Source organism: Trinickia camelliae, assembly GCF_053525655.1.
Window position 1 is genome coordinate 57405 of record NZ_JBCHAA010000004.1, and the last position, 225115, is coordinate 282519.

The window sequence follows — 225115 nt, forward strand, 5'->3', positions numbered from 1 at the left end:
GGGCGGCGAGGTGAAACACGACTTCAGGTTGGGTGTCCTCCACAAGACGCGCGACTGCATCGGAATCGCGTATATCGATCCGGTGGTCAACGGCATCGAGCTTTAGCAAGTCCCAATGATTAGGGGTGCCTGCTGGCGCAAGAGATGCGCCGGTCACCTGCGCTCCGAGCCGTGTGAGCCAAAGCGCGAGCCAACTTCCTTTAAAACCTGTATGTCCGGTCAAAAGTACCCGGCGATTGCGGTAGATGTCGCCGAACTGATTCATGACCAGACTCGCCACGGAGGGGTAGTCCGCCACAACTCTTCAAGATGATTCTTGTCGCGCAGGGTATCCATCGCCTGCCAAAAGCCGTGATGTCGGTACGTCATCAATTGTTGCTCGGCTGCCAGCTTGGGCAGTGGCGTCGACTCCCAGCTCGTATCGTCGCCGTCGATGTAGTCGAAAATTTGGGGCTCAAGGACGAAGAAGCCGCCGTTGATCCATGCGCCGTCGCCGGCGGGCTTTTCCTGAAAGTTCAAGACGAGATCGCCGTCGGTATGCAGTGCACCGTAGCGGCCAGGGGGCTGAATCGCTGTTACCGTTGCCAGCTTGCCGTGTCGCTGGTGGAACTCGACGAGGCGGCTCACGTCGATGTCGGCGACACCGTCCCCGTATGTAAAGCAGAATGTTTCATTGCCGACGTAGTCACGGACTCGCTTTAGGCGTCCGCCGGTCAGTGTTTCTGGTCCTGTATCGATCAACGTGACCCGCCAAGGCTCGGCGTAGCGCTGATGCACCTCCATACCGTTTCCCTTGCTCATGTCGAACGTGACGTCCGACGTATGCAAAAAGTAGTTTGCGAAATATTCCTTGATTACGTAACCCTTATATCCAAGGCAGATCACAAAATCATCGATCCCATAATGCGAGTAGATCTTCATGATGTGCCACAAAATAGGCTTGCCACCGATTTCGATCATCGGCTTCGGCCTCAAGTGCGACTCTTCACTGATTCGGGTTCCAAACCCGCCGGCAAGGATTACAGCTTTCATAGGCAATATGGGAGGAAGACAGTTGCTATTGCGGGTGTGCTTGACCAATTAGAAGGCGCGAAAAATGCGCGCCACCTAGTGTACGCGAACGCTATTTCATTGAAAAGTGAGAGCTTCCCGCATGAAGGCGACCTCACTTGCAGTCATGCGACGAGCCAGCACAGCGCCTGAGCTCGCGAACTGGTCGACTGCAATCGTGCCGTTGTCATCGCTTCGAAAGGCGTGGTGCCTCTGGTGTTGGTCAACCACGCCAGACGGTGCAGTGAGGCTATTCATGTAGATCGGAGTGGCGGATAAATCCGCCGAGGCCGCGGACAGGTGCGTTGCTTGACGAGCGCGCTGCAAGCATGTGAGCCCAAGTTGTCTGCAACCCGCTGATCCCATCACCGATCAGGTCATTTTCATTCTTCACAAAGGCCCTCAACAAAGGTTCGTAAACCACGAGCCCGTCAGTGCGAGCGGCGAAGCTTCCGAGCCATGCACCCAAGCTTCTCGCTGCGAGATCCCTGGGTGCCGCTTCGAGTGCGTCGACCAAGAATGTGCGGCGTGCGATCAAAAGGTCAGGGGATGCGCCGTCCACGCAATGGGGCTTGAGTCCCAAGGAGCCGGCGCAGGGATCGTACATCGCTCGGCCTGCTATCGAGTCGCAGAGGTGTTCGCGGTCGCGTAACACCAGCGCGCCGCGCATGACTTTTCCAGATGCGTTTACGAGCGGACCTGTGACGGCGACGACGTTGGGGACCAGTTCAAAGTGTTTTAGCGAATCCCATACCGCTTGATTCTCGATTGCCATAGTAGAGGGCCCTACCAGCATCGCAAATTCGCTTCCAGAATGCTCCAGAAGATCGAGCAAAATCTCGATTCCACGCGGGCCCCTCAGCGGCGGCGCGACTTGACGGGTAGCGAACGGAAAATGCTCAGGTCCGCTTGCATCGACGCCGATTGATATCAGGTCTACCGACGCTGGATCCTTTTGAACGCGCTTGAGATAGAAGTCTTGAATGCCGAGATCGAACGGATATGGGGCAACCTCGTAGAGATCCGGGCGACGGCGCTGCGCTACACCGCGAAGCACTGCCTGGACGGACATCGCACTTCCGGTGAAAGCGCTGCCACTATTTGAGAGCGATCGCGGGTGTTGTCGCCAATGGTAAAGAATCTGTGGAATATGCAGCGGCTCATAACCAGCTTCAAAAAAGCGGATGAGAATATCCCAATCCTGTGCGTACTCTGCTTCGCCTGACGTAAATGCGCCTAGAGACAGAGCCAGCTGGCGTTGGAAGAGTATCGTGTGCCATATGTACGATTGAGCGAGCAGCAGCACCGGATCGAAATCCGGTCGATAGTATGGATTGCTGAAGGCCCCCTCGATTAGCAGATCCTCGTCAGAATAGAAAATCTTCCTGTCAGGATTGCTTTTCGCAGCGAGGGCTAGTACGGCGAGCGCGTCCGGCGTCAACAGGTCGTCGGCATCCATCGAGATCGCGAAGTCTCCGGTCGCGTGTTCAAGGCAAACGCGAAGTCCGCCATGAATTCCGAGATTGACTTCGTGACGGAGCGCTCTAAGCAACCCCTCTTCCTCAAAGGTGACTAACGCTTTGTCGAGATCGGCGGGTATGGGGCCGTGCGCCAGGACAATCCATTCGGATGCACTGTGGCGTTGTGCACGCATAGCTTCCGCGGTCGCGCAAAACAGCTTCGTATCGGTGCGTTCGTACACGGTTGTCAATACCGAAATCGTCGGCAGGTCGTCCGCAAGCCTCGAGGCTAGAGCTGCAAAGCGTTGTTCGACGTGCTCCGGGAAGTACGTTGCGTAGGGTAGGCGAATCAGCGGCGTGTTGCCTTCAGCAGGTAGATAGGCGTGCTGTCCGCTGCGATCCAAGTGGCGAGCGTATCCGATTGGATTTCTCATCAGGTTGCCAAACGCCGCAGTGAATGCCGCAAGCTCGTCGCGCGACAGTACGATTGCTTCGTTCGCGTCTAGTTTTGCCCCAATCAGCGGTGTATAGATCACACGTCGATCTGCCAGGCACGCAAGAGCCCCAAGCCACGGGCCGAGCATCGTTAAACCGATCTCTGTGGGCAATTTCTCTATGTTCTGAGCCAGAAAGTCGCGACTCACCACGCTATGACGAGCAGATACGGCGGCGACCGAACGTGGCTTCCATCCCTGCGCGAAGTACCCGGAGCTAGTCAGCGGGTTGCCGCTTTCAGGGCAACCAATCGAACCACCATACCCAAATACATATCCGCCTTCACGAAGAATTTCGCCATCGTGAATGCGACCGCCAACGACAGCGGAGTCTGGGAACAGATCGAAAAGCGCCAGCACTTCCTCTAAATAATCTCCGTCGGCGAGGCTGCAAGCCTGACTTTGCAGGTGGATGTAGCGTACGTCGGGGCCAACCTGAGCAATCGCAGCCCGTAAGCCCTCGCGTGACACTCGTTGGTCGAGCATTACGGTAGCGACGAGGCTTTGATCAGCGGTCACTCCCGCAGTATTCCGAGAATCGCCGGTGCAAGGCTGGCGCCGCTTGAATCGGTAATCGGGGGTGCCGTCGAAAAGCGGTGAAAGCACAATCTCGTAAGTATCCAGCTTGCCGCGTGCGCTTAGGAAGCGTTCGAGCGTGGCCTGATGAGACTTGTAGATATAGGGTTTCGCGCGGTAGTTACTCGACGTTGACGCACTGTGCATGCGCCATGAATATAGCACCTCTGGAATGTGAGCAGGTTTATGTCCAGCGTTGAGGAACCGTACGAATGTATCCCAATCGTGGCATCCTTCGGCGGCCGGATCCGAGTAGCAGCCGAGTTCGAGTGCAGTCTTGCTATCGATTACGGTCAGATGGGCGATGTAGCACGAGTGGATAAACAGAACGGGGTCCCATTCCGGTTTCAAATAGGCATCGCGATGATTGTTGCCGTCGGTCTTATCTTCGTCGGTATATGCGACTAGCGGCATGCCGGCTTGTTCCAGGAAGCTCGACAGCGTCCGGACGCAATCGGGGAACAACAGGTCGTCGCTGTCGACCGGAACGATATAGCGTCCCAGCGCTCGCTCGAGACACCAACGCATACCGCCGACTATGCCGAGATTTTGCTCGACGCGTCCAAGTCGCACACGGCGATCGCGAGCGATTTCATTCAGAACCTCGCGCGTCTCAAGCCGCGTGGAGCCGTTGTCCAAAATCAGCCATTCGAATTCTTCGGTCGTAACTTGACCGAAGACAGTGTGGGCAAGGTCGGTCAGAAACGACGGGTCCGTATCATAGACGGTGGTAATCAGGCTAAGGAGCCCGGGGGTGTCGCCTTCGACAAATCGCTTGCGCCGCATGCGCGCCTGCCGCTGATAGAAGGCGGGACTGTCTTCGACGACTTCGCTTGCACGGACGACAGAAACGGGACGTGCGAGTTTCGGTAGCGTTTCGCGCCGTGATACCCCGTCACGGTGCAACTGCGCGACAAGTGCTTCCACTGCCGGCGTAAGGCTCTCGGTCCAGGTTCTTGGAAGACTTGGCCTCGGCACCGTTTGCAGGCGCCCGCGATCATCGCTAAGCATGCGTGCGCGAGCGAGGGCCAATAGCATGTCGCCGATCTCCGGCTCCGCACCAATCAAATTGGGCGATAGTGATGCGAGCTGCGCAGCCGTTTTGCTTCCAAATACGGTTGTGACCGCCACCCCTCCACATGCGGCCATTTCGAGCGGTGGATAACTTGGATGTGGCGACAGCATCGAGGATAAGAGAATATCCGTTCCCCGCATCTGATCTGCGTATGCCTCGAAGCCGAGCCAGGGGGCCGCGGTCAACGTATAGCCACGGCCAAGGGCTATCGGCTCAAACGATTCTCCCATTCCGAGAAATTCCCAGCCGCTGTCACCGAAAAGGCCTTTCTCAACCGCCGCGCGCAGGACCGCGATGCCAAGTCCAAAAAGATTGCGCTTGGCGACCGTAGGTCTCGCGTAGAAGAGCAGGCGGCGAGGTGCTTGAGCGTTACGCTTCTCGGGATAGAAATGGGATTGGTCTATCGCCGGCTCGAACACGATGGCTTGCCGGCTGAAATCGGCATTTGAATAGCGGCCCACCGCTCGGCTTACCAAATGATCACGCAAGAGGCTCGTATTGATGATTGGCAGGTGATCGAAGCTGTAGGTCGCTTCGGCATCCGAATAATTTTCGCTGGCGGCATAAAAAAGCGTCTCGTAGTCTTGCACGAGATAGTAAATACGTTTGCAGCGAAGCAAGCTGGTCGCGGACTTGGCGGCGTGAGCGGTCCACCACGCGGTGGCCATTAGCACGTCGTTGTAACCGACGGTTAAAGGGCGCGTCCGGTCACTTCCATCGAAGAATTGGATGGCCAGATCGTCAGGCTGCAGCCCGGTCAACCCGTGCAGATGTGACTTGATGGCGTTGAGATCGTCATCAGGAGGTAAGTCCGTCGATACGAAATTGACCGGAATGCCATCTTTCGCGAGTAGCATGCCAAGAACGTATGCCGTGTTTGGGCCCCCGGTTGCATGGCGCGCCTGAAGGGACGGCAGCAAGATACGCAGAGTCGGAGTCGAACTCAGGCTCGGATCGACAAACACGTTGAGCGGAAAATTTGGCAACAGAATGCCGAGAGCGTCGCCCGCCTCGTCGCGATCCATGCGAAGAATTGTCTCGGCGGCTAATTCACCCGCTTCCTCGTACTGTGCAATCGCCCCGTTCAGTAGTGGTTTCTGCGCGGCGTCCATCGCACGAGGCTGCCGCCCTTCGTGCACCCCGAAGAGAACGTAATGTACCAGTGGGTTGATTGCTGCTGCGGCCACGTCTGGATATTGTGAAAGGTACCAACTCGAGTCGAAATCCGGATTCGGGCAGCGGCCTTCTGCGGCGCCGTTTCGGAGGTAGTGCACGAGCGGATTGATCTCCGTTGCTGCGATGTCGGGATTGGTATCGAGGTACCAGCGGACATCAAACATCGGATGCGGATTACGTCCTTCGCGTGCACCTGACCGGATGAAATGCACCAACGGATTGCTCCCCGCTGCTGCGACTTCGGGATTGGTCTCGAGGTACCAACGGGTATGGAACAACGGATGCGGACTGCGTCCTTCGCGAGCACCTGACCGGATGAAGTGCACCAGCGGATTGACCCCCGCCGCTGCGACGTCGGGATTGGTCTCGAGGTACCAACGGGTATCGAACAACGGATGCGGGTCGCGTCCTTCACGAGCGCCTGACCCGATGAAGTGCAACAACGGGTTGACCCCCGCTGCTGCGACGTCAGGATTGGTCGCGAGATACCATTCGCTATCGAACAATGGGTGAGGATCTCGACCTTCCAGTGCTCCATATTTGAGGAAATGCGCCAGCGGCCTCAGTCCTCTTGCGGCGACGTCAGGGTTCGCCGACAGATACCACTCGGAATCGAACAAGGCGAAAACACCCAGGCGCGGACGGCTGCTTGACACCGCATATAGACACAACCTTACGAGCATTTTGTATCGTGAGAATCTAGAACGAGGTTGCCCGGGTGCTGCGTATTTCAAAATTCGGGAGCGGCGGAAGGAGCGCAAATTTCGGAGAAGGCTTAACACGTCAAATTTATTTTGAGACCGATTCGTCATGCAAATTGTCCGGAATGGGCTTGACAAGTGAGTTGTTGCGTCGCAGGGCTGAATCAGTGATTTTTTCTAGCCAGCGGCAGGCATCCATAATGTTAGCGTGGTTGCCCGGGTGCTGCGTATTTCAAAATTCGGGAGCGACGGAAGGAGCGCAAATTTCGGAGAAGGCTTAGCACATCAATTTTCTTTTGAGATCGATTCGTCATGCAAATTGTCCGGAATGGGCTTGACAAGTGAGTCGTCGCGTCGCGGGGCCGAATCAGCGATTTTTTTCTAGCCAGCGGAAGGCATCCATAATGTTAGCGTGGTTGCCAATGTCATGTCGGTATATTTTGGGCGGGTGATGAATATTCAACAATTCTCTTATGCCATAGCCGACCATTGGTCGCGGTAGTGTTTTGACGCGATCAAGCATTGCAAATGCCCATAAAATCTTCCCGGCATATCGCAGATCACGTGTATCGAACTCCTTCATTTTTTGTCTAAAAAATCGCCGGCTTGAAGTCTTGTTATATCCGCTGCCTTGGGCGAGTTCGAATATTTGGATCCGACGGTAACGGCGAAGATCAATATCCAGGTCGATCGAATCGGCCAAATGCCGTTTGATATATAGCGCAGCTATCAACCAGTTTCTATAGTGTCCAGTTCCTGGGTGGCCCAATGCGCGGAGAATCTCGTCGCTGCCGGCAGCAAGTTTGGCTTCCGGAACCGCGTCGCCAAAGAATTCATGGAATCCTTCTTCCTCTTGATTGTTCGCGTGAAAAAAACCGAACGAGCGCTTGGAGATGCCAATAATAATTTCAGGAGAAGGTGCGACGACAATTCTTTTGGCTGTCAAAAAAGTCAAGAAGCAAGCGTAGTAATCAGGGTAGGGCGACTGAAAAAAAGCCGCTTCCGAGCCACTGCCTTCTATGAATTTGCGCTGCCAGACAAAATGTTGTGCGTTAAAGCTTATCAAATGGCGAAATCGAAGAGCCTGCCTTACAAGCTGCCTTGCCTTTTGAATATCAAGCAAATAGGGGGTCGGGTATTCATCAAATAGGCTGCTATTGTTGACCGTGCAGAAGTACCCCGCGGCTTGGTCAGGAAGGACATTAGGATACGCGTAGTGATAAGCCATGCTATACACGACGTCCGGGTACGCGTGAGCCTCGATAATATGGCTCATTTTCTGAATGAAGCCCGGCGTCAAGGCGTCATCGTCGCCTAGCATGACGACGTAGTCGCCGGTTGCGGCTTTGAGTGCCCGATTCCAATTATCAGTTACTGAAATCGGCGCGTTCCCGCGTATGTAGCGCACGGGAACTGACGTAATCGTCCGAACATAGTCGATGTAATTTTCGCTGGAGGCGTTGTCGGAAATTACAATTTCTAAATTTCTTTCGCATTGCGCCAAAATTGAGTCGACAGCGTGTTTTAATAATTCGAGGCGATTACGGCTCGGCAATAGAATCGAGAAAGATGGTCTCGACATCGTATCCCCTCCTGTTTGGTGCATCATAGTCTTGTGATGGCGCATCGGAATAAGTTCAGTGGCGGCGTAAGAATCCTCGAGGATTCATCGTCAGCAAGAATCGTTCGCACGATCGATCGGCATAGAAGTGATCGTTTTCCGCTAGGAACCGATCGACCGCTTCTCACGAACCGGGCCCAAATTCCGGATAGGTGGGGTGGCCGTTTATGTTGGTATCTTTGACGACCAAGAAACCGCCTGGCCGAATGAAGCGTTGATAAAGCCGCAACTCCTGAAGAACGTGCTCACATCGATGATCGCCGTCCAAGATGACGAGCACGTTACGTCTCCCCTCCGCAGCTTTGGCGATTTGGTTGATCACTTCGTCGGCGATGCTGGATCCTGTTAGATAGGTGATTCGAGGATGTCGCGGTCGAATCGGGTCATGTGTGGCGTCTATGTCGATAGTAACAATCTCTCCGAAACCGACCAAATCACACATAGTCGCGAGATATAATGCGCTGCCGCCTTTATATGTCCCCACTTCGATAATTGAATCCGGGTTTTCCCGAGCGATTAATTCTTGATAGACCCACAGGTCGAGCAGGGATTTAAACATTTCGTAACCCATCCACGACAGCACGATGGTGTGGAGCCCGCGAAAATTATCTATCTTGCGATAGCGTAAGTCGGAGAGCGATTCGACACGTCGACGCTCCTCTTCTGTTAAATTCGGCTCGGCAAATGCAGCCCTAAATGTCCCTGAATTCGTGCTGGTCCAGGGTGGTGCGGCATTCGTATTGCGTTGAACGCTTTGCTTGCTGGTAATAAATTTGTGGATACGCTCAAACAAGATATCTCCTATTGAGAATATTGTATTTGCCGCGCCTGTGGGCGTCCTCAAGGATATTGTTGACGATCAGCCCGATGTGTAATTGAGCATCAACAAATGAGGCGCTTGAATAAAGACTATTCGCACTGCAATTTCGGCATTGAAATGAGGCACTTTGACGCTAACGGGAGGTTGGGATTGAGGGCAAGTTGGCCAACTGGCGAATCATGCCCGATGCGACCCTGGACGCCGTGCGGCTTTTTCAATTATCTTGCGCAGATACCGTTTGCCTAATCACTCGAGCTCGATTAACAAATATTCAGATATTGTTCATCAAACGCGTTAATATGACGAAGACTCTACCCCTGAGATCGCGGGAGCACAAACAAAGCGTGCCGTGTTGGGCAGGCGCGCTGTTCAATCTTGTCGATCCAGTGCGCTCTTGAAGACCGCTAGCCGAAATGTCGTGAGCCGTCATTTGGAACCGTACTCCATTTTGAGGCAAGTTGTTGTTAGTTGACATGTTCCGCCGCCTCAGGTCAAGCGCGGCGATGTTTTCCTTTTGGATGACTGCCCACCCGTAGCCTAAGTTTGTTCGGTCTCGTATTGCCCCGCGCAACAAAATGCAACCCAAGTTGCCCGGCCTCCCTGATTGAGCAACAATACAGCCCCACTGAGGGCATCATCACCGACAAAAGTGTCGCTTTAGACGACATCGCACGTTTTCTTATGAACGCTATAAGCGCGCCGAACGGCGTAACCCACGGCTTGTCCGTATCCGTCGTGGTCTACCGACCGGATCCGGTGCTTCTTGCGCGCACGTTGGCGAGCCTTGCGGCCGCATGTGAGCTAGTCCGTGCAAGGCATCCTAGTTTCACAGTTAGCCTGTGCCTCGTCGACAACGGCGGGCTGCCGGAGGTCTCCGCCGAGCTCGCCGCGCTGGGCGAACGTGGAGTTGTCAGCTCCATCGTCAGCGGCCACGGCAACGTAGGCTACGGCCGAGGTCATAATCTAGCGATTCAGCAGACGGCGAGCCGCTTTCACCTCGTACTGAACCCCGACATCGACCTCGACGAGCGCGCGCTCGTTGCAGCGCTCGATTTCTTCGCCGAACACCCTGACGTCGGGCTCCTGTCCCCTTGCATCGGCGACGACGCCGGTCAGATCCAGTACCTGTGCCGCCGCTATCCCACGGTACTCGACCTGTTCGTGCGCGGCTTCCTTCCGTCCTCCATGCGCAAGCTCTTTTCGCGGCGGCTGGCGCGCTACGAAATGCGCGACTTGATCAATGAGCGCGACATCGTCTGGGATCCGCCGATCGTCAGCGGCTGTTTCATGTTGTTTCGCACGGATGTGCTGAAAAAGCTCGCGGGATTCGACGACCGCTATTTCCTGTACTTCGAAGACTACGATCTGAGCCTGCGCACGCACGACACGGCGCGCATCGCTTACGCTCCCTCGGTGCGGGTGCGGCATCACGGCGGCGGCGCGGCGCGCAAGGGGCACGCGCACATCCGCATGTTTTCTTCGTCGGCATTCAAGTTTTTCAATCGTTTTGGCTGGAAGTGGGTATGAGCCAGGTCTTGGTCACGGGCGCCAACGGCTTCGTGGGACGGGCGCTGTGCCGTGCGTTTGTCGGGCAGGGGCATACGGTAACCGGTCTTGTACGACAGGCGGGAGGTTGTTCCGAGGGTGTTCAGGAGTGGGTCCAACAGAGCCAGGACTTCATCGGCCTGGATGTCGCGTGGCCCGCCGGATTGGACGTCGACTCGATCGTCCATCTGGCCGCACGTGTTCACGTGATGCAGGATCGCGCGGCCGATCCGCTGGCCGCTTTCCGGGCAACGAACGTCGAGGGCGCATTGCGCGTGGCGCAAGCGGCGCGGCGCAACGGGGCAACGAGATTTGTTTTCGTCAGCAGCATCAAGGCGGTGGGTGAAGCCGATCCGGGCCGCGCGTTGCGCGAGGACGATCCACCGCAGCCGCAAGATCCTTACGGCCGCTCGAAGCTTGAAGCAGAGGAGGCGCTCCTCCGTTTCGGCGAGGCGTCGGGGCTCGACGTCGTGATCGTCCGCCCGCCGCTGGTCTACGGTCCTGGTGTGCGCGCCAACTTCCTGCAGTTGATGGCAGCAATCGCGAAGGGGCGGCCGTTGCCTCTCGGCGCGATTTCGGCGCGGCGCAGCCTTGTTTACGCCGACAACCTTGCCGACGCGCTTCTGCGCTGCGCGACGGACCCGCGCGCCGCGCACGGACGCTTTCACGTCGCCGACGGCGAGGACCCGTCAGTGACCGAACTCGCGCAAGCACTGGGCAAGCATTTGCAGAAGCGCGCGCGTCTCGTTCCGATGCCGGTCGGCTTGCTGCGTTCGGCTGGGCGCTTAACGGGACGGTCGGCGCAGGTCGAGCGGCTGGTTGGTGATCTGCGCGTTGATATCACACACATTCGCACCGTGCTGGGCTGGCAGCCGCCGTACTCTGTCGACGACGGTCTGGCCGCGACTGCGCGCTGGTATCTGTCGACGCGCCAAGATAACTAGAGCCATGCCTGACTACCACAACTGGCTGCATTCCTGGCCCGCCGTTCTTCTCCTGGCCGCATGCGCGGCGCTCACCTGCGCGGCGATTCTTTGGATGCTCTTGAAAACCGGGCTGGCCTGGCGTCTCGCCACCGATATCCCAAATGACCGCTCGCTCCACGTGCGTCCGACGCCGCGTGTGGGAGGGTGGGGCATCGTCCCGGTATGCGTCGCTGCGATTGTCTTGGTAGCGCCCGCGTTGTGGCTGTTGGCTGCCTGTGCACTCTTTCTCGCCGCCGTTTCGCAGATCGACGACCGGCGGGGCCTGCCGGCACGGGTACGCTTTGCGGCGCACTTCGCCGCGGTGGTCGTGCTAATCGCAGTCTACCCAGCTGCGACGCCCTGGTGGGCGCTCGTCTGCATCGCATTTCTGATGTTATGGCTGGTCAATCTTTACAACTTCATGGATGGTGCCGACGGCCTTGCGGGCGGCATGGCGTTGTTCGGATTCGGCGGCTACGCGCTCGCGGCGCTGACGAGCGCGCATCCCACGCCCGAATTGGCGTTGGCGTGCGCGGCCGTGGTTGGGGCTGCGGCGGGCTTCCTATTCTTCAACTATCATCCGGCCCGGATTTTTCTCGGCGATGCCGGTTCGATCCCGCTGGGATTTCTTGCGGGCGCCCTCGGCTATTGGGGCTGGCGGGCCGGGACCTGGCCCATCTGGTTTCCCGCGATGGCGTTTGCGCCCTTCATCGGCGACGCGTCAGTGACCCTGGTGCGGCGTCTCGCGCGGCGAGAAAAATTTTGGCAAGCCCATCGAGAGCACTACTATCAACGGATGGTGCGCTCCGGCATGGGCCACGCCCGAACCGCGCAATGCTGGTACGCCGTGATGCTCGCGGGCATAATGCTTGCTTTTTGGGCGCTAGACCGTTCCATAGTCTTACAGTGGAGCCTCGTAGCCGTATGGGTTGTCATACTCGTGCTGATCGGCGCCGCAATCGATGTCCGTTGGCGTCGTTTTCAAACAACAGTTTCTGAGCAACCTGAGGTGTGACGCCGATGCTTCGACACAAAGCCTCGTGGCTGTCGTTCAGCGCTTTTCTTTTCGATCTAAGCGCCGTATTGGGCACATGGCTCGTCGCTTATCTGATTCGATTTAACGGTGCCATCCCAGACGATTTCTGGCATGGCGCGCTGCACGCGTTGGTCTGGGTGCTGCCGCTTTACGGCCTGATGTTCCGCGTTTTCGGCTTGTACCGCGGCATGTGGGTCTTCGCAAGCCTCCCCGATTTAATGCGCATCTCCAAGTCGGTGTTCACGGGCGGTGTCGTGATCACGGTGGCTGCGGTCATGGTGCAGCCGCTTCCGATCATCCCGCGCTCCGTCCTGATCGTCTCGCCGATCCTGCTGTTCCTCGTCATGGGCGGCGCCCGCGCGCTCTACCGCGCGACGAAAGAGTTCTACCTCTACGGCGGCCTTGTCGGCAAAGGCAAGCCGGTGATCGTCCTTGGCGCCGGCAACGCTGGCGCCAATCTCGCCCGCGAACTCGCGCGCTCCGGCGAATGGCGTCTGGTCGGCCTCCTCGATGACGATCCCGCCAAACAAGGCCGCGAAATATACGGCCATAAGGTGCTCGGCCCGGTCAGCGACCTCTCGCGCTGGGCGACGACCCTGCGCGCCGAGCACGCGATCATCGCAATGCCATCAGCCTCCGTCGACGCCCAGCGCCGCGTCGCCACGCTCTGCGTGCGCGCCGGCGTCCGCGCGATGGTGCTGCCCGCGCTCACCACGCTCACGCAAGGGCAGGCGTTCCTGTCGCGCGTGCGTCAGATCGACCTCGAGGACCTGCTCGGCCGCGACCCTGTCAAGATCGACATGCCGCACGTCGAAGCGCTGCTGCGCGGCCGCGTCGTGATGGTCACGGGCGCGGGCGGCTCGATCGGCTCGGAGCTGTGCCGCCAGATCCTGCGCTTCGCCCCGGCCCAACTGGTCGCGTACGATCTTTCCGAATTCGCGATGTACCGGCTGACCGAGGAGCTGCAGGATCGCTTCCCCGACTTGTCGGTGGTCCCGATCATCGGCGACGCGAAAGACTCGTTGCTGCTCGATCAAGCCATGTCGCGCTACGTGCCGTACATCGTCTTCCACGCCGCCGCCTACAAGCACGTTCCGCTGATGGAAGAGCTCAACGCCTGGCAGGCGGTGCGCAACAACGTGCTCGGCACCTATCGCGTCGCGCGCGCGGCGATCCGGCACAACGTAAGGCACTTCGTGCTGATTTCCACCGACAAGGCCGTCAACCCGACCAATGTGATGGGCGCGAGCAAGCGTCTCGCGGAGATGGCCTGTCAGGCATTGCAGCAGACGAGCGGGCACACCCAGTTCGAAACCGTGCGCTTCGGCAACGTGCTGGGCAGCGCGGGCAGCGTGATTCCGAAGTTCCAGCAGCAGATCGGCAAGGGCGGTCCGGTGACGGTCACGCATCCGGAAATCACGCGCTTCTTCATGACGATTCCTGAAGCATCCCAGCTCGTGCTTCAAGCGTCGAGCATGGGGCACGGCGGCGAGATCTTCATTCTCGACATGGGCGAGCCGGTCCGGATCGTCGATCTGGCGCGCGACCTGATTCGGCTTTACGGCTACACGGAAGAACAGATCCGCATCGTTTTCACGGGGCTGCGTCCCGGTGAAAAACTCTACGAAGAGCTGCTCGCCGACGACGAAACGACCACCCGTACGCCGCATCCGAAGCTACGCATCGCGAAGGCTCGCGAGGTGCCGGACCATCTGCTCGACGAGCTGCTGCCGTGGCTGATGCAGCATCGCGTCTTGCCGGACGACGAAGTGCGCCGCGATCTACGTCGCTGGGTGCCGGAATATCAATCCACGGTGGCGCCTGTGTTGCAGAGCGTGCCGTCGGCGGCTGCACGATAACAAACTAAATACGCTACGGCCGGTGGTGATGGCCCCGGCGAAACACCAGCCACCTTGGCGACTTGAACCGCACGATGCTGACGTAGAGCCACACATACGTCGCGGCAAACACGACGACAAAGCAGAACAGGTGCACCGTGTGGCGCCAGAACAGCGTCGCCGGAATCACCGCAATCAGGCAGAGCAGCCACAGATACGGCGACGTCATCGAATTGCGCCGCGTGAGTTCATGCGCGGTGCGCACCCCCACCGCCCAGCGCATCAGCCGCTTGTAGACGAGCATGTGCAGATGCACGCCGTCCGGAATCCCCGGCGATATCCCGCGGACGAACTTCTTCCGGTAGATCGAGAAGCACGTCTCGAAGATCGGATACATGAAGAGCAGCACCGGATACCACGCCGACACGTCGCGGTTCCGCATCACGAGCAGGATCGACAGCTCCGCGAGCATGAAACCGATGAAGTAAGCGCCGCCGTCGCCGAGAAAAATCAGCCCGGCCGGGAAATTCCACATGAAAAAGCCCATCACGGCGCCCATCATGATGAACGACGCGGACAGCACGATCGGGTCGTGCACCTGGAACGCCACATAGGCGAGCGACGCGAACATCATGAACGCGACCATCGATGCGAGGCCGTTGAAGCCGTCGATGATGTTGATCGCGTTCGCGAGCGCGGCCACCGCGAGCACGGTCACGGCGCACGAAATCACCGCATACGACAGCAGGAAATCGAGCGGCGGCACACTGATGCGCGTGACGGCGATATTGAGCGCGAAATAGGCGAGGGCGGCCGCGCCCATCGTGCAGACGAGGCGCGCGAGCGGCGAGACGCGCTTCGTGAGGTCCTCGACGAGGCCCGACGCGAACGCCGGAATGCCGCAGACGATGAGCCCGAGAATGCCGCCGGACACGGCCGGATAGGCCGGATGCAGCTCGACCGCGCCGACGACGAGCCCAGCCAGGATTCCGATCCCGCCGACACGCGGCACCGGCCGGGCGTGGAATTTCTGGACGCCGGCAAGATCGGTATCGGTCGAGAATTTTTCGTGCAGATGCGCGTAGCGCACGATCAACAGCGTGATCAGCAGCGAAACGAGAAAACCAAGCGCAAAGCTAAGCATTGAAGTGGCCTGAAGACGGACGCCGAATTATACAAATGAATCAGGGCTGTCCGTCCGATCGCACCAAACGCGGGGCGGGCGATCGAGCCGATCGCAACGGCGGAGCGCACGGCGGCCGAACCGTGAACTCGCCGCAGCGGCGCTATCTAAAACACACCGCGTCGACGGCCCGCAGCATCCTGCCAAAGAATTCGTCCGCGACCTGCGGATCGAGCCAGCGCACGATCAGCGCGATCTTTCTTTCGGGTTCGATCCACATGAACGAGCTCCCGGCGCCGACGCCGAAATAGCTCGACTCCGGGACGCTCGGAAATACGCGTCGTCCGGTATTGAGCCAGACCAGGGAGCCATAGAACGGGGCGATGGCGCACGGCGTGCGCATCCGCGCGAGCCATGCGCTCGACAAGACGCGCCGTCCTTGTGCGAGACCGTCATCGAGCAGCATCTGCGCGACCTTCAGCTGATCGTTCGCGCTGACCGACATCCCGCCGCCCCAATGCGAGCCGCCCGGCACCGACTGCACGCGCCGGCCGCCGACCTCGACCCATGCATCGTCATACCCGACCCATTGCCAGTGCTCGCTCGCCCCCACAGGCCGCATGATCGCTTCGCGAAACACGTCGGGCAGCGGCTGGCCGAACAGATGCAGCAGCGCGAGCGAGAGCTGATTGATGCGCACGTCGTTGTACTCCCAGTACGTGCCGGGGCGCTGCAGGGGACGCGGGTCGCCTTTCCGGCCGTCGGGCGGCGCGGCGAACGTGACCGCGCGGTAGTGGTCGGCCTGATCGGACAAGCCGAAGCACGTACCTCGCCATTCGCTCGTCTGCTGGAGCAGGTGCGTCCACGTGACCGCGGCGTTGTGCTCGTCGTCGAAGCCGATTCCCGGCACGCGTACGCACACCGGCTCGTCGGGATCGGGCAGCAGGCCGCGATCGTGCGCGACGCCGGCGAGCAGCGCGAGATACGTCTTCGCAATGCTGAACGTCAGGTCGGCGCGATCGGGCTCGCCCCAGGTTGCGAGGGGACGTCCGTCGACCGCAAGCGCGCCCGACACCGGGCCGCGATCGTGCAGCGGGCCGAGCAGCCGGTTCCAGGGCGGCGGATCGTTGACGTGCACGCCGAACGCGCCTCCCGTGTGGCGATCCCAGGTCGATTCGTGGTCGACGGAAAACTGGATGGCGTTTCTGATTTCCTGCGGAAGAGTGTCTTGCATGGGTAACTTCCCGGGTTTCGATCGATTCAACGCACGCGCAGCCGCGCTCGCGCCCACAAAATCGTGAACAGGCTCACGACCGCCGCGAACATCAGATACAGACCCGGCGCGAGGTTGTTGCCCGTCGCCGCGATCAGCGAGGTCACCACGAGCGGCGTGAACCCGCCGAACACCGTGGTGCCGATGTTGTAGCCGATGGCCATGCCGGTCGTGCGCGTGCGGACCGGAAACAGCTCCGCCATCAGCGCGGGAATCGCCGCGAAGTAGGCCGTCTTCAGCAAGGCGACCCAGGCGACGGCGGCGAGCAGCGTGGGTAGCGTTGGATACGCGTTCATGAGCACGAAGGCCGGATACACGGTCAAGAGGAACAGCACACCCGCGCCGAGCATGATGCGCGTGCGGCCGACCTTGTCCGACCAGTGTCCGACGAGTGGCGTGAGCAGCGTCACGATCAATCCGGCAAGGAAGGTCGCGATAAAGCCGGACGTCGGCGCGAGCCCCAACTGGCGCGCCGCATACGTCGGCATATAGAGAAGGATGTACTGGGCCGACGTCGTGAGCACGAGCACGCCGATCGATACGAGCACGCGCGACTTCTGCGCGGCGAGCAGCTCGCGCACCGGCGAGGCGGCTTTTTCGCTGCGCTCGAACTCGGGCGATTCGTCGACGCGGCGACGGATATACAAGCCGACCGGGCCGATCAGCATGCCGAACAGGAACGGCACGCGCCATCCCCAGCCTTCAAGCTGCGGCTGCGTGAGCGCGCCCGTGAGCACGGCGCCGAAGGCGGACGCGAGCAACGTGCTCGCACCCTGGCTCGAGAACTGCCAGCTCGACATGAAACCGCTGCGCTCGGGGGCATGCTCGACGAGGAACGCGGTCGAGCTGCCGAACTCGCCGCCCGCCGAGAAGCCTTGCAGCAGGCGCGACACGAAGATTCCGATGGGCGCTAAAAGTCCGATCGTCGCGTATGACGGCATCAGCGCGACCAGGCCGGTGCCCACCGTCATCATCGCGATCGAGAGCGTCAGCGATGCCTTGCGTCCCTTGCGGTCGCTATAGGAGCCGAGCACGATCGCGCCGACGGGCCGCGCCAGATACGACAGCGCGAACGTGCCGAACGCGAGCAGCAGCGATACGGTCGCGTCATGCATGGGGAAGAACAGCTTCGACAGCGTGGTCGCGAAGTAGCCGTAGACCATCAAGTCGTAGAACTCGAGCGCGTTGCCGATCGAGGTCGCGACGATCAGGCGCGAGGTGCCCGCGCCGGACGCGGACGAGGCAACGGCGTGGCTGGCGGCGGCGGATTCAGTGCTCATGGCGGCGTCCTCGGGCAAGGGTGGCGGCAACAGGCGGGGCGGGGTTGCATGCGGCGAGGGTCGCGTCGGACGCCTGAACGCCGAGGTCCCAGAAGAGCCCGGCCATGATGCGCAGCGCGTCGCGCGCGACGGGACCGAGCAAATGCTCGTCCGGCGCGTGCTGCGAGCAGCCCGGGTAAGAGTGCGGCACCCATAGCGTCGGCATGCCCAGCACCTCGGCGAACACGTCGTTCGGCAGCGTGCCGCCGAGGTTCGGCAGCAGCACCGGTTCGCGGTCCGTCGTCAGACGCAGCGAGCGCAGCGCCCACTGGACCCACGGATCGTCGGGATCGACGCGCGTGGCGGGCACGCCGCGCTCCACCTCGATCTCGACGATGCCGAAGCCCTGCGCGTCGAGATGGCGGCGCACGATCGGCTCGAGGTTTTGCCAATCCGTGCCGACGACGAAGCGCAACTGCATGAATGCGACGGCATGCGGCGGAATTGCGTTCACGGGCTTGTCGGGATTGCCGGTGCGAAACGCGAGCACCTCGAGGCTGTTCCAGCCGAACACGCGCTCGGGCGGGGTGAGGCCGGGCTCGCCATAGTCCGCGTCGACGGTCGGTTCGCCGGGATTGCCGCCGACCTGCAGGCCCGCGAGCGCACGGCGCACGGCGTCGGAGATCGGCGGCGGGCGCAGCCCGTCGACCAGAATCCGTCCGTTCGCGTCGGCGAGCGATGCGATCGCATTCGCGAGCACGACGCCCGGATTGCGCAGCAGACCGCCCCAGTTGCCCGAATGATGGCCGCCGTCGCGCAGCTTCGCTTCGAGCTTGAAGTTCACGACGCCGCGCGAGCCGAGGAACACGGTCGGCCGTTCGGCGCTGAGGCGCGGGCCGTCCGAGGCGATCAGCACGTCCGCCGCGAGCTCGTCGCGCAACTGCTCGCAGAGCGCATGCAGGCCCGGCGACCCGACTTCTTCGCCGGTCTCGAACAGCAGCTTGAGGTTGAAGCCGAGCTTGCCGGCGCGCGCGTCGAGCACGGCTTTCAGCGCGGCCAGGTTGATGCTGTGCTGGCCCTTGTTGTCGGCGGTGCCGCGGCCGTACCAGCGCTCGCCGTCCACCGTGACCTCCCATGGTGAAAGGCCTTCGCGCCACTGGGCGTCGTAGCCGCGCACCACATCGCCGTGGCCGTAACCGAGCACGGTCGGCAGCCGGTCGTCTTCGTGGCGGTGCGCGATCAGGAACGGGCCGGCGCCTGCCGTCGGATTGTCGACGATGCGGCACGTAAATCCCCAGCCGGTCAGGAGCGGCGTCAGCTCGCGCTCGAGATAGTCGCGCAGGCGCGCGCCGCTCTCTGCTTCCTGGCTCTCGGTGCGATACGCGACGCGGCGCCGGAGGTCATCGAGGAAGCGGCCGGAGTCGTACTCGGCGGCCGCGGTTTGGATGGCGATTTCACGAGTCAACGGGCTTTCTCCTTGCGTCGTACGATTGGGGGCGCGCGGGGCGTGGCAAGCAGTCGAAACGATCGTGGAGCCGCCGATATTTCTGCACAATTACAATATTTCTCAGCTATCGTTGCCGAAACGGCAAAGCGGCCACGCCCATCGACATGGACCACACAGCACTGCGCTACTTTCTCGAAGTGGCCCGCAGCGGATCGCTGAGCAAGGCGTCCGAGCGGCTCTACGTGGCCGTGTCGGCGCTGAGCCGGCAGATTGGGAAGCTGGAAGAGGAACTGGGCACGCCGCTGTTCGAGCGCCGTCCGCGCGGCATGGTGTTGAGCGAAGCGGGGCGGCTGCTTGCCGAGCACGCGCGGCGCAGCCTGTTGGAGTCGGAGCGCGTGGTCAGCGAAATTCGCGGCCTGCACGAGGGCGGCCGCGCAACGATACGCGTGGCGAGCTCCGAGGGCGTCGCGCCGTATTTTCTGCCGCAAGTGTTCGCGCATTTTCTGAAGACGCATCCGGCGACGCACTTCCAGCTCGACGTGTCGTCGCCGTCGGTGGCGACGCAGCGCGTACGGGAAGGCACATCCGATATTGCCGTGTGCTTCAGCATCGCGCCCGAAAAGGAAATCAACGTCCACTACTCGCAGCGCGCGCCGATTTACGCGCTCGTGCGGCGCGGCCATCCACTCGCCTCGCGCGAGTCGGTGTCGCTGAAGGACCTCGCCCCGTGGCCGCTCGCCATGGACAATCAGGGCGTCACGATCCGTCAATTGTTCGACATTGCGTGCAGCCTGGCGGGGCTCGTCTTCGAGCCGGCGTTCGTCAGCAACTACCACGCGGCGCTGCAGAGCTTCGTACGGCTAACCGACGCCGTCACGCTGACGGGCTATCTGACGGTGCGCAGCCGACTCGAAGTGGACGGGCTCGCGGCCGTGCCGATCACGAACCCGGCGCTGCACCAGCGCACCTTGCAGGTTCAGACCATGGCGGGACGCACGTTGCCTCAGGCGATCGAGTCGTTTATCGAGCTGCTCACGCGTGCGATCGACGATCCCGCCATCGTCGATTGATGCGTTTGCGCCTCTGTTTAGGGTGTCCAGCGATAAATGATGACGCTGGCCCCGTTGTAGTTGTCCTTCGTGATCACGTACTCCCCGGTCGACCGACGGTACGATCTGAGGCCGTACATCGAATCCACGTCATTGCCTACGTACACGGTGTTGGGGGTGCTGTTGATCAACGTGGTGTCCAGGCTGCCTGTGGTCAGGTTGAAGGCATCGATGTTGGGCACCGTGTGTACGTATCCCACGAAGAGATAGTTGCCGGCCGCCGTGATCGACTTGGGATTGGTGCTGGTCAGGTTGATCACCGGATTTGGAACGGTCGTGTTGCCTGCGAGCCAGCCGTGATACACCTCGATCCGCGTTCCGATCGACGTCCAATCCGTGCTCCCGACAACGCCCTGTGCCAGGATCATCGTGTCGCTTTCCGGCAGGTAGATGATGCGTGTCAATGGCGCGATCGTGCCGGGAATCGGAGTGGCAATGCCTGCTCCCCAGCTCGGCTTACCGTTGGCATCGAAGCCGATCAGCGGAAAGTGCCAGAGGGCATTCGTTTTGTCCAAACCGGCCCAGACGTCCCCTTTGCTGTCGAGGCAGAATCCGTCCCTGACCGGCGCGGTCGTATTGAACGCTGTACCGGGAATCGTGGCGTCCGGTATGGCGATGTAGCCATTCGCAGCATTGAAGTGGAAGAAGTAGAAGGTATCGGGATTCTGGCCCGACGCCACCAGGATCCGGTTGGCGCCGACGGCGGCAAGCTCGCTGAAGTGCTCATCGCGTGAGCGATCGTTCATGTTGAGCCGTGGATCGGATGGATAGTCGATCGGATCGACGGTGTTCGCTACGAAGGTCCCGCCGGCGGTGCCGGTATAGATGTTGGTGCCCCCATAGAAGTACGCACCGTCGGTACTCGGGTCCGGCGCGGCGCCCCCCTCGAAGTTCAGAGACTGGAGTTTCCATTGCAGGTGGCCATAACTGTCGTAGGAGCGGATGTCGGTGCCGCCGTCCCGGCCGAAATCCCAGCTTCCGCCCCACGGGTTGTTGAGCACGTACAAGTTGCCGGCGGCGTCTTTGCCGATGCCGGCAACGCGGGCAAAACGCAGATCGCCGACCTGGCCTTTGATCCCCGTTGTCGTATCGAGATATCCCCCTTGAATGCCGAATGTGCTGACCAGAAATGGAATGCTCAAAACGTTATAGATCTTGATGTTCATGTCGGGGCCCTCGTCGCCGATCATGAGACACCTCGTCGACGCGTCGAAATACAACGAGGCCGGTCGAGAGGTGGCGGACAGCTGGATGGTGTTCACGAGCACGCCGGCCGGATTGAATTCGAGGATCGCGCCCGCACTCTTCTGCGCAACCCAGATGTTTCCTGCGCTGTCCACCGCGAGCGCGCCAGGGCCCGAGACGGCGATATCCTGCCGCCAGACGCCGTCGATGGTATAGACGCGGACGCGATTACCAGGGAAGTCGCTTGCATAAAGGAGCGAACCCGACGTCGCGAGTCCCGTGATGACATCGACCTGCGGCTCAGTCGTCGCCGCGCTGACAGAGATGAGAAAGTCGCGGCTTTGGGTGGTTCGGTTGTACCGCCCCACTGTACCGCTGCCATAAGTGCTATTGAATTGCAGGGCGGCGAAGATCGAAGCTGCATTACCCGTAATGGCGCTGCCCTGAAACTCGCCGTGACCTCCTATGGACCCCAGGCTTTGGCCGTTTTGGTATATCGCGACACCACCTTCGTTTTCGTCCCACATGGAAGCCGTGTAGATGACGCCCTCGGGCGCTACCCAGATGGAGCGCGCGACGCTACCCACGCGGGTAGCGTTGGTCCCATATGTGTTCGCCACCCAGTCAGTCGTGTACTGTCCCTGGCACTCCGGCGCAAGCGTAGCGACTAGCAGCGCGGCGAGGAACGCCGCGTAGATTCGTTTCATGATCGTGAAGCGTGCCTTCCGGAGGCACCTGAATTGCGGGATTGCGGGTTCGCCCATGCCTGCAGCGTTGACGACCTGATGGACTTTGCATGGGGACCGGGTGAGGGTTCCTGTGACTGCCTTCCTTGTCGCGATGTCATGCAAGCGTTGCGTCCGTCCGACTCAACGATGCATTCGAGCGGTATATCGGCGAGGTGCGGAAAAGGTTGAGCTGTTCACCGAAGTGCAGGCAGCATGGTCCGGTACGTCGGGGCTGGCTGGGTAAGGAGGAGCGCTCGTGCAGGAGGGACTTGCATGTCCACACGATATTTCATTCTGGGCGAACGTCGCCGCATGGTTGAAGTATTTGATCCGCAGGCGTGGTCTCAATGGATGGCAGACAACGACACCGTACTTCGACTGACGGAATTCGAGAGCCTGGGCATTAGCGTGCTGACTCGATTCGAGGGGACCGCCACCTCGGATGGATCGAAATCACCATTTTCGACGAGCATCATCGAAGGTCGCGAGCAAAGCGCGGCGATCCCGTCCGGGACGTATAGTGAGGCGTTGCGGCAGCATGACCGGATGGTCGATCGTGTGTTGGCGGCGGCCACCACGCGTAGCCGTTCGTGATGTTTTGACCCTACGTTTTCCGCAAGCATGGAGAAGCGAAATGTCGATCGAATTTACCGGACGGCGCCATGCGGTCGCGGCCGCGCGCGTCGCGTTCGAAGCGAGCGTTCAGGGCAAGGAAGTCTGGTGCAGCATCTCCATGGACGCGTTGAACGACCATTTCTCGAACACGGGAACGTCTTCGCATGACCTGATCAAGGCATTCGAGGCCAATCGGAAGAGAATCGAGGACGCCGCGCGGCGCGTGCTCGAGCAAAATGGTGGTCAGTCAGTCGAACTCGAGACGCGTGATTTCGACTGAGTGGCGATGTGTTGGTGCGGATGCTATCGTTCACACGTCACTTCACAGCGGGACCGATAACGACGGTGTCCTGTTTGAAGTATTTATCGAATTAATGCGGATAGACCGCTAAAAAATAGAAAAGTATCGACGGGGACGCTATGAAGCAACTGATTGATCAAGACATCACTCATGTTGCCCGCATGATGCGGGTGTCGTTACTCGGGGACCTCGCGGGCCCGATTCTTCCTTCCTCATATTGGCGCAAACGCGTCCAGCAGCTTCGGCATGCACCGTCGCTCACGAAAGCGCAACTTTGCACGATAGACGGCCTGCTGCAGGAGCTCGACGCGTTCGACGCGGGTGTGTCTGCAGCGCCTGTTGCCCCAGCCGTTCCCTAGCCAGGATAGACCCACGTCGTCGTCGCCTGAGTCCTGCTCTCGCTCAGCTGCCGACTCGTTGCGCGGATGCAGCCACTGTCTTTTCGATCACCCGGGCAAGTGCCGAAAACGCCGGCCCAATACGCTCGCTAGGTACGCAGGCATAGCCGAGCAGCAACCCGGGTCTCACATGCGCCTCGCGGTGGTAGTACGCCGTGAGCGGGCGCACGATCACGCCCGCTTCGTAGGCCGCTTGCGTGACCGCGCGGTCGTCCGCGTGATCGGGCAGGCCGAGCACCAGATGCAGTCCCGCTTCGTCGCCCATGACCGGCAGCTCTGCGCCGAAGTGTGCGGTGATCGCATCGATCAGGATCTGGCGGCGTTCGCCGTACAGCGCACGCATGCGGCGCACGTGCGAGGTTAGGTGACCGTCCATGATGAATTCCGCGAGCACTGCCTGATGCATCAACTGGCCCTCGCGATAGAGTTCGGCGACGCCGGTGCGAAATTTGTCTACCAGATGCTCGGGCGCAATCATGTAGCCGATGCGCAAGCCCGGGAACAGCATCTTGCCGAGGCTGCCGACGTAGATCACCTGGCCCGCGTCGTCGAGGCCTTGCAGCGACGCGAGCGGGCGGCTTCCGTAGCGGAATTCGCTGTCGTAGTCGTCTTCAATGATCCACACGCTGTGCTGGCGCGCGTATTCGAGCAGGGTGCGGCGGCGCGCGAGCGACATCACCATGCCGAGCGGATACTGGTGCGACGGTGTCACGAGCGCGAGGTGGGGCGGGTCCCGCAGGTCGTGTTCGCTCGGGTTGAGCCCTTCGTCGTCGACCGGCACCGGCACGAGCCTCACGCCCAGCGATTCGAGCACGCTGCGCGCGCCCCAGTAACACGGCTCCTCGACCCACGCGCGGTCGCCGACATCGGTCAGGAGGCGCACCGCGAGATCGATGGATTGGTGGATGCCCGTCGTGATGATGATCTGGTCCGGCGTGCATTTGACCGAGCGAGCCACGCGCAGATAGTCCGACAACGCGCGACGCAGCGGGCGATAGCCGCCGCCCGGGGCGTAAGTCAGCAGGTCGGGATTCGCGTCTTTCCAGAGCTTGGCCTGCAGGCGGCTCCAGGTGCGCGCGGGGAACTCGGCGACGTCGGGCACGCCCGGCATGAAGGCGCCCCATTGCTTCGGCGCGACGCCGGCCTTGCGGATCAGGCGCTGTCCGCGCGTGGACAGGTCGCCCCTTTCGCAGCGCGCAGGCGCAGCCAAGGAAGCTGCCGAGGCCGGAGGATCCGGATCGGCCGCAAGCTTGCGCGCGTTGACCGCGGCGGTGTCCGGGCGCGTGTCCGCGACATAGGTGCCGCTGCCGGTCGACGAGAGCACGTAGCCTTCGGCCGTGAGCTGGTCGTACACGTGCACGACCGTATTGCGCGCGATCCGCAGATCATTCGCCAGCGTTCGCGAACTGGGCAGCTTGGTGCCGGGCGCGAGCTGGCCCGTCAGGATCGCCTGCTGCATTAGGCGCAGCAGCTGCCGGTAGCCGGGCTCGGCCGAGCCCCGGTCGAGCTGGGCGGCGAGCCAGTCCGACAAGATCACCGTATCCAAGTGGTTCTATCCAGAATATTGAAATGGTTCCGTATTGTAGAACCGTGACGGTCTATAGTGGCTCCCATGTTTGCTGCCTGGCTTCGTTTTCGATAGAGCCGGTCGAAAGCTAAGGGAATACCCGGAAAGGAATTCGGAAGGAGACTTGGACGATGAAAACGGAAGACGTAATTGTCAGCTTTCGGGGCGTGCGCAAGACCTATGACGGCGAGACGCTCGTCGTCAAGCAACTCGACCTCGACATCTATCAGGGCGAGTTCCTGACGCTGCTCGGGCCGTCGGGCTCCGGCAAGACGACTTGTCTCATGATGCTGGCCGGCTTCGAGTTCCCGACCGGCGGCGAGATCTGGCTCGACGGCACGCTGCTCAATACCGTGCCGCCGCACAAGCGCAACATCGGCATGGTGTTTCAGAACTACGCGCTGTTTCCGCACCTGACCGTCGAGCAGAACGTCGCCTATCCGCTGACGGTCAGGAAGTGTTCCGCTGACGAGCGCGCCCATCGCGTGAATAACGCGCTGAAAATGGTCCGCATGGAAGGTTTCGCGAAGCGCTACCCCGCGCAGCTGTCCGGGGGCCAGCAGCAGCGCATCGCTTTGGCGCGTGCGCTCGTGTTCGAGCCGAAGCTCGTGCTGATGGACGAGCCGCTCGGCGCGCTCGATAAGCAATTGCGCGAGCATATGCAGTACGAACTGAAATCGCTGCATGAGAAACTCGGCGTCACGTTCGTCTACGTGACGCACGACCAGGGCGAGGCGCTGACGATGTCCGATCGCGTCGCCGTGTTCGACAAGGGCATCGTGCAGCAGCTCGATACCGTCGACCGTCTCTACGAGTCGCCCTGCAACGAATTCGTCGCGAACTTCATCGGCGACAGCAACCGGCTGCGCGGCACGATCGCGAACGTCGACGGCGAGTTCTGCGAGTTCCATCTGCTCGACGGCACACGTCTCGTCGGGCGCAACATCGGCGGCGCGCGGGCTGGAGCAAAGGCTGTCGCATGCATTCGCCCGGAGCGCATGAGGCTCGCTAGCCGCGCGAATGGCGCGACGAACGGCTCGAATGCGCTCGCCGGCGAAGCGCGCAGCCTGATCTATTTCGGCGATCACGTGCGCATGCGCTGCGGCGTACGCGAACAGGACGAATGCTTCGTGAAGGTGCCGCTCGGCACCGAAGCGATCGATGCCTTCGCCCCCGGCGCACCGGTATCCCTCGAATTCGCGGCAGAACATCTGCGCATCTTTGCCGAGGCAGCCTGAGCCGCACAGGCGCCTCGACGCTGCGGCATGACACCCCCGTTCCACCTTATTTGGCGCATCACCACACAAAAGAGGAAGACATCATGATGAAGTTCGGAAAATCGCGCTGTGCATTGGCTGTCGGCGTAGCGTTCGCACTCGGTGCGGCGCACGCCGGCGCGGCGGAGTTGACCGTCGTCAACTTCGGCGGTGCAAATGGCGACGCGCAGAAAGCCGCGTTCAACCAGCCGTTCGAAACGGAGTCGGGTAACAAGGTGACGGCCGTCGAATACAACGGCGAGCAAGCCAAGGTCAAGGCGATGGTCGAAGCGAAGCACGTGAACTGGGACGTCGTCGAAGTGGAGTCGGGCGATCTCGGCCGCGGCTGCGACGAAGGCCTGTACGAGAAGCTCGACTGGTCGAAGATCGCGAAGAAGGGCGACCTGATTCCCGAAGCGCCGCAAACGTGCGGTGCGGGCATCTTCGTGTGGTCGACCGTGTTCGCCTACAACGCGGACAAGCTGAAGGCCGCGCCGACGAGCTGGGCCGATTTCTGGAACGTTTCGAAGTTCCCGGGCAAGCGCGGCATGCGCAAGGGCGCGCGCTACAACCTCGAATTCGCGCTGATGGCCGACGGCGTCGCGCCGAAGGACGTCTACAAGGTGCTCGCGACGAAGGAAGGCCAGGATCGCGCCTTCAAGAAGCTCGATGAGCTCAAGCCGAACATCCAATGGTGGGAAGCCGGCGCGCAGCCGCCGCAGTTCCTGGTGGCCGGCGACGTCGTGATGTCGACGGCGTACAACGGCCGCATCGACGCCGCGCAGAAGGAAGGCAAGAACCTGAAGGTGGTCTGGAACGGCAGCATCTACGACCTCGACTACTGGGCGATTCCGAAGGGCACGCCGAACAAGGATCTGGCCGTCAAGTACATCGCCTATTCGCTGTCGTCGAAGCCGCAGCAGGACTACGCGAAGCACATCGCGTACGGGCCGGTGAATGTCGCCGCGGTCAAGTCGCTGGACGCGAAGACGCTCGCCAACCTGCCGAACTCGCCGGCCAACGGCAAGAACGCGGTGCTGCAGGATCTGACGTTCTGGAACGACCATGGCGACGAGCTGGAGCAGCGCTTCGCCTCGTGGGCGGCGAAGTAATCGCGTAGTGGCGGCGCGCGGCTTCGTGCAGGCAGAGAGATGACGAAGCCGCGCCGCATTTCGTACTGGCAGGACCCAGGCAGCACCCACGGCTCACCGTGGCATGTGATCCGTTGCAATGCAGGAGACAACGCGTGACCACGACGACTATCCCCGCCGATTCGACGACAGCGTCGGCGCAAAAGCTTAAGCGCGAGCTGAAGGCCGCGGAGGCGAGAAAGCGCACGATGGCGCTCTTGCTCGTCGCGCCGCTGGCCATTTTTCTGCTGCTGATTTTCGTCGTGCCGATCGGCGCGCTATTGACGCGCGCTGTGCAGAACCCCGAGATCGCCACGGCATTGCCGCATACGGTCGACGCGCTGCGCGACTGGGACCGCAAGTCGCCGCCGGGCGACGCCGCCTACGCGGCGCTCGCAACCGACCTCACCGCGAACCAGGACGGCGAAGTACTCGGCGCACTGGCGCGCCGCTTGAACACTGAAATTCCCGGCTATCGCTCGCTCGCCGCGAAGACGGCGCGCGCAATGCCGCTCAACGACGATGCAGGCCACGCGCTGCCTCCTGCGCAGATCAAAGCCAAGCTGCTCGAGCTCGATTCGCGCTGGGGCGACGTCGCGTACTGGCAGGCCATCGCCAAGAACGGCAGCGCGTATTCGCCGTTCTATCTGCTTGCGTCGCTGGACCACAAGCAGGATGCGTTCGGCCATATCGCGCCAAGCGACCCCGATCAGCAGATCTACCTCACCGTGTTCAGCCGGACGTTCGCGATCAGCGCCGCCGTGACGGTGTTCTGCCTGTTGCTCGGCTATCCGCTCGCCTACTGGATTTCGACGCTTAACGAGCGCCGCGCGAACCTCGTGATGATCCTGGTGCTGATTCCGTTCTGGACGTCGATCCTCGTGCGCGTCGCAGCGTGGATCGTGCTTCTGCAAAGCGAAGGGCTCGTCAACAAGGCGCTGATCGGCAGCGGCCTGATTCACGATCCGCTCGCGCTGCTGTTCAACCGGGTGGGCGTCTACATTTCGATGACGCACATCCTGCTGCCCTTCATGATCCTGCCTCTGTACAGCGTGATGAAGTCGATTCCGTCGACCTATCAACGCGCGGCGGTGTCGCTCGGCAGCCATCCGTTCGCGGCGTTCTGGCGCGTGTACGTGCCGCAGACCTATCCGGGCATCGGCGCGGGCGCGCTGCTCGTCTTCATCCTGGCGATCGGCTACTACATCACGCCCGCGCTGCTGGGCGGGCCGAACGATCAGATGGTGAGCTACTACGTCGCCTATTTCACGAACGTCACGATCAACTGGGGCATGGCGTGCGCGCTGGGCGGCTTGCTGCTGGCGGCGACGCTCTTGCTGTACGTCGTGTATGGACGCTTCACCCGCTCGAATTTGAGCCTCGGCTGAACGATCGCTACGGCTACCAAAGAGGCAACCGATGAAAATTTCTAGACCGATGTTCGCGCCGCATATGTCGCTTGCCGAGCGCGCCTGGTATTTCGCGCTGCGCGGCCTGTGCGTGCTCGTGCTGCTGTACCTGATCCTGCCGGTGCTCGCGATCGTGCCGTTGTCGTTTTCGTCGAGCACGTTTCTCGTGTATCCGATTCCCGGCTGGTCGCTGCGCTGGTACCAGAATCTGATCGCCGCCGACGAATGGCGGAGGGCGGCGAAGAACAGCTTCATCGTCGCGCCGTCGGCGACGGTAGTTGCGACGGTGCTTGGCACGTTGGCCGCGATCGGTCTTTCCAAGGCGAACTTTCGCGGCAAGGGCCTGCTGATGGCCGTGCTGATCTCGCCGATGATCGTGCCTGTCGTGGTGGTGGGTGTCGGGATGTATTTGTTCTTCGCACCGCTCGGGCTCGCCAACACTTATGTGGGCCTGATATTGGCTCATGCCGCGCTCGGCGTGCCGTTCGTCGTGACGACGGTGGGCGCGACGCTGCAGGGCTTCAATCACAACCTCGTGCGCGCGAGTTTGTCGCTGGGGGCGAATCCGGTGTCGACGTTCTTCAGGATCACGCTGCCGGTGATCGCGCCGGGGGTTATTTCGGGGGCGCTGTTTGCGTTTGCTACGTCGTTCGATGAGGTGGTTGTGACGTTGTTTCTTGCTGGCGCAGATCAGGTTACCTTGCCGCGTCAGATGTTCACCGGTATTCGCGAGAACATCAGTCCTACCATCGCTGCGCTTGCTACGATTCTGATCGTGTTCTCGACTTGCTTGCTGCTCGCGCTTGAATGGCTGCGCGGGCGTAATGCGGCGCGGGCGATTGCTTGAGCGCTTTTCTTCGGTTCGCTAACGATGCTTGTTATTCGATGGAGCGCGGGTTTTAGATTTTCGTGAAAACTTTGAATTCGCGCCTGCCCGTATAGTCCGTCCCTCCCCGGGACCGGGGTTACTTTGGTCCTTGCCCAAAGTAACCAAAAGCGCGTCCTGGGCGGACGGCCTTAGCCCGGAGGCACTCAACCCTGTTAGTACCGGTGTACCGAGCGCAAGCGTGGGAAACCGTTACTACTCGCCGTACGTCCCGTTTACACGCGGCACCGAATTGCGCAGAGTCGCAACAAATCGAAGCCATCGATTTGGCGGCGCCCCACGCCTACGATTGGAAGCAAGCCCAGCGCATGGGCCGCATTGTAAGACAGCCTCTTTAGACCTCTCCTGACCTCTAGCGCCGATTTGACGCGAGCGGACGCAATTCCGTGCCGCGTATTTACGGAACGTACGGCGAGTAGTAACGGTTTCCCACGGTTGCGCTTGGAACGCCGGTACTAACAGGGTTGAGTGCCTCCGGGCTAGGCCGTCCGCCTAGGACGCGCTTTTGGTTACTTTGGGCAAGGACCAAAGTGACCCCGGTCCCGGGGAGGGACGGACTATACGGACAGGCGCGAATTCAAAGTTTTCGCGAAGACCTCAAACCCGCGACCTGTCGAACGACAAGCATCGCCAGCGCGCCTTAGCGTGAACAAGACCCTAACCCCGCCACGCCGTCGGCACCTTCACGCAAAACCACGCGGATTTTTTTCCTGCCAGCGCCAGTGATCCTGACACATACGCTCAATGCCGTACTCCGCATTCCAGCCAAGCAACTCCGCAGCGGCAGCCGGATTCGCATAGCACTCGGCCACATCACCAGGCCGCCGCGCAACGATCTCATACGGCACCGGCCGCCCCGAAGCCGCTTCGAACGCCCGCACGACGTCGAGCACGCTATACCCCTGACCCGTACCCAGATTGACAACGAAGCTCGCATCGCGCGTCTTCAGCGCATCGAGCGCCGCGATATGGCCGCGCGCGAGGTCGACCACATGGATATAGTCGCGCACGCCAGTACCGTCAGGCGTGTCGTAGTCGTCGCCGAATACACGCAGCTTGGCGAGCTTGCCGACCGCCACTTGCGCGACATACGGCATCAAGTTGTTCGGCACACCCGCCGGATCTTCACCGATCAAGCCGCTTTCATGCGCACCGACCGGGTTGAAGTAGCGCAGCGTCGCGATGCGCCAGCTCGCATCCGAGATCTCGAGATCGTGCAGGATCTGCTCGGCGATCAGCTTGCTCTGGCCGTACGGATTCGTCGCGGACAGCGGAAACGATTCGTCGATCGGCGAGCTTTTCGGCACGCCATAGACCGTGGCCGACGAACTGAACACAAACTGCTTCACATTGCGCGCGCGCATGACGTCAAGCAGCACGAGCAGGCTGTCGATGTTGTTGCGGTAGTAGTCGATCGGCTTCGCGACCGATTCGCCGACCGCCTTTAGCGCTGCGAAGTGGATCGCGCCGGTGATCGGATGCGCATCGAAGATGCGTGCGAGCGCGGCTTCGTCGCGCACGTCGGCTTCATGGAATGCGACCGGCTTGCCCGTGATCTGCTCGACGCGCTTCACCGCTTCGCGATTGCTGTTGACGAGGTTGTCGACGATTACGACGTCATAGCCGCTATTGAGCAACTCAACCGCCGTGTGCGTTCCGATGTAGCCCGCCCCGCCCGTCACCAGAATCGTGCCCTTGTCCGCCATTGTTGCTCTCCGTCAGAGTGATGCGCCAGTCCATGTGCGCAGGGTGTCCTTGTAGCGTTCGACCACCGCGGCCTCGTCGAATTCTGCCGCGACTTTGTGTCGGCCGTTCTCGCCCATCTCGCGCCGCGCGTCGGCGCTCATGTTGAGCATTTGCGTGAGCTTGGCCGCGAGGCTTTCCGCGCTGCGCGCTTCGCACAAGAGGCCCGTGACGCCGTCGGCGACGACTTCGCGGCAGCCCGGCACGTCGGTCGCGACGATCGGGCGGCCCATCGCCGATGCCTCCATCAGCGTGCGCGGCACGCCTTCGCGATACGACGGCAGCACGACGCAGTCGGCGTTGGCGATGTGCGGGCGCACGTCGTGCGCTTCGCCCAGATATTCGATCAAGCCTTCGCCTTGCCAAGCGTCGACTTCCGCCTGCGAGATCGCGCTCGGATTCGCGACGCCGACCGGCCCAAGCAGCTGAAAGCGCGCCTGCGGATATTTCGTGCGCAGGCGCCGCGCGGCCTCGACATATTCGCCGACGCCCTTATCCCAAAGCAAGCGCCCAATTAATACAAAAATAAATTCTGATTTTTTTTCCGGCAGACTTTGGTACGCGAAGTGATCGAGGTCGACGCCTTCGCCATGCAAGAGCCGCGCGCGTTCCGGATGCGCGAGCAGGCGCTCGTCCATGAAGGCCGCTTGGTCGTCGCGATTGAGGAACCAGACTTCGCGCGGGAAGCGAAACGCGAAGCGGTAGAGCTGTTTCGCGACCTGCGCGGCGCGGCTCTTCTGGATGAACACGTAACCGAGCCCGGTCGTCACGGCCACCGAAGACACGCCCGCGAGCTTCGCGGCGATCGAGCCGTAGATGTTCGGCTTGATCGTGTAATGGAAGACGAGATTCGGCCTGATGCTGCGATACAGGCGATAGAGCGCGAACATCGTGCGCAGGTCGTCGCGCGGATTGGTGCCCTTCGAGGAGACGGGCAGGTCGATGCAGCGGCAGCCCATCTGTTCGAGCAGCGGGAACGTCCGGTCGCGCGGCGCGAGCACCGTGACTTCGGCGCCTTTGCTGACGAGCATCTTGATCAGGCCGTGCCGGTAGGTATAGATCGCCCAGGCGGTATTGCAGACGAGGCTGATGGCGAGCGGCTTGGCGGCGGGCTTCATGCGGGGCTTCATGCGGTCCATGAGATGAGAGCGCGGCGGCGTGAATGAACGCGGCGCCGCAAGCTTTAAGCGGTATGCGCTGAGAAGAGCGAGCGCTTGATCCGTTGCAGCATGGTGTAGGGCGTCACGAAATGCAGCAGGTTCTTCGCGAGTCCGAGCCAGTCGTACGGGTTGAGCGGATTGAAGTAGCGCAGTTGCAGCGCAAGCGTCGAGCTCACTTGGCGGCGCCGCTTGGTTGCGCTGATGCCGCCTTCGTTCAGTTCGTAATAGAGGCCGAGCTCCGGCAGGTTCGCGCAGTCGTAGCGCTCCATCAGGCGCAGGAACAGATCGAGGTCTTCAGCCGCGCGGTATTTTGCGCGATAGTTGCCGACTTCACGCACGGCGTCGATGCGCAGCGTCGTCGCAGGATGGATGAGCGGCACGCGGAAAAAGCGCGTGCGTCGCAGCGCGCGCGGCTCGGCGGGCGGCGTGAGCATGAAGAGCGGCTTGCCGTCGCGCGTGACGACCTGCGTCCACATGCTGACGGCGGCCACGCGCGGATGCGCTTCGAGATACGCGCGCTGTTTCGCGAGCCGTCCCGGTGCGGCGAGGTCGCCCGCGTCGATGCGCGCGGCGTACTTGAAGCCGCGCTCGGCGAGCGCGTCGATGCCCGCTTGCAGCGCGCGCTCGATGCCGCCGTTGACCGGCATGCGCAGCACGTCGATCGACAAGCCCGGCAGCGTCGGCGCGACGATCGGCGGCGTGCTGCCGTCGTCGACGATCAGCACATGCACGACGGGCGCGCTTTCGACGAACGACGCGAGCGTGCGCTCGACGTCTTGCTGCCCGTTGTACGCGGGCATCAGCACGGCGACGTCGTCGAGCACGACATTCACGACGGTGGAAGGGAAGGGCGTCGTCATGGGCGCAGCTTGTAGCGGATGTAGTAGAGGTTGACCGAGGCGGCGGCGAGATAGCCGGCCGCGAGCCCGGCGAGCGCGCCGTACGAACCGATGCGAGGGATCAGCAGCAGATTCACGACGAACGCGACCGCCAGCGCGAAGAGCCATTTCGACAGCAGCACGAACTTCGCCTGGTATTTGAGCACGACGAGGTTGCCGATCGCTTCGACGCCGGCCGGCACCGAAAGCCATACGGCCCAGCGGAAGATATCGATCGCCGCTTCGTAGTTCGGGCCGAACACGCGCGTGATGATGACGTGCGCGAGCAGGTCGAGCACGAACGCGCCGGCGATCATCAGCGCGGCGGCCATCAGCGTGAGGCGCCACATATTGCGGCGCAATTGCGCGATGTCTTGCACGCGATAGATGAACGCGGGCGCGATGGTCTGCGCGAGCATCAGCGCGAGCGCGATCCAGTTCTCGTTGATCTGCTGCGCGGCCGAGTAGCGGCCGAGATCGGCGAACGAGATCGCGCGCTCAAGCATGAGGCGATCCAGTTTCAGGAACAGATACATGCAGATGAGACCGACCCAGAACACCGTGCCCGCGGTCGCGAAGTGGCGAAAGAGCGAGCGATCGACGTGCCAGCCGAGCTTGCCGCCATTCCTATGGATGTAATAGAGCACCAGCACCATGCCGATCGCGGCCGATTCCGCGGCCCACAGCCACGAGAAGCGCGCGGGCGCCGCGGCGGCGCGCACGAGCACGTAGACGAAGGCGGCTTTGATGAGCGCCGTCGTCATGCTCGTGAGCAATTGCGGCTTGCTGTACGTCATGCTCTGCAGCCACGAGTTGATCACGCCGACAAACGGCTCGCGAAACAGCATCGTGACGGCGAGGCCGGCGAGCATCGCGCCGACGAGCGGATCGGTCGCGCCCGCTGCGATGCCGGCCCACGTGATGAGCAGCGCGACGGCGGAGACGCTCAGGCGCAGTACGAACGCGCTGCCGAGCACGGTGCCGAGCTGCGCGGGCGGACGATGAACGATGGTCGGCACGAGGATTTCAGCGCCGCAGACCCAGGTGATCGGCGCGAGCACGAGCAGCAGCGTATTGGCGTACTGCCACTTGCCGAACACGTCGGGACCGAAGTAACGCGCGAGCATGCCGCTGATCGCGATCGCGACGCCGATTTGCGTGAGACGCTCGAGCCCGAGCCAGACGATGTTCGCGACGGCCTTCGCGACGTCCGGATTCGCGAAGCGCTTCAGCATGCGCGGTACGGAAATTGCGTCGGCAGCGTTGCGGCAGGAGGGCTTCTAAGCATTAAAATGGGCGCGTCTGACGCTTTTCTGAAAACCGCAATTATAAGTTGGAACCGGCTCGATTCCGGCGCTAACGGAGCACGGCCTGCCTGCCGCGCAGCCGAAACGGTGAGCCGTTACGGTGTGCCGCCCAAAGGGCGATGGTCTTCGTGCCTGGGGGAATGTTTCACTGTTCCTATTCCTATCCCACCTTTCGCAAGCAACTGAGAGCCTAATCATGATTTCCCAATCCATATTCAAGGCGTATGACATTCGCGGCGTCATCGGCAAGACGCTCGACGCGGATGCCGCGCGGCAAATCGGCCGCGCGTTCGGCAGCGAAATCCGCGCGCAGGGCGGCGACGCGGTCGTGGTGGCGCGCGACGGCCGCTTGTCGGGACCGGAGCTGATTGCGGCGCTGTCCGACGGTTTGCGTTCGGCGGGCGTCGACGTGGTCGACGTCGGCATGGTGCCGACGCCGGTCGGCTACTTCGCGGCCAGCGTGCCGCTCGCATTGAAGGGCGGCGAGCGCAAGGTCGATTCGTGCATGGTCGTGACGGGCAGCCACAACCCGCCCGACTACAACGGCTTCAAGATGGTGCTGCGCGGCGCGGCGATCTACGGCGACCAGATTCAAGCGCTTTACAAGCGCATCGTCGACGGCAATTTCGCGGAAGGCAGCGGCAGCTTCGAGCAGTACGACATCGCCGACGCGTATCTCCAGCGCATCACGAGCGACATCAAGCTCGCGCGGCCGCTCAAGATCGTCGTCGATACGGGCAACGGCGTGGCGGGCGGTCTCGCGCCGCGGCTTTTCAAGGCGCTCGGCTGCGAGCTCGTCGAGCTGTTCACCGAGATCGACGGCAACTTCCCGAATCACCACCCGGACCCGGCGCACCCCGAGAACCTGCAGGACGTGATTCGCGCGCTCAAGGAAACCGACGCGGAAATCGGCTTTGCCTTCGACGGTGACGGCGACCGCTTGGGCGTCGTCACGAAGGACGGCCAGATCATCTATCCGGACCGCCAACTGATGCTGTTCGCGCAGGAAGTGCTCTCGCGCAATCCGGGCGGCCAGATCATCTATGACGTGAAATGCACGCGCAATCTCGCGAAGTGGGTGCGCGAGCAGGGCGGCGAGCCGCTCATGTGGAAGACGGGCCACTCGCTCGTGAAGGCGAAGCTGCGCGAGACGGGTGCGCCGCTCGCGGGCGAAATGAGCGGCCACGTGTTCTTCAAGGACCGCTGGTATGGCTTCGACGACGGCTTGTACACGGGCGCGCGCTTGCTCGAAATCCTGTCGCGTGTGCAGGACCCGAGCAAGCTCCTGAACGACCTGCCGAATTCGCTTTCCACGCCGGAGCTGCAATTGAAGCTCGAAGAAGGCGAGAACTTCGCACTGATCGCACGCCTGCAAAAAGAGGCGCAATTCACGGGCGCAGATGAAGTCGTGAAGATCGATGGCTTGCGCGTCGAGTATCCGGACGGCTTCGGCCTTGCGCGCTCGTCGAATACGACGCCGGTTGTCGTGATGCGCTTCGAGGCGGACAACGAAGCGGCGCTCAAGCGGATTCAGGAAGATTTCCGGCGCGTGATCGTCGCGGCGAAGCCGGACGCGAAGCTGCCGTTTTAATGCGCGGCCGGCGCGGCGGGCTCAGGAGCACTGAGCCGTGCCGCTGCCGGCGCGTGGGTATCAAGGCGTGGTCGTGGTCGGCGTGGTTGCGGATGCGGCGGTCGCAGGCGCTGCGACCGGCTGCAAGCTGACGGGTGCTTTTACCTGATCGGCAAGCGCCGGGATCGGCGCAGACGCCGCCACGGCTGCTGCTGCCGCCGCGGTGGCCTGCGATGCCGGCGCCACAGCGGGCGGCGTACCGGGGATGGCAGTGCTCGTGATCGCCGCGGAAGGCACCCGATTAGCCTTCTGCATCACGGTCTTCAAGTAGCGATCGACGAACTCGAAGAAACGGTCGTAGAACTTGTCGGACTGAATCGTCTCGGTCGACACCTTGACCATTTCATCGCTGTTCGAGCGGATCGGCATCGAAATCGAACCGATGATGCTCAAGCCCACCGTTGCCGACGTATCGCTCTTCTTGACCGCGAAGCCGTTCTGCACGGCATTCGCATAGACGATGCTGGTATCGCTCGTTTCCTCGCCCGGCACGCAGACGACGTGAAACTCGACTTGGGTATGCCTATCGCCGTCCTGCTGGAAGTCCTTGGTGGCGTCGAGGGAGTCGGGCCGCGGCACGTTCGTGACATAACCCTGGTTCAGCAAGGTGCGGCGCGCGGCTTCGCACGCATCGTCGGCGCTCGCGTTGAAGTTGCGGGCGAACTGGCTCACGCCGGTATCGAACATTTCCTGTTGATACTTCTGTGGCTTCGGAGTGCTGGAGCAAGCGGCCAGCGCGGCGAGCGCAACTACGGCACACGCGGCGCGGACGTTGAAAAACGGGGTAGGCATGGTCTGAGGAATAAGACTGCAGAACGGCGAACGACAAGCATTGTAGTGCGGTTGGCGCGGGAGAAACAAAACGCTTGTGCAACAAGGATTTACAAAAACGCCAGTCCTGAAGGTACGGTGTTTGGCGGACAAAGTGCTCGCTGCACGCGATTGTTCTGGCGCTTAAAGCATGGGCTTCCACGCTTTGGATCGACCCGTTGCATCATATTTGTAGGCAAGAAGAAATATTTTAGAAAGCTTGTGTCAGGCCTAAGCCGCAAGTGCGCGGACGAACCCGCGCGCACGGCGAGGTAGAATTGCAGCCCTTTAGAACTCCCTTCGAATTGGCTTATCGGCCTTTCCATTGAGCGTGCAAAAAATACTAATCGTGAGAGTGTCGTCGCTCGGCGACGTCGTCCACAACATGCCGGTCATCGCCGATATTCGCCGCAGGTACCCGGACGCGCAGATCGATTGGCTGGTCGAGGAAAGTTTCGCTGGCCTCGTCGAACTCGTCGACGGCGTGCGCCGCGCGATTCCGTTTTCGCTCAGGCGCTGGCGCAAGCGGCTCACGTCGTTCGAAAACTGGCGCGAGATCCGTACGTTCAAGCGCTCGCTCGCGGCCGAGAAATACGATCTCGTGATCGATTGCCAGGGGCTCATCAAGACCGCCTGGGTGGCGAGCTGGGCTCGCGGTCCGCTCGTCGGCCTCGGCAACCGCACCGACGGCGCGGGCTACGAATGGCCGGTGCGTTTCTTCTACGACAAGCGCGTGCCGATCGAGCCGCGCACGCACGTGGTCGAGCGCACGCGCCAGCTCGTCGCGGCGGCGCTCGGCGAGCCGAAGCCGCAGCCTACCGACGACATCGATTTCGGTCTCGACACGCGCCGCGCCGCGATCGCGGTCAATGCGCTCGGGCTGAACCTGCCGGTGCCGTACGTGGTGTTCGTCCACGCGACCTCGCGCGCCGACAAGCAATGGCCGGATGCCGCGTGGATCGAGCTCGGCCAGTCGCTCGTGCGGCGCGGCGCGTCGCTCGTGCTGCCCTGGGGCAGCGATGGCGAGCGTGCCACGAGCGAGCGGCTCGCCAAGGAATTCGGCGACGCGGCGATCGTGCCGCCGCGCCTGTCGTTGCCGGCGGTGGTCGGGCTCATCGACTCGGCGGCGGCCACCGTGGGCGTCGATACCGGCTTGGTGCATATCGCCGCAGCGCTCAAGCGGCCGACGGTCGAGTTGTACAATTTCGCCACTGCATGGCGCACTGGCGGCTATTGGTCGCCGAACGTCGTCAATCTCGGCACGGCCGGGCAGCCGCCGACCCTTCAACAAGTGAAGTCCGCGCTCGCCGGATTCGGCCTGCTGTAATCGCCGGACCCCGGGGCCACCCACCATGAACGAATCCCAGATCATCGAAGTCGCGTCCGCCGATTGGCAGGCGCAAAATCTTTCCGCGCCGCGCGAGCAATTGCGCGACGCGGTCGAGCGCGGCAGGGTGCTCTATTTCCCGAACCTGCGCTTTGCGATCGACGGCGGCGAGCAGGCGCTGCTCGATCCCGCGCTCGCCGATCCGAAGCGCAAGAACATCAGCCTCGAAGCGAACGGCGGCGCGCTCCACGGCGTGCTCGGCGACGCGGTCACGCAATCGGCGGTGCGGGCGCTGATCGCGCGCTATCAGGGCAATGCGCGCTCGCTGGTCGACGGGCTCTTTCCTGAGTATCAAGGCAAGCTGCGCGTCGCGCCGACGAGCCTGCGCCTGCATCAAGTGGAGACGCGTCAGACTTCCTGGCGCAAGGACGACAGCCGTCTGCACGTCGACGCGTTTCCGTCGCGACCCAATTACGGCGAGCGCATTTTGCGCGTGTTCACGAACGTGAATCCGAAGGGCGTGCCGCGCGTGTGGCGGGTCGGCGAGCCGTTCGAAGACATGGCGAAGCGCTTTCTTCCGCAGATTAAGCCGCAAATGCCGGGCTCGGCGTGGCTGCTCAATCTGCTGCATGTCACGAAGTCGCCGCGCAGCGAATACGACCATCTGATGCTGCATTTGCACGACGGCATGAAGGCCGATCTCGACTATCAGAAGACGAGCCCGCAGGAGACGATGCCGTTTCCGCCGGGCAGCGTCTGGGTCTGTTTCTCCGATCAGACCTCGCATGCGGTGATGTCCGGCCAGTTCATGCTTGAACAGACTTTCTTCCTGCCGGTGAAAGCGATGGTGCAGCCCGAATGCGCGCCGCTGGGCATCCTCGAGCGGCTCAAGGGCCGGGCGCTGGTTTGAGCGCCGCGCATTATCCGGCGTCTGCGATGCGGGCCTTGCGCATGCCGTTGCTCCGCCGTTTGGAGCGGGCATGCTGAGGGTTATCTATCGCGCGCTCTGGTGGATCGTCGCGCCGCTGGCGGTGCTGCGGCTATTTTTACGTTCGCGCCGCGAGCGCGGCTATCGCGAACATATCGACGAGCGCTTCGGCCGTGGGAAAGGGCGTTTGCCCGAGGACGCGGCGCCGCTGATCTGGGTGCATGCGGTATCGGTCGGCGAGACGCGCGCCGCGCAGCCGCTCATCGCCGCGTTGATGAAGGCGCGGCCCGACGCGCGCATTCTCCTCACGCATATGACGCCGAGCGGTCGCGCGACCGGCGAGCAGCTTTTCGGCGACCGCGTGCTGCGCTGCTACCTTCCCTACGATATGCCGCATGCCGTGCAACGGTTTTTGCGCGCCTGGCGTCCGTCGCTGGGTCTCGTGATGGAAACGGAAGTCTGGCCGACGCTGATCGATGAATGCCGGCGCGCCGGCGTGCCGCTCGTGCTGACGAATGCGCGGATGTCGGCGCGTTCGTACAAGCGCGCGGCACGCTTCGGCGGCGCGACGCGCGACGTCTTCGGCGGCTTTGCGCGTGTGCTGGCGCAAAGCCCGTCTGATGCCGAGCGGCTGACGGCGCTCGGCGCGCGCAACCTCGCCGTGCTCGGCAACCTGAAGTTCGACATGGCGACGCCGCCGGAACTCGTCGCGCGCGGCCATGCGTGGCGCGCGGCGATCGGCACGCGGCCGGTGTGGGTCGCGGCGAGCACTCGCGAAGGCGAAGAGCCGCTGGTGCTCGATGCGCTCGCGGCGCTCGCGACTGAAGATGCGTTGCTGATCCTCGTGCCGCGCCATCCGCAACGTTTCGACGAAATCGCGGCGCTGCTGGAAAAACGCGGATTGCGCTATGAGCGGCGCTCGCAGTGGGCGGAGACGGCTGCGGCGGCATCGCAGGCGGAAGCGCCCCGGCGTCTGCCGGAAAACGTGACCGTGCTGCTCGGCGATTCGATGGGCGAAATGGGAGCGTACTACGCGGCGTCGGACGTCGCATTCATCGGTGGCAGTCTGCTGCCGCTCGGCGGACAGAATCTGATCGAAGCGTGCGGCGTGGGCACGCCGGTGCTGATCGGGCCGCACGTGTTCAACTTCTCGCAGGCGACCGCCGATGCGGTCTCGGCAGGCGCCGCCGTGCAGGTGGCGGACCCGGCGGAGCTTGCGAAGGTGCTCGGCGAGCTGTTCGCCGACAAGCCTCGGCGAACAGCCATGGCAGCTGCGGCCTCTGCGTTCGCGGCGCGGCATAGCGGAGCGACGGCGCGCACGGTCGAGGTGTTGATGGCGCTGTTGGGCGACTAGCCTGGGTGGAAATCAGCGTCTCGGCTGTTTACCGGTAGATTTCCACCGGTTATTGCATAGTTTGGCACATAAGCGGCAGAAATTTGCTGGCTGTCTGGCTTTGCCTATTTTTGGTTAACCGGTAAAATAAAACTGGTTAAATCCAAATTTAGCGGCTAACCGGCATGAAAATACCGTTTGAGTTGGCTACCGCTGACGAGGTCGCGAGCGAACTCGGCCAGCGCCTTCGGTCGCACCGTCTTGCGCAAAACTTCCATCAAAGCGAGTTGGCCGCGCGCGCCGGAATATCCGAACGCGCTTTGCGCAATCTCGAGCTTACTGGGCGAGGTACGCTCGACACGTTCTTGCGTGTCGCCGCAAGCCTTGGCTTGTCCGGGAGCCTGTCTTCGCTGTTCGCTCTGACGCCGAAAACCATCAAGGAAATGGAGCAGGCGAGCGTCACGCGTGCACGCGCCTCGAGGAAAAGCCCGTGAAGAAGATCAACGTGGTGTACGCGGGTTGGGGCGAGCGCTTCGTGCTCGGCCAACTCGCCGATGACGGCGACGATCTGCTGTTCGAGTACTCGACCGAAGCGCTGCAACGCGGACTCGAGCTGTCGCCGCTCAAATTGCCGCTTGCTGCCAGCACATATGGCGCGTTTCCCGCCCATCAACTCCGCTTGCCCGGGCTCGTGAGCGATGCGCTTCCCGACGGCTGGGGCATGTTGCTGATGGACCGGCTGTTCCGCAAGGAGGGGCGCGAGCCCGCACGGATGTCCCCGCTCGAGCGTCTCGCCTTCATCGGCGACAAGGCGATGGGCGCGCTCGTGTTCGAACCCGCGGACGGCGACAGCCTCGTACCGGCCGACGTTCAACTGTTCGAGCTCGCCAACGAGGTGCGCCAGGTCATGAGCGACGGCAGTGAAGCGCTGTTGCGCGAGCTTGCGCTCATGGGGGGCTCGCCACACGGCGCGCGTCCGAAGGTGCTGGTCAATTTCGAGCGGCAGACGAACCGCATGTCGAATACGGAGCAGGGTGCCGGCACGCCATGGCTCGTCAAATTTCCTGCGCAACACGAGCATGAAGAAGTGTGCGCAGTGGAGGCGCTGTACGGAGCGCTTGCGATCGCCTGTGAGCTTCGCATGCCGGAGACGGCTTATTTCGATCTGGGATCGGGCCAGTCGGCCTTCGGCATCGAGCGGTTCGATCGTTCGAGCGGACTGCGTGTGCCGATGCATACAGCCGCCGGCGCCATGCACGTCGACTTCCGGGTGCCGCAGGTCGACTATGTCGCGCTGCTGCGGCTTACGCAATTCATGACGCGAGATACCCGCGAAGTGCAGCGGGCCTTCGAGCGCTGCGTGTTCAACGTGGTCTTCAACAACCGGGACGATCACGCGAAGAATTTTTCGTTCCTGCTCGGCGCGGACGGACGCTGGCAGTTTTCGCCCGCCTACGACCTGACCTTCAACGAAGGGCCGGGCGGCGAGCATCAAATGGACATTTGCGGCGAAGCACGCTCGCCTGCGCGCCAACATCTGCTGCAGTTGGCGCAAATGACAGGTATTACCGAACGCGATGCGAAGCAAGTGATCGAGCGCATTGCGAGCGTGGCAGGCCAGTTTCGTCACTTCGCGCAGGCGCTGCCCATCCTTCCAGACACGCTCGGCTTGATCGAGCGTCAGGTCGAAGCGAACCGCTCCCGAATGCTATAGCGGCAGGGGAGGAAAGTCGCCGAAGCTGCATGAAATCGACGATCCGCTTTGCTACGATGGTGATTCCTTAACCAATTGGGGAAGGCGAATGGCAAACCTGTTCAATCGCGGAGATGCCGCGACGATCGCAGCGGAAATCGTGAAAGCGGCAGTACAGAGCGGATCGATTCGTCTGATGGGAAGCGCATCCGAAGTCGGCGTCGCAGCAGCCCACGCGACCACCGATGCCAAATACCTTGGAACATTGGTCGACAAGCTGGCCGACGAGATCACCTACCTGGAATAGGAGGCGCAAAGCCCCCGCTCGGGGGCTGGTCCCATCTGCTATACTTGTACAGCTAAATGTACAAGTTGAGATGATGCCATGCGAACCATTCACTTCACGGATGCCCGCAGCAACCTGAAGACCGTGATCGATCAGGTCGTCGACGATGCCGACGTGACCTTGATCACGCGTCGTGACGCGCCAAACGCGGTCATCATGTCGCAGGAGTATTACGACAGTCTCATGGAGACGGTGCATCTGCTGCGCTCGCCTGCCAATGTCGCGCATCTCGAGCGCTCGATCGCCCAATTGCGAAAAGGCAAGGCGAAGGAACACAAGCTTGTCGAGGATGGCGAATGAGCATGCGTAAGGTGCTTTTCACGCCTGACGCATGGGACGATTACATCTACTGGCAGGGGCAAGACCGCAAGACCCTCAAGCGCATCAACCAGCTCATTCGTGAAGCGCAGCGCACGCCGTTTGAGGGCATCGGCAAGCCTGAACCATTGAAGGCAAATCTCTCCGGCTTTTGGTCCCGCCGCATCGACGACACCAATCGCCTTGTGTACGAAGCTGATGACGATCAACTGAGCATTGTCTCTTGCCGCTACCGCTACCAGGCATGACTGCGTACAACCGGTACTGACCGATTGCGACCGGCTACACCTTCAACAACCCCTTCCGCTCGATAAACGCGATCACATCCTTCAACCCGTCGAGCGCCTTCAGATTGCACATCACGAACGGCCGCTCGCCGCGCATCTTCTTCGCGTCCGATGCCATCACGTCGAGGTTGGCGCCCACCAGCGGCGCGAGATCGGTCTTGTTGATGACGAGCAGGTCCGACTTCGTGATTCCCGGTCCGCCCTTGCGCGGAATCTTCTCGCCGCCCGCCACGTCGATCACGTAGATCGTGAGATCCGACAATTCCGGGCTGAACGTCGCCGCGAGGTTGTCGCCGCCCGATTCGATGAACACGATGTCCGCATCGGGAAAGCGAGCGAGCATGCGGTCGACGGCCTCGAGGTTGATCGATGCGTCCTCGCGGATCGCCGTGTGCGGGCAGCCGCCGGTCTCGACGCCCATGATGCGTTCGGCCGGCAGCGCGCCCGCCACGGTCAGGAGACGCTGGTCTTCCTTCGTGTAGATGTCGTTGGTGATCGCGACGAGGTCGTAGGTGTCGCGCATCGCCTTGCACAGCATTTCGAGCAGCGTCGTTTTGCCGGAGCCGACCGGGCCGCCGACGCCCACGCGCAGCGGCGGCAGTTTCTTGGTGCGGCGTGAGGAAGCGAGAGGAGTAGGAGCGTTCATGATCGGTGGACTGCTTATGAGCGAAAGAGCCGCGAATACTGCGACTCGTGGCGCGCCGACAGAATGCCGAGCTGCGGCGCAAAGGTGTTGATTCTTTCAGGCGGTGTTTCTATGGCGCGCGTGACGGCTTCGTCGATGGCCGCGCGCAGCGCGACGATGATGCGCTGCCCCGCGAGCTGGCCGAGCGGCACCGCCTTCAATGCGGCGGCGGCCTGGTTCTCGACCCAGCTGAACGCGTAGGCGGCGAGCGCGGCATCGGTGGCGGCGTCGTGGGCGAGGGCGGCGAATGCGAAGGCGGTCGGTTGCGCGAGCGGCGTCAGCGCGGCGAGCGTCGCGCGCCGTGCCTCCTCGCCCCATTCGAGCGACACGCACAGTTGCTTGAGCGACCAGCCCATCTGTTCGGTCTCGCGGCGCAGCTCCGCCGATTCGCGGCTGGCGAGAAATTCGGCGTCCGCTTGCGCCAGTGCTGCGGCGTCGTGCGCGCGCCAGCGTTCGATCTGATGCGCGAGAAACGGCAGCTCGCCGCGCGCGAGCACGTTGGCGAGGCCGCTCGCGATCCAGTCGCGCGCACTGTCGGCGTCGGTGATCAGTTGTGCTTCGATCGCCGCTTCGAGCCCTTGCGAGTAGCTGAATGCGCCGATCGGCAGCGCAGGCGACGCTAGGTGCAACAGCGCGGTGAGTTCAGCGATGCGCATGACCGTGGCCGTGCCCATGATCGTGACCGCAATCGTCGTGGTCATGGTCGTGGGGATGATCGTGCGAATGGTCGTGCCCGTGATGCTCGTCGAACACCTGCTGCGCGAGCGCATAGTCTTCGGCGAACGTCTCGTCGTGACCATGACGGTGGCCGCCGCCGTACGCGCCGGTTTCGGGCTGGAACGGCAGCGACGTTTTCTCGACGCTTGCGCCCAGGCGCTTGAGCATGTCTTCGAGCACCGGGTCCGCTTCGAGCTTCAGCGTGTCGACGCCGACTTCCACCGGCGTGTGTCGATTGCCGAGGTGGTACGCGGCGCGCGTGAGCGTGAGCCGGTCGGGCGCGCGCACGAGCAGGACGTCTTCGGCCGCGGCGACGACGCGCACGAGCGCGCCATCGTCGGCGACGAGGACGTCGCCATCGGCAAGCACGGTGCCGCGCGGCAATACGACGGCGACTTCCTCGCCGCTATCGAGCGTGGCCGCGAGACGGCTTTTGCAGCGCGCGTCGAAGGCGAGTGTGAGCGTCGGCGCGCGCGCGATGAGCGCGGCTGCGAGCTTCACGTTGGGGGCGATGCGTTTGTCGATCGTGCGCATGTCAGTGCGTGCCGGGCGGCCGGGGTTAGAGCAGAAAGTCAGAACAGAAAATAACGTTGCGCCATCGGCAGCACCTTGGCCGGTTCGCACGTCAGCAACTGACCGTCGGCGATCACTTGATACGTTTCCGGATCGACGCTGATCGACGGCTGCCAGGCGTTGTGAATCATGTCGGCCTTCGTGACGTTGCGGCAGTTGCGCACCGGCACGAGGCGCTTCGACAGGCCATAGCGCTCGGCGATGCCGGCATCGGCGCCCATCTGCGAGACGAAGGTCAGCGACGTGCGCGCGAGCGCGCCGGCCCGCGTCGCGAACATCTCGCGATAGTGGACCGGCTGCGGCGTCGGAATCGAACCGTTCGGGTCGCCCATCTGCGCCATCGCGATCATGCCGCCCTTCAAAATCAGCGAAGGTTTGATGCCGAAGAATGCGGGCTCCCAGAACACGATGTCGGCCCATTTGCCGACTTCGATCGAACCGACTTCGTGCGAGATGCCGTGCGTGATCGCCGGATTGATCGTGTACTTCGCGACATAGCGTTTCGCGCGGAAGTTGTCGTGGCGCGCGTTGTCTTGCGGCAGCGCACCGCGCTGCACTTTCATCTTGTGCGCCGTTTGCCACGTGCGAATGATGACTTCGCCCACGCGTCCCATCGCCTGCGAATCCGACGACAACATCGACAGCGCGCCCAAGTCGTGCAGGATGTCTTCGGCCGCGATCGTCTCGCGGCGAATGCGCGATTCGGCGAACGCGAGGTCTTCGGCGATCGACGGGTCGAGGTGGTGGCACACCATCAGCATGTCGAGGTGTTCGTCGAGCGTGTTGACGGTGTAGGGGCGGGTCGGATTCGTCGACGACGGCAGCACGTTCGCTTCGCCGCAGACCTTGATGATGTCCGGCGCGTGGCCGCCGCCCGCACCCTCGGTGTGGTACGTGTGGATCGTGCGGCCCTTGAACGCCGCAACCGTCGCTTCGACAAAGCCCGCTTCGTTCAGCGTATCGGTGTGGATCGCGACTTGCGTGTCGGTGTCGTCGGCGACCGAGAGGCAGTTGTCGATCGCGGCGGGCGTCGAGCCCCAGTCTTCGTGCAGCTTGAGACCAATCGCACCCGCGGCGATCTGCTCGATCGCGGGCTCGGGCAGGCTCACGTTGCCCTTGCCGAGAAAGCCGATGTTGATCGGCCAGCCGTCCGCGGCTTGCAGCATGCGCTCGAGATGCCACGGGCCCGGCGTGCAGGTCGTCGCGTTGGTGCCCGTCGCCGGCCCGGTGCCGCCGCCGATCATCGTCGTCACGCCCGAAGCCAGCGCTTCGTCGATCTGTTGCGGCGCGATGAAATGGATGTGCGTATCGATGCCGCCCGCCGTCACGATCAGCCCTTCGCCCGCAATCACTTCCGTCCCGGCGCCGATCGCGATCGTCACGTCCGGCTGGATGTCGGGGTTGCCCGCCTTGCCGATCGCCCAGATGCGGCCGTTCTTGATGCCGATGTCGGCCTTCACGATGCCCCAGTGATCGAGGATCACCGCGTTCGTGACGACGGTGTCGGCGACGTCGGCGGCCAGCCGCTGCGACTGGCCCATGCCGTCGCGGATCACCTTGCCGCCGCCGAATTTCACTTCCTCGCCGTAGACGGTGTAGTCGCGCTCGATCTCGATCAGGAGCTCGGTGTCGGCGAGCCGGATACGGTCGCCGGTCGTGGGGCCGAACATCTCCGCGTACGCGCGGCGGCCGATACGTAGTGTCATGGTTGAACGTCCAGAAGAAGAGTTACAGCGGCCCCATTACCTTGCCGTTGAATCCGTAGACGACGCGGTTGCCCGCGAGCGCGACCAGTTCGACCGTGCGCTCCTGGCCCGGCTCGAAGCGCACGGCGGTGCCCGCCGCAATGTTCAGCCGAAAGCCGCGTGCTTTCTCGCGATCGAACGAGAGGGCATCGTTGACTTCGTAGAAGTGGTAGTGCGAGCCGATCTGCACGGGGCGGTCGCCCGTGTTCGCGACGGTCAGTGTAAGGGTCTCGCGGCCTGCGTTCAGTTCGTGTTCGCCGTCGTCGGTGAGGATTTCGCCGGGGATCATGGGTGCGTGCTCACGGAATCGGATGGTGAACGGTGACGAGCTTGGTGCCGTCGGGAAACGTCGCTTCGACCTGGATGTCGGGGATCATCTCCGGCACGCCTTCCATGACGTCGTCGCGCGTGAGCAGCGTCGTGCCGTAGTGCATGACTTCCGCGACCGTCTTGCCGTCGCGCGCGGCTTCCATCAGCGCCGCCGAAATGTAGGCCACGGCTTCCGGATAGTTGAGCTTCAGGCCGCGTGCGCGGCGGCGCTCGGCGAGCAACGCCGCGGTGAAGATCAGGAGCTTGTCTTTCTCTCTGGGCGTCAGCTTCATGAAAGGGTTGGGAGTGGCAAAACGTAATAATTAATTAGTACAGCGGCCTAATTTTGTCGCGAGGCTATCGTAGCACCGCGCTATCGGGATTGGGTCCGCGTGGCTTATAAGCGCTATAGGCAGCGACGGCTGTGGTGCTCGGAGCGGAACGAGGCGCCGCCCAATGGAGCAAAGGGCATGCCATAGGGTCGGATTCGTTGAATTGGTGCGATTCGGCTGGCGCTAGCGAGAGGAGCTGCACCGATATGGCGCGTCAACTCCCGAGGGAATTCCTGCTATTGGTGCGTGAGCAGCGACTTCAGGTGGTCCAGAGCCGTAGCGGCGTGGCGTCGACTCCGTGCACGACTGGCCTCAATTGCAGCCAGCATTGCATCAGCGTGTTTTGCAGCGCTTCCATCGAACGCGCGACGACACGCACGAGCATCACGCCCGGCGTCACGCACGATACGCCTGCGCGCTGCGTGCCGTCGAAAGGCAATTGCGCGCTTAATGATTCGGCCAGCGCATCCGTGCAAGCCGGGCTGACGGCCCACAGCGTGCCGTACGCCGGAAAACCGGCTAGCCCTTGGGGCGCGCCGCGCAGCAGGTCCACGGCATCGAGTTGCGCGCGCTCCAGCCACAGCAGTTGGCCGGAAGGTCCCACGATTCTCGCCACGCTCGCGAGCGTGCCCGCCGACCAGCGTTCGCCCGCCGCTTGCCGGCCGAGCTGCGTCGCGTCCCAGCCGAGCGCGGTCGCGCCCGCGGCCAGCGTCAGCGTGAAATCGAGCGACGCGTTCGCATGATCGAAGACGATGTTGTTCTGCGGCAGCCAATCGAGCTTCGCGTTGGCGCCGACGGCGACGTGAATGCGCTGCAGCGCGTCGCGTCCGTTCGACTTGTACCACTTGGTCGCGCCGGGTGTCGTCAGTACCGCGTGCGTGTCGTGGCCGAGCGCGATATCGATCGACAGCCGGTCGCCGCCCGCCACGCCGCCCGGCGGATGAACGATGACCGTATGACAGATGGCCTCGCCTTCGGGATACAAAGGCCGCTGAACGCGCAGCGGGCCGTCATGCAGACGATGCACGAGCGTCGTGCGCGTGCCGTGCTTTTCGTAGCGCAGTTCGAGCTTGGCTTGCCATTCGTCGTGCGCGGCGGTGGCGGCTGGTTGCGCGACGTTGGCGAGGGTAGTGTGCTGTTCGTGAAGAGACATGGCTGAGCATGATGCCACGCGGCGCGGCGAGCGAACATAGCGTCGCGCTTCAGACCGCGATCAGCTCCCTCACTCCGTTCGCCTCCATCTCGGCGGCCGAGCCGCCCGCGATGATCTCGCCGCGGCTCATTACCCAGTAGCGGTCCGCGATCGCTCGCGCGAAATCGTAATACTGTTCGACGAGCAGCACGGTCATTCCCATCTCGTCGACGAGCCGTCGCAGCGTGCGGCCGATCTCCTGAATGATCGAAGGCTGGATGCCTTCGGTCGGCTCGTCGAGAATCAAGAGCTGTGGCTCGCTCATCAGCGCGCGGCCGATCGCGAGTTGCTGCTGCTGGCCGCCCGAGAGGTCGCCGCCGCGCCGCGCGCGCATCTCCTTCAAGACCGGAAAAAGCGCATAGATGTGGTCGGGAATCTTCGAAGGCGCTTTGCGGCTAGCCGCGCCGACCAGCAGGTTTTCTTCGACGGTAAGACGCGGAAAGATGTCGCGTCCTTGCGGCACGTAGGCCAGACCTTCGGCGACACGCGCATACGGAGGCAGCTTGTCGAGCGGCTTGCCGCGCCACGAGATCGACCCTCGTTCGGCCTGCACGACGCCCATCAGGCAGCGCAGCAGCGTTGTCTTGCCCACGCCGTTGCGGCCGAGCAAGACCGTCAGCTTGCCTTCCGGCACGTCGAGCGCAACGTTTCTCAGGATGTGGCTGCCGCCATAGTACTGATTGAGCGCTTCTACTTTGAGCATCGTGAGTTTCCTTCCATCGCTTGCATGCGCATGCCAGTGCATGCGTCAGCGGCCGAGATACGATTCGATCACGGCCTCGTCGCGTTTCACCTCGTCGAGCGTACCGTGCGCGAGCACGTGGCCTTCTGCCATGACGGTGACGCGCCCGGTCTCGCCCGCGAGCGCCGCGACGAACTCCATGTCGTGCTCGACGACCATCATCGAGCACGTTCCCCGTAGCTTGTTCAGTAGATCGGCGAGCTCCATCGTTTCGTGGTCGGTCATGCCGGCCGCGGGTTCGTCGAGCAGCAGCAGCGCCGGTTGCTGCATGAGCAGCATGCCGATTTCGAGCCGTTGCTTTTGTCCGTGCGACAGCTCGCCTGCGAGGCGGCGCGCAACGCCCTCGAGATGAATCAGCTCGAGCGTCGCTTCGATGCGCGCTTGCGCGGCGCCATCGAGGCGCGCGCGCAGCGACGCCCACCATCCCTTGTCGGTCTTCATCGCGAGCTCGAGGTTCTCCCACACGGGATGATTCTCGAACACGGTCGGCTTCTGGAACTTGCGGCCGATGCCCGCGCGCGCGATCGCGGGTTCGCTCATGCGCGTGAGGTCGATCGACTGGCCGAGGAACACCTTTCCCGCATCGGGCGCGGTCTTGCCGGTGATGACGTCCATCATCGTCGTCTTGCCGGCGCCGTTCGGGCCGATCACGCAGCGCAGTTCGCCCGCGTCGATCGTGAGCGATAGCGCGTTCAGCGCGCGGAAGCCGTCGAAGCTCACGGTCACGTCGTCGAGATAGAGGATCGTGCCGTGCGACGTGTCGATCTCGTCAGGCTTGACCGCGTGGCCCATCGAGGCCACGCCGCTCAACGCGCGTCCGTCGTCTTCGATGGCGGCGATGTCGGGAACCATCGGGTTCTCGTTCATGGCGAGTTCCTCCGCTTCATGGCCCGCTTAATCGCCATGTCGATCAGCCCCATGATGCCGTTGGGCAGCAACAGCGGCACCAGCATGAAGATCGCGCCGAGAAAGAACAGCCAATACTCGGCGAAGTAAGCGGTGAAGAAGCTCTTCGCGCCGTTCACGGCAAACGCGCCGATGATCGGCCCGATCAGCGTCCCGCGTCCGCCGACGGCGACCCAGATCGCCATCTCGATCGAATTGCCCGGCGACATCTCGCTCGGATTGATGATGCCGACCTGCGGTACGTAGAGCGCGCCTGCAATGCCACACAGCACAGCGGACACGGTCCACACGAAGAGCTTGTACGAGAGCGGGCTATAGCCGAGGAACATCAGGCGCGCTTCGCCGTCGCGCACGGCCGTCACGACACGCCCGAGCTTCGACGTGACGATCGCGCGCGCCGCAATGAACGACAGGACGAGCACCGCGAACGTGATCAGGAACAGCGCGGTGCGCGTGCCCGGATGCGTGATCGGGAAACCGCCGATGCGCTTGAAATCGGTGAAGCCGTTGTTGCCGCCGAAGCCCGTTTCGTTGCGATAGAAGAGCAGCATCGCCGCGAACGTGAGCGCCTGCGTGATGATCGAGAGATAGACGCCCTTCACGCGCGAGCGGAACGTGAAGAAGCCGAACACCCACGCGACGACGGCGGGCACGAGCACGACGAGCAGGAGCGCATACGCGAGATGCTGCGTGCCGTGCCAATACCAAGGCAACGCGTGCCAGTCGAGAAACACCATGAAGTCGGGCAGATCGCTGCCGTACTTGCCGTCATGTCCGATCGCGCGCATCAGGTACATCCCGATCGCGTAGCCGCCCAGCGCGAAGAACAGCCCGTGCCCGAGACTCAAAATGCCGCAATAGCCCCAGACGAGGTCGAGCGCGAGCGCGGCGATCGCGTAGCACATCAGTTTGCCGGCAAGCGTCAGCGCATAGGCCGAGAGATGCAACGCGCTGGATTGCGGCAGCACGAGCGCGCTGACCGGCACGCCGATGCCGATCACCAGGATCAATGCGATGAGCGCAAGCCATGCGCCGCGCGAAAGCAGCGCGGGACGCGGCGGCAGGCCGAGCGCGAGGTCTTTGAACGCGGCGCGTTCCGAGGATGGGGTTGTTGAGCCCGGTGTGCCGTGCGTATCGACGGAGGTCGTGGCTGATGTCATGATGCCTCCCGTGTCGACCCGAGTTGGCGCTTCAGCGCCTTACTCGGGTCCCATGCCGCCCCAAGGGAGGCATCGGCCCCCTTGGGGGGCAGCGAACGAAGTGAGCGTGGGGGTAGTTTCATTAGACCTCCGCGCTGCGGCCCTTCAAGGCGAACATGCCTTGCGGGCGCTTCTGGATGAAGAGGACGATCAGCACCAGCACCGCGATCTTCGCGAGCACCGCGCCCCAGAACGGTTCGATCGTCTTGCTGACGAGCCCGAGCCCGAAGCCGCCGATGACGGTGCCAGCGAGCTGCCCGACGCCGCCCAGCACCACCGCCATGAACGAATCGATGATGTAGTTCTGGCCGAGATCGGGGCCGACATTGCCGATCTGCGAGAGCGCGCAGCCGCCCAAGCCCGCGATGCCCGCGCCGAACGCGAACGCGTAGGAATCGACGCGCGCGGTCTTCACGCCGACGCACGCGGCCATGCGGCGGTTCTGCGTGACGGCGCGCACGAAGAGGCCGAGGCGCGTTTTCGTGAGCACGGTCCACGCGATCAGCACGACGGCGAGCGAGAACGCGAGGATCACGAGGCGGTTGTACGGCAGGATCAGGTTCTGCATGACGGTGACGCCGCCGCTCATCCAGGACGGATTTTCGACCTGCACGTTTTGCGCGCCGAAGATCGTGCGCGTCGCTTGAATCAAGATCAAGCTCACGCCGAACGTCGTCAGCAGCGTTTCGAGCGGACGGCCGTACAAGTGCTTGAGCACGAGCCGTTCGAGCACGATGCCGACCACGGCGGCCGCAACGAACGAAGCGGGCACGGCGATCAACGGATACCAATCGAACGCGCCGGGCGCGAAGCGCTGTACGAGGTTCTGCACGACGTAGGTTGCGTAGGCACCGATCATCAGGAACTCGCCGTGCGCCATGTTGATGACGCCGATGAGGCCGTAGGTAATCGCGAGCCCGAGCGCCGCGAGCAGCAGCACGCTGCCTAGCGAGAGCCCCGCGAACACCGTGCCCGCGATTTCGCTGCGGCGCTGGATCGAATCGAGCGCGTCGATGCCTTGCTGCGCGGCGGCGCGCACGCGTGGGTCGCTTTCGGCGAACGTGCCGTCAGGTTTCTTCGCGACGAGCGGACGCAGCAGCTCGTACATGTCGAGATCGTGGCGCGCGGCGACGAGCTGAGCGGCTTCGAGGCGCTTCGCGGGGTCTTTGTCCGACAGCGCCGTCATCGCCCACAGCGTATCGAGGCGCTTCTTCAACTGCGGATCGGTTTCCTTCGCGCGGGCGCGATCGATCATCGGCTTCATCGCCGGGTCGGGGTTCTTCAGCAAGGCGCTGATTGCGGCGCGCCGCGTTTCGAGGTCGGGCGAATCGAGTTGCAGGCCCGAGAGCGCGCCCGATACTTTCGAGCGCAGCAGATTGTTCAGCGTGACCGGCTGCGCGCTCGACGCGACGCTGGCCGCCACGGTCTTGCCCGTCACCGCATCGCGCGCGGTGTCGTTGTCTTGGAGCAGGACTTCGCCCGCGTCGGTCGCGAGCGCGGTGTCTTCGGAAAGCGCTTTCAAGAGCGCGAGCGACGGCGCGTCGTGATTCGCGATCAGCGTGTCGATGGCGGCGGACTTCGCGTCGAAGTCGTCGCCGGCGAGCGGGGCGACATCGGCCCCCGTCAGCGCGAACGCGGCGAGCGGCAGGAAGCCCGCCGTTGCAAGCGCCGCGAGCGCGACGCCGCGCCGGATAGAGCGAAAAAAAGGAGACGCCATGATGACCTTTGCGTGGAGTCGGACCCGGCGCGGCGGCAACAACGGTTGTTCGATACCGTTACACGCGCAACCATCTTGCGCGCGTTTGGTGTACGGCCGCCGCGCCGCGCTCTTAGGCGAGGTAACGACTAGCCGCTACGCGACGCGCGAGCGCCGCAAGAACGCCGGAATCGAGCTCACGACATCGGGCTTGCTGTCGTTGCCCGCGATAAACGGGCTCCACGGCTGCGCGCGAATGGTCGTCTTGGTCCGCCACACGACGTTGAACTGGCCGTCCGCACGGACCTCGCCGATCATCACCGGCTTGTGCAGGTGATGGTTGCCGTCCATTACGAGGTCGAAACCCGAAGGCGCCGCGAACTTCTGGCCGATCATCGCGACGCGCACCTTGTCGACCTCCGTGCTCTTGGCTTTCTCGACGGCCTGCTTCCACATATGGATGCCGACATAGGTCGCTTCCATCGGATCGTTGGTCACGCGCTTCGTGCCGCCGGACAGATTCTGCGACGCCACCCAGTCGGCCCATTTTTTCTTGAACTTCTCGTTGGTCGGATTGCGCAGCGACATGAAGTAGTTCCACGCCGCGAGATTGCCGACGAGCGGTTTCGTATCGATGCCGCGCAGTTCCTCCTCGCCGACCGAGAACGCCACAACGGGCACATCGGTCGCTTTCAGCCCTTGGTTTCCGAGTTCTTTATAGAACGGCACGTTCGAATCGCCGTTGACGGTCGAGATCACGCAGGTCTTGCCGCCTTGCGAGAAGGTCTTGATGTTCGCGACGATGGTCTGATAGTCGCTGTGGCCGAACGGCGTGTAGACCTCTTGAATGTCGGTCTCCTGCACGCCCTTCGATTTCAGGAACGCGCGCAGGATCTTGTTGGTCGTGCGCGGATACACGTAGTCGGTGCCGAGCAGGAAGAAGCGCTTCGCGCCGCCGCCTTCGGCGCTCATCAGATATTCGGTGGCGGGGATCGCTTGCTGGTTCGGCGCGGCGCCCGTGTAGAACACGTTGCGCGACATCTCTTCGCCTTCGTATTGCACAGGGTAGAACAACAGGCCGTTCAGCTCCTCGAACACCGGCAGCACCGATTTGCGCGACACCGAGGTCCAGCAGCCGAACACGCACGCCACTTTGTCTTGCGTAAGCAGCTGGCGGGCCTTTTCGGCGAACAGCGGCCAGTTCGATGCGGGGTCGACGACCACGGGCTCGAGCTTGCGGCCCATCACGCCGCCGCTCGCGTTGATTTCGGCGATCGTCATCAACGCGGTGTCTTTCAGCGACGTTTCGGAAATCGCCATCGTGCCCGATAGCGAATGGAGGATGCCGACCTTGATCGGCCCCGACGACTCTGCACTTGCAAATGGACTTTGCCCGGCCAGCGCGAGTGCGCCGGACATCGAACCGAGCTTCAACAGACTGCGACGCTTCATGTCATTCCCCTTGCCGTAGGATGGTGAACGTTATGTTTGTAAGTACGCGCGATGCTGTGTTGCCGCATGAATAGCCGACGGGATACTGCAAGGGTTGTGCCAATCGTCGTGTTGGTGCCGGGGCTTGTAACGGCGCGCTTGGACGCGTCGCGACGGCGCGCTATGGAAGACGTTATTGGTGCAGGGCGTGTCAGCGCGCTTCGCGCCGGTGCGCTCTGCGCCGCAACGAAGCGCTGCGTTTTGTGTCGATAGCTTTAGCGGTGCACGCGTGCCGCGCGGTTGTGCATAGGCACATCGGTGCCTAGACTTGTAACCCGGCTGGCCAATAGGAGCGACATATGAATCAGCGTGAAGCGAACAGCGGTTCGCTCGATCTCTCAGCGTTCTGGATGCCTTTCACGGCGAACCGTCAGTTCAAGAGCGCGCCGCGGCTGCTGTCGGCGGCGAAGGGGATGTACTACACGTCCTACGACGGCCGCCGCATTCTCGACGGCACCGCCGGCCTCTGGTGCGTGAACGCGGGCCATTGCCGCGACGAGATCGTCGCGGCCGTTCGGGAGCAGGCGGAGGAAATGGACTTCGCGCCGACCTTCCAGATGGGCCACCCGAAGGCGTTCGAGGCCGCGACGAAGATCGCGAAACACACGCCGGGCGACCTCAAGCACATTTTCTTCACGAACTCGGGATCGGAGGCGGTCGATACGGCGTTGAAGATCGCGCTCGCGTATCACCGTGCGCGCGGCGAAGGGCAGCGCACGCGCTTCATCGGACGCGAGCGCGGCTATCACGGCGTTGGTTTCGGCGGCATCTCCGTCGGTGGCATCGCGCCGAATCGCAAGGCGTATTCGGGCGGCTTGCTGCCGTCGGTCGATCACCTGCCGCACACGCTGAACATCAAGGAGGCAGCGTTTTCGAAAGGGCAGCCGGCGTGGGGCGCGCATCTCGCAGACGAATTGGAACGCCTAGTCACGCTGCACGACGCATCGACGATCGCGGCTGTCATCGTCGAGCCGGTCGCGGGCTCGACGGGTGTGCTGATTCCGCCGCACGGCTATTTGCAGCGCCTGCGCGAGATCTGCGACAAGCACGGCATCCTCTTGATCTTCGATGAAGTCATCACCGGCTGGGGGCGGCTCGGCGCACCGTTTGCCGCGCAGTACTTCAACGTGACGCCGGACTTGCTGACGATGGCGAAAGGCACGAACAACGCCGCCGCGCCGCTTGGCGCCGTGGCGGCGAGCCACGCGGTTCACGACACGATCGTCAACGGCGCGCCCGCCGGCATCGAGCTCTTTCATGGTTACACGTATTCGGGCCATCCGATTGCGACCGCGGCGGCCTGCGCGACGATCGATCTCTATGAACGCGAGCAGTTGTTCGAGCGCGCCGCGCGGATGTCGCCGGTCTTCGAGACCGCGATCCACAAGCTGCGCGGCGAGCCGAACGTGATCGACGTGCGCAATCTGGGTCTCGTGGGCGGCGTCGAATTGAAGTCGCGCGATGGCGCGCCGGGCGCGCGGGCCTACGACGTGTTCGTCAAATGCTTCGAGAAAGGCGTGCTGACGCGCTATACGGGGGACATCCTGGCGTTTTCGCCACCGCTGATCGTCGACGAGCAGCAGATCGACGAAATCTTCACGACCGTCGCGCAGGTATTGAGGGAGACGGATTAGCGCCCCCGGAGCAGGGGCGCTTGGGTATCAATGCGGATCAGTATGTCGGCACGGACGGATCGACGAGCTTGGACCAGGCGTCGATCCCGCCTTGCAGATTGAAGATCTGCTTGAAGCCGCGCCCTTCGAGGAACATGCCGACGTTCGCACTGCGCGCGCCGTGATGGCATACGCAGACGATTTGCGCTTCGTCGTCGAGCTCTTCGCTGCGTGCCGGGATCTCGCGCATCGGAATGAACACGCTTCCCGCAATCTTCGCCGTTTCGATTTCCCACGGTTCACGCACGTCGAGCAGCACGGGCGCGGGGCGCGAAGTATCGGCAAGCCATTCGGCGAGGGCGGGGGCGGTCAGGTTTTGCATTTCGGGCTCGGTGAAATCGAAGGACGCGGGTTGGCGTGCGGAGGTTTGCGCGCCACGAAGCGACATCGGCCGCGAGCGCGGCCGATGAGGGGTGTGACGATCAGAACTTGAAGCGCGGCGGCTGGACCGCGTTCACGAGCGGCTCGACATAGGTTTCGAACACGTCTGCCACGCGGAATTGCTTGTCGTCGATGCGCGTGATGATCTGCGTCTTCATCACCGGCGCCGTGCCGACGAATGCGGCAAGCCGGCCGCCGACTTTCAATTGCTCGAGGAGATCCTGCGGCAGCACCGGCAGGCCGCCCGACACGCAGATCACGTCGTACGGGCCGGCGGCGGCCCAGCCGCGCGAGCCGTCGCCGAGCGCGACTTCCGCATTCGTCACTCCATTGGCCGCGAGGTTTTGCTTCGCGAGTTCGGCGAGTTCCGGATCGATTTCGACCGTCAGCACGTGCTGGCCGCGGTGCGCAAGCAGCGCCGCCATATAGCCCGAGCCGGCGCCGACTTCCAGAATGGTTTCATGCTTCTTCACCGCCAGTTCCTGCAGAACTCGCGCGTCGACGCGCGGCGCCAGCATGTGCTGGCCGCGCGGCAGCGGCACTTCGAGGTCGGCGAAGGCGATGTCGCGGTAAGCGGCGGGGACGAAATTCTCACGTTTGACGATCGAGAGCAGACTCAGCACGTCCTGGTCCAGCACGTCCCAGGGGCGAATTTGCTGCTCGATCATGTTGAAACGGGCTTGTTCGATGTTCATGGCGCGATGTACTGGCGGGTTGGGTGTTCCGAACGGAACCAGACGGTCTGGGCCATCTGGTCCGGACCGTATGACCCAGACCAGATGGCCTAGACCGTCTGGCCCAGAGTAACTGCGGGATTGTACCAAACCGGCTATGGATCGGTCCCCCTACCGCGCACGGCGAGGCGGTGCGCGGTGGCGCGGAGTGGCGTATCGGTGGCGCGAGGGCGCGCTCAACTGCGGCTTTTCTTGATCTGTTCCTCGAACGCGACGTCGAGCTTGCTGGCCTTGCGCGGCTTGGCCGGCGACTGGGAGTCGACGAACGCGACAAATTCATCGAGGGGCAGTGGGTCGCAGAGTTTCTTACTGGCGCCGCCGGTCTTGTCGACGAGATAGAAGAGCCCGCCCGGCATGCTCACAGCTGCGTAGAGTGCGTTGGCGCTGCGGGTCTTGAGCCGCTCGACCGCATAGATGGCCTTGGTGCCGCGCATGATGTTGCCTGTTCGATCCGGGAAAAGACGCTTACTTTACCAACAACGCTGTCTTTCCGGGATCGATGGGTTGGGTCCCCGAGCGAGCGGCGGCGCCCGCTCGAGGCGTGTTTGTCGCACGCAGCTTAGATGGTCCGCGAAAAGCGCTTCATCGACTGCTGACCGAGATACCTGTCGAACACCATCGCGATGTTGCGCACGAGCATCCGGCCAGGCGGCAGGACTTCGAGCTTTTGGCTGCCGAGCGCAATGAGGCCGTCCGCCTCGAAGGCGACGAGGCGCTCGAGTTCGGGCGCGAACGCCTGCGCGAAGCGGATGCCGTAAACAACTTCGATTTCGTCGTAGCGCAACTCCAGATTGCACATCAGTTGCGTGATGATGTCGCGCCGCATGCGGTCGTCGGCGGTGAGGCGCACGCCGCGCTTGATGGCGAGCTCGCCGGCGTCGATCGCTGCCGCGTAGCCGGGAAGGTCCTTCGCGTTTTGTACGTAGACGTCGCCGACCTTGCCGATCGACGACGCGCCGATGCCGATCAAGTCGCAATCGGCATGCGTGCTGTAGCCCTGAAAATTCCGATGCAGCGTGCGCTTGGCTTGCGCGAGCGCGAGCTCGTCGGTGGGGAGGGCGAAGTGATCCATGCCGATGTAGACATAGCCCGCGCTCGTCAGCCGTTCAATCACGTGGCGCAGGATCGCGAGCCGCTCGGCAGGCGAGGGCATCGCCGACGCATCCATTTGGCGCTGCATCTTGAAGAGCTGCGGCATGTGCGCGTAGCCGAAGACCGAGAGGCGGTCCGGGGCGAGCTTGAGCATCTTGTCGAGCGTGCGGCTGAAGCTGTCGACGGTTTGATGTGGCAGCCCGTAGATCAGGTCGACGCTGATCGATTTGAAGCCCGACGCGCGCGCGGCGCGCATGACGTCGGCGGTCATCTCGAACGGCTGGATGCGGTTGACCGCGGCCTGCACGACGGGATCGAAATCCTGCACGCCGAGGCTCAGGCGATTGAAGCCGAGCGTGCGCAGATGGACGATCGTCTTCGGGTTCGCTTCACGCGGATCGACTTCAATCGAATATTCGGCATCGATGTCCGGCACGAGCACGAAGTGTTCGCGCGCGGCGGCCATCAGCTCGGTCAATTGGTCATCGGACAAAAACGTGGGCGTGCCGCCGCCCAGATGCAACTGCGTGACGGGCCGGGTGACGTCGAAGCGCGACGCCTGCAACGCCAGCTCGCGCTTCATGCGCTCGAGGTAGGGCAGCGAGCGGGCGCGGTTCTTCGTGACCACCTTGTTGCAGCCGCAGTAGAAGCAGACGGTGTCGCAGAACGGGATGTGAAAGTACAGCGACAACTCGCTCGCGGACGCGCCGGCGTCGCTCGCGGCGCGGAGGTAGTCGGCGGTGTCGAAATCGTCGCGGAACTGGAGGGCGGTGGGATAAGACGTGTACCGTGGGCCGTTCGCGCTGTATTTGGCAAGCAGGTCAGGATGAAACAGGGAATCGACGGAATCCATGGGCAGCCTTCGTTAGCGGGACCTCGGTCAGTTTAAGCGTGTGCCGTCTCGGAGCCTTGTGTAATAGCGCCGCATGCGACAAAACGCGCTATGCAGGCACAATACGGGCTCCGTGCGGTTTAGCTGCGTTGCTTGCCGCACGTATTCGTCGCATGAATTCGCTGTCGTCGCTGTTGTAATACCCCAGGACCCGATTTAGCCGTGAATGCCGTTGCCGCTCCCGTCGTGACCGATCACGCGTGCCGTCCCGATTGCGGCGCGTGTTGCATCGCGCCCTCGATCACGAGCCCGATCCCCGGTATGCCCGACGGCAAACCCGCAGGCGTGCGCTGTGCGCAGCTCGGCGACGATCATCGCTGCGCGATTTTCGGGCGCCCCGAGCGTCCCGCCTGCTGCTCCGGCTTGCAGCCGCAGGCCGAGATGTGCGGCACGTCGCGCGCGCATGCCATCGCCTGGCTCACGCAGCTCGAAGCCGCGACTCGGCCCGCCGCCCGTTAATCGAAGGATCGAAGGTAAAACGAACGAAGCCCGCGAACCGCCGCGCAAGAACTTTGCGCGGGCCAGCGTGCCCAAGCGATCCAAAACAACGAAGCATCGAAGCATTCAAGAGCAGGAGGTTTTGCATGACTCAAGCGAGAGCGTCCACGCGGCGGCGGTTTCTGGTAGCGGCGATTGCGGCGGCGAGCATCGGCGTGTCACTCGGCGCTTGCGCCACCGCGACGTTTCCGTTCATCCCGGATCACTACACGTTCTCGAGGGATCAGGTGCAGGAAGCCGTGCAGCGCAAGTTTCCGTTCCAGCGCACGGTCTCCCAGGTGTTCAACGTTACGCTCGCCAATCCCGTCGTCGGCCTCTTGCCGGACACGAATCGCGTGAGCGTGCGGCTCGACGCGCACTTCGCGAGCCCGTTCCTGCAGCAGCCGGTGGACGCCACCTTCACGCTGTCGAGCCAGCTCGCCTACGACGGCGCGAGCCGCTCGGTTGTGCTCAAGGAGCCGACCGTCGACAACGTCAGCGTGGACGGCCAGTCCCGTGCCTACGCGCAGCAGATCAGCGCGGCGGCCGGGCTGCTCGCGACGCAGCTGCTCACCAACTATCCGGTCTACACCTTCAAGCCCGAGCAGCTTCAATTTGCCGGCGTGAACTACGAACCCGGTACAATCACGATCCTTACAAACGGCATACGCGTGCAGATCCTCGAAAAGTGAGGCGCGCGCGGCCGTGGGGCCGCGCGTGACCCGGGCCCTTTCCCGTTCGTTCCGCTATGCCGCCGGAGAGCGGCAACATCCGCAAAAGGGCCATCGATGGATTGGATATTGATCTGCAAGGCGGTGATCCTCGGCATCGTCGAGGGATTGACCGAGTTTCTGCCCGTGTCGAGCACCGGCCATTTGATCGTCGTCGGCAGCTTGCTCAATTTCACCGACGAAGGCTCGAAAACCTTCCACGTCGTCATCCAGTTCGGCGCGATCCTCGCGGTGTGCTGGGAGTACCGGCGGCGCATCGGCGAAGTGATCGCCGGCCTCGCGACGCAAACCGCCGCGCGGCGCTTCACGCTCAATGTCGTCATCGCGACCATTCCCGCCGTCGTGCTGGGGCTCATGTTCGAAAAGTCGATCAAGGCCGTGCTCTACGCGCCGGTTCCGGTGGCGCTCGCGCTCGTGGTGGGCGGCGTCGTCATCCTGTGGGCGGAGTCGCGCCAGCGCGAACGCGGCGATGTACCGCCCCGCGTTCAGTCGATCGATGCGTTGACGCCGCTCGATGCGCTGAAAGTCGGCTGCGCGCAATGCTGTGCGCTGATTCCCGGCATGTCGCGCTCGGGGTCGACGATCATCGGCGGGATGCTCTTCGGGCTCGACCGGCGTGTGGCCACCGAGTTTTCGTTTTTTCTCGCGATCCCGATCATCGTCGGCGCGACGCTCTACGAGATCGTGAAAACCTGGCACGCGACGCCGGTCCAGATGCTCGATCTGTTCACGATCGGCATGGCGGCCGCGTTCGTGAGCGCGTTCATCTGCGTGCGCTGGCTGCTGCGCTACATCGCGACGCACGATTTCACCGTGTTCGCGTGGTATCGGATCGGCTTCGGGTTGCTGGTCCTGATTGTCGGCTATGGCGGCGGGCTGAACTGGAGCTGATTATGCGGCGCGGCGCTTGAACACGAGATCCCAGACGCCGTGCCCGAGACGCAGGCCGCGTCGCTCGAACTTCGTCACCGGACGATAGCCGGGGCGCGGCGCGTAGGCGTCGGCGGTGTTCGCGAGCGCGGGCTCGGCGCTCAGCACTTCAAGCATTTGCTCGGCGTAGTTTTGCCAATCGGTTGCGCAGTGCAGATACGCGCCGGGCTTCAAGCGCGAGACCAGCAGCGCGACGAACTTCGGCTGAATCAGCCGGCGCTTGTGATGGCGCGCCTTGTGCCACGGATCGGGGAAGAAGATGTGCACGCCGTCGAGGCTTTCCGGCGCGATCATCTGCTCGAGCACCTCGACCGCATCGTGCTGGACGATGCGGATGTTCGATACGTTCTGTTCGCCCATCAGCTTCAATAGCGCGCCGACGCCCGGTTCGTGGACTTCCACGCCGATGAAGTCGTCGCCGGGACGCTGCGCGGCGATTTCAGCGGTCGTCGCGCCCATGCCGAAACCGATCTCCAGGATGTGCGGCGCCGTACGGCCGAAGGCGGCGTTCCAGTCGAACGCGGTGGCTGCGTAGGGGACCACGAAGCGCGGACCGAGTTCGTCCATCGCGCGGCGCTGGCCGGTCGAGACGCGGCCGGCGCGCGTGACGAAGCTGCGGATGCGGCGCAGATGTAGCGAATTCTCGGGCGTACCGGTATCGCCGTCGATGGGAGTGGACGCGTCGGCGTCGCCGGCTGCGCCGGGTTCGCGCGGAAGACCGTCTTCGTTCGGATCGTGAATCATCGGTGACTGCTTTGAGTACTGAGGAGGAGCGGCGCGGCGGTTCGCGCGGCGAAAGCGTTACGTGCCGTTAGGCTTCAGTGGCGATGCGGCGGCTCGTGCCGCCGCGGATGCTAAAAAGCCGCCTTCGACGAGGCGGCTTCTACGCATCACATGCCAAATTTGGAGCGGGCGATGGGAATCGAACCCACGGCTCTAGCTTGGGAAGCTAGGGTATTACCATTATACGACGCCCGCAGAGCCCATGATTGTACAGTGATTCTGGGAGCTTGGACAGGGGCGTCGCTTGAACGTTGGCGTGCAAAGTGGATCCACATCCTGGTGTCCTTAGTGGCATCGGCGTATTCCGTCGAAAAGATTGCGTTGAGAATGACCGTGCGGTACAGCGTGCTCTGCAGGCGAATCTTGTATTTCGTCTCATTTTCTGATCTGATTTCTCAAAAAACGAGCTTCTATGGGCGACGTTCAAACCGAGATTGATTCGCTCTTGTAACTTTCGTTAATTTTGTATTTTCCTTTGGTTGAATAAAAAATGCCTAAAAAAGACCGTGTCGAGTGGCCAACGGACGTGGCGGCAGCAATTTTGACGAAATGCCATCATAGATGCTGTATCTGTCCAGAGCATCGAAGGGTAGCTAATATTCATCACATCGACGAGGATTGCTCGAATAGTATTGAATCAAACGGAGTCGGTCTGTGCGGAGAGTGCCATCCAGATGTACATACAACGTCTTCGATGCGTCGAAGCATAACTCCAGCTCAAATTAGGCTCTACAAGAATCAATGGGAGGAGAAATGCTCAAGTTTGTCAGTTTACTTGGCGAACCGCGCGATGGATTTTTCGGAAAGCTACTATATCAATGTCCACAGGCTTGATTCGCTTTATAGCAGGGTGATGGGGGAGTCCCTTTTTTCAGAAATTCCGCATCAGCCATTGGCGAAAGACGGGGCATACAACACTCTCTGGAATAACTCTGCGAATTCGCTGACTTGGGTGCAACTCGCGGAAAATAGGTCTTATTTCGAAGCCTGTGCTCGTAACGTTTTGCCATCAATTGTGGCAATCGATCTAAATTTGATAGAGGTTGGCGCGGTCCGCGCCAAGGATAAGAACGGTGCCATAGTGGCATTTTCATGTCAGTTTCGCGGACACGACATACCAGAAGAGTCGGAACTGATTGAAGCGCTAGGGAGTATCGATGGTCCGCCACCCACTATGAGGCGGGAAATTCGTGACGACGATAATCAAGAGATTTTTGAAACTTGCATGATGTTGGATATGCAATATATGTACGCGTCGTCTGCATTCATTCACTTCTCCGAAGATGGATACTGGTGTGGCTTGGCGCGGGTAGTAAGCGTGCGAGAAGGTGTGGGGTCAAATGATGGGATATACAGTCGTACCCAACTTGTGCTCTCTCCGATTTGCATAGGTATTCCCTTGGGCTATGACTATGTAAGTCGAATTCCTAGCGAATCCATCGATCCTGATGAGCAGTATGTAGTATTGCCGTTATCGATGGCCGATTAAAAGTGTTTGAAGGCTAAGACTCACCGGAATCTAATGCCGTTATCGGACAGTGGCGAAGTGGTGACATCGCTATCAGTCACGTGGCCTTAAGAAGAACGAAGCTTGGCAATTGCTCGTCCGAATTAGCCTGATCGCTCGATACGCCAATAAGATCCAATACCTCAGGTGTCAAATTCGAATCGGTACCTGCTTCACGCAAATAGCTCGCTAGGATACTGCTAGTAAGCGATGCGAGAGGCTCGTTTCTTACGACATTCCCCGATACACTTTTCGAGATTGCCGTGGATCCTAAATGAAGCTCAAATAGCGATTGCTCGAATGTCCGTAGACAACAGCAAAGTGATTTATCCAAAAATCCGTTGAATTTTCGGAGGCGTGGCACCAAAGTACTCGACAATTTTCCATGCCGTGTCGTAGGGAAGCCCTCCGGCTGCAATGTATCTGCTGAAGCGTAGAACATATCAACTGACCCCGAGGTCGTTCGATGAAACACGCTAAATGCTCCGATGGATGGCACGAGCGCAGTTCGCAAATGATCGGGAGGCGGGGTAAAAACGCGAGTAGGGACGAGATTGAGACGCGCAGAAAGCAAATCCCATTGCTCATAATTCCCGTCAAATTGCGTTTATTGACAATGCAAGCCTTCAGATGGACAACATAAATTTCCGTGGACGCCGCTTGATAGCTTTGCCTGAAGCAACATGAGCCTGACTTGTGCGCACCCATTAGTGGAGTAAGTAACTATAAGCAAGTCGCATAATTCGGATCACGCCCGAGGGCGAAGCCAAGGCTGTGTGGTGTCGAAATAAACCTGACGCCTTGCGCCGTGATATTCCTCAACGTGGAACTTTGGCTTTAGTGCTCCAAACGCGTCCTTGAGTGCTCGGAATTGAGCAATTTCTCCAAAGGATGCCGTCGGGGATCGTTTGAGAAATTCATCTTGCAGGTCTGCAGCGAACTGCATGGCAGTGTTCATTTTCGATCTCCGCCCTCGCATTTTCCAGACAATACTCATCAAAATAACCATCCAACGCCTTGTCGTCGATCACAAGTTTCCTACCTCCTGACATGGGCATTAGAATTGTTATTTTCGGCACCCAGCGAGATGCTCAGCGCGTTCATCAGCCGCAAGTACTGTCGTCGTACTTCCGTTTTCTCTACGACATTTCCAGTAGAAAACCTCTGAGACCACACCGGATTCCACGTATATGTGCAATGGCTGGTCCGATCTCCATCATAGCCTTGGATGTGGGAGCGGATCTTGGCATCTACGCCAGCCCCCGTGAACGTTTCGAATAGCGCATGAATAAACGTTTGGTATGCGCTGTAAATGTCTTCATCAAACAGGTGACGATAGATGTTGAATGTTCTATCCAGCTCGCGCTTGATCTTAATAACATCTTCCGGTGAAATGTCCTTCCAGTGACCTACCCATGTGTAAAAGCATAGAAGCTGGTTGAGTAACGGTGCTACAGTATCGTAAATGACTAACCTTTTCTCAATTAACTTTTGATTTGACCATTGAGCGAGTTCCAGCCGCTTAAGGCGACGGCTCACAAACCAACCAAAGGCGGCGACGGATAAGGGCGTCAAAAACCCGACAATAAGTTTGGCAATTTCCAACGAATTCCACGGGCCATTCGGAGGTTGCATTGAAAACTCTTAAGGAAAAGATGCAAGTCGAGACAAGTCAATCGACAGCATAGCCATCAACGTATCATCCGGTCCGAGCAGTAAAGCGTCCGTTCTCGACGCTTTACTGCGATTCGTCCCCGCCAGGACGCCTTCAGGTTGCAAGCGCCCTCGGATACTGATCTCCGAGTATTAAGTCCCATCCGAGGATGGGCGGCGAAAATGGAACATTCGTTCTACTGTCTAGTGTGAAGCACGCGGAGAAAATCGATCTCTGCCTTTCGGTGCTGCCACCCCACTAGGGTTCCGCACGGGAACAATTCGAGACTCGGGTCAATCGGAATATAGTGTGGAAACGCATATTTAGGCCCGTGCTTGTTTTCGTCGTTGGTCATAATGACCGTTTTATCCCGTTCGAGAAAAAAATCAAAAAACTCATCCGATGACATTGGCTCAACGCGCGCGAAATACAGGGCCTCCGCGGTTTGAGATCGATCATGCATGTGTCCTCTTTGCAGTTGTCGAGGAGGACGCTTGAACCCGTGTTCGGCAAATACACTTAACGCAGCCGGTGTAATGCCAACGACACGCCAAGACCAAGGACGCGAGCCCATGAGCCCGGTGAGCATCCTCGTTGCGTCGCTTTTACCAAAAGCGTCGGGGCAGGTTTGAATCGCGTTGAACTGCGCCACATAGATGGAATGCAGTGCTTCGCGTAGCTTTTTGTCTTCGTAGATAGTACGCATCTCAGCTCTATGACTAGCGCTCTATAGCGTGATATCGGCCGAGTATGCCCGAACATGAACTCAAGTGGAAAGGCGCACCCCGAGGCCTGGGCTCATTGTGCGTAGGCCCTCCCTCAAGTTTCCCCACGCCAGGCCGTAAACAGATCGATAGCAGGTAGGCCGCACCGGCTGCCCATCGATCGACCCATGAAGACGAACAAGAACATCATCAAGCGCGCGGCCGCAGCGCTCGCCCTGTTGTCCGCCCAAGCGGTGCCGGCCGCAAACGCCCTACGTTTCGACTCGCCACAGCCATCGCTCGACGCCGCGCTCGCGCGCCTTCCCTACAGCGATCCCACCACGCCCTGCGCGCTCGGTGGCAGTTACCCGGCCTGGGGGGCGTCGCTGATCGCGAAGCCGGCCCAGCGGCGCGCCGAATGCGCTAAGGAGGCGCTCGACGGCAATCTCGACGCGCGCCTGCTCTACGGCTCGATGCGGCTATCCGGCTTCGGCGCTCGCCCCGATCTGGACGGCGGCATGGCCGTGATCGAAGGCGTGGCAGTCGACGGCTTGTCGGCGGCCCAATATCTGATGGGCTCGATCTATCGCGCCGGCCGGCCGCTGCCGAAGAACGATGCGGCCGCGCGCGCATGGCTCGCTCGCGCCTCCGACAACGGCAGCGGCTTTGCGGCCGACATGCTCGGCGTGATGATGATCTCGGGCGAAGGCGCGGGCGTCGACTACGCGTCGGCCTTCGAGCAGTTCGCGCGCGCCGCCGAGCACGGCGACCCGCACGGCGCGACCAACGCTGGCCGCATGATGTACGCGGGCCTCGGCATGCCGCGCGACATCAACGGCGCGGTCGCGTGGTGGGGGCGCGCCGCCGCGGGCGGCGACGCCGATGGTGAATACGCGCTAGGCATCGCGTACCTGCAAGGCCTTGGCGTGCCGCGCGACGCGGACAAGGCCGCCGCTTGGCTTCGCGATGCCGCGTCGAAGCATCTCCCGGCCGCGCAGGCGGCGCTGGCCGACCTCTATTCGAGCGGAACCGGCGTGCCGCGCGACGACCGCCGTGCTTACGCGCTCTTTTCCGCTGCGGCGGCACAGTCGCTGCCTTACGCGCAGCGCCGTATCGGCGACCTGTATGCGCTGGGGCGAGGCGTGAAGCGCGACGATGCCATCGCGCGCCGGTGGTACCAGAAGGCGGCGCTGGAAGGCGATGCCTATGCGCAATATTCGCTCGCGCTTGTCTATCGCGACGGCCGTGGCGGCCCGGTCGATTACGAAGCAGCGATTGGCTGGATGCGCGGCGCCGCCGATGCGGGCGTCGCTGCGGCGCAGAACGATCTTGGCGCGATGCTGCAGCACGGCCAGGGCGAACCGCAGAACGTCGTCGAAGCGAAGACGTGGTACGAAAAAGCGGCAGCGCAAGGGCAGGGGATGGCGTCCTTCAATCTCGCCTCGCTCGCCTATGCCGGCAACGGCATGGCGAAGGATCGCGCTGCGGCGCTGCGGTGGGCGCGTGAAGGCGGCGAGCGCGGCAACCCGCTGGCGGCGCGCCTCGCGGGCGTGATGCTGCTCAACGGCGACGGCGTGCCCGCCGACAAGGCTCAAGGCATGGCGTTGTTGCGCAAGGCGGCCGATCTCGGCAACGAGGAGGCGGCCTGCGACCTCGCAGGGCAGTATCTGTACGGCGTGGGTGTGACGCACGATGAAACGCTCGGGGAAACCTATCTGACGCATGCGGCCAACGCGGGCAATGCCCGCGGACAGCTGATGCTGGGGTGGTATCTGCTGAACCGCAAGCCCAAGGCTGAAAAAAGCGGCGTGGCGCGCGAATGGCTCATCAAGGCGGCCGATCAGAAATTCGGTCCGGCGTATTCGGCGCTCGGCGGCTCGTATTGGGCGGGCACCGGTGGCCAGCTCGATCGCGCCGCCGCCGTGAAATGGTTCACCGAAGGCGCGAAGTCGAACGACGTGGCGTCGCAGCGCGCGCTCTGCGTCGCGTACTGGACAGGGGTGGGTGTTGCGCGAAACGTCAGTACCGCGAAGTATTGGTGCGACGCCGCGGCGCGCCGTGGCGACGTGCTGTCGATGGAAATGCTCGCGCAAGACCCGCCGAGGGACGAAGCGGGCGACGCGGCGCGTGCGTATTGGCTTTGGAGTCTCGCGAATAGCGGCAACGCGAAGTATCAGTCGATGCTCGGCGACGCCTACGACGCGGGGTTCGGCGTCAACGTCGATCTCGACGCGGCGACGTATTGGTTTCGCCGCGCCGCCGACCAAGGCAACGTCTCGGCGCAGACATCGCTCGCGTGGCATCTGCTGACGGGAATCGGCGGCGAGCGCGACGATACCGCCGCTTATCGATGGGCCGCTCGCGCGGCTGCGCAGGGCAGTGCGGACGGCGAGCAAATGGTCGGCGACGCGTATCTGTTCGGGCGCGGCGTCGCCCGCGATCCGCGCGCGGCCAAGACGTGGTTCGAGAAAGCGGCTGACAGCGGCTCCGCGGACGGTGCGTCAAGTCTCGCGCGGCTCTACGAGGCAGGCGTCGCGGTGCCCGCCGACGACGCCAAAGCGCTGTCTTGGCATACGCTCGCCGCGGCGCTCGGGTCCAATTCGTCCGATATCGCGCTGGCGCTCCGGGCGCTCGCGAAGGGCAACACCGCGCAACTCACACGCAAGCAGTCGCATTGGCTGCCGACGGCTCAGCCAAACACGGCCGCAAAGGCAACGATGAATTGGCGCGAGGCCGCGGGCAATGCTTGGGACGCGCTCTCGTCGCTCGACATCGCGTTGATGGGCGATCCGCTGCGGCAGTATGAAATCGGCGTGCGCTTCTGGAATGGCGAGGGCGTCACGCAGGATCGAGCGCTTGGGCTTGCGTGGCTCGAAACGGCGCAACGCGGTTTCAGCCGCGAAGCCGGCGGCAAGGCGTACGCGGAGTCGACGCAAATCATCCTGCAGCGCATCGCCCCGCTCTTGAGCAAGGATCAAACGGACCGGGCGCGCAGCCTGACGGAGCACCTCGCGGATACGCTGCCGCCGCCCGAAATCAAATCCCGAACAACGTCAACGACACCGCCGCGCGCGTGACGATCATCAACAGGATTTGCACGATCACGAACAGCAGGATCGGCGAGAGATCGATGCCGCCTAGCTGCGGCACGAAGCGCCGCAGCGGATTCAGAAACGGCGCGGTCAGCTGATAGAGGATCGGCATCGCGGGCGAGCGCGGATTCAGCCACGACAAGAGCGCCATCAGGATCGTGAGCCAGATGATGAGGTTCAGCGCCCACTTGACGAGCGTCAGCAACGCAACGATCAACAGCACGGGCACGAGGCCGAACGGGTCGACGCCCGCGATCGTCACCATCAATCCCACATAGACGATCGACGCGAGCAGCGCGGCGACGACGCTCGCCCAATCGATCCCCTGTTTGCCATGGAACACATGCCGCAGCGGCAGCACGAGCCAGTTGGTCACCTGATAGATCGCGTTCGACACGGGGTTGTACGGCGGCATGCGCACCGCCTGCATCCAGGCGCGCAACAGCAGCGCGGCGCCGAACAGCGTGAAGATGGTATTGAGCAGAAAGCGGGCGATATCGCCGAACATCTCAGGTCCTTTGCTTCTTGAGTTTTAAATGACGCGGCGCGGATCGACGAGGGATGCGCCGCGTTGGCGGTCAAGCGCGCGCGTGCCGAATGACGAGCACACCGACGCGATGCCCACGCTAAGCCGAGATCTTGACCTCGCTGATCTGGATCGTGCCGTTGCCGCCGTCCGTGTAGTTCGGGATGTCGCCGAGCAGTTCGTCGGACGCGGGGATGAACACGTCATAGAACGCTTCCACCGAATCGAACAGGAAATGGCCCGCGGCGACGTAAGGCGGCGGCGACCCTGGAGGGCCGCCATTGATGCCGACGTCCACCGACCAGCCCCGCAACCCCGCGCCGAAGCGCTGCACCGCGAGCGGCATGTGCGTGCGGCAATAGTAGTCCACGTCGAATCGGCCGTTTTCCCGGTACGGATAGAGGATGCTGACCTTGATCATTTTTGCGTTCTCGTCGGTTGGTCTTCGTGTGTGGTTTCTTGAGCCGGCGGCGCGCGGCGCCATCGTTTTCCGGTCGTCACCTTATCACGGCTTTCTTGGCGCTTGTACCTGCGGGAGCGAGCGCTCGAGGGACGCCTCGACAGCCGCGTCGATCGCGTCGATCGACGCCGGCGGTTTCGTCCGCTGACGGGCAAGCGCGACGGCGCGGCGAGTCAGGAGCGCATAGAGCGCGGCGTGATCGCCGCCCATCGTCTCGAAGAGCGCGAGCTGCTTTTCGACGACGCCGGTATCGCCGCGCGACACCGGGCCCGCGAGCGCGTTGGCGAGACCTTTGTCGCGCGCGGTTTCGATCGTGCCGGCGAGCATCGGCAAGAGCGCGCGCAGCGAGTCGTCTTCGGAGAAGCCGAGCGTGCGCCAGAGTTCGACGCACTCGCTCAACGCACACAGCGCAAAGCTCGCGGCGTAGTGCGCCGCGCCGTGGTAGAGCATGCGCGTGCCGTGCGGAATCGTCAGAGGATGACAGGAAATCGCGCGGGCGAGCGCCGAGAGCGCGCCTTCGAGTTCGCTGTCTGCTTCGATCGTCACCGAGCAGCCCGCGATCCGTTCGATGTCCGCAGGGCTGCCGCTGAACAGATAAAGTGGATGGAACCCGCCCGTGAGCGCACCTTGTGCGCGTGCCGGCGCAAGCAGTTCAACAGGCGATGCACCACTGCAATGCACGAGCGCTTTCGAATGCGCGTTTGCCGCATCGAACCGCAATGTGTTGGCCATCGTACCGATGCTGTCATCGGGGACGGTTAAAAAGACGATGTCGGCTGCGGCGACCACGTGTTGCGGATCGTCGACGGCGCTGCCAAGTCCCACCTGTTGCGCGAGATCGCGCGCCGATTGCGGCGAGCGGCTTGCGACAGCCGTGACCGGGTATCCCGCACGGGCGAAGCCGGTGGCCAGACAGCGGGCCAGCCGGCCCGCGCCGATGAAGCCGATCCGTGGCGCAGAAGAAAGCGGCATGGTTCCAGCGTCCGTTGGAAGATTGGGCGAAAGCTGAAGTATCGCGCATCCGGAAAGCCCCCGCGCATGCGCCGGCTGCCATGCCGAACGCGCGCGATGGTGCAACGCCGGCGTGCGCCGGCTTTTATCGGATCAAATTGGGTGTCGTATGAAACACCAGGGGCGTCATTCGGCGGCGCAATGCCCGCCGGCCAGATTGCCCGTCACAATTCCAATTCCAACACGATGGATGGAGAGCGAGCCGGGGCAGACCGGCCGGCGCCGGGTATGCGGCTTGCGCCAGGTATCGCGCAGAGGGTCATGGATGTCGGAGATGCAGATCGTAGTTGCGGTTTCTATCCAGTGTCTTAGCCACCTACGGGAGGTCACGATGAGCATGTTCTCTTACCGGAAGCACCTGCGGTTCCTGAGCCATTCGCAGCGCCGTCTATGGTGGGACCAGAAAAAGCGTCTCACGCCGCGCGTGAAGATCAGCGGGTCTTACGTGCCCCCGAGTGTGACGCGCGAATTCACCTATGTGAAAGTAGGCTGAGGGTCGTTCGGGAAGCGGGTATCAAACCGCTTGCCGCTTGCAGGACGAAAGCCCGGCTCAGACGCCGGGCTTCTTATTTGTCGCGCGGCTTCTTGCCTGTTCTTCCGCGCGTATTCCTGGTGAGTCGCCTGCGCAACGGCGCCGCCGTCAATTTGTAATTAAACATTTCCGATTCTCGCGAGCTTTCTTCAGACCGACCGGTAAAAGCAACCGCGTGCAGGCGCTGGCAGCGCGCAACTCCTTGGATTTTCACGTGTCGGACACAGATAGGGGTTTGTCGTGAATTGACAGGCTCAATGTTCGGGATCGGCTCGATTGCAATTTGCAACAAATGCGGAAGACCCGCTCGAGGCTTTTTCTATACATTGAGTTCATGCAGTGCCAGTTATACGGCCGGCCGCACGCCAGGCCGTCAGGAGAACAGCAATGAAAAAGCTCATTTCGTTTTTTGCCGCCGCTGCGTTGGGCGTGGGGTTCGCCAGCGCCGCACAGGCTCACGTGTCGGTCGGTATCGGCATCGGCGTTCCGTTCGCGCCGGCGTATCCGGTTTATGCCGCGCCGCCCCCGGTTTACTACGCACCGCCGCCGCCCGTCTACTACGCGCCGGAACCGGCCTATTACGGACCGCCGGCAGTGGTGGTCGGAGGCTACTACGGTCAGCCATACTGGCATCACGGCTATTACCACGGCTACTACGGTCGCGGCTACTACGGTCATCATGGGTACTGGCGCCGTTGAGCGTCTCGAGGAGAATCTCGCTTAACGCTCACGTCGACTAGTTGATTTGCAAACGGCGCAACGCCGGCTTCATCGCCGGGTTGCGCCGTTTGCTTTGGGTTTTCAAAGCGCGCCGGAAGCTGGGACAATGCTTGCTCCCTCCAACAACCTCCCATCAGGCGATGCAAGCGCTTCCTTCTCCCACCTTCGATGATGTCGTCGACGCCGCCTCGCGTATCGCGGGCGTCGCGCATCGCACTCCAGTTCTCACCTCGCGCACGGCCGACGAACGCTGCGGCGCTTCGCTCTACTTCAAGTGCGAAAACTTCCAGCGCATGGGCGCGTTCAAGTTTCGCGGCGCCTATAACGCGATCTCGCACTTCGACGCCGAGCAGCGCAAGGGCGGCGTGCTGACGTTCTCGTCGGGCAATCACGCGCAGGCGATCGCGTTGTCGGCGCGTCTCGCTGGCATTCACGCGACGATCTTGATGCCGCACGACGCGCCTGCGGCGAAAGTCGAAGCGACCAAAGGCTACGGCGGCGAAGTCATCACCTTCGACCGCTATAAGGAAGATCGCGACGAACTCGGACGCCGTCTCGCGCAGGAGCGCGGCATGACGCTGATTCCGCCGTATGACCATCCGCACGTGATCGCGGGGCAGGGCACGGCGGTCAAGGAGCTGATCGAAGAGGTCGGCACGCTCGACATGCTCGTCGTGTGCCTTGGCGGCGGCGGTTTGCTCGGCGGCAGCGCGCTGTCGGCGGCGGCGTTGAGCCCGTCGTGCGAGATCATCGGCGTCGAGCCCGAGGCGGGCAACGACGGCCAGCAGTCGCTCGCGCGCGGCGAGATCGTCCATATCGACGTGCCGAAGACGATCGCCGACGGCGCGGCCACGCCGCATCTCGGCAGCTACAACTTTCCGATCATTCAACGCCTCGTCAAGCGGATCGAGACGGTGAGCGACGCGCAACTGATCGAGACCATGCGCTTCTTCGCGCAACGCATGAAGATGGTCGTCGAGCCGACCGGGTGCCTGGCCGCTGCGGCCGCGCTCAATGGGATCGTGCCGGTGAAGGGCAAGCGCGTCGGCGTGTTGATCAGCGGCGGCAATGTCGACTTGCATCGCCTTGCCGAGTTTCTGAGCTAAGGTCTGCTGATCGTTTGCAAGGCTCGATCGTGGTTGATCGAGCTTTGCGACGCGAAGCGAGTTTGTGCAGTTGCGGCCTGATTCGGCTTAGGCCGCGCTATGCGCCGCTTGCACGATCAAATCGCGGTAGCCGTTGACGATCACGCTGTACGAGAAGTACGCGAAGAGCAGCGCGGAGAGCACGTGACAACCGCGCAGCAAGCCGGCGCCCGCGCGCTTGCGCCCGTGGCTGGCGAGCCCGCATAGGAAGAACGTCCAGCACAGACCACCGAGAAAGAAGCCGGACAGGAAGATCGAAGCGGTGGGCGTGGTCGTCGCGCCGGCTTTGGCGATGAGCGCGCCGCCGACAGCCGCGAACCACAGGATCGCCGACGGCGACGAAACCGCGAGCAGCACGCCGCGCAGGAAGCCGCGCCACGCGCTCGTGTGCGGCGTGGCGGGATTGGCCTCGCCTTCGACAGCGGGCGCCGTTTGCGGAAACACCGCTTCGCGCGCCATCTTCCACGTGAGGAACAGCAGGATCGCCGCGCCGCCAATCCACACGACCCATCGCACCGCATCGAACTGGAGCAGCGCGGCCATGCCCGCCAGCGCGAGCGCCGCATAGATCAGATCGCCGAAACACGAACCGAGCCCGAGCCAGAAGCCCGGCTTGAAACCGTGCGACAACGTCAGCGACAGAATCGCGACATTGACGAGACCGATATCGAGGCACAACGAAAGCGACAGAAAAAAACCGTCCGACAACATCGATACAGCGTGCATCCAGACCCCAGGCTTGTTCTTAGTGTTGTTGTTCGAGCTTGACCGAGAGCGCGAGGCGTCCCGTTACGAGACCCACCGTGTTGCGCATCACGGGCTGATGAAAGGCATCGAGTTGCGCCCGTTGCTTCGCGGTGCCGATGTTCAGCTGATGCAGCAACTCGACGACGATCGCCATCAGCGCCGTCACGTTGCCGTCTTCGACTTTGACCGCGATGCCGAGCGGCCCGCGTTTGCCGTCGGAGCCGTAGGCCGCGTCGCGCACGCCGATCGCATAGCTCGCATCGGCGCCGATCTTGCCGATGACCTCGCCGTCGAACGCGCGCATCAGCGCCGTGCACAAGCGTCCGGTGCCGGCGACGAGATCGGGGTGCGCGGTCATCGCGCGATAGATGCGTGTGAGCGCCACGTCGCGCGGCGACGCGGGCGCGTCATGGTTCACCGTCGCGGCGGCGAGCTTCGCGAAGAGGCGCGCGAGCCGATCGAGCGCGAAACTCGGCGTCGGCAGGTTGCAGCCGTCGATGCCCCACTGAATCTCGTCGTCCCGCAGATCGCAGAGTTGCGCGAGCGTTTGCTTGACGCGCTGCTGCAGCGGATGGCCGTCGAGCTGATAGTCGGCGATGTCCGCGCCGATCGCCTGCGCGCCCGCCAGCATCCCTGCATGCTTGCCGGAGCAATTGCTGCAAACGGGTGTCGGCGTGAAATCGCGTTTGATCCACGCGCGCCAGACGTCGTCCGAAATCGGCGGATGGCCGCCGCAGCGCAGGTCCGCCTCGGTGACGCCTGCCTTCACGAGCATCGAGCGAGCGCGCGCGATGTGTACGTCTTCGCTGTTGTGCGATGCGCACATCAACGCGAGGTCGGCCTCGTCAAAGCCGAAGCGCTCGAGCGCGCCCGTCTCGAGCACCGCGAGTGCCTGCGCGGGCTTGACGGCCGAGCGCGGCAGCGTCGGGCGGTGCGGGTTGCCGAAGGCATAGAGCAGGCGGCCCGACGCGTCGACGACCGCGACGTGGGCAAGATGCGTGTTCTCGATAGCGGGGCCGCGATACACGGTTGCGGCAATGGCTGAGTGGCTGGCGGTCATCGAATCGTCACTCCATCTGCGAAGGGTTAATTAGCGGCCGAGGCCGAGTTCGTCCCAGAGCGTATCGACGCGCTTCTTCACGGCGTCGTCCATGACGATCGGGCGGCCCCATTCGCGATCGGTCTCGCCTGGCCACTTGTTGGTCGCGTCAAGACCCATCTTCGAGCCCAGGCCCGCTTTCGGCGACGCGAAGTCGAGGTAGTCGATCGGTGTGTTGTCGACGAGCACGGTGTCGCGCGCCGGGTCGATGCGCGTCGTGATCGCCCAGATCACTTCTTTCCAGTCGCGGATGTTCACGTCCTCGTCGACGACGACGATGAACTTCGTATACATGAACTGCCGCAAGAAGCTCCACACGCCGAACATCACGCGCTTCGCGTGGCCCGGGTAGCTTTTCTTCATCTGCACGATCGCCATCCGGTAGCTGCACCCTTCGGGCGGCAGATAGAAGTCGGTGATCTCGGTGAACTGCTTCTGCAGGAGCGGCACGAACACTTCGTTGAGCGCGACGCCGAGCACGGCCGGCTCGTCGGGCGGCTTGCCTGTATAGGTGGAGTGGTAGATCGCGTCGCGGCGCATCGTGATGCGCTCGACCGTGAAGACCGGGAACCACTCCTGTTCGTTGTAATAGCCGGTGTGGTCGCCGTACGGGCCTTCGAGCGCGTGCTCGTAAGCGGCCGAGGCGCCCTTGGACGGCCGTGGCGGCGCACCGGCCGGCGCCGGCGAGGGTACGCCGTCCTGCGGGTAGATAAAGCCTTCGAGCACGATCTCGGCGCGAGCGGGCACTTGCAGCGTATCGACGCCGGGCGTCAGGCACTTCGCGAGCTCGGTCCTCGCGCCGCGCAAGAGGCCGGCGAACTGGTATTCGGAGAGCGTGTCCGGCACCGGGGTGACGGCGCCGAGGGTCGTCGCCGGATCGGCGCCGAGCACGACCGCCACCGGATACGGCTTGCCGGGGTTGGCGAGCGCGAACTCGCGGAAGTCGAGCGCGCCGCCGCGATGCGCGAGCCAGCGCATGATGAGCTTGTTGCGCCCGATCAGCTGCTGCCGGTAGATGCCGAGGTTCTGGCGCGTCTTATTGGGGCCGCGTGTGACGGTCAGACCCCAGGTGACGAGCGGGCCGGCGTCGCCGGGCCAGCAGGTCTGGATCGGCAGCTTCGCGAGGTCGACGTCCTGGCCTTCCCAGACGATCTCCTGGCAAGGCGGCGAGCTGACCGTCTTCGGCGCCATGTCCCAGACCGCTTTGGCGAGCGAGAGCAGCTTGCCGGCGTCTTTGAGGCCTTTGGGCGGTTCCGGCTCCTTCAGCGCCGACAGCAGCCGGCCGACGTCGCGCAGCGATTCGAGCGCGGCGCTATCGCCGTCAGCGCCGCTCTCGCTGCCGCCGTCGATGCCCATGCCGAGCGCGACGCGCCGCGGCGTGCCGAACAGATTGGCGAGCACGGGAAACGCGTAGCCTTGCGGCGCATCGAACAGCAGTGCGGGTCCGCCGGCGCGCAGCACGCGGTCGCACAGCTCGGTCATTTCCAGCACGGGTGAGACGGGCTGCCGGATGCGGCGCAGTTCGCCCGACGTCTCTAGGCGGCCGACGAAGTCGCGCAGGTCTTTATATTTCATGCGAGTCAGAGTGGAACCGCCCGGGAAGGGCGGTGAAAGGGCGGCAAAGAGGCGGGCAGCCTGGTAGTCCGAGACTGGCCTGACCAGACTGCCCGAGCGATGCGGGACATTTTACCTTTCTTGTTACAAGGAGTTTCTTTCGCGGATTGGGTCGAAATCGCTGGAAACGCGCAGGGTGCGTGGGTTTCGAGATGCTGAACACTGTTCATAATTACGTATTGTTATAGGTTTCAATTTTCATAGTGTTGACCATCTATAAAACCCTGCTAGAATCCGTCCACATTGGTAGCAGGGACCCAGCAGTTTAGTCGTTACCAACCCCCGGTCCTTCGACGCTACGCGTCACCGTTTGCCGACTCCTGCGCGGCACCAACGGCTTAAAGTTTGTCCTCGCCAGCGCGTTTCGCCGCTGGTTTTTTTGCGTGAGAGCCACCGCGTGCATGCCAAATGAGCATGTCGCCGGGATTTTTTTGCTCCGATGTGGCGCTCCGAACGGCACGTTACCGGTTGTAAGGGTACGTTACCGTTTCCCGACGTCGTTGCCGCCCCAACCAAGGCGCGCGATGTCTTGGCTTTGCGACCCGAGCTCGATATTGCTCAGCTGTACCCGTCGCGAGGCCATGATCGATGGGAGATCTGAATGAATACTTGGTTATCGTGGCGTCCCGATGAGCGCCTGGCGCAAGTAGTACGCGCTGTGCTGCGTCGCGGGACGCGTGTCAGTCACCACCTATTCAGCATCGTCGGCGGCGTTGCTGTACTTACCGCGCTTGTGCTGTGGCTTTTGCCCGCCGTGCGCACCACGCTCGCCGCAAAGCTGATGCCGGCCATTTCGGCGGCCGTCCAGGCCGGACCGGCGCGGTTGTTGAGCGGCCATCCGCTGCCCGCTTTCGGGCCGGCGCAGAATACCGACGAAACGCTGGGCTCGAACGCGAACGGTCCTACCGTCGACAACACGAGCTACGACGGCGCCTTCGACGGCACCGGTCAAGGCGGCCAGAACAATCAGGCTCCGGCCGGCTTCGATTTGCATACCCAGCAGCCGACGGTCGGCATGCTGGCCAACTTGATCCCCTCGCAACGCGTGGCGCCCGATGCGCGCAACAACCACGCGTTCGCGTCGACGACCGAACAGAATCTGGTCACGAACTATCTGGCGCGCCGCTATCGGGTCGCGCAAGAGCCGGTCAACGATCTCGTGAAGGCAGCGTTCGACACCGGCCGCGAAGTGGGCCTCGATCCGCTTCTGCTGCTCGCGGTGATGGCGATCGAATCGGGCTTCAATCCGTATGCGGAAAGCGGCGTCGGTGCGCAAGGCCTGATGCAAGTGATGGCCAAGGTGCATTCGGACAAGTTCCAGTATTTCGGCGGCACGAGCGCGGCGCTCGAGCCGATGACGAACATCAAGGTTGGCGCGCTGGTGCTGAAAGACTGCATCGCGCGTGGCGGTTCGCTGCCGGGCGGTCTGCGTCTGTACGTCGGTTCGACGTCACAGGACGACGGCGGCTACGGCGCGAAGGTGATGGCCGAGCGCGATCGCCTGCGCGATGTGGCGCGCGGCCGCAAGGTGCCGGTCAATGCCCCGCAGGCGCCCCAGCAGCAAGCGGCGGCTGCCCCTGCGAACAAGCGCGTGCAGGTTTCGCTCGACAGCGCCCATGCGATCAGCGCGGCGAAGACGGCTGCGCCTTCGTCGCCGGCTGCGGATCAGGATGACGCGAGCACGAACACCCCCCCGACGAAGCACAACGCCGGGCCGGAGTTCGGCGCTTGAGTTGAAGGCGGATGGTTGAAAGAAAGAAGGGCACCCTCGGGTGCCCTTCTTTTTTACTGCGCGAGAAGCGGTTATTTATGCGCTCGCAAATAGCCCGCGCAACCGCTCAACCGCTTCTTCCAGCCGCGCATACGCCGTCGCATACGAAAGACGAATGTACTCATGCGGCGCACTGGTGCCGAAATCCATCCCCGGCACGAGCACCACGCCGGCGTCGTGCAACATCGCCTTGGTGAGCGCGCCGCTCTCGCCGGCCGCCGGATGCGCGACGCCCGTGCAATTCGCGTAGACGTAGAACGCGCCGTCGGGGATCACCGGCACGCTGAAGCCGAGCGACTTAAGCGCCGGCACGATGTAGTCGCGGCGGCGCTTGAATTCGAGGCGCCGCGCTTCGTAGATCTTGAGCGTATCGGGCTCGAAGCACGCCAGCGCCGCATGCTGGGCCAGTGCGGACGCGCAGATGAACAGGTTCTGCGCGAGCTTTTCGAATGCGCCGATCATCGCGGGCGGTACGACGAGCCAGCCGAGACGCCAGCCCGTCATGTTGAAGTACTTCGAGAAGCTGTTGACGGTCACCACGTCGTCGCCGAACGACAGCGCCGACACCGGCCGTGCGTCATAGCTGAGCCCTTGGTAAATCTCGTCGACGATCGTGAAGCCGCCGCGTGCGCGCACGGCTTCGACGATCTTCTTCAGTTCCTCGGGTTCGATCGACGTGCCCGTTGGGTTCGACGGCGACGCGAGCAGCACGCCGCGCGTCTTCTCGTTCCAACGGCTTTCCACATCGGCGGCCGTCAGTTGGAAACGCTCGGCGGGGCCGCTTGGGACGAGGACGGCGCGGCCTTCGGTGGCCGCCACGAAGTGACGGTTGCACGGGTAGGACGGATCGGGCATCAGCACTTCGTCGTCGCGATCGACAAGCGCCGCACAGGCGAGCAAAAGCGCAGCCGATGCGCCCGCCGTCACGACGACGCGCGCGGGATCGATGTGCAGCCCATGCGTGTGCAAGTAGTGCTCCGCGATCGCTTCGCGCAAAGGCGCGATGCCGAGCGCTCCCGTGTATTGGGTGACGCCGCGTCTGAGCGCGCTGGCGGCCGCTTCGATCACCGGCTCGGGCGCCGTGAAATCGGGCTCGCCGATCCCCATGTGAATGATGTCGCGCCCCGCGATTTCGAGCTCGCGGGCTTCCTTCGCGAGCTCCATCACGTAGAACGGGGCAATGGCGTCGACTCGGGCGGCGAGACGCACGAGCGGTTCAGACGCGTTGTTCATGCTGATTTCCAAATCCAATAGCCAGCCGGAGGAGGGCGCTGCCGGCGGCCCGCCGCGCGTGATTGCGCCGGGCGCCGCTGCGCTTAATTGCCGGCTTAGTTGCCGCGCCCCGACTGCGTTTCCCCGACGCGCAGCTTGGCGGCCAGCTTGTCGAGCACGCCGTTCACGTACTTGTAGCCGTCCGCGCCGCCGAAGGTCTTCGCCAGTTCGACCGCTTCGTTGATGACGACGCGATACGGGATGTCGAGATGATTCTTGAACTCGAACGCCGCGACGAGCAGCACCGCCCGTTCGACGGGCGAGAGCTGGTCGATCGGGCGATCGAGGCAGGGCGCGAGATCGGCCGACAAGGCGGCCGAATCACGGATCACGCCGTGCAGGATCGCATCGAGATGCTCCTTGTCGGCCTTGTCGAAACCCTGCGCGCCGCGCAACTGCGCGTCGATCTCACCCGAGCTCGCCCCCGACAAAAGCCACTGATACAGCCCCTGCGTGGCGAGTTCGCGGGAGCGTCGGCGAGCGCTCTTCATGCCTGTTCCTCTTCTTCGTCCTCGTCTTCATCTTCGTCGTCATCGCCGCCGAGCTGCTCGAGCGCGACCGCGAGGTTCGCCATCTCGACTGCCACGCGTGCGGCGTCGCGGCCCTTCTCGGTCATGCGCGCGACGGCTTGCTCGTCAGTGTCGGTCGTGAGCACCGCGTTCGCGACGGGAATGCCGAAGTCGAGGCCGATGCGCGTGATGCCCGCGCCGCTTTCGTTCGACACGAGTTCGAAGTGATACGTCTCGCCGCGGATCACGGCGCCGAGCGCGATGAGCGCGTCGAACTGGCCGGACTCGGCGAGCTTTTGCAGCGCGAGCGGAATTTCGAGCGCGCCCGGGACGGTGACGAGCAGCACGTCTTCGCCGGTCACGCCGAGGCGTTCGAGTTCTTCGATGCACGCATCGGCGAGGCCGTTGCACACCGGTTCGTTAAAGCGCGCTTGGACGATGCCGACGCGCAGGCCGTCGCCGTCGAGGTTCGGTTGATATTGTCCGATTTCCATAAAAGGTCCGTGGTTGTTGGTTGAATGCGCGAGAGTGCGGAGTTGAATCAATGCGTCGATTAATGAGGCGCTCGGTCAGCCGCGCGAGTCCGAGGACTCGGTCGCCGTCGTGTCGCAAGGCTTGGCGACGCTGCCCGGCATCGGGACGAAACCGGTGACTTCGAGCCCATAGCCCGACATGCTGCCGAGGCGGCGCGGGTTCGACAGCACCTGCATCTTGCCGACGTTGAGCTCGCGCAGGATTTGCGCGCCGATGCCGTAAGTCTTGAAGTCGACCGGACGTCGTTTGAGTTCGTCGGCCTTGTCTTTCTGATCGAATGCCTTGAAGACGTCGATCAGATGTTCCTTCGAGTCGCCGCAATTGAGCATCACGATCACGCCGAGATCGCGCGCGGCGATCTCGCGCATCGCGGCGTCGAGCGTCCACGAGTGCGTCGAGGTGCCGACTTCGAGCAAGTCGAGCATCGACAGCGGCTCGTGCACGCGCACCGGCGTATCGCGATCGGGCGAGGGCGTGCCGCGCACGAGCGCCAGATGCGGCGAGCCGCTCGGCTGGTCGAGATACATGACCGCGCGGAATGCGCCGTGCGCGGTCTGCATCGTGCGCTCGCAAACGCGCTCGACGATCGATTCGGTGCGGCTGCGGTAGTGAATCAGATCGGCGATCGTGCCGACCTTGAGCCCGTGCTGCTGCGCGAATTCGAGCAGGTCGGGCAGGCGCGCCATCGTGCCGTCGTCCTTGATGATTTCGCAGATCACCGCGGCCGGCGTCAGGCCCGCGAGCGCCGTCAGATCGCAGCCCGCTTCGGTATGGCCCGCGCGCACGAGCACGCCGCCCGGCTGCGCCATGATCGGGAACACGTGGCCCGGCTGCACGATGTGCTCGGCGCGCGCGTCGTGCGCGACGGCGGTGGCGATCGTGCGGGCGCGGTCGGCGGCGGAGATGCCGGTCGTCACGCCCTCGGCCGCTTCGATGCTGACCGTGAACGCCGTGCCGTATTGCGTGCCGTTCTTATAGGTCATGAGCGGCAGGTTCAACTGCTTGCAGCGATCCTGCGTGAGTGTCAGGCAGATCAGGCCGCGGCCGTAGCGAGCCATGAAATTGATCGCTTCCGGCGTGACGAAATCCGCTGCCAGGACGAGGTCGCCCTCGTTTTCGCGGTCTTCTTCGTCGACCAGGATCACCATCCGGCCGGCTTTCAGTTCGGCGATGATCTCGAGGGTGGAGGCGAGGGTCATATCGGGAGGGATGAGCGGGAAAGCGCGTATTTTACGCCACGCGGGGGCGGGCGTCGCTGGTTCTGACGCGGTATGGAATGCGATTCCGGCGGTATACAAAATGCCGAATCTTGCACTCCAAAAACAGAATTCTTACTAAATTATTTCGATTGCTGCCTGCAAATGGAGGGCGTTGAGCCGATATCTTTCATAAGTTGAAACAATTCGAGATATGTGAAATGATATCGATTCTCATTTAAATCGAAAGCCAGCCTACCGAACTTCTCGTCCCAAGCGGAGGAGCGGCCAGCCAGCCAATGCTCGCGTGTCGTTGATTCGCGCGTGCGCCGCGTGCGGCGCCGGCCGACACGAACCACTCCTCGGGATTCCAATGTTCAACAAAACGCCGCTCGCGGCAGCGCTTGCGCTCGCCTTCGCGATTCCTTTTGCTGCGCCCGCGAAAGCGCAGACCGCACCGCAAACGACTTCGCCAACGACCTCGAAAACGCCAACCACGACCGCCGCGTCCGATGGCTCGACGCTGCCCGCGGTCGTCGTCTCCGGTCAGGCCGCTTCCGCCACGCAGGACTTCCAGGCCGAACGCGCGACGGTTGGCGCGAAGACGCCGCAAGCGTTGCGCGACATTCCGCAACCGGTCACGGTCATCAACAAGGCGGTGCTCGAATCGCAGGGCGCGACGTCGTTTCAGGACGCGCTGCGCAACGCGCCGGGCATCACGATCGGCGGCGCCGAAGGCGGCCAGATCGGCAACAACATCAACCTGCGCGGCTTCACGGCGCAAAACGACATCTACCTCGACGGCTTTCGCGACCGCAACCAGTACTACCGCGACACGTTCGATCTCGAATCGGTCGAAGTGCTGTACGGCCCGTCGTCGATGCTGTTCGGGCGCGGCTCGACGGGCGGTGTGATCAACCAGGTCAGCAAGAAGGCCAATCTCACGCCGTCGGCGGAGGTATCGACGACGATCGGCAGCGGCGATCGCTATCGCACGACCGTCGACGTGAATCACCCGCTGAGCGCGACCTCGGCCATTCGCGTCAACGCGTTTGGGCAGGACATGGGAACGGGCCGCGACGTGATGAAGAACAAGGACTACGGCATCGCCCCCGAAGCGCGCTTCGGCATCGGCACGCCGACCGAGATCACGCTGTCCGCGCTGATCCAGCACAACGACGACATGCCCGACTACGGCATCCCCGCGTTGAACGGCCATCCGGCGCCGGTGCCGCGCAACACGTTTTACGGCCTGACGAGCGACCGCACGATTCAGGACGTGCAGACCGGGCAGGCGACGATCAAGCACAAGTTCTCCGACGCGCTCACGCTGACCAACGAAACGCAGCTCTCGCATTCGATGACCGACGCGCGCGAGACGGCCGCGCACGCGGTGCTGACCGGCCCGCTCGCGACGAGCCCGGCGTTGTCGAACGGCAACTACACGACGCTGCCGCTTTCGCAGCTCTACGTGCAATTGCAAAGCCACGATCGCGTGATCGAAAACCATTCGATCTACAACGACACGATGCTCGAGTACACATTCACGACCGGCGCGATCAAGCACGACCTGATCGCCGGTGTGGAGCTTGGGCACGATAGCTATACGAACCAGACAACCACGCGCAACAACCTGCCGATCGTGTCGCTGCTCGATCCGGCTTATCTGTCGACGCCGTCGAACGTGACGACCACCACCGGCAACCACGCGCAATCGTCGGCCAATGAAATCGCGGGGTATGTCAACGATACGGTGTCGCTCGGCGAGCACTGGAAGGTGATTGGCGGACTGCGTTGGGACCGCTTCCAGGCGCACATCGCGAACACGATCAGCTTGCCGGGCTACGCGAGCCAGACGAACGACTTCACGAGCGTGCGCACCGGCGTCATCTATCAGCCGAGCGACTGGCAGTCTTATTACGCGTCGTACGGGACGTCGTTCGATCCCTCGCTCGAATCGCTGACCGTTACCAATCTCACGCAGAATCTCGCGCCCGAAACGACGCGGTCGTATGAAGTCGGCGGCAAGTGGGATTTGCTCGGCGGCAATCTGTCGGTGACGTCCGCGTTGTTTCAGGAGGAGATGGACAACGCGCGCACGCAGGTCTCGGCGACCGAATACACGCTCGACGGCGATATCCGCGTCAACGGTTTCCAGGCGGGCGCGACGGGCCACCTCACCGACAAGTGGCAAATCTTCGGCGGCTACACGTATATGGATGCGCGCATCGTGAAGGCGCTCGACGGCACGCAAGGCAACGTGCCCGCCAACACGCCGCGCAATACGCTAACGCTGTGGTCGACCTATGAGATCACGCCGCACTGGGAGGTGGGCGGCGGGCCGACCTATATGTCGGCGCGCTATGCGGCGAACAACAATCTCGTCGAAGTCGGCGGCTATACGCGCTGGGATGCGATGGCTGCTTATCACGAGAAGAAGTGGGACGTCCGCCTCAATCTCTTGAATCTCACCAACAAGTTCTATTACGACGCGCTGATCCAATCGGACGGCGGCCGCTCCGTGCCTGGCATCGGCCGCACGGTGCTGGCCACGGCCGACTACAAGTTCTAGTCACGCGATCGCGTTTCAACCTTTCGGGCTCGGCGTGCAAGCGCAATGCGCGGCGGCGCGCCGGTCCGGCCAAAGGAATTCCCGATGCTTCTCCAAATCCCGAATGTGCTGAACGCCGAGCAGTTGCGCTTCGTGCGCGAACGGCTCGACGCGGCGGGCGACGCCTGGGTAGACGGCCGCGCGACGGCCGGGTATCAAGGCGCGCCTGTCAAGCGCAACCAGCAGATCGCGGAACAATCGCCGTTCGCGCGCGAACTCGGCGACGTGATTCTCGCGGCGATCGAACGCAATCCGCTTTTCATCAGCGCCGTGCTGCCGAACCAGGTCTATCCGCCGCTCTTCAACCGCTACGAAAGCGGGATGACGTTCGGCAGCCATGTGGACGGCGCGGTGCGCCTCTTGCCCGGCGGGGCGAAGCTGCGCACCGACGTATCCGTGACGCTGTTCCTTTCCGCACCCGACGAATACGACGGCGGCGAACTCGTTATCGAGGATACGTATGGCGTCCAGCAAGTGAAGCTGCCGGCGGGCGACATGATCGTCTATCCGGCGACGAGCCTGCATCAAGTCACGCCGGTCACGCGAGGCGCGCGCATCGCGAGCTTCTTCTGGGTGCAGAGCCTCGTGCGCAGCGATACGCAGCGCGCGCTGCTGTTCGACATGGACACGGCAATCCAGCGCTTGAACGCGACGCAGGCCGACGATGCCGCGCGCCGCAGTCTCGTGGGTTGCTATCACAACTTGTTGCGCCTCTGGAGCGAGACGTGAACGCACCTGAACCTATCGCGATCGAATCGAACGTAATGGATGTCGTGGCCGTTGAGCGCGGCATGACGTCGGCAGGCGCCGTTCTCGACGAAGTGGAACTGCGCGCCCGGAAACAACGTTCGCGTCGCGCCACCTTCATCAAATGGCTGCGCAAAGTGCACGGTTGGGTGGGGCTATGGGGCGCGGCGCTCGGGCTGTTGTTCGGCACGACCGGTTTCCTGCTCAACCATCGCGCCGGCCCGCTGCGAATCCCGATTGGGGAGCCGGAGGTCTCGACGCTGCAGGTCCCGCTTCCGCAGCCCGCGCCAGAGACGCCACGCGATTTGGCGAAGTGGCTCAAGCGACAACTGCAATTGACGGGCGTGCCGGGACGCGTGCAGAAAGAGCCTGCGCATCGGGTGGCGTGGGGCGATCGCAGTGCGATCCAGCCGGAGCATTGGCAAATCACGTTTGCGGCGCCGCGTGAAAGCACGCAGGCCGAGTATTGGGTCGGCAACGGGTACGTGACGATCAAGCGCAACGACAACTCGTTTCTCGCGACGCTGAACAATCTGCACAAAGGCGTCGGCCTGAGTATCGGCTGGGTGCTGCTGGTCGACACGCTTGCAGGCGGCATTGTCCTGCTCTCGCTGACGGGCGTGTTGCTGTGGACCGAGTTGAATCGGCGCAAGACGATCGGTGCGGTGCTCGTCATCGGCTCGATCGTGGCGGCGGTCTGCGCGGGGCTGATGTGAGCGCGGCGGGGCGTCATCGTGACCCAAAAATTAGGGTTGACAGCTCGATAGATTATGATGATCATCATCGCAATCATGATGTTGATCATTTAAAAATGAGTGATCGGCATCGCGTTCCAATTCACTATCGGGATCAGCTATGACGAAGCAGGCAAACGGCACAACCGGCACCGCGCTCATCACGGGCGCTTCTTCTGGAATCGGCAAGACCTACGCGGACCGCCTCGCGCGCCGCGGCTACGATCTCGTGCTCGTCGCGCGCGATCGCGAGCGCATGGAAGCGCTCGCTGCGCGCCTGCGCGAAGAGACGGGCGTCTCGATCGACATCATTCAAGCGGACCTCACGGACGCAGCGGATCTGCGCCGCGTTGAAGCACGTCTTGTGGAAGACGAGCGAATCGACCTGCTCGTCAACAACGCGGGCGCTTCGGCAGGACGCGGACTCGAGGGCACGGACGTCGAGGTGCTCGATCGCCTGATTCGCCTCAACGTGACCGCTGTGACGCGCCTCGCCGCAGCGGTGATTCCGCGTTTTGTGGCGAAGGGCAAGGGCTCGATCATCAACATCGCGTCTGTGATGGCGTTCATGCCCGAGGCGCCGTCCGGCATTTACTCGGCGACCAAGTCCTATGTGCTGACCTATTCGCAATCGATGCAAGCGGAACTCGGGCCGAAAGGACTGTACGTGCAGGCCGTGTTGCCGGCCGCGACGCGCACCGAAATCTGGGAGCGCGCCGGCCGCGACATCAACACGATCCCGGGCCTCATGGAAGTGGACGAACTCGTCGACGCGGCGCTGGTCGGCTTCGACCGGCGTGAGCTCGTGACGATTCCGCCGCTGCATGACGCGGCCCAGTGGGAAGCGCTCGAGACCGCCCGCCGCGCGATGCTGCCGGGCTTCCAGCAGGAGCGCGCGGCTCCGCGCTATCGCGGCTGATCGCAGCGAAGCGAGTCCATACGTAGACCAAAGTACTCGCAAACGACGCTCCAGCGCCGTTTGCGAGGTGCTGATATTCTTCGCGTTACCTCCTCTTCTTAGTGCACTCAGTGCAAATTCAGTCCGGCGATACGGATCGGTCCGAGGACCACGCCGTATCGCCGGACCTTTCCTACGGAAGCGTATGGACGCGAAACTCTCACACGATCTCGCCAACCTCGACGTCCTGCTTGGACGCACGCTCGAGCATGCCGTCGACGCGTTGAACGACGTGGCGCTGCGGCCCGTCGCGCTCGCGCCACATACGGCGGCTGCGGTGCCACTCTCCGAGCACGGCATCGGCCTTGAAGGCGCGCTCGAAGCGTTCGCCACGCGCTGGGCGCCGGGTTTCTCGGGCAGCGCGGGGCCGCGGTATCTCGGCTTCGTGACGGGCGGCGCGACGCCTGCGTCGATTGCGGGCGATTGGCTGACGAGCGTCTACGATCAGAATCCGACGGCGGGTATCGACAGCGCCGCGCCCGATCTCGAACGCGAGACGGTCACGCAATTGCGGCAGTTGTTCGGCTTCTCCGATGCGCATCGCGGCGTGCTGGTGAGCGGCGCGACGATGTCGAACTTCGCCGGCTTGGCGATCGCGCGCGAGTGGCTTGGCGAAGAGCGCGGCGTGAGCATCGCGGAGGAGGGCGTCGGTGCGCTGCCGAAGATTCACGTGCTGTCTGGCGCGCCGCATTCGAGCGTCTACAAGGCGCTGTCGATGCTCGGGATCGGACGCAAGGCGGTGCAAAAGATCGCGACGCTGCCCGATCGCGAGGCCGTCGATCTGGCCGCGCTCGAAGCGGCGCTGGATCGCTTGCAGGGCGAGCCGGTCATCGTGGTGGCGAATGCGGGCACGGTGAATACGGTCGACTTCGACGATCTCGCTGCCATCGCTGCGTTGAAATCGCGCTATTCGTTCTGGCTCCATGTCGATGGGGCATTTGGCGCGTTCGCGGCGCTCTCGCCCGAGCACGCGGCGCTGGTCAAAGGCATCGACGAAGCGGACTCGATTTGCGTCGATCTGCACAAGTGGCTCAACGTGCCGTACGACGCCGCCGTGCAGTTCAGCCGGCGGCGCGATCTGCAAGTGCGCGTGTTTCAGAACAGCGCGGCCTATCTCGGCGCGCCGGGCGACAACCCCGATTTCGTGCATCTGACGCCGGAGAACTCGCGCCGGCTGCGCGCGCTGGCGACGTGGTTTTCGTTGACGGCCTACGGGCGAGCGGGGCACGCCGAAATCGTCGAGCGCAATATTCGTCTGGCGCGGCAATTGGGTGAGCGGATCGCCGCGTTGCCGGGCTTGAAGCTGCTTGCGCCGACGCGGCTCAACGTCGTCTGCTTCACGCTCGCCGAGAACCCGACGGAGGAACGCGTCAATGCGTTCATGCGGGCAGTGCGCGATCGCGGCGACGTGTTCGTCACGAGCACGGTCTATGGGGGGACGTGGGCGTTGCGCGCCGCGTTCTCCAATTGGCGCACGAATGAGAGCGACGTCGAGCGCATCGCCGCGTCGCTGGCGGCTACGTTGTCAGCGTGACGGTTGCGGGGCCGTCTTCGTGTGGCGCGTCGATGCGTATCGTCGCGCCGGTATGGCAGACCGTATCGAAGTCCCGGTCTTTCACGACGACTAGCGGCACCGACAATCCATAGAGCTCGCCCGCGACGATCACGCCGATCGCAATGATGAGATCGCGCTCGCTCAAGATGATGCCCGCGGGGCCGGTGCCGTTTCGAATCGCTTCAGCGAGCACGCTGCTGCTCGAACTCGAACCTTTTGCGCGCGGCATTACCATGATCGTCCCGGCGAGGCTGCGGCCAAAGGCTGGGTGTGTCTTGTCGACGATCAATCCGCCAGCAGCGTCATAGCCTCCCCAAAAGCTCAGCGGTTCCGAAAGCACGATTTTCGGACCGCATGCGCTGCCGCTAGCCAACGCCTCGGCGTGCACGATCACGGATCGATCGCCGTCGCGCTGTGCGCCTGCGCTCTTATCAACGGACGGGTTCATCGAAGCACACCTTTCCTTCGAATGCGGAGCGCACGCATTCTTCCATGCTGCCGTAAGCCACAGAGACGCCGATATTGGCCGGCGCATAGTGGGCCCACTTCGCCGAGTTCGTCATCACGAGGCCCGTCATGTTCTTCATCACAGGCGTGATGTAAGTGCACGTATCGACGACGATCTGCACGCCGCGCGTGGCAAGTCGCTGTGCGATCCCCGATGCTTCGAGCTGCCACAAAATAAAGCGGCTCGTGTTGACGTAGAAATCGCAGCGCGGCTCGCCCGCATGCTGCGCAAACAATGCGGCGAGCCGCTCGAATTCGGCGATGGAAAAATGCGGCGTGCCGAGACTCACCGCGACGAGCGGGTCGCCGGCTTGCGCTTGGTTTAACCGGCGGCGCACTGACGCGAGATCGTCCAGTGAGACGTGCACGGTTTTCAGCGGCGGGTGTCCTTGCGTAGCGTCGCCGAGCGTCGGCGCTTCGGGGGTGATGCCGATGGCATGGAACAGCGCGACCGCGCCGCTCGATGCCGCGGCGGCGCCGAGCGCTTTAAGTTCGTCTTCGGTGGTGTCGGCGGGCAGGCCGACGAGGGCGGCGACCGTGGCCCCTGCTTCCTTGCCGAGCAGCAGGCCCAACGCGGCGAAGAACACGTCCCGCCCGGGCAGCGTGGCGAAGTCCGCGACGTCGAACACGATCCGCGCCGCGCGATTCTCCTTCACATGCAAATCGGCGTACGGCGCGCGGCCGGTGACGGCCGCGCTGAGATCGAGGAAATCGCCATAGCGGCTCGTGCGCGCGCCCAGCACCGAATTGGCAAAGACGATCGCATTGGATTCCGCCCAAGCAATTTGGTCGCCGAGCTTCGGGCGGTGCTTCAGCTGATAGGGCGCGCAGGTGAAGCTCGCTTCACAGCCCAGTTCGAGGTGGGCCTTCATCAAGCGCTCCGCCGCCTGACGGACGTTCGTGTCGCCGTGGAAAAGCTCCGGGTGGATCAGATCGAGCGAGCCGACGTTCAAGGTGGTCGGTATTGCGACTTTCGTTCCGCTTTCGACAAAGCGCTCGACGAAGTCCAGGCTCACGGGCCCGTGATACAGGCACCCGTCGATATGAGCCGAGGAAACGTCGATCAGATGCGTCGCTCGCATCACATTCGCGGTGCGCGCGACGATGCGCATCGCGAGCGCTGCCCCGGCTCCGAACTCGCCGTTCAGCATCGCGCGGTCGCGTGCATCGAGCTTCAGCATGGCGCTTTCGTTTCCTGGAGGCCCCTGACGCGGCCACGATATCAGGTCGTCTCAAAAAAGTCTTTGCGCATATCTGCAAAGTCAGATATAGTGAAAATCAGAAACGGAGGTATCAGCTATGGACTACTACAGCGAAGACAGTTTTCTGCCGTTCCAGAACATCGGTTTCGCGCTCGGCAAGGCGCGCAATCTGCTCAACGCGGAAATGGACGTAGCGCTCGCGAACACCGGCATCAGCAGCTCGCATGCCGGCGCGCTGCTGATCCTTGCCCGGGGCGGGGCGCGCACGCCGGTCGGGCTGGCCAAGCTGCTTGCCGTCGATGCGGGATTCGTCACACGTGTGGTCGATCGATTGGAAAAGGAGGGGCTCGTGCGCCGAGCTCGCAACAGCCTGGACCGGCGGGTGGTCAACCTCGCGTTGACCGAAGCGGGGCGCAAAGCCGCCGCGCGGGTCGCGGAAATCGCCCCGGCCGTGTTGAACCGGCGCTTGTCGAGCTTCAGTCCGCTGGAGTTCGACACTTTGTGCCGTCTCCTCAGTAAGTTGATGGCCGGATGAGCCATTTTTTTTGCCCAAATATCTGACGTATCAGATAAATGACGACGGCCCCAGGACAGCCGGGCGTCGAAACCCTTAAAGGACGCAATATGAACCCGCCGAAAAACGCGAGCGCTCCGGCGCCATTGGTTGGCTGGCAATTCGCACTGGGCGCGTTCGCGGTCGCCCTGGCCACCTTCATGAACGTGCTGGATTCGTCGATCGCCAACGTTGCGATCCCGACGCTCTCCGGCGACCTGGGCGTATCGGTCGACGAGGGCACGTGGGTCATCACGCTGTTCTCGGCGGCCAACGCGGTGTCGATTCCTCTGACCGGCTGGCTCACGCAACGGGTCGGGACGGTCAAGCTCTTCGTCGCCGCGATTCTGCTGTTCGTCGTGTCGTCCGCCGCGTGCGGTTTCGCGCCCAGCCTGCCGATCCTGCTCGCGGCTCGTATCGTGCAAGGCGCGGTGGCGGGGCCGCTCGTGCCGCTGTCGCAGGCGCTCTTGCTCTCCACGTTTCCGCGCGAAAAAAGCTCGAGCGCGCTGTCGCTGTGGGCGATGACCGCGACCGTCGGGCCGATCGCGGGGCCGGCCCTGGGCGGCTGGATCACCGACAACTACAGCTGGTCGTGGATCTTCTACATCAACGTGCCGGTCGGCCTGTTCGCCGCGGCGGTGGTCTGGGCGCTTTACCACAAGCGTGAAACGCCCTCGCGCAAGCTGGCGGTCGACAAGGTGGGGCTCATCTCGCTCATCGTCTGGGTGGGCGCGCTGCAAATCATGCTCGATAAGGGCAAGGATCTCGCCTGGTTCGAATCGCCCGTGATCTGGGTGCTCACGATCGTCGCGGTGATCGCGTTCGCGTTCTTCCTGATCTGGGAGCTGACCGAGGCCAAGCCGATCGTCGATCTGCGCCTCTTCAAGCAGCGCAACTTCATGGGTGGCACGGTCGCGATTTCGGTCTCGTATGCGGTGTTCTTCGCCAACCTCGTGATCTTTCCGACCTGGATTCAGGAGTATCTCGGCTATCGGGCCGTCGACGCGGGCTTCGTGACGGCGCCGCTCGGCATCTTCGCGGTGATCCTGGCGCCGGTGATGGGCAAGATCATGCCGAAGACCGACATGCGAATGCTGGCGACGGTCGCCTTCCTCGGCTTTGCGGGCGTGTTCATGATGCGTTCGCTGTACACGACCGACGTCGATGTCCACACGCTCGTGCTGCCGACCCTGCTGATGGGCATCCCGATGGCGATGTTCTTCACGCCGCTTACGGCGATCATCCTGTCGGGCTTGCCGCCGGAGAAGATCCCTGCGGCCGCGGGCTTGTCAAACTTCGTGCGGGTCTTTGCGGGCGCGGTGGGCACCTCGCTCATGCAGAACACCTGGAACAACCGGACGATCCTGCACCATTCGCAGCTCGCCGAGCAGACCAGCGCGACCAACCCGGCGTACGTACAAGCCATCGCTAACATTCAGACGACGCTCCACGCGAGTGCCTTCAAGGCCCAAGCCTTTTTCGAGTCGCAAATGAGCGCGCAGGCGGCGATGCTCGGCCTGAACGATATCGCCTGGCTGTCGGCGGTGATCTTCATCGTGATCATTCCGCTCATCTGGATCACGAAGCCGAGCAAGGATGGGGCAGCAAACGCCGCGGGTGCGGGCGGTCACTGAGCGAGGGAATAGGGCGCGTCGGCGGGGCAGGAAGAAATCTCAAAAATTCGCTTGCCAGAATCTGACTTTGCAGTTATTGTGATGGTCATCAACACCGAGGACGCGCCATGAAGCACTACACCCCCGAAAACTTCGCACTGACAGAAAGCGTCGGGTTCAAGCTGACCAAGGCGCGTAACCAGATCATTGCGGAAATGGACGCGGCGCTCAAGGACCTCGACATCACCAGCCCGCAGATGGGCATTGTTCTGGCGCTGCAGCGCGGCTTGGCTTCCACGCCGTTCGAGCTCTCGAAGCTGCTGTCGGTCGACACGGGCCTCATGACGCGCATGCTGGACAAGCTGGAGTCGAAGGGATTGCTGGAGCGCTCGCGCAGCGTGGAAGATCGCCGCGTGGTCAACCTGGCGCTGACGAAGAAAGGTCTGGAAGTGGCGGCCGAACTTCCGAGGATCGCGCCGGAAGTACTGAATGTGCGGTTGAGGACGTTCACGAAGGCGGAGTTCCAGGAACTGGGCCGCCTGCTCGACAAGTTCATCGGCGAGTGAGCGCCGCGGCGCTCCCCTTTTTTTAATCATTAATCTGACGAGTCAGACAATGCAAACGCAGATTGTTAAACAAGGCCGCGGCGTCCGTGCGATGAAGGCGGGGCTGTCGGTGCTCCTGGTGGCCATGCTGTCGGCCTGTGTCAACTACGCGGGCATTCACAGCGACAAGCAGATGGCCCAGCCGCAACAGTTCCAGACGACGCAGAGCCTGCCGTCGGAAAGCGGCCACTGGCCGGCGGCCGATTGGGCCGACCAGTTCGGCGACGCGCAACTGAAGGCGCTGATCGACGAAGCGCTCAAGGGCAGCCCGACGATCGCGCAGGCGCGCGCCCGCATCGCAGCGGCGCAAGCCTATACGGAGACCGCGAAGGCCAGCACGATGCCGAGCGTGAACGCCGACTACTCGCTCAAGCGCGAGCAGTACAGCGCGAACGCGCTGGTGCCGCCGCCCTTCGGTGGCAGCTGGCAAACCGAGAACAGCGGCCTGTTGAGCGCCTCGTACGATCTGGACCTGTGGGGCAAGAATCGCGAAGCGCTCAAGGCGTCGGTCTCCGATCTGCAGGCGACCGAGGCTGACGCGGAAGTCGTCAAGCTCACGCTCACGACCACGATTGCCCGCACCTACAACCAGCTCGCCCGGCTCTACGTGCTGCGCGACATCGCGCAGCAGGAAGTGGAGCGCCGCCAGGACATCGACCGCATCACGGCCGGCCGCATCGCGACCGGGCTCGATACCGAAGTCGAGCGCAAGACGGCGCAGGCGAATCTCGCGACCGCCCGCTCCACGGTGTCCGCCCTCGACGGCAGCATCCTGACCACGCGCTACCAGCTGGCCGCGCTGATGGGCGAAGGCCCGGACCGCGGTCTCACGATCGCGCGGCCCGCGCTTGGCGTCGGCGACGAAGTGCGTCTGCCGGACAACCTGCCCGCCGACCTCGTGAGCCGCCGCCCGGACATCGTCGCGGCCCGCTGGCGCGTCGATTCGATCACGCACGAAGTGAAGGAAGCGAAGGCCGAGTTCTATCCGGACATCAACCTGAGCGCCGCGATCGGCCTCGACGCGTTCGGCTTCGGCCGCTTCCTCACGGCTGCGAGCCGTGAGGCAAGCGCAGGTCCGGCGATCCATCTGCCGATCTTCGATGCGGGCGCGCTGCGTGCGCAATTGAAGGGCCGCTACGCCGACTTCGACTCAGCGGTGGCGACCTACAACCAGACGCTGATCACCGCCTTGAGCGACGTGGCGACGCAACTCGCGCAGATCCACTCGAGCGACGCGCAGCTCGCCGATGCGCAGGCGGCGCAACAAGACGCGCGTCAGGCCGACGATCTCGCGATCACGCAATACAAGGGCGGCCTGACCAACCAGTTGACCGTGCTCAATGCCGACATGAACGCGCTGCAGGCCGATCAGTCCGTCGCCAACTTGCTGATGAACCGGCGCGACCAGCAGATCGCGCTCGCCTCGGCGCTCGGCGGCGGCTATGTCGACACGTCGTCCGATGCCACCCCCGATGCAACCCATAAAGCAGCTTCCGCTGCAACGTCCAATCCCGTCGTCGCCGCGCGTTGAACCGGCACGTTCGCAAAAACTCTCTGGAGAATTGAAATGAGCGATTCCATCACGTCCGACCGCACGAGCGCGGAATCGGCCCAATCGAACAGCAAAGATGCCCGCAATGCTCCCGCCGCCACCAAGCCGGATGGAACGCCGCCGCAAGCATCGGGCAAGCGCAAGCTGTGGCTCGCGCTGCTGGGTATCGGCGTCGTGGTGGCAGGCGCGGCGTACGGCGCGTACTACTTCACGTACGGGCAATATCACGAGTCGACCGACGACGCCTACGTCAACGGCAACCTCGTGCAGCTCACGCCGCAGGTGACGGGCACGGTGAACGCCGTCAACGCGGACGACACGCAGATCGTGAAAGCGGGCGACCCGGTCGTCACGTTGGACCCGGCCGATTCGAGAATCGCGCTGCTGAACGCCGAGGCGGCGCTCGGGCAGGCCGTGCGCCAAGTGAGCACACTCTACGTCAACAACGACTACTACGCGGCGAACATCGCGCAGCGAGAGTCGGATCTCTCCAAAGCGCAGGACGATTTGAAGCGCCGTGTCGCGGTGCAGAACACCGGCGCGGTGTCGGCCGAAGACGTCTCGCACGCCCGCGATGCCGTGGCCGCCGCGCAGGCTTCGCTTGACGCCGCCCGCCAGCAGTCGCAATCGAACCACGCCCTGACCGACCGCACCTCGATCGAGCAGCACCCGGACGTGCAAGCCGCCGCCGCGAAGGTTCGCGACGCCTACCTCGACTACGCGCGCAACACGCTGCCCGCGCCGGTGACGGGCTACGTCGCGCAGCGCTCCGTGCAAGTCGGCGAGCGCGTGGGCCCGGGCACGCCGCTGATGTCGATCGTGCCGCTCGACGGCGTGTGGGTCGATGCGAACTTCAAGGAAGTGCAACTGCGCCGGATGCGGATCGGCCAGCCGGTCACGATGACGGCCGATGTCTACGGTTCGAGCGTGAAGTACCATGGCCGCGTGATCGGCTTCTCGGCGGGCACGGGTAGTGCGTTCGCGACGCTGCCGGCGCAGAACGCGACCGGTAACTGGATCAAGATCGTGCAGCGGCTGCCGGTGCGTGTGCAACTCGACCCGAAGGAATTGGAAGCGCATCCGCTGCGCATTGGGCTGTCGATGACGGTCGACGCCGACACGCGCGACGACACGGGCACCCAGCTCGCGGCGGCCGTGAACACGACGTATCGCACCGATGTGTTTGCGCAGTACGGCGCGCAAGCGGACGCAGAGATCGCGAAGATCATCGAGCAGAACGAGACGGCCGCGCAGCAGGCGAAGGTTGCGGCGTCATCCGCGAAGAAGGCGACGAAGCAGGGTTGAAGTGGTGTGCAGTGGCCGCTTGCGAGCGGCCACTGATCCAGCACTGGTTGCGTCAGCCGTATGTTCGGGTACGCGCCCGATCAACGGTACGTCGTGGTAGACGACTGCAGCTTCGTCAGCACGCCGCCTTGGAAGCGGAACCAGCCTTGCGAGCTTTGCATCACGACTTCATCGCCTTGCCAGAACACGCGCCTCACCGTCATGCGCTTACCGGAGCGTTGCACAAGTGGCGGACGGCGGCGAAAGTCGTACAGCACTGGGCCGGAGTCAGTCTGCACGAGCGTGCGCGTGACGTTGTCATTTGCGCTGTCGACGTCATCGAAATGCGTGAGCGCGTTAGCGCTGAAGCGATCGAAAACGTCCTTGTCGAGCATCCCGACGAAATCGCGGTCAACGCGCGCGAATTGCAATTGACCCGCAGGTGTGGCGAGCGGGCCAGACGCGTTGCTTTGCGCATGAACGCAAGTCGCGAAAGAGGTGGCAGCGAGCGCGGCGAGGAACAGTCGTCTCATGTTTCCTTTTGGATTCAGCGGCGTTTCCAACAACGGAGCACGCCCGCAATGGTTCAATTAGGAACATTGTCGTCAACTTCGGTCGATACGTCGAACAACTTCACGTCGCCGGTCAATTTGCGGGGCGGCCAATTGGGGGCATCACGGCTGCACCGGAACAGCGACAGCGTCGGCTCTCCGTACTCCAAGAATCAGGACCGACGCGAGCATCGGCAAGCACGCCATGACCAAGAACCCGAGATGCAGGTTGCCGGTTGCGGCCTTCGTCCAGCCGATGATCGCCGGTCCCCAGAACCCGCCCGACAAGCCGATCGTATTGATGAGGGCGATGCCTCCCGCTGCCGCCGGCCCTTTGATGTATTCGGACGGCATCGCCCAAAACACCGTGTAGGCCATCCAAAGCCCCGCTGTGGCCAGCGTCAGCAGAACGAGCGAGACGGCGAGGTTGCCGTCCGACAGCACCGATGCAGCCAGCAGCAGCGCAGCGGCGATCGCCGGCAGTGCGCAGTGATAGCGTCGTTCGCCGAGCCGGTCTGATCTGCGGCCGATCGCGACCATGCCGATGGCGGCGGCGAGATACGGAAGGGCCGAATACCAGCCGAGCGTGATCGTGTCGGCGACCCCCTGCGCTTTGAGTATGGTCGGCAGCCAGAAGCTGATCGCGTAGATCGACGCGATGATGCAGAAGTAAGCGAGCGCGAGGACATAAATTCTGCCGTCGCGAAGCACGGCTTTGAACGAGTGGGAACGAGCCGCGCCCTCGGTAAGCTCCGCTGCGAGCAGGCGCTTCTCCCGTTCGTCCAGCCAGCGCGCGTCTTGGGGCTGGTCGGGCAGCACAAAGAGCGTGAGCACGCCGAGCGCGATGCACGGCAGCCCCTCGGCTAGAAACATCCATTGCCACCCGGCGAGGCCGGCGGTGCCGTCGAACACGGTGATGAGCCACGCGGAAAGCGGCCCGCCCGCGATCCCGCCGAGCGGGCCCGCGACAAAGACGATCGCGATCGCCCGCGCCATTCCCGCCGGACCGTACCAGCACGACAGGTAATAGATCATCCCCGGCGCGAAGCCGGCTTCGAAGACCCCGAGCAGGAAGCGCATGCCATAGAACGCCGGCACGTTGCGCACGAAGAGCATGCATGCCGACGTGATGCCCCACAGCACCAGAATGCGTGCGAACGTTTTTTTTGCGCCGACTCGCGGCAACAGCAGATTGCTCGGCAGTTCGAACAGCACATACCCGAGGAAGAAGATGCCAGCCCCGACACCATATGCGGCATCGGAGAGTCCGAGGTGGCTTTGCATCTGCAGCTTGGCAAAGCCGACATTGACGCGATCCAGATACGCGAAGACGTAGCAGATCAGCAGGAACGGCAGCAGCCGCCAATTGATTCGGTTGTAGAGCGCCGCCGTGGCGTCTCCTCCCGTGACGTTGGGTATTGCTGACATGCGTGTCTCCAATCGTTGGTGTGTCGTTCCGCTTTTCGCGTGAACTCATGGTGGCGGCGTTCGATCTGTCGAGCAACAGCAACTAAGTTCACGTATCGTTGCTGCAAAGGCAACGACATGGATCGGGAGAATTCGTCATGCGGGAGATCAATCAGCAACGTCTGCGGTACTTTCACGAGGTGCTGACGCACGGCACGATCCGCGGCGCGGCCGATAGCCTCAATACGTCGCCGTCGGTCATCACGCGGCAGATCAAGCTGCTGGAGGACGAGCTTGGCACGACGCTCTTCGAGCGCCAGGCACGCGGCGTCAAGCCGACCGAGGCCGCGGCGCATCTGTTGGAGTTCTGGAGAGGCTACCGGTCGCAACAGGAAAAACTCGAAGACCGGCTGCTTGCGTTGAAGGGGCTTCAACTGGGACATGTCCAGCTGGCCGTCAGCGAAGGCTATGTCGACGCCTTGGTCGACGAAGTGCTGATCCCGTTCTGGAAGCGCTATCCGAAGGTGGAGATCGGTGTGGAGGCGCTGCCTGTCGACGACTTGCTGACCGAGGTCGCCGAAAGCCGCGCGCATATCGGGCTCGCCTACAACCCGCCGCCGCATCCTTCGATCGAATATCGGGCAAGCTCGCCGCAGCCGATCGTGCTGCTGGTCCGGCGCGACCATCCGCTCGCGCTGCGAGGCGGCTCCGCCAGCATCGACGACATGCTCGCCTATCCGCTTGCCTTGATGCCCGCGACCTACGGCATCGGCCACGCGGCCAAACTGCTCGAGTTCGCGGAGAACGTCGCGATCCGCCCGACGGTGACCACCAATTCGCTGATGGCGTTGAAGCGCCTCGTCGCATCGGAAAACTTCGTGACGCTCATCGGGGAATTCGCGGCCTATACGGAAATCGCGGCGGGCGAGCTCGCGATCGTGCCGATCGATCATCCGCTGTTTCGCGGCATCAAGGCGAGGGTGCTCGTCAAATCGGGCAGGCCGCTCGTCGCGGCCGCGCATGAATTGCTCGAGTGGATCCTGCGCCGTATGACGATGTTCGCCGATGCCGCCGATGCGGAACATGGCCGCTAGACTGCTGCTGAACGCAGCTGCCCACTACGGCTGCACAACGGTGTTGCTCACTAGGCAACGGAACGTGAGCTTAGTTGCTATTGCTCGGCAGGCTGGCCGCTGACACTATCGGCAAACCGAAACCGGCTATCGCTTCGCGTTTCCGCAGGAGCCGGCCAAACAAAGGAGTTCACCATGCTTTTGCATCTATCGACGTGGTCCGAGGTAGCGCAGTTTCTGACGAAGAGCCGCACCATCGTGGTTCCGATCGGCTCGAACGAGCAGCACGGTCCGACCGGCTTGCTCGGCACTGACTGGCTGTGTCCCGAGATCATCGCGCGCGAGGCGGAGAAGACCGCCGATATTCTGGTCGCGCCGACGTTCAACATCGGCATGGCGCAACATCATCTGGCCTTTCCGGGGACGATTTCGCTGCGCCCGTCGACCTTCATCGCGGCAATCGGCGACTGGATCCGTTCGCTGGCGGGCCACGGCTTCGAGAAGATCCTGTTTCTCAACGGCCACGGCGGCAACATCGCGTCGATCGAGGCGGCCTTCTCCGAGGTGTACGCCGAAGCCAGCTTCGCCGGGCGCCGGGCCGGATTCGCGATGAAGCTGTGCAACTGGTGGGACCTGGAGGGCGTGGGCGAATTGGCGCGCGAGCAGTTTCCGACCGGCCATGGCTCTCACGCGACTCCTTCGGAGATCGCCATCACCCAGTGGGCGCTGCCCGGCTCGATCAAATCGGCCGACTACGCGCCGCAAATCGCGCCGACGGGCCCGATCCGCGAGGCGCTCGACTTCCGCGCCCGCTACCCGGATGGACGCATCGGTTCGGACCCGGCGCAGGCGAGCCCGGACAAGGGTGGTGCACTGGTGAAGCTGGCGGCGCAGAGCTTGGTGCGGGAATTGGCTGCGTTTAGTGATGAGCCGGCGGTGACGTGAGCTGCTTTACTGTGACGCCGTCGACAACATCCGCTCCACATACCGCGCGATCAAATCGATCTCGAGATTGACCTTCACGCCCGGCGCGAGATGCTTGAGCGTCGTCACTTCGACGGTGTGCGGGATCAGGTTGATCGAGAACTCGCAGCCGTCGTCGCGATCGTTCACCGAGTTCACCGTGAGGCTCACGCCGTTCACGGTAATCGAACCCTTGTATGCGAGAAAGCGGCCGATCTCGCGCGGCGCGAGCACACGCAACTCCTGCGATTCGCCGACCGGCGCGAAATGCGTGACCGTGCCAAGTCCGTCGACGTGCCCCGACACGATGTGTCCGCCGAGACGATCGTGTGCGCGCATTGCCTTCTCGAGATTCACGTCGCCGGTTTGCGCAAGACCCACCGTGCAATCCAGGCTTTCGCGCGACACGTCGACGTCGAACGTCTGCGCTGTTTTCGCGATCACCGTCATGCACGCGCCCTGGATCGCGATGCTGTCGCCGAGCGCGACGTCTTCGAGGCCGAGCGAGCCGGCGTTCACCGTCAGGCGCACGCCCGCGTCCGGTGCGCCGCCGAGCGGCTGGATCGATTCGATGCGGCCGACCGCCGCGACGATTCCTGTAAACATCGTGTGGTTTCCTGAGAGTTAGCGAGTGGCGTCGGTTGAGGAGTCGGCCGGCACGAAGCGCGCGAGCACGCGCAAGTCGTCGCCGATTCGCTCGACCGAGTGGAAAGCGAGGCGCTTGCGCGCGTCGAGCGTTGCGGGTGCGGCCAGGTCGAACATTCCCGCCGATTCGGCGCCGAGCAGGCTCGGCGCGACATAGACGAGCAATTCGTCGACGCAGCCCTCGCGCAACAGCGACCCGTTCAGCTTGTGCCCCGCTTCGACATGCAGTTCGTTGATGCCGCGCGAGCCGAGGATCTTGAGCATCGACGGCAGATCGACCTTGCCGTGCGCGTTCGCGATCGGCACGATCTCCGCGCCGCGCGCGGCGAGCGAGACGGCGTGATCGGCGTTGTGTTGGTCGATCGATGCGCAGAAGATCAGCGGCGGCGCGCCTTCAAGGATGCGCGCCGTCAGCGGCACTTCGAGGCGGCTGTCGATCAATACGCGCTGCGGCTGGCGTGTCGTCGCGACCGAGCGCACGGTCAGTTGCGGATCGTCTTCGCGCACGGTGCCGATGCCGGTCAGGATCGCGCAGGCGCGTGCGCGCCAGGCGTGGCCGTCGGCGCGCGCGGCGTTGCCCGTGATCCACTGGCTTTCGCCGGAGGGCAGGGCGGTGCGGCCGTCGAGCGAGCTCGCGACCTTCATGCGTACCCACGGCTGGCCGCGCGTCATGCGCGATACGAAGCCGATGTTCATCTCATGCGCCTCGTTCGCGAGCAGGCCGCAGCGCACGTCGATGCCGGCTTCGCGCAGCATCGCGAGGCCGCGTCCCGACACCTGCGGATTCGGATCTTCCATCGCGGCGATCACGCGCTCGACTTGCGCGTCGATCAGCGCATTCACGCACGGCGGCGTGCGGCCGAAGTGGCTGCACGGCTCGAGCGTCACATAGGCGGTCGCGCCGCGCGGATCGTTGCCGCGCGCGCGGGCATCCTTAAGCGCGCGCACTTCGGCGTGGTCCTGGCCGGCGGGCTGCGTGAAGCCTTCGCCGATCACGACGCCGCTTTTCACGAGCACGCAGCCGACGCGCGGATTCGGCGTCGTCGTGTACATGCCGCGCGCCGCGAGGGCGAGCGCGCGCTGCATATGGATGAAGTCGGTTTCGGAAAACATCGCGGCGTATGCCTTGATTGACGGTGGTTGGCTTTAGGCCGACAGTGCGGCGAACGCACCGCGCGCGGCATCGATGGTGGCGTCGATCACGGCGTCGTCGTGCGCGATCGACACGAAGCCCGCCTCGTACGCCGACGGCGCGAAGTACACGCCCGCGTCGAGCATCTTGTGGAAGAAGGCGTTGAAGCGCGCGATGTCGCAGCGCGTGACATCGGCGAAGCTCGTGGGGATCTGCTCGGTGAAATAGAGGCCGAACATGCCGCCGATCGCGTCGGCGACGAACGGCACTTTGGCGTCGCGCGCCGCGGCGGTGAGGCCGCTCACGAGGCGCGCGGTTTGCGCGGAGAGGTTGTCGTAGAAGCCAGGCGCCTGGATCAATTGCAGCGTCTTCAAGCCTGCGGCGACGGCGATCGGGTTGCCCGACAGCGTGCCCGCCTGATACACGCCGCCGAGCGGGGCGAGATGGGCCATGATGTCGCGCCGTCCGCCGAACGCGGCTGCCGGCATGCCGCCGCCGATCACCTTGCCGAGACACGTCAGGTCGGGCGTGATGCCATAGAGCGCCTGCGCGCCGCCGAGCGCGACGCGGAAGCCGCACATCACTTCGTCGAAGATCAGCACGGCGCCGTGCTGCGTGCACAGGCGCCGCAGCGCCTGCAGGAACTCGGGCGTCGCGCGCACGAGATTCATGTTGCCCGCGACCGGCTCGACGATCACCGACGCGATCTCGCCGCCGAACGCCGCGAACGCTTCTTCGAGAGCCGCGACGTTGTTGTATTCGAGCACGGTGGTGTGCTTCGCGATGTCGGTGGGCACGCCCGCCGAGGTCGGGTTGCCGAACGTGAGGAGGCCCGAGCCGGCCTTCACGAGCAGGCTGTCGGCGTGGCCGTGATAGCAGCCTTCGAACTTCACGATGCGGCTGCGGTTTGTGAAGCCGCGCGCGAGACGCAGCGCGCTCATGGTCGCCTCGGTGCCGCTCGACACGAGCCGCACTTGTTCGATCGACGGCACGAGCTTGCAGATTTCCTCGGCGATTTCGATTTCAGCTTCGGTCGGTGCGCCGAACGAGAAGCCGTTTGCGAGTACGCGCTGCACCGCTTCGAGCACTTCAGGGTGTACGTGGCCGAGAATCATCGGACCCCAGGAGCCGATGTAGTCGATATAGCGCGCGCCGTCGGCGTCCCAGAAGTACGGGCCTTGTGCGCGCTCGATGAAGCGCGGCGTGCCGCCGACCGAACGGAATGCGCGAACCGGCGAGTTCACGCCGCCGGGGATGGTGAGCTGGGCGCGTTCGAACAGAGCTTGATTCTTGGACATGGGATGAAATCTGCTGGATGAGAGGCGGAGCGCTCGCAAGCGGCGCCAAAGAGGCGCTTCTCGCGCGCGAAAAGATGGCTCAAATTGTACCGGAGTCGTGCCGGATTGCCGGGCTCGGCCGATTGGCCATCGGCTCCGTCCAGGGCTTCTTCCGCGTCGTCGTCGCACGCCGCCGGCTGGTAATTAGTACCGTCAAGTACAATGCCGGCTTGTTGTCAGCGTTTCGCAAGGCCTGCCTGCCGGGCCGCTTCTTTCGGATTTCCCCATGTCTCACGTCGTCAAACGCCGGCCCGATGGCCGGCTGATCCTGTTGCTTGGCGCGCTCGCCGCCTGCGGGCCGATTGCCACTGATATGTATCTGCCGAGCCTGCCGTCGATCGCTCAGTCGTTCGCGGTCAGTGCCGCGGCAGCGCAGGCCACGCTCACGAGCTTCATGTTCGGCTTTTCGGTCGGCATGCTGCTCTACGGGCCGCTCTCGGACACCTTGGGGCGACGGCCCGTGCTGCTCGGCGGCATTGCGCTTTTCACGTTGGCGAGCATTGGCTGCGTCGTGTCGTGGTCGATCGATGTGCTCGTCGCCGTGCGCTTTCTGCAGGCGCTTGGGGCGGGCGCGGCGTCGGTGCTGGCGCGGGCCATCGCGCGCGACGCGCACGAGCCGACCGACGCGGCGCGCGTGCTGTCGATGGTCGCGATCGTCACGGCGATCGGGCCGCTGCTCGCGCCGCTCGTCGGCGGTCAGGTGCTACTGTTGGGCGGCTGGCGCGCGGTGTTCGTATTCTTAACGCTGTTCGGCGCGCTTTGTGCCGCGCTCGCGTACTTCCGCGTGCCCGAGACCTGGCCGAAAGAGAAGCGCAAGAGCGCCGCGGTGCTGAAGTCGTTCGCGGTGTACGGGCACCTGATCACCGATCCCGTTGCGCTCGGCCACGTCCTCTGCGGCGGCATGGCGTTCGCTTCGATGTTCGCGTACATCACGGCGACGCCCTTCGTCTATATCGACTACTTCCACGTGAAGCCGCAGCACTACGGCTTTCTGTTCGGCCTGAACGTCGTCGGCATCATGCTCGCGAACTTCCTGAATACGCGTCTGATCGGCCGCTTCGGGTCGCTCGCGATCATCAAGGCGGCGGCGCTAGTCAGTTGCGTCGCGTCGTTTGCGGTCGCGATCGCGTGCCTGACGGGGTGGGGCGGGCTGTGGTCGATCGTGGTGTGCCTGTTCTTCGTGGTGGGTGTGGTAGGGCTGTTGTCGGCCAATTGCACGACTGATCTGATGCATCGCTATCCGCACAACGCGGGCGCTGCCGCAGCCGTGTTCGGTGCGATGCAACTCGCGCTCGGCGCTCTCGCGAGCATTGCGGTCGGCGCGTTTCACGACGGCTCGCCGAAGGGCATGGGGACCACGATCGCGGTGACGGGCGCGCTTTGCTTCGTCGGACGGGTGCTCGTCGTGCGTTGGCATGGGTGGCCGGTGCGGTCGATGGGTGCGGCGAAACCGGCCGCGGATGCGTAGTCGCGCGTTGAGCGAGAGCGGCGTTTTCGCTTCTCGTCGCGCGCCATAAAAAAAGCCCCGCGCGATGCGGGGCTTTTGCAATCGGAACAGGATCCGGCAAACGCGTGCGCCGCCGGATCTTGCCGAACTGATACCGCTTTTAGAACTTGTGGCGGATGCCGACGCGCGCGGCGACCTGGTTCGAGTTCGAGCTCGCGCCACCGCCGAACTGCGCCGCGTAGATGTCGGCCGTGACGCCGCCGCTCATCGCGTGCTGGTAGATACCCATCAGGTAGACGTCGGTGCGCTTCGACAGCGCGTAGTCGGCGATCGCATTGAACTGACCATACTTCGGCTTCTGGCCCGTAGCGTTGACCTTGCCGTTCGTGTACGTGTAGCCGGCACCCAGCGTCGCTGCCGGCGTCAGATGGTATTGACCCCAGAGTTCGTAGCTGTCGAACCACACGGTGTTGCCCGTTACGCCGTTGGCGTTTTCGAAGCGAACGTTCGAGAAGTTGCCGCCGAACTGCACCGGACCCAGAATGTACGAAGCACCCGCACTGATGGATTGCATGTTGGACGGAACACCCACGAGGCCCCAAATACCAGAGCTCGACGTGACAGCGGTCGGCTTTTGGTCATTGACAAAGTTGCCGTCGTTGAATTGGCCGTTCGGATTGCCCGACGTGTTTGCCGGGTTCTTCGCGAAGAAGTAGCCAGCGCCGATGTACAGCGGGCCGGCCGAGTAGTTCAGGCCGCCGCCAACCGTGCTGTTCTGGCTGAATTGGCCAGGTTGGCCGCCGAATGCATAGAAGCCTTCAGCCTGCACGCCGTAGAAGCGCGGCGACACATACTTGACCGCGTTGTTGATACGGAAACCGTTGTCGGTGTTGTCGATATCGGCCGGGTGCGAGAACAGGGCGCCCCATTGACCGTTGAACGTCGTCGGCTGTGCGTTGTCGACGACCGGGTCGTACTGGCGGCCCAAGGTCAACGTACCGTAGGTGTCGTTCGTCAGGCCGACGTAGGCTTGACGGCCGAACTCGCGGCTACCCTGGCTGAGCGTGCCCTTGGCGGCGTTGAAGCCGTTTTCCAATTGGAAGATGGCCTTCGTGCCGCCGCCGAGATCCTCAACGCCCTTCAAGCCCCAGCGGCTGCCTTGCACGATGCCGCTTTGCTCTTGCCACTGCGAGTGCCCGCCGGTGTTGTTCACGTACGTGATGCCGAGGTCGATGATGCCGTAAAGCGTGACGCTGTTCTGCGCGAATGCCGGTACTGACACGGCACTCGTCACTGCGAGAGCGATGAGCGATTTCTTCATTAAGTGGTCTCCGAGACGGATTGCAAGTTGTGAGCACCCGGATGGGGTGAAGGTTTGCAGCGGATACGCATGCCTAATGAACGACCCGGTCCCCGCCGCGGTTTTCAGGGAACGCTCGGATACTAGGGGTCTTAAATTCACCGACTCATTAGTAGAAACACTAGTTGTTCTAGGTTGTTGCGGATTTCGCAATAACGTGTTGCAAAACTTGATTTGATGAGACCTAGACTACATGCGGCTTTCAATGAAAGCGTTTGCTTAAATACGATCAAGGTGTGACTTTTTGACAACGCCGCCCGCGAAGTCAGCAACCGTTGTAAATGCGCTGAAAAATTGGGATATGAAGAGAGCGCTTAATAGGCCACCCGACGATGCGTTGCGGGTCGTTCGAAGAGGCGGTCAATTTTTCGAGATCCCGCGCAAGGAATCGACCGAGCTTTGCATGGGGTCGGACCGCCAAGTCCGGGTCGACAAAAAAAGACCCGCGCCGTTGTCACGGGGCGGGTCGAGCTCTTTAGATGAATGCTGGCGCGTCGCTAACTCGCCAGCAGACTGAATGAAACCACGCGCGCATTTTTTTCAGAATGAGGGAAAGCGCGGTAAGGGTTTTCGCGAAGGCGGACGACGCTCAGTGCACCTATCAATCCGCCGCCGACGACGCCGCGCCATGACTCAGCCAATCGAGCACCGCGACTGCATCGTCATTGCTTTCCGAGCGCGCTTTCGCCACCGCTTCGGTCATCTCCGTGCTCGGCACGGCGCGCCGGATCGCGACGCCCACCGCGAGGATGTCGATCATCAAGAGGTGAAGGATCCGCGAAATCATCGACAGCTGCGATTCGCGGATCTCGATGTGATCGGTTTCGAGCGCGACCGTCGCGCGTTTCGCGAGCGGCGTGTTGCTCGAGGTGATCGCGATCACTTGTGCGCCCGCTTGCATTGCGACGTCGAGCACGCGCAGCAGTTCGGGCGCGCGGCCCGACTTCGACACCGCGACGATCACGTCGCCCTTGCCCAACAGCGCGGCCGACGCCGCCTGCATGTACAGATCGCCGTAGGCGATCGTCGGGATGCCGAAGCGGAAGAATTTGTAGTGCGCGTCCTGCGCGACGATGTTCGAGTTGCCGAGGCCGTAGAACTCGATGCGCCGCGCGCCGTTCAGGAGGTCGATCGCGCGCTCGACGTTTTCGAAGTTCAAGTGCTCGCGCAGTTGCAGGATCGCCGACACGGTGTTGTCGAGCACCTTCGCGCCGAAGTCGGTCGCGGCGTCGCCCAGATGCACCTGGCTGTGGCTCACCGGGATCGTGCCCGTGAGGCCCGTCGCGAGCTTGAGCTTGAAGTCGGAGAGCCCTTGGCAGCCGAGCGAGCGGCAGAAGCGGATCACGGTCGGCTGGCTGACGTCGGCCTTGCGCGCGATGTCGACGATCGGGTCGTTGATGATCGAGCGCGGGTGATTGAGCGCGAGGTCCGCGACGCGGCGCTCGGCCGGCGTGAGCGCGTCGCGCATCTGGCGGATGCGCTCGAACACGGCCGACGAGCCCGCGCCCGAGCGGTTCGACAACTGCTCGGCGAGGATCGCCGAGACCCCGAGGAACGCCGGATATTCGGCGGTGATCACGTAGGTCGGCACGTTGGCGAGATAGGGCTGGAAGCGGCCCTTCGCCTCGAAGCGTTCGCGGAACGGCGAACGCGCGAAGACTTCGCCGAGCCGCGGCACGACGCCGCCGCCAATATAGATGCCGCCGAGCGCGCCGAGCGTCACCGCGATATTGCCGGCGAACGTGCCGAGAATCCCGCAGAAGCAATCGACGACTTCGATCGCGAGCGCTTCGCCGTCGAGCGCGCGGTTCACGACGTCGGCCGGATCGAGTGTGGCGGGCACGCGTTTCTTGTCGCGCGCGGCGAGCGCGCGGTAGATCAGTTCGAGCCCCGGACCTGCGGACACGCGCTCGAACGATACATGCGACCACTTCTTGCGCGCGTACTGGAGCACGATGTCTTCTCGCTCGTCGGCCGGCGCGAAGGTCGCGTGGCCGCCTTCGCTGCCGAGCGCGATCCAGCGGTCGTCGGCGGGAATCAGGCCCGATACGCCAAGCCCCGTGCCCGGCCCGAGCAGGCCGATCACGCTGTTTTGCCGGCGCGTGCCGCCGCCGACCTGCACGCGTTGAGCGTCGGTGAGACCGGGCAGCGCCATCGCGAGCGCGGTGAAGTCGTTGACGACGAGCAGCGTATCGAAGCCGAGCGCGCGGCGCGTCGCCTCGATCGAGAACGTCCAGTTGTGATTGGTCATGCTGACCTGGTCGCCGTCGACCGGGTTCGCGATCGCGATCGCAGCGTGATTCACGCGGCCAATCTTCGTATCTTTCACGTACTTCTTGAGCACGTCGGCGACGCCGGGATATTCCGCGCACGGATAGACGCGGATCTGCGTGATCTCGCCGGGACCCGTTTCGAGCGCGAAGCGCGCGTTGGTGCCGCCGATGTCGGCCAATAGGCGCGGCCCGTCGGCGTGCTGGCCCACCCCGGGGACAGCCTTAGTTTGCACACCAGTAGACATCGAGTCTGACTCCCTTGTCGTTTGCCAGCTTCGAGATGGCGTTTTTTTGGTCGGCGGCCGCGGCGGCGTTGAGCACGTCGAGCTTGCGCGGGCCGGCAATGAGCAGGAACAGCCGGTCGATCTGCTTGAGTGCGGAGAGCGACCAGCTCACGCGCGCATGCGGCGCGGCGCTTGGATGGACGGCGACGAAGCGCTCCGGCGTCGTGATCGCGAAGTCCCACTCGGGCGCGTCGGCGAAGATCGAGGCGGTGTGGCCGTCCTCGCCCATGCCGAGCACGGCGACCCGCGGCAACGCGCGCGCCGCGTCGCTGTTCAGCGCGGCGATGTGCGCGTCGAGCGGCTGCGAGATGTCGACGAGCGGATGAAAGCGCGCTTGGCTGGCGGCGTGCGTCAGCAAGGTTTCGCGCACGAGGCGCGAATTGCTGGCGGTATCGGTGTCCGGCACCCAGCGGTCGTCGACGAGCGTGACGTCGATGCGGTCCCAGTCGAGCGGCTCGTGCGAGAGCGTCTCGAGAAACGGGCGCGGGCTGGTGCCGCCGGATACGGCGAGCGTCGCACGGGGTGCGCCCGATGCGCTTGCGCTGCCATGGGCGGCGAGCGACGCTTGTAGCGCGTCGCGCACCGCTTTCGCCAGCGCGTCGGATTGGGCGCGCGGGTCGTCGAAAGCGTGAAGCTCGATCACTTCTCCTCCAGGCTGCTTTTTGTAGGTTTCGTCGATGTCGTGCGATCGGCGTGTTGCGCGCTGCGGTTGGGCGCGCGCAAACCGCCAATCATAAATAAACCTGCAATTCTCTTCAGAACACTTTCAATTTTCTTCCTCGAGCCAGCAGGTGCCGTGCTGCGCGAGCATCGCACTCGCGGCGGCCGGCCCCCACGTGCCCGACGCATACGGTTTCGGCGGTTTGTTCGCCGCCTTCCATTCGTTCAGGATCGGCTCGACCCAGGTCCACGCGGCTTCCTGCTCGTCGCGGCGCACGAACAAAGCGAGGCGGCCGTGGATGACGTCGAGCAACAGACGCTGATACGCCTCCATCTGGCCTTCCTTGAAGAACTGGTCGAACGCGAGATCCAAGTGCACGCTCGACAGGTTCATCCCTTCGCCCGGCTGCTTCGCGAGGCAATAGAGGCGGATCGTTTCGTTCGGCTGCAGGCGGATCACGAGACGGTTTGAGCCGGGGCGCAGCGCCGTGGGGCCAAGCGCCGAATGCGGCACGGCGCGGAAATTCACGACGATCTCCGCGACCCGGTCGGCCAGGCGCTTGCCCGTGCGCAGGAAGAACGGCACGCCGGACCAGCGCCAGTTTTCGATCTCCACCTTCAGCGCGACGAAGGTCTCGGTGGTGCTGTCGGGCTTCACGCCATGCTCGGTCGCGTAGGCCGGCACCGACGTCCCCTTGATCACGCCCGCATGATACTGGCCGCGCACCGCGATCTTGCTGATGTCGCGCGGATCGATCGGCTTGAGCGCGCGCAGCACGCGCAGCTTCTCGTCGCGCACGGAGTCGGAATCCATCGAGTGCGGCGGCTCCATCGCGACGATCGAGAGCAGCTGCAGCAAGTGGTTCTGCACCATGTCGCGCAACGCGCCGGTGTTGTCGTAGAAGTCGCCGCGGCCTTCGACGCCCAGCTCTTCGGCGATCGTGATCTGGATGCTTTCGACCCACTCGCGGCGCCACAGCGGCTCGAAGAGCGCATTGCCGAAGCGCAGCGCGAGCAGGTTCTGCACCGGCTCTTTGCCGAGGTAGTGGTCGATCCGGTAGATCTGCTCTTCGGCGAAGATTTCGCCGACCGCATCGTTGATCGCATTCGACGAACGCAGGTCATAGCCGAGCGGCTTTTCGAGCACGATCCGCGCATTCTGATTCAAGCCGACCGACGCGAGCGCGCGGCAGATCGGCACGAACAGCGACGGGCCGGTGGCGAGGTAAAACACGCGATTGCCGGGCAAAGCGGCGACGGCGTCGCGCAGCTTCGCGTAGTCCTCGGGCTTGCCGAGATCCATGTAGACGTAGGCAATGCGCTCAAGGAAGCTCTTCCAGCACGTTTCGTCGAGCCCGTTCTTCGAGACGTGTTCCCTGACGTTTTCTTCGACCCACTGCAAATAGCCGTTCAAGTCGTTATCGTCGCGCGCGACCGCCACGATCTTGCCTTGCTCGGAAAGCATTCCTGCACGGTGCGCTTCATACAGTGCGGGCAGGATCTTTCGCATCGACAGATCGCCGGTTCCGCCAAAGAGAACGAAGGTGAAGCTCGAGTCGGTTTGCATGTGTCTCCGCGGGTAAGTCAGAGGGTTGTAGCCCGATAAAATTTTTTTTGACACTGAATTGTAGTTTAACTACAATCCAAATCAAGAGGTAGCGTTAAATTACCTCTCCGAGCCTGCACCGCGCGACGCGGCGCAAGCCAAAATCAAAAGAGGAGACTCGTAGTTTGCTTCCCCAGTCTATTCACTCTTGAGAGCCAGCGGCCGAACACGGGCGCGCTGGCGCATATGCGCACGCGCAAGTCCGACGCTCGACCGCCCAGTGTTTTGCCTGTTTTACAAACCACCGCTTCCCGGCCATATCGGGGGCCAATCGTTTCTTGTTCAGGTGTCTGGAGGAGATAAAGAATGAAATTTCGCGCGATCATGGGTGCGCTTTGCGCCGCAGGTCTCTTGTGCGGTGTGTCGGCTGTGCAGGCGGCAGAATCCCTCGAAGTGCTGCACTGGTGGACTTCGGGCGGTGAATCGAAGGCCGTCGGCGTCCTCAAGGACGACATGCAGAAACAAGGTTACACGTGGAAGGACTTCGCGGTGGCAGGCGGCGCAGGCGCCGCGGCCATGACCGCACTGAAGACGCAGGTGATCTCGGGCAACGCGCCGTCCGCCGCGCAAATCAAGGGACCGCTGATTCAGGAGTGGGCGTCGCAAGGCGTGCTCGTGAACGTCGATTCCGCTGCCGGCGACTGGAAGAAGAACCTGCCGCCCGAAATCGACAAGATCATGCACGCCGACGGCCACTACGTCGCCGCGCCGTTCTCGGTGCACCGCGTGAACTGGGTCTGGTACAACAAGGCTGCGCTCGACAAGGTTGGCGCGAAGGTGCCGACCAGCTGGCCTGAGTTCTTCGCCGTCGCCGACAAGCTGAAGGCCGCGGGCATCCAGCCGGTCGCAGCAGGCGGCCAACCGTGGCAAGACCTGACGCTGTGGGAAGACGTCGTGCTGTCGCAAGGCTCGGACTTCTATAAGAAGGCGCTCGTCGACCTCGACCAGAAGACGCTGACCTCCGACAAGATGGTCCAAGTGTTCGACACGGTCCGCAAGATCGAGTCGTACATGGATAACAGCCGCACGGGCCGCGACTGGAACCTCGCCACGGCGATGGTCATCAACGGCAAGGCCGGCATGCAGTTCATGGGCGACTGGGCGAAGGGCGAGTTCGCGAACGCGAACAAGAAGCCGGGCTCGGACTACATCTGCGCGGCAGTGCCGGGCACGGCGAAGGACTACACGTTCAACGTCGACTCGTTCGTGTTCTTCCAGCAGAAGGGCCAATCGGCTGCATCGGCTGGCCAGCTTGCGCTCGCCAAGACGATCATGAGCCCGGGCTTCCAAGAGCAGTTCAGCTTGTACAAGGGCTCGATCCCGGTGCGCCTCGGCGTGTCGATGGACAAGTTCGACGATTGCGCGAAGAAGTCGTACGCGGATGAGCAAACGGCGATCAAGGGCGGCGGTTACGTGCCGTCGCTGGCGCACGGCATGGCTCAGCCGGACGCGACCGCTGGCGCGATCACCGACGTCGTGACCAAGTTCATGAACTCGGATCAGGACTCGAAGAGCGCGGTTGCCGCACTCGCGAAGGCCGCTCAAACGAAGTAAGCGAAGCAGCAAGGCGCCCGTTCTCCGCTTCGCTGCGGAGGCGGGCGCGGAAGGCCACGAGCACTTAGTTTCAGGAGTCGAGTAGTGACTGCTTCTTCTCTCAGCGGCAATGGGAAAACGGCAACCGCCGCCCGCCGCACGTCGCCGCTGTCGGCGCTCGCCGACCGCTGGATTCCGAAGCTGGTGCTATCGCCCAGCATCGTGATCAGCCTGATTTTCGTCTACGGTTTCATCCTGATTACCGGCTATCTGTCGCTGTCCAACTCGACATTGATGCCGCGCTACACGTTCGTCGGCCTCGATCGCTATCGACAGCTGTTCGAGAACGACGTGTGGTGGACCTCCGCCAAGAACCTCGGCTGGTTCGGCATTCCGTTCATCGCGATCTGCGTGGGTCTCGGGCTTTTCCTCGCGATCCTGCTCGACCAGAAGATCCGCAACGAAGGCGCTTTGCGCGCGCTGTTCCTGTATCCGATGGCGCTCTCGTTCATCGTGACCGGCACGGCATGGCAGTGGATTCTGAATCCCGATCTCGGCGTGCAGAAGGTCATCAACGACTGGGGCTGGACGAGCTTCTCGTTCAACTGGCTGAACGACCCCGACAAGGCGATCTTCTGCATCGTGATCGCGGCAGTCTGGCAATCGACGGGCTTCGTGATGGCGCTGTTCCTCGCCGGTTTGCGCGGCGTCGATGCGGAAATCTTCAAGGCGGCGCAGGTGGACGGCGCGACCTTGCCCACCATCTACCGCAAGATCGTGATCCCGAGCATGCGCCCGGTGTTCTTCTCGGTGCTCTTGATCCTGTGCCACATCACGATCAAGACCTTCGACCTCGTCGTCGCGCTGACGGCGGGCGGGCCGGGCACGTCGTCGTCGCTGCCGGCCATCTTCATGTACACGTTTTCGTTCAACCGCGGGCAGCTTGGCGTCGGCGCAGCGTCGTCGATGATGATGCTCGCGACCGTCGTGGCCGTGCTCGTGCCGCTCATGTATCTGGAATCGAGGAGCACCCGCAATGCAGCCTAAGATGACTATTAGCCGTGCCGTCATCTACGCGGCCTTGATTCTGTTTGCGCTGTACTTCCTGTTCCCGATCTATGTGATGGTGTCGACGTCCTTCAAGGACCTCGACCAGATGCGCACGGGCGACTTGCTCTCGCTGCCCACGCATTGGACCTTCGCGCCTTGGGTCAAGGCCTGGAGCGAGGCGTGCACCGGCGTGCGCTGCGATGGGATGCAGCCGTTCTTCATGAACTCGATCAAGATGGTGATTCCCGCCGTGCTGATCTCGTCGATCGTCGGCGCGTTCAACGGCTACGTGCTCACGCACTGGCGCTTCCGCGGCGCCGACGCGCTCTTCACGATGCTGCTCGTCGGCTGCTTCATCCCGTTCCAGGCGATCTTGCTGCCGATGGCGCGCCTTCAAGGCTTCTTCGGCATCTCCAATACGATCACGGGCCTCGTGTTCGTGCACGTGGTGTACGGGATCGCGTTCACGACGATGTTCTTCCGCAACTTCTACGTGAGCATTCCCGCTGAGCTCGTGAAGGCGGCGCGCATCGACGGCGCGGGCTTCTTCATGATCTTCACGCGCATCCTGCTGCCGGTGTCGCTGCCGATCTTCATGGTGTGCCTGATCTGGCAATTCACGCAGATCTGGAACGACTTCCTGTTCGGGATCGTGTTCTCGGGCGTCGACTCGATGCCGATCACGGTGGCGCTGAACAACCTCGTCAATACCTCGACGGGCGTGAAGGAATACAACGTCGACATGGCCGGCGCGATCATCGCCGCGCTGCCGACGCTGCTCGTCTACGTGGTTGCCGGCCGCTACTTCGTGCGCGGTTTGACGGCGGGCGCGGTGAAGGGCTGACGCATTGGCGCGTGTTCGCATCGCGCGCTTTTTTCGATCGATACCAGCATCCGGCCTGCCGCGTGAGTGCATGACGGTGGCCGGATTCAAAAGCAGTACCAGAGACTAGAGGATTCACAGCATGGCAAGCCTTTCCATCCGTGACGTGTACAAGACCTACCCGAACGGAGTGCCGGTTCTGAAGGGTGTCAACATCGACATCGAGGACGGCCAGTTCCTGATTCTCGTCGGCGGCTCGGGCTGCGGGAAATCGACGCTGCTCAACATGATCGCCGGTCTCGAGACCGTGACGAAGGGCGAGATCCAGATCGACGGCAAAACGGTGAACGACCTGTCGCCGAAGGATCGCGACATCGCGATGGTGTTCCAGTCGTACGCGCTGTATCCGTCGATGACGGTGCGCGAGAACATCTCGTTCGGCCTCAATATCCGCAAGGTGCCGAAGGGCGAGCAGACGCAGATCGTCGATCGCGTTTCGAACATGCTGCAGATTTCGCACCTGCTCGACCGCAAGCCGGGCCAGCTGTCGGGCGGCCAGCGCCAGCGGGTCGCGATGGGCCGAGCGCTGGCGCGCGATCCGGTGATGTTCCTGTTCGATGAGCCGCTCTCGAACCTCGATGCGAAACTGCGCATCGAAATGCGCTCGGAAATCAAGCTGCTGCACCAGCGCCTCGGCACGACGATCGTCTACGTGACGCACGACCAGATCGAAGCCATGACGCTCGGCGATCGCATCGCCGTGATGAAGGACGGCATCGTCCAGCAGTTCGGCGCTCCGCAGCAGATTTACGATTCGCCGTCGAATCTGTTCGTCGCGGGCTTCATCGGCGCGCCGCCGATGAACTTCATTCAAGGCAAGCTCGTGGAGCAGGGCGCGGGCGTTGCGGTCGAGATCGACACAGGTGTCAAGCAAGGTGCGCTGAACCTGCCGTTCGACGCAGCGAAGCTCAAGAGCCGTGTCGGCCAGGACGTGATTCTCGGTCTGCGCCCCGAGCGCATCACCGATGCGCGCAGCGCGCACGACGTGAATAGCGCGCACTTACAGCCGATCGAAGTGAAGGTCGACGTGATCGAGCCGACCGGGCCGGATACGCTCGTCTTCGCGCAAGTGAACGGCAAGCGGATCGTGAGCCGCGTGCACCCGGCGTCGAACCCGCAGCCGTTGCAGAACATGACTTTGCTGTTCGACGTGTCGAAGGCGGTGCTGTTCGATCCGAGCAATGAGGAGCGCATTGCCTGAGGTGCGTGCTGGATTGTGCCGAAGCGTGAGATGCGGTTGTCGATGTGAAGGATGATGTCCCAGCGGTCAGGTAGCGGTCGAGGTTCCGCGCCTGGCCGCTTTTTTTTGTCCGCTGCCCCGGTCTCTCTAATATTTGCTTGCGTTTCAATTCGCTGGCAATCCGCGGCAATTGGCGGTTTTTATTTACACCGCTGAAACTCTATTTTTCTGTCGCAATCCATATTCAATTGTTTTGTTTCCCGATTGATGTGCAATCGGGTTGGCTGATGCAATTAAAGTGTACAAATTAAAACTAAAAATCCGCGTAATCGCTGACTCGATAGACCGCTCAGTATTAATTGTTTGCGCGAAATATGAAGACTGGAAAACGTGTCTACGCTTGTTAAATACTCGTTTTGCGCTAACATGGCCCTTCATGTAGTAAGCCAGGCCTAGCGGCGACACGTATCGAGCCGCGAATACGCACCCAAATGCGCAATCCTGGAAGTTCTCGCAGGCAATTAACTCACGGCTTTTCAACCTTATTTGAATCACCTTCAGCTCGAATTTATTCGGTCGCCTGTTTGCAGTCTGTCGCCGGCAATCTGATTGCCGGCGTTTGTCTTTGAAAGTCGTTTGTTGCTTTGCTGTATTGATCTGTTAGTCGACTCCCCGTCTATCACCAGCTAAGGGATTACAAATCATGCAAAACACGATAGCTGTCAAACCGACAATGGCGCGCCGCTGGTCGGCGAGTTTCCTGGCCGTCGCGGCCGTCGCGGCGATGGTGACGCTGTGCGGGCCGCGCGCGCATGCGGCTGACGCCGCCGCTCCGGCCGCCGAGGCGAGCACGAACCTGCCGCGCGTGATCGTTCTCGCCACCGGGGGCACGATTGCGGGTTCGGCCGATCCGCGTGCGGCGAACGCTTACAACGCGGGCGCGGTCAGCGGGCAGCAGTTGATCGCGGCGGTACCCGGCATTGAGAAGCTCGCGAACATCAAGGCCGAGCAGATCGCGTCGATCGGCTCGCAGGACATGAACGACAAGGTCTGGTTCGATCTCGCGCGCCGCATCCAGCAGATCTTCGACAACAACGAGGCGGACGGCGTCGTGATCACGCACGGCACGGATACGCTCGAAGAGACGGCGTTCTTCCTCGACAACGTGTTGCGCACCGATAAGCCGGTCGTGATCGCGGGCGCGATGCGTCCGTCGACGGCCATCAGCGCCGACGGCCCGGCCAATCTCTACGAGGCCGTGGAAGTGGCGGCGAGCCCGCGCGCGCAGGGGCGCGGCGTGATGGTCGTGCTGAACGACAAGATCGAGTCGGCGCGCTGGACGACCAAGACGAACAGCACGAGCGTCGAAACGTTCGCGTCGCCGGACCTGGGGCCGATCGGCTACGTCGACCCGGCGAGCGTCCGGTTCACGGTTCCGCCCTATGACAAGCCCTCGAAGAAATACGCGTTGCCCGCCGACGGCAAGCTGCCGCGCGTCGAAATCATCTACGCGCACAGCAACATGGACGCCGTGCAGATCGACAACGCGGTCAAGAGCGGCGCGAAGGGCCTCGTGCTGGCGGGCGTCGGCGACGGCAACACGTCGAAGGAAGCGATCGCCGCGCTGCAGAGGGCCGCGCAGAAGGGCGTCGTGGTCGTGCGCTCGACGCGCGTCGGGTCGGGCTTCGTCAACCGCAACGTCGAAGTCAACGACGACCAGAACGGCTTCGTCGTCTCGCTCGATTTGAACCCGCAGAAAGCGCGCATCCTCACGCAGCTGCTGATCGCCAACGGCATTACCGCCGCGGGACCGGTCCAGCAGGCGTTCGGCGCGACCTGGTGATGGAGGCTGCGCCCGGCCCTTGAAACTTGAAAGGGCCGGGCGCGGCGGCGAAGACGTTCGTCAGTGCGGCAAGCGCACGTCGAACTTGTAGGTGACGAGCCGGGCCACGAGAATGAAGCCGGTCGCGATCAGCACGCTATAAATCGAATCGACATTGAGCTGATTGAGCAGCAGATACAGCCAGCAGCCGACGAACGCGCAGGTCGCGTACGGGCGCGAGTCGCGCAGGATGAGCGGTACGTCGTTGCACAGCACGTCGCGGATGATCCCGCCGAAGACGCCCGTCGTCACGCCCATCAGCACCGCGATGAACGCGGGCATTTCCGCGTCGAGCGCGATCGACGTGCCGGCGACGCTGAACAGCCCGAGCCCGATGGCGTCCGCGATCAGGAGCGCGCGCTCGGAGATCACGTGCGAGATCAGGCGCAGCACGTACGGCGCGAAGAACGACGCCACGAAAATGACGATCACGTATTCCTGATGCTCGACCCAATAGAACGGACGGCGTTCGAGCATGATGTCGCGCACGGTGCCGCCGCCGAACGCGGTGGCCAGCGCGACGAGAAACGTGCCGATTGCGTCGAGACGGCGCTTGCGTGCTTCGATGAAGCCAGAGGTGGCATAGGCGAGGATGGCGATGGTCTCCATGATGGAGACCACAAGTGTCAGCCTAGGATGTACCACGCGCCCCCCGGTCGGAGCGGGTGCCGATCGGCGCGCCGGTTGCGCTCGCGGGCTGCAGCAGCACGAGCACGGCGCCCGCGCCGCCGTCGTGCGGCCGCGCCTGGCAGAACGCGATCACTTCCGCCTTCTGCACGAGCCACGCTCGCACTTTGCCTTTGAGCACCGGCTCCTTGCCGATCGAGCCCAGGCCCTTGCCGTGAATCACGCGCAGGCATCGCAGGCCGCGTTTGCCCGATTCGCGGATGAATTCCGCCAGCGCCTCGCGCGCCTCGTCGCGGCGCATGCCGTGCAAATCGAGCTGCGCCTGCACGATCCAGTCGCCGCGCCGCAGCTTCTTCACGACATCCTGGCTCACGCCCGGGCGGCAGTAGGAAAGGGATTCGTCGGTCTCGAGCAGGACCTCCGGGTCGAACTCGTCGGAGATCGCTTCGTGCAGCACGGCTTCTTCGTCGCGCTGCGTTTGGACCGGGAGCGGGGGAGGCGGCGTGCGCACGCTCGGGGCGCGGGGCGGCGCTTTCAGCGGGGCGACTTCGCCGATCTCGCGGCGAAACAGATTGGCATCCGCGGCGGCCTCGCGCGCGGTCTGAGCCGCGGCGACTCGTTCGCGTTCGCGCTTGGCGGCGTCGCCTTTGAGCGCTTCGCGCAACGCGCCGAGTCCGGCGAGGCCGGCGCCGCGCGCGGGTGCCGGTTGAGGCGCCGTTGGGGCGGGCGCCGTTTTTTCGACGGCCGCTCGTTGCTTCTTCGGCTCGCTCGGGTGAGGTAGGTTCTTGGCCATGACGATGACATGCACTACTGGTGGACACGCGGCAAGCGCTTGCGCCGAACCGCGCTTCGACTTCTTTTAGCGGCTCGCGCAGGCGGACTATCCTGTCGCGCTTTGCGCCTCCAACGTAAAAGGGGCCGCCGGCGTCTGGCCGCGGCCCCTTTGATGCGATGGATCGTCGTCGAAGGCTACAAAGCGCGCTTGCCTGCCATTTTACCGGTCGGCTTCGTGGCTCATCACGTGTTCCTGCGTCACCTCGTGGATGCTCTCGAGGTAGCGCTGCGCGTCGAGCGCGGCCATGCAGCCCGTGCCGGCGCTCGTGATCGCCTGGCGGTACACGTGGTCTTGCACGTCGCCGGCGGCGAACACGCCCGGCACGCTCGTCGCCGTCGCGTTGCCGCTGAAGCCGCCGTTCGTGATGATGTAGCCGTTCTTCATTTCGAGCTGGCCGGCGAAGATATCGGTGTTCGGCTTGTGGCCGATCGCGATGAACACGCCCTGCAGATCGAGATCGGCCGTCTCGCCCGACTTCACGTTCTTGACGCGCAGGCCGTTGACGCCGGAATCGTCGCCCTTCACTTCGTCGAGCACGTGGTTCCACTTGATCTCGACGACGCCTTCCTTCTCCTTCTCGAGCAGGCGGTCGATCAGGATCGGCTCGGCGCGGAACTTGTCGCGACGGTGGATCACCGTGACCTTCTTGGCGATGCCCGCCAGATACAGCGCTTCTTCAACGGCCGTATTGCCGCCGCCGACCACGGCCACGTGCTGGTTCTTATAGAAGAAGCCGTCGCAGGTCGCGCAGGCCGACACGCCGCGGCCGCTGAACTTCTCTTCGGAGGGAAGGCCGAGATACTGCGCCGAGGCGCCGGTCGCGATGATCAGCGAATCGCAGGTGTACTCGCCGGAGTCGCCGATCAGGCGGATCGGCTTTTCGTCGAGCTTCGCGGTATGGATGTGATCGAAGAGGATTTCGGTGTTGAATCGCTCGGCGTGGTCGAGGAAACGCTGCATCAGCTCGGGGCCTTGCACGCCGTTCGCGTCCGCGGGCCAGTTTTCGACGTCGGTCGTCGTCATCAGCTGGCCGCCTTGCGCGAGGCCCGTGACGAGCACCGGCGACAGGTTGGCGCGCGCTGCATAGACGGCGGCGGTGTAGCCGGCGGGGCCGGAACCGAGAATCAGGACTTTGGCGTGTTTGCGGGTGGACATGATGGGGCTTCAATCCGTAAAAAAGCGGCTGGCGGATGCGCGGTTCGATCTGTTCGAGCCAATGCAACCGGGGCTGCAACAGCAGATGGGTACGAGCCTCGCATTATAAAGGCCCGCTTACGGCGCTGCTGAGAGAACCTTTCAATCGTCGCGATAGCCTGGGCGGGCCCGCTCGCGACCCCGCGTGTTTCCCGTTTGGGCCGAAAAAGCACGTTCCACGCCCGGAAGTTGCGCGACTGTCGCGAGTTACCGTCATTTACAGCCTGCCGTGCAACTGAGCGTTTACAATAGCCCGCATCGAACGACTGGCGGCTTTCGCACCTGATCGCCGCACGATGCACTACGGATTCAATGGCCAAAGCTCCCTATTCCGCGAACGCGCAGGCATTGCCGCATCGCATGTCGCGCCTCTTCACCGAAATTCGCTGGATATTGCAGGTCGCGCTCGGCGTGTTCCTGCTGATGGCGCTCGTCAGCTACAGCCGCCACGACCCGAGCTGGACGCATGCGGCGCAGGTCGACCGCATCAACAACTGGGCGGGGCGCGTCGGCGCCTGGACTTCCGACATCCTGCTGCTCCTGTTCGGGTTGTCCGCCTACTGGTGGGTCGTGCTGCTCGCCCGCCACATTTCCGCGAATTACCGCCGTATCACACGCACCGAGGCGCCCGACGAGGATGCGCCGCGCGATACGTCGACGTGGATCACCGAAGGCTTCGCGTTCGTGCTCGTGCTGCTCGCCTGCGACGGCATCGAGGCGTTGCGCATGTGGTCGCTGAAAGTGCAGTTGCCGCGTGCGCCAGGCGGCGTGGTCGGCGAGGCGGTGGCGCGCGGCGTGTCGCATGCGCTCGGCTTCACGGGCGGCACGCTTGCGCTGCTGGTGGCGCTTGGCATCGGCTTGTCGCTGTATTTCCGGTTTTCGTGGCTGTCGGTGGCCGAAAAGGTCGGCGACGCGATCATCTCGGCGGTCACGCTTGCGAAGCTGCGCCGCGAGACGGTGCGCGACCGCAAGCTCGGCGAGGCCGCCGCGGTCAAGCGCGAGGGCAAGGTCGAGCAGGGCCGCGTGCGGATCGAAGAGCACGAGCCCGTCACGATCGTGCCGCCGGTCGTCACGCCGGCGAAGTCGGAGCGCGTCGAGAAGGAGAAGCAGGTACCGCTCTTCGCCGACCTGCCTGGCGATTCGACGCTGCCGCCGATCGCGCTGCTCGACCCCGCGCCGCCCGCCCAGGAAACGATTTCCGCCGATACGCTCGAATTCACGTCGCGTCTCATCGAGAAGAAGCTCAAGGATTTCGGCGTCGAGGTGAGCGTCGTCGCGGCGTATCCGGGGCCGGTCGTCACGCGCTACGAGATCGAGCCGGCCACGGGCGTGAAGGGCAGCCAGATCGTCAATCTCGCGAAGGATCTCGCGCGTTCGCTGTCGCTCGTGTCGATCCGCGTCGTCGAGACGATTCCCGGCAAGAACTACATGGCGCTCGAGCTGCCGAACCAGCGGCGGCAGACGGTGCGTCTCTCCGAAATTCTCGGCTCCGAGGTGTACGCGGCGGCGCCGTCCGCGCTCACGATGGGTCTCGGCAAGGACATCGGCGGCAAGCCCGTCTGCGCCGATCTCGCGAAGATGCCGCACTTGCTCGTCGCGGGCACGACCGGCTCTGGCAAGTCGGTCGGCATCAACGCGATGATTCTCTCGCTGCTCTACAAGGCGAGCGCCGACCAGGTCCGGATGATCCTGATCGATCCGAAGATGCTCGAAATGAGCGTCTATGAAGGCATTCCGCACTTGCTGTGCCCCGTCGTCACCGACATGCGCCAGGCCGGCCATGCGCTCAACTGGGCGGTCGCCGAAATGGAGCGCCGCTACAAGCTGATGAGCAAGCTCGGCGTGCGCAATCTCGCGGGCTACAACAACAAGATCGACGATGCGGCGAAGCGCGAGGAAAAGATTCCGAATCCGTTCAGCCTGACGCCGGAAGATCCGGAGCCGCTCGCGCGCCTGCCGAACATCGTCGTCGTGATCGACGAGCTCGCGGACCTGATGATGGTGGTCGGCAAGAAGGTCGAAGAGCTGATCGCGCGGATCGCGCAGAAGGCGCGCGCGGCCGGCATCCACTTGATTCTCGCGACGCAGCGTCCGTCGGTCGACGTCATCACCGGCCTCATCAAGGCCAACGTGCCGACGCGCATGGCGTTCCAGGTGTCGTCGAAGATCGATTCGCGCACGATCCTCGACCAGCAAGGCGCCGAGTCCCTGCTCGGCATGGGCGACATGCTCTATCTGCCGCCGGGCTCGGGCTTGCCAGTGCGCGTGCACGGCGCGTTCGTGTCGGACGAGGAAGTGCATCGCGTCGTCGACAAGCTCAAGGAGCAGGGCGAGCCGAATTACATCGAAGGCATTCTTGAAGGCGGCGTCGCCGGTGAAGGCGACGAAGGCTCCGCGGGCGCCAGCGGGGCCGGCGGCGAAGAGTCGGATCCGCTTTACGATCAAGCGGTCGAGGTCGTCGTCAAGAATCGCCGTGCGTCGATCTCGCTCGTGCAGCGGCACTTGCGCATCGGCTACAACCGCGCGGCGCGGCTGCTCGAGCAGATGGAGCAGTCGGGGCTCGTTTCGGCGATGTCGTCGAACGGCAACCGCGAAATTCTCGTGCCGGCGCGCGAAACCGATTAAGCGGCAGGGCAAGCCGCGCCGCCATGCGTCGCGCGCGGTTTGCCGCCGCCGCGGTTCAAGCTGGCCCGAGCCACATCTACGGAGAACCACCTCATGCTGCAATTCTTCGGGCGCGATGCCCGTACTTCCCATTCCGCTGCGAATCGCGCGCGCCGTCCGCTGTTGCGCTCGGCGGCGCGCCTCGCGAGCATCGCCTTGATCGGTGCGGCGATGTTCGCCGCGCCGCAGGCGTTCGCGAGCGGCACCGAGCAGTTGAAGGCGTTCGTGTCGCAAGTCAAATCGGCGCGCGGCGACTTCGTGCAGAAGCAGGTGAAGGCGCCGAGCAAGGCGCAGGCTGCAAGCAGCGATATGGCGATGCCGAACATCACGAGCACGTCGAGCGGCACGTTCCTGTTCGCGCGTCCCGGCAAGTTCATCTGGTCGTACGAGAAGCCGTATGAGCAAGTGCTGCAAGCCGACGGCGACAACCTCTACGTCTATGACAAGGACCTGAACCAAGTCACGGTGCGCAAGCTCGGGGGCGCGCTCGGCGCGAGCCCGGCGGCGATCCTGTTCGGCAGCAACGATCTCGACAAGAACTTCACGCTCAAGGACGCCGGCGTGAAGGACGGCATCGATTGGCTCGAGCTGACGCCGAAGGCGAAGGACACGCAATTCCAGCGCGTGGGCATCGGCTTTCGCGACGGCAACCTCGAAGCGATGGAATTGCACGACGTGTTCGGCAACGTGACGCTGCTCACGTTCTCGAACATCCAGAAGAACCCGCCGCTCAAGCCCGATACGTTCAAGTTCGTCGTGCCGAAGGGCGCGGACGTGTTGAACGGTTGAGCGTCGTGCGCGGCGCGCTCATGGAGCCGCGCGAATAGGGAGGGCAGGGTTCATGTCGGATCTCTTCCAAGTCGAACCGCGCCGGCCGCTTGCAGAAGCACTGCGGCCGAAGACGCTCGACGAGGTCATCGGTCAAACCCACTTGCTCGGCGAGGGCAAGCCGTTGCGGCTCGCGTTCGCGTCGGGCAAGCCGCATTCGATGATCCTATGGGGGCCGCCGGGCGTCGGCAAGACGACGTTGGCGCGGCTCACCGCGATTGCGTTCGATTGCGAATTCATTGCGCTGTCGGCCGTGCTCGGCGGGGTCAAGGACATCCGCGAATCGATGGACCGCGCGCAGCAGAATCTGAACACGCGCGGCAAGCACACGATTCTGTTCGTCGACGAAATCCATCGGTTCAACAAAGGGCAGCAGGACGCGCTCTTGCCGTTTGTCGAATCGGGCCTCGTGACCTTTATCGGCGCAACCACCGAGAACCCGAGCTTCGAGGTGAACTCGGCGCTGCTGTCGCGTGCTCAGGTTTATGTGCTCAAGTCGCTCAGCGATGACGAGATGCGGCAGCTATTGCGGCGCGCGCAGGAAGTCGCCCTCGAAGGTCTGGTCTTCGAGGAACTGGCGGTCGATACGCTGATCGGCTACGCCGACGGCGACGCGCGGCGCTTCCTGAACCTGCTCGAACAGGCGCAGACGGCGGCGTTTTCGTCGAAGAAGATGCATATCGACGCCGACTTTGTCACGAATGCGATGACGTTGAACGCGCGGCGCTTCGACAAGGGCGGCGAGAATTTCTACGACCAGATTTCGGCGCTGCATAAGTCGGTGCGCGGCTCGCATCCGGATGCGGCGCTTTACTGGTTCTGCCGGATGATCGACGGCGGCGCCGATCCCAAGTACCTCTCGCGCCGCATCGTCAGGATGGCGTGGGAAGACATTGGCCTCGCCGACCCGCGCGCGATGCAGATCGCCAACGACGCCGCCGCGACCTTCGAGCGCCTCGGCTCGCCCGAAGGCGAGCTGGCGCTCGGCCAGGCAGTGATTTACCTCGCGTGCGCGGCGAAGAGCAACGCCGGGTATAACGCGTTCAATCAGGCGATGGCGTTCGTGAAGCAGGACAAGTCGCGCGAAGTGCCGGTTCATTTGCGCAACGCGCCGACCCGCTTGATGAAGGAACTCGGTTACGGCCGCGAATATCGCTACGCGCACGACGAGCCGAATGCGTATGCGGCCGGGGAGACCTATCTGCCCGAGGGCATGCGCGAGCCGGGATGGTACGCGCCGGTGCCGCGCGGGCTCGAAACGAAGATCGCGGAGAAGCTCGCCTGGTTGCGCGAGCTCGACAAGAAGGCCAGGGAGTCCGAGTAGAAGACCTGTCCGTCGTCAAGAAGTATTGCTGCAAGCGCCTCTAGCGCACCGGCCGATGCTCCTGAGCACTACGCCGGTGCGCTAAAATCCCCCCTTCATACAACGAAGACTGTTTCCTCCCATGCTCGACATCCAGTTGCTGCGCAAAGACCTCGACGGCGTCGCCAAGCGCCTCGCCGACCGCGGTTACACCCTCGACGTCGCCGCGTTCTCCGCGCTCGAAGCGGAACGCCGCGCCATCCAGACTCGCACCGAAGAATTGCAGTCGCGCCGCAACACCCTGTCGAAGCAGATCGGCGCGATGAAGGGGCGCGGCGAGGACACGTCGGCTGTGATGGCCGAAGTGGGCGGCATCGGCGACGAGATGAAGGCGTCGGCCGTCCAGCTCGAAGATGTGCAAAAGCGCGTGTCGGACTTGATGCTCGGCATGCCGAACCTTCCGCACGAAAGCGTGCCGCTTGGCAAAGACGAAACCGCCAACGTGGAAGTGCGCCGCTGGGGCACGCCGCGCGCGTTCGATTTCGAAGTGAAGGACCACGTCGACGTGGGTACGCCGCTTGGCCTCGACTTCGAGACCGGCACCAAGCTCGCGGGCGCGCGCTTCACGATGCTGCGCGGCCAGATTGCGCGTCTGCATCGCGCGCTCGCGCAGTTCATGATCGACACGCATACGCTGCAGCACGGCTATACGGAAATCTATACGCCGTACATCGTCAATCCTGAGATTCTGTTCGGGACAGGCCAGCTGCCGAAGTTCGCCGACGATATGTTCCGCGTCGAGAAGGGCGGCGGCGAAAACGTCGTGACGCAGTATCTGATCTCGACGTCGGAGATTTCGCTGACGAACACGGTGCGCGACAGCATCGTCGAAGGCAGTGCGCTGCCGATCAAGCTGACTGCGCATTCGCCGTGCTTCCGCTCCGAGGCGGGTTCGTACGGCCGCGATACGCGCGGGATGATTCGCCAGCATCAGTTCGACAAGGTCGAGATGGTGCAGATCGTCGCGCCCGAGACTTCGTACGATGCGCTCGAGCAGATGGTCCTGCATGCGGAGACGATTCTGCAGAAGCTCGAGTTGCCGTATCGCGTGATTACGCTGTGCACGGGCGACATGGGCTTTTCGGCATCGAAGACCTACGACCTCGAAGTGTGGCTGCCCGCGCAGAACACCTATCGCGAGATCTCGAGCTGCTCCAATACCGAGTCGTTCCAGGCTCGCCGGATGCAGGCGCGCTATCGGAACGCGCAGGGCAAGCCGGAGCTTGTCCATACGTTGAACGGTTCGGGCCTTGCCGTGGGCCGTACGCTCGTCGCGGTGCTCGAGAATTTCCAGAACGCGGATGGGTCGGTGACGGTGCCGGCGGCGCTGCGTCCGTATCTCGGCGGCGTGGCGAAGCTGGACGTGTTGGCGGCGGCTTGATGTCGCACCACCTGCTATTCGGGCCTTTTCTACACTTTCGTGTAAAAAGGCCTTGGAATTCGATTGGAGATGTACTATAATCTTCGCTTCGCCGGGCAGCGACCAACCTGGTGAAGCAGTAAAACCCGGAGAGGTGGCAGAGTGGTCGAATGTACCTGACTCGAAATCAGGCGTACGGTTTCCCCGTACCGTGGGTTCGAATCCCACCCTCTCCGCCAGATTGCAAAAAATGCCCGCGTAAGCGGGCATTTTTTTCGTCTTGGCCAAACGCAAGTCACGGTCAGATGCTGCGCAAGCAACGTGACTTAGGCGTTAGCCGCAGCAGGCAACACATGCACGCCAGTGCTGTCATCCCGCTCGATCCCAAGATGCTGCTTAAGCGCTGCCCAGCCGAGCGGCGTCACAACGACAGTCCGCTTCTCCGGCACCCGCCGCATCCAATCCCAAGCGAAAAAAGCGTTCATCAGCCGCGCCGCGAACGGCCCGGCGATGTGATATTGGCGCTCGGTCCAATCGAGGCATTGACGCACGGTGCCGGCTTCATCGAGTTCGATTCCATTGACGTCGAGCCCGAGCGACCGCAGCCATTCGACACCCGACGGCGTCAAGCCATAGCCCCGCTCGCCGGCTTCGAACAGGAACCCGCGCTCGAGCATGCCTCGCGTAACCGCGACGCCGAGCGTCCCTGCAAGATGGTCGTAGCAGCAGCGAGCAAAGCGCAATTCCTTTGCGGCACGAGTCGGCGGACTTCGCCAAGCCGGCGTCACGGGACCGATGGACGCAAGGCTTTCGAGCGCGAGCGCCACGTGCGAGCCCGCAAGCCGGTAATAGCGATGTCGGCCCTTGGTTTCCACGGTCACGAGGCCGCCCGTCAATAGCTTCGCAAGGTGGGAGCTGGCGGTCTGCGGCGTGATCCCCGCAGCATTGGCGAGCGCGCCTGCGGGCAGGGCGCGGCCGTCCGCGAGCGTGATCAACATCGCGGCGCGCACCGGCTCCGCGATCAAATAAGCGACGGACGAGATGACGAGCTGGTTCATTTCCAGGCTCCGTTACTGATCGACGATCGAACTCAGATTCGCCCGCACGCGGCGCAGCATCGAAATCATTTGTTCGATTTCCTCCGCGGTAAATCCCGCGAGCGCTTCGGCGGCCACTTCGTCGCCGACGCGGCGCGCGGTTCCCATCACATTCTCCGCTTTCTCGGTCAGCCGCACCTGACGTTCGCGCCGGTCGTTAGGATTGGCCGGACGCTCGACCCATCCGCCTTCCTCCATTCGGTCGAGGAGCCGCCCGGCCGAGATCGGTGCGACTTCGAGCAGATCGGCGAGCCGCGCCTGATTCACATTGCCGAAGTGCGAGAGATAGGCGAGCGCGCGGCATTGCGCGCGCGTGAGTTCCACGGACGATTTCGCGAGATCGTCGAACCGCTTGCCGCACAGGCGGCCGACGTCGGAGATCAAGAAGCCGAAGCGTTTGTCGAGTTCGGTGGTCATCGGGCGATTATACGGAACGCAAGGGGGTGCGATCGCGCGCCGCCAAAAGCGCGGCGCTGGGCGAAAACGCTGGGAAAGCCCCGATTGCCGGGCGGGCGTGGATTCTTATAATAAGCATGCTTACTATTTTTCCACATCGCTCCCGACAATGTCCGCAGAATTGGCGCCCGCCGGCGCCGCAGCACCGCTCAATCGCGGCATGATCACGCTCTCGATCATGCTCGCGACCATGCTCCAGACGCTCGACAGCACCATCGCCAACGTCGCGTTGCCGCACATGCAGGGCACGCTGTCGGCGTCGCAGGACGAGATCACATGGGTGCTGACGTCCTACATCGTCGCCGCGGCGATTGCGACGCCGCTCACCGGATGGCTCTCCGACCGCTTCGGCGTGAAGCGCCTGCTCGCGGTGTCGATTGCCGGGTTCACGATCGCGTCGGCGCTGTGCGGAATGTCGGAGACGCTCCCGCAGATCATCGCGTCGCGCTTGCTGCAAGGCGTATTCGGCGCGTCGCTCGTGCCGATGTCGCAATCGATTCTGCTCGACATCAACCCGCGCGAGCGGCAAGGGCAGGCGATGGCCGTGTGGGGCATGGGCGTGATGGTCGGGCCGATCCTCGGGCCGACTTTGGGCGGCTGGCTCACCGACAGCTACAACTGGCGCTGGGTGTTCTTCATCAACGTGCCGATCGGCGCGTTTGCGCTGTTCGGCGTGCTCACGTTCCTGCCGCAGCGCGCTGCGCGACCCGACGCCAAGTTCGACCTGTTCGGCTTCGCCACACTGGGCCTCGCGATCGGCGCGCTGCAGGCGCTGCTCGATCGCGGCGAGCAGCTCGACTGGTTCGGTTCGCTCGAAATCGTCACCGAGGCATTGATCGCCGCGATCAGCTTCGCGTTCTTCATCGTGCACACAACGACCTCGGGTCCGAACACGTTCTTTCGCTATCAGCTGCTTAAGGACCGCAACTTCGCGACGGGCACGTTCTTCATCTTCGTGATCGGCGCGGTGATGTACGCGACGCGCGCGCTCCTGCCGCCGATGCTGCAGACCCTGATGGGCTATCCGGTCGCGACGACGGGGCTCGTCACCGCGCCGAGCGGCGCCGGCACGATGGTGTCGATGATGCTGGCGGGCAGGCTGTTGCGGCGGGTCGATGCGCGTCTGCTGCTGCTCGCGGGCTTTCTGGTTTCCGCGCTCGCGCTGTGGCAGATGATGCAGTACACGATCGTGCTGTCGCCGTCCGATATCGTCTGGCCGGGCACGATCCAGGGCTTCGGCCTCGGGCTCGTGTTCGTGCCGCTGTCCGCGCTGACGTTCTCGACGCTCACGCCCGAGTTGCGCGCCGACGGCACCGCGACGTACAGCCTGATGCGCAACATCGGCAGCAGCATTGGCATTTCGATCGTGCAGACGCTGATGACGCGCGGCACGCAGGTTGCTCATGCGGATCTCGCGGCCAACATCAACGTGTTCAATCCCACCGTGCAGCCGATGATCGCCGGCGGATCGCGCGCCAGCACGCTCGCGCTCATGAACCTCACGATCACGCAGCAGGCGCAGATGATCGCCTATCTGAACGACTTCAAGCTGATGTTCGTCGCGACGCTTTTCGTGATTCCGCTCGTGCTGTTGATCCGGCCTGCGGCCAAGCCATCGGACGACAACCTCGCGCACGCCGCCGCCGACTGAAACCGGTCCCGCCAGCCGCGTCTGTACAATGCCGGATGCTCATGCCGGTCCTCCGACCGGGCATGCCGCCTGCATGACGGAATACGACACCGATGACCATCACCTACAAGACCCCCGCCGACATCGAGAAGCTGCGCATTTCCGGCCGCCTCGCTGCCGACGTGCTCGCGATGATCGGCGAGCACGTGCGCGCCGGCGTCACCACCGAGCAGCTCGACGCGATCTGCAACGACTACATCGTCAACACTCAGAAGGCGATTGCCGCCAACGTCGGCTATCTGGGCTTTCCGAAGACGGTGTGCACGTCGGTCAACCACGTCGTGTGCCACGGCATTCCGAATCGCAGCGAAGTCCTGCGCGACGGCGACATCGTCAACATCGACGTGGCCGTGATCAAGGACGGCTATTTCGGCGATACGAGCCGCATGTATTGCGTCGGCGAGCCGAGCTCCGTGGCGCGGCATCTGATCGATACCACCTACGAAGCGATGGTCGCGGGCATTCGGCAAGTGCGGCCGGGCGCGACGCTCGGCGACGTCGGGCATGCGATTCAGCGCGTCGCGCAGCGCGAGGGCTATTCGATCGTGCGCGACTACTGCGGGCACGGTATCGGCAAGGTCTATCACGAGGACCCGCAAGTGCTGCACTACGGGCAGCCCGGACAGGGCTTGAAGCTCAAGCCCGGCATGGTCTTCACGATCGAGCCGATGGTCAACGCGGGGCGGGCCGGCACGGCCGTGCTGCGCGACGGCTGGACCGTCGTCACCAAGGACCGTTCGCTCTCCGCGCAATGGGAGCATATGGTCGCCGTCACCGACGACGGTTTCGAACTCCTTACGCCCTGGCCCGACGGCACGGGCACGTATGATGCCCCGTGATTGACAGGCGCTTTGGCATATATGCGCCGCTGCATTGACGTGCCGTTTTTGGTGTGCCATTTCGTTGCTCTGCCGCGCGCCGTAAGGCGCTCCGCGCAATAACGATTTGACTCGCACGCCGGTTCGGTTGAAGCTACCCGTTAGCCTGTCCCCACAGAATCCAAGCCGCATGAGTTCATCGCTGACTGTCCGCCGTATCACCGCTGATCAGGGCGAAACCTACCGCGAATTGCGCACCGCCTCGTTGCGCGAAGCGCCGTACGCGTTTGGCGAGACGCTTGAAGAAGCGCTGTCCGCCGACGCCGCAACGTTCGATGCCACCGCCGCCAGCTATGCCGTTTCCGATGTCTCCACCAGCTTCATCCTTTACACCGAAGGGCACCCTGCCGGCCTGATCTGCGCGTTTTTCGAGGAAGTGCCCCCGCATCACGCATTCGTCTGCGAATTATGGGTGGCGCCCGCGGTACGGCATTTGCGCGGCGGCGAGCTGCTCGTGAACACCGCAAGCGAGTGGCTTGCCGAACAAGGCGCGCCCGAGGTCTACGCGTGGGTCGCCGATGCGAACCGCAACGCGATGCGTTTTTATCAGCGGCTCGGTTTCGGGCCGGCCGGCGAGCATGCGCCCAGCAGTCGCGCGCCCGATGAATGGCAAACGCTGCTCGTGCGTCGCGTGAGGCGCGAAAACGCCGCACTGCAAGGCTGATTTCGCTTGGTACCGCTGGTGCGGCTCGTGCTTGCCGCACTGTCTCGATGTCGTTTCGCTGCCTTTGCCGCCTATACGTCGCGACGTTCTTCGCGAAAATGGCGCTACGTATCCAAAAATTCTTTCTGCCCGCATCGACGCCTGTAAAATACGCAAAATTTTTTGCGGAACGCCATGTCGCTGAAAAAATCGCCATTCTTCGAACTTCGTAGCGGTTCGGTCGACACGCTCCTCTTCGTCGTCAAGACAACCGACCTCGACGCGCTCGCGGGCGAACTCACGCGGCGCTTCGAAGCGACTCCTGAATTCTTCGCGGGCGATGTGGTCGCAATCGATTTGCGCCGCCTCGCGGAAAACGAGCGCGTGCCGCTCGCCGATATCGCCAAGCTGCTCGACAGCGTGCGCATGCGTCCGGTCGGCATCGTCGCCGATGCCGCGCAGCACGAGTGGGCCGCCGCTGCCGGCCTGCCGTTTCTCGAAGCGCGCGACCGCCGCGCGAATCCTTCGAAGGGCGCGGGCGATGACACCGCATCCGCCGCACCGGCGACCGAACCGCAAGCGCAGTTGCCGCTTGAAGCCGTTTCTTCCGCCGCCGCTCCTCAGCCTGAATCAGCCGCACGTTCCACCACGCCGAGCCAGACGCTCGTGATCGACAAGCCATTGCGCTCGGGCCAGCAGGTCTACGCAAAGGGCGATCTCGTGGTGCTCGGCCTCGTGAGCTACGGCGCCGAAGTGATCGCGGAGGGCAATATCCATATTTACGCGCCGTTGCGCGGGCGGGCGCTCGCTGGCGTGCACGGCAATCACGACGCGCGCATTTTCTGCACGTGTCTCGAGCCGGAACTGATTTCGATTGCGGGCATCTATCGAACGACCGAGAACCCGCTGCCGGCCGACGTGCTCGGCAAGTCGGTCCAGATCCGGCTCGAACAAGAGAAATTGATGATCGAACCGTTGCGGCTCACGTAAGCCACGCGCATACGTTGCGCGCTCGAGCGAGACCGTATCGAACTTAATTGACGAACGCAGGGTAAGGGTAAATGGCAAAAATCATTGTGGTGACTTCGGGCAAGGGTGGCGTGGGCAAGACGACCACGAGCGCGAGCTTTGCATCGGGCCTCGCGTTGCGCGGCAGCAAGACGGCCGTGATCGACTTCGACGTCGGCCTGCGCAACCTCGATCTCATCATGGGCTGCGAGCGCCGCGTCGTGTACGACCTGATCAACGTGATCCAGGGCGAAGCGAATCTGAATCAGGCGCTCATCAAGGACAAGAAGTGCGAGAACCTCTTCATCATGCCCGCCTCGCAGACGCGCGATAAAGACGCGCTCACGATGGAAGGCGTCGAGAAAGTCATCAACGACTTGATCAAGATGGATTTCGAATACATCGTTTGCGATTCGCCGGCCGGCATCGAGTCGGGCGCGCTCCTGGCCATGCATTTCGCCGACGAAGCGCTGATCGTGACGAATCCGGAAGTGTCGTCGGTGCGCGATTCGGATCGCATCCTCGGCATTCTGTCGTCGAAGACGAAGCGCGCGATCGAAGGGAAGGACCCGATCAAGGAGCATCTGCTCATCACCCGCTACAACCCGAAGCGTGTGAGCGAGGGCGAGATGCTGTCGCTGCAGGACATTCAGGAAATTCTGCGCATCGAGCTGATCGGTGTCGTGCCGGAATCGGAAGCCGTGCTGCACGCGTCGAACCAGGGTTTGCCCGCCGTGCACCTCGACGGCACCGACGTGGCCGAAGCGTACAAGGATGTCGTTTCGCGCTTTCTCGGCGAGAAGATTGATCTGCGTTTCACGGACTATCAAAAGCCGGGCCTGCTGCAGCGCCTCTTCGGCACCAAGTAAGGGAGGCGTACGTCATGTCGATTCTTTCGTTTTTGCTGGGCGAGAAGAAGAAATCCGCTTCGATTGCGAAGGAACGCTTGCAGTTGATCATCGCGCACGAGCGCGCGGGCGGCCATCCGCCCGCCGATTATCTGCCGGCGTTGCAGCGCGAGCTGGTGGCCGTTATTTCCAAGTACGTGAAGATCTCGGATGACGACATCCGCGTGAGCCTCGAGCGTCAGGACGACCTCGAAGTGCTCGAAGTGAAGATCGAAATTCCACAGGCGTAAGCGCCGGTCTCAATCGGACGGCAGCCGGTTTCCGGCTGCCGTTTTTTTCCTCCGTATCCTCCTTCCTCTGCTTCCTATCAGCGCGGCGCTACGCCGGTGCGCGCCGGGGAAAATATTCCGTTGCACTTTCGACTCCGTCGTAATACGGCGCGTGTCGGCGAAACCATGACCTCGATCATTAATGGGATAGCGCCTGGACGGCGTAACCCTAATCAAGACAAGAGGTCGATATGAAAACTCCGGTTCGTTTGCTGATCGCTCAGATGGCCATCGTGGCCGCCGGCGCGATGGCCGTCGCCAGCGCATCCGCCGAGGAAATCGTCGTGGTCGCGCCGAACGCGCCGCCGCCGGTTCGCTTCGAAGCCGTTCCCGCGCCGCGTGACGGCTACGTTTGGGAAAAGGGCCACTGGCGCTGGGAGCACGGCCGCTACGTCTGGGAAAAGGGCCACTGGGAAGTGGTGCGCGTGGGTGGGCACTGGGTGCCGGGCCACTGGGCGCCGCGCGGTCCGAACTGGGTCTGGGTGCAGGGCCACTGGGCGTAAATCGGGCAGGAGCTTCGCGTGAAAAGAACGCTTTTTGCCGCTGTGCTGGTTGCCGTGACGCTGGCTGGCTGCATCGTCGTGCCGGCGCGGCCGGTGGTCGTCCGCCCGGCGCCGGTCGTGATTTACTGACGCGGCGTGTCTTCCGGCGGCGCCGTTTCGGCCGCCACTTCGTCCTCGCCCGGCGTTGCCGGTTCTGCCGGTTCGGGGACGCCTCCCGGTCCTGCTGTCGCAGTCGGCGCTGCCGGCGCGAGCAGCGTCATGTAGCGGTGCGCGAGCGTCTCGTAGAGCGGCGGCGCGAAGAACCGCGAGACGCGGCTCGAAATCAGCGCAGTCGCCATCAGCGAGATCACGAGCGCATGCCCGTTGATCATCTCCATCACGATCACGAACGACGTAATCGGCGATTGCGTGACGGCGGCCAGATAGCCGACCATCGCCAGCGCGATCAGCATCTGCAGCTGCATGCTGTCGAACACGAGATGCAGCAGATTGCCGAAGCCCGCGCCGATCGATAGCGACGGCGCGAAGATCCCGCCAGGGATGCCCGGCAAATACGAGCCGACCATCGAGATCATCTTCAGGAACGGATAGAACACGGACAGTTGCTCATGCCCGTCGAGCAGGCCACGCGCTTCCGCGTAGCCGCTGCCGAACGTGTTGCCGCCCGACACCAGGCCCACGACCGCGATGATCAGCCCGCACAGCGCGGCGAATTGAACCGGCTTGTCGCGCTGCAGTTGCGCGAGCTGCGGCGGAATCCAGCGCGACGTATTGAGCAGCAGCCAGCAGAAGAAGCCGCCCGCGATGCCGGTCACGATCGCGGTGAGCAGCACGGCCACGGCGAGCAGCTTCGGAAAGTGCGCGCCGATCTGGATCGTGCCGAAATAGGTGTAGTTGCCGTTCAAGCCGAGTGCGATTACACCGGCGATGATGATCGCGGTGATCAGCACGCCGCTCGCGCGCGCTTCGAAGCTGCGCGTCAATTCCTCGATGGCGAAGACGATCCCCGCGAGCGGCGTGTTGAACGCCGCCGACAAGCCCGCCGCCGCGCCCGCCATCACGAGCTGGCGCTCGATCATGGCGTTCGAGCGCGGATAGAACCGCCGCAGATTGAACATCATCGCCGCCCCGACCTGTACGGTCGGGCCTTCACGGCCGATCGTGAAGCCGCCCAGGATGCCGAGGAACGAGATGGCGATCTTGCCGAGAAGAATCTTGAGCGAGAGCAGGCGCGGGCCGAGCGTGGTGGTGCCGGCGTGGAGCGTCGCGATGACCTGCGGAATCCCGCTGCCTTCGGCGCCGCGAAAGAACTTGCGCGTGAGCCAGACCGCGAGGGCGGCGACGGCCGGCGTCACGATGAGCGGCAGCCACGCATGCTGATGCTGCATCGAACGGAACGCGTCGTATCCCCAATCGATGAGCCTCGCGTACAGAACGGCCGTTAGACCGACGGCGATCGCGCCGAGCCAGAAGATGCCGTAGCGGCGCCAGATTTGCCGGGCGCGGCGGACGGCGAAGGAGTTGGGGAGGGTAACTCGGGCCATTGGGTGCCTGAGATTCAAAGCGTCGATTATACCTGCGCATATGCACGCTCAGCCGTGAGGCTCGTCATGCGCGGGCCGCGTCGGCGATGCGCGTTTGATGGACCGCGCTCGCCGATCCGTCGCATTACATAGTTGTTAAAACTGTCGCCAATCGTTGGCGTTGCGTAGCGGCGGCGCTTGCCGCGTCGCGGCTTGCGCGGCGGCAGGGCCATTTCGTGTAATAGACGGCTGGCTTGCACTTACAACTTGCAACGGATGCGGCCCTCCATCTCATATTTAATCGGAAGCGTTCGAGGGGCACTCGGACCCATACCGATACGACAGGAGAAGGAAGTGAAACGCTATATGACACTGATTGCAGGCGTGCTGCTCGCAGCGGCACTCGGGGGCTGCGTCGTGGCTCCGGCCCCGGGCTACTACTACGGAGGCTACTACGGCCACGGCGGCTACTACTATCGCTGAACGGGGGTTCGGCGCATGCAGGCAGCCCGGGCCTGACGATGACGTGCGAGGCCCCGGCCGAGCGTAACAAACGTCGTCAGGACACGAGCGCCTCGAACGCGACGACGGCGGCAATCGCCGCCGCGTTCGCGAGCACGGCCTCGACGACAATGCCGCGCCACGTCTGAGGACGAAAGCGGATCGCAAGAAGCAAGGCGCCCAAGAGCGCAAGCGCAATGATGGCCACGATGTCCGCGTTGTGAAGATGAATGTTCATCGTTGGCTCCCGTTGATTCGCTGGATTTCGGCGCGTGGCGCGTTTCTTATTCGTGGACAGGCGAATTCAGCTCGCGAATTCAGTATAGGCAGGCAAAAAACCGCAGCAACACGGGAAAACCACTTAGGAAAGGTGGTTTCGCCCGCCGTGCAAGCGGGGCAGGGAGGGGGACCGAAGCCGCAAGGCTTGGTCCCGATTTACCGGCGAAGCACCGCTTACATCAGCTTCGCGTCGCGCGTTTCGCGCATGCAGAGCACGCCGATGAGGCTTAGCCCAGCGGCGGCAGACACATACGCGCCCACCCAGGAGAGCCCGCCGTGCGCGGCGAGCAACTGCGCGATATACGGCGCGACGGACGCGCCGAGAATCCCGCCGAGGTTATACGAGACCCCCGCGCCGGTGTAACGCACGTGGGTCGGGAACAGCTCCGGCAAGAGCGCGCCCATCGGCGCGAACGTGATGCCCATCAGGAACAGCTCGATCGTCAGGAACAGCGCGACGAGCGGCATCGACCCGCTGCCGAGCAGCGGCGCCATCGTGAATCCCGACAGAATCGCCGCGACGATGCCCACGATCAGCACGGGCTTGCGGCCGTAGCGGTCGCTGGCCCAGGCGGAGAGCGGCGTCGCGAGCGCCATGAAGACCACCGCGAAGCACAGCATGCCGAGAAAGCTCTGGCGCGAGAAGTGCAGCGTCGACACGCCATACGACAGCGAGAACACCGTCGAGATATAGAAGAGCGTGTAGCAGACGATCATCGCGAACGCGCCGAGCAAGGTCGGCCACCAATGATGCGCGACGAGCGCCGCGACCGGCACGCGCACGCGCTCCTGCCGTTCGATGGCCGCCTGGAACGCGGGCGTCTCGGCGATCTTGAGCCGCACGTAAAGCCCGAGCGCGACGAGCACGGCGGAGACGAGGAACGGCACGCGCCAGCCCCAGCTCTTGAACTGCGCGTCCGAGAGCGTGAGCGCCAAGCCGAAGAAAAGCCCGTTCGACGCCAGAAAACCGACCGACGGCCCCAGTTGCGGAAACATCCCGAACCAGCCGCGCTTGCCGGCCGGCGCGTTTTCGGTCGCGAGCAGCGCCGCGCCGCCCCATTCGCCGCCGAGGCCGATGCCCTGGCCGAAACGCAGGACGCACAGCAGGATCGGCGCGAGGCTGCCGATCGCGTCGTAGCCCGGCACGATGCCGATCAGCGTCGTCGAGACGCCCATCACGAGCAGCGAGGCGACGAGCGTCGATTTGCGGCCGATGCGGTCGCCGAAGTGGCCGAACAGGAACGAGCCGATCGGCCGCGCGACGAACGCGATGCCGAACGTGACGAATGCCGAGAGCGCCTGCGCCGTGGCCGAGCCGTGCGGGAAGAACACGGGGCCGATGACGAGCGCGGCAGCCGTCGCGTAGACGTAGAAGTCGTAGAACTCGATCGCGGTGCCGATGAAGCTCGCGAAGATGACGCGCGAGCGGCTGGTTTGAGCGGCGTCGGGCGCGGATGCCACGGCGCGCGATGACGGTGAAGAGGACATGAGGTCTCCGGATGTCGTGACGCAAGCGCAAGCATTGGGCTGGTTCGCGTCGCCGGTTTGCGGCGAGAAGGCAAACGTGTCCAATCGCGTTGGCTGCTGAGCGTCTGTTGTTCGAGTTGGGCGGAATCGATACTACCGCGATGCGGTAAGGGCGGCGATGATGCCCGCCGGCGCGCGAACCGGATAGGCGGGCGCCGGGAGCGGTGCCGGAGAACCCCGGCGGGCGGATCGAAAAATTATATCGAGCGCGCGCGAGGCGCGCCAACGCGCACCGCGGCGCGTGCTGAACGTGCCGTGGCGCGCGTTCTCGTCGGCGCGTCTCAATCGATCGTTTGCGACTGCGGCGACGCGAGCTCGCGCAATTGGAACTTACCGTTGTCGTTGAAGAGCCAGTCCTCGAACAGCTCCAACTGCCCGCGGCCGTTGAGCAGTTTGACCGGCGGCTGCGGCAGCGGCGACGCGCGGCGCAGCGTGGCGAGCGCCGTGCTCTCGGCTTCGTCGTCGCCGTTGGTCCGGAACACCGCGGACTGGAGCACGCGCCCGTCGCGGTCGACGGTGAACGACACGACGACGAGCGAGCGCAGCATCGCCTGTGGCGTGCCTTGCAGGACATACGACGGGTTGCGCTCGGCGATGCGCTGCGCGACCGCGGCGCGGTACTGGTCGAGCGTGGCGCTGTTGACCGCGGCCGGCGGCGGCAGCGCAGCCGCCGGCGGCTGTCCGGGTGGCGTGAAAGTGAACGCGCATCCGGACAAGGCAAGCGCGGCGCCGAGCGCAGCGAAGCGCCAAGCTCCGCCGGCGCGCGCGGAGCGAGTGCGAGAGAGATCGGAGATCATGGTCCTCTGCCGTTCTTGTTGAGGGCGTGATTAAAGCGTAGTCAATCGTGCGGCAGGCCGCATCCGCATTCGCTCTCATTGCGTACGCGCGCGTACCCGAGCGGTACCGCTATTCGTCGAGCGGTTACATCGCTGTGCATTGCGCGCGCGTTTTGTGTCGATCTCGTGTCTGTCTCGTGTCGATCGGGCGGTTTTAATCTTTCCGCGATGCCGCCCGAACGTACGTCACTCGACGGACGCGCGCGTCTCGGCGAGATGAGCGAGGAGGCCGTCCCAGAGCGCGAGGCGTTCGTCGATCGCGTCGAGCCCGGCAACGAGCGCGTGCGCCTGTCGCGAGAGATCGTCGCCGGCCGCTTCGCGAATCATCGCGCGCGCCGCGGGACCGTGCTCGCCGGAATCGACTTCGATGTGGCGATCGAGGTAGTAAGCGAGAAGCGGAATCGAAGCACGGTCGATCTGCCATTGATCGAGCAGCGTGCGGAACATGTCGGGAATGACGTTTTCGCGGCCGTAGAAGAAGTTGCCGAGCACCTGATGCGTCTCGCCGTTCACGCAGACGGCCAGGGTGGCGTCGACAAAGCGGCGCACGGGCGCCGGCGCGTCGACGGCCGCCAGCGCCGCCGACACGGTGAAGCCCGAGCGCAGCAGCGAGACCATGTGCTCGACGCGTTCGGTCGACGCGCCGACGTCGCGCATCGCGTGCAGATACAGGTCGAAGTGGCTCATGTGGCCGAGCGGCGTCTCGTCGGATTCCTCGCCGAGCACGATTTCGTTGATGAGACGCGCGGCGGCGGCGCTGCGCGGCGCGGTCCACGGCACGGTGACCGTCGTCAGGTCGGCTTGCAGGCGTTTGACGAGCGACATGAAATCCCACACCGCGAACACGTGCCATTCCATGAACGTGCGCAATTCCTCCATGTCCCGAATGGCGCCGAATACCGGATGATGCGCAAGCTTTTCGTGCTGTTCTTCGATTCTCGATTCGAGCAAATCAAGTTGATTCATGGTTCTCCCCGATGGCAAAAGCGGCGAAACGAAACGGCGATGCACTCGAAATGAGGGATGCCGCGATGCGCCATGCGCTTTTTAGCCGCTATTCGGCATAGAGGAAACCTGGGCGCTTTGACAGGTTGCAGACTGGTCTCTTGGACGTGCACTGCGCGCGCCGGCAAATAAAAATCCCCGTGGACCAATTGATCGACGGGGATTTCGTGTGTTGTGGCGGAGGGCGTGGGATTCGAACCCACGAAGGCCGTAAAGCCTTGCCGGTTTTCAAGACCGGTGCATTCAACCGCTCTGCCAGCCCTCCAAGGGGCGCTATTGTAGCGCAAACCGCGCGGCGGCCTTCGCAGAACGCCGTTTATTCGCTCTTGTCTTTCAGGAAGAGTTCCTGCAGGTCGTTGAGGAAGCGCTGCCCAAGCGGCGTCGGCGCAATCTTTTCGTAGTCGCGCGTGATGAGCCCGCGCCGCTCCGCTTCCTGCAATGCCGGCTCGATCGACGTCATCGGCAGCCCGGTGCGCTCGATGAAGCGATGCACCGGAAACCCTTCGACCAGCCGCAGCGCGTTCAGCATGAATTCGAACGGCAAATCGTGCGCGCCGACTTCATGCTCTTCCTGAACCGGCTTCCCCGCGCGTGCTTCTTCGATGAAGGTGGCCGGATGCTTGTAGCGCGCCTGGCGCACGATCCGGTTCGGAAACGACAGCTTCGTGTGCGCGCCGGCGCCGATGCCGAGGTAGTCGCCGAAACGCCAGTAATTGAGGTTGTGCTTGCATTGCCGGTGCGGCTTCGCATAGGCCGACACCTCGTAGCGCTCGTAACCGGCTTCGGTGGTGCGCTCGTGAATCCAGTCCTGCATGTCGGCGGACGCATCGTCGTCGGGCAGCGCGGGCGGGAACTTCGCGAACAGCGTGTTCGGCTCGAGCGTCAGGTGATACAGCGACAAGTGCGGCGGCGCGAACGACAGCGCCGTTTCGATATCGGCGCGGCATTCATCGAGCGTCTGCTGCGGCAGCGCGAACATCAGGTCGAGATTGAAGTTGTCGAAATGCTTGGCGGCGATCTCGACGGCGTGATGCGCTTGCGAAGTATCGTGGATCCGGCCGAGCGCTTTCAAATGCGCCTCGTTGAAGCTCTGGATGCCGACCGACAGCCGATTGACGCCGCTCGCGCGAAACTGCGCGAACTTCTCGGCTTCGAAGGTGCCGGGATTGGCCTCGAGCGTGATCTCGGCATCGGCGTCGAGCGGCAGCAGCGCGCGCACGTCGGAGAGCAGCCGGTCGAGCCCGCGCGCCGACAGCAAGCTCGGCGTGCCGCCGCCGATGAACACGGTATGCACCTGCCGTCCCCAGACGAGCGGCAGAGCGTGCTCGAGATCGGCGCGCAGCGCGTCGAGATACTCGTCTTCCGGAAAGCGTTCGCCTTTCCACTCATGCGAGTTGAAATCGCAATACGGACACTTGCGCACGCACCACGGGAAATGCACGTAGAGCGCGAGCGGCGGCAGCGAGGTGAGGCGAATGCTGCCCGGTGCGACGAACGCCTTGATCACGCCGGCGCCGATCGATGGCGTACTCACGTGGCCTCCCGCAGGGCCGTCCCAAGGGAGGCCGCCGCCCCCTCGGGGGGAGCTTTGCATGGGACCGGAGTAAGCGCTAAAGCGCCAACTCCGGTCGACAGCGATCGAATGTGAGCGTGGGGGCTGTTCATACTTCCTCCGACAACCGCGCCAGCAACGCGCGCAAGGCAAGCGCGCGGTGGCTGCACGAATTCTTCACGGCGGGGTCGAGTTCCGCGGCGCTCGCGTTCAGCCGCGGGATGAAAAAGTACGGGTCGTAGCCGAAGCCGTTTGCGCCGCGCGGCGCATCGAGGATTTCGCCGTACCAGCGACCTTCGGCGATCAGCGGTTCGGGGTCGTCCGCGTGGCGCACGAGCGCGAGCACGCAGTAGTAGTAGCCACGGCGATCGGCTTCGTCCTTTAGTTGCTCGATGAGGCGCGCGTTGTTGGCCGCATCGCTCTTTTCGCCGCCGGCCAACTGAGCGTAGCGCGCCGAATAGACGCCGGGAGCGCCGCGCAGCGCGCGCACGCACAGGCCGGAATCGTCGGCGAGCGCGGGCAGGCCGGTCGACTTCGCGGCGTGGCGGGCCTTGGCGAGCGCGTTTTCGACAAACGTCGGATGCGGCTCTTTCGCTTCGGTGACGCCCAGCTCGCCTTGCGCGACCAGCTCGATGCCGGCAGCGCTTGCGAGCGCCGCGAATTCGCGCAGCTTGCCGGCGTTGTTCGACGCGAGCACGACGCGCTTGAGCGGCGCGTTGGCGCCCGATTGCGGTTGCTGCGATTGCAATTGATCACTCACCTTGGCTCTCCAGCGCTTCCTTCTGTTTCTGGATCAACTGCGTAATACCGCTTTGCGCGAGATCGAGCAGCGTGTTCATTTCGTCGCGCGAAAACGGCACGCCTTCGGCCGTGCCCTGAACTTCGACGAAGCCGCCGTCGCCCGTCATGACGACGTTCATGTCCGTGTCGCACTGCGAATCTTCGTCGTAGTCCAGGTCGAGCACGGGCGTGCCCTCGTAGACGCCGACCGAAATCGCGGCCACGTAATCGGTGATCGGCGACTTGTCGATGCGGCCGGCCGCGAGCAGTTTCGCGACCGCGTCATGCGCGGCGACGAACGCGCCCGTGATGCTCGCGGTGCGCGTGCCGCCGTCGGCCTGGATCACGTCGCAGTCGATGTGCAGCGTGCGCGGGCCGAGCTTCTGGAGATCGAACACCGAGCGCAATGCGCGGCCGATCAGGCGCTGGATTTCCTGCGTGCGTCCGGTCTGCTTGCCGCGCGCGGCTTCACGATCGCTGCGCGTGTGCGTCGCGCGCGGCAGCATGCCGTATTCGGCGGTGAGCCATCCTTGGCCGCGATCGCGCAGGAATTCGGGCACGCGCTCGGCGATGCTCGCCGTGCAGATCACTTTCGTGTCGCCGAATTCGACGAGCACCGAGCCTTCCGCATGCTTCGTGTAGTGGCGCGTGATGCGCACGTTGCGCAAGGCGTCGGCGCGCCGCCCGCTGGGGCGCTGGAGGGTGTCGGACATAGTCGGGAGAGAGTCGCGAAAAGGGGAAGGGGAAAGCCAGGATTTTACCGCTGATCGCATCGGGCCGATGCCGCTGGCTTCGACCAAGCGCAATCGGTAAAAATGGGATAATGCGCGTTCAACGCCTTGCGCCTCGTACGCGCCGGGCGTCTCCAAACAAACGGCCGGCAGCGGCCTCTATCGATCGAGAGACGAACGATGATCTACAGCATGACAGGCTACGCGAGCGCAACGCGCGAACTCGCGGCCGCGGCGGGCAATGGCGGCGTGAGCGTATCGGTTGAGCTGCGCACGGTGAATTCGCGCTTCCTCGACCTCAACTTCCGCATGCCCGAAGACGTGCGGGCATGCGAGCCGACGCTGCGCGAAATGCTGATGAACAAGCTCTCGCGCGGCAAAGTCGATATCCGGATCAACCTGCAGCGCAGCGAGCAGACGGCGACGACCGGCTCGCTCAATCGCGACGCCCTGGAACAGCTCGCCGCGCTCGAGCGCGCGGTGCTCGAATCGTTCCCTGACGCCGAGCGCATGCGTACCGGCGAAATCCTGCGTTGGCCGGGCGTGCTCGCCGAGAGCGGCGTGTCGCCGGAGACGCTGCGCGAGGCGGTGCTCGCGTGCGGCAAGCAGGCGATCCACGAGCTGATCGACGTGCGCGCGCGCGAAGGCGCGCAGCTCGCCACGATGCTGCTCAACAACGTCACCGAGATGGAAGCGATCGTGCAGCGCATTACGCCGCTCGTGCCGGAGTTGATCACCAAGCATCAGCAGAAGATCGTCGAGCGACTGCAGGAAGCGCTGGGTATCGCAGCGCCGGATACGGCCGCGACGATCGTCTCGCGTGAGGAAATTGCCGAGCGCATCCGTCAGGAAGTGACGATGTACGGCATTCGCATCGATATTGCCGAGGAGCTCTCGCGCCTCACCGCACATTTGAATGAAACGCGCCACGTGATCGAGAAGGGCGGCAAGGTCGGCAAGCGGCTCGACTTCATGATGCAGGAACTCAATCGCGAAGCGAACACGCTCGGCTCGAAGGCGGCCGCGAAGGAACTGGCCGACTCGTCGATGACGTTGAAGCTCTTGATCGAACAGATGCGCGAACAAGTACAGAACCTGGAGTAACCACGCTCATGACCGACCACACCCACCAACCGCAACAACCGCACGAAGCGAGCACAGGCAGCGGCGCGCGCAAGGCGCCGCGCAATCCGTACGCGGGCGTTTATCCCGGCAACCTGTTCATGGTCGTTGCGCCCTCGGGCGCCGGCAAGTCGACGCTCGTGAACGCGCTGCTCGCGAAAGATTCGGCGATCTGTCTGTCGATTTCGTACACGACGCGCCAGCCGCGCCCGGGCGAGCAGGACGGCCAGCACTACCATTTCACGACCGTCGACGATTTCCTCGCGCGCCACGCGCAGGGCGAGTTCCTCGAAAGCGCGGAAGTGCACGGCAACTACTACGCGACGTCGCGCGTCTGGATCGAAGAGCAGATGAAAAGCGGCCACGACGTGCTGCTCGAAATCGACTGGCAGGGCGCGCAGCAAGTGAAAAAGCAGTTCCGCAACGCGGTCGAGATTTTCATTCTGCCGCCGTCGCTCGAAGCGCTCGAAGTGCGCCTGAAAAAGCGCGGCCAGGACGAGCCGAACGTGATCACGCGGCGCCTGCTCGCCGCGGGTAGCGAGATCGCTCATGCGTCGGAAGCCGAGTACGTATTGATCAACGAAAACTTTGATCAGGCGCTCGCGGAGCTGCAATGCCTCGTTGCCGCGACACGTCTGCGCTTCGCGTCGCAATACGCACGGCATGCGCAGCTTTTCGTCGAGCTGGGCATTCACTTGCCACACGCCGAGTGAAGGTGGGTGCTTGCGCACATAAGGTAGAATAAGCAACATACTGAGAAGGAATTTCCCAACATGGCCCGCATCACCGTCGAAGACTGTCTGAAACAAATCCCGAACCGTTTCGAGCTGGCGCTTGCCGCTACGTATCGTGCGCGTCAACTCGCGCAAGGCCACACGCCGAAGATCGAAAGCCGCGACAAGCCCACCGTCGTGGCGCTGCGCGAAATCGCGGCCGGCCAGGTCGGCGTCGAGATGCTGAAGAAGGTCCCGGTTTAACGCACGGCATGCCTTGGCAGCCATGTGGAACCTAAGCGCAGCCCGGCAACGTAACCGATACGGAGGCGAATATGAGCACTACCCCATCGTCCGCCTCCGCAGACGCGGACCACGAAGCTGACGCACCCTCGGCTGCGCGCAAATACATCGACGCGGTCCTCGAACAGTCGTTTCGCCATCTGTTCGGGCCGACCGCGACGCCGGAGCAGCCTCGCAAGCACGATGTCGTATCGATTGCGAAGCTCACGGCGTCACTCTCCGGCTACCTGAGCCCGGATGAGATCAAAGAGGTCAAGGCGGCGTTCCATTTCAGCGACGAAGCCCACCTCGGTCAATATCGCCAAAGCGGCGAACCCTACATCACCCATCCTGTCGCCGTCGCGGAAATCTGCGCCGGCTGGAAGCTCGACGACCAGTCGATCATGGCGGCGCTGTTGCACGACGTCATGGAGGATCAGGGCGTCACCAAGGCCGAGCTCGCGGAGCGGTTCGGCGCGAAGGTGGCGGAGCTGGTCGACGGTTTGTCGAAACTCGACAAGATGGAGTTTCGCAATCGCGAAGAAGCGCAGGCGGAAAACTTCCGCAAGATGCTGCTCGCGATGGCGCGCGACGTGCGCGTGATCCTCGTGAAGCTGGCGGACCGGCTGCACAACATGCGCACGCTCGGCGCGGTGCCGCCCGAAAAGCGCCGGCGCGTGGCGCGCGAGACGCTCGATATCTATGCGCCGATCGCGCATCGGCTCGGTCTGAACAACACCTATCGCGAGCTGCAGGACCTGAGCTTCGCGAACTTCAATCCGCATCGCTACGCCACGCTCGAAAAGGCAGTGAAGGCGGCGCGCGGCAACCGGCGAGAGGTCGTCAGTAAGATTCTCGAATCGGTCCAGCGCGCGATTGCGGATGCGCAGATCGATGCCGAAGTCACCGGCCGCGAGAAGACGATCTTCAGCATCTACAAGAAGATGCGCGACAAACAGTTGTCGTTCTCGCAGGTGCTCGACGTGTACGGGTTCCGTGTGGTCGTCGATAGCGCGCTCGAGTGCTATACGTGTATCGGCGCGCTGCATGCGCTCTACAAGCCGGTGCCGGGCAAGTTCAAGGATTACATCGCGATTCCGAAGGTCAACGGGTATCAGTCGCTGCATACGACGCTGGTCGGGCCGTTCGGTGCGCCGATTGAATTCCAGATACGCACGCGCAAGATGCACGAGATCGCGGAGGCAGGCGTTGCCGCGCACTGGCTCTACAAGAACGGCGGCGCGGATCTGAACGACGTTCAGAAGCGCGCGCATCAGTGGCTCAAGTCGCTGCTCGACATTCAAAGCGAAGCAGGCGATTCGAGCGAATTCCTCGAGCACGTCAAGATCGATCTGTTCCCGGACGCGGTCTACGTGTTTACGCCGAAGTCGAAGATCATGGCGCTGCCGCGTGGCGCGACTGCACTCGATTTCGCGTACTCGATTCACAGCGACCTCGGCAATCAATGCGTCGCGGTGAAGATCAACAACGAACTGCTGCCGCTGCGCACCGAGTTGAAGAGCGGCGATATCGTCGAAGTCATCACGGCGCCGTATTCGAAGCCGAATCCCGCGTGGCTCGGCTTCGTGCGTACTGGCAAGGCGCGTTCGGCGATCCGGCATTACTTGAAGACGATGCGCCTGAACGAATCGGTGCAACTGGGTGAGCGGCTCGTCGACCAGAGCCTCAAGGGCTATGGTTTTTCGCTCGCCGACGTCGAACCGGAAGTCTGGGAAAAGCTCGTTCAATGGACGGGCAACAAGAACCGCCAGGAAATCTTCGCGGACATCGGGCTTGGCCGGCGTGTCGCCGCTGTGATGGCGAAGCGCATCGAGGTGCTGATGAGCGGCCGCGACGGAGAGGACGAGCATTCGCGTGCGGAACATGCCGCGGCCCATCATGCGCCTCCGGTCGTGATCACGGGGACCGAGGGCATGTCGGTGCAGTTGTCCGCGTGCTGCCGCCCGATTCCGGGCGACGACATCATGGGCTACATCGGCATCGGCCTGGGTATGGCGATTCATACGACCGATTGCCGCGTGGCGCAGCGCATCCATCGTCGCGATCCGGGCCGCTGGATCGACGTGGCGTGGGCGCCGCAGCCGGGGCGCCTGTTCGATGTGGCTGTGAAGGTGCTCGTGAAGAACACCAAGGGCGTGTTCGCGCGCGTGGCGGCCGATATCACGTCGGCCGATGCCAACATCGTCCACATCGCCATGGATGAGGATCTATCGCAAGAATCGACGGTTCTTCGCTTCGTCATTCAGGTCAGCGATCGCGTCCACTTGGCGAACGTGATGCGGCGCGTCCGCACGAATCCGGACGTCATGCGAATTGCGCGCGAGCGTCCGAGCGAAGAGGGGCACCATCGTCACGATGGCGGGATGCGGATCGATCGCGAGCGGGCCGACTACTAGCGTGTTGTTCGGGGCGCTCTCGGGTGCTCTGAGCGCTTTGGCTTTTGGCGGTGGAGCTGGCGAATGGCTGCGGCGTCAAAAGACGCGGCAGAAAAGACAAAGGGCCTTCCGAATGGAAGGCCCTTCTTCATAGGTGGCGCGGCTGGCAGGATTCGAACCCACGACCCCTTGGTTCGTAGCCAAGTACTCTATCCAACTGAGCTACAGCCGCACGCAAAAACGGTACAACGCGGTACTTCGGAGAAACAAAAGAGCCTTCTAACGAAGGCTCTTGAAAAGAGTGGCGCGGCTGGCAGGATTCGAACCCACGACCCCTTGGTTCGTAGCCAAGTACTCTATCCAACTGAGCTACAGCCGCACGCAGAAATGAGATTATAGCAAAGTCGCGGGAAAAGGGAAGCCATCAGCGCTTTTTTCTCGCGCGGTGCCTTTCGCGTGTAACCTTGGTGGTTGTACGTTTGTTGTGGTCCGCACCATGAATAAAGCCTTTGTCAAAGAGTCGAGCGATGACGCCGACGACGATCTCGACGTCGCACAGCCGGAGATGCCGGCCGGCGCAAAAAACTACATCACGCCCGTAGGGCACAAGCGCCTGCGCGATGAGTTGCTGCAACTGATCGATGTCGAGCGGCCGGAAGTGGTGCGCCTGGTGTCGTGGGCGGCATCGAACGGGGACCGTTCAGAGAACGGGGATTACATCTACGGGAAGCGCCGGCTGCGCGAAATCGATCGACGCATACGGTTTCTCACGAAGCGCCTTGATCTCGCCGAAGTCGTCGACAGCAGCAAGCAGGAGAGCGTCGATCAAGTGTTTTTCGGTGCAACCGTCGAGTACGCGACGGCGGATGGGGAATCGCACACGGTCACGATCGTGGGCGTCGACGAGGTCGACCTCGATCAAGGGCACGTCAGCTGGATTTCGCCTATTGCGCGTGCGCTGCTGAAATCCCGGGTTGGCGATGCGGTGACGTTGCATACGCCGGCTGGGCCTGAGCCGATCGATGTGCTGGATGTACGATATCCGTCTGCATAGTTCGATTTTCTTTTGTCGGCAAACGAAAAAAGGCGCCGCAAGCGGCGCCTTTTGTACTGCGGTAATGCTGATGCAGCTTAGAAGCGGTGACGCAGGCCAGCCGTCACAGCAACTTGGTTGCTGGTGGTCGAAGCACCGCCGCCGCTCGTGGTGTTGTTGATCATCGCGCCGATCGTCTCACCGTGCAGGCCTTGGTCGTTCATCACGTGCTGGTATTCACCCTGCAGGTACACGTCCGTACGCTTCGACAGCGCGTAGTCGGCTTGCAGGTTGAATTGGCCCCACTTCGGCAGCGAGCCTGCGCCGAAGTTCGCTTGCGTGTACGTGTACGCGCTTGCGAGGCTCAGTGCCGGCGTCAGAGCATAACGGCCGTTCAGTTCGAAGTTCTGGAAGTGAACGCTGTTGCCGAAGAAGTTGATGGTTTGGCTGCCCGCCGTGCTCGAGTTGATGCCCGAACCTTGGCTCAGGTTCGTTTGCGTGTACACGACGCCGACCGTTGCCGGGCCGAACGCGTAGTTCGCGCCAGCACCCCAGGTCTGCTGCTTGCCAGCCAGCAGCGTGTTGTCACCCGAGATTGCGCCCGAGGCGTTCACTGCCGCGAGGCCCAGGGCCGACGTACCGCCACCGAACGTGTTGTTCAGTTGCAGGTAGCCAGCGCCGACGTTCAAGCCGCCGTAGGTGTACGACGCACCAGCGCTGATCACGCGGTTGTTCGAGAACTGGCCAGCGGCGTTCGAGAAGCCATACAACGCGCCGAACTTGAAGCCTGCGTAGTTCGTGCTCGTGAACTTGATCGAGTTGTTCACGCGGAACGAATTGTTCAGGTTGTCGTTATCGAACGGGTGCGCGAAGTACGTGCCGCCGTATTGCGTGCCGGTCAGAGCCAGCGGGCCGACGAAGTCGACCAGGCTGTCGTATTGACGGCCGAGGGTCACGGAACCGAATTGGTCGCTTGCGAGACCGACGAATGCTTGACGACCGAACTCACGGCTACCTTGGCCCAGCGTGCCGCTGTTGATGTTGAAGCCGTTTTCCAACGTGAAGATGGCCTTCAGACCGCCACCGAGGTCTTCAGAACCGCGCAGGCCCCAGCGGCTGCCGTTGATCGCGCCGCTCGTTTCTTGCCAGTTGGAGTGACCCTTAGCGTTGTTCGTGTACGTGATGCCTGCGTCGATCAGGCCGTACAGCGTGACGCTGCTTTGGGCGTGAGCGGCGGTTGCAAAAACGCCCGACAGGGCAGCGACCAGAAGAGTCTTTTTCATCTTTGTGAGCTCCGGAATAGGAGAGCGGGCTTTCTTGCCCAGTCTTGAAGGAAACCTTATGTCACGCAGCCGTGCTGCGAGAGAAGAACCGCATGACCGCGTGCCGGTGTGCAAATGACAGCCGTCACCAGACAGGGCAGAGTGTAAATAGACCGTTGTCCGAGATGCGATTTCGATTTGCGCAATAATCTATTTGGGATAGCGCAATGATGGGGTTATCCCGGAGGAGCCTTGCTGCTCAAGGGTTTTCGGGATGGCGGCGGGGGCTTGACGGGGGAGTCAACCGCGTGGTGTTGTGTTTTTGTGACAGGCAGTGCGGCGCGAAAGCAACAGTTTTCGGCGAGCTCTGACCAATTGTTGATGCTCTTGAAATAGATGTTTGTCCCGATTGCCGATAATCGGGTGTTATCGCGTCGTTATAATTGGGTCTCTGCTTTCCGAAGCAGACTTTTTCGTTGACGGAAAAAGATCTCCAAACCTTTGTCGGCGCGACCTTCCAGTCGCGCTTTTTTTTGCCCCTACTAATTAGTGGGTACGGCGATGTGCGCGGCGCACTCCAGTTGACGCAGCGCCTTCAAAAGCGGGTGTTGCTGTCGTGGTCCAATCTTCCATTACATAATGCCGCGCATCCATTGGCGAAGAGAGCAGATTTTGCCAGTGGTCGCCGTGCCATACGGGGTCGAATTCCAGTACGGACGCCTGACGCTTGGATGCCGCTGCCTCGGTGCGCACTTCTGTTGCATGGTGTGAGCGGGTAAACCACGAGACCAAGCGCTTCAAGTCAGTCATCAGCATGGCAATCTCCAGATGCAAACCAGCTACTTGCATCATGATGTGACGGCTTTACTGCAACAACCCGTAGAAACACTTACCAAAGACATACTTCGTTACGTTTGCGGTATGTTTTCCCGCTTGATCCGGCACCGGTTGACCCGCCCAAGTAATATCGCCATGCAATTGATTGGATGAAAGCTTATTTGTGCGGCTATGCGAAACAGATAATCGTCATCGGTTCACGCGCTATGCATTCAGCATCGCCCAAAAAATAACTTGACTGCCGTTGATCGTTGCCTTTATAAAAGCAAGGCTCGATTTGCCAGTCGCTTTGCTGCGGCAATGTGGTCGCAGCAAAGTCGGATTTTGGTATTTTCAGCGGTGGGCGTGAGCCGTTTATTAAAATCTCGAGGGAAACAGTATTATGGAAACCGGTGTCGTCAAATGGTTTAACGATGCTAAGGGCTTTGGCTTCATCACATCCGATACGGGTGGCGACGATCTGTTTGCGCATTTTTCGGAAATTCGCTCGGAAGGCTTCAAATCTCTGAAAGAGAACCAGCGCGTCTCTTTTGAAGTGAAGACCGGCCCCAAGGGCAAGCAGGCAGCGAATATTCGCCCGCTCTGATCTCCGCAGTGCTCGGTTTCGAGTGTGCTAAGCCCCCGTTCGACGGGGGCTTTTTATTTGCGTTTGTCGGTGTGGTTCGCGAGCCGGCCGCATCGGGCGCACAGCGCCAACGCAGCTATCGGCTGAAATCGTTTTCGCAGACGCGTTGCCGCGGATCTTCCGCGGCACGTGCGCCGATAAATAATCAATATAAATAAGCAGCCATGCTGTTTTCGTGTGATGTATTTCTAATACTTTCGTTATGGGCATCGAGTTTCTCGAAGCGGAAGAGGGGGCTGATTTTAGAAATAAAGTCGATGCTGGTTTATCCTTCGCCCGGCTGAAATATCGGTCCAACGTCGGATGATTTTAATCGCCGCGATTTCAGGGTGCGGCGGTCGCGCTTCGGCAAAAATCCCCTAGCAGCCACGTCTGGCGAGCATCGCCTGGTGCATACTTCGTCACACCGACGCATCCATCGCTCTTCCCATGTCCGATCCGTACCTGCCGAACCCCGCTATAGACATACCCATTGCCTTTGTAGACTTGGAAACCACAGGCGGTTCGACTGCGGAGCACCGGATCACCGAGATCGGCGTCGTCGAGGCGGGCCCCCTTGGCGTGTCTCGCTGGAGCACGTTGGTCGACCCGCAACAGCCGATTCCGCCGTTCATCCAGCAGCTCACCGGCATTACTGATGTCATGGTGCGCGGCGCACCCACATTCGATGAAATAGCACCTGAGCTGTTTGCTCGCCTGGAAGGCAAACTGTTCGTCGCCCATAACGCGAGCTTCGATCGTGGCTTCTTGCGCAGCGAGTTCCGTCGCGCCGGACTGGGTTTCAACCCCGACGTTCTTTGCACCGTGCGCTTGTCGCGGGCGTTGTATCCCGCCGAGAAGCGTCATGGCCTTGACGCGCTGGTCGACCGTCACGCGCTCGTGCCGTCCGCCCGGCACCGCGCGCTCGCCGATGCCGATTTGCTTTGGCAGTTCTGGCAGCGCCTGCACGGGCTCGTTCCCGTCGAGGTGTTGCGCGAGCACATCGAGCGCACGACTCGCCGCTTCCGGCTCGCGGGCGATATCACGGAGGACGTGCTCGACTCGGCCCCTGCGGGCTGTGGCGTCTATGTGTTCTATGGCGAAGCGGATGTGCCGTTGTATGTCGGCCGCAGCGTGCGTCTGCGTCAGCGAGTGCGCTCGCATCTGTCCGGCGAGCGCCGTTCGGCCAAGGAGACGCGGCTCGCGCAGCAAATCCGCCGCGTCGAATGGCGTGAGACGGGAGGGGAAGTCGGCGCGCTACTCGCCGAGGCGCAGTGGATCGCCACGCTGCGTCCACTTCATAACCGGCAGCCGCGCGTGAGTCGTAGCGACCCCGTTGATGCGCCCTGGCCGTTCGACGGCCCGATCGTTTTCGAAGAGCGCGAGGACGGAGCGTCACGCACCTCGATTCATGTGGTCGATCGGTGGCGTTATCTCGGCTGCGCGGCGTCGCTGGCGGAAGCGGCAACGCTCGCCGCCGGCAGCGCGGCTAGCGATTTCGAATTGTCGACTTATCGAATTCTCCAGACGCATCTGGCGCGTGGATTGCGCGTCACCGCACTCGGCGACAGCGTTGTCGCTACCCTCTAGCACGCCAACAACGGTTCAACCCACGGCGCCCACGCCGCCCGCCGCGCACACGTGGCCGAGCGCGGTCGCGAGCGCGCTCGAGCCGGTTGCGCCGTAGCGCGTCAGCGCTTTCCAGTTCGCGATGCTGCGCGCCACCCGCGATGGGCAATCCGGCGCATCGCGCATGCTCTGCACGCGCGCGAGTCCCGCGAGCATCGACTTCGTGAGTTCGTCGAGCTGCGGGCGCGTGCTCGTCGCGAGATCGGGAGGGGTGCCTTCTGGCGGTCGCGTTGCGCGCCATCCATCGAAGAGGGCGTTCTGCACTTGTTTGCTGGCGTCGATCTGATCTTGGAAGAACGCCCGTGCGAAGGCGGGATCGACGCCTGTCGCCGACGCGCGCTTTTCGACATCGGCGAGCAAGGCAGCTTCGCGCGGCGCGTCGGTGATCGGTTTGTGGTTGGCCCACTTCCAGCGAGCGACGGGCTCCGCGAGTGCAAGACGTTGCGAGGCAAGGGCGATGAGATTGGTGAGCGCCGTGTCGTCACCGTCGGCGGCGGCAGGGCGGGGCGCGAAAGCAACGGAGATGGCGCATGCGAGCGTGGCGATAGCGCCGACGCGAAGCGAAAGTTTCATGGGCTCGGAGGCAATGGGCAGGCCGCGATGACGGGTCAGTCGATGGGCCGGGAACGAAACAGCAAAGAATAGACGATGCGCGTCAACCGCGCCCGGGAGTGGAATTCAACGAACGTACGTGCGTAGACGCGCCGCGCCGGTCAAACGCGGATTGGCAAATCCGCAATACAGGGCGAGCGCACCGGTGCGCTTGGCGGCGTTAAAGCGTGCAAACGCCGCGCCGCCATAGACGGCGCTCGACGTAGCGTTGCTCGCGGCAAATGTCACAGCGCGGCGCAGCGGACTGCGCGGTTGTGCATTTACTTCGGATCGCACGATTTGCGTTGTTCGTCGAGGAACGCGCGAACATGCTCAGGCAGTTCGGCCCCCAGAAATTCAACGCCTACCGGTTCCGGATCCGGGCTCATCACCTTATCGGGTGTCGGAACTTTCATCGGTTTGGCATCCATGATGTTTCTCCTAGTAGAACCAATTATCTGTCGTGGTTCTTTACCCACACCAGCTTGTAATCGTTTCTGTGCGGCTTTGTTGCTTTAACGGCACACGACGGGACATTTTCAAGATGGGTCAATAAAATGAATAGTTCCCATCGATTGCCTTGCATTTTGCTAACCGTTTTGAGTGGCGCTTGCTATACTGCGACCGCTTAAATCTCATAAAAGCAATGAAAAGGTCGACTCGATGGATCGGACTCGTATGGCTGGCGCTGGTACTGAACGTACTGTCGCCGGTCATTGGCTATGCGTGCCATATGGCGGCGCAGAGCCCGATCACGCTCGAGTTGTGCGGTGCGCCGGGCTCGCATCACGCCGCAGCTGACCTCGGCCACAGCGATGACGGGCCACATCAGCACGCCTTCATCCCGCATTGCGTCTACTGTCCCGGTTTCGCAGCAAATTTCGCGCTCGGCGGCAGCTTGCCGGTCTTGCCCGAAGCCACGCTCCCTGTCTCGTTCGCGCGCGCCGTCGAGCCGCCAGTCGTCTTCGTGCGGCGCATTACGCGCGTCGCCCAGCCTCGCGCCCCTCCTGAAACCACGCTGATCTAGTTGTGCCGCCGCCCATGTGCCGCTCGTCGCGAGCTGGCATGGGGACTCGTGCCGCCGTGCGTCCACTTGCTCGCGCGCCGATCGTGCATCGACCGGCGCCGGCTGCGTTCGCACCCTGGCTAACCCGATCACGTGTTTCAGAGTGTCATGCGCATCGTTGCTGCTGCGCTGTCGCCACGCCGATGTCTTTCCATCGCGTGTGCGATCGCGTTCACTACCCAACCCGTTTGGGCGGATCAGACCGCCCTCGATTCACAAGCCGATTCCAAGTTAACGACGCAATCCCCCGAATCGTTGACCCCGACACACACGTTGCAAACGATCAGCGTGACCGCTTCGCGTCCCGCGTTCGCTCCGAACACGCCGGGCGTCGTCGAGCGGATTCAGCGCGAGCAGATCGACTCGCACAACGTCGTCAGCACCGAAGACGCGCTTAAGTACGCGCCGAACCTGCTGGTGCGCAAGCGTTTCTCCGGCGACCGCAACGCGCCGTTCGCCGGGCGCGATTTCAACGAACTGCAAAGCGCGCGCGGGCTCGTCTATGCCGACGGTCTGCTGCTCTCGAACTTGCTCGGCTCGAACTATTCGTATCCGCCGCGCTGGTCGCTGATCGCACCCGACGACATCGCTCAGATCGAAGTCCTGTACGGCCCCTTCTCGGCGCTCTACCCGGGCAACTCGATCGGCTCGACCGTGCAGATCACGACGAGAAAGCCCACCAAGCTCGAAGCCTCGCTCGACACACAGCTTTTCACGCAGCGCTATCACGATCCGTACGGTTTCGCGCAGAGCTTCGGTGGCAACCACGAGTCGGCGCACATTGCGGATCGGGTTGGACGATTCTGGTACTCGCTTTCGCTCGACCGGCTCGAGAACAACAGTCAGCCGATGCAATACGCGGCCGCGACGCCCGGTTCCAACGCGAAGCTCGGGCCCGCTGTGCCGGTGACGGGCGCGGCCACCGATATCGGGCCGAATGGCCTGCCGCGCGTGATCGCCGGCGCGCAATCGATGGAGCACACCGAGCAGCGCAACGAGAGCGTGCGCATGGGCTACGCGTTCACGGACCACGTCGACGCGACGTTCACGCTCGGGCACTGGGAGAACCGCTACGGGACGCACGGCCAGACGTTCCTGTACGACGCGAACGGCAACCCGGTGTACGGCGGCAACGTCGTTATCAACGGACAGACCTACAACCTTTCGCCGACCGCGTTCGCGCCGCAGAACGGCAAGCAGGAGAACTGGCTCTACGGGCTCGGTCTCAACGCGAAGCTCGATTCGGGCTGGCGTCTGTCGAGCACGCTGTCGGCTTACAACGTATCGCAGGACGTGCTGCGCGCCGCGACGAGCGCGCCGCCCGCCGCGAATGCTGGCGGTCCCGGCACGATCTTCTTCGGCGACGGCACCGGCTGGCAGACCGCGGACGTGAGGGCCGAGTCGCCGTCGTTCGCCGGGCACGCGCTCACATTTGGCTACCACTTCGATACCTATTTCCTGCGCAACCGGACCTACAACACGCCGGACTGGCTGAACGGCGGGCCTGCCGCGATCGCCAGCAGCTACAACGGCAACACGCGCACGCAGGCACTCTACGGCCAGGACGCCTGGCGTTTCGCGCCCGGCTGGCTCGCGACGCTCGGACTGCGCTACGAGCAATGGAACGCCTACGGCGGTTCGCTCGGTAATGCGGCTTCGACCCTCGGCTACGCCGATCGCAGCGCGAATGCGCTGTCGCCGAAGGCGGCGGTCCAATGGCAGGCGACCGACGACTGGCTGTTCCGTCTGTCGTTCGCGACCGGCACGCGTTTCCCGACCGTCAGCGAATTGTTCCAGGCCACGATCTCGAACAACGCGATCGTCAACAACAACCCGAACTTGCAGCCGGAAAAGGCCATCGACTGGGACTTCACCGCGCAGCGCGACGTCGGCGTCGGCGTGGTGCGCGCGAGCGTGTTTCAGAGCGATCTGCGCAATTCGATCTACAGCCAGACGACGGTGGACGGCGCGTCGACGTTCACGAACATCTCCAACGTGGACCGGGTGCGCGTGCGCGGCGTCGAGCTCGCGTTTTCGGGGCAGAACGTGCTGCTGTCCGGGCTCGACCTCGATGCGAACGTTTCGGCGGCGAACGCGCGCACGCTCGATGACGCGGCGAACCCCGCATACGTCGGCCAGCGTTTTCCGCGGATTCCCGTCGTGCGGCTGAACCTGCTCGCGGCATACCACTTCAACGAGCGCCTGCTCGGCAGCGTCGGGCTGCGCTATTCGGGACGTCAGTACAACACGCTCGACAACAGCGACATCAATCCGGACGTCTACGGCGGCACGAGCTCATTCACGTTCGTCGACCTGAAGGCGCGCTACCAGCTCGATCGCCACACGGTCGCATCGGTCGGCGTCGACAACGTCACCGACTGTCGCGCTTACGTCTTCCACCCGTATCCGGGCCGCACCTTCTACGGAGAACTCAAATGGTCGCTCTAAGACAATTCGTCGTGGCAGCGCTCGCGTGCGTCTCGATCGCGGCGTTCGCGCAGCAGGGCGGGAAAGCAACGGCGGACGCCGGAGCATCGGACGCGCATGCGTCGCACGCCGTGCATATGGGCGGCTTGGAAATGTCCGGCGCGCATGCCGCTTCGCATGCCGCAAATGCGGCGAAGGCGCCGCTCGCTACCGGCGCCGCGTTCGACGCCCATCATCGCTTGTGGGCCGCGTGGGTCGAAGGGCAACACGTCGTCGTCGCGCATTCGGATGACAAAGGGCGCACGCTGTCGGCGCCGGTCGTCGTCAATGCGATGCCCGAGCCGATCTACACGAACTCCGAGAACCGCCCGAAGGTGGCCGCGAGTCCGGATGCGCGCACGATTTACGTCACGTGGTCGATGCCGCTCGACGCGCCCTACACCGGCATGGTCCGCTTCTCGCGCTCGACGGACGGCGGCGCGACCTGGTCGGCGCCGGTCACGGTGCACGGCGACCGGCAGCCGATCACGCACCGCTTCGATGCGCTGATCGTCGATCCGAAAGGGCGAGTGTTCGTCGCGTGGATCGACAAGCGCGACCTCGTCGCCGCGAAGAAGGCCGGCCGCGGCTATGACGGCGCCGCGGTGTACTACGCCGTGTCGAGCGACGGCGGCCAGACCTTCGCGCCGGAGCGCAAAGTCGCCGATCAAACCTGCGAGTGCTGTCAGATCGCGCTCGCGATCGACGCAGAAGGGCGCGTGGAGGCGCTGTGGCGCAACGTGTTCACGGGACAGATTCGCGACCACGCGCTTGCCGTCCTGCCTGCCGACGCGAACGAGCCGGTCACGCCGGTTCGCGCGACGTTCTCGAACTGGCATGTCGAAGCCTGCCCGCATCAGGGGCCGGTGCTCGCGATCACGCCGGATGGCGTGCGGCACATGGTGTGGTTCGGCGTCGTCGACGACAAGCCCGACGTGTACTACTCGCGGCTCGATCGCGACGGCAAGCCGCTCGACAAGCCCTGGCCGATCGGCTCGGGCGCTGAGACAGCCGAGGCGCCGAATGCGATGGCGTCGCACGCGACGCTGATCGCCGAAGGCGGCAAGCTGTGGCTCGCGTGGAAGTCGTTCGAAGACGACACGATGCGTCTCTTGGTGCGCAGCTCCGATGACGGCGGCGCGCACTGGTCCGCGCCGAAAGTGCTCGCACAAACGGCGGAGGACAGCAACAACCCGCAGCTTCTCGCCGATGACGGGCACGTCTACGTCTCGTGGCGCACCCAGGACGACGGCTACAGGCTGCTGCCGGTCGAGGAGGCGAAATGAAGCGTCTACATGGATGGATAGCCGGGCTGGCGCTGTGTGCGATGTTCGGGCCGCCTGGTGCGCTCGGAGCGTCGGTAGGCCCCGCCGCGCACGTCGCACGGTTGCAGCCGCTCAAGGCGGCCGATGTTCCGCACCTCATGAGCGAAGCGAAGGGCCAGCCGCTCATCGTCGAAATCTGGTCGCTCGACTGCGGGTACTGCCGCGAAAACACGGCGCACGTCGTCGAGTGGCTGCGCTCGCATCGCGGCGTGCGCGTCGCGATGGTCGCGATGGATGGTTTCGACGACAACGCGGAAAGCGTATCGCAAGCGCTCGCATCGATGCCGGTCACGCCACACATCGCGCAATACGCGAATGCCGAGGCGATTCCCGAGCGGCTGCGCGCGGCGCTCGACCCCGGCTGGCGAGGGGAGATGCCGCGCACGCTCTTGATCGACGCGCAAGGGCGGCGGCGTGCATCGAGCGGGCTCATCCAGCCCGGCGCGCTCGATGCGTGGTTGCATGCGCCGTGAGGCGATCGAGGTCTAGCCCTGGGGACCTTGCGCCGGCACGCGCACGGGCCGGTCGTACTGCTGCGGCTTGCTCGCGACCTCGACTTGCCCGTGGATGCGCGGCTGGTGCGCGTCCGAGAACATGTAGTACGGGAACGGCCGCGCGGGTTCCGATACGGCGTCGAGCCGGGCGACGAGTTCCGGCGCGAGCGTGAAGTCGAGCGCGCCGAGCGACTGCTGCAACTGTTCGGGCTTGGTCGCGCCGACGATGATGCTCGTCACACCGCGCTTCTGATGCAGCCAGTTCAGCGCCACTTGCGCCATCGGCCGTCCCGCCTCGTTCGCGACGGCTTCGAGCTCGGCGACGATGCGGAAATTGCGCTCGGTGAGCTTGTCGAAGCCGGGACGCGGGTTGGCGCCGACGGTGTCGAGGCGGCCGCCGCCGCTACTGATTCCACCGCCTTGCGACGGCTTGTACTTGCCCGACAGCACCCCCATCCCGAGCGGGCTCCACGGGATCAGCCCCATCCCGAGATTCGCGGCGAGATCCGCAAACTCGTTTTCGGCGTTGCGCTCGATCAGCGAGTACTCGAGCTGCATCGCCGCGACCGGCTCGAAACCGCGCCAGTCGGCGAGCGTCTGCGCGCGGCCCGCGAACCACGCGGGCGTGTCCGACAGTCCGACATAGCGGATCTTGCCGGCGCGCACGGCATCGTCCATCGCGCGCATCACTTCGTCGACGGGCGTCATGCGGTCCCACGTGTGCAGGTAGTACAAATCGATGTAGTCGGTGTTCAAGCGCTTGAGCGAGGCTTCCAGCGCGCGCAGCAGGTTCTTGCGATGATTGCCGCCCGCGTTCGGATTGCCTGGCTGGGCGTTGTAGCTGTATTTCGTCGCGATCACGAGCTGGTCGCGCAAGCCGCGCGCCGCGACGAACTTGCCGACCCACGTTTCGCTCGTGCCTTCGGTGTAGAGGTCGGCGGTATCGATGAAGTTGCCGCCCGCGTTCACGTACTGATCGAACAGGCGCTCGGCGGTGTCCTCGTCGGCGCCCCAGCCCCATTCGGTGCCGAAGGTCATCGTGCCGAGCGAGATCGGCGAGACGCGCAGGCCGGAACGGCCGAGTAAGGTGTAGCGGTTCATCGTCATGGCGGGCTCCGTGGTCGTGGAAGAGGAAGTCGATGGCTGTATCGTGCGCGCTTTCTTTCTGTGGAAAAATGGCATCTATCTGAAAAGATTGTGAAGTCATGCTTCAAAATCCTTTGCCCAAGGGGATGCCATGGACCCAACGCAATTGCCCGCTTTGGTCGCGTTCGCCAACGTCGCGAGACACGGCAGCTTCACGAAGGCGGCCGGAGAGAGCGGCGTGTCGGCGTCGGCGCTTTCGCAGTCGATCCGCGCGCTCGAAGCGCAGTTGAATGTGCGGCTCTTCAATCGCACCACACGCAGCGTCTCGCTCACCGAGGCTGGCGCGCAGTTTCTCGAGCGTGTGCGGCCCGCGCTCGCGATGCTCTCGAGCGCGTTCGACGCGCTCGATGAAACCCGCGGGCATCCCGCCGGCACGCTGCGCATCAACTTGCCGCGCATCGCGAGCGAACTGCTCGTGATGCCGCATCTCGCCGAATTCGCGCGCCTCTATCCGCACATCACGCTCGAGCTGGCGCTCGAAGACGGCTTCATCGATCTCGTCGGCGAAGGCTTCGACGCAGGCATTCGGCTTGGCGAGCGTCTGGCTCAAGACATGATCGCCGTGCCGCTAACCGGCGATTTGCGAATCGCGGTCGCAGGGTCGCCGGCCTATTTCGAGCGCAATCCGAAACCGAAGACGCCGGACGATCTCGCGCGGCACGATTGCCTGCGTTATCGCTTCGCGACGAGCGGTGGCATCTATCGCTGGGAGTTTGCGCAGCCGGGCGACGCGGCGCGCGTGTTCGACGTGGAGACGAACGGCACGTTCGTCACGAACGATCTGCGCACGATGGTGCGGGCAGCGGAAGAGGGCGTCGGGCTACTGCACGTGATCGAAGACTACGTGAGCGCGCAGCTCGCCGACGGCCGGCTCGTGCGTGTGCTCGACGCGTGGTGTCCCGTGTTCAGCGGTTTTCACTTGTACACGGCAAGCCGTGCGCAGATGCCGTTGAAGCTGCGGGTGTTCATCGATTTCCTGCAAAGCAAGCGCATCGGGCGCAGGCAACGGGGCAAGCCCCGTCGTTCTAGTACTTGAGCCAGAACACGCGCAAATAACTCGCCGACGATTTCGACGCCGCGCGATCGATCGCGTAGAGCTTGTGATGCGCCGTGTCGATCGCGACGCCGCGTGCATCTTCAAAGTCGTCGGCGAGCACGTCGACGGTGCCGTCCGGTGTGATCTTGCACAGTCCGCTCTTGTTGCATTTCGTATAGAGCGTGCCGTTCGCATCGACGGCCAGCAGGTCGGGGCTTTCGATTTTTGCGAACGTCGTCGCCGACGTGAGCGGCTGCGGCGCATTCAGCAATTGCTCGATGTTCGCTTCCACGATGCGATTGTTGGCCTGATCCGTGACGAACACGGTGCCGCTATATAGCGCGACGCCCACCGGCTTGCCGAGCCCCGTCAGCAGATCGCGCTCGAGGGCGGTGTGCGTCGCCGCGTCGTAGGTCAACAGGCTCAAGCCGCCTTGCGGCGGGCTCGCGCCATCCTTGACGAACCAGGTCGAGAGCAGCTCGCCATCGCCGACTGAGACGAGCCCGAGCCGGCGTCGCGCGGGATCGGGGCCGCTCAGCGCCGCGATCGCGCCGCGGTCGGTGATCGCATAGACGGCGCTTGCCGTGCCGAACCCGAAGCGCTCGGCGAACAGCACATTCGAGGGCGAAAACGTCAACTGGCTCAGCGAATTCGCCTGGCCCGACACGACCGGAATCGCGGCGTAAGACGTGAAGGTCACGCCGTCGGCGGAGGTCAACACGGAGTTGGTGCGATCGTCCGTGATGAACACGGCGCCATCCGAGGGGCGCACGGCGACGCCGTTCGAATGGGCGTCAAGCGGGATGCGTTTCGGCGCGGCGAGGCCGAACGCGATGCCTTGCGGCGAGACGCCGAACGAGTGTCCGCCGCAGGCGCCGAGTGCGACGACGGCGCCCGTCATGATCAATGCGCGGGCTATCAGTGCCGCACGTGCCGCTGCTCCGCAACCCCTCTGACGCCAACTCATGTCTTCTCCTGTCCCATGCAAAGCTTGGTATTCGCAGGCTATGCCGATTCATACATAGAGTAGATGCTCGCCGAGGGATGGGTGCCGGAAGCCCCTATCGATATCGTTGTGTCCACGCGGTCGTGCAGAAAGAGACCGCGACCTTTCCTATCAGGTTCGGAGACACTCATGACATCGTCCAACATCGCCCCGCTGGCGTTCCAACGTCATCCCGCCTTCCCCCCCAACTGCACCTTCGATCCCCGCGACTGGGAAATCCTGAGCCGCTATTGGCACCCGGTCGCGTTCGCCACGGACGTCGCCGACAAACCGTTTGCCGCGACGCTGCTCGACGAGCGGCTCGTGCTGTTCCGCGCTGACGGCCAGCTCGTCGCCGCGCGCGACGTTTGTCCGCATCGCGGCGCACCGCTGAGCCAGGGATGGGTCGACAACGGCCATCTCGTCTGTCCGTATCACGGCCTCTCGTACGGCGGCGACGGCAAGTGCAAGTTTATTCCGTCGCAAGACGATGGCCCGATCCCCGAGCGTCTGCGTTTGACGACGTACGCGGTGCAGGAAGCGTATGGACTCGTGTGGGTGTCGCTTGGCGGCGGCGAGGAGCCGTTGCCGTCGTTCCCGGCCTGGGACGCCGAGGGGTATCAGCAGATCCTGTGCCCGTCGATCGACATCAAGGCGTCGGCGGGCCGGCAGACCGAGGGCTTCATCGACGTCGCGCACTTCGCGTGGATTCACCACGACAGCTTCGCGGATCGCGACAATCCGGTCGTGCCGCAGTATTCCGTCGAGCGGCGTGAGAACGGCATGCGCGCGGAGTATGTGAGCACCGTGAGCAACTTCCCCAAGTCGATGCAGCATCGCGCGCCGGAGGGCTTTTTGTGGCGGCGCGTGTTCGAAGTCGACGTGCCGTTCTTCGCGCGCCTGACCGTGCATTTCCCCGACAACGGGCGCCTTTCGATCCTGAACGCGGCGAGCCCGGTGTCCGCGCGCTTGACCCGGCTCTTCGTGCCGATCGCCCGCAACTTCGACCAGGACCTGCCGCTCGACGACGTCTACGCGTTCAACCAGCAAGTGTTCGAGGAGGACCGCGCGATCGTCGAGCTGCAATGCCCCGAAGATCTGCCGATCGATCGTTCGGCCGAAGCGCCGATCCTGGCCGACCGCTCGTCCGGCGCCTATCGCCGGGCGCTCGGCGAGATCGGTCTTGGCCAGGCGTACGTGCGCTAGTTCTGCGCGAATTCGCTACTGGAGAGTCGACATGAAAATTTGGGAATGCGTGATTTGCGGATTTCGCTATGACGAGGCGCTCGGGCTGCCCGAGGCAGGCATTGCGCCGGGCACGCGCTGGGAGGATGTCCCCGATGACTGGATGTGTCCCGATTGCGCGACGGGCAAGCACGACTTCGATATGCACGTGGTGAGCGCATGACAGCCGAGACACAGCAACTTGATAATGATCGAGAACCCGTCGTCATCGTCGGTACCGGCATCGCCGGCTATACGGTGGCGCGTGAGTTGCGCAAGCTCGATGGCGAGGTGCCGATCGTTCTCGTCACGCAGGACGACGGCAGCTTCTATTCGAAGCCGACGCTCTCGAACGCGCTCGCGATGAAGAAGCTCCCGTCGGCGCTCGCGACTTTCGACGCGGCGCAGATGCGCACGCAATTGAACGCGGACATTCGCGTTCATCGGCGCGTCGAGCGCCTCTTGCCGATCGAGCACGAGATCGTGGTGAACGGCGAGGCGCAGCGCTATAGCAAGCTCGTACTCGCGACCGGCGCCGACCCGCGGCGGCTGCGCATCGAGGGGACGGGTTCAGCCGATATCCTGTCGATCAACGACCTCGCCGACTACAAGACCTTCCGGCACACGCTCGAGCGTTGCCAATCGGTCGCGATTCTCGGTGCCGGATTGATCGGCTGCGAGTTTGCGAACGATCTATCGGCAGCGGGCTATGAGGTCTCGTTGATCGACCCCGCGAGCACACCGCTTGCCCGCTTGCTGCCCGAAGCGCTCGGCTCGGTGTTCGCACAAGCGCTCGATGCGAGCGGCGTGCACTTTCATTTGACGCGCAGTGTGATATCGGTCGATCGCTTGCGCGAACCCCAAGCCGGGTATCGCCTGACGTTCGCCGATGGCGGACATCTCGATGCTGACTTGGTGATCTCGGCGGTCGGTCTCGTGCCGCGCACGGCGTTGGCGGCTCAGGCGGGGCTCGCGATCGAGCAAGGCATCTGCACGGACGCATGGTGCCGCACGAGCGCCGCCGATATCTACGCGCTGGGCGATTGCGCCGAGATCGACGGCCGCGTGCAGCCTTACGTCTTGCCGATCATGCATGCGGCGCGTGCGCTTGCGCGCACCTTGCATGGCGAGCCGACGCGCGTCGACTTTCCGGTCATGCCCGTTACGGTGAAGACGCCGGCCACGCCGGCCGTCGTGGTCTCGCCGGAGCGCGGCGGCGCGTGGCTTGTCGACGAGATGATCGACGCACCGCCTAATGCCGCGCGTGCGATTTGCCGCGATACCGAGAACGAGCGCACGATCGGCTTCGCCTTGTTGGGCGCCGCGATCGAAGGCAAGGCGGCGCTGATCAAGTCGATGACGCCCGCGACGAACCGCTAGAAACGCCGGGGTGGAAACAACGAACAACAAAGAACGCGCTTCATTCTGACCGACCACGTTTGCGGTTGATCGGCGGCGCAGAGGTCCTGTCTTCTCGACGCGCATCCGGTTACCGCTCTAACGCCGCAAGCCTTGGCTCGCGGCGTTTTTTTGTCGGGTCCCATGCGAGGCTTCGCCCGCGCCGCAGGCTTCGCGGATCAGGGCACGAGCGTCTTCGCCACGCGCGCGACGAGCCGGCGCAGCCACACCGAGTCGATGCCGCGATGGGTACGGTCGTGCCAAAGTTGGTAGTAGGTGAGCGCAGGCGTGTCGCCTGGAATCGGTTCGATGCGCAGCGGCAGCAGCTTCGCGTAGTGCGTGGCGAGCGCGCGCGTGGTCGTGAAGAGCAGGTTCGAGCGGATCAGCACATACGGCGCCATGCCGAAGTAGGGCAGCGTCGTGTTCACGGTTCGCGCGAGGCCGCTCTCCGCGAGCTCGACATCGATCGTGCCCCACGCCGTCGTGTTGTGCGTCGTGACGGCGAGATGCTCCGCCTCCTGATAGACCGATTGCGTGAGCTCCCCAGGTTGGATCGGATGATCGCCGCGCATCAGGCAGACCAGCTCGTCACGGCACAGAGGCTGAAGATGCAAATGCTCCGGCGGCGTTCTCCAGTTGCCGATGACGAGATCGAGAAAGCCTGATTCGAGCCCCTGCTCGTAGCCGCCGTCGATCATCATCAGATGACGGAATTCGATCTTCGCACCGGGCGCTTCGGTGTGAAACGCATCGACGACGGCCGGCACGAAGAACACGTCGAGATAGTCGGGCGAGCCGATGCGGAAGGTGCGGGTGGTCGTCGCGGGGTCGAAGGAGGTCGTCGGATGCAGGATTGCGTCGATGCTCGCGAGCGCCTGCGCGGCCGGATCGATCAGCGTCAACGCATGCGCGGTAGGGACCATGCGGCTGCCGCTGCGCACGAGCAACGGATCGCCCGTCATGTCGCGCAGCTTGCGCAATGCGACGCTGACCGTGGGCTGCGATTGCCCGAGCAGCTCGGCCGTGCGCGAGACGCTCGATTCGGTCAACAGCGTGTGCAGGACTTTGAGCAGGTGCGAGTCGATGATGTCTTTGGGCATCGAGAAGAGGGCCCGTTGGAAGCGTCGCCTTGGAAGCAAAGAGACATCGCAATATATCCGTGGATATAACGGCAGTCAATTCGGGCTGCAAAGTAATAGCGCGCCGAAACGCCCGTGGTGGCGGGCTTATGGTCGGGCGATTATCCCAGCCATATGCGCGGATTTATGCGAGGCCGCCGAAGCGGCCGGGTTCAATGATGGGTTACCAGCGGCACCACCGTTCCCAATGGTGGTGATGCCAGACTTCATGGCAGTGGTGCCAGTGATGGTAGTAGTACTCTGCAGACGCGGGCGCAGCGGCGAACAGCGTCGTTCCGGCGACCGCCAGTGCGATGATGATTTTTTTCATCGATTGGCTCCCTTGAAGGTAATACCAATCTACGAGCAGTTCGTGTGCCTGGCGTATCGCGCGCGCCCGCGTCGGCCTGCGGTCAGGAAAGCAGAGCGAGGCAGCGCGGGTAAATGGAACTACCTATGTGCCGACACCAGCAGCATCATCGGCCGCTCGCGCTCTTCGGCTAGTTCGGGGTGCTCGACGATTTGCTCGTCGGTGGGGCCCCATTCTTCGACTCGCGCAATCGTGAAGCCGCTGTCGATCAGCAGATTGAGAAGCGTGCCCATCGTGCGATGCTGCTTGACAACGCCATCGGCGAGCCAGTTCGTGACACGCGGGCCTTCGAGTTGATAACTGTCGACTGGCCAGGTCTTGCGTCCGTCTTCGCCAATCTGCCAGCCAGGATGCCGCGAGGCCATATAAATCGGATGCTCGATCGAGAACACGAGACGCCCACCGGGCACGAGTGACGCATGAATCGAGCGCAGCATCCCGGCCAGATTTTCGATGTAGTGAAACACGAGCGAGCTGTATGCGAGATCGAAGGCCGCTTCGGGCAGGGCGAGATTTTCGAGGTCGGCTCTCTCGTAGGCGATGGCTGCGTCGTGGGTCAGCTCGCTGGCGCGCTCGAGCATCTTTTCGGATACGTCTACGCCGAGCACGGTTTGCGCGCCATGCTCGCGCGCCCATCGACAGAACCAGCCGTAGCCGCAGCCGAGGTCGACGACTTTGAGTCCGCCCAGAGCCGGAAGCATCTGACGAAGGGCTGGCCATTCGGGTGCCCCGCCGAGGCCGTGAATCGATCGGGCCAGTTGACCGTATCCGGCGAAGAAGGACGGGTCGTCGTAGATGTTTTGCGTCACCTTGGTCGCCTCCGTTGCGAGATGGAAGTTATAGCGGCCGAAAAGCAAAAAGCCCAGTCGCAAGGACTGGGCTTTTTGCTTGATTCAGTTGGTGCCGGAAAGAGGAATCGAACCCCCGACCTTCGCATTACGAATGCGCTGCTCTACCGTCTGAGCTATTCCGGCATCAGAGAAACGCGATTATAGACGCGCTTTTGGCCGGTTGGCAATACCTTTGCTCAATTTTTTTCTTCCGAGTGGTAGCGGGTGACGCGATCCACCTCGTTTTTTGAGCCGAGGAACACCGCGACGCGCTCGTGCAGACTCTTCGGCTGAATCTCGAGGATGCGCTGTTTGCCGTTCGTGGCGGCACCGCCGGCCTGTTCGACGATGAACGCCATCGGGTTCGCCTCGTACATCAGACGCAGCTTGCCGGGCTTGTCCGGCGTGCGCTTGTCGGCCGGATACATGAAGACGCCGCCGCGGTTCAGGATGCGATGCACGTCGGCGACCATCGACGCGATCCAGCGCATGTTGAAGTCAGCCTGGCGCGGGCCTTCCTTGCCGGCGTTCAGCTCGCCGATGTACTTCTGCACGGGCGGGTACCAATGACGTGCGTTCGACGCGTTGATCGCGTATTCGCGCGTGTCGACCGGAATGCGCAAGTCGGAGTGCGTGAGCACCCACGAGCCGAGTTCGCGATCGAGCGTGAAGCAGTTCACGCCGTTGCCGGTCGTGAGCACGAGCACCGATTGCGGGCCGTACACCGCGTAGCCGGCCGCGACTTGCTGCGTGCCGGGTTGCAGGAACGATTGTTCCGTTGCCTGCTGGCCGTCCGGGCAGCGCAGGACCGAGAAGATCGTGCCGATCGACACGTTGACGTCGATGTTCGACGAGCCGTCGAGCGGGTCGAACACCAGCAGATATTCGCCGCGCGGATAGTTGGCGGGGATCGGGAAGACGTGCTCCATTTCTTCCGACGCCATCGCTGCGAGGTTGCCGCCCCATTCGTTCGCGTCGAGCAGAATTTCGTTCGAGAGGATGTCGAGCTTCTTTTGCACCTCGCCCTGGATGTTCTCGCTGCCGGCCGAGCCGAGCGCATCGCCCAGCGCACCCTTGCTGACGTGAAAGCTGATGCTCTTGCACGCGCGCGCGACGACTTCGATCAAAAGGCGCAGATCGGCGGGCAGGTTGTTCGTCTCGCGCTGTTGCTCGATCAGGTACTTCGTGAGGGTGGTACGTCGTTGCAATGACATTGCTGTACTCCGGTATGGCAAGGGAATGCCCTCGATTTTACCCGCCGGCTTGTGGCCGTCTGGTGTCTTTTTGCGCTGGAGCGAACGTTGGCGGCGCGAAGCGGGCTTTGCGGCGAGGATGGCGCGGCGGCTTAAGCTGTTGCCTAAGCCGCCTTGGCGCGCTTTGTGCCGCCGGCGGCCACGCGGGCGGCCGGGCGCGGCGTCTTGGGACGCTTCGGGCGCAGCTTGGCCGGCAGCGGCTCGACTTCGCGTTCGATCTGCGCACCGGCGGTATCAGTCGCGACACGCAGGTCGTGCGTGTTCTGGAGATTGAGCCAGAACGTTGCGCTGGTGCCGAAATAGCGTGCGAGGCGCAGTGCCGTTTCCGGCGAGACGGCGCGCTTGCCGCGCACGACATCGTTGATGCGCGGCGCGGGCACATGCAGCGCGAGGGCGAGCGCATTGACGGACATGCCGAGCGGCTCGAGAAATTCCGAGCGCAGGATATCGCCCGGATGCACGGCGGCGATCCGCTCGCCCGTGCCGATGTCGGTAAAGTCGGCGCGCTTGAGCGCCGCGCGTTCGATAGCCATGTCGGCCTCCCGATCAGTGATAGTCGACGATTTCGACATTCAGCGCCTCGCCGTCGATGAAGTGAAAGCAGATTCGCCATTGCGCGTTGATGCGGATGCTCCATTGGCCGCTGCGGCTGCCCTGCAACGCCTCCAGCCGGTTGCCGGGAGGCGCGTACAGATCTTCGAGCGAGACGGCCGCATCGATCAACAGCAGCTTGCGGTGCGCGCCTGCCTGGATGTGGCGCGGCAGCGAATGGACGACATACCCTTCGAATACCGCGGCGGTGGCTTTGTCGCCGAATGTCTTGATCATGGGAATGATATAACGCGACACGTTAAACGTAAACCATCAAATGGGATGCGTTTAACTGTGGCGCGTCCGGCGCGCTGCGGCTAGTCGTCCGGATGGCCAACCGCTCGCGGCAGGCGAAAAAAAACCGGCACCGAAGTGCCGGTCTTGACCGGGTGGGAGGCGTCAGCGCCGCAACGAACCGGCCCGTGCCGCTGCGCTTATCGCCAGACGCTCACGCCAGCGCCTTCTCGACGATCTCGCGCACATCGCGCGACTTCACCTGCGTGCTCACCTGCTCGAGCGCCGCGCGCATCTTCTCTCGCAGCGTAGGCGTATAACGCCGCCACAACTCGAGCGCACGCGCCAGACGCGCGGCGACCTGCGGATTGAGCGCGTCGAGCGCGATCACCTGCTCGGCCCAGAACGCGTAGCCGGAGCCGTCTTCCGCGTGGAATTGCGCCGGGTTCGCCGAGCAGAAGCTGAAGATCAGCGAGCGCGCGCGATTCGGGTTTTTGATGTTGAACGCGGGATGCGTCATCAGCTTGCGCACGACGTCGATGATCGGCCGTGACGCGCTGCCGCGCTGCGTCGCTTGCAACGCGAACCACTTGTCGATCACGAGCGGCTCTTTCTCGAAGCGGCGATAGAAATCGGCCAGCGCGTTTTCCGCCGCCGGGGTCTCCTTCGACGTCGACGCCGCGAGCAGAGCGGACAGCGCGGCCGCGCGGTCGGTCATGTTGTCCGCTTCGGCGTATTGCGCGGCGGCGAGCTTGATGGCGTCGGCCGGATCATCGAGCTCGGCGAGGTAGGCGAGCGCGAGGTTCTTGAGGCCGCGATGTCCCGCGGCTTCCGGCGTCGGCGCGTAGGCGCCGGGCGTACGATGGCGGTCGTAGATCGCGAGCCACTCTTCGCGCAAGACCGCGGCGAGGCGCTTGCGCACGAACTGACGCGCGCGATGCACGGCGGCCGGGTTCGACTCGGCCATCTGCTCGGCCAGATACGCTTCGGACGGCAACATCAGCGCGAGCTCGCGGAACGCCGGGGAGAGCGTCTCGTCGGTCAACACGCGGGCGAACGCGGCCACGATCGAATCGTCGAGCTGCAGCGGCGAGTTTTCAGCGGCGCGCGCGGCGAGCGCGAGCAGCTCGCGCGTCGCGAGCCGCTGGCCCGCTTCCCACCGGTTGAACGGGTCGCTGTCGTGAGCGAGCAGGAAGGCGAGTTCGTCAGCCGTGTAGTCGTAATCGACGACCACCGGCGCCGAGAAATTGCGGAGCAGCGACGGCAGCGGCGTCTCGCGCACGTCGACGAACGTGAAGGTCTGCTCGGTCTCCGTGAATTCGAGCACGCGCGTCGTGCCCGACGCGGCGCTTTCGCCTTCGAGACGCAGCGGCAGATCGGCGCCGTCGCGTCCGATCAAGCCGATCGCGAACGGGATCAAGAGCGGACCCTCTTGCGTCGCGCGCGCAGCCGGGGCGGCGTCGCCGTAGCCTTGCTTCAGCGTGACGGTGTAGCGCTCGGCATCGGCGTCATAGGCCGTCTCGACCGTGACGCGCGGCGTGCCCGCCTGGCTGTACCAGCGCTCGAATTGAGCCAGGTCGCGGCTGTTCGCATCGGCAAGCGCGAGGCGGAAGTCGTCGCACGTGACGGCCTGCCCATCGTGCCGCTTGAAGTACAGGTCCATGCCGCGCCGGAAGCCGTCGCGGCCGAACAGCGTCTGATACATCCGCACGACTTCCGCGCCTTTCTCGTAGACGGTCATCGTGTAGAAGTTGTTGATCTCGACGTAGCTCTCGGGGCGCACCGGATGCGCCATCGGACCGGAATCCTCGGCGAACTGCATCTGGCGCAGCACGCGCACGTCCTCGATACGCTTGACCGCGCGCGCGGTTTCGTCGGTCGCGCCGCCCGCCATGTCGGCCGAGAATTCCTGATCGCGGAACACGGTCAACCCTTCCTTCAAGCTCAACTGGAACCAGTCGCGGCACGTGACGCGGTTGCCCGTCCAGTTATGGAAGTACTCGTGGCCGACCACCGCTTCGATGTTGGCGAAGTCGGTGTCGGTCGCCGTTTCCGGATTCGCGAGCACGTACTTCGTATTGAAGATGTTGAGCCCTTTGTTCTCCATCGCGCCCATGTTGAAGTCGCTCACGGCGACGATCATGAAGCGATCGAGGTCGAGCTCGAGACCGAAGCGCTCCTCGTCCCAGCGGATCGAATGGATGAGCGACTCCATCGCGTGGCGGGTCTTGTCGAGATCGTGCGGCTCGACCCACACCTGCAGCAGCTTTTCCTTGCCCGAGACGCTCTTGATGCGCTCTTCGAGTGCGACGAGGCGTCCGGCGACGAGCGCGAACAAATAGCTCGGCTTCTTGAATGGGTCTTCCCACTTCGCGAAGTGGCGGCCGTCGGCGAGCTCGCCCTCTTCGATCAGGTTGCCGTTGGAGAGCAGGACCGGGTAGGCAGCCTTGTCGGCGCGCAGCGTGACCGTGTAGGTGGTCATCACATCGGGCCGGTCGAGGAAGTACGTGATGCGGCGAAAGCCTTCGGCTTCGCACTGCGTGAAGAAATTGTCGCTCGACACATAGAGGCCCGAGAGCGTCGTGTTCTCGGCGGGCGCACAGGCGCTGACGATGGTCAGCTCGAACGTGTCGGGCACGTCGTCGAGCGTGAGTCCATGTTCGTGCGCGCGCACGGCCGTGGCCGCGTGCGGCGCGCCGTTCACGGCGACCGAGACGAGTTCGAGCTGCTCGCCCATCAATTCGAGGCGCGCGGCGCGCGCCGCGTCGGGGTTGCGCCGCATGCGCATCGTGTTCTTGACGATCGTGCGCGCGGGCACGAGGTCGAATTCAAGCGCGACGGAATCGATCAGGAAAGCGGGCGGGGCGTAGTCGGAACGTTGGATGACGGCGGGGGTAGCGGTATCGGTCATGGCTTTCGGATGAAAAAACCTTGAGAATCGGCTCGCGCAACGGTGGCTGGCGAGGCTGCCGGGCCCATTGTACAAAGCCTGCGCCCGGTTGTGAGAGTCGAACTTTTTGTGTCCGGCTCTAGTCAGCGTATTATCGGGCCGCCCGCGCGCGGTGCCCGGGCGACGAAAGCAACACGAGACGAGGATGACCATGAAGTTCGACCAGTTCAGGCGCGGCGCCATGCTGCTCCTGGCGGCGTTCGCCGCGCTGCTATCCGGCTGTACGACCTACGTGACGACCCAGGTCACGGCCTTCTCCGACTGGGGCAACGGCAGCGACGCCACGCGCACCTACGCGTTCGCACGCTCGCCTGCCCAGGAAAACAGCCTTGAACAAACCACCTACGAAAACTACGTCGCCAACGAACTGGCGATGTATTCGTTCAAGCAGGCGCGGGCCACCGAGGCGCGCTATTGGGTCGGCTTGACGTATGCAATCAAGAGCGACATGGCGACGGTGTCGCAGCCGGTCTACTACGCGCCTCCGCCTGCCTTCGGGCCGTACTGGGGCCCCAACCCGTGGGGGCCGTGGGGTCCCTGGGGCCCGTATCCGTCGGGCTACGTGACACAGAGCTTCCCAATCTATACGCACACGCTCGGCATCCGCATCACCGAGCGCGCGACGGGCAAGGAGGTCTATAACGTGACGGCGCGCAACGCCAACGAGGATCCGTCGCTTGTCACTTCGATGCCGTTCCTCGTGCGCAGCGCGCTGGACGGTTTCCCGGCCGGCAACGGTGCGGTGCGCACGGTGAAGATTGCCGTGGACAAGAACGGCGGCGTATCGAACGAAGCCGCGGCGCCGGCTCCCGCGGCCGCACCGGGCGCAGCTTCTGCTCCCGCGCCTTCCGCCTCGCCAAAGCCGGCGCAATAACGAACCAAGCGAAGTACATGGGCTGCGGCGCCTCGCGCCGCAGCCCTTCTTTTATCAGACGCCGACGCCAGATCACATATGGCACCCGCGTATGCGCCACGGGTATCTGTGGTGCGTTGTAGTTTAATTGAAAGATAATCCAGAACTGTCAGGCGGACAAAATCGCGTTGATCTACAAAAGAAAATGCACTTCAGCAGGTTTTAGAAGATACGGCCAGAATTAACGCGTCGCACAAAAGATACGAACGCGGTTAACGCACTGTTTTTGCGACATAAATTTAAGTAATATGCCGACGGGCTTCGGGGGATGCCCAAAGCAATTGAAGTAAAAGAGCAGTCAACCCTCAATAAACAACGGCATTCTGCCGTTAACAACGATACCTAAAACAAGACTGGACCAATCCGGGTTGACTTGCGCGTCGCGCGTTCGGGATAAATGACCGTTCGCTTTGTCTCGCATGGCGACTGGCCGTCCAATGGGCCACCATCATTCGAACGCGAACACCGTTATGCCCGATTTGCACTGGACGATTCCGGTTGCTCGCTGGTCATCATGGCCCGCCGCCGCCGCGACACCCGATATCAGTTTTATCGACCCGCTCGTACGCCGTCGCCTGAGTTCGCTTTCGAAAATGGCGCTCAAGGTCGCGCACGACTGCGTCGGCGAATATCGCGAAGTGCGCGTTGTGTTCGCGTCGCGGCACGGTGAATTGCGCCGCACGGGCGACATCTTGGGCGATATCACCGCAAGCCGGTCCGTGTCGCCGACGGCTTTCAGCCTTTCCGTGCTCAATGCGGTGACCGGTGTCTTTGGCATCGGGCGCGGCGATCGAACCGCGGCGACTGCGATCTCGTCGGGAGCGGAAACGCTCGGCTATGCGCTGCTCGAAGCGCATGCGCAATACGAAAGCGATCCGTCGACGCCCGTGCTTGTGGTCTATGCAGACGAGCCCGCGGCTGCCGTCTACGGTCCGGTGCCCGATGAAATCGACGGCGGAGCGCTCGCGATCCTGATCGATGCCGTCGCGTCGGCGCGCTTCGCATGCACGATCGAGGAGGGCGCGCAGGCATCGCCGACGTCGCGTTTTGCCACGCAATGCGCAGCAGTTCTCCATTGCATGACGCAACACGCGCACGGCGCGTGGCAAAGCGAAAGCGCGGGCCGCACGTGGCACTGGGCGTGGCAGGGAGCCGGGGCATGAATCACGATATCCCGAACACCCTGCGCGGCGATTCGGTCGATGGGGCGGCCCGCGGAATCGGCGCGCGGCTCGATTACCACTGGCGGCTCATCGCAACCGCGCTCGCCTTCGTCGTGTTCGGCGTGTGCGGCGTCTTCTTTTCGATCCTCATCTTTCCGATCGCTTGCTTGTGGCCGCATCGGGCGTCGCGCCAGCTTGCAGTCACGCTGTTGATCCACAAGTTCTTCCGCGCGCTGGTCGCCGTGCTGCAAGTGATCGGCGTGATGGAACTCGACGTGAAGGGGGCCGAAGCGCTGCGCGCGAGCGGTCCTGCGATCGTCGTCGCCAATCACCCCACCTATCTCGACGTGGTGGTGCTCCTCGCGTTGACGCCGCGCGCGTGTTGCGTCGTCAAGAACGCGCACTGGGGCAACCCCTGCTTCTGGGGCATCGTGCGTGCGGCTCAATACGTGAGCAACGCCGATCCCGCCGAGCTCGTCGAAGCTGGGTCGCGCCAGCTTGCGGCTGGCTACACGATGATCGTGTTCCCCGAGGGCACGCGCAGCCCTGCGCGCGATCGCCTGCATCCGTTTTCACGCGGCTTCGCTCATATGGCGTTGAAGGCTGGGATCCCGATTCTGCCGGTCCTGATGGATTGCGATCCACCCGCATTCACGAAAGCGATGCGCTGGTACGACGTGCCGCCGCGACGTTTTCGCATGCGCGTCGCCGTGCTCGAGCCGCTCGCGCTCGAGCGTCTTGCGGCGGCGAACGCGCCGCCCGCGCTGGCGGCCCGCACCGTTACCCACGCAGTAGAAGCCCACATCACCGAGCACTTGTTCGAACATGGATTCGTTAAAACTAGAAATTAAACAGCTGCTGATAGAGGCGCTCGATTTGGAAGACCTGAGCCCGGCCGACATCGACGACGACGCCCCGCTTTTCAGCACCGACGGCGTCGGCCTCGATTCGATCGACGCGCTCGAAATCGGCATCATGCTGCGCAACCGCTATCAGTTGGCCATTGCCGCCAACGACGAGCGCACGCGCGAGCATTTCCGCTCGATCGCCACGCTCGCCGCGTTCGTGCAAAGCCAGCGCGAACTCGCCGATGCAGACAGCAATATCGAAACGCAAGGGGAATAGAACGTGACGGACGCAGAGATTCTTGAGCGCATTCGCGCCATCTTCAAGGAAAACTTCGCGATCGAGCCGGAGCGCGTGACGCCTGAGGCACATCTGTTCGAAGACCTCGATCTCGACAGCATCGACGCAGTCGATCTGGCGATCAAGCTGCAAGAGATGACCGGACGCCGCATCAAGCCGGAAGAATTCAAGCAGGTGCGTACCGTCGGCGATGTGATCGGCGCGGTCGAGTCGCTGCTCGCGGCTTGACGCGCATGTCGGCATCGACACCAGCCGCGCCGGGCGGGCCAAGCGCGCTGCGCCGTGGCGCTCGTGTGACCGCGCAAGTCGCATTGAAACTCGCGTATCCGCTCATGTTTTTCGCCGCGTGGCGCTACGACATGACGCGGTACCTCGGGGTCGCGCTCCTCGCCTTGCTCTGGCTGCAGCGCTGGGTCGGCGCGGGCAGCGTCGCGGCGATGCTGCGCCGGCTGACGGCACTCGATTGGAGCGTCGCGGCGGCGCTCTCCTGCGCATGCGCGGCGATCGCGCTGACTGGCAGCGAGTTGCTGCTGCGTCTCTATCCGACGCTGGTGAACGCGGGCCTTCTCGCGGCTTTTGCCGCGACGCTCAGCGGCGGCCCGACCATGATCGAGAAATTCGCGCGGCTGCGTCATCCCGAGCTCAGCGCGCGGCAGGTGCAGCATACGCGGCGCATGACTAAGATCTGGTGCGCGTTCTTCGTGGCGAACGGCGCCGTTTCGGCTTATCTGGCATGGTGCGGGGCGCGTGCGGCGTGGGCGCTTTATAACGGTGTCGTGGCCTATCTGATTATCGGCGCGCTTATTGGCGGCGAAATCGTCTGGCGGCATGTGTTCGTCTTGCCGAAAAAGCCAGCGATGGCAGCGGGCTCGGAGGCGCTATGAACGGCCGCCACGCTCGTCATCGATCGCTGCTCGCCGGGGAAGCCGCATGATCGCGTTGCACGATTTGCTGGCCGTGCCTCGCGACGGCCGCACGCCCGTGTGCGCCGACGGCAGCGCAGTCCTCGATTTCGCCGCTTTCGACACGCGCGTACGCGCTTGCGTCGCGATGCTGCGCGAGCGGTCCGCACAGCGCGTGGCCTTGTGCATCGACGATCCGTTCGATTTCGCGTGCGCGCTCTTCGCGCTCTTCGCTTGCGGCAAGGAACCCGTGATTCCGGCGAGTTCGAATCCAGGCTATCTCGCCGCGCTGGCCGATGCGTACGACGCCATCGTCACCGATGCGGACTTGAGCGCTCTTCCTGCGACGGGCGGTAACGCAGCCGATTCCGCGCGCGATGCGCTGCCGATCGATCCGTTCGCCCCGCTCACGTTGTACACGTCCGGCAGCAGCGGAGCACCCAAGCCCATCAGGAAGACGCTCGCGCAATTCGATGCCGAGGTTCACACGCTCGATAAGCAGTGGGGCGCATTGATCGGCGCAGCGACGATGCTCGCGAGCGTGCCGCATCACCATATCTATGGGCTCCTGTTTCGCGTGATGTGGCCGCTCGCGGCAGGGCGCGCGTTCGATCGGGCGACCTGTGCCGAGCCGCATCAACTGGCGGGGCGTCTCGCGCTTTGCGGCGCGGGGGCGGTTGTCTCCAGTCCCGCCCAGCTTGCGCGCTGGCCGCAGCTGGCGGGGTTCGACACGCTCGCGCCGGCGCCGTGCGTGTTCTTTTCGTCGGGCGGCCCGCTTGCCGCAGAGGCGGCGCTGGTCTATTCCCGCCAATACGGCGGTGCACCCATCGAGATCTTCGGCAGCACGGAGACAGGCGGCATTGCGTGGCGCCGGCAGGACGATTCGGACGCTTGGCAGCCCTTGCGCGGCATCGACATTCGGCGCGAAGACGACGGCGCGCTGGCGGTGCGCTCGCCGCATCTCGGACACGACGGTTGGCATCGCACGGACGACGCGATTCTCGTCGGCGAAGACGGCCGCTTTCGCCTGCTAGGGCGGCTCGATCGCGTCGTCAAGCTCGACGGCAAGCGCGTGTCGTTGCCCGAGATCGAAGCGCAGCTCGTGCGTCATCCGTTCGTGGCGCAAGCGGTGCTGACGCCGTTGCGAGGCGCGTCGCGCGATCGGCTCGGCGCGCTCGTCGTGCTGAACGAAGCCGGCAGCGAGGCGTTCTGCGCGCAAGGGCGCGTGGCGCTCGCGAAGGTCTTGCGCCGGCACCTGGCCGCTTATGCCGATGCGGTCGTGCTGCCGCGCCGCTGGCGGTTTCACGCCGCGCTGCCGTTCGATGCGCGCGGCAAGCTGCCCGCGGCGGCCGTCGCCGCCGTGTTCGACGCGCGTGAAGAGGGCGTCGAAGTGCTCGCTCAGGTGAGACACGGCGGCGCGCTTCACTACGACCTGCGTGTGCCGCCGACGCTGGTTCATTTCGCGGGTCACTTCCCGGGCCTCGCGATTCTGCCCGGTGTCGTGCAGATCGACTGGGCGATGAGGCTGGCGGCCGAGCACGTCGAGGGTGTGCGCGACATCGCCTCGATCGATCGCCTCAAGTTCATGGCCCCGGCGCCGCCCGGCGCAATGCTGCAACTGACGCTCGCACCCGACGCCGCGCGAGGCCGCGTGCGCTTCGCGTACCGGCTTGGCGAGCGCGAATGCGCGTCGGGCGTGTTCGTGTGCGGAGGACGCCCATGAGCATCAACGCGTGTGTCGTCATCCCGATCTACAACCACAAGGACGCGATCGGCGCGACCGTTGCCGGCCTCGCGGTGCACGGGCTGCCGATCTTCGTCGTCGACGACGGCAGCGACGTGGCGACGCAAGCCGTGCTGGCCGGTCTCGCGCAGCAGTACCGGCCGCAACTGACGCTGTTGCGCCTGCCCGTCAACGGCGGCAAAGGCGCGGCGGTGATGGCGGGGCTGCGCGCCGCGCATGCGGCAGGCTTCTCGCACGCGTTGCAGATCGATGCCGACGGCCAGCACGACGCGGCCGACGTACCGCGTTTCATCGCGGCCGCGAGCGCCGATCCGGAGGCGGTTGTCCTCGGCCGTCCCGTCTACGACGCGAGCGTGCCGAAGGCGCGTCTATACGGGCGTTACTTGACGCATGTGTGGGTCTGGATCGAAACGCTGTCGTTCGAGATTCGCGATTCGATGTGCGGCTTTCGGATCTATCCGCTCGCGACGGCCTGCGCGTTGATCGATTCGGTCCGGCTGCCGACGCGCATGGATTTCGACATCGAAATTCTGGTGCGCTTGTCGTGGCGGCGCGTGCGGTTTCTATCGATACCGACGCGCGTGACCTATGCAGCCGGCGGCGTATCGCACTTCGACGTCGTGCGCGACAACGTGCGGATCAGCAAGAGCCATACGCGGCTTGTCGCGGGGATGCTGTTGCGTTTGCCGGTGCTGCTCGCGCACAAGCTGCGGCCGTTGCGGGCCGCGCCGGCGCTGCCGCATCCGCATCCGGCAGAAGCGAGCGCGAGTATGAGCGCGAATGCGAGCGCACCGATCAAACCCTGGTGGCGCATTGCCGAGCGCGGCAGCCGCCTCGGCATGACGCTGCTCGCGCTCTCCTGCAAAGTCTTCGGTATGCGCGTGACCGCGCTGTGGCTGCATCCCATCGTGGCCTACTTCCTGTTGACGGGCCGCGCCGCCCGCGCCGAGTCGCATCGTTATTTCGTGCGTCTCGCGCAGGCCTCGCCGCGGGGCGGCACGCCGCGCCCGGGCTGGCTCTCGGCCTACCGGCAAATGTTCGCGTTCGCGCGCTCGGGGCTCGACAAGCTTGCCGCATGGTCCGGGCGCGTGACGCAAAGCGACATCGCCTTCGACGATCCTGAGCCGTTCGACGCGCTCGCTGCGAGCGGGCGCGGCGCGCTCGTGATCGGGGCGCATCTCGGCAACCTCGAGATGATGCGCGCGCTCGCCGTGCGCGGCGCGCATTCGAAGGTGACGGCGATCGTCTATACCGAGCATGCCAAGCGCTTCAACAGCGTGCTCGCCGCCGCGAACAAGGATTTTTCGGTGCGGCTGCTCGAAGTCAGCGACTTCGGTCCGGAGACGGCGGTGCTGATGAAGCAACGCATCGACGCGGGCGAATTGCTCGTGATCGTCGGCGACCGGGTGCCTGCGCATGAATCGGGCCGCACGACCCTCGCGCACTTTCTGGGCGAGCCTGCTGCGTTCGCGCAAGGGCCGTATGTGCTTGCGCACGCGTTGGGTTGTCCGGTCTATCTTTTCTTCTGCTTGAAAGAGCAGGGCCGCTACACCGTCTATTTCGAGCACTTCGCCGAGCGCATCGACTTGCCACGCCGCGACCGCGCGCAGCACCTCGCGGCGCACGCGCAGCGCTACGCGGACCGGCTCGAATATTTCTGCCGCAAGGCGCCATTCCAATGGTTCAACTTTTTCGATTTCTGGGCGCGGCCCGGCGGGGGCGTGCATGGCCGAACATGATCTGAATGTCCGCGAGGGGGTACAGGCCGTGCTCGCCGAGCAGCCCGTCGTGATCGGCAATCGCCGCTTGACGATTGAAGACGTCGTCGAGATCGCCGGGCAGCGCGCATCGGTCGCGCTTTCAGACGACGCTGCCTGGCGCGCGCGCATCGAACGCGGCGCCGAATTCCTGCGCAAGCGGCTCGCCGACGGCGCGACCGTGTATGGCGTCAACACCGGCTATGGCGACGCGTGCGTGGTCGGCGTGCCGCCCGAGCTCGTCGAGGCGTTGCCGCTGCAACTCACGCGCTATCACGGCTGCGGAATGGGCCGCTATCTCGAGCCTGCGGAGACGCTCGCCGTCATCGCGGCGCGGTTGAACTCGCTCGCGCACGGCTACTCGGGCGTGCGCGGCGTGCTGCTCGAGCGTCTCGCCGATCTGCTCAACCGGCGCATCCTGCCGCGCATTCCGGCCGAAGGCTCGGTCGGCGCGAGCGGGGACCTGACGCCGCTTTCGTATGTGGCGGCGGCGCTCGTCGGCGAGCGCGAAGTCCTGTTCGAAGGACGCTTGCGCGACGCGCAGGACGTGTGGGCCGAGCTCGGCCACGCGCCGCTCACGCTCGCCCCGAAAGAAGGGCTCGCGCTGATGAACGGCACGGCGGTGATGACGGGTCTCGCCTGTCTTGCCTTCGCCCGCGCCGATCATCTGACGCGCCTCGCCGCGCGTCTTACGGCACTGTGCACCGTCGCGCTCGACGGCCGCGCCGCGCATTTCGATGCGCTGATCTTCGATGCGAAGCCGCACGCGGGGCAGGCCGAAGCCGCCGCGTGGATTCGCGCGGACCTGGCCGGCCGCGACGACACGCCCGGCCAGCGCTTGCAAGACCGCTACTCGATCCGCTGCGCGCCGCATGTGATTGGCGTCGCGCGCGATGCGCTGACGTGGGTGCGCCGCGATATCGAGAATGAGCTGAACAGTGCGAACGACAATCCGCTCATCGACCCGGACGGCGAGCGCGTGCTGCACGGCGGCAACTTCTACGGCGGCCATATCGCTTTCGCGATGGACGCGCTGAAGACCGCGATCGCGAATCTCGCGGACCTGATGGACCGGCAGCTCGCGCTCATCGTCGACGACAAGTTCAATAACGGTCTGCCGCGCAACCTGTCGGGCGCAACGGCCGAGCGTGCGCCGATCAACCACGGCTTCAAGGCCGTGCAGATCTCGTCGTCGGCATGGACGGCCGAGGCGCTGAAGCTGACGATGCCGGCGAGCGTATTCTCGCGCTCGACCGAAGCCCACAACCAGGACAAGGTGAGCATGGGCACGATTGCCGCGCGCGACTGCCTGCGCGTGCTCGAACTGACCGAGCAGGTCGCCGCGGCGCATACGCTCGCGGCGGTGCAGGGCATGCGTTTGCGCCTTGCGACGACCAAGACCGCGGCGGTGCCCGCGCCGCTCACCGGTTTCGCCGAGCGGGTGACGGCGGTGTCGGCGTTCGTCGACGAGGACCGGCCGCTCGAAGCGGATCTGCGAGCGTTGACGGCGCTGATCGCCGATTGCGACTTGGCCGCTGACGTCGGCGGTGGGGGCTGAGATGACATCGTCAACCCGAACCCTGCGGGCGAGCGCGCGCGTCGAAGTGCCGTTTCATGACGTCGATGCGATGAACGTCTGCTGGCATGGGCACTACCTCAAGTACTTCGAGATCGGCCGCGCCGCTTTGCTGCGCGCCTTCGACTACGACTATCCCGAGATGCAGGCGTCCGGCTATCTATGGCCGATCGTCGAAGCGCACCTGAAGTACGTGCGCCCGGCGACCTATGGACAGGCCATCGAAGTCCGCACGGAACTGCTCGAATACGAGAACCGCTTGAAGATCGGCTATCAGATCGTCGACTGCGCATCTGGCGAGCGCCTGACGAAGGGCTACACGATCCAGGTCGCCGTTTGCATCAAGACGCAGGAGCTGCAGTTCGTGTCGCCGCCCGTGGTCTTCGACAAGCTGGAGCGCGCATGGTCCTGACGAAGCTGAAACGGTTCGCGGCGGTGGGCATCGTGCTGAGCGCGGCGCTTTGCGTGGCCAATGTCTCACTGCTGCGATCCGCTCAAGCCGCATCGCCCTCCGACGATGCGCGCCTCGTGTCGCAGATCGCCGCGCATCTTGCGCAAGCGCCCGGCATTCGCGCGCAGTTCAAGCAGACGCAGACGCTTGCCGCGCTGAGAGCGCCGCTCGTCAGCACGGGCACGCTGCTCTTCATGCGCGAGCGCGGCGTGATCTGGCAAATCGACTCGCCGATCCGCACGACGTATGTGATCAGCGACAGCGGCGTGACCGAAATCGATGCCAACGGTAAGCGCATCGCGCGCGCGGCGCGCAGTGCGGGTGGCGCCGCGCAGGTGTCGCGGATGATTCGCGCGATGCTGGGCGGCGACTTGTCCGCCCTCTATTCGCAGTTCGACGTGACGGCAAGCGGCACGCCGAAGCAATGGCAGATGCAGCTGACGCCGAACCAGCCGCAGCTCGCGCAGATGCTGAAAGGCTTGCGGATGGCCGGCGGCGATTTCCTGCAGACGCTGACGATCACCTCGGCGAACGGCGACGCCACGCGAATCGACTTCACCAATAACGCGGCCGTCGCGGAACCCTCGAGCGCCGAGCGCGCGCTGTTCGGAGCGAACTGATGGACGTCGTGAAGCGCCACTCGGCAAGCGGCAGGTGGGGCATCCGCCTCGCGTGGCTTGCCCTCGCGCTCGCCGCCGCGCTCTATTGCGCGTGGCGCTTTGCAGGACCGTCGCCGCTGCAGACGAATTTGCTCGCGCTGTTGCCGCCGACCGAAGCGGACCCTGTCGCCGAGCAGGCCGTCGATGCGCTCGCGTCCGCCTTAGGGGAGCGCACGGTGTTTCTCGTCACGAGCCGCGACGCCGAACACGCGAAAGCGGGCGCGCGGCGCCTCGGCGCGTCGCTGGCGGCAAGCGGAGCGTTCGGCAGCGTGCTGGCCGAGCTGCCACCGTTCGACATGGCGCAGATCACGCGTTTCTATCTGCCATACCGGTTCAGCCTGCTCGCCGCCAGCGACCGCGCCGCGCTCGCCGACGGCTCCGCTTCTCAGTCGGCACTGCTTGCGCAGCGCCTGTTCAATCCCGTGCAAACGGGGCTCGCCGTGCCGCTCGCCGACGATCCGTTCGGCTGGCTCCAACATTGGCTGGCCGGGCTGCCGCTCGCGACGACGAATCTGGAGATCGAAGACAACCTGCTCGTCGTCCATCGCGGCGAGTCGACGAGCGTGCTCGTCACGGCGACGCTGCCGGGTTCCGCGTACGAAACGAAGACGCAAACGGCCGTGCGCGCCGCTGTGGCGCAGGGTGTTGGCGAACTCGAGCGCGCGCTGCCCGACGTGCATGTCGCGAAAGCGGGCGCGGTCTTTTATGCGGACGCGGCGCGCAGCGCATCGGAACGCGAGGTGCATTGGATCGGCATCGTGTCTGTGTGCGGCATTGCACTCCTGATGCTGTGGATCTTCCGTTCGCCGCGCCTGATCGTCCTCGGCTTCGTTTCGACCGCGATCGGCGTCGTGTGCGCGCTCGCCGTCACGATGCTGGTGTTCGGCAAGCTGCATCTGCTCACGCTCGTGTTCGGCGCGAGCCTGATCGGCGAGGCGGTCGACTATTCGATTCAGTACTTCGTGCTCTATCTGAGCTCGGGGCGCGACTGGGATGCGCGGCGCGGCGCACGCGAAGTGCGGCCCGCGCTCACGGTCGCGCTCGCAACGAGTCTGCTCGGCTACGCGATTCTCGCGTGGGTGCCGTTTCCGGCGCTCAAGCAGATCGCGTGCTTCGCGATCGCGGGAATCGGCACGGCGTTCGCGTCGGTGATGTGGCTGTTGCCCTCGATGCTCATCGATGGCCCGAAGCGTGCGCCGCGGCATTTGTTTGCCGGGGCCGAGCGCCTCGTGCGCGGCTGGCATGCGGCGCTCGGCGGCCGGCGCGCGTGGGGCGTGGCGGCGCTTGTCGTTGCCGTGGCCGCGCCGGGCTGGCTGCGTCTGACGAGCGATGACGACATTCATTTGCTGGTCCAGCGCGATCCCGGCCTCGCCGCGCAGGAAAACGAGGTGCGCGCGGCGATCGGCGTCGACAGCGGCGCGCAGTTCTTCGTCGTGCAGGGCGCCACGCCCGAGCAAGTGCTGGAGCGCGCGGAAGCGCTGGGCGCCGCGCTCGATCGGCCGGTCGGCGGCGTGCGCCTCTCCGGCTGGCAATCGGTGACGCAGTTCGTGCCGTCGGCGAAGCAACAGGCCGCCGACCGCGCGTTGCTGGCGAGCCGCGTGTTCGCCGATCGCCCGGCCTTGCAGGCGACGCTCGCGCAGGCCGGCTTTCGCGACGATGTCGCTGCACGCTATCTCGATGCGTTCGGTACCTACGCGCAGGCGGACGCCGCGCCGCTGACCGTCGAGCGCTGGCTCGCGACACCATGGTCGCAGCCGTATCGGCATTTGTGGCTCGGCGCGACGCACGCGGACAAGCCCGGCTATGCGGTGATCGTGATGCCGCTCGGCGCGACCGATGCGCAATTGCCCGCGCTCACCGCGTTGGCGCATACGTTGCCCGGCGTCACGTTCGTCGACAAGGCGGCGAGCGTGTCGCGTCTCTTCGGTGAGTACCGCGTCGATAGCGGTTGGTGGCTCGCCGGTGCGCTTGCGCTCGTGACCTTGCTGCTGATGGGCCGCTACGGCGTGCGCGGTGGCATCGCGGTGACGCTGCCGGTTCTGCTTGCCGTGGGCGTCACGTTCGCCGCGTTCGGCTATGCGGGCGTGCCGCTCAATCTCTTCAATTGGCTCGCGCTGATGCTCGTGCTTGGCGTGGGCGCGAACTATGCCGTGTTCCTCCGCGAAGGCTGCGCTCGCGAGCGCGCCGATCTCGGCGCGGTGTGGACGGGCGTGGTGCTGTCCGCGTGCACCACGCTCCTGTCGTTCGGACTGCTCGGCATGAGCTCGATGCCGGTGCTGAAGAGCTTCGGCGCGACGCTCGCGCTCGGCATCGCCGTATCGGTTTTGCTCGCGCCGATCGGCATGCCGCGGCAGCCCCAGGCCGAAGCGCAAGTTGAGTCGCGAGTGAGGGAGGGCGCATGAATTCGTCTCACGTCTATCTGCACGCGTTGGGCATCGTGAACGCGCTCGGCGCCGATGTCGACGCCGTGGTGCGTGGTCTCGCGTCAGGCGAAGCTGCGGGGATGGGCTTGACCGCGGAAGGCGGTCCTTACGTCGGCCGTGCAATGGCGTTGCTCGATATCGCACCGCCCGCGCATCTCGCCCGCTATGACTGCCGCAACAATCGCTTGCTGCTGGCCGCACTCGCGCAGATCCACGGCGCGGTCGGCCAAGCGTGCGAGCGCTATGGCGCGCAGCGCATCGGCGTCGTGCTGGGTACGAGCACGTCGGGCGTCGGGTCCGCGGAAGCCGCGCTTGCGCGGCAAGCGAGCGCTAACGCTAACGCGTCGGCAAGCGTGCCGCTGCGTGCGCCGTTCGACTACGTGCAGATGGAGATCGGCACCGCCGCGCCGTTTGCCGCCGCCGTGCTCGGTGTCAAAGGGCCGGCGTTCACGATTTCCACCGCCTGTACGTCGAGCGCGAAGGCGTTCGTCTCCGCGCGGCGTCTCCTGCAACTGAAGCTGTGCGATGCCGTGATCGTCGGCGGTGTCGATTCGCTTTGCGAGCTGACCGTGCAGGGCTTTGCTTCGCTCGAATCGACGAGCGCGGCGCGCATCAACCCGATGAGCCGCAATCGCGCCGGCATCAACGTCGGGGAGGGGGCCGCGCTCTTTTTGATGAGCCGTGAAGAGGGACCCGTGCGGCTCGCGGGCGCGGGCGAATCGAGCGACGCGCATCACATCTCGGCGCCCGATCCGGCAGGCGCTGGCGGCGAAATCGCGTTGCGCGCGGCGTTGGCCGACAGCGGCATCGACGCGTCGGCGATCGGCTACGTGAATCTGCACGCCACTGCCACGCGCAAGAACGACGAGATGGAAGCGCATCTGATGGCCCGCGTATTTCCGCGGGGCGTTCCCGCAAGCGGCACGAAGCCGCTCACGGGACACACGCTCGGCGCGGCTGGGGCCACCGAGCTTGCATTCGCCTGGCTCACGCTTGCGCGCGACGATGTCGCGCTGCCGCGTCACCTATGGGACGGCGACGCCGACCCGGCTTTGCCGGCGCTCGATCTGATCGAAGACGAACGGCGCCTGGCGCCGGACCAATACGTGATGAGCAACTCGTTCGCATTCGGCGGCAGCAATGTCAGCCTCGTTCTGGGGCGTTGAAGGTGTCATGAGCACGACGATGGAACACGCGCAACACTGGGCGGACATGGTCTTTCCGCCGATCGAAGAGGTGCTGCCGCATCGCGGCACGATGCTGCTGACAGACGCGGTGCTCGCTTGCGGCGACACGAGCGTCACGGTGCGTGCGCGCGTCGACGCTGGCGCTTGGTACGCGGATGCGAACGGTGCGATGCCGGCTTGGATCGGCATCGAGCTGATGGCGCAGGCGATCGCCGCGCACGTCGGTCTCGTGGCGATGCGCGCGGGCGGCAGGGCGCGACCGGGCGTGCTGCTCGGCTCGAGCAAGTACGAAGCGCTGACGCCGGCGTTTGCGCGCGACACGCAACTCGACGTCCACGCGATGGAACTGTTGCGCAGCGCCGAAGGCCACGGCGCCTACCAATGCACGATCGACACCGCGGACGGCCAGCGCCTCGCGCAAGCCGTCATCAAGGTATTCCAGCCGACCGATTTTCAAGCATTCATCGAAGGGAAGAGTCTATGACCCCCACGTTCACTTACGTTCACTGCCCCCCGAGGGGGCGAAGCCTCCCTTGGGGCGGCCCGGCGGGAGGCTTCGCTTAATGAGCCGCCGCGTTCTCGTTACCGGCGCAAGCCGCGGCATCGGCCGCGCGATTGCGTATCAACTCGCCGCCGACGGCTTTGCCGTGTCGGTGCATTGCAGGAGCGGCCGCACCGAGGCCGACGCCGTCGCGGACGGAATCGCCGCGCAAGGCGGCAGCGCGCGCGTGCTGCAATTCGACGTGCGCGACCGCGCTGCGTGCCGCGAGCAATTGCAGGCCGATGTCGCCGCGCACGGCGCGTACTACGGCATCGTGCTGTGCGCGGGCCTGACGCGCGACGCAGCATTTCCGGCCCTGACCGACGACGATTGGGACGCCGTGCTCGAAACGGGCCTCGACGGTTTCTACAACGTCGTGCATCCGCTCACGATGCCGATGGTGCGTGCGAAAGCGGGCGGGCGGATCGTGACGATCGCGTCCGTTTCGGGGGTGATGGGCAATCGCGGGCAGGTCAACTACAGCGCCGCGAAGGCCGGCTTGATCGGCGCGACCAAGGCGCTCGCCGTCGAACTGGCCTCGCGCCGCATCACGGTCAACTGCGTTGCCCCCGGTTTGATCGAAACCGAGATGCTCGCGCAAATGGAGCATCTCGATCACGCCTTGCAGACCGTGCCGATGGCGCGCGTCGGCAAGCCGGTCGAAGTCGCCGCGGCAGTGAGCTTCCTGATGTCGGACGCCGCGTCCTACATCACGCGGCAAGTGCTCGGCGTGAATGGCGGGATCATCTGATGAAGCGCGTCGTCATTACGGGAATGGGCGGCGTGACGCCGATCGGCAATCAGTGGGACGAGATCGAGACGGCGCTCAAAGGCGGCCGCAACGCCGTGCGCCGCATGCCGGAGTGGGATTACTTCTCGTCGCTGCACACGCGGCTCGCATGTCCGCTGCCCGGGTTCACCCTGCCGCCCGAGTATCCGCGCAAGAAGACGCGATCGATGGGGCTCGTCTCGATGTACTCGGTGCGCGCGAGCGAGATGGCGTTGGCCGATGCGGGACTGCTCGGCGACGCGTCGATTGCCGACGGGCGCATGGGCGTCGCGTACGGTTCTTCGTCGGGCTCGGTGCAGCCGATCCGCGCGTTCGGCACGATGCTCGAGACCGGTTCGATGCAGGACGTCACGTCCAACAGCTACGTGCAGATGATGCCGCACACGACGGCCGTCAACGTGAGCCTCTTCTGGGACCTGAAAGGGCGCATCGTGCCGACCTCGTGCGCGTGCGCTTCGGGTAGCCAGGCGATCGGGTATGCGTACGAGGCGATCGCGACCGGCAAGCAGACGCTGATGCTCGCGGGCGGCGCCGAAGAGCTGTCGGGCCCCGCGGTCGCCGTATTCGACACCCTCTACGCGACGAGCACGCGCAACGACGAACCGGAGCTGACGCCGAGGCCGTTCGACGCGGCGCGCGACGGCCTCGTCGTCGGCGAGGGCGCAGCGACGCTGGTGCTCGAAGAGTACGAACACGCACGCGCACGCGGTGCGGCGATTCACGCGGAGGTCGTCGGTTTCGGCTGCAACTCGGACGGCGCCCACATGACGCAGCCCACTTCCGAAACGATGGCGCGCGCGATGCAGTTCGCGCTCGACGATGCCCGGCTTCCGCCAGCGGCGATCGCCTACGTGAACGCGCACGGCACGTCGACCGATCGCGGCGACATCGCCGAAAGCGCGGCGACGGCGCAGGTGTTCGGCTCGTCGATGCCGATCAGTTCCCTCAAGAGCTATATCGGCCACACGCTCGGCGCGTGCGGTGCGATCGAGGCGTGGTGGACCATCGAGATGATGAAGCGCAACTGGTACGCGCCGACGCTGAACCTGACGAACGTCGACCCGGCTTGTGCGCCGCTCGATTACATCGTGGGCGAAGGCCGCGCGATCGACGCAGACTACGTGATGAGCAACAACTTCGCGTTCGGCGGGATCAATACGTCGCTGATCTTCAAGCGGGTGCAATGAGACGCAGCGCATCACGCGAACTCGAACGCGTCGTCGTCACGGGCATGGGGATCGTGTCGTGCCTTGGCAATACGCTCGATACGGTGTCAAGCGCGTTGCGCGAGGGCCGATCCGGCATCACACGCATTGACGCATGGCGCGAGCTTGGCTTCGGGAGCCAGGTTGCGGGCGTAGCCTCGGTCGCCGATGAGCCGCCGTTCGCGCGCAAGTTCGAGCGCTTCATGGGCGATACCGCGCGCTTTGCGGCTCATGCGGCGCGCAAGGCGGTCGAGGACGCGGGCCTCGCGGCCGATGCATTGCGTTCGCCCGATGCGGGCGCCGTGATCGGATCGGGAAGCGGTGCGCTGTCCGCCTACGACGCGGCGCTTGCCGTCGTGCGCGAGCGCGGCGTCGAAAAAGCGCCGCCCTACACCGTGCCCAAGGTGATGAGCAGCACGGTATCGGCGAACGTCGCGCAACTGTTCGGTCTCGAAGGCGTCGCGTATTCGCCGTCGTCGGCATGCACGACGTCCGCGCTTGCGATCGGGCAAGCCATGCAGCTGATCCAGACGGGCCGTCAGAAGATCGTGCTCACCGGCGGCAGCGAAGAGCTCTACGACAACTACACGCTGAACTTCGACGCGATGGGCGCGCTTTCGCGCGGCTTCAACGACACGCCGCAGCGCGCGTCGCGCCCCTACGACACGGCGCGCGACGGCTTCGTGATCGCCTCGGGCGCGGGCGTGCTGGTGCTCGAATCGCTCACGCGCGCGCGTACTCGCGGCGCACGCATTTACGCCGAGCTGACGGGCTTCGGCCAATGCACCGATGGCGCTGCGATGGTGGCGCCGGGGGCGGCGGGCATCGCGCGATCGATTCGCGGCGCGCTCGACGAAGCAGGCAAGACGCCGGACTACGTGAACACGCACGCCCCGTCGACTCCGCTCGGCGACATCGAAGAACTGCGCGCGCTGCAGGCGGTGTTCGGCGCGGAACTGCCGCCCCTGTCGTCGATCAAGGCGCTGACGGGCCACCCGCTCGCGACCTCGGGCGTGCACGAGGCGATCTACACGCTCTTGATGATGCGCGACGGTTTCATCGCGGGCAGTGCGGGCATCGAATCGCTCGACCCGCTCGCGGCCGGGGTGCCGCTCGTGCGGACTTCGCGCGAGGCCGCAATCAAGAACGCGATGTCGATTTCATTCGGGTTCGGCGGCAGTTGCGCGAGCCTGATGTTTGGCGCTTGTGAAGGCGCATGAAGCAGTCGTTTCTTTGTCCGTGACAACAACAAACAGGAATGCCTCGATGAAACTCAAATCCACGTTCACCGCATGCGTGCTCGCGTTGGCCGCTCAGGCCGCCATGGCGGGTTCCGTGCTGCACAGCTTTCCGCTCAAGCCCGTGCTCGACACGCAGCCGGGCGGCAATGACGTCGCGCTCTATTTCGGCTCGCAGACGTACCCGGCTGTGGCGAGCCAGCTCGGCAGCGACACCGAGGGCGCCCACGTGCCGCGCAAATACGGCACCGATGACCAGACCGCGTGCGAGAACGCGCTTACGCAGGCGTTGAGGGACCTGCGCAGCTACGCGCGCGTTCACCACGCAAACGGCGTCATCAACATTCGCACGCGGTTCCATTCGACGGAGACCGCGTCCGATACCGACTACACGTGCGCCACGAGCAGCGGCGCGGCTGCATTGAAGGTGACGGGCGATCTCGTCACCTTCACCCCGCAGTAACGCGCGGACAAAGAAGCGCCGCGGGGCCGCGGTGCTTCGACTTTTCATGCAGTCCAATCAAAACCAAAAAAGGAAGACCAATGAAGCGTTACGTTGCCTTTGCATTGTTGTCCCTCTCGCTCGCCGCCTCGCACGCTTTTGCGCGCAATACGGTTAGCGACTTCCCGATCAACGACGCGCTCAATAGCGATCCGGGCAAGGTAGGCAGCGACGTTGCGCTGTACTTCGCGGGCCAGCCGCATGCGCCGGTTGCCAAGTCGTTCGGCCAGGCCGCGACCAACAAGAAGACGAACGCGTTCGGCAAGAGCGACCTGGACGCGTGCCAGCACGTGTTCCTGTCGGCGGTGCTCGAGCTGCAAGACCGCGCGCGCAAGGAAGGCGGCAACGCGGTCATCGACATCAAGAGCAATTACAAGGATCAGGAAACGGCGAGCGCGACGACCTTCACGTGCGGCGCGGGTGCGGTGATTGCCGGTGTGGCGCTCAAGGGCGAAGTGGTTACGCTGAAGGGCGGCTCGATCAAGAAGTAATCGAGCGGACCGGCGCACGCGATACCTTGCGTATCGCGTGCGCGGGATACTGGAGCCGATCAGCCCTTGACGGCCGCGACGTTCACAAGCGTCTCGCGACGTTTGCCGGGCTGAGGACGATGAAGGCCCAGGCGCTCGAAGAGGCCGAAGTCTTTTGCGCGGCTCCACCAGAGGTAGGGAAGCGATACGTTGTTCGCGCCGAATGTGAAACCGCCTTGCCGGATCATGTCGAGGTACCCGTCGGCGCTCTTTTGCACATGCATCGGATGACGGAACAACAGTCGGATCACCCAGGATTTGATGTACGCCTCGGTCGATTCCGCGAAGAGCAGCACGCCGCCCGGCTTCAGCACGCGGCGAAACTCCGCGAGCGCGCGTTCCTGCTCGACGAGATGGTGGAAGGTCTGATGGCAGAAGACGATGTCGGCGCTCGCGTCCGGTAGCGGAAGCGCTGCGCAGTCGCCGTGCAGCAGCTCGGTCTCGGTGGCGATGCGGCTCGCGGCTTGCGCCGCCAGTGCGAGCGACGGTTGGTGATAGTCGATGCCGACGATACGGCGCGGCTGGAACGCGTCGGCGAGCAGACGAAACGAGATGCCCTGTCCGCAACCGACGTCGACGATGACGGGTGCCTTGGGCAGCGGCGTACCGATCAGGCGCTTGAGATCGTTGATCGCGACCCGCAGCACATGGTGCTCCCAGGTATGGGTGCGCAGGAACCAGATGCCGAACGCCGTTTCGGGTACGAAGGGCACGCGCGCGGAAGCGCCTGCTTTGACTGATGAAAGTGGATTGGTCGACACCGGCTAACCCCGCGGAGAATGTTCTTGTGATGCCGGAATTGTAATGGCAGCTTGCGCTGAATGTAGCGAGTCGATGCCAGCAAATACGGCGGATGAAACATCGCATTCGGGACCGCGGGAACGTAACATGCACGAATACCTTTGAAACCAGAGAACGCAATGATCAACGCTAATTCGCAACACGCGGCCGTCGACGTCGCGATCATCGGAGCAGGGCCGTCCGGCGCGGTGGCCGCGGCGCTCTTGAGAAAGGCCGGCCACTCGGTGCTGGTGCTCGAGCGGCAGCACTTCCCGCGCTTTTCGATCGGCGAGAGCCTGCTGCCGCAGAGCATGGCCTATCTGGAAGAAGCGGACATGCTGCAAGCCGTCGTCGAGGCCGGTTTCCAGTACAAGAACGGCGCGCACTTCGTGCATGGCGGCAAGACGTCGTCGTTCGACTTTCGCGACAAGCACACGGAAGGCTGGGGGACGACGTACCAGGTCGAGCGCGCCAAGTTCGACGACATCCTGATCCGTCGCGCCGCCGAACAGGGCGCGGAAGTGCGCTTCGGCCACGCGGTGCGGGCGATCAAAACGGGCGACGCGCCGGTGCTCGAAGTCGGTGACGAGGCGGGCAACACGTACGACGTGCAGGCGCGCTTCGTGCTCGACGCGAGCGGATTCGGCCGCGTGCTGCCACGCCTGCTCGATCTCGAATCGCCGACGCGGATGCCGACGCGCGCCGCGATCTTCTCGCATGTGCATGACGGCCTGCCGGCCGGCAGCACCGATCGCAACAAGATCTGCATTGCGGTGCACCCTGAGCGGCGCGATGTCTGGTACTGGATGATTCCGTTGGCGGACGGGCGCTCGTCGGTCGGTTGCGTGGCCGAAGCGTCGTTTCTCGAGGTTCCGGAGGCCGAGCGCGAGGCGAAGCTGCGCGAGCTGATCCGGGCCGAGCCGACGCTCTGCGCGCTCATTGGCGATGCGCCGTTCCTCATGCCGGTGCGGCACATCGGAGGCTACTCGGCGAACGTGGAGCGCCTTTACGGCCCAGGCTACGCGCTGCTCGGCAACGCAGGCGAGTTTCTCGACCCGGTGTTCTCGTCGGGCGTGACGATCGCGCTGCGTTCCGCGCATCTGGCGGTGGAGACGCTCAAGCGTCAGTTGCGCGGTGAGACCGTGGATTGGCTCGCCGACTACGACCGGCCGCTGCGCCGCGGGATCGACACGTTCCGCGCTTTCGTCGACCGCTGGTACACGGGCGAGCTGCAGGACATCATTTTCTATCCCGATCAATCGCCGTCGATTCGCCGGATGATCAGCGCCATCCTCGCAGGTTACGCGTGGGATGAAACGAACCCCTACGTCGCCGAGCCGGTGCGGCGGCTCAACGTGCTGCATGGGATTTGCACGACGATGTGAGCGCAGTGCTTGAACGGCTGCACCAAAGCAAACGGCGCTTCGAATTTCGAAGCGCCGTTTGTCATTTCGGAGCGCCCGCGCTCAAGCGGCCATCATGCTGCGACCGCCGCTTGCGCCGCGAACCGCTCGCGCTTTTCATCGCGCTGATGCACGCAGTTCCCCGCCGCATAGGTTTCGAAAACCGCACGGTCGTCGCCAAGCAACGCGAACGCGAACAGCAGCTCTTCGAGCGACTGCACGCGCGACGTGCGGCGCTTGAGCAGCGGCGTGGCCGAAGGATCGAGCACGATGAAGTCCGCTTCCGATTGCGGCGCGAGCGTGCCGATCTTGTCGCCGAGATTCAGCGCCTGCGCGGCGCCTGCCGTCGCGAGCCAGAACATGCGCGTCGCGGTCAGGTGGAAGCCCGAGAGGCGCGCCACCTTGTGCGCTTCGTTCATCGTCTGCAGCATCGAGAACGAGGTGCCGCCGCCGACATCCGTCGCGAGCGCGATCGGCACGCCGGCTTCGTCGGCCTTCTCGAAGTCGAACAAGCCGCTGCCGAGGAAGAAGTTCGACGTCGGGCAGTGGGACGCCACCGTGTTCGTCTGCGCCATGCGCTTGCGGTCTTCGGCATCGAGGTGGATGCAGTGACCGTACACCGCGCGCGAACGCAGGAGGCCGTAGTGGTCGTAGATGTCGAGGTAGCTGCGGTGCCCCGGGAACAGCTCGGCCACCCACTTCACTTCGTCGACGTTCTCGGCGACATGGCTCTGGATGAAGATGTCTTGGTGCTCGCGGGCGAGCACGCCGCACGCTTCGAGCTGCGCTTCGGTCGAGGTCGGCGCGAAGCGCGGCGTGAGCGCGTAGAGCTGGCGTCCGCGGTTGTGCCAGCGCTGGATCAGCTCGGCGCTGTCGTCGTAGCCCGATTGCGCGGTGTCGCGCAGGAACTCGGGGCAGTTACGGTCCATCAGCACCTTGCCGGCGATCATCCGCATGTTGCGCGCTTCGCTCGCGGTGAAGAGCGCGTCCGCCGAGCCCTTGTGCACCGTGCAGTAGACGAGCGCCGTGGTCGTGCCCGATGCGAGCAGCTCGTCGCAGAAGAAGTTCGCGGTGTCGGCCGCGTACTCCGGGTCCGAGAAGCGGCGCTCGGTCGGGAACGTGTACGTTTCGAGCCACGGCAGGAGACCGGGCGCAGGAGACGCGATCATGTCCGTCTGCGGATAGTGAATGTGCGTGTCGATGAAGCCCGGCACGATCACCTTGTCGCGCAGATCCTGCACTTGGATGTCCGGTGTGATCTGGCCGGAGAGCGCCGAATAGGCGCCTGCGGCCACCACGCGGCCGTCTTCGACGATCAGCACGCCGTCTTCGTCGAACACGGCGCCGTCGGCCGAGCGCGACGGATCGCCCTTGAAGGTCAGCAGTTGTGCACGGTAAGCAGTGCGTCCGGTGCGATTGGCGTTGGTATCACGTTTTGCAGTTTGGCTCATGACTAGTACGTCTCTTGCGAAAGTAGGAGTTAAACGTCAGGGGACGGCAGGCGGTTGGCCGCTATGCCAGTAAGCATCGAGCTTCGCGACGAGCGCGTTGCGCTCGGCATCGGTGATGAACGATGCGTCGAAGCTGTTCTTCACGATCGTGTAGACCTCGGCGTCGGAGAGCTTCAGCGCGTCGATCGTCTCAACGAAGTTCTGGTTGATGTAGCCGCCGAAGTAGGCGGGGTCGTCGGAATTGACGGTCACGGCGACGCCGCGATCGAGCAGGCTCTTCAACGTGTGCTTGGTCAGGTCGTCGAACACGCACAGCTTGAGGTTCGAGAGCGGACAGACGGTGAGCGCGACGCGCGTGTCGGCCAGGCGCGTGACGAGCGCCGGGTCCTCGATGCTGCGCACGCCGTGGTCGACGCGGTCGACTTTCAGCAGATCGAGCGCTTCGTAGATGTACGAGGGCGGGCCTTCCTCGCCGGCATGCGCGACGAGCTTCAAGCCCTTGGCGCGCGCCTTCGCGAACACGCGCTCGAATTTCGATGGCGGATGGCCGCGCTCGGACGAGTCGAGGCCGACGCCGATCAAGCGGTGCTTGTATCGATCGAAGAGCGGCAGGGCGGCGTCGAAGGTTGCGAGCGCATCGTCTTCGGACAGATGCCGCAGGAAGCACAGGATCAGCTTGCTCGTCATGCCGCGCTTCTCCGCGTCGGCGAGCGCGCGCTCGATGCCGGCCACCACCGTTTCGATCGCGACGCCGCGTTCGGTGTGCGTCTGCGGATCGAAGAAGATCTCGGCGTGCACGATGTTGTCCGCGAGCGCGCGCTCGACGTACGCCGCGGTCATGTCGTAGAAATCCTGCTCGGTGAGCAGCACGCTCGCGCCCGCGTAGTAGATGTCGAGGAACGATTGCAGATCGGTGAACGCATAGGCGGTCCGCAGCGCGTCGATCGAGTCGTACGCGAGCTTCACGTTGTTGCGTTGGGCGAGCTTGAAGATCAGCTCGGGCTCCAATGAGCCTTCGATATGGATATGCAATTCGGCCTTCGGTGCGCCAGCGGCTTTGTCAGCTAGGGTTGCGGTCATGGTCGGTCGGTCTTCTAAGGGGCTTTTTGCAAAGCGTGGTGGACGGGTCGCGCGCGCAATGCTTGGGGCTAACGCGCGGTCTGCGTCCATTCGTTGGTTTTGGATGGGCTGGTGTTGCTGGGCTGAGTCTTTCTGCTATGCGTTTGTGTATCGGTTCGTGTAACGAGCGGTCCTGTTTGTTGGTAGCGTCGCGCCGCCGCTAAACGGCGCTCGCGGCATGGTGCGCGTTCGCTTCGACGGCCTGCAGCAGTTGCGCCGCCGCCGACACCGCGATGATCTCCGGCGACTTGTCGACGATGCCTCCGACGCCGATCGGGCAGTGCATGCGCGCAATCTGCGCCGAATCGATGCCGCGTGCGGCGAGCCGATGCTCGAACTGCTTGCGCTTCGTGTGCGAGCCGATCATCCCGAAGAACGCGAAGTCGCCGCGCCGCAGGATGCGGTCCGCCAGTTCGAGATCGCGCGCGTGGTTGTGCGTCATGACGATGAAATACGTGTGCGGGGCGGCACGGTCGATGGCCTCGTCGGGCGCGTCGTTGGCGTCGATCGTCACGTTCAGGATGCCGTCGAGCGTCTCCGGCGGCGGGAACTGCGCGTCGCGTTCGTCGACCCACTGCACGTGGCACGGCAGCGTCGCGAGCACGCGCACGAGCGCGGCGCCCACGTGCCCCGCGCCGAACAGCACGACGGCGAAGTCGCGCGGCGCGATCGTTTCGGTCAAGAGCGCATTGCTTTCGTCGAAGCCGGTGCCGTCCCACAGTAGGCAATCAGGGCCGTCGACGCCGGGCTCCGGGTCCGACAGCATCACGTCGTCCGGCGCGGGGGCGAATGATACGCTGCGCACGGTCGATTGGCCGGCGAGCACGCGCTTGGCGAGCGTCGACACCCAGCCGAGGTCGCCCACGTCGAGGCGTTCGAACGCGATGACGACTGCGCCGCCGCAGCATTGGCCGAGGCTCGGGCCGAGCGCGAAACGCTCGAGCCGGCGCATGCGCGGCGTGCGCATGCCGTCCTTGAGCACTTGGCGCGCGACTTCGATGGCGCGCCATTCGAGGTGTCCGCCGCCGATCGTATGACGCGCCGAATCGCGCGTGACGATCATCTTCGTGCCGGCTTCGCGCGGCGCCGAACCTTCGACGCGCGCAACCGTCACGAGCACGACGGCGTCGCCGTGCGCGAGCAGGTGTTGCAGATCGGGCAGCCAAGGTTGCATCCGGTCGCTCCAGGCAGTGCCCCGCAAATTCAAGCGTGCGGGGGCGGTTGATGGGGTGTCTCGCTTAGCGCTCTGGTAGCGCGGCGCGAGGTTTCGTGATTTCAGGCCGTAGCCGGTGCCGCGGCCGATGACGGCGCGGCGGACTCGCGCTGCGCTTGCATCGCATCGATAGCGTCGAGAATCGCCTCAGGCGTGGCCGGCGCGCGCAAGGGCGGTGCGCTCGTCACGTCGGGCGCGGCGGCCGCGACCGCATCGCGGATCGCGAGAAACACCGAGAACGGCAGCAACAGCGGCGGCTCGCCGACGGCCTTCGAGCGGAACACGGTAGGCTCCGCGTTCTCGTTGCGAAAGAGCCGCGCGTTGAATGCGGCGGGCGTGTCGCTGACGGCGGGAATCTTGTACGTCGACGGCGCGTGCGTCATCAACCGACCGTCGCGGTTCCACCAGAGTTCCTCGGTCGTGAGCCAGCCCATGCCTTGAATGAAGCCGCCTTCGACCTGGCCGATATCGATGGCCGGGTTGATCGACTGGCCCGCGTCGTGCAGCAGGTCGGCTCGCACGAGCTTCCATTCGCCCGTGAGCGTATCGACGATCACCTCCGACACGGCCGCGCCGTACGCGAAGTAGTAGAACGGATGCCCCGTCAGGGTCTTGGCGTCCCAATGGACTTTCGGCGTCGCGTAGAAGCCGTCGGACCACAACTGGATGCGCGCGAGATAGGCCGCGTTGACGAGCTGCTCGAACGGCATCGCGCCGCCGTTGCTGATCACGCTGCCGCGCTCGAAGCGCACGTCTTCCGCGTTGCCGCCGAGCTGTTGCGCGGCGAGCGCCGCAAGCCGTTCGCGGATCGTGCGCGCGGCCGCTTCGGCCGCCATGCCGTTCAGATCGCTGCCGGTCGACGCCGCGGTGGCCGACGTATTGGCGACTTTCGACGTATCCGTCGCCGACACGCGCACGCGCGAAAGCGCGAGCCCGAATTCGTTCGCGACGACCTGCGCGACCTTCGTGTTGAGCCCTTGGCCCATTTCCGTGCCGCCGTGATTGACGAGCACCGAGCCGTCCTTGTAGACGTGCACGAGCGCACCCGCCTGATTCAAGAACGGCACGTTGAACGAGATGCCGAACTTGACCGGCGTGATCGCGATGCCGCGCTTGAGCACCGGGCTCTTGGCGTTGAACGCGGCGAGCGCCGCGCGGCGCGCGCGGTAGTCGCTCGACGCGAGCAGATCTTCGGTGAGCGGCACGAGGATGTTGTCCTCGACGCGCTGGCCGTATGGCGTCACGTCGCGCTCGCCGATGCCGTAGTAATTCGTGAGCCGCACGTCGAGCGGATCGAGCTTGAGCTCGCGCGCGATGTCGTCCATCAGCACTTCCATCACGAGCGCGCCTTGCGGGCCGCCGAAACCGCGGAACGCGGTGTTCGATTGCGTGTTGGTCTTGCACGCCAGCGCGAGGATATCGACGTCGGACAGGTAGTACGCGTTGTCGAAGTGGCACACGGCGCGCGTCGCGACTGCGCCCGACAAGTCCGCCGAATAACCCGCGCGCAGTGCGATCTCGACGCGCGCGCCGAGAATGCGTCCGCGCTCGTCGAAGCCCGCTTCGTACTGATAGAGCGCGTCGTGGCGCTTGCCGGTGATCATGAAGTCGTCGTCGCGGTCGGCGCGCAGCTTGACCGGGCGATGCAAGCGTTGCGCCGCGAGCGCAGCGACGCACGCGAAAAGTGCCGATTGCGATTCCTTGCCGCCGAAGCCGCCGCCCATGCGCCGGCATTCGCAGATGACGTTGTGCGTCGGCCAGCCGAGCATGTGCGCGACCACCTGCTGCATTTCGCTCGGGTGCTGCGTCGAGCTGTAGACGAGCATGCCGTCCATCTCCTTGGGCACCGCGTACGCGACTTGCCCTTCGAGGTAGAACTGCTCTTGTCCTCCGACTTCGAACGTGCGCGCCACGCGGTGCGGCGCGGAGGCGATCTTCGCGGCCGGCGTGCCGCGCGTGAGATGCAACGGCGGCAGCACGTATTGCTTCTTCGCCTTCGCATCGGCCACCGACAACACCGGTTCGAGCGGTTCGTAGCGCACGACTTCGTCGCTCTTCGCGAGCGACGCCGCGCGCCGCGCGAGTTCGTGCGTTTCCGCCACCACCGCGAAGACCGGCTGGCCGAGATAGAGCACGGTGCTGTCGGCGAGGATCGGGTCGTCGTGCAGCACGGGGCCGCAGTTGTTCTCTCCGGGGATGTCGGCGGCGGTCAGCACGGCAACCACGCCGGGCGCGTTGAGCACGGCGCTCAGATCGAGCGACGCGATGCGTGCATGCGCGTGGCGCGACAAACCGAGCGCTACATGCAGCGTGCCGACGAGTTCCGGAATGTCGTCGGTATAGACCGCCTCGCCGCTCACATGCAGCGCGGCCGATTCATGCGGCAAGGGTGTGCCGATCGCCGCCATCTCCGGCGTGCTGCCGCGCAGATTGCCAATGAAAGCATCGGTTTGCTTGTTCATTGCGGCTCCTTGGCGTCCCCTGCGATTGCTTCGGCATCTTCGAACGCGAACGCGTTCACGTCGGCGAGCGCGAGCGGCGCGTCATCGCGCGTTTCCAGATAGAAGCGCCACAGCACATTGCGAGCGGCCCTCATCCGGTACGCGCTCGACGCGCGCATATCGGTGAGCGGCTGGTAGTCGGACGCAAGCGCATCCATCGCGCGGCGCGCGGCGGCTTCGTCCCAGGGTGAGCCGGCGAGCGCGGCTTCGGCGTGCTCGGCGCGCTTGGGTGTCGCGGCCATGCCGCCGAACGCGATGCGCGCCTCGGTGATTTGGCCGTCCGTCACGTGAAGCGCAAACGCGGCGCACACGGCCGAGATGTCCTGGTCGTAGCGCTTCGAGACCTTGTACGTCCGAAAGCGCAGATCGGGGGAAGGGCGCGGCACGCTGATCGCGGCGACGAATTCACCGGGTTCGAGCGCGGTCTTCTGATAGCCGACGTAGAACGCATCGAGCGGCAGCGTGCGCGTGTGCGCGCCGTGGCGAAGCACGACTTGTGCGTTCAGCACGATCAGCGCGGGCATCGAATCGCCGATCGGCGAGCCGTTCGCGACGTTGCCGCCGAGCGTGCCCGCATTGCGGATCGGCAGCGAGGCGAAGCGCGTCCACAGCTCGGCGAGTTCGGGATAGTCGGCGGCGAGCGCGGCATACGCATCTTCGAGCGAGGCGGCCGCGCCGATCGTGAGCGTCGCGCCGTCGCGCTCGATCGCCTTCAAATCGGCGACGTTGCCGATGTAGAGGATGTCGCCGAGATCGCGGAATTGCTTCGTCACCCACAAGCCGACGTCCGTGCTGCCCGCGAGGACGCGCGCACGCGGATGCTGCGCGCGCAGCGTCGCGAACGCGTCGAGCGTGGCCGGCGCCCAGAACGACGGCGTGCCGCATTCGGCGCCGCGTGTGTCGGGTGCCGTGTAAGTGAACGTGTCGCTGCGCTGGATCGATTGCAGCGCCCGCGTGACCGTCTCGCGATCGAACGCCGCGCGCGGATACTGCTGATAGTCGAACATTTTCTGCGCCGCCTCGACGATCGGCCGATAGCCGGTGCAGCGGCACAGGTTGCCGGAGAGGGCGGTGTTGATTTCGTCGCGCGTCGGCAGGCCGCTCGACGCGGGCTGGTTCTCGTAAAGCGCCCACATCGACATCACGAAGCCCGGCGTGCAGAAGCCGCACTGCGAGCCGTGGCAATCGACGAGCGCCTGCTGCACGGGATGCAGCGCGCCGTCGGAGGCGCGCAGGTCTTCGACGGTGAAGAGCGCGCGGCCGTCGAGCGTCGGCAGGAACTGGATGCAGGCATTGACCGCTTTCAGCGCCATCGCGCCGTTCGCGTCGAGTTCGCCGACGACGACCGTGCATGCGCCGCAATCGCCTTCGGCGCAGCCTTCCTTGGTGCCGGTGCAACGGAGGTCTTCGCGCAGATGCTGGAGGACGGTGCGCGTCGCGGGCACGCCGAAGACCTCGCGGACGGCGCCGCGGTGATAGAAGCGGATGGGATGCGTTGTCATAGCCAATCCTGAGACATTGCGGATCAGGCGCGCGTTACGCATGGCCGAGAGCCAGCCGGCCTCGCGCACGTAGATCGCCATCCATGATTGCAAGATAGCACCGTCCTTATCAGGAAAATATTCCGCGACGGTGATGGGGGCTATTAGCAGTCGCCCATGACAGCAATGCGATTCGGCTTGTGCGCCGTAGCGGCGAAACGACGTGGATGGCGGAGGGCCGCGCGGGGCAAGGCTCGCGCTCGAGCGCGCAGGGGAGGCCGGCCCGCGGCGACGCGCGGGCGGAGGTGTCTAGGTGTTTACACGCAGATGGGGCCGGAGCAAGGCGGCAGGCGCTATCCGGCGAGCGTGCCGGGCGCGGCCCCAGCGGGCATTAGAACGCGCTCAGCGCGCGGCGAGTCCGGTTGCGCCACAGGCTCGCGACGACCGGCAGGAAGATCGCCAGGAACGCAATCAGGGCCCAGCCCGGCAGCAGGATGCCGAAGATCGGCGGATACACGGTCTCGCACAGGCCGCCGACCTTGAACACCGAGGGCAGCCAATGCGCGGGCGGCAGGCTGTCGACGACCGGCTGCAACTGGTCGAAGCCGCAGCTGAAGCCGGGATTCAGCTGGATATAGACGTGGCGCACCGCCGCTGCGATACCGGCCGCGGCGGTGATGGCAATGAGCGTCTCGAGCACGGCGACGCCGCGCCAGCCTTTCAACGTTGCGCCGAAGAACGCGAAGAACGCGATCAGCGCGAAGAAATAGCGCTGGATGATGCACAGCGTGCAGGGATCTTCGTTCTTGACGAACTGCATGTAGAGCGCGCCGGCCAGGAGGCCGAGGCAGGCGAAGCCCAGCAGGACGAGGAGACGGCGCTCGCGGCGCAGCATCGCGGTGTTGTCGTTCATGAGAGAAGAATTGGTCTCGAAATGGGTTTAACCGGGTGATTTTAGTGTGCTTTTCGAACACGCGTTTCTTTCATCAAAACCATCTCAACGAATCGCATGTGCGGCGCGCTTGACCGACGCCGGATCCGCTTAGCGCAACGGGTTCAGCACGCGCTCGACCGCGAGGCCGATGCCGAGCAGGGCGTCGTCCGCATGCGGCGCGGCCGCGAGCATGAGCCCGACCGGTGCCTCGCCGCGCGCATGGCACGGCACCGACAGCGCGCACGCGTCGAGCACGTTGAAGACGCTCGGATTGCGCAGGACGAGCGCGTTGACGCGCGCGAATGTCTCGTCGTCGTGTTCGAGGTCGGCGAGGCGCGGCGGGGCGATCGGAATCGTCGGCGCGACGATCGCGTCGAAGCGCTGCCACAGCGTGTGCCTGGCGGCCTCGAAAAGCGCGTCGCGTTCGGCCAGCAAGTCGAGATAGTCGGCGGCCGTGGCGGCAACGCCCTTCAGAATCCGGGCGAGCACGCGCGGATCGTAGACGTCGCGGTGCTTCTCGATCAGCGGCCGATGCCACGCATACGCTTCCATCGACGAAAAGCCGAAGCGGTTGATGTCCTGCCAACGGTCGAGCGGCGCGAAGCGCACGTCGGCGACGATCGCGCCGGCGGCCTCGAGATGCTTGAGCGCGGTATCGACGGCCGCGGCCACCGCAGGCTCGACATCGTCCGTCACGTAGTGGGTCAGCACGCCGAGGCGCACGCCTTCGAGCGGCCGGCGCGCGGGCACGCGCGGTTCGAGCCCGGCGAGCAGGCGGTCGACGAGCGCGCAGCACGCGACCGATACGCCGATCGGGCCGAACGAATCGAGCGTGCTGGAGAGCGGCACACCGCCTTGCTTCGGGATGCGGCTCGCGGTCGGCTTGAAGCCCGTCAGACCGCACATCGCGGCGGGGATACGGAGCGAGCCGCCGGTGTCGGTGCCGAGCGCGACCGCAGCCATGCCGTCGGCAACCGATGCGGCCGCGCCCGACGAGGACCCGCCCGCCACGCGCGCATCGCCCGGCACCTCGCGGTGGTACGGCGAAAGCGGCGTGCCGTAGTGCGGATTGAGGCCGAGCCCGGAGAACGCAAACTCACTCATGTTCGTGCGCCCGACGATCACCGCGCCCGCTCGCTTGAGCCGGGCGACCGCGAGCGCGTCGGCGCTCGCCGGGGCGGCGCCGTCGAGCGCGCGCGAACCGGCGCGCGTGACCTGCCCTTCGATGTCGAACAGATCCTTGATCGACACGGGGATGCCCGCGAGCGGCGAGAGCACGGTGCCGGCGGCGCGCAGGCGGTCGTGCGCGTCGGCGGCGGCGCGGGCGCTGTCGGCATCGACCTTGATGAAGGCGGTCGAGCCTTGGCCCGACGGGTCGGCGATTCGGTCCAGCGCCGCGTCGACGAGTGCGCGGCTCGACGTTTTGCCTGCGGCGAGATCGGCGGCGAGTTGGGCGAGCGGGGCAAACGGGGTGAAGTCGGCGGCAGGCATGGCGGTGTGATCGGGGTGGTTGAGCGACGTACGCGGCGCGGCGTGCTTGCGTGCGCGGGCGCGCGCTGGGTTGTCTCGGAAGTCGGGGCGGCGGGTGTCGCAGGCATTGTAGAACAAGGCTTCGCGGTGGGGCTGTCCGGCTCGCTTGGACGTGCGTTTGCGGCCGCATCGATCACTAGCGGATAATGGGATGGTCTCCACCGTCCGCGTGCCAGGCGCGCCTGCCCTAAAGTCATGAGCGAAAACACGCCGCCCAACGCCGGTAATCCCGGCCCCGCATCCGCTTCATCCGGTCAATCCCAGACATCGAATCCTGCCCCGCAGCCACCTGCGCACGAGGCCGCGTCACAGGAGGCGCCGGCTCGGGCCGCAGACGCCGTGGCCGAGGAGCCCGCGCCTGCCGAACCGGCTGAGGCAACACTGGGGGGCGGCGCCACGCCTACCGGTACGTCGGGCTCGCCGCCGCCCGGCTTTGGCGCCCCACCCGATTTCGATACCCCGCGCCCGCCGCCTCCCGGCTCGGTGCCCGCCGCGCCGCCTGCCTATCTGCGGCAAAGCGATTCGGCGTGGTCGGTGCTGGGACGCACGGTCGCCGCGCGCGCCCGGCGGATTTTCGACCGCGCCGGCCAGCGCATTACCCAACGCACGCTGCGCATCGGCGTGTCGGCTCGCATCTTCCATCCCGAGCCTGGCGCGAAGGGGCTGCGCGGCAAAACGCTGCAGTATCTGGAGGAATCGATTGCGCACTGGGTCATGTCGCGCGACGTGCTCGTCTTCATGATTCCGACGGTTGGCCATCAAGGCATGCTCCATCCGAGCAACATTCGCTTGCGCGACTACGCGAAGCATCTGGACGGCCTGCTGCTGCAGGGCGGCGCCGACGTCTCGCCGCAGTCGTACGCGGAGACCGCAACCCGCCCTGAATGGCCCGGCGACCGTGTGCGCGATATGTACGAACTGGAGCTGCTGCACGAATTCATCGAGAGGGGCAAGCCGGTGCTGGGCGTTTGCCGCGGCTGCCAGCTCATCAACGTCGCGTTTGGCGGCACGCTCTATCAAGACATCGCGTCCGATGTTCCGACGGCCGCCGTTCACGTCAACGAGCACTACGACCAGCATCGTCACTCGGTTCGCTTTCCGGACGGCTCGACGCTCGCCAGCATGTTTCCCGGCCGCCAGGAGGCGGTGGTCAATTCGATTCACCACCAGGCGGTGAAGACGCTGGGCCGCGATTTGAATATCGAGGCGGTGTCGTCGTCGGACGGGATCATCGAGGCCGTGCGCTACCGGCGCGCGCCGTTCGTGGTGGGCGTCCAATGGCACCCCGAGTTCCATCGCGCAGGCGGGCCGGAATTGCTCGACTGCACGCCGCTGCTCGACACGTTCCTGCGCGTTGCGCGCGAGACGCGCTTCTAGTTGTCGCGCGGTTCAGGCTGCGACCGTCGGAGGCTGCCGATCGATAAGACTGGTGTCGCAAAAGAAAAAGGCTCGCCTTGAAGGCGAGCCTTTTCGCGTTTGACGCGCTGCGTTACATGCCGAACTGGTCCGGCGAATCGGTGATGCGTCGTTGGGTAACGTGGTTGACCCAGGTCGTGTCCTTCGCGTAGCCGGGAATTTGCGCGGCGTAGTTGCGAGGCTGGGCCGCGGGCTTCGTGGCGGCTACCGCCGCACTTGCTGCGTCCGGCTTGGCGGGCGCGGCGGCTTGCGAGGTTGCCTGCTGCATGTTCGCAGCGGCTGCGATTGATTGACCCGCTGCGTGCTCCGCTGCCTGATCGACGTAGACATGCTTGGTTGGCGGAAGCGTTGCGGGAAGCGGCGGACGGCTGACGACCGTTTCGGGACGGGAGGCGCGTTTCGCAGGATGCCGGGGCATCGGGACGTGTTCTTCCGAGGGGGTGCTCGGCGCCGGCGGAAGCGCGGAAGCCAGCTCCGTCGCGGGCTTGTCCTTCGCCGCCACGGCGGCTTGCGCGCTGGCGATTGCCGGACGCTGTGCAACACGGGCTTCGGCCTGCGCTACGTTCTTCGTTTCGGACCTGCCGCTTGCGACCTCGATAGTCGGCGCACTGGCGGCTGCCACGCGCGGGTTCGGCTGCGTTTCGACAGGCGGGACATCCTTCGCTGCTTGGCTCGTCGCGGCGACGGCGACCGGCTTGCTGGCCACGGCGGTCGACGCTGCCTTCTCCCGCACTTGGGCGACCGCTGTGGGCTTCGTGTCTGGCGTCGCCGGCGTGCTGGTGGCCGTTGCGATCTGGATAGGGGGGCCGACGGGTTTCATGAGATCCGCCGCCGTTTCGCTCGGCTCAGGACGGGTGCGGGCCGCATGTTGCTCCGTGAAGCTGGGCGGCAGGTGACTGAGCACGATCCAGGAGAGCATGGCGGCGCCGGCCAGCGCGCAGGCCGCGCCAATTTTGCGCTCGCGCGGGGTCGAACGGATGACGGCCGCGATTGGCCGAACCGGCGACGGTGGGGCGATGGGGGCGCGAGGAGCGCTAGGGGCGGCTTCGGACGCCGCGGAGATCGGGGCGGCAGACGGCGCCGGGGTGGATGCCTGCGTCTTCGCTGGCCGCCACCGGTTCACACAGAAAGTCTCCAGAACCGCGGCGTAAAGCGCCGGAAATCCGGTGCGAAAGTCGATTTGCGGCAGCGAGAATCGCCATTCGTCGCCAAACGACAAAGTGGGATCGCCCAGAGGGCGCATTCTCGGCACAGCGAGCGCGCCTCGAACGGCCGCGCGAGATAAGGTCGTCATCGGATGTGTTTACAGCGGTGGCATACAGCGATATCGGGATGCGGCACTTCCGAGATAGGCGCTTGCCGACGCCTCACAGAGTGTTCCGCGATGTATGTCCGATGATGCTCGCTGAGTGTCCGTCTGACGATCAGACTCGTCCTAAAAAACCTGAATTACTTTTAACGTCGGACTGGGAGTAGGGGGGCAACCCAAGCGCAACATGATCCAGCGCATACCGCCCCTTATTTTGGGAAGCTAAAAGACGGCCGCCTTTCGCCTGCTGATTCAGCCTAGACCAACCGGTACGCGTAGCGCAGCGCGGTGACGTCGATGCCGCCCATGTGGTCCGGTTCCCTGCCCGCGAATTGCCAGCCCTGGCGCTCATAGAACGCAATCGCGGCCGTATTGCCTTCCAGCACGTACAGATGGATCTGCGTTTCGCCGCACGCGCGCGCCCAATCCTGCGCCGCGCCGATCAGCAGCTTTCCGACGCCGATCCGCTGGTGCCGAGGCAGGGCGTGCAGGTTGTCGAGCAGCGCGCCCCAAGCGGACCCGATCGGCCGCTCGACGCAGACGAACCCCACCGCCTCTCCCTCCAGCTCGGCGATCTGCACGAGCCGCCGGCCGTCGTCCGGCGCGTGCATGCGCGCGTGCCAGAACGCGGCGCGTTCATTGGCGACCTCGTCATCGAGGAATTCGTCGGGCAGGATGCCCCGGTAAGTCGCCTGCCAGCTTGCCGCGTGGATGGCCGCCAGGAGGCCCGCATCGGCGGGACGCGCGTGGCGCAACGTGAGAGGCGCGGGAAGAGTCATCGACAGCGAGGGATAAGAGTCCGTGGTGAGGTCAGTTTACTGCGTGGCCGCCGTGCCCTGGCATCGGCCGGGCTTCAAGCGTCGCGCACTTCGCGCACGACGGCTTCGATCACGTCTTCCCACGCTCCTGGCGTGCTCTGGCGCACGAGACGCGCGGTCGGATACCAGGGGCTCCTGTCGCTATCGACGAACCAGCGCCAGTCGGCGGCGAGCGGCAGCATCAGCCACAGCGGCTTGCCGAGCGCGCCGGCGAGGTGGGCGACCGACGTGTCGATCGACACCACCGCGTCGAGCCGGTCGACGATGGCGGCCGTGTCCGCGAAGTCGCGGATACGCCGGGCGCCGCTGCGCTCGTCGAAGCGATGGATCGAAACGGCGCGCGGATAGGTATCGAGGGCGCGGCGCTCATCGGCGCTCAAGTCGGGCTGCAGCACGATCCAGTCGATGCCTTCGAGCGCGAAGAGCGGGGCGAGCGCGCCGAGCGGGATCGAGCGATTCTCGCGCGCCTGAATGCGGCCCGACCAGGCGAGCCCGATCTTGCGCTTTGCGTGGCCGCCGAGCGAGCCGCGCCAGTGGCGCTGATAGTCCCTCGGCACGTCGAGGTAGCGGGTGCGGGCGGGCAGCGTTTCGGCGGTCATGCCGAGCGCGAACGGCACGCTGAGCAGCGGGCAGTGCAGGTCCGCGGGCGGGCGCGGCATGCCACGCGCGATCACCGTCACGCGCCATGCGTCCGCGAGCGGTGCGATAAGCGGCAGCAATTCAGGCTGGACTTCGAGCACGACGCGCGGCGCGCGCTCGCGCACGAGCGGCAAGAAGCGGATGAACTGCAGCGTGTCGCCGAAGCCTTGTTCCGCTTCGACCAGCAGCGTCTCGTCGTCGAGCGGCTCACCGTGCCAGCGCGGTAGAACGGTGGCGGCGCTCGACGGATAGGCGAGCGTTTGCAGTCGCCATTCGTATTCGGGCAGGCCGCGCCTGAAATCGCCGAGCGTGAGCAGGGTGAGCGCGCGGTTCATGTGCGCGGACGCGAGGTCCGGGCTCAGCCGCAGCGCCTGGTCGAATGCGCGCAGGGCTGCCGTATGCGCGCCGAGCGCATGTTGCGCGGTGCCGAGATTGAGCCACGCGAGACTGGACTTCGGATCGAGACCGACCGCCAGCTCGAAGCGCTGCGCCGCCTCGGCGTGCCGCCCGAGCGCGGCGAGCGCGTTGCCGAGCCCGAACAGGGCCGGTGGAAACGGCGCGTGCAGCGCGAGCGCGGCCTCGAACGCCGCGACCGCCTCTTCATGCCGGCCGATCGCATCGAGCGTGTTGCCGAGATTGAAGTGCGCGGCGACAAAACGCGGCTCGGCGGCCGTGGCCGCGCGAAATTGCACGAGCGCCTCGTCGGCCCGATCAAGCGCGGCGAGCGACATCCCGAGATTGTTGCGCGCGCCCGCATGCTGCGGACGCAGTTCGAGCGTGCGCGAAAACGCGTCGATCGCCTCGTCGTGGCGGCCGAGCGCATGCAACGCGTTGCCGAGGTTGTTGTAGGTCGACGCGTCGCCGGGCCTGAAGCGCAGCGAGTTTTCGAACGCGAACAGTGCGTCTTCGTGACGGCCGATGGAGGAGTAGGCGTTGCCGAGGTTGTAGTGAGCGAGCGCAAACTCCGGCGCAAGCGTGAGCGCATTGCGAAAGCGTTCGATCGCGCCGTCGAGCTGACCAAGCGCCTTCAGCGCGTTGCCGAGATTCAGTTGCAGGGCGGCATCGTTCGGACGCAAGTCGACCGCGCGGCGCACCAGCTCGGCTGCCTCGGCGTGCTGGCCCTGCTGATGGCGCAGCACGCCCAGCAGATGCAGCGCGTCGACGTGGGCCGGATCGGCATCGAGCGTCGCGCGGTAGTCGCGCTCGGCATCGGCGAGCCGGCCCGCGCTGTGGGCCGCGTAGGCGCGGTCAAAAAGGGGTTGCATTAAGGACGGAGGCGGACAGGCAAACGGCGCATTTTCCCACACTCGACGGGGAGCCTCCGCTTTTGGGCGATTGGCCCGGTGGTCTATAACAGGGGAACGGTCGTCTTTTTCATGTCGTAACGACGTCTTGATCCTGCAGTACCGTGGCTGACGCTATCGAACCTTCGACGATTCGACCATGACGACACCTTCTTCCCACGGACATGCGAACGAGCCCGCGCATGACCACGACCACGGCGGCGACACCCACGATCATCCGTCGCATTCGCACGCCGGCCACGACCACGGCGCAGACGGCGGACATCACCACCATCACCACCACGCGCCCGCGCCGGGCCACGGACGCGCATTCGCAATCGCGGTTGCGCTGAACATCACGATCGTCGTCGTGCAGGTCATCTTCGGCGTGCTCGCACATTCGACGGCGCTGCTCGCCGATGCCGGCCACAACCTCTCGGACGTGCTCGGTCTCCTGCTCGCGTGGGGCGCGACGTGGCTCGCCAAGCGCCGCCCGTCGGCACGTTTCACGTTCGGCTACGGCAGCTCGTCGATTCTCGCCTCGCTCGCCAATGCGGCGCTGCTGCTGTTCGCGAGCGGCGCGATCGTCGCCGAGGCGATTTCCCGGCTGTTGAATCCGGCGCCGGTCGCGGGCTTCGATGTGTTCGTCGTGGCGGCCATCGGCATTGTCGTCAACGGCTTCTCGGCGTGGCTCTTCATGCGCGGCAACAAGGACGATCTGAACATCCGCGGCGCGTTTCTGCACATGGCTGCCGATGCGGCGATCTCGGCGGCGGTGGCCGTCAGCGGTCTCGTGATTCTCGCGACCGGCCTCTCGTGGATCGACCCGGTGATGAGCCTCCTGGTCGTCGCGGTGGTGGTCTACGGCACTTGGGGGCTGCTGCGCGACTCCGTGCACATGGCGCTCGCGGCGGTGCCGCCCGGCGTCGACACGCAGCGCATCCATCGCTACCTCGCCGGGCAGCCGGGCGTCGCCGACGTGCACGATCTGCACGTCTGGGCACTGTCGACCACGGAGAGCGCGCTGTCCGCGCACCTCGTGATGCCGGCGGGCCACCCGGGCGATTCGGTGCTCGACGGCATGGTGCGGACGCTGCGCGAGCAGTACGCGATGCATCACGCGACGCTGCAGGTCGACCTCGGCACGAGCGAGCATCATTGCTCGCTCGAACATCGGGGGCATTGAGGGCGCGGGGCGGTGAAATCGGGCCAGATGTGCCTCAAGCGGGGAGGCCGGCGTACACTGGCTGGATGTAGCCCGCTGGAGGACACGATGAATTGCCCCCACGCTCACCTATGTTCGCTGCCCCTCGGGGGGGCGGTTGCCTCCCTCGGGGCGGCCCAGCGGGAGGCAACATGAGCGCCGACGTTGGGGGGAATGCACATCCCGTGCTGATCGTCGGCGCGGGTCCGACCGGGCTTGCCGCCGCCACGTCCCTCGCGCGGGCGCGCATTCCCGTGCGGCTGATCGACAAGGCGCCGCAGCCGGCGCCGTATTCGCGCGCAATCGGCATCCAGGCGCGCACGCTGGAATTGCTCGAGCAGCACCGGATCGTCGAGCCGTTCCTCGAACTCGGCCATCGCGCGCGGGCCGCCAATCTCTATTCGAATGGGCATCGACTCGCGCGGCTCGATTTCGATCCGCTGCAAACGCGCTACCCCTACCTGCTGTTTCTCGATCAGAGCGTGACTGAGCGGCTCTTGATCGAGCATCTCGCGACGCTCGGCGTGACGGTCGAGCGCGGCGTCGAGCTGACGGGGCTGACGCCGGGGGCATCGCGCGTGGAAGCCGTGCTGTCGCATGCCGATGGCCGCAGCGAGATCGCGCATGCGGCGTATCTGATCGGCGCCGACGGTGCTCACAGCACGGTGCGGCACCTGCTCAGCGTCGGGTTTGCGGGCAAGACCTTCGAGCAGACGTTCATGCTCGCCGATTTGCAGGCCGTATCCGATTGGTCCGACGACGAGTTTCATATCTTCGCGTCGGGCGAGGGGCTGGTCGGGCTGTTTCCCTTGGGCGGGGGGCGTCATCGTCTGATCGCGGACAACCCGCCGGCGCTGGCCGCCGCGGCGTCGAACGCAGTGTCGAACGCGGCGGCGAACGCAAGCTCGACAGCAGCGCATCAGGAGATCAAGCCGCCGCCCGCTGCGCCGTCGCTCGACGAATGCCGTCAGGTCGCCGCGCGGCGCGTACATGGCCGGCTCGATCTCGATGCGCTCGCGTGGTCGTCGTATTTCAACGTGAACAGCCGCATGGCCGAACGGTTGCGCGCGCAACGGGTTTTCCTCGCGGGCGATGCGGCGCATGTCCATAGTCCCGCCGGCGCGCAAGGGATGAACACAGGGATTCAGGAGGCGTTCAATCTCGGCTGGAAGCTCGCGCGGCTGATGTCGGGCGGCGGGTCCGATCAGCTGCTCGAGACCTATCAGGCCGAGCGCCATCCGATCGAGCGCGACGTGCTGCGTCAGACGAGCTTCATGACGCAAATGGCCGAGGCCGAGCATGGGCCGCTCAAGTTGCTGCGCGATCGCGTGATGCCGGTGCTCGCCACGCTCGGGCCGCTGCGCGATGCGGCGCGGCTCACGGTCAGCGAGTTGTCGGTGCAATACCGGCGCAGCGCGCTCTCGCTCGAACGCGTGCTCGACGGCGGGCCGCGCGCGGGCGAACGGGCGCCTGATGCGCTGGTGCATGTGGTCGACGGGCCGCTCGGACGTGCGCCAGGCATTGGCCGCATCTTCGATTTGCACGACCCGGCGTTCTTTTCGCTGTTCCTGCTGGTTGAACCGGAGAAGGACGGTGACGCATCGGCCGGCGCAGCGCCTGCGCCCGACGCCGAGCTATTTCGGCTGGGTCAGGATATCGAACGCGTGATGCCGGGCGCGGTGCGGATCTGGCACGTGTGCGAAACACCTCGCGACGGCGCCCCGTCGCTTAGCGAGTCATACGGGCGTACGCGGCCGGCTTTCTATCTCGTGCGGCCGGACGGCTACATCTGCGCGCGCGGCCGGCCGACATCGGACGGCAACGCGCTCTTGCGCCACTGCGAGACGTGGTTCGGGCGCACGCGGGAGCACAGCTAGGGCCATTTGCCCGGTGCGCTGCTTGTTCGCGTCCGTATTGGCGTTGCTTCAATCCATCAAACAGCGTGTCAAACCGCAGCCGCCGGCGTCAGCGCGTCGCGCGATTTGATGAGCGCTTCCCTGACGATCGGCTCCATCGACGCCGCCGCGTCCGGTTCGTCGAGCGCGGCCAGGATCACGCGCCGCATCCGGGGTTCCCAGTAGCGGCGAATGTGATTGGCGACGCCGGCCAGCGCTTCGTCGTGATCGGGCATCGACGCGAAGAATTCGCCGATCTGGTTGGCCATGACGATCAAATGTTCTTGGTTCATCGTTGCTCGCTGATACGTTCATTGCCGGGGCTGCGCACGCAAGCGCCAATCCCCGGCTTCGACTTCGTCATTTCCCGTTCGTCGCGTTCGCAGGCTCGCGCTGGCGCAGCAGGTCGAGCTGCTCGGCGTTGAAGCGCGAATACTGTTTCTGCCATTGCGACGGCTGCTCGACCTGCGTGACCTGCACGGCCGTCACCTTGTACTCGGGGCAGTTGGTCGCCCAATCGGAGGCGTCGGTCGTAATGACGTTCGCGCCCGATTCGGGGAAGTGGAACGTCGTGTAGACGACGCCCGGCTGCATCCGCTCGGTGACGAGCGCGCGCAGCACCGTCTGCCCCGCACGCGATTCGATGCCGGCCCAGTCACCCGTCTTGATGCCGCGTTCGGCGGCGTCATCGGGATGGATCTCGAGGCGATCTTCGTCGTGCCAGCGGACGTTCTCGGTGCGGCGCGTCTGCGCGCCGACGTTGTACTGCGACAAGATGCGGCCCGTCGTGAGCAGCAGCGGATACTTGCGGGTCACTTTCTCCGGCGACGCGATGAACTGCGTGATCACGAACTTGCCCTTGCCGCGCACGAACTCGTCGACGTGCATGATCGGCGTGCCTTCGGGCGCATGCTCGTTGCACGGCCACTGAATGCTGCCAAGCTTGTCGATCAAGTCGAACGACACGCCGTGGAAGGTCGGCGTGAGGCGCGCGATCTCGTCCATGATTTCGGACGGGTGCGCGTAGTCCATTTCGTAGCCGAGCTTCTTCGAGAGCAGTTGCGTGACTTCCCAATCGGCGTAGCCGCACAGCGGCGGCATCACGCGGCGCACGCGCGAGATACGGCGCTCGGCGTTCGTGAACGTGCCGTCTTTTTCGAGGAACGACGAACCGGGCAAGAAGACGTGCGCGTATTTCGCGGTTTCGTTCAGGAAGATGTCCTGCACGACGATGCATTCCATCGACGACAGCGCCGCCGACACATGCTGCGTATTCGGATCGGACTGGACGATGTCTTCGCCCTGGCAATACAGACCCTTGAAGCTGCCGTCGAGCGCGGCGTCGAACATGTTCGGAATGCGCAAGCCCGGCTCGGGTTGCAGCGTCACGTGCCACGCGTCTTCGAATTCCGCGCGCACCGTCACATCGCCGATATGGCGATAGCCGGGCAGCTCGTGCGGGAACGAGCCCATGTCGCACGAGCCTTGCACGTTGTTCTGGCCGCGCAGCGGATTGACGCCGACGCCTTCGCGGCCGATGTTGCCGGTCGCCATCGCGAGATTGGCGATGCCGATCACCGTCGTCGAGCCTTGCACGTGCTCGGTGACGCCCAGGCCGTAGTAGATCGCGGCATTGCCGCCCGTCGCATAGAGACGCGCAGCGGCGCGCACCAGCTCGGCCGGCACGCCCGTGATATCGGCCGTCGCTTCCGGCGCGTTCTCAGGCAGCGCAACGAACGCGCGCCATTGCTCGAACGCGCGCGTCTCGCAGCGTTCGGCGATGAACGCCTCGTTGAGGAGCCCCTCGGTCACGATCACGTGCGCGAGAGCATTGACGATCGCGACGTTTGTGCCAGGACGCAGAGGCAGGTGATACATCGCCTTCACGTGCGGCGTATCGACGAGATCGATGCGGCGCGGATCGACGACGATCAGCTTGGCGCCTTGCCGCAGACGCCGTTTCAGGCGCGATGCGAACACCGGGTGGCCGTCGGTCGGATTCGCGCCGATCACCATGATGACGTCGGCGTGCTCGACCGATGCGAACGTCTGCGTGCCCGCCGATTCGCCGAGCGTCGTCTTCAGGCCATAGCCGGTCGGCGAGTGGCAGACGCGCGCGCAGGTGTCGACATTGTTGTTGCCGAACGCGGCGCGCACGAGCTTTTGCACGAGGTAGGTTTCCTCGTTAGTGCAGCGCGACGACGTGATGCCGCCGATCGAATCGCGCCCGTGCTTCGCCTGAATGCGGCGGAATTCCGATGCCGCGTAGGTGAGCGCTTCGTCCCAGCTGACTTCGCGCCACGGGTCGGTGATCTTGGCGCGGATCATCGGCTTCGTGATGCGGTCCTTGTGGGTCGCGTAGCCCCACGCGAAGCGACCCTTCACGCACGCATGGCCTTCGTTCGCTTCGCCGTTCTTGTTCGGCATCATCCGCACGACCTGGCTGCCCTTCATCTCCGCTTTCAGCGAGCAGCCGACGCCGCAATACGCGCATGTCGTCACCACCGAGTGCTCGGGCTGACCGAGCACGGCGATGGTCTTTTCGTGCAGCGTCGCGGTCGGACAGGCGGCCACGCAGGCGCCGCACGAAACGCATTCGGATTCCATGAACGGCTGGCTCTCGCTTGCCGCCACGCGCGATTCGAAGCCGCGCGCGGCGATCGTCAGCGCGAACGTGCCTTGCGTTTCTTCGCACGCGCGCACGCAGCGGTTGCAGACGATGCACTTCGACGGATCGTAGGTGAAGTAGGGGTTCGACTCGTCCTTCTCGTCGTGCAGGTGGTTCGCGCCTTCGTAGCCGTAGCGCACTTCGCGCAGGCCGACGACACCCGCCATGTCCTGCAGCTCGCAGTTGCCGTTGGTGGGACACGTGAGGCAATCGAGCGGGTGATCGGAGATGTAGAGCTCCATCACGTTGCGGCGCAGCGCCTGCAGGCGATCGCTTTGCGTGCGCACCTTCATGCCGGCTTCGACCGGCGTCGTGCACGAAGCCGGATAGCCCTTGCGTCCTTCGATTTCCACGAGACACAGCCGGCACGAACCAAACGCTTCGAGCGAATCGGTCGCGCAGAGCTTCGGCACGTTGACGCCGGCTTCGATCGCCGCGCGCATCACCGACGTGCCCGCGGGTACGGTGACGAGGCATCCGTCGATGTCGAGCGTGATGTCGGTATCGGCGTGGACGAAGGGCGTGCCGTAGTCGGTATCGTCATTCGGCGAGCGGGCGCGGGTGGTCCGCACCAAGGCTTCGGACTTGCAAGCACAGTTGCCTGAGCCGCAGCCGCCGCTGGCGGTGGCTTGCGAGGGGGAGGCGAGCGTGTCGGACATAACGGGCTCCATCAAGCCGCAGCCTTGTTAGGCTGGGCCGGGCGAAGACCGAAGTCTTCGGGAAAATGTTCAAGGGCGGAAAGCACGGGGAAGGGCGTCATGCCGCCCATCGCGCAGAGCGAGCCGGATACCATCGTGTCACACAGGTCGCGCAGCAACTGCACTTGCTTCTCCGACGTGTCGCCTTCGCGGATGCGTTCGATCACTTCGACGCCGCGCGTCGAGCCGATCCGGCACGGCGTGCATTTGCCGCACGATTCGAGCGCGCAGAAATGCATCGCGTATTGCGCGAGTTCGGCGAGATTCGACGTGTCGTCGTGCACGACGAGCCCGCCGTGCCCGACCACCGCGCCCACCGATGCGTAGGCTTCGTAGTCGAGCGGGATATCCCACTGGCTTTCGGGAAGATAGGTGCCGAGCGGTCCGCCGACTTGCACGGCGCGCGCCGGGCGGCCGCTCGCGGTGCCGCCGCCGTAGTCGAACAGCAGCTCACGCAGCGTGACGCCGAACGCCAGCTCGACGAGCCCGCCTTGCTTCACATTGCCGGCCAGTTGGAACGGCAGCGTGCCGCGCGAGCGGCCCATGCCGAAGTCGCGATAGAACTTCGAGCCGCGCGCGAAGATGATCGGCACGGTCGCGAGCGTGATCACGTTGTTGATGACGGTCGGCTGGCCGAAGAGGCCGGAGAGCGCGGGCACCGGCGGCTTCGCGCGCACGATGCCGCGCTTGCCTTCGATCGATTCGAGCATCGCGGTTTCTTCGCCGCAGACGTAAGAGCCCGCGCCCTTCGCCACCGCCAGCTCGAACTGGTGCGCTGAGCCGAGCACGCTCGCACCGAGCCAGCCCGCCGCTCGCGCTTTGCCGATCGCGGCTTCGAGTGTCGCGATCGAATGCGGATATTCGCTGCGCACGTAGATGTAGCCTTGCGTCGCGCCCGTCGAGATCCCCGCGATGATCATCCCTTCGATCAGGCAGTACGGGTCGCTTTCCATGATGAGGCGGTCGGAAAACGTGCCGGAGTCGCCTTCGTCGGCATTGCAGACGACGTATTTCTGCGCCGCTTGCGCGTTGCGCACCGTGCGCCACTTGACGCCAGCGGGGAACGCCGCGCCGCCGCGCCCGCGCAGGCCCGAGTCGACGAGCGCTTCGCAGGCGGTGGCGCCGTCCATCGCGAGCGCGGCTTTCAGGCCGGCGAGACCTTCGTGGGCGAGGTAGTCGTCGATGGAGAGCGGGTCGGTGATGCCGATGCGCGCGAACGTGAGGCGCTGTTGACGCTTGAGATAAGGAATCTCGTCGACGATGCCCACGCGCCGCGAATGCTCGCCGCCGGCGAGCCATCCGGAGTCGAAAAGCGACACGACGTCGGCTTCATCGACATTCGCGTAGCCGACGCGGCCAGCCGGCGTCTCGACTTCGACGAGCGGCTCGAGCCACAGCAGGCCGCGCGTGCCGTTGCGCACCAACTCGATGGCGACGCCACGGCTCGCGGCTTCGCGGACGATCGCGTCGGCGAGCGCATCCGCGCCGAGCGCGAGCGCTGAAGAATCGCGGGGGACGTAGATACGTGTCATGCCGGCTCCTTCTGCTTCGCGCACGCGGCGTCGATCAGCGCATCGAACTTTTGCGGCGTGACTTTCGCGTAGAGCGTGTCGTTGATCATCATCGCCGGGGACAGTGCGCATTGTCCGAGGCAATACACCGATTCGAGCCCGAGGTCCGGTCCGTGCTCGGCATCGAAACGGCAGCCCGTGCGCGCCTCGATGTGCTGCGCGAGCGCTTCCGTCCCCATGCTGCGGCACGATTCGGCGCGGCAGAGCTGCACGGTCACGCGTGCGGCCGGGCGGGTGCGGAAATGATGGTAGTAAGTAATGACGCCATGCACTTCGGCACGCGACAGGTTCATCGCGCGCGCAAGCGGCGCGACGGCTTCCGGCGGGATAAAGCCGGCTTCGTCCTGAATCGCGTGCAGCACTGCGATCAGCGACGCGCCGGGCTTCGCGTGGCGACGGACGAGTTCTTCCGGCGCGGATGCGACCGGGGCGGCGGGGTTGTCCAAGGTGGGGCTCCTCCAAGATCAAATATGCACTTGTTGATCATATGAAGCGCATATATGCTTTGGTTTATGGTTTATCCCAGAACGATAGGCGGATGGTCAGCCTTCCGCAATAGGAAGAAGCATTGCATAAATGATCCAGATCGATTGCAAGGCGCAGCTGGTCGTCGTCGATAGCGCGGGTCGCGAAGCGAGCCTGACCGACGTTGTGCCGCTGCTTGCGCTCGTCGGCGAGACGGGCAGCATCGCCCAGGCGGCTGCGCAAAAGGGCCTCTCGTATCGCCACGCGTGGGGCATGCTGCGCGCGATCGAGGAGCACCTGGGAGGCGCGCTGATCGCGAAAGAGCGTGGCAAGGGATCGGCGCTTTCGGAATTGGGGCAGGCGGTGGTGCGAGCACAGCGCCTGTGTGCTGAGCGGCTCGACGGCAATATGCAGGCGCTCGCGAGCGAGGTCGCGAGCGAGTTGAACCGCCGGCTTGGGCAGCACGGCGGTGCGGTACGGATTCAGGCGTCGCATGGCTACGCGGTTGCGGCGCTCGTGACGGCGCTGGTGGCGCGCGACGCCGCTTCGGTCGACATCAAGTACCGCGACAGCGCTGAGGCCGTGACCGCGCTGGCACGCGGCGAATGCGACCTGGCTGGGTTTCACCTGCCGCGCGGCGCGTTCCGTGAGAAATGCGCGACCGTCTACCGTCGCTGGCTCGATCCGCAGCGGCACGTGCTGATTCATCTGACGCAACGCAAGCAGGGGCTCTTCCTGCCGAAGGGGAATCCGAAGGGGATTCGCGGCTTGAACGACCTGGCCCGCGACGACGTGCGCTTCGTCAACCGCCAGCCGGGCTCCGGCACGCGGATGCTGCTCGATCTGGCGCTGCGCAGCATCGGCATCGATCCCGAGCGCATCAATGGTTATGCGTCGGCGGAGCTGACTCATTCGGCGATCGCGGCATTCGTCGCGAGCGGCATGGCCGATCTCGGCTTCGGCGTCGAGCCGGCCGCGCATCATTTCGGGCTCGATTTCATCCCCATCGTCGACGAAGACTATTACTTCGCGTGCGAGCGCGCGCCGCTCGCGTCGGCGCCGCTTGCACCCGTCGTGCAGATGCTGCAAAGCGACGCGTTCCGAGCGACGGTGGCGCATCTGGCCGGATACGACCCGGCGCATTGCGGGACGATCGTCGATGTGGCGAGCGGGTTGCGCGGCGCGGCAGTGCCAGAGAGCGCTTTGCGCTAGGGCGGGTAAGGGGTTCGATCGGAAGGGTATGGCGGGTTTTGCGTTACGCCCGTAATACTTCGCTGCGGAGCTTTGCGGTTCTGCGTTACGCTCTATCTTTCTGACGTTCCGTCTTGTTCTTCAGTCCGCCTCAAGCGGCATCGAATCGCTATGAAATTGCTTATCAACGCTTGCGCTGCCGCGGCTGCGGCGGGCGCATTGTTCGCCGTCACGTCGCTCGCTTTCGCGCAGAACTCGCCAGGTGTGCCGGGCGGCATCCTGCAGGACCAATTTCAGCTTCAGCAGCATCCGCAGCTGGAGTTCGCGGCGTCGGCGCCGTCGAAGAAGTACCAGCACGGGCCTGTAACGAAGATGCGCAAGCAGGGCGACCTCGGGAATCCGGACGGGTGCAATCTGCAGTGTCCGCAAGACGACAACTAATCAAGCCGCGTCGCCGGGACCTCGCAGGGGCCTATTGCGTGCGGAAAACGCGCACTGGCCAAGTCACATCTGATCGCTCGCGAGCCGTAGCAAGGGCGGATGCCGCCGTCGTTGCCGCAGCTGCGAGCGCGCGAAGCGCTGCTCACGTCGTGCAGCGCGCGATATCGAAGCGCATTTCAGGTTCCGGCACGGAATCGTCGTCGCCGGACGATTTCTGCACCTTCACCACCGAGCCGTAGCCCGACGGCGTCAACGTAATGAGCCACGCGTAGTTCTCCGAGCCGTGGCCGACCGTTAATTCGGTCGATCCATTGCCGGCAGTCATTCGAAGGCCATCAATTCTGCTTCGCAGGCAGCTCGAGATGTCGTTCGGGGCGCGTTGCGATTGCACGAAGACGACCGGTTCCGACGTGCGAACTTCCTGGACGTTAGGCGAGCTGCAAGCCGCAATCGCGAGGGCGGTGGGCACGACGGCGAGGAAGGGAAGTTTGTTCATGGCTTTGCCTTTGATGCGAGAGCGGTGCGATTTCAATGTAGTCGTTGCGTCGATCGTCGTTCAATCGGTGGCGACACGGGGCGGGTTTTGCCGGCATACGGGCTGCCGATATGCGCGTACTCGAAACGCCGACAACCCAAGGGCAAGCACTTCGGCTCAGCTGTCTCGAAAATCGCGCGTTCGGCGTTAGGCATCGATGAGCTCGTGTGGTTCGATCGTGACGGTCACTTGTGTCTACTGCCCTTCGGTGAGCAACGACTTCGGAGAGTCTAAGCGGCACCGACACGCGCGCATTTATCGAGGACGGGCGAAAGAGCCGGCTTCTTCGGGAAATCAGTGGCGCAGTTGGGCGGGGCCGCAAAGAAAAAACCCCGCGAGAGCTGCGCTCGGCGGGGTTTTCATGAATTCCTGAACCTTGTCAGGATGAGTGTCTTGGTGGAGCCGGCGGGAATCGAACCCGCGTCCGCAAATAGTCCGCAACCAGTTCTACATACTTAGTTCTGTCATTTGATTTAACCGCGCCGACGCGGACGAACACGCTTCGTTACGGCGATTCACTAGGTTTTCGACCCGGGCGTCGTGACGCCGCCAAGGCTTAACTGACGTAAATGACCTCTGGCGGTATTGCTACCGGTCTTGCGACGCTAGCCCGTCAGTGAACTAGGCAGAGGACGGCGGCCCTTAGGCTGCCAGTGCGAACGTATCGTCGTTTGCAGTTACGTTTTTCCCATTGATTAACGAGGTGACGGGTCCTCGGTATGCCCTGAGCTGCTTCGTTATCCACGTCGAAACCAGGTCGGCCCCAGTGGAACGGAGAATTATCCCACAGAACCTGGGGCTTGGCGCGCCTTGCGGGCTAAAGAACGAGGCGGCGGGGAGTTTTCAGCTTCTGCGGCGAACGGCTCGCCGCGCGAGTGACGGCTCTTGATCAGCCGATCTCGCGCAGCAGCCGCTGCAGCTCGCCCGTGGACCGCACGACATGCTGCGCATGCCATTGCGTCGGCGGCAGATCCGTTCCGCAGTATCCGTAGGCGGCGGCCACGGTGACCATGCCCGCCGCGAACCCCGCTTGCACGTCTCGCAGATCGTCGCCTACATAGACGACTCGCTCCGGCTGTATTTCGAGTTCTCTCGCGGCATGCAGGAGCGGCGCCGGATGCGGCTTCGAATGCGGCGTGGTATCCCCGCTAACGACGCAACCTGCCCGGAGGTCGAGGCCAAGCAGCTCGACGAGCGGATCAGTCAGGCGCGCGACCTTGTTCGTGACGATGCCCCAGCGCACGCCGCGCTCGTCCAGCTCGTTGAGTATTTCGCCGATGCCCGGAAACAGCGTCGTTTCGATGCACAAATCGGCTTCGTAATTGGCGAGAAACTCTTCGCGCATCGACGCGAAACCCTGGTGCTCGGGCCCGATCCCAAACGCGCCGCCGATCAGGCCGCGCGCGCCGGCCGATGCGAGCGGGCGCAAATCGTCGAGCGGCAGCATCTCGAGACCGCGGTCGTGACGCATCTTGTTGACGGCGGCGGCGAGGTCGGGTGCGGTATCCGCGAGCGTGCCGTCGAGATCGAACAGGACGGCTTGGCACAAGCCGATCGACGCGTCGTCGCTTTCGCGCTGCGGCAGGGGAGTAGGGTCGCTCATGAGGTCAATCGGGAACGGAATGAGTTTGGGTCGGCGCGCGGATCAAGCGCCGCGCCGGCACGCGAACAGGTAGTTCACGCTCGTGTCGTCGGACAATCCGAAATGCTTGGAAAGCGGGTTGTAGGTGATGCCTTTGATATCGTGGCTGTGCAGACCGGCCGCCCGCACGAATCCCGCCAGCTCCGACGGACGGATAAAGCGCGCATAGTCGTGCGTGCCTTTGGGCAGCATCTGCGCGATGTACTCGGCGCCGATCACGGCAAACAAATACGACTTGACGTTGCGGTTGAGCGTCGAGAAGAAGACCCAGCCGCCCGGCTTCACCAGCGTGGCACATGCGGCGACGATGGCGCTCGGGTCCGGCACGTGCTCGAGCATCTCCATGCAGGTGACGGCGTCATAGGTGCCCGGCTCGCGAGCCGCCAGCGCTTCCGCAGCGATCTCTTCGTACTCGACGCTCACGCCGCTTTCGAGGCTGTGCAGATCGGCCACGCCGAGCGCCTGGGTCGACAGATCGATCCCCTTGACTTGCGCGCCCAATCCCGCCATCGATTCGGACAGGATGCCGCCGCCGCAACCAATATCCAGCACGCGTTTGCCGGCCAGATGAGCATGAGCGTCGATCCAGGCGAGCCGAACAGGGTTCAGCTCGTGCAGCGGCTTGAATTCGGCATTCGGGTCCCACCAGCGATGTGCGAGATCGCTGAATTTCTGCAGCTCATGGGGATCGGCGTTGGTCATAGCGGAAGCGGATTTGCGAAGAGCGTTGGATGGGGACTGCGGGTTAGCCCCGAGTATATAGGCGCGGGCGAACGGGGGCAAAACGAGCGGCACAAGCCGACGTGGCCCGCACCCCAGGTTCGGAGAGTCACTTTGGGCCTCGGGTCAGTGCCAAAGCACCAACTCCGGCGCGACAGCTGACGCGCTTACTCCGGCCGACATAAAAAAAGCCCCGCCGAAGCGGGGCTTTGATACTGCGGTATTGTGCGGCTTACTGCTTCGAAGTACCGACAACTTCGACTTCCACGCGGCGATCCGGTGCGAGGCAGGAGATAAGTTGCTTGCGGTTCTTCTGGTTGCAGCCCGTCGTAACCGGGTTGCGCTTGCCCTTGCCTTCCGTGTAGATACGGTTGGCTTCGATGCCCTTGCTGACCAGGTATGCCTTCACAGCTTGAGCGCGGCGCAGCGACAGACGGTCGTTGTACTTGTCCGAACCGATGCGGTCGGTGTAGCCCGTTGCAACGACAACTTCCAGGTTCACGCCTTGGATCTTCGAAGCCAGATCGTCCAGCTTTTCCTTGCCAGCCGGCTTCAGGACAGCCTTGTCGAAGTCGAACAGCGTGTCAGCTTGGTACGTGATCTTCTGGCTGGTGATGACCGGAGCGGCCGGAGCTGCCGGTGCCGGCGGCGTCGGAGCTTGCGCGACCAGTGCGCCATCGCACTTCGCGTTGGCCGTTGCGGGCGTCCAGAACGCATCGCGCCAGCAAAGCTCGTTCGTGCCGTTCATCCACACGTATTCGCCGGTGCCGTTCACCCAGTTGTCATTCGTTTGTTGTCGCGACGCCGGCACCGACTGTGCCATTGCGGATGCAGCCATAACTGCGGTAGCTGCAATGAACGCGAGCTTTGAAAGTTTATTCATATTTCTCCTCTCGAAATTGAGATTACCGCAGGTTTACTGCGAGCCTGTTGACGAAGACAAGTCATACATTGCTCGAAGTATAACATTGGTGCGGCACAAAAACGCCGGGCCCTGAAGACACTTCGAGCAATGTCTAACCAAGTGCGTTGGCATTTTGCCATACAGTTCCCGACCCACGAAAAAAAATTCCCGAGCGTTCCGATCCCCCAACACAATTGTGGTGCATGCGCAACAGTAAGCCTGGCGGGCTTCTGCGGTGCCCGGGTGAACGCATGACGCGTGCCTGCGGCGAAGAAAAATCGTCTCGTCAATAGCGTGGCGAGAGCGGTTCACAGCGGCTTCGCGGCCGCCGTGCGATAGGGAGTACGTACCTGCGGCAGGCGCGGTTGCGCCGCATGGTAGAATCGCGTGATGCGCTGCGTTTGCGGCGCCAATGCGAAAGTAGCTCAAAGTTATTGACTTTGGTGCGTATTTTCGCTTTGAAACGATACGGATAATGGATCAATTCGCCAAAGAGACTCTGCCAATCTCCCTCGAGGAGGAAATGCGCCGTTCGTATCTCGATTACGCGATGAGCGTGATCGTGGGACGTGCGCTTCCCGATGTCCGCGACGGCTTGAAGCCTGTGCACCGGCGCGTTCTATACGCGATGCACGAACTCAACAACGACTGGAACCGTGCCTATAAGAAGTCGGCGCGTATCGTCGGCGACGTGATCGGTAAATACCATCCGCACGGCGACACCGCGGTCTACGACACGATCGTCCGGATGGCGCAGAACTTCTCGCTGCGCTACATGCTGGTGGACGGGCAGGGCAATTTCGGGTCGATCGACGGCGACAACGCCGCCGCGATGCGTTACACCGAAATCCGCATGGCGAAGATCGGCCATGAGCTCCTTGCCGATATCGATAAGGAAACCGTCGACTTCGGTCCGAACTACGACGGCAGCGAGAGCGAGCCGCTGATCCTCCCCGCGCGCATCCCTAATCTGCTGATCAATGGTTCGTCGGGGATCGCGGTCGGCATGGCGACCAACATCCCGCCGCACAACCTGAACGAAGTCGTCGACGCCTGCCACCATCTGTTGAAGAACCCCGAGGCGGGCATCGATGAGCTGATCGAGATCATCCCGGCTCCCGATTTCCCGACCGCCGGCATCATTTACGGCGTCGCGGGCGTGCGCGACGGCTATCGCACCGGCCGCGGCCGGGTTGTGATGCGCGCGGCGACGCACTTCGAGGAAATCGATCGCGGCCAGCGCATGGCGATCATCGTCGACGAGCTGCCGTATCAGGTTAACAAGCGTTCGCTGCTCGAGCGGATCGCCGAGTTGGTCAACGAGAAGAAGCTCGAGGGCATTTCGGACATCCGCGACGAGTCCGACAAGAGCGGCATGCGCGTCGTGATCGAGCTCAAGCGCGGCGAGGTGCCCGAGGTCGTCCTCAACAATCTGTATAAGGCGACCCAGCTGCAGGACACGTTCGGCATGAACATGGTCGCGCTCGTCGACGGCCAGCCTAAGCTCCTGAATCTTAAGGAAATGCTTAGTTCGTTCCTGTCGCACCGCCGGGAAGTGCTGACGCGGCGCACTGTATACGAACTGCGCAAGGCGCGCGAACGCGGCCACGTGCTCGAGGGTCTCGCCGTCGCGCTCGCGAACATCGATGATTTCATCGCAATCATCAAGGCCGCGCCGACGCCGCCGATCGCCAAGCAGGAATTGATGGCGCGCCCGTGGGACTCCTCGCTCGTGCGTGAAATGCTGTCGCGCGCGGAGACCGAGAACGCCGCGGCGGGCGGTCGTGAGGCATACCGTCCGGAAGGTCTGAATCCGGCATTCGGGATGCAGGGCGACGGTCTCTACAAGCTGTCCGATACGCAGGCGCAGGAAATCTTGCAGATGCGCCTGCAGCGCCTGACCGGTCTCGAGCAAGACAAGATCATTGGCGAATACCGCGAAGTGATGGCGCAGATCGCCGATCTGCTCGACATCCTCGCGCGCCCGGAGCGCATCACGACGATCATCACCGACGAGCTCACGGCAGTGAAGGCCGAGTTCGGCGACGCGCGCCGCTCGAAGATCGAGATGAACGCGACCGAGCTGAACACCGAAGACCTGATCACGCCGCAGGACATGGTTGTCACGATGTCGCATACGGGGTACGTGAAGTCGCAGCCGTTGTCCGAATATCGGGCGCAGAAGCGCGGGGGGCGCGGCAA

The 225115-nt window shown here is 63.8% G+C and carries 205 protein-coding genes, 6 tRNA genes and 1 other RNA gene (2 of these 212 only partly in view); 104 read left to right on the forward strand and 108 right to left on the reverse strand.

Features of this window, described 5'->3' with window-relative positions; translation table 11 throughout:
- The 5 genes from rfbG to AAHK20_RS08575 form a co-directional block, all read right to left on the reverse strand.
- On the reverse strand, nt 1-265 hold the 5' end (the start) of the coding sequence (gene rfbG, locus AAHK20_RS08555) for a CDP-glucose 4,6-dehydratase (RefSeq protein ID WP_449181033.1). The gene continues 815 nt to the left of window position 1, outside the view; the window shows 265 of its 1080 coding nt (coding positions 1-265); its start codon is at nt 263-265; its stop codon lies off the left edge, out of view.
- On the reverse strand, nt 262-1032 hold the full coding sequence (gene rfbF / locus AAHK20_RS08560; RefSeq protein ID WP_449181034.1) for a glucose-1-phosphate cytidylyltransferase: 771 nt from the start codon (nt 1030-1032) through the stop codon (nt 262-264). The genes rfbG and rfbF overlap by 4 nt, the downstream gene beginning before the upstream one ends.
- Before the next feature lie 268 nt (nt 1033-1300).
- On the reverse strand, nt 1301-6451 hold the full coding sequence (locus tag AAHK20_RS08565; RefSeq protein WP_449181035.1) for a rhamnosyltransferase WsaF family glycosyltransferase: 5151 nt from the start codon (nt 6449-6451) through the stop codon (nt 1301-1303).
- A 448-nt stretch (nt 6452-6899) separates the two neighbouring features.
- A complete protein-coding gene (locus AAHK20_RS08570; RefSeq protein ID WP_449181036.1) occupies nt 6900-8114 on the reverse strand; it encodes a glycosyltransferase family 2 protein in 1215 nt (404 codons plus the stop codon).
- Between the two features lie 163 nt (nt 8115-8277).
- Nucleotides 8278-8946 carry a CmcI family methyltransferase gene (locus AAHK20_RS08575; RefSeq protein WP_449181037.1) on the reverse strand — a complete coding sequence of 223 codons (669 nt, stop codon included), beginning with the start codon at nt 8944-8946 and terminating at the stop codon, nt 8278-8280.
- 708 nt (nt 8947-9654) lie between these two features.
- Here AAHK20_RS08575 and AAHK20_RS08580 point away from each other — a divergent pair.
- Genes AAHK20_RS08580 through AAHK20_RS08595 form a run of 4 tightly spaced genes read left to right on the forward strand, consistent with a single transcriptional unit; the run spans nt 9655 to nt 14378 of the window.
- Complete coding sequence (locus AAHK20_RS08580; RefSeq protein ID WP_449181339.1) at nt 9655-10500, forward strand: glycosyltransferase family 2 protein; 846 nt, start codon at nt 9655-9657, stop codon at nt 10498-10500.
- On the forward strand, nt 10497-11462 hold the full coding sequence (locus AAHK20_RS08585) for a UDP-glucose 4-epimerase family protein (protein ID WP_449181038.1): 966 nt from the start codon (nt 10497-10499) through the stop codon (nt 11460-11462). Before AAHK20_RS08580 ends, AAHK20_RS08585 begins: the two co-directional genes overlap by 4 nt.
- A 4-nt stretch (nt 11463-11466) precedes the next feature.
- Nucleotides 11467-12498 carry an MraY family glycosyltransferase gene (locus AAHK20_RS08590; RefSeq protein ID WP_449181039.1) on the forward strand — a complete coding sequence of 344 codons (1032 nt, stop codon included), beginning with the start codon at nt 11467-11469 and terminating at the stop codon, nt 12496-12498.
- Between the two features lie 5 nt (nt 12499-12503).
- Nucleotides 12504-14378 carry a polysaccharide biosynthesis protein gene (locus tag AAHK20_RS08595; RefSeq protein ID WP_449181040.1) on the forward strand — a complete coding sequence of 625 codons (1875 nt, stop codon included), beginning with the start codon at nt 12504-12506 and terminating at the stop codon, nt 14376-14378.
- A 13-nt stretch (nt 14379-14391) separates the two neighbouring features.
- On the opposite strand, the gene AAHK20_RS08600 is transcribed toward AAHK20_RS08595, so the two are convergent.
- From AAHK20_RS08600 to AAHK20_RS08615, 4 genes are all read right to left on the reverse strand, one after another.
- Nucleotides 14392-15501, reverse strand: a complete 1110-nt coding sequence (locus AAHK20_RS08600) for an MraY family glycosyltransferase (protein WP_449181041.1) — start codon at nt 15499-15501, stop codon at nt 14392-14394.
- Between the two features lie 142 nt (nt 15502-15643).
- Complete coding sequence (locus AAHK20_RS08605; RefSeq protein ID WP_449181042.1) at nt 15644-16714, reverse strand: serine hydrolase domain-containing protein; 1071 nt, start codon at nt 16712-16714, stop codon at nt 15644-15646.
- 26 nt (nt 16715-16740) lie between these two features.
- Nucleotides 16741-18033, reverse strand: coding sequence for an MFS transporter (locus tag AAHK20_RS08610; RefSeq protein WP_449181043.1), 1293 nt, complete (start codon nt 18031-18033; stop codon nt 16741-16743).
- Nucleotides 18023-19477: a M20 family metallopeptidase gene (locus AAHK20_RS08615; protein WP_449181044.1), complete on the reverse strand. Its 1455-nt coding sequence runs from the start codon at nt 19475-19477 to the stop codon at nt 18023-18025. Before AAHK20_RS08615 ends, AAHK20_RS08610 begins: the two co-directional genes overlap by 11 nt.
- Before the next feature lie 146 nt (nt 19478-19623).
- On the opposite strand from AAHK20_RS08615, the gene AAHK20_RS08620 reads away from it, so the two are divergent.
- Nucleotides 19624-20529: a LysR family transcriptional regulator gene (locus AAHK20_RS08620; RefSeq protein WP_449181045.1), complete on the forward strand. Its 906-nt coding sequence runs from the start codon at nt 19624-19626 to the stop codon at nt 20527-20529.
- Between the two features lie 17 nt (nt 20530-20546).
- Here the strand turns inward: AAHK20_RS08620 and AAHK20_RS08625 are convergent, their stop codons facing one another.
- Nucleotides 20547-22460: an SMP-30/gluconolactonase/LRE family protein gene (locus tag AAHK20_RS08625; RefSeq protein WP_449181046.1), complete on the reverse strand. Its 1914-nt coding sequence runs from the start codon at nt 22458-22460 to the stop codon at nt 20547-20549.
- 294 nt (nt 22461-22754) lie between these two features.
- Between AAHK20_RS08625 and AAHK20_RS08630 the strand changes: the two genes are divergently transcribed.
- The 3 genes from AAHK20_RS08630 to AAHK20_RS08640 all read left to right on the forward strand — a co-directional run bounded on the left by AAHK20_RS08630 (nt 22755) and on the right by AAHK20_RS08640 (nt 23756).
- Nucleotides 22755-23075 carry a hypothetical protein gene (locus AAHK20_RS08630; RefSeq protein ID WP_449181047.1) on the forward strand — a complete coding sequence of 107 codons (321 nt, stop codon included), beginning with the start codon at nt 22755-22757 and terminating at the stop codon, nt 23073-23075.
- Nucleotides 23076-23115: 40 nt separating this feature from the next.
- A complete protein-coding gene (locus AAHK20_RS08635) occupies nt 23116-23376 on the forward strand; it encodes a DUF1488 family protein (protein WP_449181048.1) in 261 nt (86 codons plus the stop codon).
- A 140-nt stretch (nt 23377-23516) separates the two neighbouring features.
- Nucleotides 23517-23756, forward strand: coding sequence for a hypothetical protein (locus AAHK20_RS08640; RefSeq protein ID WP_449181049.1), 240 nt, complete (start codon nt 23517-23519; stop codon nt 23754-23756).
- A 43-nt stretch (nt 23757-23799) separates the two neighbouring features.
- Here the strand turns inward: AAHK20_RS08640 and pdxR are convergent, their stop codons facing one another.
- On the reverse strand, nt 23800-25341 hold the full coding sequence (gene pdxR, locus AAHK20_RS08645; RefSeq protein ID WP_449181050.1) for a MocR-like pyridoxine biosynthesis transcription factor PdxR: 1542 nt from the start codon (nt 25339-25341) through the stop codon (nt 23800-23802).
- Nucleotides 25342-25493: 152 nt separating this feature from the next.
- On the opposite strand from pdxR, the gene AAHK20_RS08650 reads away from it, so the two are divergent.
- The 4 genes from AAHK20_RS08650 (at nt 25494) to AAHK20_RS08665 (ending at nt 30004) form a co-directional block, all read left to right on the forward strand.
- Nucleotides 25494-26600 carry an ABC transporter ATP-binding protein gene (locus AAHK20_RS08650; protein ID WP_449181051.1) on the forward strand — a complete coding sequence of 369 codons (1107 nt, stop codon included), beginning with the start codon at nt 25494-25496 and terminating at the stop codon, nt 26598-26600.
- A gap of 83 nt (nt 26601-26683) precedes the next feature.
- Nucleotides 26684-27730: an ABC transporter substrate-binding protein gene (locus tag AAHK20_RS08655; protein ID WP_449181052.1), complete on the forward strand. Its 1047-nt coding sequence runs from the start codon at nt 26684-26686 to the stop codon at nt 27728-27730.
- Between the two features lie 134 nt (nt 27731-27864).
- Nucleotides 27865-29136 carry an ABC transporter permease gene (locus AAHK20_RS08660; protein WP_449181053.1) on the forward strand — a complete coding sequence of 424 codons (1272 nt, stop codon included), beginning with the start codon at nt 27865-27867 and terminating at the stop codon, nt 29134-29136.
- Nucleotides 29137-29167: 31 nt separating this feature from the next.
- A complete protein-coding gene (locus AAHK20_RS08665; RefSeq protein WP_449181054.1) occupies nt 29168-30004 on the forward strand; it encodes an ABC transporter permease in 837 nt (278 codons plus the stop codon).
- 722 nt (nt 30005-30726) lie between these two features.
- Here the strand turns inward: AAHK20_RS08665 and galE are convergent.
- From galE to AAHK20_RS08685, 4 genes are all read right to left on the reverse strand, one after another.
- Nucleotides 30727-31749 (reverse strand): UDP-glucose 4-epimerase GalE, encoded by a 1023-nt coding sequence (gene galE / locus AAHK20_RS08670; RefSeq protein ID WP_449181055.1) that lies wholly within the window; start codon nt 31747-31749, stop codon nt 30727-30729.
- Between the two features lie 12 nt (nt 31750-31761).
- Nucleotides 31762-32904: a glycosyltransferase family 4 protein gene (locus tag AAHK20_RS08675; RefSeq protein WP_449181056.1), complete on the reverse strand. Its 1143-nt coding sequence runs from the start codon at nt 32902-32904 to the stop codon at nt 31762-31764.
- Between the two features lie 65 nt (nt 32905-32969).
- Nucleotides 32970-33806 (reverse strand): glycosyltransferase, encoded by an 837-nt coding sequence (locus AAHK20_RS08680; protein WP_449181057.1) that lies wholly within the window; start codon nt 33804-33806, stop codon nt 32970-32972.
- Complete coding sequence (locus AAHK20_RS08685) at nt 33803-35059, reverse strand: oligosaccharide flippase family protein (RefSeq protein ID WP_449181058.1); 1257 nt, start codon at nt 35057-35059, stop codon at nt 33803-33805. Before AAHK20_RS08685 ends, AAHK20_RS08680 begins: the two co-directional genes overlap by 4 nt.
- A gap of 268 nt (nt 35060-35327) precedes the next feature.
- On the opposite strand from AAHK20_RS08685, the gene AAHK20_RS08690 reads away from it, so the two are divergent.
- Nucleotides 35328-36722, forward strand: coding sequence for a phosphomannomutase/phosphoglucomutase (locus tag AAHK20_RS08690; protein WP_449181059.1), 1395 nt, complete (start codon nt 35328-35330; stop codon nt 36720-36722).
- A gap of 60 nt (nt 36723-36782) precedes the next feature.
- On the opposite strand, the gene AAHK20_RS08695 is transcribed toward AAHK20_RS08690, so the two are convergent.
- Nucleotides 36783-37553, reverse strand: coding sequence for a DUF2242 domain-containing protein (locus AAHK20_RS08695; RefSeq protein ID WP_449181060.1), 771 nt, complete (start codon nt 37551-37553; stop codon nt 36783-36785).
- Nucleotides 37554-37896: 343 nt separating this feature from the next.
- Between AAHK20_RS08695 and waaC the strand changes: the two genes are divergently transcribed.
- The 8 genes from waaC to AAHK20_RS08735 all read left to right on the forward strand — a co-directional run bounded on the left by waaC (nt 37897) and on the right by AAHK20_RS08735 (nt 43764).
- The gene (gene waaC, locus AAHK20_RS08700) at nt 37897-38898 is read left to right on the forward strand and encodes a lipopolysaccharide heptosyltransferase I (RefSeq protein WP_449181061.1); all 1002 of its coding nucleotides are present in this window, start codon (nt 37897-37899) and stop codon (nt 38896-38898) included.
- 25 nt (nt 38899-38923) lie between these two features.
- Nucleotides 38924-39808 carry a Kdo hydroxylase KdoO gene (gene kdoO, locus AAHK20_RS08705; protein WP_449181062.1) on the forward strand — a complete coding sequence of 295 codons (885 nt, stop codon included), beginning with the start codon at nt 38924-38926 and terminating at the stop codon, nt 39806-39808.
- A gap of 70 nt (nt 39809-39878) precedes the next feature.
- Nucleotides 39879-41180, forward strand: a complete 1302-nt coding sequence (waaA, locus tag AAHK20_RS08710; protein ID WP_449181063.1) for a lipid IV(A) 3-deoxy-D-manno-octulosonic acid transferase — start codon at nt 39879-39881, stop codon at nt 41178-41180.
- A gap of 164 nt (nt 41181-41344) precedes the next feature.
- Nucleotides 41345-41653, forward strand: coding sequence for a helix-turn-helix domain-containing protein (locus AAHK20_RS08715; protein WP_449181064.1), 309 nt, complete (start codon nt 41345-41347; stop codon nt 41651-41653).
- Complete coding sequence (locus AAHK20_RS08720) at nt 41650-42873, forward strand: type II toxin-antitoxin system HipA family toxin (protein WP_449181065.1); 1224 nt, start codon at nt 41650-41652, stop codon at nt 42871-42873. Before AAHK20_RS08715 ends, AAHK20_RS08720 begins: the two co-directional genes overlap by 4 nt.
- Before the next feature lie 88 nt (nt 42874-42961).
- Nucleotides 42962-43159, forward strand: coding sequence for a hypothetical protein (locus AAHK20_RS08725; protein WP_449181066.1), 198 nt, complete (start codon nt 42962-42964; stop codon nt 43157-43159).
- 78 nt (nt 43160-43237) lie between these two features.
- Nucleotides 43238-43498, forward strand: a complete 261-nt coding sequence (locus tag AAHK20_RS08730; RefSeq protein WP_449181067.1) for a type II toxin-antitoxin system Phd/YefM family antitoxin — start codon at nt 43238-43240, stop codon at nt 43496-43498.
- Nucleotides 43495-43764: a Txe/YoeB family addiction module toxin gene (locus tag AAHK20_RS08735; RefSeq protein ID WP_449181068.1), complete on the forward strand. Its 270-nt coding sequence runs from the start codon at nt 43495-43497 to the stop codon at nt 43762-43764. Before AAHK20_RS08730 ends, AAHK20_RS08735 begins: the two co-directional genes overlap by 4 nt.
- 34 nt (nt 43765-43798) lie before the next feature.
- On the opposite strand, the gene ureG is transcribed toward AAHK20_RS08735, so the two are convergent.
- From ureG to urtA, 12 genes are all read right to left on the reverse strand, one after another.
- Nucleotides 43799-44449, reverse strand: a complete 651-nt coding sequence (gene ureG / locus AAHK20_RS08740; protein ID WP_449181069.1) for an urease accessory protein UreG — start codon at nt 44447-44449, stop codon at nt 43799-43801.
- Between the two features lie 14 nt (nt 44450-44463).
- The gene (locus AAHK20_RS08745; RefSeq protein WP_449181340.1) at nt 44464-45144 is read right to left on the reverse strand and encodes an urease accessory protein UreF; all 681 of its coding nucleotides are present in this window, start codon (nt 45142-45144) and stop codon (nt 44464-44466) included.
- Nucleotides 45131-45739, reverse strand: a complete 609-nt coding sequence (gene ureE, locus AAHK20_RS08750) for an urease accessory protein UreE (RefSeq protein ID WP_449181070.1) — start codon at nt 45737-45739, stop codon at nt 45131-45133. Before ureE ends, AAHK20_RS08745 begins: the two co-directional genes overlap by 14 nt.
- Nucleotides 45740-45777: 38 nt before the next feature.
- The gene (gene ureC, locus AAHK20_RS08755) at nt 45778-47484 is read right to left on the reverse strand and encodes an urease subunit alpha (protein ID WP_449181071.1); all 1707 of its coding nucleotides are present in this window, start codon (nt 47482-47484) and stop codon (nt 45778-45780) included.
- A 22-nt stretch (nt 47485-47506) separates the two neighbouring features.
- On the reverse strand, nt 47507-47812 hold the full coding sequence (locus AAHK20_RS08760) for an urease subunit beta (protein WP_449181072.1): 306 nt from the start codon (nt 47810-47812) through the stop codon (nt 47507-47509).
- Between the two features lie 10 nt (nt 47813-47822).
- Nucleotides 47823-48125 (reverse strand): urease subunit gamma, encoded by a 303-nt coding sequence (ureA, locus tag AAHK20_RS08765; protein WP_137333528.1) that lies wholly within the window; start codon nt 48123-48125, stop codon nt 47823-47825.
- 298 nt (nt 48126-48423) lie between these two features.
- Complete coding sequence (locus AAHK20_RS08770) at nt 48424-49317, reverse strand: urease accessory protein UreD (protein WP_449181073.1); 894 nt, start codon at nt 49315-49317, stop codon at nt 48424-48426.
- Between the two features lie 49 nt (nt 49318-49366).
- On the reverse strand, nt 49367-50059 hold the full coding sequence (urtE, locus tag AAHK20_RS08775; RefSeq protein ID WP_449181074.1) for an urea ABC transporter ATP-binding subunit UrtE: 693 nt from the start codon (nt 50057-50059) through the stop codon (nt 49367-49369).
- A gap of 45 nt (nt 50060-50104) precedes the next feature.
- Entirely contained in the window at nt 50105-50965 is an 861-nt protein-coding gene (urtD, locus tag AAHK20_RS08780) for an urea ABC transporter ATP-binding protein UrtD (protein ID WP_449181075.1), read from the reverse strand.
- Complete coding sequence (gene urtC, locus AAHK20_RS08785; protein ID WP_449181076.1) at nt 50962-52164, reverse strand: urea ABC transporter permease subunit UrtC; 1203 nt, start codon at nt 52162-52164, stop codon at nt 50962-50964. Before urtC ends, urtD begins: the two co-directional genes overlap by 4 nt.
- A gap of 121 nt (nt 52165-52285) precedes the next feature.
- Nucleotides 52286-53920: an urea ABC transporter permease subunit UrtB gene (gene urtB / locus AAHK20_RS08790; RefSeq protein ID WP_449181077.1), complete on the reverse strand. Its 1635-nt coding sequence runs from the start codon at nt 53918-53920 to the stop codon at nt 52286-52288.
- 135 nt (nt 53921-54055) lie between these two features.
- Complete coding sequence (gene urtA, locus AAHK20_RS08795) at nt 54056-55351, reverse strand: urea ABC transporter substrate-binding protein (protein ID WP_449181078.1); 1296 nt, start codon at nt 55349-55351, stop codon at nt 54056-54058.
- A gap of 338 nt (nt 55352-55689) precedes the next feature.
- Here urtA and aptA point away from each other — a divergent pair, with 338 nt between their 5' ends.
- On the forward strand, nt 55690-57024 hold the full coding sequence (gene aptA / locus AAHK20_RS08800) for an omega-aminotransferase AptA (RefSeq protein WP_449181079.1): 1335 nt from the start codon (nt 55690-55692) through the stop codon (nt 57022-57024).
- A 37-nt stretch (nt 57025-57061) separates the two neighbouring features.
- On the opposite strand, the gene AAHK20_RS08805 is transcribed toward aptA, so the two are convergent.
- The 4 genes from AAHK20_RS08805 to hemN all read right to left on the reverse strand — a co-directional run bounded on the left by AAHK20_RS08805 (nt 57062) and on the right by hemN (nt 60123).
- Nucleotides 57062-57385 (reverse strand): rhodanese-like domain-containing protein, encoded by a 324-nt coding sequence (locus AAHK20_RS08805; RefSeq protein WP_449181080.1) that lies wholly within the window; start codon nt 57383-57385, stop codon nt 57062-57064.
- 100 nt (nt 57386-57485) lie between these two features.
- Nucleotides 57486-58139: a protein-L-isoaspartate O-methyltransferase family protein gene (locus AAHK20_RS08810; protein WP_449181081.1), complete on the reverse strand. Its 654-nt coding sequence runs from the start codon at nt 58137-58139 to the stop codon at nt 57486-57488.
- A gap of 215 nt (nt 58140-58354) precedes the next feature.
- A complete protein-coding gene (locus tag AAHK20_RS08815) occupies nt 58355-58612 on the reverse strand; it encodes a hypothetical protein (protein WP_449181082.1) in 258 nt (85 codons plus the stop codon).
- A gap of 125 nt (nt 58613-58737) precedes the next feature.
- Nucleotides 58738-60123 carry an oxygen-independent coproporphyrinogen III oxidase gene (hemN, locus tag AAHK20_RS08820; protein WP_449181083.1) on the reverse strand — a complete coding sequence of 462 codons (1386 nt, stop codon included), beginning with the start codon at nt 60121-60123 and terminating at the stop codon, nt 58738-58740.
- Between the two features lie 201 nt (nt 60124-60324).
- Between hemN and AAHK20_RS08825 the strand changes: the two genes are divergently transcribed.
- The 3 genes from AAHK20_RS08825 to AAHK20_RS08835 all read left to right on the forward strand — a co-directional run bounded on the left by AAHK20_RS08825 (nt 60325) and on the right by AAHK20_RS08835 (nt 62261).
- Nucleotides 60325-60621: a YkgJ family cysteine cluster protein gene (locus AAHK20_RS08825; protein WP_449181084.1), complete on the forward strand. Its 297-nt coding sequence runs from the start codon at nt 60325-60327 to the stop codon at nt 60619-60621.
- Between the two features lie 125 nt (nt 60622-60746).
- Nucleotides 60747-61331: a DUF1439 domain-containing protein gene (locus AAHK20_RS08830; protein WP_449181085.1), complete on the forward strand. Its 585-nt coding sequence runs from the start codon at nt 60747-60749 to the stop codon at nt 61329-61331.
- 96 nt (nt 61332-61427) lie between these two features.
- Nucleotides 61428-62261, forward strand: a complete 834-nt coding sequence (locus tag AAHK20_RS08835; protein ID WP_449181086.1) for an undecaprenyl-diphosphate phosphatase — start codon at nt 61428-61430, stop codon at nt 62259-62261.
- Here AAHK20_RS08835 and trmB read toward each other — a convergent pair whose 3' ends face one another.
- Both trmB and AAHK20_RS08845 read right to left on the reverse strand, forming a co-directional pair.
- Nucleotides 62262-63044, reverse strand: a complete 783-nt coding sequence (gene trmB, locus AAHK20_RS08840; protein ID WP_449181087.1) for a tRNA (guanosine(46)-N7)-methyltransferase TrmB — start codon at nt 63042-63044, stop codon at nt 62262-62264. It abuts the gene before it with no gap.
- Between the two features lie 160 nt (nt 63045-63204).
- Nucleotides 63205-63278: transfer RNA gene (locus tag AAHK20_RS08845), tRNA-Gly, on the reverse strand.
- Nucleotides 63279-63873: 595 nt separating this feature from the next.
- On the opposite strand from AAHK20_RS08845, the gene AAHK20_RS08850 reads away from it, so the two are divergent.
- A complete protein-coding gene (locus tag AAHK20_RS08850; RefSeq protein ID WP_449181088.1) occupies nt 63874-64572 on the forward strand; it encodes a hypothetical protein in 699 nt (232 codons plus the stop codon).
- Nucleotides 64573-65338: 766 nt separating this feature from the next.
- Here the strand turns inward: AAHK20_RS08850 and AAHK20_RS08855 are convergent.
- The 3 genes from AAHK20_RS08855 to AAHK20_RS08865 all read right to left on the reverse strand — a co-directional run bounded on the left by AAHK20_RS08855 (nt 65339) and on the right by AAHK20_RS08865 (nt 66950).
- Entirely contained in the window at nt 65339-65548 is a 210-nt protein-coding gene (locus AAHK20_RS08855; RefSeq protein ID WP_449181089.1) for a hypothetical protein, read from the reverse strand.
- Nucleotides 65549-65628: 80 nt separating this feature from the next.
- Entirely contained in the window at nt 65629-66225 is a 597-nt protein-coding gene (locus AAHK20_RS08860) for a hypothetical protein (RefSeq protein ID WP_449181090.1), read from the reverse strand.
- Between the two features lie 215 nt (nt 66226-66440).
- Nucleotides 66441-66950 (reverse strand): hypothetical protein, encoded by a 510-nt coding sequence (locus AAHK20_RS08865; protein WP_449181091.1) that lies wholly within the window; start codon nt 66948-66950, stop codon nt 66441-66443.
- 186 nt (nt 66951-67136) lie between these two features.
- Here AAHK20_RS08865 and AAHK20_RS08870 point away from each other — a divergent pair, with 186 nt between their 5' ends.
- A complete protein-coding gene (locus AAHK20_RS08870; RefSeq protein WP_449181092.1) occupies nt 67137-70025 on the forward strand; it encodes a tetratricopeptide repeat protein in 2889 nt (962 codons plus the stop codon).
- On the opposite strand, the gene AAHK20_RS08875 is transcribed toward AAHK20_RS08870, so the two are convergent.
- From AAHK20_RS08875 to AAHK20_RS08885, 3 genes are all read right to left on the reverse strand, one after another.
- Nucleotides 69985-70548 carry a YggT family protein gene (locus tag AAHK20_RS08875; RefSeq protein WP_449181093.1) on the reverse strand — a complete coding sequence of 188 codons (564 nt, stop codon included), beginning with the start codon at nt 70546-70548 and terminating at the stop codon, nt 69985-69987. The genes AAHK20_RS08870 and AAHK20_RS08875 overlap by 41 nt on opposite strands.
- A gap of 118 nt (nt 70549-70666) precedes the next feature.
- Entirely contained in the window at nt 70667-70987 is a 321-nt protein-coding gene (locus AAHK20_RS08880) for an EthD family reductase (protein ID WP_449181094.1), read from the reverse strand.
- An 84-nt stretch (nt 70988-71071) separates the two neighbouring features.
- On the reverse strand, nt 71072-71998 hold the full coding sequence (locus AAHK20_RS08885) for a Rossmann-like and DUF2520 domain-containing protein (protein WP_449181095.1): 927 nt from the start codon (nt 71996-71998) through the stop codon (nt 71072-71074).
- Nucleotides 71999-72368: 370 nt separating this feature from the next.
- Here AAHK20_RS08885 and AAHK20_RS08890 point away from each other — a divergent pair, with 370 nt between their 5' ends.
- From AAHK20_RS08890 to AAHK20_RS08900, 3 genes are all read left to right on the forward strand, one after another.
- Nucleotides 72369-72530 carry a hypothetical protein gene (locus AAHK20_RS08890; protein WP_175425631.1) on the forward strand — a complete coding sequence of 54 codons (162 nt, stop codon included), beginning with the start codon at nt 72369-72371 and terminating at the stop codon, nt 72528-72530.
- Nucleotides 72531-72956: 426 nt separating this feature from the next.
- Nucleotides 72957-73268, forward strand: a complete 312-nt coding sequence (locus AAHK20_RS08895) for a hypothetical protein (RefSeq protein WP_449181096.1) — start codon at nt 72957-72959, stop codon at nt 73266-73268.
- Between the two features lie 161 nt (nt 73269-73429).
- Complete coding sequence (locus tag AAHK20_RS08900; protein ID WP_449181097.1) at nt 73430-74395, forward strand: threo-3-hydroxy-L-aspartate ammonia-lyase; 966 nt, start codon at nt 73430-73432, stop codon at nt 74393-74395.
- An 87-nt stretch (nt 74396-74482) separates the two neighbouring features.
- Here AAHK20_RS08900 and AAHK20_RS08905 read toward each other — a convergent pair whose 3' ends face one another.
- Genes AAHK20_RS08905 through AAHK20_RS08915 form a run of 3 tightly spaced genes read right to left on the reverse strand, consistent with a single transcriptional unit; the run spans nt 74483 to nt 77855 of the window.
- Nucleotides 74483-75160: a LysE family translocator gene (locus AAHK20_RS08905; RefSeq protein WP_449181098.1), complete on the reverse strand. Its 678-nt coding sequence runs from the start codon at nt 75158-75160 to the stop codon at nt 74483-74485.
- 19 nt (nt 75161-75179) lie between these two features.
- On the reverse strand, nt 75180-76241 hold the full coding sequence (locus AAHK20_RS08910; protein ID WP_449181099.1) for an asparaginase: 1062 nt from the start codon (nt 76239-76241) through the stop codon (nt 75180-75182).
- Between the two features lie 30 nt (nt 76242-76271).
- Nucleotides 76272-77855: a UbiD family decarboxylase gene (locus AAHK20_RS08915; RefSeq protein WP_449181100.1), complete on the reverse strand. Its 1584-nt coding sequence runs from the start codon at nt 77853-77855 to the stop codon at nt 76272-76274.
- Nucleotides 77856-78495: 640 nt separating this feature from the next.
- On the opposite strand from AAHK20_RS08915, the gene AAHK20_RS08920 reads away from it, so the two are divergent.
- Nucleotides 78496-79626: a transglycosylase SLT domain-containing protein gene (locus AAHK20_RS08920; protein ID WP_449181101.1), complete on the forward strand. Its 1131-nt coding sequence runs from the start codon at nt 78496-78498 to the stop codon at nt 79624-79626.
- A 75-nt stretch (nt 79627-79701) separates the two neighbouring features.
- Here the strand turns inward: AAHK20_RS08920 and AAHK20_RS08925 are convergent, their stop codons facing one another.
- From AAHK20_RS08925 to ribBA, 4 genes are all read right to left on the reverse strand, one after another.
- Nucleotides 79702-80898 (reverse strand): pyridoxal phosphate-dependent aminotransferase, encoded by a 1197-nt coding sequence (locus AAHK20_RS08925; RefSeq protein ID WP_449181102.1) that lies wholly within the window; start codon nt 80896-80898, stop codon nt 79702-79704.
- Nucleotides 80899-80993: 95 nt separating this feature from the next.
- Nucleotides 80994-81428, reverse strand: coding sequence for a transcription antitermination factor NusB (gene nusB, locus AAHK20_RS08930; protein WP_449181103.1), 435 nt, complete (start codon nt 81426-81428; stop codon nt 80994-80996).
- The gene (ribH, locus tag AAHK20_RS08935) at nt 81425-81940 is read right to left on the reverse strand and encodes a 6,7-dimethyl-8-ribityllumazine synthase (RefSeq protein ID WP_137333493.1); all 516 of its coding nucleotides are present in this window, start codon (nt 81938-81940) and stop codon (nt 81425-81427) included. The genes nusB and ribH overlap by 4 nt, the downstream gene beginning before the upstream one ends.
- Nucleotides 81941-82015: 75 nt before the next feature.
- Nucleotides 82016-83179 (reverse strand): bifunctional 3,4-dihydroxy-2-butanone-4-phosphate synthase/GTP cyclohydrolase II, encoded by a 1164-nt coding sequence (gene ribBA / locus AAHK20_RS08940; RefSeq protein WP_449181104.1) that lies wholly within the window; start codon nt 83177-83179, stop codon nt 82016-82018.
- Between the two features lie 370 nt (nt 83180-83549).
- Between ribBA and AAHK20_RS08945 the strand changes: the two genes are divergently transcribed.
- The 5 genes from AAHK20_RS08945 to AAHK20_RS08965 all read left to right on the forward strand — a co-directional run bounded on the left by AAHK20_RS08945 (nt 83550) and on the right by AAHK20_RS08965 (nt 89760).
- A complete protein-coding gene (locus AAHK20_RS08945) occupies nt 83550-85748 on the forward strand; it encodes a TonB-dependent receptor (RefSeq protein WP_449181105.1) in 2199 nt (732 codons plus the stop codon).
- Nucleotides 85749-85832: 84 nt separating this feature from the next.
- Nucleotides 85833-86516: a Fe2+-dependent dioxygenase gene (locus tag AAHK20_RS08950; protein WP_449181106.1), complete on the forward strand. Its 684-nt coding sequence runs from the start codon at nt 85833-85835 to the stop codon at nt 86514-86516.
- 35 nt (nt 86517-86551) lie between these two features.
- Nucleotides 86552-87250, forward strand: coding sequence for a PepSY-associated TM helix domain-containing protein (locus tag AAHK20_RS08955; protein WP_449181341.1), 699 nt, complete (start codon nt 86552-86554; stop codon nt 87248-87250).
- Nucleotides 87251-87389: 139 nt separating this feature from the next.
- The gene (locus AAHK20_RS08960) at nt 87390-88187 is read left to right on the forward strand and encodes an SDR family NAD(P)-dependent oxidoreductase (protein WP_449181107.1); all 798 of its coding nucleotides are present in this window, start codon (nt 87390-87392) and stop codon (nt 88185-88187) included.
- 184 nt (nt 88188-88371) lie between these two features.
- On the forward strand, nt 88372-89760 hold the full coding sequence (locus tag AAHK20_RS08965) for a pyridoxal phosphate-dependent decarboxylase family protein (protein ID WP_449181108.1): 1389 nt from the start codon (nt 88372-88374) through the stop codon (nt 89758-89760).
- Here the strand turns inward: AAHK20_RS08965 and AAHK20_RS08970 are convergent.
- Nucleotides 89744-90229, reverse strand: a complete 486-nt coding sequence (locus AAHK20_RS08970) for an aconitase X swivel domain-containing protein (protein ID WP_449181109.1) — start codon at nt 90227-90229, stop codon at nt 89744-89746. The genes AAHK20_RS08965 and AAHK20_RS08970 overlap by 17 nt on opposite strands.
- On the reverse strand, nt 90213-91469 hold the full coding sequence (locus tag AAHK20_RS08975; protein ID WP_449181110.1) for an aconitase X: 1257 nt from the start codon (nt 91467-91469) through the stop codon (nt 90213-90215). Before AAHK20_RS08975 ends, AAHK20_RS08970 begins: the two co-directional genes overlap by 17 nt.
- A gap of 118 nt (nt 91470-91587) precedes the next feature.
- Between AAHK20_RS08975 and AAHK20_RS08980 the strand changes: the two genes are divergently transcribed.
- The 5 genes from AAHK20_RS08980 to AAHK20_RS09000 all read left to right on the forward strand — a co-directional run bounded on the left by AAHK20_RS08980 (nt 91588) and on the right by AAHK20_RS09000 (nt 97118).
- Nucleotides 91588-92025, forward strand: a complete 438-nt coding sequence (locus AAHK20_RS08980; RefSeq protein WP_449181111.1) for a MarR family winged helix-turn-helix transcriptional regulator — start codon at nt 91588-91590, stop codon at nt 92023-92025.
- Nucleotides 92026-92114: 89 nt separating this feature from the next.
- Nucleotides 92115-93677, forward strand: coding sequence for a DHA2 family efflux MFS transporter permease subunit (locus tag AAHK20_RS08985; RefSeq protein WP_449181112.1), 1563 nt, complete (start codon nt 92115-92117; stop codon nt 93675-93677).
- Nucleotides 93678-93784: 107 nt separating this feature from the next.
- Nucleotides 93785-94222, forward strand: coding sequence for a MarR family winged helix-turn-helix transcriptional regulator (locus tag AAHK20_RS08990; protein ID WP_449181113.1), 438 nt, complete (start codon nt 93785-93787; stop codon nt 94220-94222).
- 49 nt (nt 94223-94271) lie between these two features.
- Complete coding sequence (locus AAHK20_RS08995) at nt 94272-95792, forward strand: efflux transporter outer membrane subunit (RefSeq protein WP_449181114.1); 1521 nt, start codon at nt 94272-94274, stop codon at nt 95790-95792.
- A gap of 36 nt (nt 95793-95828) precedes the next feature.
- Nucleotides 95829-97118: an HlyD family secretion protein gene (locus tag AAHK20_RS09000; protein WP_449181115.1), complete on the forward strand. Its 1290-nt coding sequence runs from the start codon at nt 95829-95831 to the stop codon at nt 97116-97118.
- 80 nt (nt 97119-97198) lie between these two features.
- On the opposite strand, the gene AAHK20_RS09005 is transcribed toward AAHK20_RS09000, so the two are convergent.
- Together AAHK20_RS09005 and AAHK20_RS09010 are read right to left on the reverse strand one after the other, a co-directional pair.
- Complete coding sequence (locus tag AAHK20_RS09005) at nt 97199-97630, reverse strand: hypothetical protein (protein ID WP_449181116.1); 432 nt, start codon at nt 97628-97630, stop codon at nt 97199-97201.
- Between the two features lie 141 nt (nt 97631-97771).
- Nucleotides 97772-99076: an MFS transporter gene (locus tag AAHK20_RS09010; RefSeq protein ID WP_449181117.1), complete on the reverse strand. Its 1305-nt coding sequence runs from the start codon at nt 99074-99076 to the stop codon at nt 97772-97774.
- Nucleotides 99077-99213: 137 nt separating this feature from the next.
- Between AAHK20_RS09010 and AAHK20_RS09015 the strand changes: the two genes are divergently transcribed.
- Nucleotides 99214-100149, forward strand: coding sequence for a LysR family transcriptional regulator (locus AAHK20_RS09015; protein WP_449181118.1), 936 nt, complete (start codon nt 99214-99216; stop codon nt 100147-100149).
- 174 nt (nt 100150-100323) lie between these two features.
- The gene (locus AAHK20_RS09020) at nt 100324-101073 is read left to right on the forward strand and encodes a creatininase family protein (RefSeq protein WP_449181119.1); all 750 of its coding nucleotides are present in this window, start codon (nt 100324-100326) and stop codon (nt 101071-101073) included.
- Nucleotides 101074-101079: 6 nt separating this feature from the next.
- Here AAHK20_RS09020 and AAHK20_RS09025 read toward each other — a convergent pair whose 3' ends face one another.
- Genes AAHK20_RS09025 through hemL form a run of 3 tightly spaced genes read right to left on the reverse strand, consistent with a single transcriptional unit; the run spans nt 101080 to nt 104166 of the window.
- Complete coding sequence (locus AAHK20_RS09025; RefSeq protein WP_449181120.1) at nt 101080-101697, reverse strand: riboflavin synthase; 618 nt, start codon at nt 101695-101697, stop codon at nt 101080-101082.
- An 18-nt stretch (nt 101698-101715) separates the two neighbouring features.
- Entirely contained in the window at nt 101716-102849 is a 1134-nt protein-coding gene (gene ribD, locus AAHK20_RS09030) for a bifunctional diaminohydroxyphosphoribosylaminopyrimidine deaminase/5-amino-6-(5-phosphoribosylamino)uracil reductase RibD (protein ID WP_449181121.1), read from the reverse strand.
- 33 nt (nt 102850-102882) lie between these two features.
- Nucleotides 102883-104166: a glutamate-1-semialdehyde 2,1-aminomutase gene (gene hemL / locus AAHK20_RS09035; protein WP_449181122.1), complete on the reverse strand. Its 1284-nt coding sequence runs from the start codon at nt 104164-104166 to the stop codon at nt 102883-102885.
- A gap of 17 nt (nt 104167-104183) precedes the next feature.
- On the opposite strand from hemL, the gene AAHK20_RS09040 reads away from it, so the two are divergent.
- Both AAHK20_RS09040 and AAHK20_RS09045 read left to right on the forward strand, forming a co-directional pair.
- A complete protein-coding gene (locus AAHK20_RS09040) occupies nt 104184-104471 on the forward strand; it encodes a hypothetical protein (protein WP_449181123.1) in 288 nt (95 codons plus the stop codon).
- The gene (locus tag AAHK20_RS09045; protein WP_449181124.1) at nt 104432-105673 is read left to right on the forward strand and encodes a Bcr/CflA family multidrug efflux MFS transporter; all 1242 of its coding nucleotides are present in this window, start codon (nt 104432-104434) and stop codon (nt 105671-105673) included. Before AAHK20_RS09040 ends, AAHK20_RS09045 begins: the two co-directional genes overlap by 40 nt.
- A gap of 139 nt (nt 105674-105812) precedes the next feature.
- Here AAHK20_RS09045 and AAHK20_RS09050 read toward each other — a convergent pair whose 3' ends face one another.
- The 4 genes from AAHK20_RS09050 to zwf form a co-directional block, all read right to left on the reverse strand.
- Nucleotides 105813-106973 (reverse strand): porin, encoded by a 1161-nt coding sequence (locus AAHK20_RS09050; protein ID WP_449181125.1) that lies wholly within the window; start codon nt 106971-106973, stop codon nt 105813-105815.
- Nucleotides 106974-107613: 640 nt separating this feature from the next.
- Complete coding sequence (locus AAHK20_RS09055; RefSeq protein WP_449181126.1) at nt 107614-109530, reverse strand: bifunctional transcriptional regulator/glucokinase; 1917 nt, start codon at nt 109528-109530, stop codon at nt 107614-107616.
- Nucleotides 109508-110212 (reverse strand): 6-phosphogluconolactonase, encoded by a 705-nt coding sequence (pgl, locus tag AAHK20_RS09060; protein ID WP_449181127.1) that lies wholly within the window; start codon nt 110210-110212, stop codon nt 109508-109510. Before pgl ends, AAHK20_RS09055 begins: the two co-directional genes overlap by 23 nt.
- A gap of 123 nt (nt 110213-110335) precedes the next feature.
- The gene (zwf, locus tag AAHK20_RS09065; protein ID WP_449181128.1) at nt 110336-111796 is read right to left on the reverse strand and encodes a glucose-6-phosphate dehydrogenase; all 1461 of its coding nucleotides are present in this window, start codon (nt 111794-111796) and stop codon (nt 110336-110338) included.
- A gap of 345 nt (nt 111797-112141) precedes the next feature.
- On the opposite strand from zwf, the gene AAHK20_RS09070 reads away from it, so the two are divergent.
- The 5 genes from AAHK20_RS09070 (at nt 112142) to AAHK20_RS09090 (ending at nt 118324) form a co-directional block, all read left to right on the forward strand.
- A complete protein-coding gene (locus tag AAHK20_RS09070) occupies nt 112142-113389 on the forward strand; it encodes an ABC transporter substrate-binding protein (RefSeq protein WP_449181129.1) in 1248 nt (415 codons plus the stop codon).
- A gap of 84 nt (nt 113390-113473) precedes the next feature.
- Nucleotides 113474-114415 carry a carbohydrate ABC transporter permease gene (locus AAHK20_RS09075; protein ID WP_449181130.1) on the forward strand — a complete coding sequence of 314 codons (942 nt, stop codon included), beginning with the start codon at nt 113474-113476 and terminating at the stop codon, nt 114413-114415.
- Nucleotides 114405-115262, forward strand: a complete 858-nt coding sequence (locus AAHK20_RS09080; protein ID WP_449181131.1) for a carbohydrate ABC transporter permease — start codon at nt 114405-114407, stop codon at nt 115260-115262. The genes AAHK20_RS09075 and AAHK20_RS09080 overlap by 11 nt, the downstream gene beginning before the upstream one ends.
- Before the next feature lie 121 nt (nt 115263-115383).
- A complete protein-coding gene (locus AAHK20_RS09085) occupies nt 115384-116502 on the forward strand; it encodes an ABC transporter ATP-binding protein (RefSeq protein WP_449181132.1) in 1119 nt (372 codons plus the stop codon).
- 712 nt (nt 116503-117214) lie between these two features.
- The gene (locus AAHK20_RS09090; protein WP_449181342.1) at nt 117215-118324 is read left to right on the forward strand and encodes an asparaginase; all 1110 of its coding nucleotides are present in this window, start codon (nt 117215-117217) and stop codon (nt 118322-118324) included.
- A gap of 60 nt (nt 118325-118384) precedes the next feature.
- On the opposite strand, the gene AAHK20_RS09095 is transcribed toward AAHK20_RS09090, so the two are convergent.
- The 3 genes from AAHK20_RS09095 to trxB form a co-directional block, all read right to left on the reverse strand.
- Nucleotides 118385-118972 (reverse strand): trimeric intracellular cation channel family protein, encoded by a 588-nt coding sequence (locus AAHK20_RS09095; RefSeq protein ID WP_449181133.1) that lies wholly within the window; start codon nt 118970-118972, stop codon nt 118385-118387.
- A 22-nt stretch (nt 118973-118994) separates the two neighbouring features.
- Complete coding sequence (locus tag AAHK20_RS09100; protein ID WP_449181134.1) at nt 118995-119783, reverse strand: Smr/MutS family protein; 789 nt, start codon at nt 119781-119783, stop codon at nt 118995-118997.
- Nucleotides 119784-119984: 201 nt separating this feature from the next.
- On the reverse strand, nt 119985-120980 hold the full coding sequence (gene trxB / locus AAHK20_RS09105; protein ID WP_449181135.1) for a thioredoxin-disulfide reductase: 996 nt from the start codon (nt 120978-120980) through the stop codon (nt 119985-119987).
- A gap of 351 nt (nt 120981-121331) precedes the next feature.
- Here trxB and AAHK20_RS09110 point away from each other — a divergent pair, with 351 nt between their 5' ends.
- The 5 genes from AAHK20_RS09110 to AAHK20_RS09130 all read left to right on the forward strand — a co-directional run bounded on the left by AAHK20_RS09110 (nt 121332) and on the right by AAHK20_RS09130 (nt 127473).
- Nucleotides 121332-123644, forward strand: a complete 2313-nt coding sequence (locus AAHK20_RS09110; protein ID WP_449181136.1) for a DNA translocase FtsK — start codon at nt 121332-121334, stop codon at nt 123642-123644.
- 93 nt (nt 123645-123737) lie between these two features.
- Nucleotides 123738-124472, forward strand: coding sequence for an outer membrane lipoprotein chaperone LolA (gene lolA / locus AAHK20_RS09115; RefSeq protein ID WP_449181137.1), 735 nt, complete (start codon nt 123738-123740; stop codon nt 124470-124472).
- 52 nt (nt 124473-124524) lie between these two features.
- Nucleotides 124525-125835, forward strand: a complete 1311-nt coding sequence (locus AAHK20_RS09120) for a replication-associated recombination protein A (protein WP_449181138.1) — start codon at nt 124525-124527, stop codon at nt 125833-125835.
- Nucleotides 125836-125956: 121 nt separating this feature from the next.
- Nucleotides 125957-127255, forward strand: a complete 1299-nt coding sequence (gene serS / locus AAHK20_RS09125) for a serine--tRNA ligase (RefSeq protein WP_449181139.1) — start codon at nt 125957-125959, stop codon at nt 127253-127255.
- 127 nt (nt 127256-127382) lie between these two features.
- A tRNA-Ser gene (locus AAHK20_RS09130) sits at nt 127383-127473 on the forward strand.
- Between the two features lie 87 nt (nt 127474-127560).
- Here AAHK20_RS09130 and AAHK20_RS09135 read toward each other — a convergent pair.
- The gene (locus AAHK20_RS09135; protein WP_449181140.1) at nt 127561-128292 is read right to left on the reverse strand and encodes an ArsR/SmtB family transcription factor; all 732 of its coding nucleotides are present in this window, start codon (nt 128290-128292) and stop codon (nt 127561-127563) included.
- 12 nt (nt 128293-128304) lie between these two features.
- A complete protein-coding gene (locus AAHK20_RS09140; protein ID WP_449181141.1) occupies nt 128305-128748 on the reverse strand; it encodes a MarR family winged helix-turn-helix transcriptional regulator in 444 nt (147 codons plus the stop codon).
- A 148-nt stretch (nt 128749-128896) separates the two neighbouring features.
- On the opposite strand from AAHK20_RS09140, the gene AAHK20_RS09145 reads away from it, so the two are divergent.
- The 7 genes from AAHK20_RS09145 to AAHK20_RS09175 all read left to right on the forward strand — a co-directional run bounded on the left by AAHK20_RS09145 (nt 128897) and on the right by AAHK20_RS09175 (nt 134686).
- Complete coding sequence (locus tag AAHK20_RS09145; protein ID WP_449181142.1) at nt 128897-130438, forward strand: DHA2 family efflux MFS transporter permease subunit; 1542 nt, start codon at nt 128897-128899, stop codon at nt 130436-130438.
- 92 nt (nt 130439-130530) lie between these two features.
- The gene (gene map / locus AAHK20_RS09150) at nt 130531-131316 is read left to right on the forward strand and encodes a type I methionyl aminopeptidase (protein ID WP_449181143.1); all 786 of its coding nucleotides are present in this window, start codon (nt 130531-130533) and stop codon (nt 131314-131316) included.
- A 169-nt stretch (nt 131317-131485) separates the two neighbouring features.
- Entirely contained in the window at nt 131486-132019 is a 534-nt protein-coding gene (locus AAHK20_RS09155) for a GNAT family N-acetyltransferase (protein WP_449181144.1), read from the forward strand.
- Between the two features lie 174 nt (nt 132020-132193).
- Nucleotides 132194-132988 (forward strand): septum site-determining protein MinC, encoded by a 795-nt coding sequence (minC, locus tag AAHK20_RS09160; protein ID WP_449181145.1) that lies wholly within the window; start codon nt 132194-132196, stop codon nt 132986-132988.
- A gap of 71 nt (nt 132989-133059) precedes the next feature.
- The gene (minD, locus tag AAHK20_RS09165; protein ID WP_449181146.1) at nt 133060-133875 is read left to right on the forward strand and encodes a septum site-determining protein MinD; all 816 of its coding nucleotides are present in this window, start codon (nt 133060-133062) and stop codon (nt 133873-133875) included.
- Between the two features lie 14 nt (nt 133876-133889).
- Nucleotides 133890-134144: a cell division topological specificity factor MinE gene (minE, locus tag AAHK20_RS09170; RefSeq protein WP_074763347.1), complete on the forward strand. Its 255-nt coding sequence runs from the start codon at nt 133890-133892 to the stop codon at nt 134142-134144.
- 230 nt (nt 134145-134374) lie between these two features.
- The gene (locus AAHK20_RS09175) at nt 134375-134686 is read left to right on the forward strand and encodes a YXWGXW repeat-containing protein (protein WP_449181147.1); all 312 of its coding nucleotides are present in this window, start codon (nt 134375-134377) and stop codon (nt 134684-134686) included.
- A 122-nt stretch (nt 134687-134808) separates the two neighbouring features.
- On the opposite strand, the gene AAHK20_RS09180 is transcribed toward AAHK20_RS09175, so the two are convergent.
- Nucleotides 134809-136230, reverse strand: coding sequence for a chloride channel protein (locus tag AAHK20_RS09180; RefSeq protein WP_449181148.1), 1422 nt, complete (start codon nt 136228-136230; stop codon nt 134809-134811).
- Between the two features lie 333 nt (nt 136231-136563).
- Between AAHK20_RS09180 and AAHK20_RS09185 the strand changes: the two genes are divergently transcribed.
- Nucleotides 136564-136692 carry a hypothetical protein gene (locus tag AAHK20_RS09185; RefSeq protein ID WP_302674736.1) on the forward strand — a complete coding sequence of 43 codons (129 nt, stop codon included), beginning with the start codon at nt 136564-136566 and terminating at the stop codon, nt 136690-136692.
- A 76-nt stretch (nt 136693-136768) separates the two neighbouring features.
- On the opposite strand, the gene AAHK20_RS09190 is transcribed toward AAHK20_RS09185, so the two are convergent.
- From AAHK20_RS09190 to rph, 8 genes are all read right to left on the reverse strand, one after another.
- Nucleotides 136769-136948, reverse strand: a complete 180-nt coding sequence (locus tag AAHK20_RS09190; RefSeq protein ID WP_449181149.1) for a hypothetical protein — start codon at nt 136946-136948, stop codon at nt 136769-136771.
- Between the two features lie 215 nt (nt 136949-137163).
- Nucleotides 137164-138477, reverse strand: coding sequence for an MFS transporter (locus AAHK20_RS09195; protein WP_449181150.1), 1314 nt, complete (start codon nt 138475-138477; stop codon nt 137164-137166).
- Nucleotides 138478-138797: 320 nt separating this feature from the next.
- Entirely contained in the window at nt 138798-139313 is a 516-nt protein-coding gene (locus AAHK20_RS09200) for an energy transducer TonB family protein (RefSeq protein ID WP_449181151.1), read from the reverse strand.
- 225 nt (nt 139314-139538) lie between these two features.
- Nucleotides 139539-140318: a DUF3050 domain-containing protein gene (locus AAHK20_RS09205; RefSeq protein WP_449181152.1), complete on the reverse strand. Its 780-nt coding sequence runs from the start codon at nt 140316-140318 to the stop codon at nt 139539-139541.
- 214 nt (nt 140319-140532) lie between these two features.
- Nucleotides 140533-140622 (reverse strand) — tRNA-Ser (locus AAHK20_RS09210).
- Nucleotides 140623-140673: 51 nt separating this feature from the next.
- The gene (hemW, locus tag AAHK20_RS09215) at nt 140674-141951 is read right to left on the reverse strand and encodes a radical SAM family heme chaperone HemW (RefSeq protein WP_449181153.1); all 1278 of its coding nucleotides are present in this window, start codon (nt 141949-141951) and stop codon (nt 140674-140676) included.
- Between the two features lie 67 nt (nt 141952-142018).
- A complete protein-coding gene (rdgB, locus tag AAHK20_RS09220; RefSeq protein WP_449181154.1) occupies nt 142019-142669 on the reverse strand; it encodes an RdgB/HAM1 family non-canonical purine NTP pyrophosphatase in 651 nt (216 codons plus the stop codon).
- The gene (gene rph / locus AAHK20_RS09225; RefSeq protein WP_449181155.1) at nt 142662-143402 is read right to left on the reverse strand and encodes a ribonuclease PH; all 741 of its coding nucleotides are present in this window, start codon (nt 143400-143402) and stop codon (nt 142662-142664) included. The genes rdgB and rph overlap by 8 nt, the downstream gene beginning before the upstream one ends.
- A 198-nt stretch (nt 143403-143600) precedes the next feature.
- On the opposite strand from rph, the gene AAHK20_RS09230 reads away from it, so the two are divergent.
- From AAHK20_RS09230 to AAHK20_RS09245, 4 genes are all read left to right on the forward strand, one after another.
- Nucleotides 143601-144524 (forward strand): YicC/YloC family endoribonuclease, encoded by a 924-nt coding sequence (locus AAHK20_RS09230; RefSeq protein ID WP_449181156.1) that lies wholly within the window; start codon nt 143601-143603, stop codon nt 144522-144524.
- Between the two features lie 8 nt (nt 144525-144532).
- A complete protein-coding gene (gene gmk, locus AAHK20_RS09235; protein WP_449181157.1) occupies nt 144533-145255 on the forward strand; it encodes a guanylate kinase in 723 nt (240 codons plus the stop codon).
- 60 nt (nt 145256-145315) lie between these two features.
- Nucleotides 145316-145519, forward strand: a complete 204-nt coding sequence (rpoZ, locus tag AAHK20_RS09240) for a DNA-directed RNA polymerase subunit omega (RefSeq protein WP_006025620.1) — start codon at nt 145316-145318, stop codon at nt 145517-145519.
- A gap of 71 nt (nt 145520-145590) precedes the next feature.
- The gene (locus tag AAHK20_RS09245) at nt 145591-147954 is read left to right on the forward strand and encodes a RelA/SpoT family protein (RefSeq protein ID WP_449181158.1); all 2364 of its coding nucleotides are present in this window, start codon (nt 145591-145593) and stop codon (nt 147952-147954) included.
- A gap of 134 nt (nt 147955-148088) precedes the next feature.
- Here the strand turns inward: AAHK20_RS09245 and AAHK20_RS09250 are convergent.
- Together AAHK20_RS09250 and AAHK20_RS09255 are read right to left on the reverse strand one after the other, a co-directional pair.
- A tRNA-Arg gene (locus tag AAHK20_RS09250) sits at nt 148089-148165 on the reverse strand.
- Nucleotides 148166-148235: 70 nt separating this feature from the next.
- Nucleotides 148236-148312 (reverse strand) — tRNA-Arg (locus AAHK20_RS09255).
- A gap of 117 nt (nt 148313-148429) precedes the next feature.
- Between AAHK20_RS09255 and greB the strand changes: the two genes are divergently transcribed.
- Nucleotides 148430-148987: a transcription elongation factor GreB gene (greB, locus tag AAHK20_RS09260; RefSeq protein ID WP_449181159.1), complete on the forward strand. Its 558-nt coding sequence runs from the start codon at nt 148430-148432 to the stop codon at nt 148985-148987.
- Nucleotides 148988-149064: 77 nt separating this feature from the next.
- Here the strand turns inward: greB and AAHK20_RS09265 are convergent, their stop codons facing one another.
- Nucleotides 149065-150249 carry a porin gene (locus AAHK20_RS09265; RefSeq protein ID WP_449181160.1) on the reverse strand — a complete coding sequence of 395 codons (1185 nt, stop codon included), beginning with the start codon at nt 150247-150249 and terminating at the stop codon, nt 149065-149067.
- A gap of 525 nt (nt 150250-150774) precedes the next feature.
- Nucleotides 150775-151080 carry a hypothetical protein gene (locus AAHK20_RS09270; protein WP_449181161.1) on the reverse strand — a complete coding sequence of 102 codons (306 nt, stop codon included), beginning with the start codon at nt 151078-151080 and terminating at the stop codon, nt 150775-150777.
- 367 nt (nt 151081-151447) lie between these two features.
- Between AAHK20_RS09270 and AAHK20_RS09275 the strand changes: the two genes are divergently transcribed.
- Both AAHK20_RS09275 and AAHK20_RS09280 read left to right on the forward strand, forming a co-directional pair.
- Nucleotides 151448-151651 (forward strand): cold-shock protein, encoded by a 204-nt coding sequence (locus AAHK20_RS09275; protein ID WP_137333437.1) that lies wholly within the window; start codon nt 151448-151450, stop codon nt 151649-151651.
- Between the two features lie 468 nt (nt 151652-152119).
- Nucleotides 152120-153259 (forward strand): exonuclease domain-containing protein, encoded by a 1140-nt coding sequence (locus AAHK20_RS09280; RefSeq protein WP_449181162.1) that lies wholly within the window; start codon nt 152120-152122, stop codon nt 153257-153259.
- Between the two features lie 15 nt (nt 153260-153274).
- Here the strand turns inward: AAHK20_RS09280 and AAHK20_RS09285 are convergent, their stop codons facing one another.
- Nucleotides 153275-153871 carry a chorismate mutase gene (locus AAHK20_RS09285; protein ID WP_449181163.1) on the reverse strand — a complete coding sequence of 199 codons (597 nt, stop codon included), beginning with the start codon at nt 153869-153871 and terminating at the stop codon, nt 153275-153277.
- 299 nt (nt 153872-154170) lie between these two features.
- Entirely contained in the window at nt 154171-154320 is a 150-nt protein-coding gene (locus tag AAHK20_RS09290; RefSeq protein ID WP_175425629.1) for a hypothetical protein, read from the reverse strand.
- A gap of 215 nt (nt 154321-154535) precedes the next feature.
- On the opposite strand from AAHK20_RS09290, the gene AAHK20_RS09295 reads away from it, so the two are divergent.
- From AAHK20_RS09295 to AAHK20_RS09310, 4 genes are all read left to right on the forward strand, one after another.
- Complete coding sequence (locus tag AAHK20_RS09295; RefSeq protein ID WP_449181164.1) at nt 154536-154916, forward strand: DUF2946 domain-containing protein; 381 nt, start codon at nt 154536-154538, stop codon at nt 154914-154916.
- Between the two features lie 147 nt (nt 154917-155063).
- On the forward strand, nt 155064-157403 hold the full coding sequence (locus tag AAHK20_RS09300) for a TonB-dependent receptor (protein WP_449181165.1): 2340 nt from the start codon (nt 155064-155066) through the stop codon (nt 157401-157403).
- Nucleotides 157391-158707: a sialidase family protein gene (locus tag AAHK20_RS09305; RefSeq protein WP_449181166.1), complete on the forward strand. Its 1317-nt coding sequence runs from the start codon at nt 157391-157393 to the stop codon at nt 158705-158707. Before AAHK20_RS09300 ends, AAHK20_RS09305 begins: the two co-directional genes overlap by 13 nt.
- Nucleotides 158704-159219 carry a TlpA disulfide reductase family protein gene (locus tag AAHK20_RS09310; protein WP_449181167.1) on the forward strand — a complete coding sequence of 172 codons (516 nt, stop codon included), beginning with the start codon at nt 158704-158706 and terminating at the stop codon, nt 159217-159219. Before AAHK20_RS09305 ends, AAHK20_RS09310 begins: the two co-directional genes overlap by 4 nt.
- 12 nt (nt 159220-159231) lie before the next feature.
- On the opposite strand, the gene AAHK20_RS09315 is transcribed toward AAHK20_RS09310, so the two are convergent.
- Entirely contained in the window at nt 159232-160347 is a 1116-nt protein-coding gene (locus AAHK20_RS09315; protein ID WP_449181168.1) for an aldo/keto reductase, read from the reverse strand.
- A 130-nt stretch (nt 160348-160477) separates the two neighbouring features.
- Between AAHK20_RS09315 and AAHK20_RS09320 the strand changes: the two genes are divergently transcribed.
- Nucleotides 160478-161422, forward strand: coding sequence for a LysR family transcriptional regulator (locus AAHK20_RS09320; protein WP_449181169.1), 945 nt, complete (start codon nt 160478-160480; stop codon nt 161420-161422).
- Here AAHK20_RS09320 and AAHK20_RS09325 read toward each other — a convergent pair.
- Nucleotides 161412-162389: a hypothetical protein gene (locus AAHK20_RS09325; RefSeq protein ID WP_449181170.1), complete on the reverse strand. Its 978-nt coding sequence runs from the start codon at nt 162387-162389 to the stop codon at nt 161412-161414. The two genes, AAHK20_RS09320 and AAHK20_RS09325, sit on opposite strands and share 11 nt — an antisense overlap.
- Before the next feature lie 168 nt (nt 162390-162557).
- Between AAHK20_RS09325 and AAHK20_RS09330 the strand changes: the two genes are divergently transcribed.
- From AAHK20_RS09330 to AAHK20_RS09340, 3 genes are read left to right on the forward strand one after another with little or no spacing between them, the layout of a single operon-like run.
- Nucleotides 162558-163613, forward strand: coding sequence for a Rieske 2Fe-2S domain-containing protein (locus AAHK20_RS09330; protein WP_449181171.1), 1056 nt, complete (start codon nt 162558-162560; stop codon nt 163611-163613).
- Nucleotides 163614-163644: 31 nt separating this feature from the next.
- Complete coding sequence (locus AAHK20_RS09335) at nt 163645-163815, forward strand: rubredoxin (protein WP_449181172.1); 171 nt, start codon at nt 163645-163647, stop codon at nt 163813-163815.
- Nucleotides 163812-165011: an NAD(P)/FAD-dependent oxidoreductase gene (locus AAHK20_RS09340; RefSeq protein ID WP_449181173.1), complete on the forward strand. Its 1200-nt coding sequence runs from the start codon at nt 163812-163814 to the stop codon at nt 165009-165011. The genes AAHK20_RS09335 and AAHK20_RS09340 overlap by 4 nt, the downstream gene beginning before the upstream one ends.
- Before the next feature lie 197 nt (nt 165012-165208).
- Here the strand turns inward: AAHK20_RS09340 and AAHK20_RS09345 are convergent, their stop codons facing one another.
- The 8 genes from AAHK20_RS09345 to pepN form a co-directional block, all read right to left on the reverse strand.
- The gene (locus AAHK20_RS09345) at nt 165209-166129 is read right to left on the reverse strand and encodes a LysR family transcriptional regulator (protein WP_449181174.1); all 921 of its coding nucleotides are present in this window, start codon (nt 166127-166129) and stop codon (nt 165209-165211) included.
- A 202-nt stretch (nt 166130-166331) separates the two neighbouring features.
- Nucleotides 166332-166478 carry a hypothetical protein gene (locus AAHK20_RS09350; protein ID WP_449181175.1) on the reverse strand — a complete coding sequence of 49 codons (147 nt, stop codon included), beginning with the start codon at nt 166476-166478 and terminating at the stop codon, nt 166332-166334.
- Nucleotides 166479-166597: 119 nt separating this feature from the next.
- Nucleotides 166598-167326 (reverse strand): class I SAM-dependent methyltransferase, encoded by a 729-nt coding sequence (locus tag AAHK20_RS09355; protein WP_449181176.1) that lies wholly within the window; start codon nt 167324-167326, stop codon nt 166598-166600.
- Between the two features lie 89 nt (nt 167327-167415).
- Nucleotides 167416-167491: transfer RNA gene (locus AAHK20_RS09360), tRNA-Thr, on the reverse strand.
- A gap of 53 nt (nt 167492-167544) precedes the next feature.
- The gene (locus AAHK20_RS09365; RefSeq protein ID WP_449181177.1) at nt 167545-168561 is read right to left on the reverse strand and encodes a class 1 fructose-bisphosphatase; all 1017 of its coding nucleotides are present in this window, start codon (nt 168559-168561) and stop codon (nt 167545-167547) included.
- 143 nt (nt 168562-168704) lie between these two features.
- The gene (locus AAHK20_RS09370; RefSeq protein ID WP_449181178.1) at nt 168705-169133 is read right to left on the reverse strand and encodes a HigA family addiction module antitoxin; all 429 of its coding nucleotides are present in this window, start codon (nt 169131-169133) and stop codon (nt 168705-168707) included.
- A 13-nt stretch (nt 169134-169146) separates the two neighbouring features.
- Entirely contained in the window at nt 169147-169428 is a 282-nt protein-coding gene (locus AAHK20_RS09375) for a type II toxin-antitoxin system RelE/ParE family toxin (RefSeq protein WP_449181179.1), read from the reverse strand.
- 211 nt (nt 169429-169639) lie between these two features.
- A complete protein-coding gene (gene pepN / locus AAHK20_RS09380; RefSeq protein WP_449181180.1) occupies nt 169640-172336 on the reverse strand; it encodes an aminopeptidase N in 2697 nt (898 codons plus the stop codon).
- A gap of 190 nt (nt 172337-172526) precedes the next feature.
- Here pepN and AAHK20_RS09385 point away from each other — a divergent pair, with 190 nt between their 5' ends.
- The 19 genes from AAHK20_RS09385 to AAHK20_RS09475 all read left to right on the forward strand — a co-directional run bounded on the left by AAHK20_RS09385 (nt 172527) and on the right by AAHK20_RS09475 (nt 191063).
- Entirely contained in the window at nt 172527-173249 is a 723-nt protein-coding gene (locus AAHK20_RS09385; protein ID WP_449181343.1) for a DUF4136 domain-containing protein, read from the forward strand.
- 509 nt (nt 173250-173758) lie between these two features.
- Nucleotides 173759-174451: a beta-ketoacyl synthase chain length factor gene (locus tag AAHK20_RS09390; RefSeq protein ID WP_449181181.1), complete on the forward strand. Its 693-nt coding sequence runs from the start codon at nt 173759-173761 to the stop codon at nt 174449-174451.
- Between the two features lie 56 nt (nt 174452-174507).
- On the forward strand, nt 174508-175302 hold the full coding sequence (locus AAHK20_RS09395; RefSeq protein ID WP_449181344.1) for a lysophospholipid acyltransferase family protein: 795 nt from the start codon (nt 174508-174510) through the stop codon (nt 175300-175302).
- Nucleotides 175277-175576 (forward strand): phosphopantetheine-binding protein, encoded by a 300-nt coding sequence (locus tag AAHK20_RS09400; RefSeq protein ID WP_449181182.1) that lies wholly within the window; start codon nt 175277-175279, stop codon nt 175574-175576. The genes AAHK20_RS09395 and AAHK20_RS09400 overlap by 26 nt, the downstream gene beginning before the upstream one ends.
- A 3-nt stretch (nt 175577-175579) precedes the next feature.
- Entirely contained in the window at nt 175580-175825 is a 246-nt protein-coding gene (locus AAHK20_RS09405; RefSeq protein WP_137333423.1) for an acyl carrier protein, read from the forward strand.
- A gap of 5 nt (nt 175826-175830) precedes the next feature.
- Nucleotides 175831-176481 (forward strand): COG4648 family protein, encoded by a 651-nt coding sequence (locus AAHK20_RS09410; RefSeq protein WP_449181183.1) that lies wholly within the window; start codon nt 175831-175833, stop codon nt 176479-176481.
- 46 nt (nt 176482-176527) lie between these two features.
- Nucleotides 176528-178222, forward strand: a complete 1695-nt coding sequence (locus AAHK20_RS09415) for an ApeI family dehydratase (RefSeq protein ID WP_449181184.1) — start codon at nt 176528-176530, stop codon at nt 178220-178222.
- Nucleotides 178219-179982, forward strand: coding sequence for a glycosyltransferase family 2 protein (locus AAHK20_RS09420; protein WP_449181185.1), 1764 nt, complete (start codon nt 178219-178221; stop codon nt 179980-179982). The genes AAHK20_RS09415 and AAHK20_RS09420 overlap by 4 nt, the downstream gene beginning before the upstream one ends.
- Entirely contained in the window at nt 179969-181558 is a 1590-nt protein-coding gene (locus tag AAHK20_RS09425; protein ID WP_449181186.1) for an HAL/PAL/TAL family ammonia-lyase, read from the forward strand. The genes AAHK20_RS09420 and AAHK20_RS09425 overlap by 14 nt, the downstream gene beginning before the upstream one ends.
- A gap of 1 nt (nt 181559) precedes the next feature.
- Nucleotides 181560-181988 (forward strand): acyl-CoA thioesterase, encoded by a 429-nt coding sequence (locus tag AAHK20_RS09430; RefSeq protein WP_449181187.1) that lies wholly within the window; start codon nt 181560-181562, stop codon nt 181986-181988.
- The gene (locus AAHK20_RS09435; protein ID WP_449181188.1) at nt 181979-182647 is read left to right on the forward strand and encodes a LolA family protein; all 669 of its coding nucleotides are present in this window, start codon (nt 181979-181981) and stop codon (nt 182645-182647) included. Before AAHK20_RS09430 ends, AAHK20_RS09435 begins: the two co-directional genes overlap by 10 nt.
- Nucleotides 182647-185088 carry an MMPL family transporter gene (locus AAHK20_RS09440; RefSeq protein ID WP_449181189.1) on the forward strand — a complete coding sequence of 814 codons (2442 nt, stop codon included), beginning with the start codon at nt 182647-182649 and terminating at the stop codon, nt 185086-185088. Before AAHK20_RS09435 ends, AAHK20_RS09440 begins: the two co-directional genes overlap by 1 nt.
- Nucleotides 185085-186275, forward strand: a complete 1191-nt coding sequence (locus AAHK20_RS09445; RefSeq protein ID WP_449181190.1) for a beta-ketoacyl-[acyl-carrier-protein] synthase family protein — start codon at nt 185085-185087, stop codon at nt 186273-186275. The genes AAHK20_RS09440 and AAHK20_RS09445 overlap by 4 nt, the downstream gene beginning before the upstream one ends.
- Before the next feature lie 7 nt (nt 186276-186282).
- Complete coding sequence (locus tag AAHK20_RS09450; protein WP_449181191.1) at nt 186283-186780, forward strand: hotdog family protein; 498 nt, start codon at nt 186283-186285, stop codon at nt 186778-186780.
- A 79-nt stretch (nt 186781-186859) separates the two neighbouring features.
- Nucleotides 186860-187588, forward strand: coding sequence for a 3-ketoacyl-ACP reductase FabG2 (locus AAHK20_RS09455; protein ID WP_449181192.1), 729 nt, complete (start codon nt 186860-186862; stop codon nt 187586-187588).
- Nucleotides 187588-188814, forward strand: a complete 1227-nt coding sequence (locus AAHK20_RS09460) for a beta-ketoacyl-ACP synthase (RefSeq protein WP_449181193.1) — start codon at nt 187588-187590, stop codon at nt 188812-188814. The genes AAHK20_RS09455 and AAHK20_RS09460 overlap by 1 nt, the downstream gene beginning before the upstream one ends.
- Nucleotides 188811-190052 (forward strand): beta-ketoacyl-[acyl-carrier-protein] synthase family protein, encoded by a 1242-nt coding sequence (locus AAHK20_RS09465; protein WP_449181194.1) that lies wholly within the window; start codon nt 188811-188813, stop codon nt 190050-190052. The genes AAHK20_RS09460 and AAHK20_RS09465 overlap by 4 nt, the downstream gene beginning before the upstream one ends.
- Before the next feature lie 46 nt (nt 190053-190098).
- The gene (locus AAHK20_RS09470) at nt 190099-190533 is read left to right on the forward strand and encodes a hypothetical protein (protein ID WP_449181195.1); all 435 of its coding nucleotides are present in this window, start codon (nt 190099-190101) and stop codon (nt 190531-190533) included.
- Between the two features lie 80 nt (nt 190534-190613).
- Nucleotides 190614-191063, forward strand: a complete 450-nt coding sequence (locus tag AAHK20_RS09475) for an excinuclease ABC subunit A (RefSeq protein WP_449181196.1) — start codon at nt 190614-190616, stop codon at nt 191061-191063.
- A 59-nt stretch (nt 191064-191122) separates the two neighbouring features.
- Here the strand turns inward: AAHK20_RS09475 and AAHK20_RS09480 are convergent, their stop codons facing one another.
- Complete coding sequence (locus AAHK20_RS09480; RefSeq protein WP_449181197.1) at nt 191123-191815, reverse strand: class I SAM-dependent methyltransferase; 693 nt, start codon at nt 191813-191815, stop codon at nt 191123-191125.
- Between the two features lie 207 nt (nt 191816-192022).
- Between AAHK20_RS09480 and AAHK20_RS09485 the strand changes: the two genes are divergently transcribed.
- Nucleotides 192023-193267, forward strand: a complete 1245-nt coding sequence (locus AAHK20_RS09485) for an NAD(P)/FAD-dependent oxidoreductase (protein WP_449181198.1) — start codon at nt 192023-192025, stop codon at nt 193265-193267.
- Between the two features lie 92 nt (nt 193268-193359).
- On the opposite strand, the gene guaD is transcribed toward AAHK20_RS09485, so the two are convergent.
- The 7 genes from guaD to AAHK20_RS09520 form a co-directional block, all read right to left on the reverse strand.
- Nucleotides 193360-194736 carry a guanine deaminase gene (guaD, locus tag AAHK20_RS09490; RefSeq protein ID WP_449181199.1) on the reverse strand — a complete coding sequence of 459 codons (1377 nt, stop codon included), beginning with the start codon at nt 194734-194736 and terminating at the stop codon, nt 193360-193362.
- Between the two features lie 36 nt (nt 194737-194772).
- Nucleotides 194773-195816 (reverse strand): adenosine deaminase, encoded by a 1044-nt coding sequence (locus AAHK20_RS09495; protein WP_449181200.1) that lies wholly within the window; start codon nt 195814-195816, stop codon nt 194773-194775.
- 199 nt (nt 195817-196015) lie between these two features.
- Complete coding sequence (gene xdhC / locus AAHK20_RS09500) at nt 196016-197029, reverse strand: xanthine dehydrogenase accessory protein XdhC (RefSeq protein WP_449181201.1); 1014 nt, start codon at nt 197027-197029, stop codon at nt 196016-196018.
- 101 nt (nt 197030-197130) lie between these two features.
- Entirely contained in the window at nt 197131-199530 is a 2400-nt protein-coding gene (xdhB, locus tag AAHK20_RS09505) for a xanthine dehydrogenase molybdopterin binding subunit (protein ID WP_449181202.1), read from the reverse strand.
- Nucleotides 199527-201071 carry a xanthine dehydrogenase small subunit gene (xdhA, locus tag AAHK20_RS09510; protein ID WP_449181203.1) on the reverse strand — a complete coding sequence of 515 codons (1545 nt, stop codon included), beginning with the start codon at nt 201069-201071 and terminating at the stop codon, nt 199527-199529. The genes xdhB and xdhA overlap by 4 nt, the downstream gene beginning before the upstream one ends.
- 370 nt (nt 201072-201441) lie before the next feature.
- Nucleotides 201442-201963 carry a disulfide bond formation protein B gene (locus AAHK20_RS09515; protein ID WP_449181204.1) on the reverse strand — a complete coding sequence of 174 codons (522 nt, stop codon included), beginning with the start codon at nt 201961-201963 and terminating at the stop codon, nt 201442-201444.
- Between the two features lie 129 nt (nt 201964-202092).
- The gene (locus AAHK20_RS09520; RefSeq protein ID WP_449181345.1) at nt 202093-203475 is read right to left on the reverse strand and encodes an amidase; all 1383 of its coding nucleotides are present in this window, start codon (nt 203473-203475) and stop codon (nt 202093-202095) included.
- 234 nt (nt 203476-203709) lie between these two features.
- Here AAHK20_RS09520 and AAHK20_RS09525 point away from each other — a divergent pair, with 234 nt between their 5' ends.
- A complete protein-coding gene (locus tag AAHK20_RS09525; RefSeq protein WP_449181205.1) occupies nt 203710-204891 on the forward strand; it encodes a gamma-glutamyl-gamma-aminobutyrate hydrolase family protein in 1182 nt (393 codons plus the stop codon).
- A gap of 112 nt (nt 204892-205003) precedes the next feature.
- Here the strand turns inward: AAHK20_RS09525 and AAHK20_RS09530 are convergent, their stop codons facing one another.
- The 3 genes from AAHK20_RS09530 to AAHK20_RS09540 all read right to left on the reverse strand — a co-directional run bounded on the left by AAHK20_RS09530 (nt 205004) and on the right by AAHK20_RS09540 (nt 208961).
- Entirely contained in the window at nt 205004-205849 is an 846-nt protein-coding gene (locus AAHK20_RS09530) for a hypothetical protein (RefSeq protein WP_449181206.1), read from the reverse strand.
- 647 nt (nt 205850-206496) lie between these two features.
- Nucleotides 206497-207018: a GNAT family N-acetyltransferase gene (locus AAHK20_RS09535; protein WP_449181207.1), complete on the reverse strand. Its 522-nt coding sequence runs from the start codon at nt 207016-207018 to the stop codon at nt 206497-206499.
- A gap of 74 nt (nt 207019-207092) precedes the next feature.
- Nucleotides 207093-208961 carry a tetratricopeptide repeat protein gene (locus AAHK20_RS09540; RefSeq protein WP_449181208.1) on the reverse strand — a complete coding sequence of 623 codons (1869 nt, stop codon included), beginning with the start codon at nt 208959-208961 and terminating at the stop codon, nt 207093-207095.
- A gap of 178 nt (nt 208962-209139) precedes the next feature.
- Between AAHK20_RS09540 and AAHK20_RS09545 the strand changes: the two genes are divergently transcribed.
- Nucleotides 209140-210165: a cation diffusion facilitator family transporter gene (locus AAHK20_RS09545; protein ID WP_449181209.1), complete on the forward strand. Its 1026-nt coding sequence runs from the start codon at nt 209140-209142 to the stop codon at nt 210163-210165.
- Nucleotides 210166-210335: 170 nt separating this feature from the next.
- Nucleotides 210336-212060, forward strand: coding sequence for an FAD-dependent monooxygenase (locus AAHK20_RS09550; protein WP_449181210.1), 1725 nt, complete (start codon nt 210336-210338; stop codon nt 212058-212060).
- A 68-nt stretch (nt 212061-212128) separates the two neighbouring features.
- Here AAHK20_RS09550 and AAHK20_RS09555 read toward each other — a convergent pair whose 3' ends face one another.
- From AAHK20_RS09555 to AAHK20_RS09570, 4 genes are all read right to left on the reverse strand, one after another.
- Nucleotides 212129-212371 carry a formate dehydrogenase subunit delta gene (locus tag AAHK20_RS09555; protein ID WP_449181211.1) on the reverse strand — a complete coding sequence of 81 codons (243 nt, stop codon included), beginning with the start codon at nt 212369-212371 and terminating at the stop codon, nt 212129-212131.
- Between the two features lie 67 nt (nt 212372-212438).
- On the reverse strand, nt 212439-215405 hold the full coding sequence (gene fdhF / locus AAHK20_RS09560) for a formate dehydrogenase subunit alpha (protein WP_449181212.1): 2967 nt from the start codon (nt 215403-215405) through the stop codon (nt 212439-212441).
- A gap of 11 nt (nt 215406-215416) precedes the next feature.
- A complete protein-coding gene (locus AAHK20_RS09565; RefSeq protein WP_449181213.1) occupies nt 215417-216976 on the reverse strand; it encodes a formate dehydrogenase beta subunit in 1560 nt (519 codons plus the stop codon).
- A complete protein-coding gene (locus AAHK20_RS09570; protein WP_449181214.1) occupies nt 216973-217461 on the reverse strand; it encodes an NAD(P)H-dependent oxidoreductase subunit E in 489 nt (162 codons plus the stop codon). Before AAHK20_RS09570 ends, AAHK20_RS09565 begins: the two co-directional genes overlap by 4 nt.
- 130 nt (nt 217462-217591) lie before the next feature.
- On the opposite strand from AAHK20_RS09570, the gene AAHK20_RS09575 reads away from it, so the two are divergent.
- Nucleotides 217592-218692, forward strand: coding sequence for a substrate-binding domain-containing protein (locus tag AAHK20_RS09575; RefSeq protein ID WP_449181215.1), 1101 nt, complete (start codon nt 217592-217594; stop codon nt 218690-218692).
- A gap of 150 nt (nt 218693-218842) precedes the next feature.
- On the forward strand, nt 218843-219112 hold the full coding sequence (locus AAHK20_RS09580; protein ID WP_449181216.1) for a hypothetical protein: 270 nt from the start codon (nt 218843-218845) through the stop codon (nt 219110-219112).
- Between the two features lie 142 nt (nt 219113-219254).
- Here AAHK20_RS09580 and AAHK20_RS09585 read toward each other — a convergent pair whose 3' ends face one another.
- The 5 genes from AAHK20_RS09585 to ompA all read right to left on the reverse strand — a co-directional run bounded on the left by AAHK20_RS09585 (nt 219255) and on the right by ompA (nt 222892).
- Complete coding sequence (locus AAHK20_RS09585; protein WP_449181217.1) at nt 219255-219608, reverse strand: hypothetical protein; 354 nt, start codon at nt 219606-219608, stop codon at nt 219255-219257.
- 433 nt (nt 219609-220041) lie between these two features.
- Nucleotides 220042-220412: a transfer-messenger RNA gene (ssrA, locus tag AAHK20_RS09590) on the reverse strand.
- A gap of 124 nt (nt 220413-220536) precedes the next feature.
- Nucleotides 220537-221250 (reverse strand): HAD family hydrolase, encoded by a 714-nt coding sequence (locus tag AAHK20_RS09595; protein ID WP_449181218.1) that lies wholly within the window; start codon nt 221248-221250, stop codon nt 220537-220539.
- A 42-nt stretch (nt 221251-221292) separates the two neighbouring features.
- Nucleotides 221293-221991 carry a bifunctional 2-polyprenyl-6-hydroxyphenol methylase/3-demethylubiquinol 3-O-methyltransferase UbiG gene (ubiG, locus tag AAHK20_RS09600; RefSeq protein ID WP_137333386.1) on the reverse strand — a complete coding sequence of 233 codons (699 nt, stop codon included), beginning with the start codon at nt 221989-221991 and terminating at the stop codon, nt 221293-221295.
- 250 nt (nt 221992-222241) lie between these two features.
- Nucleotides 222242-222892: an outer membrane protein OmpA gene (gene ompA, locus AAHK20_RS09605; protein WP_449181219.1), complete on the reverse strand. Its 651-nt coding sequence runs from the start codon at nt 222890-222892 to the stop codon at nt 222242-222244.
- 496 nt (nt 222893-223388) lie between these two features.
- Here ompA and gyrA point away from each other — a divergent pair, with 496 nt between their 5' ends.
- Nucleotides 223389-225115, forward strand: the 5' portion of a protein-coding gene (gyrA, locus tag AAHK20_RS09610) for a DNA gyrase subunit A (protein WP_449181220.1). Its footprint extends 886 nt past the window's final position; only the first 1727 of its 2613 coding nucleotides appear in the window; it begins with the start codon at nt 223389-223391; the stop codon falls past the right edge of the window.

What these genes read in the sequence shown, in the direction of transcription:
- AAHK20_RS08745 (WP_449181340.1), bottom strand. Translation starts at nt 45,144, where the DNA reads ATGCGCATCGCTGAACTCACCGCGCTGTTGCACCTAGCGTCGCCTGCG.
- AAHK20_RS09135 (WP_449181140.1), bottom strand. Translation starts at nt 128,292, where the DNA reads ATGAACCAGCTCGTCATCTCGTCCGTCGCTTATTTGATCGCGGAGCCG.
- ureC (WP_449181071.1), bottom strand. Translation starts at nt 47,484, where the DNA reads ATGACACTACGTATCGGCCGCCGCGCGTACGCGGAGATGTTCGGCCCC.
- AAHK20_RS08880 (WP_449181094.1), bottom strand. Translation starts at nt 70,987, where the DNA reads ATGATCAAGGTCAGCATCCTCTATCCGTACCGGGAAAACGGCCGATTC.
- AAHK20_RS08915 (WP_449181100.1), bottom strand. Translation starts at nt 77,855, where the DNA reads ATGAAATATAAAGACCTGCGCGACTTCGTCGGCCGCCTAGAGACGTCG.
- AAHK20_RS09580 (WP_449181216.1), top strand. Translation starts at nt 218,843, where the DNA reads ATGAAATTGCTTATCAACGCTTGCGCTGCCGCGGCTGCGGCGGGCGCA.
- AAHK20_RS09495 (WP_449181200.1), bottom strand. Translation starts at nt 195,816, where the DNA reads ATGACCGCAACCCTAGCTGACAAAGCCGCTGGCGCACCGAAGGCCGAA.
- minE (WP_074763347.1), top strand. Translation starts at nt 133,890, where the DNA reads ATGTCGATTCTTTCGTTTTTGCTGGGCGAGAAGAAGAAATCCGCTTCG.
- AAHK20_RS09595 (WP_449181218.1), bottom strand. Translation starts at nt 221,250, where the DNA reads ATGAGCGACCCTACTCCCCTGCCGCAGCGCGAAAGCGACGACGCGTCG.
- AAHK20_RS08605 (WP_449181042.1), bottom strand. Translation starts at nt 16,714, where the DNA reads ATGCAAGACACTCTTCCGCAGGAAATCAGAAACGCCATCCAGTTTTCC.
- AAHK20_RS08665 (WP_449181054.1), top strand. Translation starts at nt 29,168, where the DNA reads ATGAAAATTTCTAGACCGATGTTCGCGCCGCATATGTCGCTTGCCGAG.
- AAHK20_RS09010 (WP_449181117.1), bottom strand. Translation starts at nt 99,076, where the DNA reads ATGTCAGCAATACCCAACGTCACGGGAGGAGACGCCACGGCGGCGCTC.
- ureA (WP_137333528.1), bottom strand. Translation starts at nt 48,125, where the DNA reads ATGAAGCTGACGCCCAGAGAGAAAGACAAGCTCCTGATCTTCACCGCG.
- AAHK20_RS08630 (WP_449181047.1), top strand. Translation starts at nt 22,755, where the DNA reads ATGTCCACACGATATTTCATTCTGGGCGAACGTCGCCGCATGGTTGAA.
- AAHK20_RS08610 (WP_449181043.1), bottom strand. Translation starts at nt 18,033, where the DNA reads ATGAGCACTGAATCCGCCGCCGCCAGCCACGCCGTTGCCTCGTCCGCG.
- AAHK20_RS09055 (WP_449181126.1), bottom strand. Translation starts at nt 109,530, where the DNA reads ATGTCTACTGGTGTGCAAACTAAGGCTGTCCCCGGGGTGGGCCAGCAC.
- AAHK20_RS09040 (WP_449181123.1), top strand. Translation starts at nt 104,184, where the DNA reads ATGAGAGGCGGAGCGCTCGCAAGCGGCGCCAAAGAGGCGCTTCTCGCG.
- ribH (WP_137333493.1), bottom strand. Translation starts at nt 81,940, where the DNA reads ATGGAAATCGGACAATATCAACCGAACCTCGACGGCGACGGCCTGCGC.
- AAHK20_RS09100 (WP_449181134.1), bottom strand. Translation starts at nt 119,783, where the DNA reads ATGGCCAAGAACCTACCTCACCCGAGCGAGCCGAAGAAGCAACGAGCG.
- AAHK20_RS09450 (WP_449181191.1), top strand. Translation starts at nt 186,283, where the DNA reads ATGAGCACGACGATGGAACACGCGCAACACTGGGCGGACATGGTCTTT.
- galE (WP_449181055.1), bottom strand. Translation starts at nt 31,749, where the DNA reads ATGGCGGACAAGGGCACGATTCTGGTGACGGGCGGGGCGGGCTACATC.
- AAHK20_RS09330 (WP_449181171.1), top strand. Translation starts at nt 162,558, where the DNA reads ATGACATCGTCCAACATCGCCCCGCTGGCGTTCCAACGTCATCCCGCC.
- hemW (WP_449181153.1), bottom strand. Translation starts at nt 141,951, where the DNA reads ATGCAAAGCTCCCCCCGAGGGGGCGGCGGCCTCCCTTGGGACGGCCCT.
- AAHK20_RS09090 (WP_449181342.1), top strand. Translation starts at nt 117,215, where the DNA reads ATGGCGCGCCGCTGGTCGGCGAGTTTCCTGGCCGTCGCGGCCGTCGCG.
- AAHK20_RS09460 (WP_449181193.1), top strand. Translation starts at nt 187,588, where the DNA reads ATGAAGCGCGTCGTCATTACGGGAATGGGCGGCGTGACGCCGATCGGC.
- AAHK20_RS09230 (WP_449181156.1), top strand. Translation starts at nt 143,601, where the DNA reads ATGATCTACAGCATGACAGGCTACGCGAGCGCAACGCGCGAACTCGCG.
- ribBA (WP_449181104.1), bottom strand. Translation starts at nt 83,179, where the DNA reads ATGACCCTCGCCTCCACCCTCGAGATCATCGCCGAACTGAAAGCCGGC.
- trmB (WP_449181087.1), bottom strand. Translation starts at nt 63,044, where the DNA reads ATGATTCACGATCCGAACGAAGACGGTCTTCCGCGCGAACCCGGCGCA.
- AAHK20_RS08965 (WP_449181108.1), top strand. Translation starts at nt 88,372, where the DNA reads ATGGACGCGAAACTCTCACACGATCTCGCCAACCTCGACGTCCTGCTT.
- AAHK20_RS09370 (WP_449181178.1), bottom strand. Translation starts at nt 169,133, where the DNA reads ATGGCTATCGAACGCGCGGCGCTCAAGCGCGCCGACTTTACCGACATC.
- AAHK20_RS09585 (WP_449181217.1), bottom strand. Translation starts at nt 219,608, where the DNA reads ATGAACAAACTTCCCTTCCTCGCCGTCGTGCCCACCGCCCTCGCGATT.
- AAHK20_RS09435 (WP_449181188.1), top strand. Translation starts at nt 181,979, where the DNA reads ATGGTCCTGACGAAGCTGAAACGGTTCGCGGCGGTGGGCATCGTGCTG.
- AAHK20_RS09365 (WP_449181177.1), bottom strand. Translation starts at nt 168,561, where the DNA reads ATGTCATTGCAACGACGTACCACCCTCACGAAGTACCTGATCGAGCAA.
- AAHK20_RS08585 (WP_449181038.1), top strand. Translation starts at nt 10,497, where the DNA reads ATGAGCCAGGTCTTGGTCACGGGCGCCAACGGCTTCGTGGGACGGGCG.
- urtB (WP_449181077.1), bottom strand. Translation starts at nt 53,920, where the DNA reads ATGGCGTCTCCTTTTTTTCGCTCTATCCGGCGCGGCGTCGCGCTCGCG.
- AAHK20_RS09455 (WP_449181192.1), top strand. Translation starts at nt 186,860, where the DNA reads ATGAGCCGCCGCGTTCTCGTTACCGGCGCAAGCCGCGGCATCGGCCGC.
- AAHK20_RS08735 (WP_449181068.1), top strand. Translation starts at nt 43,495, where the DNA reads ATGAGCATGCGTAAGGTGCTTTTCACGCCTGACGCATGGGACGATTAC.
- AAHK20_RS08580 (WP_449181339.1), top strand. Translation starts at nt 9,655, where the DNA reads ATGAACGCTATAAGCGCGCCGAACGGCGTAACCCACGGCTTGTCCGTA.
- AAHK20_RS08995 (WP_449181114.1), top strand. Translation starts at nt 94,272, where the DNA reads ATGCAAACGCAGATTGTTAAACAAGGCCGCGGCGTCCGTGCGATGAAG.
- AAHK20_RS09410 (WP_449181183.1), top strand. Translation starts at nt 175,831, where the DNA reads ATGTCGGCATCGACACCAGCCGCGCCGGGCGGGCCAAGCGCGCTGCGC.
- AAHK20_RS09015 (WP_449181118.1), top strand. Translation starts at nt 99,214, where the DNA reads ATGCGGGAGATCAATCAGCAACGTCTGCGGTACTTTCACGAGGTGCTG.
- AAHK20_RS09400 (WP_449181182.1), top strand. Translation starts at nt 175,277, where the DNA reads ATGGATTCGTTAAAACTAGAAATTAAACAGCTGCTGATAGAGGCGCTC.
- urtE (WP_449181074.1), bottom strand. Translation starts at nt 50,059, where the DNA reads ATGCTCAAAGTAGAAGCGCTCAATCAGTACTATGGCGGCAGCCACATC.
- AAHK20_RS09280 (WP_449181162.1), top strand. Translation starts at nt 152,120, where the DNA reads ATGTCCGATCCGTACCTGCCGAACCCCGCTATAGACATACCCATTGCC.
- hemL (WP_449181122.1), bottom strand. Translation starts at nt 104,166, where the DNA reads ATGTCCAAGAATCAAGCTCTGTTCGAACGCGCCCAGCTCACCATCCCC.
- AAHK20_RS09345 (WP_449181174.1), bottom strand. Translation starts at nt 166,129, where the DNA reads ATGCCCAAAGACATCATCGACTCGCACCTGCTCAAAGTCCTGCACACG.
- AAHK20_RS09535 (WP_449181207.1), bottom strand. Translation starts at nt 207,018, where the DNA reads ATGACTCTTCCCGCGCCTCTCACGTTGCGCCACGCGCGTCCCGCCGAT.
- AAHK20_RS08805 (WP_449181080.1), bottom strand. Translation starts at nt 57,385, where the DNA reads ATGCAAAACCTGACCGCCCCCGCCCTCGCCGAATGGCTTGCCGATACT.
- ureE (WP_449181070.1), bottom strand. Translation starts at nt 45,739, where the DNA reads ATGCGCACGATCGACAAACGCATCGCCCCCAACGTGAAGCTCGCAGCC.
- AAHK20_RS09200 (WP_449181151.1), bottom strand. Translation starts at nt 139,313, where the DNA reads ATGATCTCCGATCTCTCTCGCACTCGCTCCGCGCGCGCCGGCGGAGCT.
- aptA (WP_449181079.1), top strand. Translation starts at nt 55,690, where the DNA reads ATGAATCAGCGTGAAGCGAACAGCGGTTCGCTCGATCTCTCAGCGTTC.
- AAHK20_RS08655 (WP_449181052.1), top strand. Translation starts at nt 26,684, where the DNA reads ATGATGAAGTTCGGAAAATCGCGCTGTGCATTGGCTGTCGGCGTAGCG.
- AAHK20_RS09575 (WP_449181215.1), top strand. Translation starts at nt 217,592, where the DNA reads ATGATCCAGATCGATTGCAAGGCGCAGCTGGTCGTCGTCGATAGCGCG.
- AAHK20_RS08815 (WP_449181082.1), bottom strand. Translation starts at nt 58,612, where the DNA reads ATGCGCGGCACCAAGGCCATCTATGCGGTCGAGCGGCTCAAGACCCGC.
- AAHK20_RS08640 (WP_449181049.1), top strand. Translation starts at nt 23,517, where the DNA reads ATGAAGCAACTGATTGATCAAGACATCACTCATGTTGCCCGCATGATG.
- ubiG (WP_137333386.1), bottom strand. Translation starts at nt 221,991, where the DNA reads ATGACCAACGCCGATCCCCATGAGCTGCAGAAATTCAGCGATCTCGCA.
- AAHK20_RS08595 (WP_449181040.1), top strand. Translation starts at nt 12,504, where the DNA reads ATGCTTCGACACAAAGCCTCGTGGCTGTCGTTCAGCGCTTTTCTTTTC.
- AAHK20_RS08730 (WP_449181067.1), top strand. Translation starts at nt 43,238, where the DNA reads ATGCGAACCATTCACTTCACGGATGCCCGCAGCAACCTGAAGACCGTG.
- AAHK20_RS09310 (WP_449181167.1), top strand. Translation starts at nt 158,704, where the DNA reads ATGAAGCGTCTACATGGATGGATAGCCGGGCTGGCGCTGTGTGCGATG.
- AAHK20_RS09525 (WP_449181205.1), top strand. Translation starts at nt 203,710, where the DNA reads ATGAGCGAAAACACGCCGCCCAACGCCGGTAATCCCGGCCCCGCATCC.
- AAHK20_RS08875 (WP_449181093.1), bottom strand. Translation starts at nt 70,548, where the DNA reads ATGTTCGGCGATATCGCCCGCTTTCTGCTCAATACCATCTTCACGCTG.
- AAHK20_RS09095 (WP_449181133.1), bottom strand. Translation starts at nt 118,972, where the DNA reads ATGGAGACCATCGCCATCCTCGCCTATGCCACCTCTGGCTTCATCGAA.
- AAHK20_RS08980 (WP_449181111.1), top strand. Translation starts at nt 91,588, where the DNA reads ATGGACTACTACAGCGAAGACAGTTTTCTGCCGTTCCAGAACATCGGT.
- zwf (WP_449181128.1), bottom strand. Translation starts at nt 111,796, where the DNA reads ATGCAAACCGACTCGAGCTTCACCTTCGTTCTCTTTGGCGGAACCGGC.
- guaD (WP_449181199.1), bottom strand. Translation starts at nt 194,736, where the DNA reads ATGAGCCAAACTGCAAAACGTGATACCAACGCCAATCGCACCGGACGC.
- lolA (WP_449181137.1), top strand. Translation starts at nt 123,738, where the DNA reads ATGCTGCAATTCTTCGGGCGCGATGCCCGTACTTCCCATTCCGCTGCG.
- AAHK20_RS09020 (WP_449181119.1), top strand. Translation starts at nt 100,324, where the DNA reads ATGCTTTTGCATCTATCGACGTGGTCCGAGGTAGCGCAGTTTCTGACG.
- ribD (WP_449181121.1), bottom strand. Translation starts at nt 102,849, where the DNA reads ATGTTTTCCGAAACCGACTTCATCCATATGCAGCGCGCGCTCGCCCTC.
- AAHK20_RS09350 (WP_449181175.1), bottom strand. Translation starts at nt 166,478, where the DNA reads ATGAAAAAAATCATCATCGCACTGGCGGTCGCCGGAACGACGCTGTTC.
- AAHK20_RS09440 (WP_449181189.1), top strand. Translation starts at nt 182,647, where the DNA reads ATGGACGTCGTGAAGCGCCACTCGGCAAGCGGCAGGTGGGGCATCCGC.
- AAHK20_RS09465 (WP_449181194.1), top strand. Translation starts at nt 188,811, where the DNA reads ATGAGACGCAGCGCATCACGCGAACTCGAACGCGTCGTCGTCACGGGC.
- AAHK20_RS09415 (WP_449181184.1), top strand. Translation starts at nt 176,528, where the DNA reads ATGATCGCGTTGCACGATTTGCTGGCCGTGCCTCGCGACGGCCGCACG.
- AAHK20_RS09475 (WP_449181196.1), top strand. Translation starts at nt 190,614, where the DNA reads ATGAAGCGTTACGTTGCCTTTGCATTGTTGTCCCTCTCGCTCGCCGCC.
- AAHK20_RS08625 (WP_449181046.1), bottom strand. Translation starts at nt 22,460, where the DNA reads ATGAAACGAATCTACGCGGCGTTCCTCGCCGCGCTGCTAGTCGCTACG.
- AAHK20_RS09485 (WP_449181198.1), top strand. Translation starts at nt 192,023, where the DNA reads ATGATCAACGCTAATTCGCAACACGCGGCCGTCGACGTCGCGATCATC.
- AAHK20_RS08865 (WP_449181091.1), bottom strand. Translation starts at nt 66,950, where the DNA reads ATGCGTACTATCTACGAAGACAAAAAGCTACGCGAAGCACTGCATTCC.
- AAHK20_RS09470 (WP_449181195.1), top strand. Translation starts at nt 190,099, where the DNA reads ATGAAACTCAAATCCACGTTCACCGCATGCGTGCTCGCGTTGGCCGCT.
- AAHK20_RS09140 (WP_449181141.1), bottom strand. Translation starts at nt 128,748, where the DNA reads ATGACCACCGAACTCGACAAACGCTTCGGCTTCTTGATCTCCGACGTC.
- AAHK20_RS08985 (WP_449181112.1), top strand. Translation starts at nt 92,115, where the DNA reads ATGAACCCGCCGAAAAACGCGAGCGCTCCGGCGCCATTGGTTGGCTGG.
- AAHK20_RS09085 (WP_449181132.1), top strand. Translation starts at nt 115,384, where the DNA reads ATGGCAAGCCTTTCCATCCGTGACGTGTACAAGACCTACCCGAACGGA.
- AAHK20_RS09190 (WP_449181149.1), bottom strand. Translation starts at nt 136,948, where the DNA reads ATGAACATTCATCTTCACAACGCGGACATCGTGGCCATCATTGCGCTT.
- AAHK20_RS08910 (WP_449181099.1), bottom strand. Translation starts at nt 76,241, where the DNA reads ATGACCGCCAGCCACTCAGCCATTGCCGCAACCGTGTATCGCGGCCCC.
- AAHK20_RS09045 (WP_449181124.1), top strand. Translation starts at nt 104,432, where the DNA reads ATGTCTCACGTCGTCAAACGCCGGCCCGATGGCCGGCTGATCCTGTTG.
- AAHK20_RS08695 (WP_449181060.1), bottom strand. Translation starts at nt 37,553, where the DNA reads ATGCCTACCCCGTTTTTCAACGTCCGCGCCGCGTGTGCCGTAGTTGCG.
- AAHK20_RS09315 (WP_449181168.1), bottom strand. Translation starts at nt 160,347, where the DNA reads ATGACGATGAACCGCTACACCTTACTCGGCCGTTCCGGCCTGCGCGTC.
- rpoZ (WP_006025620.1), top strand. Translation starts at nt 145,316, where the DNA reads ATGGCCCGCATCACCGTCGAAGACTGTCTGAAACAAATCCCGAACCGT.
- AAHK20_RS09285 (WP_449181163.1), bottom strand. Translation starts at nt 153,871, where the DNA reads ATGAAACTTTCGCTTCGCGTCGGCGCTATCGCCACGCTCGCATGCGCC.
- AAHK20_RS09275 (WP_137333437.1), top strand. Translation starts at nt 151,448, where the DNA reads ATGGAAACCGGTGTCGTCAAATGGTTTAACGATGCTAAGGGCTTTGGC.
- rfbF (WP_449181034.1), bottom strand. Translation starts at nt 1,032, where the DNA reads ATGAAAGCTGTAATCCTTGCCGGCGGGTTTGGAACCCGAATCAGTGAA.
- urtC (WP_449181076.1), bottom strand. Translation starts at nt 52,164, where the DNA reads ATGACATCAGCCACGACCTCCGTCGATACGCACGGCACACCGGGCTCA.
- AAHK20_RS08920 (WP_449181101.1), top strand. Translation starts at nt 78,496, where the DNA reads ATGAATACTTGGTTATCGTGGCGTCCCGATGAGCGCCTGGCGCAAGTA.
- ompA (WP_449181219.1), bottom strand. Translation starts at nt 222,892, where the DNA reads ATGAATAAACTTTCAAAGCTCGCGTTCATTGCAGCTACCGCAGTTATG.
- ureG (WP_449181069.1), bottom strand. Translation starts at nt 44,449, where the DNA reads ATGAACGCTCCTACTCCTCTCGCTTCCTCACGCCGCACCAAGAAACTG.
- urtA (WP_449181078.1), bottom strand. Translation starts at nt 55,351, where the DNA reads ATGAAGCGTCGCAGTCTGTTGAAGCTCGGTTCGATGTCCGGCGCACTC.
- AAHK20_RS09180 (WP_449181148.1), bottom strand. Translation starts at nt 136,230, where the DNA reads ATGGCCCGAGTTACCCTCCCCAACTCCTTCGCCGTCCGCCGCGCCCGG.
- AAHK20_RS09335 (WP_449181172.1), top strand. Translation starts at nt 163,645, where the DNA reads ATGAAAATTTGGGAATGCGTGATTTGCGGATTTCGCTATGACGAGGCG.
- AAHK20_RS09445 (WP_449181190.1), top strand. Translation starts at nt 185,085, where the DNA reads ATGAATTCGTCTCACGTCTATCTGCACGCGTTGGGCATCGTGAACGCG.
- AAHK20_RS08715 (WP_449181064.1), top strand. Translation starts at nt 41,345, where the DNA reads ATGAAAATACCGTTTGAGTTGGCTACCGCTGACGAGGTCGCGAGCGAA.
- AAHK20_RS08830 (WP_449181085.1), top strand. Translation starts at nt 60,747, where the DNA reads ATGACTCAAGCGAGAGCGTCCACGCGGCGGCGGTTTCTGGTAGCGGCG.
- AAHK20_RS08925 (WP_449181102.1), bottom strand. Translation starts at nt 80,898, where the DNA reads ATGAACAACGCGTCTGAACCGCTCGTGCGTCTCGCCGCCCGAGTCGAC.
- AAHK20_RS08725 (WP_449181066.1), top strand. Translation starts at nt 42,962, where the DNA reads ATGGCAAACCTGTTCAATCGCGGAGATGCCGCGACGATCGCAGCGGAA.
- AAHK20_RS09155 (WP_449181144.1), top strand. Translation starts at nt 131,486, where the DNA reads ATGAGTTCATCGCTGACTGTCCGCCGTATCACCGCTGATCAGGGCGAA.
- AAHK20_RS09375 (WP_449181179.1), bottom strand. Translation starts at nt 169,428, where the DNA reads ATGATCAAGACATTCGGCGACAAAGCCACCGCCGCGGTATTCGAAGGG.
- AAHK20_RS09305 (WP_449181166.1), top strand. Translation starts at nt 157,391, where the DNA reads ATGGTCGCTCTAAGACAATTCGTCGTGGCAGCGCTCGCGTGCGTCTCG.
- minC (WP_449181145.1), top strand. Translation starts at nt 132,194, where the DNA reads ATGTCGCTGAAAAAATCGCCATTCTTCGAACTTCGTAGCGGTTCGGTC.
- AAHK20_RS09245 (WP_449181158.1), top strand. Translation starts at nt 145,591, where the DNA reads ATGAGCACTACCCCATCGTCCGCCTCCGCAGACGCGGACCACGAAGCT.
- AAHK20_RS08570 (WP_449181036.1), bottom strand. Translation starts at nt 8,114, where the DNA reads ATGTCGAGACCATCTTTCTCGATTCTATTGCCGAGCCGTAATCGCCTC.
- AAHK20_RS09420 (WP_449181185.1), top strand. Translation starts at nt 178,219, where the DNA reads ATGAGCATCAACGCGTGTGTCGTCATCCCGATCTACAACCACAAGGAC.
- gmk (WP_449181157.1), top strand. Translation starts at nt 144,533, where the DNA reads ATGACCGACCACACCCACCAACCGCAACAACCGCACGAAGCGAGCACA.
- AAHK20_RS08950 (WP_449181106.1), top strand. Translation starts at nt 85,833, where the DNA reads ATGCTTCTCCAAATCCCGAATGTGCTGAACGCCGAGCAGTTGCGCTTC.
- AAHK20_RS09325 (WP_449181170.1), bottom strand. Translation starts at nt 162,389, where the DNA reads ATGAGTTGGCGTCAGAGGGGTTGCGGAGCAGCGGCACGTGCGGCACTG.
- AAHK20_RS08945 (WP_449181105.1), top strand. Translation starts at nt 83,550, where the DNA reads ATGTTCAACAAAACGCCGCTCGCGGCAGCGCTTGCGCTCGCCTTCGCG.
- AAHK20_RS08760 (WP_449181072.1), bottom strand. Translation starts at nt 47,812, where the DNA reads ATGATCCCCGGCGAAATCCTCACCGACGACGGCGAACACGAACTGAAC.
- AAHK20_RS09080 (WP_449181131.1), top strand. Translation starts at nt 114,405, where the DNA reads ATGCAGCCTAAGATGACTATTAGCCGTGCCGTCATCTACGCGGCCTTG.
- AAHK20_RS09300 (WP_449181165.1), top strand. Translation starts at nt 155,064, where the DNA reads ATGCGCATCGTTGCTGCTGCGCTGTCGCCACGCCGATGTCTTTCCATC.
- AAHK20_RS08635 (WP_449181048.1), top strand. Translation starts at nt 23,116, where the DNA reads ATGTCGATCGAATTTACCGGACGGCGCCATGCGGTCGCGGCCGCGCGC.
- AAHK20_RS09145 (WP_449181142.1), top strand. Translation starts at nt 128,897, where the DNA reads ATGTCCGCAGAATTGGCGCCCGCCGGCGCCGCAGCACCGCTCAATCGC.
- AAHK20_RS08885 (WP_449181095.1), bottom strand. Translation starts at nt 71,998, where the DNA reads ATGCCGCTTTCTTCTGCGCCACGGATCGGCTTCATCGGCGCGGGCCGG.
- AAHK20_RS08890 (WP_175425631.1), top strand. Translation starts at nt 72,369, where the DNA reads ATGAGCATGTTCTCTTACCGGAAGCACCTGCGGTTCCTGAGCCATTCG.
- AAHK20_RS09195 (WP_449181150.1), bottom strand. Translation starts at nt 138,477, where the DNA reads ATGTCCTCTTCACCGTCATCGCGCGCCGTGGCATCCGCGCCCGACGCC.
- AAHK20_RS08680 (WP_449181057.1), bottom strand. Translation starts at nt 33,806, where the DNA reads ATGACGACGCCCTTCCCTTCCACCGTCGTGAATGTCGTGCTCGACGAC.
- hemN (WP_449181083.1), bottom strand. Translation starts at nt 60,123, where the DNA reads ATGGATTCCGTCGATTCCCTGTTTCATCCTGACCTGCTTGCCAAATAC.
- AAHK20_RS08810 (WP_449181081.1), bottom strand. Translation starts at nt 58,139, where the DNA reads ATGAACATCGAACAAGCCCGTTTCAACATGATCGAGCAGCAAATTCGC.
- fdhF (WP_449181212.1), bottom strand. Translation starts at nt 215,405, where the DNA reads ATGTCCGACACGCTCGCCTCCCCCTCGCAAGCCACCGCCAGCGGCGGC.
- AAHK20_RS09425 (WP_449181186.1), top strand. Translation starts at nt 179,969, where the DNA reads ATGGCCGAACATGATCTGAATGTCCGCGAGGGGGTACAGGCCGTGCTC.
- AAHK20_RS09565 (WP_449181213.1), bottom strand. Translation starts at nt 216,976, where the DNA reads ATGACACGTATCTACGTCCCCCGCGATTCTTCAGCGCTCGCGCTCGGC.
- AAHK20_RS09110 (WP_449181136.1), top strand. Translation starts at nt 121,332, where the DNA reads ATGGCCAAAGCTCCCTATTCCGCGAACGCGCAGGCATTGCCGCATCGC.
- AAHK20_RS09530 (WP_449181206.1), bottom strand. Translation starts at nt 205,849, where the DNA reads ATGCTCTCCTGGATCGTGCTCAGTCACCTGCCGCCCAGCTTCACGGAG.
- AAHK20_RS08855 (WP_449181089.1), bottom strand. Translation starts at nt 65,548, where the DNA reads ATGAACACTGCCATGCAGTTCGCTGCAGACCTGCAAGATGAATTTCTC.
- AAHK20_RS09545 (WP_449181209.1), top strand. Translation starts at nt 209,140, where the DNA reads ATGACGACACCTTCTTCCCACGGACATGCGAACGAGCCCGCGCATGAC.
- AAHK20_RS09270 (WP_449181161.1), bottom strand. Translation starts at nt 151,080, where the DNA reads ATGATGCAAGTAGCTGGTTTGCATCTGGAGATTGCCATGCTGATGACT.
- AAHK20_RS09295 (WP_449181164.1), top strand. Translation starts at nt 154,536, where the DNA reads ATGAAAAGGTCGACTCGATGGATCGGACTCGTATGGCTGGCGCTGGTA.
- AAHK20_RS09520 (WP_449181345.1), bottom strand. Translation starts at nt 203,475, where the DNA reads ATGCCTGCCGCCGACTTCACCCCGTTTGCCCCGCTCGCCCAACTCGCC.
- AAHK20_RS09385 (WP_449181343.1), top strand. Translation starts at nt 172,527, where the DNA reads ATGAAGTTCGACCAGTTCAGGCGCGGCGCCATGCTGCTCCTGGCGGCG.
- urtD (WP_449181075.1), bottom strand. Translation starts at nt 50,965, where the DNA reads ATGAACGAGAACCCGATGGTTCCCGACATCGCCGCCATCGAAGACGAC.
- AAHK20_RS09070 (WP_449181129.1), top strand. Translation starts at nt 112,142, where the DNA reads ATGAAATTTCGCGCGATCATGGGTGCGCTTTGCGCCGCAGGTCTCTTG.
- trxB (WP_449181135.1), bottom strand. Translation starts at nt 120,980, where the DNA reads ATGTCCACCCGCAAACACGCCAAAGTCCTGATTCTCGGTTCCGGCCCC.
- AAHK20_RS08675 (WP_449181056.1), bottom strand. Translation starts at nt 32,904, where the DNA reads ATGAAGCCCGCCGCCAAGCCGCTCGCCATCAGCCTCGTCTGCAATACC.
- AAHK20_RS08970 (WP_449181109.1), bottom strand. Translation starts at nt 90,229, where the DNA reads ATGAACCCGTCCGTTGATAAGAGCGCAGGCGCACAGCGCGACGGCGAT.
- AAHK20_RS08690 (WP_449181059.1), top strand. Translation starts at nt 35,328, where the DNA reads ATGATTTCCCAATCCATATTCAAGGCGTATGACATTCGCGGCGTCATC.
- AAHK20_RS08990 (WP_449181113.1), top strand. Translation starts at nt 93,785, where the DNA reads ATGAAGCACTACACCCCCGAAAACTTCGCACTGACAGAAAGCGTCGGG.
- serS (WP_449181139.1), top strand. Translation starts at nt 125,957, where the DNA reads ATGCTCGACATCCAGTTGCTGCGCAAAGACCTCGACGGCGTCGCCAAG.
- AAHK20_RS08620 (WP_449181045.1), top strand. Translation starts at nt 19,624, where the DNA reads ATGGACCACACAGCACTGCGCTACTTTCTCGAAGTGGCCCGCAGCGGA.
- AAHK20_RS08955 (WP_449181341.1), top strand. Translation starts at nt 86,552, where the DNA reads ATGGATGTCGTGGCCGTTGAGCGCGGCATGACGTCGGCAGGCGCCGTT.
- AAHK20_RS08685 (WP_449181058.1), bottom strand. Translation starts at nt 35,059, where the DNA reads ATGCTGAAGCGCTTCGCGAATCCGGACGTCGCGAAGGCCGTCGCGAAC.
- AAHK20_RS08905 (WP_449181098.1), bottom strand. Translation starts at nt 75,160, where the DNA reads ATGCACGCTGTATCGATGTTGTCGGACGGTTTTTTTCTGTCGCTTTCG.
- kdoO (WP_449181062.1), top strand. Translation starts at nt 38,924, where the DNA reads ATGAACGAATCCCAGATCATCGAAGTCGCGTCCGCCGATTGGCAGGCG.
- AAHK20_RS09290 (WP_175425629.1), bottom strand. Translation starts at nt 154,320, where the DNA reads ATGGATGCCAAACCGATGAAAGTTCCGACACCCGATAAGGTGATGAGC.
- AAHK20_RS08860 (WP_449181090.1), bottom strand. Translation starts at nt 66,225, where the DNA reads ATGCAACCTCCGAATGGCCCGTGGAATTCGTTGGAAATTGCCAAACTT.
- AAHK20_RS09390 (WP_449181181.1), top strand. Translation starts at nt 173,759, where the DNA reads ATGCCCGATTTGCACTGGACGATTCCGGTTGCTCGCTGGTCATCATGG.
- AAHK20_RS09540 (WP_449181208.1), bottom strand. Translation starts at nt 208,961, where the DNA reads ATGCAACCCCTTTTTGACCGCGCCTACGCGGCCCACAGCGCGGGCCGG.
- AAHK20_RS09050 (WP_449181125.1), bottom strand. Translation starts at nt 106,973, where the DNA reads ATGAAGAAATCGCTCATCGCTCTCGCAGTGACGAGTGCCGTGTCAGTA.
- AAHK20_RS09550 (WP_449181210.1), top strand. Translation starts at nt 210,336, where the DNA reads ATGAGCGCCGACGTTGGGGGGAATGCACATCCCGTGCTGATCGTCGGC.
- AAHK20_RS08975 (WP_449181110.1), bottom strand. Translation starts at nt 91,469, where the DNA reads ATGCTGAAGCTCGATGCACGCGACCGCGCGATGCTGAACGGCGAGTTC.
- AAHK20_RS09120 (WP_449181138.1), top strand. Translation starts at nt 124,525, where the DNA reads ATGTCGGATCTCTTCCAAGTCGAACCGCGCCGGCCGCTTGCAGAAGCA.
- rph (WP_449181155.1), bottom strand. Translation starts at nt 143,402, where the DNA reads ATGTCCGACACCCTCCAGCGCCCCAGCGGGCGGCGCGCCGACGCCTTG.
- AAHK20_RS09555 (WP_449181211.1), bottom strand. Translation starts at nt 212,371, where the DNA reads ATGAACCAAGAACATTTGATCGTCATGGCCAACCAGATCGGCGAATTC.
- AAHK20_RS09025 (WP_449181120.1), bottom strand. Translation starts at nt 101,697, where the DNA reads ATGTTTACAGGAATCGTCGCGGCGGTCGGCCGCATCGAATCGATCCAG.
- AAHK20_RS09000 (WP_449181115.1), top strand. Translation starts at nt 95,829, where the DNA reads ATGAGCGATTCCATCACGTCCGACCGCACGAGCGCGGAATCGGCCCAA.
- AAHK20_RS09265 (WP_449181160.1), bottom strand. Translation starts at nt 150,249, where the DNA reads ATGAAAAAGACTCTTCTGGTCGCTGCCCTGTCGGGCGTTTTTGCAACC.
- AAHK20_RS08770 (WP_449181073.1), bottom strand. Translation starts at nt 49,317, where the DNA reads ATGTCTCTTCACGAACAGCACACTACCCTCGCCAACGTCGCGCAACCA.
- xdhB (WP_449181202.1), bottom strand. Translation starts at nt 199,530, where the DNA reads ATGAACAAGCAAACCGATGCTTTCATTGGCAATCTGCGCGGCAGCACG.
- nusB (WP_449181103.1), bottom strand. Translation starts at nt 81,428, where the DNA reads ATGAAGAGCGCTCGCCGACGCTCCCGCGAACTCGCCACGCAGGGGCTG.
- greB (WP_449181159.1), top strand. Translation starts at nt 148,430, where the DNA reads ATGAATAAAGCCTTTGTCAAAGAGTCGAGCGATGACGCCGACGACGAT.
- xdhC (WP_449181201.1), bottom strand. Translation starts at nt 197,029, where the DNA reads ATGCAACCTTGGCTGCCCGATCTGCAACACCTGCTCGCGCACGGCGAC.
- AAHK20_RS09340 (WP_449181173.1), top strand. Translation starts at nt 163,812, where the DNA reads ATGACAGCCGAGACACAGCAACTTGATAATGATCGAGAACCCGTCGTC.
- AAHK20_RS08650 (WP_449181051.1), top strand. Translation starts at nt 25,494, where the DNA reads ATGAAAACGGAAGACGTAATTGTCAGCTTTCGGGGCGTGCGCAAGACC.
- AAHK20_RS09320 (WP_449181169.1), top strand. Translation starts at nt 160,478, where the DNA reads ATGGACCCAACGCAATTGCCCGCTTTGGTCGCGTTCGCCAACGTCGCG.
- AAHK20_RS08900 (WP_449181097.1), top strand. Translation starts at nt 73,430, where the DNA reads ATGCAAGCGCTTCCTTCTCCCACCTTCGATGATGTCGTCGACGCCGCC.
- AAHK20_RS09205 (WP_449181152.1), bottom strand. Translation starts at nt 140,318, where the DNA reads ATGAATCAACTTGATTTGCTCGAATCGAGAATCGAAGAACAGCACGAA.
- AAHK20_RS09175 (WP_449181147.1), top strand. Translation starts at nt 134,375, where the DNA reads ATGAAAACTCCGGTTCGTTTGCTGATCGCTCAGATGGCCATCGTGGCC.
- AAHK20_RS08600 (WP_449181041.1), bottom strand. Translation starts at nt 15,501, where the DNA reads ATGCTTAGCTTTGCGCTTGGTTTTCTCGTTTCGCTGCTGATCACGCTG.
- xdhA (WP_449181203.1), bottom strand. Translation starts at nt 201,071, where the DNA reads ATGACAACGCATCCCATCCGCTTCTATCACCGCGGCGCCGTCCGCGAG.
- AAHK20_RS08590 (WP_449181039.1), top strand. Translation starts at nt 11,467, where the DNA reads ATGCCTGACTACCACAACTGGCTGCATTCCTGGCCCGCCGTTCTTCTC.
- minD (WP_449181146.1), top strand. Translation starts at nt 133,060, where the DNA reads ATGGCAAAAATCATTGTGGTGACTTCGGGCAAGGGTGGCGTGGGCAAG.
- AAHK20_RS09005 (WP_449181116.1), bottom strand. Translation starts at nt 97,630, where the DNA reads ATGAGACGACTGTTCCTCGCCGCGCTCGCTGCCACCTCTTTCGCGACT.
- pepN (WP_449181180.1), bottom strand. Translation starts at nt 172,336, where the DNA reads ATGACCGATACCGCTACCCCCGCCGTCATCCAACGTTCCGACTACGCC.
- map (WP_449181143.1), top strand. Translation starts at nt 130,531, where the DNA reads ATGACCATCACCTACAAGACCCCCGCCGACATCGAGAAGCTGCGCATT.
- AAHK20_RS08850 (WP_449181088.1), top strand. Translation starts at nt 63,874, where the DNA reads ATGGATTTTTCGGAAAGCTACTATATCAATGTCCACAGGCTTGATTCG.
- AAHK20_RS09515 (WP_449181204.1), bottom strand. Translation starts at nt 201,963, where the DNA reads ATGAACGACAACACCGCGATGCTGCGCCGCGAGCGCCGTCTCCTCGTC.
- AAHK20_RS08895 (WP_449181096.1), top strand. Translation starts at nt 72,957, where the DNA reads ATGAAAAAGCTCATTTCGTTTTTTGCCGCCGCTGCGTTGGGCGTGGGG.
- AAHK20_RS08960 (WP_449181107.1), top strand. Translation starts at nt 87,390, where the DNA reads ATGACGAAGCAGGCAAACGGCACAACCGGCACCGCGCTCATCACGGGC.
- AAHK20_RS08870 (WP_449181092.1), top strand. Translation starts at nt 67,137, where the DNA reads ATGAAGACGAACAAGAACATCATCAAGCGCGCGGCCGCAGCGCTCGCC.
- AAHK20_RS08835 (WP_449181086.1), top strand. Translation starts at nt 61,428, where the DNA reads ATGGATTGGATATTGATCTGCAAGGCGGTGATCCTCGGCATCGTCGAG.
- AAHK20_RS09430 (WP_449181187.1), top strand. Translation starts at nt 181,560, where the DNA reads ATGACATCGTCAACCCGAACCCTGCGGGCGAGCGCGCGCGTCGAAGTG.
- waaA (WP_449181063.1), top strand. Translation starts at nt 39,879, where the DNA reads ATGCTGAGGGTTATCTATCGCGCGCTCTGGTGGATCGTCGCGCCGCTG.